The organism is Methylobacterium radiodurans (genome assembly GCF_003173735.1).
Lineage (GTDB): Bacteria > Pseudomonadota > Alphaproteobacteria > Rhizobiales > Beijerinckiaceae > Methylobacterium > Methylobacterium radiodurans.
This window is the reverse complement of record NZ_CP029551.1, coordinates 4,098,748-4,329,433: the sequence shown is the minus strand read 5'-3', so window position 1 is coordinate 4,329,433 and position 230,686 is coordinate 4,098,748. Positions and strand designations below refer to the sequence as shown.

Here is a 230,686-nt window from a genome sequence, read left to right as displayed (position 1 = left end):
TCTCGCTCAAGGTAGCCTGCGCCAAGCTGACGAGATTCCGGATGTCGGCCGCTTCGAGCTGGCGAGGCTTGGTGTCGATGATGCAGAATGACCCGAGCCGAATGCCCGGCTCCGTGATCAGGGGTGCCCCGGCATAGAAGCGGATGTGCGGCTCGCCCGTCACGAGCGCGTTGCCGGCGAAGGCAGGATCGCGGGTCGCGTCCGGCACGACGAACACGGTGTCGTGCAGGATGGTGAAGTTGCAGAAGGCCAGGTCGCGGGAGGTTTCGTTCGCAGCGAGGCCGCACCTGGCCTTGAACCACTGCCGGTCCGCGTCGATGAGCGAGATCAAGGCGATCGGCACCTCGAACAGGGTACGGGCCAGCTCGACGAGGCGATCGAAGGCCGGCTCCGGCGGCGTATCGAGGAGCTGCAGGCGATGGAGGGCGGTGAGCCGAACGGCTTCGTTGGAGGCGCTGACGGGCATGCCGCGTTCCAGCACAGGTCCTGCCGATCTGACCAGCGAATTGGCTTCCGCCGCACGCAGGGCTGCCCTCCGTGCGGTACATCGGTGGCACGGCCGACTGCGAAACGGGCGGCGAGCCCGCTTTCGACGAGGGGCATGCGACCGGGGACCGGCGCACCCGGCCCGCGGCCACGAACGACCGGATGCGACGGGGCGGCATGCCGCGTCGCTGTCTCCACAATGCCGCCGCGCACGGGTCGGGGAGGCCCGTCCCGCGAAGTCACCGGCACGGTTGAGGCACATCAAGGCGGTCGTGCCGAGGGCCCCCTATCGCGGCACCCGAGGCTCAGGCGCTCCCTTGCCCCGAGCATGACGGTGAGGAACTCGCATGCGCGAGGATTTGAGAACGCTCTACGGCGAGGAGCGGCTGCCCCGCTACACGAGCTACCCGTCCAGCCCTCACTTCAGCGCCGCCGCGGACGCGGGGACCTACGCGGATTGGCTGCGCACGCTCCCGGCCGCCGCCACCGCCTCGCTCTACCTGCACGTGCCCTTCTGCCGCTCGATGTGCTGGTACTGCGGCTGCCACACCAGCATCACCCGGCACGATGCCCCGATCCGCGACTACGTCGCGACCCTGCGCGCCGAGATCGGCCTCGTCGCCAGCCGCCTCGAGGGCCGGCCACGGGTGCGCCACGTCCATTTCGGGGGCGGCACCCCCACCATCATGGCACCTGACGCCTTCCGCGACCTCGTCGCGATGCTGCGAGACGTCTTCCCGATCGACATCGACGCCGAGGTCGCGGCCGAGATCGACCCGCGCACCCTCAGCGCCGAGATGGCCCGTGCCCTCGGCGAGGCCGGGGTCACGCGGGCGAGCCTGGGGGTACAGAGCTTCGACCCGGTGGTGCAGGAGGCGATCCGCCGCCGCCAAAGCTATGCGCTCACCGAAGCGGCGACCGCCGGGTTGCGGGCGGCAGGAATCGGCGGGATCAACCTCGACCTGATCTACGGCTTGCCGCACCAGACGGTGGCCTCCTGCGTCGAGACGGTGCGGCAATGCCTGGACCTGCGTCCCGACCGCCTCGCGGTGTTCGGCTACGCGCACGTGCCGAGCTTCAAGAAGCACCAGCGCCACATCGCGGAGGCGACGCTGCCGGACGGCGGCGCCCGTCGCGCCCAGGCCGAGGCCATCGCCGAAAAGCTCGCCCAGGCCGGCTACGTCCGGATCGGCCTCGACCACTACGCCCTTCCGACCGACCCGATGGCCACGGCGCGCGCGGGGCGCATGCTCCGCCGGAACTTCCAGGGCTACACCACCGATCCCGCCGACGCCCTGATCGGCTTCGGCGCCTCGTCCATCGGGCGACTGCCGCAGGGTTACGTCCAGAACGAGCCGGCCCTGCGCGCCTATGTCGAGCGCATCGGACGGGGCGAACTCGCCACCTCGAGAGGTTACGCGCTGACGCCGGACGACCGCCTGCGGGCCGACCTGATCGAGCGTATCATGTGCGATTTCTCGGTCGATGTCGGAGCGATCTGCCGGGCGCATGGCCGCGACCCGGACGAACTCCTCGCCGCGACCCCGCGGCTGCGGATGCTCGCGGAGCACGGCTTGGTCCGCCGCGAGGGCGGCGTCCTCAGCATCCCGGACGACGCCAAGGCCTTCGTGCGCAACGTCGCCGCCGCCTTCGACGCACATCTCGGGACGTCCGCAGCGATGCACAGCCGCGCGGCCTGATCCGGATCGTTCCGGCAGGTCGGCCGGTCGGAGGCCGGCGAACGACGGCAGGGACCCGCAGGAGCGATGCGCCGAAGGCGCCCGCGACTGCAAGGCGGCGAGCACGAACGTCCCGGTGCGGCAGCCTCGACCGGCCGAACGGGTCCCGAGCCGGCCGCGCCGCGGATTGCCGCAGCGGCCGCACGCCAGCGTGGTAGGACCCGGACGAGGCTCCGGCGGCGGGGCTGGCGGCGTCCTCCGCCGCGATTGCGCCCGGGTGTTCCGTAACCTGCCCGACGGTGTAAAACCCGCCTCGGGAGTTCAGCGAACGAAGGGATCGATCGACCCGTGCGGCCCGCATGACGAAGCCCGAAGGCCCGACCAACCCGCAGCCGAGCGGCGGGGACCCCTTCGGCGTCGAGGAGCTCAGGCTGACGCTCGACGAGGCAGGCATCTGCAGCTGGGCGCTGGACATCCCGACCGGCCGCGTCACGGTCTCGCCCACCTGCATCCGGCTCTTCGGTGTTCCGCCGGAAAGCCTGACCACCTTCGACGCCATCCAAGCGGTCGTGCACCCGGACGACCGCGCGGCCAGGGCGACGGCCATCGGGCACGCCTTGGCGAGTGGTGGAAGCTACGAGGTCGACTACCGCGCGGTGCACCCCGACGGAGGGGTCCATTGGCTGCGCTCGCGCGGGCGGGTCAAGGTCGGACCGGACGGCCGGCCGTGCCGTCACCGGGGCGTGGTCTTCAGCATCGACGAGCAGCGGCAGTTCAACGAGGAGCTGCGAGCCCGCGAGGCGCATCTGCGCTCGATCCTCGAAACCGTTCCCGACGCCATGGTGGTCATCGACGAGCAAGCGCGGATCAAGTCGTTCAGCGCCGCCGCGGTGCGCCAGTTCGGCTACGCGCCGGACGAGGTCGCGGGCCGCAACGTCAGCATGCTGATGCCGGAGCCCTACCGCACCCAGCACGACGCTTACATGGCCCGCTACCTCGCGACGGGGGAGCGGCGCATCATCGGCATCGGCCGGGTCGTCGTCGGCCAGCGCAAGGACGGATCGACCTTCCCGATGGAATTGTCGGTCGGCGAGATGCGCTCGGGCGGCGAGCGCTACTTCACGGGCTTCATCCGGGACCTGACCGAGCGGAAGCAGACCGAGACGCGCCTGCAGGAGCTGCAGTCCGAGCTGGTGCACATGTCGCGCTTCACGGCGCTCGGCGAGATGGCCTCGACGCTCGCCCACGAGATCAACCAGCCGCTGACCGCCATCGCGAGCTACCTGAAGGGGTGCCGGCGCATCCTCGGCCGGATGCAGGGAGCCGAGGTCCCGGTGCTCTCGGATGCGGTGAACCAAGCCGCCGAGCAGGCGCTGCGGGCGGGGCAGGTCATCCGTCACCTGCGCGAATTCGTGGCCCGCGGCGAGAGCGAGCGCCACATAGAGGGCTTGCCCAAGCTCATCGAGGAGGCGAGCGCGCTGGCCCTCGTCGGCGCCAAGGAGAAGGGCGTGCGCGTGCGCTTCGACCTCGACCCGGACGCGCCCCTCGTGCTGGCGGACCGCATCCAGGTGCAGCAGGTGCTGCTCAACCTGATCCGCAACGCGATCGAGGCCATGCAGGAGGCGCCGCGTCGCGAGCTCGTCGTCGCGACGAGGGCCGTCGCGGCGGAAGGGCTCGTGGAGGTGAGCGTGGCCGATACCGGCAGCGGCATCGCGCCGGAGGTGGCGGCCCAGCTGTTCCAGCCCTTCGTGACGACGAAGGCGAACGGGATGGGGGTCGGCCTCTCGATCTGCCGTACCATCGTGGAAGCCCATGGCGGCAAAATCCTGGCCGAGCAGGGTCCCGCGGGCGGCACGACCTTCCGGTTCACCTTGCGCACCTTCGACCGAAAGGAGCTCGCTCATGCCCACTGACGCGCTCGTGCATGTCGTTGACGACGACCTGGCGGTGCGGCAGTCGCTTGCCTTCCTGCTGGCCAGCGACGGGCTAGCGGTCCGCGTGCACGAGTCCGCGAGCGCCTTCCTCGCCGCCGTCTCCGACCCCGGCGGCTGCATCGTCACGGACGTGCGCATGCCCGAGGTCGACGGCATCGAGTTCCTGCGCCGTCTCCGCAAGAGGGGGCCGATGCCACCCGTCATCGTCATGACGGGCCATGCGGACGTGCCGCTCGCCGTCGAGGCCATGCGGGCGGGCGCCATCGACTTCATCGAGAAGCCGTTCGACGACGAGGTGCTTCTCGCCAGCGTCAGGTCGGCCCTGGCGCAGGTGGAGCGGAACGCGAGCCTCGCCGCCGAGAGCAACGCGGTGCGGGCACGCCTGGCCGCCCTCTCCGAGCGCGAGCGCCAAGTGCTGGACGGGCTGGTCGGCGGCAAGGCCAACAAGGTCATCGGCCACGATCTCGGCATCAGCCCGCGGACGGTCGAGATCTACAGGGCCAACGTCATGTCGAAGCTGCAGGCGGGCAGCCTGTCCGAACTCGTCCGGATGGCCCTCGTCGCGGGACACCTGCACGGCGGACGTTGACGTCCGTGGACCGAGGTCTTGTCCGGTCGGCAGGCTTCGATACGTCCCGCCGTCCGCTGCCGCCGCTCTCGGCCGCCTCGGATTCCCGGCCTGCTGTGATCACTCTTGGCCGGCTCAGCCGGGTGAAACCCGCGCACGAAAAGCCCCGGGCACCGGCTCAACCTTGCGCACCGTCGCCGGTTCAGTTGATTGGCGGGCCCTCCACCAACCTGATCCCGGAGGCATGCACCATCAGTCGGGAAGAGGGACATCGTGCAGGATGCACCTGCCGCCGGCAACTTATCCTTCAAGAAGGCTAGAGATCTGCAATATCTCGCACCGCAAAAAAGATTGTTACGACGTCAAAGTTTTTTTGCCGATAGCTGCACGCATAGCTCGCTAGTCCACCCACCATCCATTCCCCTCATGAGAGCGCAGAATATCGACGTTTCTGCTGTGGCTCGCATTATGGTGCATTGCGCCGAGTGCACATCGCAATGCACAAAACCTGTGGTTCAATCGCTCCATCGGTCGCCTTCCGGGACGACCACACAGGAGACGATCCCATGCGTAGCATCCAGCTTCTCGCCCTTGCCGCCTTCGCTTCCGCCACCGTGGCGGGCCCCGCGATGGCTGACGAGCGCATCAACCTCACCCCGCCGCTGTACCGTGAGCAGGCCCGCGCCACTGCAGCCGTGCGTCCGGCTTCCGAGCTGACCACCACGCCGAGCCTGACCGCTGCCGCCCCGGCAGCCCGGCAGGTCGTTGCCGACGCCGCGACGACGCGCTGAGGTCACCGAGCTCTACCGCCTCGGATCAGCTCCGGCTCTGCGCCGAGGCTTCTTCGTTCCTGCTGCGTGCGAGGTGGTCGTTAGCCGGGAGCACGCACAGGGCAGGGGCTGCGGAAAGCGCTACGCGATGTAGCTTACGCTATGGATTAGATCGGCTGGCCGCGCGCGTTCCCGTACGGCGTCGCTGGGGCCTCGCTGGACATGGAAGCAGAACGGCAGGAGAGCCGAGTTCATATCCTATAGCTCGGTACGCACCCATCGCTCGCAGTCAGCCGGCGCCTGGACAGGCCTGACTGTCCGTCCATCCCTCGCCGCTTCCTTGGTCTCGCCCGTCTGAGCCCGACCGGTTCGCGGGCTGAAGCACCGTCGGCTGTTTTGGAAAAGCCAGCCGGCAGTGCCTCACCACGAGTTGAGGGGACCCGAGGGTAATGGGCCATCAACCGTCCTCGCCCATCATACCGGGAAAGTGCCACCTGTCAGCCCAGGGGTAGACCCCGTACCTCCCAACGCCGGTAGGTAGTCATGCTTCCTCGCCCATCCGCCGGCAACCCAGGGCATGAGGAGGCTCAAGGCGTTCAGGTCCTTCACGACCTTCCACCCCGTCCCGAGCAAGATGGCGATGCCTTCGGCATCAACCGAGTCCCGCAGGACCGCTTGATCGCGTGGATTTTCAGCCTCCGAAGCGCGGAAGGGCTGGCCGCGCGTCTCGGACTTGGACCGGATCGCGTTTGAGGCAAATCAAGGCGCGGTCGCGACGCCCGGCATAGGTGAAGGGTCGGAACGATAGGGCGCCACCATGCCGAAGCACGCCGGACCGGTGCTCGTCGTCGACGACGACGCTGCCGTACGCCACTCCCTGAAGTTCGCCCTTGAGCTCGAAGGGCTCGACGTCCGCCTTTACGGGGACGGAGCCGAATTGCTGTGCGACGGGTCCCTGCCGGCGACGGGTTGCCTCGTGGTGGATTACTGGATGCCGGACATGGACGGGTTCGAACTCGTCGGGCGCCTGCGCGACCGCAACGTCGACCTCCCGGCCATCCTCGTCACCGCCCGGCCGTCGGGCGACCTGCAACGACGCGCCGCCCGGGCAGGATTCCGTCGCGTGATCGAGAAGCCGTTCGAGGACGGATCGCTCCTCGACGGAATCCACGACGCCCTCGCGGCCTCCGCTTGAGGGCGCGGTCCGGCCGCCTCCGTAGAATCCCTTAGGGGCGCCCCCTAAGAGAAGCACCGGAATTTCGCCCCCACCGCGCGGGGCGTAGCCATGGAGCCACGTTCCGACACCCGGAGGCTTCCATGCAAACCGTCCTCGCCACCGCCGGCCTCGCCCCCGTCTTCGCGACCGCCTTACTGAACGAGGGCGTTGCGCAGGCCCCCTCCATTCGGGCCGGAGCCGAGCTTCGGGGCGGGATGCGGCGGACCTACGAGGCCGACGCGGAGATCTTCGCCGAGGGTGACCGGGCGGCGACCTTCTACAAGGTCGTCACGGGCGTGGTGCGCACCTACAAGCTCCTCTCCGACGGACGCCGGCAGATCGACGCCTTCCACCTGCCGGGCGACATCTTCGGCGTGGAGGCCGGCGAAGAGCATCGGTTCAACGCGGAGGCCGTCACCGAGACCAAGCTGGCAGTCCATCGTCGCGAGCCGCACGCCCTGTCGGGCGACGACGGCACGTTGGCCCGCGAGGTCGTGGCCGCGATGATGCGGAGCCTGGAGCGGGCGCAGGACCACATGCTGCTGCTGGGCCGCAAGTCGGCCAAGGAGCGGATCGCCACGTTCCTGCTCGGCCTCTCGCGGCGCATGGCATCCCGCGGAGCGGCGATCGAGCTGCCGATGTCGCGCGCCGACATGGCCGACCACCTCGGGCTGACGGTCGAGAGCGTCTCGCGCGCCGTGACCCAGCTGGAGCGGGAAGGCCTGATCGAGCTGCCGCCGAACCGCCGCGCCGTGGTGCTGCGGGACGTGCGCGCCCTGAACCACCTGGCCGGCTGAACGACAAGGCAGCGCCCTCAACTCGGCGTCCCCGGCGGATCGTCGCTTCGGATGCAGGCGGCCCGCCCCCGCAGCAGCAGCGCCCTGATCCGATGGTCGCGCACCATTCGGCGCAAGGGCCGCAAGACCGGCGACGAGCCGGAAGGATCGAGCCGGAACGCCTTGTCTGCAAGGCACTCCGCCACCGCGTCGTGGGTACGGGCATGGGCGAGGAGATCGTCCAGCTCCCGCGGAGCGCGGGAACCGGCCCCGGGTCGGAGCGGCCAACTCGGCGAGGCGAAGCGCGGATCGGCCATGGTCTCCTCAAGGATAAAGCCGCATCGCGGCCCAGCCGCCTGCAGCCTCCTCGAAGCGCACCCGGTCGTGGAGGCGGTAGGCCCGCTCCTGCCAGAACTCCAGGGAGACCGGTGCGATCCGGAAACCCAGCCAGTGCTCGGGCCGGGGCACCGGCTTCCCCTCGAAGCGCCGCGCCAGGGAATCGACGTCACGCAGCAGGGTCTCACGATCGGCGAGCGTATGCGACTGACGGCTGGCGAGCGCGCCGATGCGGCTCTCGCGCGGACGGCACGCGAAGTAGGTGTCTGCCTCCTCCGGAGTGACCGGCACGACCGTGCCCCGGGCGCGGACCTGGCGGCGTAGGCTCTTCCAGTGGAAGACGACGGCGGCTCGGGGATTCTCTGCCAGTTCCACGCCCTTGGCGGAGCGGCCGTTGGTGAAGAACACCAAGCCGCGCGCGTCGTAGGACTTGAGAAGCATGATCCGTACGTCCGGCAAACCGTCCGCACCCGTCGTGGCGAGGGCCATCGCGTGCGGGTCGCTCGGCTCGGCGCGCCTCGCCTCCGCCATCCACGCCTCGAACAAGGCCCAGGGGCTTCCGGTGGCCGGGACATCGCCCGCAGCGGCCTGATCCCGCGTGCCGGAAAGGTCGTCTTCGACCTTGTCGCCGAAGGTCCCCGCCATGATCGCCTCCTGAACGCGTGCGCCCGCGGGGAGCCCCACCGACAACCTGCCAGGCGGATGGATGGTCCGGCGACCCACGGCCTTGATCCAGGTCAACGACGGATCGAGCTGCCGCCGGTTCGCTCGGAAAGGGATTCGGAAACCCGGGCAAGCGCGCTTCGTGCGCTCAGGAAGTCGCCGGCGGCACGGACTTCGAGGCGGCGCGGAGCGGCGCATGGGATGCCCCCGGAGCGCCGGACCGTCACGATCCGATCGGGACACGGGGTACCGCGGACGACAAGAACGATCTCGAAGCACGACGGGGAGGCGATGTATGACGACCCTGTACCTCACGCACACGGCGGCCCTCGCTCACCTCGCGCCGCCCTGGCATCCCGAGCGGCCCGACCGGGTCCGGGTGATCGAGCGCTGCCTGGAGCAGGAACGCTTCGCCGGCCTCGTGCGCGAGCACGCCCCCCTGGTCGCCGAGGCCGCGCTCCTCCGGGCCCATGACGCGGCTTATGTCGAGGCCGTGATCGCAGGGTTGCGCCGGGGCGTCCTCCCGGGGATGGACGACGACACGCACGTCTCCCCCGGCACCCTGGAGGCGGCCTTGCGCAGCGCCGGTGCCGCCGTCCAAGCCGTCGACGAGGTGATGACCGGGCAGGTCCGCAACGCCTTCTCGGCCATGCGCCCGCCCGGTCACCATGCCGGCCGGGCGCGGGCGGCCGGCTTCTGCTTCTTCAACAACGTCGCGGTCGCGGCCCGCCAGGCCAGTGCGGCCCATGGTGCCGGGCGCGTCGCGATCCTGGACTGGGACGCGCATCACGGCGACGGGACCCAGGAGATCTTCTCGGGCGATCCGGACGTCCTCTTCTGCTCGCTCCACCAGTGGCCCTGGTATCCGGAGACCGGCGCGGCGTCCGAGCGCGGCGCGCACAATACCGTCGTGAACGTGCCGCTCCCCGCGGGTGCCGACGGCGCGCCGTTCCGAGCGGGCCTGAGCACGTCCGTGCTGCCTCGGATCAGGGCCTTCCGTCCGGACCTGATCCTGATCTCGGCCGGGTTCGACGCGCATTGGCGCGACCCCTTGGCCGACCTCATACTCACGGAAGCGGATTTCCGTTGGGCGACCGAGCAGGTCATGGCGGTCGCCGACGACGTGTGCGGCGGCCGCCTCGTTTCGCTGTTGGAGGGAGGCTACGACCTCGTCGGTCTGGCTCGGTCGGTCGAGGCCCATGTCGCGGCTCTGCTCGAACCGGCGAGCGCCCGCATCCCGAATCCGGGCGAGGCCGCGTCGGGAGCGGTGGCGGTCGCCTGCACATGACGGCCGGCCTCCTCAAGGGAGCCGCCCCTGATCCTTCATCCGGCCGGACCCGACCCGACCCGGGACGCCGTCCGCGCGTGCGGAGGGCCGGCCCGGTGCACCGTTCCGGCCTCGCCATCGGCGGAATGCGCCGAACCGTGACGGGCCCTGGGGGCGCACGGGGAGGGGCGGGCTGGGCCTGCCCGGAGGCCGGGGTTCACGCCCCCGGGTCAGCCGACGGGACGACGCCTTCCTCGGCCGCGTCGTTGCGCTGGATCAAGGATGGCGCGGTCCGTCCGGTCCAATCTGCCCAACGCGGGGCAGGAAGCCGCCCCAGCGACCCTTCGCGGGGTTCCGAGCGGCCCGGCCTCCCGAGAGGAGACTTCGCATGTCCCATGTCCCCCATGACCTCGCCGAGGAGTTTCCGGGCCAGGCCGGCCGCATCCGGGCGCTGAGGTACGCCGACGGCCGGTTCGGCGCCCTGGTGGAGCGTTACCATGTCGTGAACCGTGCCCTGCATCGCATGGAGGAGCGCATCGAGCCCGTCTCCGAGGAAACCGAACGGGCCTCCCGGCTGGAGCGGTTGCACCTCAAGGACGAGATCGCGCGCGCGCTCGCCGCGGCCGCCTGAGGCAGGGGACATGGTGCGGCGGGCTCGTGCGGGAGGCATGTCCGCCTCGACCGGCCCGGGCCGGCCGAGGTCCCCTTGCCCCTGGGGACGCCTTGCCCGCAGGTCCGAGGAGCAACGCCCATGATGCACACGGAAGACGTTCGACCGATCACGATGCCGGGCCCGGAGGAGTGGCTCATGCTCTGGGGAACGGTCTGGTTCGCCCTGCCGACGGCCCTGGCAAGCGGGTTCGACCGCCGGCGCGGTGCCATGGGCGTCCGGCACGCCCGGATCCCGAATCGGCCCGGTCCCCCTAGCTCGACGAACGGCATTCCCGGGACGGGCATGGGTCACGCGCCGGCGGCCGCGCGGGTGGGAACCCGTACGTTCGGCGCCGGAACGTCGGACCCCGACCCTCTCGAAGCACTGCAGGCGGGCTGCTTCGCTTGAGCTCGCGCCGGGCCAGGGCGCCCGGTAGCGGTTCTTGAGCTGGATCAAGGCCGGGACGGCACCGGTCGAGGAAGGTCCGTCCGAAACATCCGCGACCGCGCACTGAAGGAGGCGTCCATGTCCATCGCCAGCATCATGGTTTCCCTAGACGCGGGCGCGGCTGCCGCCGGCCGTGCCCGCGTCGCCGCGGACCTCGCCACGCGGTTCGAGGCCGCGCTGACGGGGATCGCCGCACGCAAGCTCCCCGGTCCGGGTCCCGCCCCCGACCTCGTGGCGGCGCAGGCGTCCTACGACCAGGAACGCGCCAGGCTGGTCGGGGACCTGGCGCGGGCCAAGGACATCTTCGAGGAAAGCATCGTCGGAGACATCCGCACCGGTTGGCGCCAGGCCGAGGCCGGGGCCGAGGAGTTTCTTGTCCGGCAGGCGCGCGGTGCCGACCTCGTCGTGGTCGGACGCGAGACGCGTCGCGAGGGCGGGGACGAGATGGCGGCCGATCCGGGGCTGGTGCTGATGGAGGCCGGCCGTCCCGTCCTGGTCGTGCCGCCCGGCCTCGACAGCCTCCGGGCCGCCCGTATCGTCGTGGCGTGGAAGGACGGGCCGGAGGCGCGCCGCGCGGTGAGCGCGGCCCTTCCCTTCGTCCGGGGCGCCGACCAGGTCTATGTCGTCTCCGCCGGCAGCGAGGCGCGCTTCGAGGGTGCGGAGGAGGTCTCCGACCTGCTGGCCCGCCACGGCGCGCACGTCACCACCCACCTGGTGAACGCACCGCCCGGGAACATCGCCGACGAGATCCTGCGTTTCGCCAAGCGCCAGGACGCCGACTTGATCGTGATGGGCGGCTACGGTCACTCGCGCCTGCGCGAATGGCTGTTCGGCGGCGTGACCCGCGACATCCTGCGGGACTCGCCCCTCTGCTGCCTGATGTGCCACTGATGCGCGCGTTACGTGCCGTCGCGGCGGGAGCGCTGGCGCTCCTGCCCTGCCTCCAGGCCGAGCCTGCGGCCGCCTGGGACAGGCAGGTCGAACGGGGACGGGCACTTGCGCGCCGGGAGTGCGCCCGGTGCCACGCCATCGGCAGGACGGGTACGAGCCCGCTGCCGCAGGCGCCGCCCTTCCGGTCGCTCCACGAGCGCTACCCGGTCGACGACCTGGCGGAGGCTTTGACGGAGGGCATCCGCACCGGCCATCCGACGATGCCGGAGTTCCGGTTCGACCCGGACGAGGCCGAGGCGTTCATCGCCTACCTGAAGTCGCTGGAGCGCTAGCGGCGTCAACTCGCCGCCAAACGCCGGAGCCTGTCCTGGTCGAGCAGGCGCACGCCGCCCGGCACGACCAGGATCGTGTGGGCGCGGTCCAGGCGGGACAGAATGCGGCTGACCGTCTCGATGGTCAGGCCGAGATAGTCAGCCACGTCCTGACGGCCCATCGGCAGCTCGACAGTGACGGAGCAACGGCCGGTTCGCGCGAACCGGTCTCGCAGCGACAGCAGGAAGGCGGCGACCTTCTCCTCCGCCGTGCGGCGCCCGAGCAGCAGCATCTGATCCTGGGCAAGGTTCAGCTCGTAGCCGGCCCGCTCGTGCAGGCTTCTGAGGAGATGCGGCTTCGCCTCCACCACGGCGGCGAAATCGTGGCGCCCGAAGCGGCAGGTCTTCACCGGCCCCAACGCCTCGGCCGATACCGAGTGGCGCTCCTGCAGCGCGAGGCCGAGGAAATCGCCCGGCAACGCGAAACCCATCACCTGGCGCCGCCCGTCGGGCAACAGCCGCGTCAGGCGCAACGCGCCCTCGATGACGTTGTACACCGAGTTCGCCGCCTCGCCCTGACCGAACAGGGCTTGGCCCTTCTCGAAGGACAGGTGCTGGCTCAGGAGCTCAAGCTCCTCCAGCTCGGCCAGCGCCAGCACGGAGCAGACGCTGATCAGCCTGACCTTGCAGTCGGCGCATCCGTCCTCCGAGCGTTTGTGGCTACAGGCGTGCGCGGAACTTTCGCACGAGCGCGTATCGACCAGCATGCCGCCTCCTCGGAGAGCGGGCCGCGTTGCCCAAGCGACCCGGGATTCCAAATCCCGCGACCAAATTGAGGTCTCCGAGACCTCGTGCATTGATTCAACGCAATGGGGCGCCTGTCTGGCCAACCATCGGCGAGGTCGACCTGGGCTCCCGTCACCGAAGGCTCACCGGCGACGCGAAGACCGATACCATTTCGGACGAGAGGAAGCCTTTCTCGTCGTGGACCTGCTCGACGACGGGGCGCAATCAACACCGGGGCTCGCGGCTTCCAACGAGCCCGGCACCATCAAGGCGAAGCAGGTCGTGGAGCCGACCGAACGTCTACGAGGGCTATAGGATGCGCCGAGCCGCGATGGATGCCTTGCCCCGGTAGCCGGTTCTGCCTGAGCATCGTGCCCGTAACCCGGGTGGCCTGTTCGAGCTGACCGGACGCATCCAATTCACCGACACGGCAAGAATGCATGCTGGTTCCGGTAGGCCTGCAGACCTTGCTCCGAGGCCGGGATCTCGCTGCATGGCCGCTCCCGGGCAAGCCTGCCTCACGCCTCGATCATGTCCCGGATACGCGTTGCAAGCACCTCCATCACGAACGGCTTCGTGAGCACCTGCATGCCGGGCTCCAGGTAGCCGTTGCCGACCGCCGCGTTCTCGGCATAGCCGGTGATGAACAGCACCTTCAGGCCGGGCCGGGTCACGCGGGCGGCGTCCGCCACCTGCCGCCCGTTCATGCCGCCGGGCAGGCCGACGTCGGTGATCAGCAGGTCGACGCGCGCGTCCGACTGCAGCACCCGCAGCCCGGAGGGGCCGTCCGCCGCCTCGATGGCCGCGTAGCCCAGGTCCTCCAGCACCTCGGCCACCAGCATGCGCACGGAGGGCTCGTCGTCGACGACGAGCACCGTCTCTCCGGGCTCGGCCCGGGGTGCGTCGGTGAGGTCTGAAAGGTTTTCGGTGGCGGAGACGTCGCCGTGGTGGCGCGGTAGGTACAGGCACACGGTCGTGCCCTGCCCGACCTCCGAGTAGATGCGCACTTGTCCGCCCGACTGCTTTGCGAAGCCGTAGATCATGCTGAGGCCAAGGCCGGTACCCTGGCCGATGGGCTTGGTAGTGAAGAACGGATCGAATGCCTTGGCGATGACGTCGGGGGTCATGCCCGTGCCAGTGTCCGAGACGCAGAGCGACAGGTACTGTCCCGGCGACAGGTCGCGCTCGCGGGCGGCGCGATGGTCGAGCCAGCGGTTGGCGGTCTCGACCGTGATGCGGCCTCCGTCCGGCATGGCGTCGCGGGCATTGATGCACAGGTTCAGCAGCGCGTTCTCAAGCTGGCCTGGGTCCACCAGCGCCGGCCAAAGCCCGCCTGCACCGACCACCTCGATATGGACGGACGGCCCCACGGTCCGGCGGATCAGCTCCTCCATGCCGTGGACAAGGGCGTTCACGTCGGTCGGCTTCGGGTCGAGCGTCTGCCGGCGCGAGAAGGCGAGCAGCCGGTGGGTCAGCGCTGCCGCGCGCTTGGCCGCCCCTTGCGCCGCCGTCATGTAGCGGTCGATCTCGGTCAGGCGGCCCTGGCTCATGCGCGTCTGCAGCAACTCCAGCGAGCCCGAGATGCCGGTGAGCAGGTTGTTGAAGTCGTGGGCGAGCCCGCCGGTGAGCTGGCCCACCGCTTCCATCTTCTGCGACTGGCGTAGCGCCTCCCCGGTCTCAGCGAGCGCCTGCGCCGCCTCCTTCTCGGCCGTGACGTCACGGCCGACCGCGTGGATGAGATCCTCGGCCGGAACGGCGGTCCACGAGAGCCAGCGGTAGCCGCCGTCCCTGTGCCGGTAGCGGTTCTCGAAGCGCAGGGTGGTCAGGCCCTCCGAGAGCTTGCCGACCTCGGCGAGCGTCGGCGCGACGTCGTCCGGATGGACGAGGTCCATGAAGGCGCCGCCGACGAGGTCGCGCTCGCCCCAGCCGAGCAGCGTCGTCCAGGCCGGGTTCACCGCCTCGATGACGGCGTCGTAGCGCGCGACCAGCATGACGTCGGTGGAGAGCCGCCACATGCGGTCACGGTCGGCCGTGCGCTCAGCCACCAGCCCTTCGAGCTCCTCGCGCGAGCGCGTGAGCACGTCCCGCGCCTCGACGATGTCCTGGATGTCGGTGCAGGTCCCGAACCAGCGCGTGATGCGTCCGGCGGCGTCGCGCATCGGCAGGGCGCGGCCGAGCGTCCAGCGGTACTGCCCAGTATGATGGCGCAGCCGGTACTCGATCCGGTAGGGCTCGCCCGTCGCAAGGGATGCGCTCCACACCTCCCAGGTCCGCTCCCTGTCGTCGGGATGGACGATGCCCTCCCACTCCGCGCCGTCCGTCGAGCTCGCCCGTACGCCGGTGAAGTCGTACCAGCGCTGGTTGTAGTAGTCGTGGTAGCCGTCGGCCTTCGTCGACCAGACCATCTGGTCGATGGAGTTGGCGATGGTCTGAAATCGCGCCTCCGCCTCGCGCAGAGCGTCCTCGCGCTCCCGCCTCTCGGTCACATCACGGTAGAACAGCGCCAGGCCTTCCGGGTGCGGGTAGGCGCGGACCTCCAGCCAAGCCGCATGCCCGTCCGGCCATACGTAGCGGTGCTCCAGCGTGAGCGAGACACGCTCGCGCATGGCGCGCAGGTACATCTGCCCAATGGGCATGGCCTCGGAGCCCGGGTAGACCTCCCAGTGCGAGTGTCCGACCACTTGTTCCGGCGGCCTCTCCTCCAACCGGAAGCCCTCAGCGTTCATCTGCAGGATGCGAAAGTCGCGGTCGAGGAGCATGAAGCCCTCGCCCATGCCCTCCAGCACGCCCGAGGCCCGTGCCTCGCTGGCGCGCAGCGCCTCCTCGGCCCTCACCCTGGCGGTGGTTTCGGTGCAGGAGCAGAACATGCCGCCGACCGCGCCGTCATCGTCACGGATCGGCGAGTAGGAGAAGGTGAACCACGTCCGCTCGTCATAGCCGTGCCGGTTCATCGTGAACGGCAGGTTCTCGGCCCAGGTCGCCTCGCCGGCCAAGGCCTTGTCGATGAGCGGTGCGATGTCCGGCCAGATCTCGGGCCAGATCTCGCGGAAGCGGCGCCCGAGGGCGGCCGGGTGCTTGTCGCCCAGGATCTCCGCGTAGGCGTCGTTGTAGACGAAGGCGAGGTCCGGCCCCCAGGCGGCGAACATGGGGAACCGGGAACCGAGCATCAGGCTCGCGACCGAGCGCAGGGCCTGCGGCCAGGTTTCCGGCAGTCCGAGCGGCGAGGCCGACCAGTCGTGGGCGCGCATGCGCGCGCCCATCTGCCCGCTCCCTGAGAGGAAGGCGACGGTCGGGGACGTGACGGTCTCGGACATGCTCTGCGGCGGGGCTTGGCTCGGGAACGCGGCGGCCGAGACGATTTCCCCCCGGCCAAGGATTCGATGCGGGCCATGATACGTCGTGGTGGCGAGTTTGCGGCCGAAGCCCTGCCGGCGGGCTCTCCGTCCGCATGACGTCGGGGGTTGGTTCGCTCCTTGGCCAGGTCCCCGAGACCTGCCGAGCGACCGTCAGACGAGCGGACGGCGGGTGACACGCTGCAGGACGCGGGCGATCTCATCGGCCGAGTAGGGCTTGCGCACGAGTTCGAAACCATGCGCATCGTCCCGCGCCAGGACGTCGCTGTAGCCGGTGGTCAGGATGACCGGCAGGGTCGGATGGCTCGCCCGCAGGCGCCGTGCCAATTCGACCCCGCCCATGCCCGGCATCACAACGTCCGAGAACACCGCGTCGAAGCGGAACGGCACCCGCTCAATCGCATCGAGCGCGGCTTCCGCGTTCTGCACCCAGACCGTCGCGTGGCCGAGATCCCCCAGGAGCTGCGTGCAGAAGCCTCCGACGTCGGGATTGTCTTCCACCACCAGCACGCACAGCTTCCGCTCGACCGCGTCCGCAGCGGTCTCTTCCGCGGCGTCCTCCTCCTGAGACGGGGGGGCCACGTGGGGCAGGTACAGGGTGAAGGTGGTGCCGCGCCCGAGCGCGCTTGCAACGTCGACGTCGCCGCCGGACTGCTTGGCGAAGCCGATGACCTGGCTCAAGCCCAACCCGGTGCCCTTGCCGATTTCCTTGGTCGTGAAGAACGGCTCGAAGATGCGGCCGAGGAGGTCCGGCGCGATGCCGGCGCCCTCGTCGGAGACCGACACGACGGCGAAGGGTCCCGGCGCGCCGGCGTGCCCGCGGATGGAGGGCAGCGCCTCGCCGCAGGTCAGCCGGAGCGTCAGCGTGCCCTCGCCGTCCATCGCGTCGCGCGCGTTCACCGCGAGGTTGACCAGCGCGGTCTCGAACTGGCTCGTATCGGCGCGCACGTGGCAGGGCCCGTCGGTCACCTCCGTCACGATGCGGATGCGCGCGCCGGTCACCGCGTTGAGCATCTCCGCGGTGCCTCGCACGCGCTCCCGCAGGTCAAACACCTCCGGCTTGAGGGCCTGGCGCCGCGCGAAGGCAAGCAGCTGGCTCGTCAGCTTGGCGGCGCGGTCGACCGTATCCGCTACCGCCTCCAGGTAACGGGCACGACGCTCCTCCGGCAGGTTCGGGCGGCGCAGGAACTCGACCGAGGAGCGGATGATCGTCAGCAGGTTGTTGAAGTCGTGCGCCACGCCGCCGGTGAGCTGACCGACCGCCTCCATCTTCTGGGCGTGGCGCAGCGCCTCCTCGGCCCGGGCGAGCTGCTCCTGGGCGCGCCGCCGATCGGTGACGTCCTGGGCATACTGGAAAGCGCCGATCCGCCGCCCCTGCGAGTCCCGCAGCGTCGTGAACTTCAGCTCGTAGCAGCGCCGCTTGCGCGTCGGGTCGCCGAACTCTCCGACGAGCGTGAACTCCTCGCCCGAAAGCGCGCGCGCCCACACCGCCCGGGACGCGGCCTGGTGCTCGGGCTTGTCCGCGAGCAGGTCGACGAGATTGTCGCCGACGCGCGGCCGGACGCCGTAGATGGCCTCGAACTCGTCGGCGCAGGCGCGGTTGATGGCCAGCACCTTGAACTCCGCGTCGAGTACGTTCACCAACGCGTCGGTCGTCTCGAACACGTCCGCCCAGAGCTTGCGCCGGGCGAGTGCGTCCTCGACCCGACGTTCCAGCGTGTCGTTCACCTCGCGCAGCCGCTCCTCGGCGAGCTTGCGGTCGTGGATGTCCTCGACGACGCCGTACCAGCGAACGATGCCGCCTCCCTCGCCGCGCCGCGGCCGGGCGCGGGCGCGCATCCAGCGGTACTCGCCGGTGGCCGCCACGCGGATACGGTAATCGACGTCGACCGGCTCGCCCGAGCTGAGGGTTGCCGAGAAAGCCGTCATGGTCCACGGCAGGTCGTCGGGGTGCAGCGCCTTGGCCCAGCCGGTGCCCAGCGGCTCGCCGGGCGCCTGCCCGGTCAGGTCGAGCCAACGGTTCGAGTAGGAGGTGATGTTGCCCGCCGGGTCGCAGGTCCAGGGCACCTGCGGGTTCAGCTCGACCGTGTGGCGGAAATGGTCCTCGCTCTCGCGCAAGGCGGCCTCGCCGAGCACGCGCGCCGTGGTCTCGGCGGTGACGCAGAGCAGGCCCGCGATCGCGCCCGCATCGTCGCGCACCGGCGAGTAGGTGAAGGACCACCAGCTCCGCTCCGGCACACCCTGTCGCGAGAGGTCGAGCATCCGGTCCGTCAGCACCTGGCTCTCGCCCGCGAGCGTGGCATCCACCAAGGGGCCGATCTCGTCCCAGATGCTGGCCCAAACCTCGCGGAACGGGCTGCCGAGCGCCGTCGGCAGCCGGTATCCGAGGATCGGCCGGTAGGCGTCGTTGTAGAAGCAGCACAGGTCCGGTCCCCAGGCGAGGAACATCGCCGTGGGGCAGGCGAGCATCAGCGAGAGCGCGTTGCGCAGGGCCGGCGGCCAGCCCTCCGGCGGGCCGAGCGCAGTGTTCGTCCAGTCGCGCGCGCGGATCTCCGCACCCGTCGCGCCTCCGGGCGGAAGGAACGAGAAGGCGTCAGCCATGCCGAGCGCAATCCCTCCCCTGGAGGGCCCCGCGTGAACCGCTCGCTCGCCGCGACGGTCCTGCATCCATGATGCCGGGACGGCCGCGGGCCGCGGAAGGCGTTGCGCAACGGGAGGTCCAGCCTGGCATCGCGGTCGCTAAACCTTTCGGTACGGCGTCGGCGGGCGCCCTGGCCTGCCACGCTCGGTCGGTTCGGGCCGTAGATAGTGCGAGGGTGTGCGAACGACCGCACCACCATCGAACCACATCGATGCTGGGCGAGCGGGGGATGATTACGGCGTGCGGGCACCAAAGCGTGTCCGTTGTCGTTGTGACGATGCCCCAGGGCCGAGCGTGAGCCCTGCGCCCCGGTGAGCCATGACGGACCAGCCTAACCCGACCACTCCTCCCGCCCAGCCCGGGCAAGCCCCATCGACTTTGTGGACCGCGTTCCTAGGCGTGGCGCTCGTCGGGTTGGTCGCCTTGCCGAGACCGCGCGGAGGTCCCTTGTCGGTGGCGAGCCGCGCCGTGGGGGACGACCGGAAGATCGGGACGGAGGATGCCCCTGCCTCGCACGAGGGCGCCGCGGCCGAGCGCCTAGCCGCGGCCGAACCGGAGCGCGGACGCAAGGCGAATGCGCCGTCCGAGATCCCGGCAAAGGGCTGGAAGGACATCGCGCTGCGGCTCTACCAGGAGTTCGGCAACGACCGCATCCTGCTGGTCGCGGCCGGCGTCACCTTCTACGCCATCCTTGCGCTGTTCCCGGCCATCGCGGCCCTCGTCTCCATCTACGGCGCGGTCGCCGACCCGAGCACGATCAACACGCACCTGAACGAGTTGCGCGGCATCCTGCCGGACGGCGCCATCGACATCGTCGGCGGGCAAGTGCAGCGACTGACCGCCAAGGGCGACACGGCCCTTGGCCTCACCGCCATCATCAGCATCCTGCTCTCGCTCTGGAGCGCGAACGGCGGGATGAAGGCGATCTTCGACGCGCTCAACATCGCCTACGAGGAGGAGGAGAGGCGCTCCTTCGTCATGCTCAACCTTCAATCTCTCGCCTTCACGGCAGGCGCGCTGCTGTTCGTGGTTCTGGCTTTGACCGGCATCGTGGTGGTGCCGGCCGCGCTGCAGGTGCTCGGGCTCGACCAGAAGGCTTGGTACATCGCGCTGCTGCGCTTCCCGGCCCTGCTGCTCCTGGTCATCGGCACCCTGGCCGTTCTGTACCGCTACGGTCCGAGCCGCAGGAAACCGAAGTGGCGCTGGGTGACCTGGGGCAGCGCTGTGGCCGGCATGCTCTGGCTGATCGTGTCGGGGCTGTTCTCCTGGTACGTGGCCAATTTCGGCAGCTACAACGAGACCTACGGCTCATTGGGCGCAGCCATCGGCTTCATGACCTGGATCTGGCTCTCGACAACCGTCGTGCTGCTCGGGGCCGAGCTCAACGCCGAGATGGAGCATCAGACCGCCCAGGACACCACGGCCGGTGCGCCCAAACCCCTAGGCGCTCGGCAGGCCCGCATGGCTGACACCGTCGCCGCCTCGGCTTGAGACGACCGTCCCGACGCCTCCCGAAGGCGCGACCGGCACAGGTAGACCGCCCTGTGCCGGTCGGCGATCGCGCGGCGTCGCTGCGGTGGCTACGCAGCGGCGACCGTCGTCGGCAGCCGGACCAACTTTCGGCGCAGTCGTGTTTGAACTCCGGCTCGACTTTTCCCGCCAGCCTCAAACGACTTCCCGCACCGCATGTCAGGACCTCCCCAGGCCGTTTCCGCCGTCTGCCGGAAGCTCGCGCCCACGACGTTGACGGCCTTCGACGGCGGCAAGCCATGAGCGAAGTTGGGAGCATGCCCCGAGGGGGGCGTCCCGCCACCGTGGCCGATGTGGATTACCGTGCGATTTTCGACAGCGCCGTCGACTTCGCCATCATCACGACCGACCATGAGGGACGCGTCACCGCCTGGAACCCGGGCGCGGAGCGCATCCTGGGCTGGTCGGCCGAGGAGATGGTCGGGCGGCCGGCGGCGACCTTCTTCACCCCCGAGGATCGGGCCGCGGGACGGCCCGAGACGGAGATGCGGTGCGCCGCCGAGACGGGACGTGCGGCGGACGAGCGTTGGCACCTGCGCAGGGACGGCTCGCGCTTCTGGGCCAGCGGCGAGATAATGCGCCTGCGCTCACCCGAGGGCGTCGACCTGGGCTTCCTCAAGATCCTGCGCGACCGCACGGAGGCGACGGCGAGCGAGGGTGAGACCCGCCGCAGCCGGGACGAGCTCCAGGTCGTCACCGATGCGCTGCCGGTCCTCATCAGCTTCATCGACAAGGACCACGTCTACCGCTTCGCGAACCGGCACTATGAGATCTGGTTTGGCAGGCCCGCGAGCGAGATCCTGGACCGGCCTGTGCGCGAGGTCGTCGGCGAAGAGGTCTACCACGCGCGGCTGCCCTTCATGGCGCGGGCGCTCGCCGGCGAGGACATCACCTTCGACGCGCTGATGCCGTACCGGGGCGGCGCGACCCGCCAGTCGGAGATCCGCTTCATCCCGCGCCGGACCGCGGGCGGGGCCGTCGACGGCATCTTCGTCATGGTCACCGACATCGCCGAGCGCCTGGCCGCGCAGGCCGACCTGCGGGAGGCCGAGGACCGTCTCCGGCTGGCCCTGGAGGGGGCCGGCACCGGGATCTACGATTACGACCTCGTCACCGGCGCCCTGACCTGGGACGCTCGCACCCGTGCCCTGTTCGGGCTCTCCGACGACGACCCGGTCTCATACGAGGAAGCCTTCCTGCCCGGCGTGCACCCGGACGACCGCGAGCGGGCGGACCGCACCGTCCAGGCCGCCATCGGCTCGCGCGAGGGCTTTGGCATCGAGTACCGCGTCATAGGCCGACGCGACGGGGTCGAACGCACGCTCGCCGCCAAGGGCAACACCGTGTTCCGGGACGGAAGGCCCGTACGCTTCGTGGGCACGGTCCGCGACATCACGGAGGCCCGGGCAGCCGAGACGCAGGCGCGACGGCTGGCGGCGCTCGTCGAGCAATCGAGCGACTTCATCGGCGTCGCGGACCTCGACGGCAGGGCCGAGTTCGTGAACGAGGCCGGCCGCCGGCTGGTCGGGCTCGCGAGCCTGGAGGAAGCTCGCCGTTACGACGTGGTGGACTTCTTCGAGCCCGGCGATAGGGCGACGGTGTTGGACGTGGCGCTTCCGGCGGCGCGCGAGCGTGGCTTCTGGGAAGGCGACCTCGCGTTCCGCAACGTCTCGACCGGCGCCGCCGTCCCGGTCCACTACACCCTCTTCCCGGTCCGCGACGCGCACGGCGCCGTCACCGGCTACGGTACCGTCACCCGTGACCTCACCGAGCGCCGGCGGCAGGAATCCTTCAGGGACGCGCTGATCGCGTTCGGCGACAGGCTCCAGGCCTGCCGCGACACCGCCGAGATGGCGGCCGTCGGGGCCGAGATCATGGCGCGCACGCTGGTCCTGGACCGGGCAGGCTACGGCACGGTCGACGAGGCGCTGGAACTCATCGAGATCGAGCGGGACTGGACCGCGCCCGGCGTGCCGAGCATCGCCGGCCGCCACCGCTTCGACGAGTACGGCGATGTCCGGGCGGGCCTGGCGCAAGGACGCGAGGTCGTCATCCAGGACGTGACGACCGACCCGCGGACCACGGGCAACCCGGGCCCGCTCCTGGCCATCGGCGTCCGCGCCCTGATCAACGTGCCGGTTGTGGAGCAGGGCCGGCTCGTGGCCCTGTTCTTCCTGCACGACCGGCAGGTGCGCGACTGGCGGACCGACAAGCTCGCCTTCGTCCGGGACGTCGCCGAGCGCACCCGGGCGGCCATCGAGCGCTTCCGCGCCGAGGCGAGCCGGCGCGAGAGCGAGGAGCAGTTCCGGGTCTTCGCCCAGGCCATCCCGAACCAGGTCTGGGCCGCGCGTCCGAACGGCGCGCTGTACTGGTTCAACGACCAGTTCTACGCCTATTGCGGCGAGCCGCCAGGGAGCCTTATCGGCCCCGATGCCTGGGCCCGCATCGTCCACCCGGATGACGTCGGTCCGGTCGCGACGGCATGGGACCGAGCCCGCGAAACCGGGGGCGTCTACGAGGCCGAGTACCGGCTGCGGCGCGCGGACGGTGCGTACCGCTGGTTCCTGGTCAGGGGCGAAGCGGTTCGGGACGGCGCCGAGCGGGTCACGCGCTGGGTCGGCACCAACACCGACATCGACGACCAGAAGCGGGCGGCGGCCGAGCTGAGGCGCCTTGCCGGCAGCCTGGAGCGGCAGGTCGAGGAGCGAACGCGCGACCGCGACCGCATGTGGCTGCTCTCGACCGACGTGATGCTCGTCGCCGACTTCAAGGCCCGCATCGAGGCCGTGAACCCGGCTTGGACCACGCTGTTCGGCTGGAGCGAGGCCGAGCTGCTCGGGGGCGACTTCATGAGCCTCGTCCATCCGGACGACGTGGCGGCGACGCTCGCCGAGGTCGGCAAGCTGGCGCAGGGCGTCAGGACGCTACGCTTCGAGAACCGCTATCGGCACAAGGATGGCAGCTATCGCTGGCTGTCCTGGACGGCGGTACCGGACGAGGCGTTCATCCATGCGGTCGGACGCGACGTCACGGCCGAGAGGGAGGCGGCCGAGGCGCTTACGCGGACCGAGGAGGCGCTCCGGCAGTCGCAGAAGATGGAGGCGGTCGGGCAACTGACCGGGGGCATCGCCCACGACTTCAACAACCTGCTCACCGGCATCTCTGGCTCGCTCGAACTCCTGCAAACCCGGATGAGCCAGGGCCGGCTGACCGACCTCGACCGCTACATCAATGCCGCGCAGGGCGCCTCGAAGCGGGCGGCGGCCCTGACCCATCGTCTGCTCGCGTTCTCGCGCCGGCAGACGCTCGACCCGAAGCCGACGGACGTGAACGCGCTCATCCACGGCATGGAGGAGCTCATCCGCCGGACCGTGGGGCCGTCCGTCCATATCGAGGTGGTCGGCGCCGCCGGTCTCTGGCCGGCGCTCGTCGACCCGCCGCAGCTTGAGAACGCCCTGCTCAACCTCTGCATCAACGCCCGCGACGCCATGCCGGACGGCGGCCGCATCACGATCGAGACGGCCAACAAGTGGCTCGACGAGCGCGCCGCCAAGGACCGCGAGCTACCGCCCGGGCAATACCTCTCGCTGTGCGTCACCGACACCGGCACCGGGATGCCTCCGGACGTCATCGCGCGCGCTTTCGACCCCTTCTTCACCACCAAGCCCACCGGCCAGGGCACTGGCCTCGGCCTGTCGATGATCTACGGGTTCGCGCGCCAGTCCGGCGGTCAGGTGCGCATCTACTCGGAGGTGGGCCAGGGCACGACAATGTGCATCTACCTGCCTCGCCACTACGGCGACGCGGAAGGCACCGAGAGCCTGCCGGATCTGGCGTCCGCCCCGCGCGCCGAACAGGGCGAGACGGTGCTCATCGTGGATGACGAGCCGAGCATCCGCATGCTGGTCACGGAGGTGCTGGAGGACCTGGGCTACACCGCCATCGAGGCGGCGGACGCGGCCTCCGGGCTCAAGGTGCTGCAATCCGACGTGCGCATCGACCTGCTGGTGACCGACGTGGGCCTGCCGGGCGGCATGAACGGGCGCCAGATGGCCGACGCGGCACGAGTGGGCCGCCCAGACCTCAAGGTGCTGTTCATCACCGGCTACGCCGAGAACGCGGCGGTGGGCAACGGCCACCTTGAGCCCGGGATGGCGGTGCTGACCAAGCCCTTCGTGATGGAGGCGCTGGCCTCCCGCATCAAGGAGCTCATCGCGGCGCCCTGAAGTCGCTCCCCCACGCGGCGCTCGCCATCCCGTCCGTGGCGGCAAGCCCGCGCCGCTGACTAAGTCACGGCGCAGGGGAACGGCGGGTGACACGTTGCAGGACGCGGGAGATCTGCCCGGCCGAGTAAGGCTTGTGCAGAAGCTCGAAGCCGTGGCCGCCTTCTTGGGCGAGCACGTGGCTGTAGCCGGAGGCCAGCACCACCGGCAGGCCAGGGAAGCGGCGCCGGATCTCGCGCGCGAGCTCGACACCGTTCATGCCCGGCATCACCACGTCCGAGAACACCGCGTCGAAGCCGGAGCCGTCCTGACCAAGCAGCGCCAGCGCCTCATCGGCGTTCGCCGCCCACGTCGTCTCGTAGCCGAGATCCTCCAGGATCTGGGTGGCGAAGCGCCCGACCTCGACGTTGTCCTCGACGACCAGGACGCGCTGGCCCGTCCCGCCGGAGGCGGCTTCCGGCTCGGTGGGACGGGGCTCCCCGGAGGCGCAGGGCCAGGTTTCGGGCAGGTAGAGGGTGAAGGTCGAGCCGCGCCCGGGCGCGCTCACGACGTCGACGTCGCCACCCGACTGCTTGGCGAAGCCGAACACCTGGCTCAGCCCGAGGCCGGTTCCCTTGCCGACGTCCTTGGTGGTGAAGAACGGCTCGAAGATGCGCCCGACCACCTCCGGCGGGATACCGGACCCGGTGTCGGTCAGGGACACGGCGGCGAAGGGGCCGGATGCCGGGGCGTGTCCGCGGATGGCTGGCTTGCCGACTCCGCAGGCCAGGCGCAGGGTCAGCGTGCCCTCACCGTCCATTGCGTCGCGCGCGTTCACCGCCATGTTGACGAGCGCGGTCTCGAACTGGCTGCGGTCGGCCCGCACGAAGCAGGCGGCGTCGGAGAGCTCGGGCACGACGCTGATACGGGCGCCGGTGACGGTGTCGAGCATCTCGGCCACGCCGCGCAGGCACCCGGCAACGTCGAACGCCTCGGGCTTGAGCGCCTGCCGCCTTGCGAAGGAGAGGAGCTGCCCGGTGAGCTTGGCGGCGCGGTCCACCGTGTCGGAGACCGCGTCGAGGTAGCGGGCCTTGCGCGCCTCGGCCAGGTCGGGCCGGCGCAGGAAGTCGACGGACGAGCGGATGATGGTCAGCAGGTTGTTGAAGTCGTGGGCCACGCCCCCGGTCAATTGCCCGATGGCCTCCAGCTTCTGCGACTGGCGCAGCGCCTCCTCGGCCTGGGCCAGCGCCGAGGCCCTCTCCTTCTCGGCGGTGACGTCGCGCCCGTAGGCGTAGACCACGTCGCCCTCGGTTGCCGTATGCCAGGAGATCCAGCGCGGCGTGCCGTCCCGATGCCGGTATCGGTTCTCGAAGGCGGTCAGGTCGTCGTTTGAGGCCGCGTAGGCGAGGGCCGTGCGCGTGACGACACGGTCCTCGGGCCAGATGAACTCCAGGTAGCTCCGGCCCACCACCTCGGCCGGCTCGTAGCCCAGAATCGTCCGCCATGCCGGGTTCACCGCTCGGAAGACGCCGTCGACGCCGACCACCACGAGCAGGTCGCGCGAGTTGCGCCAGACCCGGTCGTGCTCGGCCGTGCGCTCGGCGATGCGCACCTCCAACGCCTCGTTGAAGCGGACGAGGTCGGCCATGACGCGCTTACGGTCGTCGATGTCGGTACAGGTCCCGACCCACCGCGCGACGGCGCCGTTCCCGCCGCGCACCGGCTTGCCGCGGACCAGGAACCAACGGTAGGCGCCGTCTGCGCGGCGGATGCGGAACTCGGTCTCGTAGTCTCCGCCCGTCGAGTGGGACCGCCGCCATGCTCGCTCGACCTCCTCCCGTTCGTCCGGGTGGACGATGCCGGTCCAGGCGGTGCCGTCGAGCGTCCCGGCGGCCGCGCCGCTGTAGGCGTAAACCTGCTCGTTGAACCAGTAGAGCTGGCCGTCGGGGCGGGCGGCCCAGACGTGGCTCGGCATGGCCTGGGCGAAGACGCGGAACTGCTCCTCGCTCGCGCGGAGCGCCTCCTCCCGGGCGTGCTCGGCGGTCACGTCCTGCGCGATGCCGCCGATGCGCCGGAGCCGGCCCCCGGCGTCACGTATGGGGAAGCCGGTGTCACGGATGTACCGGACGCACCCGTCCGGACGCACGATGCGGTACTCAACCGTGAGCGTCTCGCCTGCGAGGAGGCGCGGCATGGCCACGTAGGCGCGCTCCCGGTCCTCGGGGTGCACGAGCGAGGCCCAGCGCCCGAGGTCGTCCATGACGAGCTCGCGCCGGTCACCCCAGACCCGCTCGTAGGCGGGGCTCAGGTACTCCAGCCGGTTGCCCGCGGGGTCGGCGATCCAGAGCACGTCGGCGGAGTTCTCGGCGAAGCTGCGGAAACGCTCCTCGCTGGCGGTCAGCCCGGCCGCGGCGCGAACGCGCCTCGTCGTCTCCTGCGCCACGTTGAAGACGCCGGCGATCGTACCGTCGGGTCCGGCGACCGGGCTGAGGGCGTAGGTGAACCAGGCGTCCTCGGGCCCGTCGCGGCGGTCGAGGACGAGGCGCTGGTCCTGCACCTCGACGCCGCCCCCGCCGGAGAGCGCCCTTTCGAACTGGGGCCCGAGGGTGTCCCACGCCTCGGGGAACACCTCGCGCGCCGGCCGGCCCAGCGCCCCGGGATGCTTGTCGCCGACGACCGCGGCCCAGGCATCGTTGTGGAGGACGACGAGGTCGGGTCCCCAGAAGACCGCCATCGGGGTAACGCCGCCGAGCGCGATGCCGACGGCGGTGACCAGTGACGCGGGCCAAGCCTCGACGGGCCCGAGCGGGGTCGCGGCCCAGTCGTGTCCCCGGATGCGGTCGGCCATCTCGCCGCCTTGCGGGAACGGTGCCGGGGATGTCGCGCTCGCGCCTTCCATGCCGTGGGTGTCCAGTTCGGTCGTGATCCCGTTGTGAGTCGGCCCATTGCCCAGTTCAAGCTCGATCTCGGCGCGGCAGCGGCCCCGGGCCGCCCGAGGCAGTCGGATCCCCAGGAGCCTGGTCAGGCACGCTCGGCGGCGGCGAGGCGCTCGACCTCGCGCACGTAGCCGTCGGCGTCGAACTTCTTGAGGGTCGCGGCACCGAGCGAGCGTACGTTGCCGTATACCGGACGCGGGCCCCAGGGCCGGTCGTGAAGGCCGAAGAGCCACGTCACGTTGGTGAAGGAGTTCGCGTCGCGCCCGTCGATGAAGAACTTGTTGTTGAGCTGCAGCGCCGTCTCGAACGCCTCCTCGGGCGAGGCTGACCACTCCAGGATCTTCTTGCCCCAGTACATGCGCATGTGGTTGTGCATGTAGCCGGTCTCGCGCATCTCCATCATCGCCGCGTTCCAGTAGCGGTCGTGCGTCTCGCCGCGCTCGAACTGCTCGGGCGTGTAGAGATAGGGCCGCTTGTCGCCCCGGTGCGCGTCGAGCGTCTTGCGCGCCCACGCTGGGACCGCCTCGTAGCTGTCGTAGTTCGGCTCGTAGAAGACGTGGTTCATCGCGAGCTCGCGCCGGACGATGAGCTCCTCCAGGTAGGCCGTCTTGTCGTCCTCGCCGCCCGTGCTTGCAGACTGCACCCTCAGCGCGATGTCCACGGGCGAGATCTGACCGAAGTGCAGGTAGGGGCTCATGTGCGAGGCCGCGCCTGCCTCCGGCCGGCCACGCACCTGGGCGTAGTGGTTGAAGCGGGCATCGAGGTAGTGGCTCAGCGTCGCCTCGGCGTGGGACGTGCCGCCCTTGAAGCGGCGCACCGGCCGCACGCCCTGGTCGGCCCTCAGGCTGGCCACGAGCTTCGGCACGTTCGAGAGGTCGAGCGTGCTCTCGAAGCTGAGGTGGTCGGCACGGTGAGCGACCGGCCGTTCCTCCAGCGGCACGAGGTACTCGGCCAGGAGCCGGCGGATCTTGGGCCGCAGGGTGCGGGCCGCGACCTCGTGCTTGGGCGAGGCGGTCTCGACGGGCACCACAACCTCTCCTTCGACCTGCACCACCCGGCAGGGCGCTCGGGCGGCGAAATCGGCGTAGAAGCGCCGCACCGGCTTCAGGTAGTTGCGGTCGCAGACCACGAGCGCGGCGTCCGCCGCGTAGAGCAGCGCGGTCTCGACCGGCGGCTGCCGACGCGCGACGTAGGCGATGCCGCGCCTGGCGAGCGCTGGGCCGACCTCGGCCATCCCTTCCAGGAGGAAGGCCCAGTGTCGGGCGTTCACCTCCGGGAAGCCTTCGGCGATGCCATAGCAGACTAGTACCGGCAGCCCGAGCCGGTTGGCCTCCTCGACCGCGTACTCCAGGGCCGGGTTGAAGCGGGCGCGCTGCGACAAGCCCATCCAGTACAGGACGTGGGCGCCTTCCCGCGCGGGGAGGTCGTTGAGCGGCTTGATGCGGGTCGGCTGGATCATGCTCGGCGGGGTTCCGGAAGCGCGGTGGGACGCATCGGCCCGCACATAGGACGCCCGCCTCCCAGGCGCTCAAACGGACAACCTGCTGCGGTAATCCACAGCGGAGACGAAACGGCGCGCGTTGCCCACATGTTCTCGCGCGTTGGTGGGCGCGGCCAGGACGTGCGGCCGCGGAAAGTACGTGGACGACAGGATGCTAGAGAGCCGAAAGGGAGAGGCGGCGGTAGGGGAGGCTTTCCGAGGCATGGAAACAACTTCAATTGCGCATCGATCGCCACGAAGCGCAGACCGGCACGATCCCAGTCGACCACCACGGCGCACGGGTGCTGGCCGACCGCATCGACCATCCCTCCCTCAACGTCACGAACCTGACCTTCTACCGGGACACGCGCGGTAGGCTGCAGGGCATTCCGATCTGGGTGTTCAAGGGCTTAACGGATTCACTCCGCCGGCTGATGGCTGACGATGATCTCGACTTCCCTAAGCTCGTGCCGTGCCTCGCCGCGAGGCGCTTTCATGATCTGCACGGCCTTCATGCCGCGGCGCGGCCTGCCCTCTCGCCGGGCAATCTCCGAGTTGATAGCGGAAGTTATGAATTCAAGCGGCGTCTCCCCGTGTCTGAGAGAAGTCCTCAACGCATTCAGCTCGGCTGAAGTCAAAGAAATCCTGTCGGTCTTCAAAATCACTGGTTCCCGCTTATCCTTTGCGTCGGCCATGCGATAAATCGTATGCGGTCGGCTGAGATCTGTTCGATAACCTACGTCGGCGGCGTCGTCGATGGCGCGCATCACTGACTCGGGATGGTCGAGCACTTGGAGGGCTCGGGCCTTCGATCGGAGCCCGCAGGGCCATTCGCCGTCCACGACCTTCGCTCTCCGTAAGGTCGCCGAGTTCACGGACGAGCAGATCGTTGCCGCGGTCGACGCCGTTCCGACGTCATCCACAAGGCCTCGGCCGCCATCAGCAAGAACCACGCGGTGGTCTGCATCGAGGATTTGAAGATCGGGAACATGACGGCGAGCGCGGCCAGGACGGTGGAACAGCCAGGGCGGAACGTCCGGCAGAAGTCTGGGCTGAACAGGGACATCCCGGATCAGGGCTGGGGCGGGTTCGCGCGCCAGCTCGCCTACAAGCAGGATTGGCGCGGCGGATGGCTCATCCGGATGCCGGCGGCCAACACCAGCCGGACTTGCCCGGGGTGCGGGCACATCGACGCGGCGAACCGGCCGAGCCGGGCCGTGTCCCGCTGCGTGGCGTGCGGGCACGCGGGCAACGCCGACGACATGGCGGCGATCAACGTCGAAAGGGCGGGCCCCGCCCGCTTGGCCCGTGGAGACACTTCGCCTGCAGGGGCGTCGGCCGGGGAACCGCCGAGGCGATGTCGGTCCTCGCGGCCTGACACACGGTAGGAATTCCCGCCCTTCAGGGCGGGGAGGATGTCAACGATTGATGCAGATCAAAGCGTGGCCTTGATCTGCTTCCTAAGCGTCGCGGAACCCGTCCCCGGACAAGGCGATCGAGCGATCCATGGCCGCGATCCGACCATCCAGGTACATGATGGAGGGAGATGCCGGCTCGCGCCTGCTCGTCGCGGCTCTTCCCTGCTCCCTCGCCTCCGCCTCACCGTGGATGGGCGGTTCGGCATCCATATGGCCATTCTCGCGTTCGCCCCGCTCATGGGCATCGGCGCCATTTTCAAGCATTGCGGGATCCGGCCCGACGGGGCTTCGGCGCAAGTCGTCGAGGGCAGGCCGAAACACGACCTGGAACGCCGGCCCGGAAAGGTAGGCTCGACCAAGCCACCACCGAGGCGCTTGCCGCCTAGGTCCCCGGCTCGGACCGCGGCCGGTGACCGTCGCCCCGGCTGGAACGGCTTTCCCGTCCGGAAGGAAGCCAGGGCGGGCGTCGACCACCGGGATCGCGGTGCCGACCGGAGCCATCGTCGTAGGCGGTTCGGTCTCGCTCCGGGTTTGTCGGGATACCCCGGACTCGTTCGTGATGCAAGGCTGACCGATGGCGCACCCACGCGAAGGCGCCTTCGAGAGAGGGGGAGGATTGAGGATGACCCGACGCAAACCTGATATTCCGGACGACGCTCACGATGCGGATAGGCTGCCGTCTTCCGCGCAGCGCGTGCTCGACGAGATCGCACGCGCCCTGAACGTCACGACGGCGCTGATCTCGGAGCAGGTCGAGGCAGATTCGCCGGACGGGGGCGGAACATCAGTCCTGACGGAAGCCTCGGCGCTGCTGCAGGCATTCGTCAAAATCTCGGATCCGGAAGCGCGCAGGCGCTGCCTCGACTTCGTCGGGGACGTGGCCGCCAGGGAGCAGGTGCGCGGCTAGGGCTCTCCCCGCCATGGCTGCGCATCGCGTTGGGATTGCCTTGGGCGACCTTGCCGGAACCGGGTTGGAACCTCGAACAGGTCCTGAGCCGGATCCTTCTTGGTGATCCTCACAGTGAGATCGATCGTGACAGCAACGCCGCGCGCAACATCCGCGCGCGCAATCGCAGAACACGGCCGCCGGACCGGCGGTGATAGCCCGTGGATCGAGCCGCATCAGCGGCCGGAAGCAGGAGCTTCCAAGGCAGCCACGATCGCGCACCACGCGATGCAGGCCGAGAGAAGCCCCCGCGCTCACGCGGGGGATCAGGTCACCTGGTCGGCCTGCTCCACCACGGGCGCGCCTGAGCGCTCGCGGGCGCAAAGCAAGTGCCCTCGGCCCGCGCCCGGACGGCGTTCGGGTCGGCGCGGGACCAAACGCCGCGACGCGGGTTGCTTCCCTGGGGGCACGCGGACGCGCGCACTCATGCCGGTGTTCTACTTCGACGTGCGCGCCCGAGGGCGCTTGGAGGCCGACGAGACCGGCCTTGAACTCGCGAGCGCCGAGGCGGCCTACCTTGAGGCTTGCGCCGCTATCCCCGGCTTGACGGCCGATCTCCTGCGCACCGGGGAGCACCCATGCGGGTACGCTCTCGTGGTGGCCGACGAGGCGGGGCGCCTTTTGTTCGAGATCCCGTTCCACGAGATCCTAGGCCGGTCTCGAAGGGTCTAGGGCCCGTCGCTCCCGAGGGCTTGGCCAACCCGGACCTTGACCGATGCACCGCCCCGGATCGAGGCTTCCACGACCACCGGCGCCCCGCACGCGGCCATGACGGCGCGCAGGCAATCCACGGCGTCCTCGGCCTCGGCCAAGGTCGCGAGCCGCTTGCGGCGGAAGACCTTGCCGGAGGCGAGCACCGCCATGACGGCGAAGCGCCCGTCCGGCATGTCGACGATGCGGCTCCTGACCGGCTTGGCCGCGTCCATCCTCCGGGCGCCAGCCGCAGCATCAGGCCGTCAGGCGGCGCGTGTTGTCCGCGACCAGTTCCCGGTAGCGGGCGATGACCTGGTCGTGCGAGCCGCCCGTCATGAGCGTGTTGGCGGCCTCCATCGCGGCCACGACCTTCTCGCCGACCATCGACACCATCTCCGCCTGCGCCTGCGCGCCGCCCCAGGCGATCCGCATCAGCCGCAACTCGATGACCCGCTGCGCCTCGACGGCGAGGAGGAACGCGGCACAGAACGGGTTCAGCATCCAGGGCTCCGAGCAGGGTGGTGCCCGATAACGCCGGGACGCCCGCCCGGGCTCCCGGCGCCGGTCGCCAGGGCGCAGGGGCTTCCGCGGCACCGAACGGGGAAGATACAGCTAACGGGAAGAATCGGGCGACGGCGCATTACGCGCAGCCCGTTAACGCCTCGGGAAGGACCGGGGACGAACCCACGCGCCCGATACCGGCCGAGGTTTGATTGATCGGCACGGATCGTGAGCATCTCGCCTCGTGCAAGCCTTCCGGTACCACACGACGTCGGCCACGAGGTCCTCGCCGCCTGGCGCACGACCCAGTCCACCGCCCCGCGCTCGGCTTACGCCAACGCCTCCGATCGCACGAAGGAGGAGCTACGCGACCTCCTCAAGGCGCGCCTCGCGTATTCCCCGTCGCAGCCCTACGCCGTCGACGCCTGAATCCGGCACTGCGCCGCCCGGGAGGTCATCAAGCTCCGCAACCAGCGCCTGGACGGGAAGATGGTCTTCGGCGGCCGGAAGAACCTGGAGCGCCGCCGCAAGGGCCTGATCTCAGCCGGCGGTCGGCGCGCTGCGACAGCGCCCGCTCGTCTTCCTGGACGTCGGGGACAAGCTCGGGAACCGGCACTTCCGCCTGTCGCCGGAGGTCGCCGGCCTTGGCGCTACGGCTCAGCGCGGCGCACGGCGTCGGGTCCGTCGAGACGAAGGAGGGGCTCGGCAACCCCCGCTCCGGCGGCAAGGCGCGAGGGCTGAACCACAGGCTGAACGCCTGGAACCGCACCTCGCTCAGGCGATGCTGGAGCGCCGGCTCGGCCTGCGCGAGGTCGCGCTCGTGACGGTCCGGGCGGCCTACTCGACGACGAGCGGCAACCTGGCGTTCGCCCTGCCGGACGCCTGCGCCGCGGCCGCCGAGATCGGCCGACGCGGTTTGGTCGAGCCGAATTGGCGCGCCGCGATGGATCCCCGCGCTCGGAGGGGGTGGACTAGGACTTGCTCTCATTCCTCACCCCTGAGGCGTGGCCGAACCCGTGAAAGGATCCGGCCGTGTCCGAGGCGGACGTGCTCGCACGTCTGCGACAGGCGGGGACGTGGCTCGGGCCCATCGGGAAGGCAAAGCGGCGAAGCTTGGCGTTCGTCGCCCGCGCGCGGACGCCCCGTTCGAAGCCGAGGGCCCCGCAGCGATGCCAGGCCCCGCGGCGTCGCGCCTCGGCCACCGCCGGCAACCCGGCCTCGTGCTCCGGGTCATGCGGCGGGCTCCGGATCAACCCGGACGGTCGATCGCGACAGTGAGGCGGGCGGCGGGGCTTCCACCCCGTTCCTCTCGATAGCCGAAGATACTCGCTATCGCGCGAACGCGGCGTTAGCCAAGACTGTGTCAATGGACCCGGAACCGTGTCGGCGCAAAGTACCGGTAAAGGGTTGGGGCGTTAGAAACCAAGCAACGACAACGCTTGGGAGTGTCCGTCGATGGCCCTGCCACGCCTGCTCGCGCGACGCCTCCGCTCCGCCCAAACCTGGATCGTATTGGGCGTGCTGGCCCCCGTCGGCATGCTCGTCCTCTCCGGGCTGATGCTGCTCGACCTGCGGCGCGACGCCTGGGACAAGGCCGAGCAGACCTCGAAGAACCTGCTCCAGGTCATCGAGCGCGACATCGCCCGCAACGTCGAGATCATCGACCTCTCGCTGCAGGCCATCGTCGACAACCTTCGCACGCCGGGCCTCGACGCCGTCAGTTCCGAGATGCGCCAGCTCGTGCTGTTTGACCGCGCGGGCACGGCCCGCGACGTGGGCGTCACGCTGGTCCTCGACGAGCACGGCGACATCGCGGCCGATTCCGGCGCCCTGCCGCCGCGCAAGGGCAACTACGCCGACCGCGAGTACTTCCGCGTCCACCGGGAGCAGGCCGGCCTCGGCCTCCACGTCGGGCGGCCGCTCGTCTCCCGCTTGACCGGCGAGCGCATGCTCCCCTTCAGCCGCCGCATCGACAAGCCGGACGGGTCCTTCGGCGGAGTGGCGCTCGGGACCCTCAAGCTCAGCTACTTCTCGCGCCTGTTCGACCAGCTCGGCCTCGGGCGGGACGGCGCCATAAACCTCTACCTGCGTGACGGCACACGCATCATGCGCCACCCCTACGAGGAGGTGGACGTCGGAGTGAGCATCGTCGGTGCTCCGACCTTCCGGCGATTCGTGGCCGAGCGGTCCGGGACCTTCGTCGGCACCTCGGTGCGCGACGGGGTCGAACGGCACTACGCCTTCACCCAGGTCGGCGACTTGCCGCTGGTGCTCAACGTCGCCCTCGCGACCGCCGACATCGAGGCGGGCTGGCGAGCGAAGGCAGCGGTCATCGGCACGCTCGTGCTCGTCCTGTGCGGCCTGACGGCCTTCCTCTCGCTGCTGTTCGGCCGCGAACTCCGGCGCCGCGCCGCCATGCAAGCCGAGCTTACCCACCTGGCGCGCACGGACGGCCTGACCGGGTTGGCCAACCGGCGCCGCTTCGAGGAGGAGTTCGTGCGCGCCCGGAAGGGCGCCGGGCGCACGGCCAGGCCGCTGTCGCTGCTCATCGTCGACGCCGACCACTTCAAGCGCTGGAACGACCGCTACGGCCACGCAGTCGGCGACGAGGTGCTAAGGGGGCTGGGCCGCTGCCTATCGGCGAGCGTACGTCGCCCGGGCGACCTCGCGGCGCGCATCGGCGGCGAGGAGTTTGCCGTCCTCTTGCCGGACACGGACGAGGATGGCGCCCTGCGCGTCGCGCGGGCCATCCACCGGGCCGTCGCGGCGCTGACGGTCGCATCGGCCGGCCTCGGCGCAGGCTCGGTCACGGTCAGCATCGGCTTGGCGGTCGATGCCGGCGTCGGGCTCGACATGGGCGACCTCTATCGTAGGGCCGACGGGGCGCTCTACGAGGCGAAGGCGTGCGGCAGGAACCGAACCCGTTGCGCCGACGGCGTCCGGGACGGCGACCCGTCGATGGAGGCGGGCCGTCTCGTCGGCGCCCGCCACCCTCCGCGGTGCTGAAGGCAAGGTCGGCGCCGTCCCTGTAGTCGGATGGCTGCCGCCCCGTCAGGCTCGGGACGTGGCTTCGCCCAGGGGCACCGCGGCAGTCACCTTGAGGCCGTCGGGGTCGAAGGCGATGTCGACCCTTGCCCCGATCCGAAAGGTGAGAAGCCGCTGCAGCAACTCCATGCCGAAGCCCTCCCGCGTCGGCAGTGCGACCGGCGGTCCGTCGTGCTCGTCCCATGTCCAATGCAGGACGAGCCCGGTCGGGCCTTCCTCCACCGACCAACGGACCTCAAGGTGTCCGTTCGGGTCCCTCAACGAACCGTGCCGGATCGCGTTGACGGTCAGTTCGTGCAACACCATCCCGAGGGGTACCGCCTGTTCCGAGGCGAGGGGGACCGGAGGGCCGCGCAACGACACGCGTGACCATCCGGGCCCGGCATACGCTTCCAGCTCCGAGCGCAGCAGCCCCTCGAACGGCACGGCCTGTTCCTCGTCCGCGGTGATCAGGGTGTGGGTCTTGGCCAGCGATGCGATACGGTCACCGAAGGCTTGGCGGAACTCGTCCGGGTCGACGGTCGAATCCAGCGTGGCTTCGAGCACGGCCTGCACGGTCGCCAGCGTGTTCCTCACGCGGTGGTGCAGTTCGGCGACCATCAGGTTCCGGCGGTCCTCGGCCTTGCGCCGCTCGGTGACGTCGCGTTGGGCCGCGACCCAGCGCGTGATCCGCCCGTCCGCCTGCCGGACAGGCGCAATGAGCCATTCCACGACGTAGGCGGAGCCGTCCTTGCGGTAGTTCAGGGTCTCGGCCTGAAAGGTCTCGCCGGCCGCGAGCGCCGCGCGCATGCGATCGAGCACTGCGCGCTCGGTGCCGGGGCCTTGGAGCAGGCGCGGCGTCCGGCCCAGGATTTCGTGGGCCGCGTAGCCGGTCATGCGGGTGAAGGCGGGGTTGACGTACTCGATGCGCGGACCCGGATCGTCGAGGTCGGCGGAGGTGACGAGGATGGCCTCGCCGGACGCCTCGACCGCGGCAAGGAGCACCTTGAGATCCGGATCGGCAGATCCTGCTTCGCCGCAGACTTCCAAGGCACTCGCCTCCTGACCGACACGCTCCCGCCCGGTCGGAGGTCCTCGAACCTCGCCGGCGGGCTCCCGAGTCCAACGGCGTCCAAGGTATCAGGTTCGCCAGGAAGCGGGCTTTCCCGGCGGGCCCAGCGAAGTTCCCACCTCTTGAGCGGCCCGGTCTAAGGATACGGCTCAGCGTGTCGGCATATACGCGCGCCTCCCCGTACCGTCGGCCGCCGGGCACCATGGGGTTGCTCCAGGCTGCAGGCGGTCCGCGATGTCGAGTGGAAGCCGTCCGTCCGATCCCGTGGACGACCCGACGACATGGAGCCGGCTTGGGCGGCGCTCGGCCTCTATCGGTCCGAGGCTTGGCCGCGGGGATCACACTCGGCGGCGAGATCCAGCCGTATGGTGCAAAGCCGTGCGCCGCCCTCGTCGCGGACGTAGGCCACGAACGCCCGGCGCCCATCCGCGGGCGGCGCCTCCCGGCCGATGTCGGGCAGGGCCGCAATCGCCGCGTCGCGCGCGGCCTGCAGGTTCTCGTAGTCCTGGCCCTCCTCGTCCTTCAGCCACATCTCACCGTCCTGGAAGTCGAGGTAGTAGCGGGGCATCGCGACGCAGGTGCTGTTGGGGTGGGTTCGTACGAACCTAGAAACCCTTCGGGCGCCGATGGTTGCATGGGTTAACGCAGGCGGCGCCGGGCGCGCCGTAAGCCGATGAAGTTCGCCGGCCTTGCGCTCTTTTGTGCACATATGAACAGACATCGCGACAAGCGCCGCGGTAGAGCTTGCCGACGAGCCCTTCAGACCCGAACCTGCCGCTTCTGACCCATGTCTTCCGACGTCGACGCTCCCCTCAGCGGCAACCTGCTCCTCGGCGCCCTGCGCCTGCCCGACCAGGCCTTGCTCAAGCCGCACCTGGAGCTGCGGGAGTACCGGCGCGGCGACGTGCTGTTCGAGGCGGGCGAGGACGTCGGCCACATTACCTTTCCGCTCGGCCAGTGCGTGGCCGCCCTCGTCATCGGGCTGCGGGACGGACGCGCCGTGGAGACGGCGACCGTCGGGCGCGAGGGCGCGGTCGGCGGCGTGGTGAGCCAGGGCTCCCTGCCGGCCTTCAGCCGGGCCGTGGTGCAGATCCCCGGCTCGGTGCTGCGCGTCGAGGCGGCGGTGCTGCAGCAGGTCAAGCAGACCTCGCCGGGCCTGCGCAACATGATCACCCGATACTCCGACTGCCTGCTCGCCCAGGTTCTGCAGTCGGTGGCCTGCAACGCCAGCCACACCATCGAGGCGCGCTGCGCCCGCTGGCTGCTCGGCCTGCAGGACCGGCTCGGCAGCGACGTCCTGCCGGTCACCCACGAGGTGCTGGCCGAGTTGCTCGGCGTGCAGCGCTCCTACCTGACGCGCACGCTGCGGACCCTGCAGCAGCAGGGACTGATCCAGGTCCGGCGCGGGCGCATCATCATCCAGAGCCGCTCCGCGGTGGAGGCGGCGGCCTGCGAGTGCCACGGCGCGGTCAAGCGCCACTTCGAGACCGTGCTGGGCGCGGTGTATAACTCGTCCGGCACGCTGGTGTCCCTGAGACCCGCGCCGGCAGGCGACAAGCAGATGTCCCAGGCCGTCTGAGAGGGCGGAACCGAAATGGAACGGAAAGCGGGCCTCGGACGTGACCCTGCCATGGGGCGGCCCAGCCAAACGACCAACGAATTCGCGCGCCTGCGGGCGCTTGCCGGCTACGACATCCTCGGCACGCCGCGCGAGCGGGAGTTCGACGACATCGCCGAGTTGGCGGCCGAGATCTGCGGCACGCCCATCGCGGTAGTGAATTTCATCGGGCACGGGCGGCAGTTCTTCAAGGCCGAGGTGGGCCTCGGGGTGCGCGAGACCCCGCTAGAGACTTCGTTCTGCCGCCAAGCCATCCTGCAGAGCGACTTCCTCTACGTGCCCGACGCGGCGCGGGATCCGCGCTTCACCGACAACCCGCTCGTGACCGGCGAACCGGGCTTGCGCTTCTACGCGGGCGCCCTGCTCAGGACCGAGGACGGGTACCCGGTCGGCACGGTCTGCGTGCTCGACACCCGGCCGCGCGAGCTCACGGAGAGGCAGCAGGCCAGCCTCCGACGTTTGGCGCGCCAAAGCATGGCGCTGCTGGAGGCGCGCCGCAGCGCCCGCGCCGAGCAGGTTCAGAGAGAGCTGCACGAGCGCATCCTGGAGAGCGCGACGGACTACGCCATCATCGCGATGGACCGGGCCGGCCGCGTCACCCGCTGGAGCGCAGGAGCCGAGCGCATCCTCGGCTGGCGCGAGGAGGAGATGCTGGGCGACCCCGCCCACGTGTTCTTCACGCCCGAGGACCGTGAGGCAGGGTGCCCCGAGGCCGAGATGGCGCTGGCGCTGGAGCAGGGTTTCGCGCCCGACGAGCGTTGGCATCTGCGCAAGGGCGGCGAGCGGTTCTGGGCCAATGGCGAGCTCATGCCGCTGAAGGCCGCGGACGGCACGGTCCAGGGTTTCGTCAAGATCCTGCGCGACCGCACCCGGCAGCGCGCGGAAGCCGCGGAGCGCAACGCGAGCGAGCTGCGCTTCCGCTCGCTCGTCGAGGTCAGCCCGCAGGTGGTCTGGTTCGGCGACGCGGCCGGCGAGATCACCTACTGCAACCCGACCTGGTATGCGTACACAGGGCTCACCCCGGGCGACACGAGCGGCGACGGCTGGGCCGGCGCGATCCATCCCGACCACCGCGAGCGGGTGCTCGGCGTCTGGAGGCATGCGGTCGCGACCGAGGGGCCCTACGAGGTCGAGATCCCGTTCCGCCGGGCTTCGGACGGTGCGTACCGCTGGTTCCTGGCGCGCGGCAGGCCCGTGCGCGGCGAGGCCGGCACCGTCGAGAGCTGGATCGGCATCGCCATCGACATCCACGACCGGCGTCAGGCCGAGGACGACCTGCGCCAAGCCCGCGAGCAGCTGCGGCTCGCCGTCGAGGCGACTGGGACCGGCGTGTTCGACTACGACCTCGTCTCGGACGAGCTGAAGTGGGACGCCCGTATCCTCGCCCTCTACGGGTTGCCGCCGGACACCGCCGTCGACCTCTCCGTGCACCTAGCCCGCGTGCACCCGGACGACCGGGAGCGGGCTGACGAGGCGGTGCGCGCCGCGGTCGATCCGGCCGGCGACGGCATCTACGACGTCACGTACCGCACGGTGGCCCCGGAAGACGGGACCGAGCGCTGGGTGTCCGCCAAGGGCCAGACCCTGTTCGCGGACGGGCGGCCGGTGCGCCTCATCGGCTTCGCGCGCGACGTCACCGAGAGCCGACGCGCCGAGCAGGCGCTGCGCGAGACCGAGGAACGCTACCGGCTGGTCTCGCGCGCCACCAACGACGCGATCTGGGACTGGAACCTCGCCACCAACCACGTGCTCTGGAGCGAGGCACTTCAGACCGCCCACGGCCACCGGCCCGAGACCGTAGAACCGACCGGGGACTGGTGGATCGGCCACATCCACCCCGACGACCGCGCCCGCATCAACGCCTCCATCCACGCGGTCATCGACGGCACGGGCACGGTCTGGACCGACGAGTACCGCTTCCTGCGCGCCGACGGCTCCTACGCCGACATCCTCGACCGTGGCTACCTCATCCGGGACGAGGGCGGCCGGGCGGTCCGCATGATTGGCGCCATGCTCGACATCAGCGAGCGCAAGCGGGCCGAGGAACACCAGCGTCTGCTCACCGGCGAGCTGGAGCATCGGGTCAAGAACACGCTCGCCCTGGTGCAGGCCATCGCCAGCCAGACCCTGCGCGGGGCGAGCGACGTCGCCGAGATGCGGGAGGCGTTCGCCGCGCGCCTGATCTCGCTCGGTCGCGCCCACGACATCCTGACCCAGGCAAGCTGGACGGAGGCGCCCATCGGAGAGGTGGCCGAGGGCGCGCTCTGCGTGCACCGCCAGGTCGATCCCTCGCGCATCCGGATCAGCGGGCCCAACGTACTCCTGTCCGCCAAGGCCGCGCTCTCGCTGGCGCTGGCGCTGCACGAGCTCGCCACGAACGCCGCCAAGTACGGGTCGCTGTCGAACGAGGGCGGCGTGGTCGACCTGCGCTGGCACGTGGTGCACGCGGCCGACGCGCCCCGCTTCTGCCTGACCTGGTCCGAGCAAGGCGGACCGCCGATTCTGAGCCCACCCGTCCGACGCGGCTTCGGCTCGCGCCTGATCGAGCGCAGCTTCGCGGCCGATGTCGGTGGCGAGGTCCGGCTCACCTACGCGCCGACGGGGCTCGTCTGTCGCCTGGAAGCGCCGCTCGCCTCCATGCAGGAGCGGCGGGGCGAGGCAGCGGCCTAGACGCTGCATCCCGGGCGCGAGCGTGGCGTCTCGCGCGCATCGGCTCCTGCCCTTCGACGGCATCGGCAACACCTTCGCCAAGCACAGCTGCGGGAAGCGCACGTGACCTGTTCCGACCCCGATGACACGAACAAGACGATGGACGGCGCTTCCTCCTTGGATGGCGATGAAGCCAACGGGATCGAGTTTCCGGCCAAGGCCCAACGGACGCTGGACCAAATCGCCGACGCCCTCGGGGTCGCCACGACCCTGCTGAAGCAAGGCGGTGGCGCGGAGGTTCCGATGATGGGAAGCTCGGCCAGCCTGGCCGAAGCATCCGCGCTGCTGCAGGCGTTCATCCGCATCGAGGACCCGGAGGTGCGCAAAAGCCTGCTTGCCCGTGCACGCAACGCGACGAAGCGGACGTAGGGCTCGAGGCCGCGGCCCCAACAATCCCGCAATCGCGTGCGAAGCCTCCACGGTTCGGACGCAAGCGCGCGTGATCCACCTCCTGGCGCGCAAGCCGCCTCTTCCCGCCGTTCGCCCACCCGGAGCACGATGACCCGCTACCTCGTCACGCGCGCCAACCTGCTGGTCTTCGGCGTGCTCGTGGTCATCCTGGCGCTCGTCGGCGCGGTGACCTGGGAGCGGCTCAACGCGTCGCGCGCCGCACGCGAGTGGTCGCAGCACAGCTACCGGGTGCTCGGAACCACGAAGGACCTCGCCATCGCCCTGCGCGACGCCGAGCGCGGCCAGCGCGGCTACCTGCTCACCGGCCGGGACGAGTACCTCGGACCCTACAACACGGCGCGCGACCGCATCGGCCTGCTCCAGGGCGAACTCCAGAAGCTGACCGCCGACAACGGCGCCCAGCAGGAGCGCCTGCGGGCGCTGGCGCCGCTCCTGCAGCACAAGTTGGAGGAGCTCGCCCAGACCGTGCAGGCGCGTCGCGACAGCGGCCTGGAGACGGCCTTGCGCATCGTCAACGCCGACACCGGCCGCAACGACATGCGCATGGCGGAGAACGTGCTCGCCGCCATGCTCGTCGACGAGCAGCGGCTGCTCGACGCGCGCCTCGCCCAGAACGACGCCCGCGCCCGGTGGGTGCGCTGGCTCGTCATCGGTGGCTCGGCGCTGGCCGTCTTGACCTTGCTCTGGGCGGCGCGCCTTCTGAACCAGGCGTGGTCGCGCTCTCACAAGACGGAGGCCGAGCAGCGCGACCTGGCGCTGCGCCTGCGCACCACGCTGGACAGCCTCAGCCAGGGCGTCGCGGTGTTCGGGCCCGACCGCAAGCTCGCGAGCTGGAACGAGTGCTTCCAGGTCCTGCTCGACCTGCCGGAGGCGATGCTCCGGCCAAGCACCACCTATGCCGCCTTCGTCGAGCACACGGGCGAGCCGGGCCGTCCGGCGCTGGAGACCGAGGACCAGATCCGGCACGGCAGCCGCAACCCGCGCGAGGCGGTAACCTACGAGCGCGAGCGGGCCGACGGGCACCACCTGGAGATCCGCCGGACCCCGATGCCGGACGGCGGCTTCGTGCTGACCATCTCCGACATGACCAAGCGCGCCCAGGCCGAGGGCGTGCTGCGCGAGGCCCAGAAGATGCAGGCCATCGGGCAGCTCACCGGCGGCATCGCGCACGACTTCAACAACCTTCTGCAGGTCATCCTCGGGAACCTGGAGTTCGTCCGGGCCAAGCTCGACGGCGACGCTAAGCTGCAGCAGCGGGTCGAGCGCGCGTCCTGGGCGGCCCAGCGCGGAGCGACGCTGACCGGCCAGCTCCTCGCCTTCGCCCGCAAGCAGCCGCTGGCGCCCGCCGCCATCGACCTTGCGGCGACCATGCCGGACCTGATCCCGCTGCTCCGCCGGACGCTGGGCGAGCACATCGAGGTGCGCTACGTCGAGACCGCCGGTTTGTGGCCAGCCATGGCCGACCCGGCGCAGTTAGAGAGCGCGGTTCTGAACCTCGCTTTGAACGCGCGCGATGCGATGCCAGGCGGCGGTCGGCTCACCATCGAGCTCGGCAACAAGGTGCTCGACGAGGAGTACGCGCGGCACCACGCCGAGGTCGTGCCCGGCGACTACGCCATGGTGGCGGTCTCCGACACCGGACACGGCATGACGCCGGAGGTGGTCGCGCGCGTGTTCGAGCCGTTCTTCACGACCAAGCCCGACGGCAAGGGCACGGGGCTAGGCCTCGCGATGGTGTTCGGCTTCGTCAAGCAGTCGGGCGGGCACGTGAAGATCTACTCGGAGGCCGGCGAGGGCACAACGGTGAAGCTGTACCTGCCACGCGCGGTCAGGGCGGCTACCGCCCAACAGCGCACCGGTTCGCCGGTCGAGCTGCCGCGTGGCTCGGGCACGGTTCTGGTAGTCGAGGACGAGGCGGCTGTGCGCGAGATCGCCTGCGCGATTCTCTCCGACCTGGGCTACCGCGTGCTGGAGGCTGCCGATGGCGAGGAGGCGCTGCGCGTCTTCGGGCAGAACACGAGCGCCATCGACCTGCTGCTGACCGACGTGGTGCTTCCCGGGCGTGTGCGCGGCCGGGAGCTCTCCGAGCGCGTGCGAGCTGTCCGGCCGGAGGTGCGGGTGCTGTTCATGTCGGGCTACACCGAGAACTCCATCGTGCACCACGGGCGCCTCGACGACGGCGTGCAACTCATCGGCAAGCCGTTCAAGCGCGAGCAGCTCGCCCGCAAGGTCGCCGAGGTGCTCGGGGTGTCCGCGTCCGAGCCAAGGGAGCCCGGCAAGGTGGTGGAGCTCAGGCCGAGACGAGACGTCTGAAAGGGGTACCGGCGCCGGGCGTCGGCGCCCGGATCGCAGCCGCCTAGCCCGGCTGACCCGCCTTTCCCTCAGCCTTGGCGAGATGCGCCTCGTGCTGGCGCTGGAAATCCTCGAAGGTGCCGAGGAGCGCCTCGGCCTCCTCGACCGGCAGACCGGACGCGCGGAGCCGGATCACGAGCGCGCGCTGCTTGGCCACATGCTCGGCCCCCTGCCGGACATGCCGCCTGACCATTTCGAGCTCGGTTTCCCCTGCTTCCATCCGGTCAGACTACACGCTTCCGGGTCGGAGGGCGCTAGCGGGCGCCGCGGACAGAAGTCGAAGCGGACAGCCCGTCGGTATGGGCCCGACGCGGCAAACCGAGCAGGAACATCGCGCGCGAGGTCGTGTTGCCAGGAGGCGACCAATGGGAGCCATCGATGTCAGCACCGAGCAGCCTCAAGGAAGTCTATCTCGACGAGATGAAGGATCTTTGGTCGGCCAACGACCAGATGATCAAGACCGTGAAGGAACTTGGCGGTCACGCCGGCGACCCGAAGCTCAAGCAGATGCTGGAGCACTCCATCGGCGGCATCCAGAAGCACACCGACATCCTCAAGAACCTGATCCAGCAGAACGGCGGCGAGTCCGAGCCCGAGTATTGCAAGGGCATGGAAGGCTTGGTCACGGAGGCCAAAAAGCACGGCATCGAGGAGGCACCGAGCGACGCCAAGCTGCGCGACGTGGTGATCATCGCCCAGTACCAGCGCATGTCGCACTACGGCCTGGCCGGATTCGGTTCGGCGGCGGCCTACGCCAAGGCCCTCGGCCGCTCCGAGGACGAGCAGAAGTTGAAGCAGGCGGTTGCGGAGATCTACAAGGGCGACGAGATCGCGAGCCAGCTCGCCGAGAGCCTGGAGCACGTGGCGGCCTGACCGTGTGCCAAGTCTGACCCGGAGCGGCGGACGCGGCGTGCTGGTAGGCGTTCGCCGCGTCTGTCCGAAGATCGAACCGGCACTTAGGCGGTCTCCTCAGAACTCGATGCCGAAACGGACGCGCAGGTTGTGGCGTGAGAACTGGTTGAGGTTGAACGCCCGGTCCGCGAAATCCGGGTCGCGGTCGTGCCCAAACACCTGCGTCGAGTAGGCCAGGGTGAGGTAGCCCTTCTCCATGACTTGGTAGTGCAGCACGGGTCCGACGAACACCGCATGCCCTTCGAAGCGGTTCAGGAACGCGCCCTCGTAGGCGCGCATGTACCGGGCCTCCGGCCCGAGGTAGAGGTCGCCCGCCACCTTCGCCATCAGCGTGCCCGAGACAGACAGCGTCGAGGATCGGTCGACCTCGCCCGAGCCCTTCAGGCGCGCGACCTGCGGGTCGTAGATCAGGTTGATGCCACCCCAGAGCCGGTCCGGCACGAGCCGGGCGTCGGCGATGAGGCGGGTCTCGAAGCTGTACACGTCGGCGCCCTGGCCCTCGATGGGCGTGATGCGGGCGTATTGCGGCTCGGCCTGAAGGGCGAGGCTGAACGGTCGCTCGGCGGTGCGCTTGAAGAACTGGTACTTCAGCTCCAGCGAGCCGCCGTTGAAGGTGCCGAAGGACTTGTCCGGAACGCCCGCGATGTTGCGGCTGTCGCGCGCGTCGAACCAGAGGCCCGGCTCGATGCTGAAGTTGTCGGTTAGGTCGTACTGGTAGCTGACGATGGGCTGAGCGGCGCCGTAGCCCGAGCGGCCGGGGCCGTCGCGGCGCTTGCTGAAGCGGCCGATGGTGTCGACTAGGATCTCCTGCTCGCCCTTCTTGCCGACGTCGGTGCCCTCGGTGAAGCCGAACAGGTTCTCGGTGTCGATCTTGTCGGGCTCGTCGCCCTTCTTCTTCGCCCCGGCCTCCTCCTGGTCGCCGCGCGCCGCACTCGGCTCGGCAAGGATGGGTGTGGAGGTGGCCAAGGAGATCCCGAGGAGGGTCGCCGCGAGAGGCCACGGCGAAGCCGAATGAGAGAAGATCCGCATGCCTGTGTCCGGAAGAGGCACATAGCGTATCCGACAGGTGCCGCCTCGGATGCTGCCGCATCGCCACACCCCCGGCGCAAACGCACGCGAGCGACGCGCGCCCTGGATTAGGTCCAGGAACCAACCGTGCGAGGTTAGGTTTGAGCCTTGCCGCGGGATGGTCTCGCCGCCCGAGACGGGACTGCCCTGAGTTGGACAAGCTGGAAGCCGAGGTCGACGCTCTGACGCTGGAGGAGCGGCCGCTGCAGGTGCTCCTGATTGCCGGCTCCGCTCGCCGCCTCGACGGCTGTCCCGGCCTCGACGGCAAGGCACGCTTCCTGATGCACCGGATGCTCGGTCGGCTGCCGGCCCGCTGGCAGACCGACGCCGTGGACATCGGCAACGAGCACGGCAAGCCCAAGATCCAGGGCTGCAATGGCTGCGTCGGCACCTCGATGGCGCTCTGCGTTTGGCCGTGCAACTGCTACGGGCCGAACAGCGACCACCAACCCGACCTGATGTGGAACGAGAAGCTCTACCAGCGGCTCGCCCGGGCCGACGCCTGGGCGGTCATCGGCCCGGTCTGGTGGTACGGCCCCACCACCAATCTGAAGGCGATGTTTGACCGTCTCGTTTGCATGAGCGGCGGCAACCCGCGGCCGGACCTCATCGACAAGAAGAGCACGTTGAAGGCGCAGGCGCTGGAAAAGTCCCCGCTCTGGAAGGAGTTGACGAAGAACCACCTCGAAGGCCGAACCGCCGCCTTCTTCTGTTACGGCAACGAGGGTGGCAACGAGCTCGACGCGGACCGTCGACCGCGCATCCTCAAGCACAAGGCATGGTTCGATCCTGCCCAGGAGCCCTACCAGGGAGAAGAGCGCCAAGCCTACCAGGGGCTCGTCTGGCAGTGCCGCTACAGCGGCATCGAGGTGCCGGATGAACTCTGGCGTCACGCCTCCGTCGGCATCGGTCAGCCTTATGCCGACGACCAGTCCGACGATATGGCCCGCGAGGCGGCGGCGATGGCCTGCTTCGATGCTTGGACCGACGCCTTCGTCGAACACGTGATACGGAAGGGCATCGTGCCCGGTACGACGGAGGCCGAGCGCGGCGCCCGATCTACGACGTGAAGCGGCCTACGCCGACTGCCTTGGTCGCTCGTCCACGGTACCCTGCACGCGTCGCGGATCACCGGAATGGCATCGCTCCCGGCCTGAAGGATGCGGTAACACTCAGAGACAAGCCCCAGGCGCCGGCATCCGGATGGGGCCTGCCGTCCAGGCCGCGCATCCTCGTCCCAGCCGGATGCAATGGGCATCTGCTTCGGTCTCACTGCCCGAGACTGCCGACAGCGTAAGCGCCTGCGGTGCGGTATTCCGGCGCCTCGTGAGCGGCCCCCACCCCCATCAGGCAGCAAGCGCTCGCAGCATGCCTTCAGGTGAGATGAGATCCGCCCCGATGGTCACTGACCACCGGCCCTGCGATCAGCTCATGCCAGGCTTGCCGGTCTACCTCGCGAAGGAGCCGTGCCCGGAAGCTGGGCGTTTCTTGCCTGATATCGGTCCCGGGCGGCCCCCTGGGCAGGAGCCTCGTTCATGTCCGCTTCGCGCGCGTTCACCGCCTTCGCCGGCAAGGTCGCCAAGTGGGCCGGCCACCCGCTCGCCTTCGCGACGGGCGCGGCCGTCGTCGCGGGCTGGGCGGTGAGCGGCCCGTTCTTCGGCTACTCGGAGACTTGGCAGCTCATCATCAACACGGGCACCACCATCGTGACCTTCCTGATGGTGTTCCTGATCCAGAACTCGCAGAACCGGGACGGGGCGGCCATCCAGGCCAAGCTCGATGAACTCATCCGGGCGAGCGCGGCCCAGAACCGCTACATCGGCATCGAACACCTGACCGAGGCGGAGCTCGACGACCTCCGCCGACGTTGCGAGACCCGCGCCAGGGCGGAGCGCCTGGACGATGTCAGGGAAGCCGCCGACGAAGCCGAGTTGCGTGCCCGCGAGAAGGCGGCACGCGCCGCGTCCAGGGCGGCGGGAGGTTGAGCGGCGGGGAGCTCAGCGAGCCGACCGGCCGGATGATGAAACGGGAAAGCCGCGCCAGGGTTTGGCTCAAAGCGTGCAATGGAGCTCCGAAACTTATGCAGATCAGGCGCATCCCGCGACGGGGATTGGAAATAGTCTTCGGCAGCTAGCCCGCGATGAACTGCACGATGGCTCGCGCGTTTGCGAGCTACTTCCCGTGCGTACAAGGATGTTGCATGGCCCGCTCGTTTCCGCGATGCGCCCTCTCCGCCCTGACCGTTTTCGGCCTAAGCTGGACCACTGCCCTTGCCGAAGGCGGTCGAGACGCCTTGAAACAGCGCTGCGGCGGCGACTACACGACTTACTGCGGCGACCTTCCTCCGGACGGCGACGAGGTCCAAGCCTGCTTCCGCAAGAACATGGCGAACCTCTCACCTGCCTGCCGCGCGGAGATCGACAGGCACGAGAAGGGCCGTAGGAAGGGCTGAGCCTCCCGGTCGCGCCCGACGCTCCTTAAGGGTGTGACGGCGGGAGGGGCATGCGGACGGACACCCGCAGGCCGTCCGCGGCGAAGTCCACGTCCACCTCAGCGCCCGTCTGCGTGGCCAGGACCTTGTTCAGGAGGCGGTGGCCGAAGCCCTCGCGCGTGGGGTACGGGGCGGGCGGCCCGTCGTGCTCCGTCCAGTCCCACCGCAGAGCGCGGCCGGCCGAGCCCTCCTCGACCCACCAGGTCACCTGCAGCCGTCCGTTCGGGTCGGCGAGCGAGCCGTGCCGTAGCGCGTTCGTGGTCAGCTCGTGCAGGGCCATGCCCACCGGCACCGCGGCCTCCGACGGCAGCGCGACCCGAGGCCCGTCCAGCGACAAGCGCCCACGCTCGTCGTAGGGGCTCAACTCGGCCCGCAGCAGGCCGTCGAACGAGGCGGCCTGAGCGACATCCTCGGTGATCAGCGCGTGTGTGCGCGCCAGCGAGGCGATGCGGCCCGACAGGGCACGGGTGAACTCCGGGATGGTGAGCGAGGACCGCACGGTCGCGTTCAGCACGGCCTGGACGGTGGCGAGCGTGTTCTTCACCCGGTGGTGCAACTCGCGCACCATGAGCGCCTGCCGGTCCTCGTAGGCGCGCCGTTCGGTGACGTCGCGCTGGGTCGACACCCAGTGCGCGATGCGCCCGTCCCCATCGCACACCGGCGTGATCACCCACTCGACCCGGTAGGTAGAGCCGTCCTTGCGATAGTTGAGCACCTCGTCGCGCACGGCCTCGCCGGCCTCCAGGGCCGCACGCACCCGGACGAGGGTCGCGCGGTCCGTCTCCGGGCCTTGCAGGAGACGCGGCGAGCGCCCGACGACCTCGTCGAACTCGTAGCCGGTCATGCGGCTGAAGGCCGGGTTGGCGTACTCGATGCGCGGGCCCGGCTCGTCGAGCTCGGCGGAGGTAATCAGGATGGCCTCGCCGGACGCCTCGACCGCGGCACGCAGCAGCCTGAGGTCGACCCGCCCGACCCTCGTCTCGTCCAAGCCCGGCAACGCACTCTCCACCCACGGCCGTCATCCGCCCGGCCTGCATCCCCGATGGCGACCGGGCGTACGCTGCTTAACCGACGACGGCGTGCCGGGTTGCCGCGGACGGCGGCCAGGGCTGCGCCGCATCGTCCCAGGCGGACCGGTTCGAGAGGAATCCGCGTGCGGTCGCGCGGGTGGGTCGGAACGAGGGGGACCTCTCTGGCTTGCCGTTGGAACCGTAGGAGGCGAGCATGAGTGAGAAGAAGGGCCACGGCAGCGCGACGGCCAAGAAGGCGAACGCCAAGGCGAGCCACGAGGGCAAGTCCAATCCCCGCACCTCGTCGTCGGCCCAGGCCGAGCTCGGCAAGAAGGGCGGCAAGAGCCAGTGAGTGCAGGCCGCGCCCGTCGCGGCGACCCGCAGGTTGTGGGTAAGCCGCTCCGGCCGGCCGCGACGCGGAACGCGGCAAGGGCGGCGTCGTTGCCCGAGGCCGCGCCACTTGGCGCGGTTTCGTGGTCATCCGTGCGACGTGCGTGACAAGTTCCGATGCAATTGCCCCGAGACGACACCCGCCATCCGCAGGCCGAAGCCTTCCGCGCCTTCATCCGCGACGCCGGCTTCCCGTGCGTCGGCGCCAAGTCGGCCCTGACCAAGGGCCAGATGCGCGTCCTGGTCGCCCGCGACATCACCTCGGCCTGGGACGACATGCGCATCTACCCGGCGCTGATGGCTTTCGCGGCGCGCTATCGGAGGCGGCCGGACCTGTTCCAGAGCTTCGCCGTCATCTTCGAGGGACCGGGTGACCTCGATGAGGAAGGTTTCGAGCGTTACCTCTGGGACCGGGTGCAGTCGCTCTCCGACAAGGACGCCTGGCTCGGGCATCCCTGGGACGGACGGGTGGCCCAGGAGCCGGACAGCCCGCACTTCTCGCTGAGCTTCGCCGGCGAGGCGTTCTTCGTGGTCGGCCTGCACCCGAACGCAAGCCGGCCGGCGCGCCGGTTCTCCTCACCCGCCTTGGTGTTCAACCTGCACGCTCAGTTCGAGCAGCTGCGCGAGGCGGGCCGCTACGAGAAGTTGCGCTCGTCTATCCTGCAGCGGGACGAGGCGCTGGCCGGCTCGGTGAACCCGATGCTGGCGCGCCACGGCGAGGCGTCCGAGGCGCGCCAGTACAGCGGCCGGGTCGTCGGCGAGGAGTGGCGCTGCCCCTTCCGCCCGCGCGTGGCGAACCCGGATACCCAAATCGGCTCCTGAGAGGAGAGGGCGGTTCTCCCGGCTTGCACGAACCTCAGCTCGACCTCTCGGTGGCGCGTGCGGCCTTCTCAAGCGCCGTGGTCTCCGCCGCGTCTGCGGCCATCGCGTCTCTCGCCTTGCTCGTCGGGCTCTGGCACGTGCACCCGGCGCTGCTGCGGAGGCGACGCCCGTCGGGCGCGGCCAGTTCTCGGTGCAACGGGCGGCGAGCAACGACGGCGACCGGCTCCCGAGCGCTCGGCGGTCACTGAAACCAGCGGGCCATGTCACGGTGCCGTCGCTTCAGGTGCAGTCCGATCAGCTCGAACAGGCCGCCCCTATTGCGCGCGCGATGCGAGGGCAGGGCGAGTTCGTGAAGCAGTGCGTCCATCGCGGCCCGACGCGCCCGGTAGCCCTGGAACTCGTCGAGGTAGGCGTCCACGACCTGCTCGGCCTTGATGATGGTGCCCGGCCTGTAGGTTGCCGCGAGGGCGAGGATCGAGCGCATGGTGTCGTCGAGCGTATCCATGCCGTAGTAGCGGTGCGTGACCCTCGACGGTTCCGGGCTGTACTCTCCAGGCCGGGAATCCGGCGGTAAGCGAACGTCCCGCAGGCCTTGCTCGGCGCCAAGCGCCACCCCTTCCTTCGGGAAGCCACGACACTCGCCGAGCCGGGAGCCTAGGCCGCTTCTGGGATGGCGTAACGCCGGCAGTGCTGTAGGTATCCGATCTCGTGGCGTCCGGCGAGCTCGACCACGCTCGACCAGAGCTAGGTTGGCGCCTGCTCGCCGCCCTCAGTGCCCCGCATGACTGGAGCGCAGGGGCCGCCCGTTTTGAGAAACCGTCCAACCGCTTCAACGATGTCATCGTGCGGGGAGCCGAGGTTCGCGGGCTCTCGGGCGCGGAACATCAAGCCGCCGAGCAGGCGTTGCCGGCGGCACAGGTTATCCTCCGCTTGCGCGCGTGCCTCCTCCTGCGGCGAGAACCAGCGGCACGCCGAGACTTCCGCGCCTTGGTCTGCCTTCTACGGAAAGAATGCCTCGACCCCTGTTCGGCTACCACGACTACGGTTTAGCGGTGCGACGAAGCCCTCGGTGGGTGGCATCTGTAGCGGTTGGTCCGGACCTCCGAGTCCGCGCGGCTCTACCCTGCGGCTGCCAATGGATGCGGCCATGAGCACCGTTCCGACGAGCCCGAGAATCCCGCAAAGATAGGTGATAGACCTCGGGGCTCCCCAGCCGCTCAGAAGAAATACAAAGGTAAGCGAGATTGCAAAGAAGCCAATAACCTGATGCACCAAGTATCAAACCCCTCTAAGTGAAGGAAGTAGACAGTTAAATATAGGCCCAGTCAAACAAAAAAACGAATGTCTTCTAACCGGCTAGCATCCCATTCGTGCAGCCACGGAGCGGCACCTATGCTCCGACCCGCGGTTTCCGAAGCGAATAGTTTCGTCGGCAAACATATTCCGGACGACCCATGCTCTAGTGACATGCCTGCTACCGACATCAGTGGGCCCCGGTTCGCCAACCGCCTCTTGGAGCGCGCGAGAAGGCGCCGGAGGAGCGCTGGGTGCTCATCCGAGAGCCAGAACAGGTTCGCCATCGCCGCCTCCACGTTGCAAACGGCGGCCCTGAATCATAAAACCATAAACCTTGCTACGGCTTGGTTCGGTCCACACCCTAGGAGACATGGTCGACAGGCCGGAGGCTCTACCTGACCCACGCCTCTCCCGTCACGCCGCGTCTTGCCTCGGCGTCCGCGTCAGACGTTGCGGCACCTCGTCCGGTCTATATGGTCGGTCCCGGCAACCGCGGCCTTGAGCCAAGTCGCTGACGGATCGGCCATCCATAGCCATTGTTCGAGCCGGGATACCGGATTCCGAAGAAACCGAGCTTTCGATCGTAGCGGAACGTCGGTGGGAGGGGCGGGCGCCCCGATCCCTCCACGACGTCACCGCGCCCCATGCACAACACCGGCAGGTTGTCAGGAGGCGAGAAAGCCGGCCGCTACGCGCGACGGAAACCGACGCGTCGTTCCCCAACGTTGCCGAGATGAACCCCCGGGGTCCGACGAAGCTTCGCCGTTTGATCTCGATCAACGACGGTTTCGGCCAAAATCCGCGAGTGGGCGCGTCGGCCTGCCGCGGCCACCTGGATCGAAACCATGCGCAAGAGAACCATCGCCCTCGCCGCAACCGCGATTCCCCTATTCGGCTCCCCCGGCGTGCTCGCCGCCGATCTCCCTGCCTTCGCGAGCGCACCCGCGCCCGAACCGGTCCTCGCGCTTCGCTCGCCTTGGCTGGTACGCGTGCGCGCTCTCGGCATTCTTCCCGAACCCGGTGCCCGCCTGTCGGCCGCGGGTGCCCCCGTAGCCGGTGCAGCGGTGTCCGTCACGGATGCCGTCGTCCCGGAACTCGACATCTCCTATTTCTTCACTCGAAACTTCGCGGCCGAGCTCATCCTAGGCGTCACTAGGCACGGCATCGAGGGCTCCGGCACGCTGGCCGGGACGCGCATAGGCAGCACCTGGCTCCTGCCGCCGACGCTCACCTTCCAGTACCACTTCACCGATTTCGGCGCGTTCAAGCCCTACGTCGGCGCGGGCGTGAACTACACGATCTTCTTCGGCGAGCGGCAACGGGGTGGCTTCACCGGCTTCCGCCTCACGGACAGCGTCGCGCCGGCCCTACAGGCCGGCTTCGACTACATGCTCGACGAGCACTGGGGCGTGAACGTCGACGTCAAGAAGCTCTTCCTCGATACCAAGGTGAAGCTCAACGCGGGGGCGATCCGGGGCCGCGTCGATATCGACCCTTGGATCGTCGGCACTGGCGTCACCTACAAATTCTGATACCTCAACGTTGGCTCTCTGCACGGTGGGCGAGGGTGCCGGTGGGCGCGCCGCGTCCGGTTCCCGTGCGGGCGAAACCATCGGACGATGCGTCAACCAAGCGATCCCGATCGCTGCGGCAGGGGGTCCACGTGATAATCCTTGCCGCGCCCAAGGTACGCATCCCACGCGATGTCACGCCTTCAGGTGCCGACCATGCCTGGGTCCGGCACCCGTGGTCGAAGTCGCGTGTCGGAGTTCGCCCCGGGGACGATGCCGCTCATGCCGCAAATCGCGTCGCGGATGGGGGCCGTCCGGGCACGATCGGCAGGGATGGTCTCCGATTGCCGGCCCCTGGTGTCGCCCGGGACGGCAGCGCGTTGCGGCGATGCGCTCAGGCTGCCGCGCTCAGCGCGGTTTCGACGGATCGACGAAGGATCGCGCGCGCCGCAGTCAAAGCCGCCATCAAGTCATCGCGGTCCGTCCCGTAGCGGCGGCAGAGACCGTCAATCCACGACGGGCGTCCATCTTCGACGTCCTGGATCTCGGAGAACGGGACGTGGTACCTCCCGTCGAGGGCTTCGATGCCATACCCGGTGACGGCCCACTGCCGACCTTGCCAATGCACAGGCTGGGTGAGTGCGTAGCTCATCTCAATCTCCTCCTGCGACGGGCGCAACCCCCGCCGGCGTTTGCAGGACGGATCATGGGGCGGGTCGAGACCGGACACCTTGATCCAGCGCAAGCCACAAGTCGCGCGATCAGGAATCCTTTGTCGGGGGGAAGAGGCGTTCGCGGCCTGATTCCTCGTCAGGCCGGCGATCGGCCCGACGCGTCCGGTCCTTGCCATGCATCGACCAGTGACGTTCTATGGCCAAGTAGGTGAACGAGGCCGACCAGCCGATCAGAACGAGACCGTTGAGCGCCTCGACGCCGGTCAGGAGGCGGGCGTGGCCGAGGGGCACGTGGTCGCCGTAGCCCAGGGAGGTGTAAGCAACCACCGAGACGAAGAGGCAGTCCTCGAAGGTCTCGACCGGCACACCGGCGAACGCTCCGAGCCTGAGCCGGAGCACGAGCAGCCAGTAGGCGCCCGCGTAAGTCCAAACCGCGACCGTGTGACCGGCGAAGGCGGCGAGCACCACGGCGACGATGCGCCAACGCGGCGGCACCGGCAGCTCGGCGAGGTGCTCCGAGGTGAGCCGCAGGGTCTCGTAGAGCACCAGGATGGTGACGATCACGAGGACGACGCTGGCGGACAGGGTGAGGAGCATGGGACCGATGTGCGCGGGAGCGTACGACATCGTCGATTATATCGAAGCTCACTCGCCGACGAAGCGCGTCCTCCTCGAGGGCTTCGTGGCCGCATCCGTACAGGGTCGGTGGCATCTCAGGACCGTCACAACCCTGCCCGCTGAAGCAGGCGGCTTCTCGGGACAGCTATGCGGCAACCCGCCGGCTTGTGTCCCGAGGGCCATGTTCCGGCTCATGAGACCGCCGATGCCCGACCGTCACTGCGGCAACATACCGGTCCGGAACCACGCCACATTCGCAGGCCTGGGTTTGGGTCGCGAGTGTCTTGGCTTTTCCGTCCGACAGGGTGGTACGCATGGCTGATCTGCCGGGAAGGCGGCCCCCACCAGCAAGCCGAGCGCTCCTTCCGCACCGAACAACCGGCACTGCGCGATGGAATCGTCGCGATGAAGCGCCTGCCGGGGTGACCGCCGGCAGCATCGGGGCCGCGCCGACGATTGCGAGGTCAGGCACGGCGCCTGGGATCAGCGCGATGACATGGACGGCGGACACGCGCTTCTACGAGATGTTCGACCTTCCGGGTTCTGCGGCGCTGCCGACGTAGCACGAGGCGCGCCGCCCCGAGGTGGCCGACCTTGCGGTCCGGACCGACCAAGAGGCTCCTGCGGAGGATGCCCATGTGGAGCCCGGCACGTCCGAACCGGAACCGGCCCCCTGAACGAACCGGTCTGACCCCTCCGGCCGTTCGGCCGAGCGGGGTTCATGGGGCTGCAATTCCCTTTGTCCACGGTCTCGGCCTTGAATCCGCGATCCCAGGCAAGCCGTGCCCGACGGCGAAACCGTCCGACGAGGGAGACTTCATGGGGCCACAATTCCCGGTCCGGGCCGGCTTCCGGTCTCCATGATCCAGTGGCCCACGGCACTTGGTGGAGGGACCTTCGGACGAGCTCTCCGCTGCAGGCCGGGGGCACACGGTACGCCGTGCAATCCGACGCCCTTCGTGGGGCTGCTGTTCCGGTCGGAATGCAATGCTGCCTGCGACTTGCTACTCCGTGGCTGTCCTACCGCCCCTCGTGGGGCCGTCATCCCTGCACATGGGATCGAGGCCGATCCGAGTAGACGTTTCCGCTGCGGCCCCGAAGCTTGCTGCGTAGGCGTGCTTCGTTCTGCAGCGTTCGCGCAGTCGCATGACAAGGCGGGCCGTGACCGGACGGGGAACGCCCCCAATCGGCACAAGCCGGCGGTCGCGGGTCAGGCTTGCGACCGCGCCCGGTCGGAGGGCGTCCCGCCTCCGTCCTTGATGACGCCCGGCGTCGCCCGCGCGGAACACCAGCCGACGCAGCCGCTTTGCCCTCCGGTCGGGGCATCTCGGGCAAGGGGCGGCGAACATGCGGGGATACGGAGCCTCGTTCGGCATCGGGTTCGTGGCGGGGATGCGCAGCATGTCCGCCTGCGCCGCGCTGACGTGGGCGGCATCGCAGGGCCGGACGCGCGGCGACCTGATCCCCACCGGGCCGGGCGCGCGGGCGCTCGCCACGACAGCCGCCGCGGCCGAGATGGCCGGCGACAAGATGCCGTTCGCCCCCGACCGCCGCATCCCGCCCTCCTTCGCGCTCAGGCTCGCCACCGGGGCGGTCGGAGGCTGGGCCTTGTCCGGCCAACGTGCATCGCCCGAGTACGGCGCCCTGGCCGGCGTAGCCGGCGCGGTCGCCGGCACGCTCCTCGGGCGGGGCGCACGAGGCGGGGACTCGCGGACATCGACAGGACGAGCCCGGGGTCTTGCCGAGGACGTCGCCGCCGTCGGCCTCGCCGCTTTGGTGGTCGCATCCGCAGAGACGAAAAGGCACCGGTCATCGCTTTGAGGCGGCCTAGCGCCGGCTCAAGCGTATCGAGCGGTGTCGGCTTACCCGATGGATCACATCGGCTTCGCGCAGCATGCGTTGGAGCCGCATGCCGCGCGTCGAGGGAACCCAAGGGTTGGTCGGTCGCTCAGGCGTCCATGGATCGTGGCGGCGATCTGGTTGTGCCGTTCGTCGGCCGCCTTGGCCTCATCCAGGGAGGTCTGCATCGCCTGCGCGATCCCGCTCAGGCCGAGCTGCTCGGCGTAGGTGCGGATCGTCCCGAAAGCCGCGATCCAGTAGTGCAGCGCCAGTTGCCCGTTGGCGACGATGCCGAGGTCGCGGGAGGCGTCGTCGGGCGCCTGCTGCCGAATCTGGCGGCTGACTTCGTAGAGGCCCTCCAGCACCGGGTTCTTCTGCTCGCCGCTGCCGCCGGCCTCCTGCAGGGCCTGGTCGATGCGCTGCGCCCAGTCCTGCGACGTCTGGTTGCCCTGCTCCAGCGCCGCCTTGAGGTCGCGATGGCGCGCGTCGTTCCGGATCTCGCCTGTGGCCGCCGCCGCGACCTTGCCACCGTTCTTCATGGCGGCGAGCCCCTGCGCCACGAGCGTCCTGAGAGCGTCGTTGTTCATCGTCGTCCTCTCGCTTGCTTCGCGGCGGCACCGAGATGCGGTACCGCCGACATCAAGGAGAACCTCCAAATATCGGGATGTCCCGCAGGTGCGACGATTCAGATCGGACGCGCCTCTATAGCCGGCACGATGGTCGCGAGACGAAGTCGAGCGTGATCCGGCACGAGGTGTTACAGTCTTTGCTTCCATGTTGCCGGTCCGCCCACGGCAAGCCGCGCTGTCACGAGGCCGTGGCATGCCGTGTGCAAACTCGTCCGCGTCCCGCCCAGGTCTCAACCGAGGGTTTCGGGGTCGCGGGTCGGCCGGAGCGGCTTCGTCTCCTCTTCCGGCCGGCCCGTCGTGAGCCGGGCATCGCAGAGCACGGTGCCGGTTGCCGCGGATGCGGCTGTCGATCGCGCTCAGATATCGGTCTCGCGCTTCAGCACGGCATCCGGCCCGTCCCCGATCTGGGACAGGTTGATCCCATCCGTCTCGCCGCTGATCGGCAGGGGCTTGTTCGACATCCCAGGCTCCTTCGCCATGCCGTAGCCGTGCTCGGCTTCCGTTGCGGCCGCACGGGCGGCCTGATGGTCGGCGATCATGCGCTGCACGTCTCGCGTCGGCCGATCAGGCATGGGAGCCTCGATGGTGTCGGAGATCATGAGGCCAGAAAGGTCCGTAGTCCGGCCCGTCGCATCAACATGCGGCCGTGGTGATTTGTTTCTGTAATACAAATGTCATAAAAGTTCAATCTGTCCAAACCGCGCGCATTAATTGCGATTTCTGCAGAACCATCTACGCGCTCAAGGATTGTGGGACGGCAGTTCCCCCGGCGGCGGGCCTCGGGGCCTTGTCGCGCGACCGAACCGGGTACGACAGACCGAACGACCGCATCGCACGGCTCAGACCCGACGCCCGGCCGCCTCGGTCGTCCGATCCAGATCGCGATCCTGGCGGTTTGCGCCGTGGCCGCACTCGCCGCGTGGCGCTGGCAGTCCGGCCCGGCCACGGCCGCAGCGCCGGCGAGCGCGGCGGCGCCCGTGGCCGAGGCTCCCTTCCGGCTGACCGAGGCGCCGCTGGACAGCACGAGCAGCGAACGTTCACCCTCAGGCGTGCACTCGTTCCACAAGCGATAACAAGCAGCCCGGCCGTGCAGTGTGGATGTTCACGAACATAGTCCTCGAGTCATTGAACGCCCGCTGGAGGGGATCGTCGACGTCTTCACCCGAACAAACTTGCCCAAGATCATAGATGCATTGATGATCGGCATCATATGCTCTAACTGACACAAGTGGGTTTGCTCGCACAATGGGAACGACTTCGTTGGTGGTCTCACTACGTGAACAATCTGCCTCATGCAAAAAAAATCGGGCTTGGTGTCCAATAAATGCCGAGCGGCAGCGGCAAACTGTAGGACCCTAGTAGGATACCCTCACCTGGCCGAGCCAGTTGCAGACAGTGCCTGCATGGGAAACCACCACTCGCAGTTGCCATGACCCTTCGAACTTTATTGCCTTGATCGTCTACTCCGGTTAGCCGAAAGCGATCAGCCGTCTCTGTTGCAATCGCAACGCATCGAAAGTCCTTCATGCGCACACCTCCTGAGCGCGCCTTAAAGCACCATGCGACACGCCGCATCCCGTTTCTTGCTATCCAATCACCAGGTCCAATCTCGACTTCAGCACCCGCTTTAGGTCGATTTTGTTGAAAAACTCCAAGGCAGCGCCTCCGGTGTCATACAAGGCAAAGCTTCGTAGAAATTCCAACTCTCATTGGCTATTTAGTCCCGCAAATGTGGCCAGTTCTGAACGGCACGATAGGAGACCCTTCTCCGGTCAGCCCAGTCGGAGGTGCTGCCTCCACCCAAGCCCGAGTCTTCCAACAAAATCGGCGCACAGCCGAACAAGCGGCGGGCGAACCCCTGACCCCTTGCAGACCTTCGTAAGGTCCGCTTACGGGCATTCTGATGAGCGGCCAAAGCGACTGATGGTGGCCGTTTGCGGAATGCCCGCTACGAGGCTTGAGGGTTGGGAGAGCGGACGTCCGGCGCAAAGCCGAGGGGGCAAATGATCTCTCGCAAGCCTTGAACTCAATTCTTCGGGTTGCGGAGGCGCGGTTAGGAGAGGCAGCTCTGTCTTTGAGTCCGGCTGGCGATCAATCTCACGCATCTCTCATTCCTCGTTCTCGGGGCGGGTCCGCCTTGGCTGTTCGATGAGCGCCCGTGCGCTATACGTCCGGGGCAGCATCGTTCCGGGCCATCGATCGGTCGCCCGCATCAGCCCCGTTCGTGCGCATGTTTCCGATGGCCTGGTGCCTCCGCCGCACCGCCTCTCGCACGTGCGACACCAGAAGGGTGACGAGGCGCATCTCGGTGCTTTCCACCCGCCCGAGCGCCTCGGCGCGGATCGCTGCTGCCGCGAGCCCGTCTGCCTCGCCTTCGAGAATCCCGAGTTCTTCTGCATCCGAGGCGGGCACCGCGATCCAGATCTCCAGCAAGCGCATCACTCGGGTCGAAGGCTGCCGCGGGCGGATGCGCTGGTACAGGGCGGCTCCCGCCGCACACAGCGAGGCCAGGCCGCTCGCGACCAGCCCAAGCCAGTAGACCGCACCCTGCATCTGGTCGGACAGGCTCGGCAGGCTTCCCGACAGGTAGGCGGCGGTGCCTGTATGGATTGGAAGGGCCTGCGTCTTGTCGTCGGGATCGGGCGCTTCGATGCCAGCGAGGTCACCGTCGAGGGTCGCGAGCCTGGACTTGCTCGTCAGCACCTCGCGCGTGATCTCGCCGGCGAGCCAGTCCGGCATCGCAGCCGAGGCGGCCAGGCGGTAGCTCACGGACAGCGTGGTGACGTCATCGGCCGGCGACGGCAGAGAGCCCTGGAAAGTGCCTTTTGGGACGTCGAGCGTCTCCAAGGTCGGGTGCTCCTTGGCGATGCCCGCGGCCTCGTCGATCTCAAACGATTTCGGCCGCCCCTTGCCGCCCTTGCGCAGTGCTGCGAAGAGTGTGAGCCAAGATGCGCTCGCGGCAGGCGCCACCACGAAAAGCGCGTCGACTTCGCGCCGCCGCACAGCCTCCGGGACCTGATCGAGGGTAAGCACCCGACGGCGGACGGCGTCCGGGGGCATGGCATAGTGTTGCAGGATGAGGTCCAGAAGCTTGGTGTCGAGCGGACTGCCGTCGAGCAGGCCGACCGTATGCCCACGCAGGGAGCGTACGCCCACGATCCGCGCGTCCAGCGCGATAAAGATCACGGCATCCCGGCGCAGAATGGCCAGCGTCTGGCTGTTCTGGCCGGCGGCGTCGCTGCGCACGATGGCGAGGCCGTTGCCGCCCGCGTCGAGTGTGGCCGCTGCGGCTGCGAGATCGGGAACCTGCTGAGTTCGTATCCGGACGCGCGGGTGCTCGGCCGCGAAGACCTGGGCGAGCGCCGACGCGGCGCGCCGGCCGTCCTGGTTGGCGGGCACCGCGATGTCGAGGGTGAGCAATCCCAGGAGGAGGTGGATGATTGCGGCGGCCGCCGCTGACCCCACGATGACCAAGCCCACGATCAGGAGCGTGACCGCACGACCTCTCATCGGTCCCGCGCCGGCGTCGGGGATGCCAGGGACCCAAATGGTGAAGTGGCGAACTCTGCTTTCATGGCGTCACTGGTCGGAGTGAGCCTCCTTGCAGGTGAGTGGAGGCTTGTCTCTCTCCGTCCAGGTCACCCGGCTCCCCCTGCCGCGAAGGTCGTGGTCGGCGTCGCCGTACCGGAAACCGTCACCGCTCGGCAGCGCCGGCAGAGCAATAGCGGGTCCCTCGGGTGGATGGACGGTGGCCGGCGCGCTGAAATCGGACGTGACGAACTCGACTGTCAGGGTCTGCCCGGCCGGGCAGGTGAAGATGATGCGCCGGACGGGATACAGGGCAGCCTGCACTTCCGGAGCGAGAAAAGGCGCACCGCAGAGGAGCAATGCCGCACCGAAGCCCGGCGCGATGATGCCGTGGACGGCGAGGCGAGATGGCGCTGGGGAATGGGTCATGTCACCTCCTTGCGACTGGGAGAAATCGGTTTGCGGGGTGCAGGGACCTCACAACTGGCCCAGGATGGACAATGCACTCTCCTGGCGCGGCTGGCAGCATGGTGTGCCCTGTGCGAAAGCCGACGTCACATCAGACCGCCTCGTAGGCGAACAGGAGCGAGATCAGGCACAGGCACAGCAGGCCGAGAACGAAGCAGCTGTCGGCCACATCCTCAAGCCGTACCGACACGACCGTCTCGGACGACCAGCGCATCGAGAGGTAGGATGCGGCCGAGCTCGCAAGGAAGAGGAGCGCCGTCAGGGCGGCGTACTCGTCGACATGGCTCGGGCCGATGCGCGCCTCGAGTATCTTCACCAGGCCGATCAGAGTCGTGCACACGCCGATCATGGTCGCGGCGCTCGGCAGGATGTGTCGCGAGAGCCCGCCCGCATCCGCTCTGCGACGGAGGAGACCTCCCCGCCGGAAAGCCTGCGTCCAGAAGTGTCGGGCTGGCCCGAGCATGACCCACTCGGCGCGGCGACGGATCAGAAGCGTTGCTCCTGACGGCCAGGGTTGGGCCCGCCCGCATGATAGGACGCCATGCAGGTGTGCCAGATCTGAGACCCGAGGTCCCAGAGGCTCAGGCGGTTCGGATTGGGGGCCGTGAAGACCTGCGCCCGGGCCTGCTCACGGCAGGCCGCATCCGCCGGCCCCTGAATCGGAGGCTCGTTTGCAGGAGCCGCGCTCGTCGAGACGGCGATGAACGCGACCGCAACCAGAGTGATGCGCATAGGGACGACCTTGCTTCCGGGTTGGTGACAGGTGACGAGGCGCTTCGAGTTTCCAGTTCGTGGACAGCCCTTGGACACAACTCTCAAGCTTCGGCGGGTGTGAGGCCTTCCAGCCGACGGATCGCCTCCCGATCCGGCTTCCCCTGCTCGGTGCAGGGTACACGCGCGATGGGATGCACCCTGAGCCTGGAAGCCACGTCGGGACCGTACATGGCCGCGACGGCCTCGATGCACCGGGCGACGTCTACGGCAGAGCCAGGCCACCCTTCCGAAGCCGCAAGCCACGTCTTCGCGGTGTGGTCGGTGACAACGACGGCGTATCGAACGGAGGGCTCCTGACAGAGAACGTCCTCGATCATCATCGGGGTGAGTCTCAGGTCGCCGACCGCAAGAACGTCCACGGCACGTCCCAGGATCTGGAGGCGGCCCTCCGCGTCGAGCCGTCCGAGGTCCCCAGAGCGATACCAACCCTCGCGGAAGGCCGCTGCTTCGAGGTCGGGCCGGTTCAGATAGCCGCCTGCCATGGCCGGTGATCGAACTTCGATGGAGCCGCCTTCGTGAGGATCCACCAAGCTGCCGTCGCCAGTCCGAAACCTGATCTCGACAGTCGGTAGGACACGGCCCGCGCAGGTCAACGCGTCCAAATCCGCCGGATCGTAGGCACCCGGCGGCAGGAGGCTGACGAGGCCCATCTCGCTGGCGCCGTAGGTGTGGGCGAGGACGGGTCCGAGGCGCTCTCGCGCGCGCCGGCGCAGCGTCGGCGGAGCCGAGGCTCCGATATGCGTGAGGCTGCGAAGCGACGAGAGATCCCGACGCATCAGGTCCGGATGGTCCATCAGTTCGAAGAGCTGCGGCTCGACGAGGAAGAGGTCGGTGATGTGCTCCTGCTCGATCGTGGCAAGGGTGGTGGCAGGATCGAAGGTATCCTGCAAAACAATGCAGCCACCGCCGAGCAGCGTGATGTCGACCAGAACCTGGGACAGATAGGCAAGTCGCCCGTTGACGAGTTGCCGCCGATCTGTGGGGCTCGGCACACCGACCATGGCCGTGTAGGCCGCGAAGCTCCGCCAACTACCCTTCGGGCCCCCCGTGCTGCCGCCCGAGGACACGACGACCGCAAGGTCATCAGGACAAGCCTGACAGGGAACCGGCGTGTCCGCCTGAACGGCGGCGAGTTCGTCGAGCCTGCTCAACGCGGGGTCACCGGTCCGCCCCACGGCGACGACCGTCGCCTCGCAGCTGCCTGAAACCGATGCGGCCGTCGTGGGGAAGACGACGAGCACGTCAGGGGCGATCTGACGGAGTAGTTCAGTCCGTGCCGCGTCCGACGTCGGAATCGAGAGGAAGGTGGCCGCCGCTCCGAGCAGGTTGGCGGCGTACCGGATCGCGAGCGCGTCAGGATGGTTCGGAGCGAGCAAGGCCACCAGGGTCTCGGGACCGATAGCGATGTTGCGCAGTGCCCGGGCATAGCGGAAGATCGTGGTGAGAAACGCCTCGCCTGTGAGATCCGCATCGCGATGCTGCAGGACCACTCTCGGACCGGCATCGCGGAGCTTCGAGATCAGGCGCTCGATGTAAAGCACCTGCTCCCCAGAACATGCCTCTCGTCGTACGGTTGGTTCGGCCAATGTTTTCGATGCGATCGTTGGCAGCATGGCACCAGTCCTACGATCAAGTCTGACATAGCACCGATTGCGATGTTCCCCCGGTAGGGCAACAGGAGGCGCAACATCGATGGCGCCTTCGGGAGGCGAGCGCTGCATCTATCCCCTACTGTAAACGCCCAGCTTCCGGCAATAGCGCTCTCGCAGTTCGTGCATAGACGTGCCCGCAAAGACGATTGTGCGCAATTTTAGAATGATAACAAACTGAACTGATTGTCAATTGTGCGGCCTTTGTCGATATTGCATTTACTAAACGCTCGATGACGACACTTGCCAAGCTGGGCGGTTTTCTGCTTGACTGCCGTGCGCCTCAGGAGGTCCGGCATCATGCGTCGCGCAACTCTCCTCTTTGCTGCCTTTTTTCTCGTCGCCACGCCTATGCTGAGACCAGCCCAGGCTCTGCCGGCGATAATCAATCCTGGGGCTACAGCACCGATTGAGTTCGTTGCAGGAGGGTGCGGGCCCGGTCGGTGGCGCGGACCTTGGGGCAACTGTCGCAGCACGCCCTATGTCGGGCCGCTGCCCGGCGGCTGGTACCAGGCGCGCGCAGGCAACGGCTGCCCTCCGGGCTACTGGCGCGGGCCCTGGGGCCACTGCCGCAACACGCCCTATCACGGCCGCCTGCCGGGTGGTGGCTGGAAGCCGTAGCTGATCGCGCGAAGCAACGTCCTGTCGAACCGAGCATGACCGGAGAGCGACGTGCTGAAGACTTCGAAGCAAGCGTCGGCCTCGCGGTGTGCCCGGCTGGTCGGGACCCTCCTGATCGTGTGGGGCCTCGCCTCGGCAGAATGCCCCGCCGAGGCACGTCCAGCATCCGGTCGCGCAGCCCCTGGAACTTTGCTCGACTATCAACCTCTCCCGAACGCACCCGACGGCGCCGCGGCCTACCGGGTGCTCTACCGCTCCACCGGCCTGCGCGGCGAGCCGATCGCGGTCTCGGGCGCCATCATCGTGCCGGCGGGACCGGTGCCGCCCGGCGGCCGTCCCATCGTCGCCTGGGCACACCCGACCACCGGCGTCGTCGACAAGTGCGCGCCCTCATTGGCCCGCGTGCTTTACCGCTCGATCCAAGGCCTTAACGAGATGTTGGCGCGCGGCTACATCGTAGCCGCCACGGACTACCCCGGCCTTGGCACGCCCGGCGTTCACCCCTACCTCGTTGGCATCAGCGAGGGCCGCGCCGTGCTCGACTCGGTACGCGCCGCCCGTCAACTCGCCGGACCCGGGGGCGCCACGAGCGCCTTCGCCGTCTGGGGGCACTCGCAGGGCGGTCATGCAGCTCTGTTCACCGGTATCTTAGCTCAGGGCTACGCACCGGACCTGACCCTGGTGGGTGTGGCGGCCGCGGCACCCGCCACCGAGCTCGCTACCCTGATGATGGCCGACCTCGACACCTCGGGCGGCAAGAACCTCACTGCCATGACCCTGTGGTCGTGGTCCCAGGTCTACGGCGCGCCCATGACGAAGGTCGTCGTGCCGGCCGCGCTCCCGGTGATCGACGAGTTGGCCAACGACTGCATCGAGACGATCTTAGACGTGCTGGAACGGCGCGGGCCGTCGAAGGCGCTCGACCGCAGCTTCCTCTCGGTCAACGACCTCGCCGACCGGGAACCCTGGCGCTCTCTGCTCGCCCGCAACACGCCCGGCACGCTGCCGCCGCGCATCCCGATCTTCCTGGCGCAAGGTGCCGCCGACACCCTGGTGCTGCCACGGGTGACGCAGGACTACCGGGCGCGCCTGTGTCGGGCCGGCAGTCGCGTCGAGTTCGATCTTGTGCCGGGCGTCGGGCATCTCTCCATCGCCAAGGATGCGGCACCCGCTGCCCTCGACTGGATCGGCGACCGCTTCGCGGGCGAGCCCGCGCCGAGCAATTGCGGAGCCCAGTAACACCGGGGTTCGCGCCAAGAGCATAAGCGTGAGGAGGAGCCGATGGCGGAGGTCCTCGTGGTCGGAGCCGGCCCGGTCGGGCTGACGCTCGCCTGCGAGCTGGCCCGGCATGGGGTGCGCCCCCGGATCATCGACAGCGCGCCGCAGCCCTCCGCCTACTGCCGCGCCCTCGGTGTCACGCCGCGGACGCTGGAGGTCTGGGACGACATGGGCGTCGCCCGCGAGATGGTCGATGCGGGCCTCTGGCTGACGGGCCTGCGCTCCATCATCAACGGTCAGCGCATGGACGATGCCACCCAGCCCGACATGGGGCTGCCCTACGCCTCGCTCGGCCTGCCACAATACGAGACCGAGCGCATCCTCACCCGGCACCTCACCCGCTTCGGCATCAGGATCGAGCAGGGTGCGGCCCTGACCGCGCTGAGCCAAGACACCGAGGGCGTCAGCGCGCGTCGAGCGCACGGGTGAGCCGGCCGAGGAGGTTCGCACGCGCTACGTGGTCGGCTGTGACGGCGCGCACAGCGCAGTCCGGCGTCTGCTCGGGATCGGTTTCGAGGGTGCGGCCTATCCCTGGCCGTTCATGCTCGGCGACGTCCGGATCGATTGGGACGTGCCCTACGGTATGTCCGTGCGCGCCCTTCGGCTGGTGGAGGGTGGCCCACCCGACATGTTCATCGCCATCCCGCTGCCGGAGCCCGGCCGCTACCGCGTCTCGATGCTCGCAGCCCCTCACCTCGTTCCGGCCGGCGGCACGGATCACGGCATCCAAGCCGAGCTCACGGGGCCATCACTCGCCGACCTGCAGGCGGTGGCCGACGACCTACTACCCGATCACGCACCGCTGTCCGACCTGCGCTGGTCCTCCGTCTACCGCATCGGCATGCGCCTGGCCGCCGCCTATCGCCAGGGCCGGTGCTTCATCGCGGGGGATGCTGCCCACATCCATCCGCCCACCGGTGGTCAGGGCATGAACACCGGAATCCAAGACGCCTACAACCTGGCCTGGAAGCTGGCGCTGGTCCTGAAGGGCGCGAGCCCAGGCGACCTCCTCGACAGCTACGAGAGCGAACGCCGCCCAGTCGGGGCGGACGTGATCGCGCGGACTCGCAAGGCGAGCGAGGGATACGGCCGCGAACAGGGCGGTGCGCCCGACCGGGCCGCCGACGCCCAGGTCTCGATCTCCTACCGGGGAACGGATTGGGTCAAGGGCGAGTCGGACGGCGTCGGACCCGCGGCCGGCGACCGCGCGCCGGACGCAAACGGCCTCATGCGGCAGGGTCTCGGCTTCCCAGTGCGCCTCTTCGACGTCTTGCGCGGTACGGAGCACGTCCTGGTGGTTCACCTGAACGGAGCCTGCGAGCGCGCGATGGTGCAGGAACTATCCGACTGGATGCAGCACCAGGCCTATTCGCTGCAGGATCACCTGCGCGTGGTCGTCGTCGCGCACGACGCGGCGGGCCACACGCTTCCGGGAGCCGAGCTTCTCGAAGACCGCGCGAGAGCGTTCACCGAGGTGTACGGAGATCAGGCGATGAGCTGCCTCGTGCGGCCCGACGGTCATCTCGGCTGGCGCGGCCGCTCGTGGCGAGACGCCAGCTTCCAGGAGCACCTCCGGAGGCTGTTCCCGGCCGCCTGAGCCAACTTTGTGAGGACATCTGACGCGCGGCGACCTTGCAGCATGAGAGGAGGCCAGATGACGGATGTACTCATCGTCGGCGCCGGGCCCGTGGGCCTGACCATGGCAGCCGAACTCGCCCGCTACGGCGTCGGCGTGCGTTTGATCGACCGCGCGCCGCACGCCACAGAGACCTCGAAGGCTCTCGTGGTCTGGTCGCGCACGCTCGAACTCACGGACCGCATGGGCTGTACCCAGGCCTTCCTGAAGGCGGGGCTGCGTGCCCCCGGCGCCTCGATCCGCAGCGCCGGGAAGGTCCTCGGCAACCCGCGTTTCGACGACATCGCCAGCACCTACAACTTCGCGCTGATGATCCCCCAGCGCGACACCGAGCGCCTCCTGGCCGAGCATCTCCTGTCCTTCGGCGTCGAGGTCGAGCGGCAGGTGGAGCTGGTCGATTTCACCGAGGCGGTGGACGGCGTCGAGGTGCGTCTGCGGCACGCCGACGGTAGCGAGGAGCGGGTGCGAACGCCCTGGCTGATCGGCTGCGACGGCGCCCACAGCACGGTGCGGCACAGGCTCGGCCTTGCCTTCGAGGGCTCGGCCCAGGGCGACGACTGGCTGCTCGCCGACGTGCGCCTCGACGGTTCGGGCGCACCGCCGCCGGACGAGATCGCGACCTACCTGCACCGCGACGGCCCCTTCGTGATCTTTCCCATTCCGGGTGGGCGCGCCCGCGTCGTCGCGACGGTCGGTAAGACGGATGCGGCGCACCCACGGCCCGATCCTACCCTCACCGACGTCCAGGCACTCATTGACCAGCGCACCGGCGGTAACTTCCGCGCCTCCGATCCGGTCTGGCTGACGCACTTCCGCATCAACGAGCGCAAGGTGGCCGAGTACCGGCGCGGGTGCGTCTTCCTGGCTGGCGACGCGGCCCACATCCATAGCCCTGCCGGCGGTCAGGGCATGAACACCGGCATGCAGGACGCGGTGAACCTCGCCTGGAAGCTGGCGATGGTTCTCCATGGGCAAGCCGGCGAGATCCTACTCGACAGTTACAGCCCCGAGCGGAGCGCGGTCGGCGACCTAGTGCTTCGCAACGCCGGCCGCCTCACCGACATGGCGACGCTGACGAACCCCGCGGCGCAGGCGGCACGCAACCTCGCGCTGCGCGTCCTGCTCGGCTTCCACGCGGTTCGCGACAGGATGGCGACGCAGATGAGCGAGATTGAGATCGCCTATGCCGGCAGTCCACTGTCGAAAGGGCGCGAAGCTGGCTCACGCTGGGATCCTGAGAGCTATGAGGGGATGCCCCCGGGGGCAGGAGGCGAGCCGCGCTTCGTGCTCTATGCCGCAGACGCGGCGCGCGGGAGCGCGCTGACGGGGCGCTTCCCCGACCTCCTGGAGCCGAGACTCCGGTCGCCACCGGACGCGTCCGGTCTCTTCATCATCCGGCCCGACGGCTACGTCGGCCTCTCGGCGGACGAAGCCGATTGGGACGATGCGGAGCGGTATCTCCGGTTGCTCACGCAGAGCGACGGACACACCGGAGGGCATGCATCGTGACGAGACCGAAACCCAGTCCCCTGGTCCTGGCGCTGCTCAGCGCAGGCCTCGTCACGGCGGACGCGGCGAGGGCGCAAGTCTCGCGAGAGGTTCCGATACAGCGAGACCTTGACGTCGAGCGCCGTCTCGACCGGAACGCGCCGCCGACGGCTGATCCGAACGTGTCTCCTGACAACCCGGATGGTGTTGTCGGCTTCGATGGGCCGCCAGGCATACCGGAAAACAACATCGACGCCGGGCCGCTGCCGCCCGGCTCACCGGCCGATGCGGACATCAAATGATGCTGTGCGTCCGTCGGCTTTTCACAGGCCCGCTGCCGACGCTGTCTGCCGATCAGCGGACATAGCTAAAGTGGTCCTCTCATCAGTAACGGGAGAAGACGAAGATGGGTACAGATAAGATGAACCGCCGCCAACTCGTCGCCGTCGCGGCAGGCGCCGTTGCGGCGGGCGCAACGATGGGGGCGACAAGCGCCGAAGCCTACCAGGGCAACATGGAACGGGCCTTATCGTCCCTGTTCGATGCTTTGGCATCGCTGCGTGAGGCCTCCTCGAACAAGGGCGGACACCGCGTCAAGGCGATGGCCCTGGTGCAGCAGGCCATCGAGCAGACGCAAGCCGGGGTCGAGTTCGCCGACGAGCATGGCGGCGGAGGCGCGCGGTAGCGGCAGAGCTGTGACACGCGAGCGAGGGTGGCGATGGAGTTCGATCTGGCCTTTGCGACCAAGGTCTTCGCCGCCCTTTTCGCGATCATGAACCCGTTCGCCAACGTGCCGGTCTTCCTCTCCCTCACCGAGGGAACTTCCGACGGCATCCAGAGGAGAGTGGCATTCACGGCCAGTCTCGGGACAGTGATTGGCTGTCTCGTCAGCGCGCTCGCCGGAAAGCTAATCCTCACGCTCTTCGACACCGACGTGAACGATTTTCGACTGGCTGGTGGGCTTCTCATCCTGCTGATCGCCATCACGATGCTGCAAGGATCGGACAGTCACGTCCACGCAAGGACGCCGAAAGAGAAAGTCGAAGATCTCGACCCAGCGAGCGTTGCGATCTACCCTCTGACAGTTCCGTTGCTGGTGGGGCCTGGAACGATTGCCACGCTTATCGTCTTTGGGGAGACTGCGAGGACGCAAGACAGGATCACCGAGCTGGCGTTCGGTATGGGCGCATTCCTCGTGCTGCTCGCAGCCACGCTCCTTTCGGCTCCCTTCCTGGGCCGTCACCTTCCACCCGAAGCGGTAGCGATCACGCGCCGGCTCATGGGCATGATCCTCGCAGCTCTTGGCGTGGAGATGATCGTCACGAGCCTCCGGATAGCCTTTCCCGGGCTTTCGAGTTGATGCGCAGTCCGCAGGTGGTGCAGCTAAGAACCACAAGTTGAGCTGCTGTAGCGTCCGCGCCGGAGAAGCCGCGAAAGCCTGCTGAACGGCCGAGATGGAGCACAAATCCGAAGGTCCGGTTTTAGGCAGCGCGCTGATGTCGGGTCCTGGCGCAATTGAGGCCGACAAGTTGATCTGCTGCATGGCCCGCTTCGGGGAAGCCACGGGAGCCTGCTGAGCGGCCGAGATGGGCGCAGATGCGAAGGTCCGCGTCCTGGCTCGGTGTCGAAGCCCGCTGGTGGCGCGACCTGTTCCGGATACGGGAACTCGCTCTTTTGAAGCCGGACTTGCATCGGGGGTGTCGGCTTGTTGCGACAAGCTCCGAGCGAGGAGGCTCGCGGTGCGGCTGTTTGAGTGCAAAATGCAGCAACGTCCTCTACTTCGAGAACCGGACCTGCAAGCGATGCGCGCGGCGGCCAAACTCGGCTTCGTCCACGACCTCGTGCACGGGCACGTCATGAGATGACAGCACCCGCACCAGCGTCTGCAATTTCAAGCGCCCATCTCGGCTGCGGCTCACAATCGCTCGAAATCCGCCAACGAACAGCCACGAAGAGCCAGCAGATGGCCAATCAGCGCTTACAGCCGAACATTTGCTTTCGGCCGAAGCCTGCCGTTCATCATAGGCAGTACAATCAGGATTTCCCGTGAGCTTGACCGTTAGTGCCCGCGTCGACGGGCGGCCGGTGTTCTTCCAGCATGTGTCGATGATCGGTGCCCTCGATCAGGCCATGACGCTGCTGGCTGCCGGCATGTCGGACGTGCTCATCGCGGACCGAGACGGCCAAGTGTCGACGCCTGCCATGGCCTATCGGAGCCTGTTCGAGCCTCCAGCCAAGCGCGCACGGATTGGCAGCGGTGACCTGGCTTGCTGCAATCGTGCAGCATGATGACATGAAGCCCTGATCTGAATGGCAGGTCCATGTGGTGGCCGTGCCTACGTCTAGGGCGGCGCTGATCGCTGCGGAAGCGGTGGCTTCCGGGCGTCGGACCTTCACAGCGCCCTGCCAAATGACGGGGTCGATGAAGAAGGCGGGCATCGATCTTACCGATACGGAGAGGCTGCTATTCACGTTGCGGCAGCCGAAACCGACGAAGGAGCTTGGCGTTCACGAGCCCGACCAAGGAACTATTAGTACCATCGAACGAATAACGGCCGCCCACAGGCAGGCCGCTGCCGGTCAGGGGAAGGACTGACTCGGCAGCGGGAAGGGTTAGGTGCGGGAGCAGATCGGGAACGATGCGCGGGACATGGTCAGGCGACACCAAGGGCCGAGGAGGCGAAGCCGCATCAGGCCATCCCGGCCGCGGAGCGCGGACCACGATGGGGCCGTCCCGGGCGTCGTCGACGCCGAGGCCGAAGGGATGAAGGACGCGGCGCGGCGGCAGATGGGGTCAGTCACCACCCGAAGCCGCGTCGCTCCGTCCCACAGCGAACACTTCAGGGTTCTGGCCGGATCTGCGGCTTGCCCCGCCCCATGGATCCCGATCGTTGTCGGCCGCACGATATCGGCTCCCACGAGCGGGTAGCCGGGACGATCAGGTCAGGGAGAGCAGGATCCCGCGGCGAAGCGGCCCTTCGTGGCACCGCGGCCACGCGAACGGCATTTTCCGGCTCCGCCCTGCCGCTTCATGGTTCCTTGAGCATCGCCGCGATAAGGCAGGGAAAACCCTCCTCGCCTGGATTTCGAGACTTGCCATTGATGTCGAAAGCTGCCCTCGACGATCCGGATCGCCTCCACGCATTGCGCGCCCTGGCCATCGTGGGAACCGATCCCGAGCCGCATTTCGACGCCGTCTGCCACACCGCCACGGCGCTCTTCCGAGTTCCCATCGCCCTCGTGTCGCTCGTCGAGGAAGACCAACAGTGGTTCAAGGCCCGCTGCGGGTTGAGCTCCGAAGGCACGCCGCGTGAGATCGCGTTCTGCGCGCACACCATCCTCGCGGATGAGGTGCTCGTCGTCGAGGACGCCGCGCTCGACCCGCGCTTCGCCGCCAACCCGCTCGTCACGGGCGAGCCCCGCATCCGGTTCTATGCCGGGGCACCCCTCGTCCTCCAGCCCGGGATCCGGGTCGGCACGGTGTGCGTCGTCGACACCAGCCCGCGTGTATTCTCGGACGAGCAGAAGCGGCAGCTACGAAGCTTGGCGGACATCGTCGTCGCGCATCTTCGTCTCCAGGCGGCCCGGCAGGCGAGCGAGGAGGAGGCGGCCCGCCGCCGCCGCGCGGAGCGGGCGCTGGCCGAGCGCGTCGGCGCGGCGGAGACCATGCTGCGCGCGCAGCGACTGGCCGAAAAGGCAGCCGGCATGGGGCACTGGCGCATCCTGCCGGAGGGTCCCGGCGTCATCTGGTCGGATGGCCTCGCCCGCATCTTCGGGCGGCCCCTGCCGGAGGGTGGTGCGATCCTGTTGGACGAGCACCTCGCCTTCTACCACCCCGACGACCGGGCCGGAGTGCGCGCGCGGATCGAGGCGGCGTTGTCGGGCGAGATGCCCCATGCGGGCGGCTACCAGGGACGCGCCCGCGTCGTACGGCCGGACGGCACCTTGCGCCACGTCATCATCCAGGGCGCGCCGGAAACCGCGGGACCGACGCCCTCCGCGCTTTACGGCGTGGTGCTGGACGTCACGGACATGGTCCTCCGCGAGGAGCAGGCCCACGAGGCCGGCAAGGTTCTGAGTGCCACCCTGGAACGCATGGACCAGGGGCTGGTCATGCTCGGACCGGACCGGCGCGTCCGCCTGTTGAACGCGCGCGCGCAGCACCTGCTGCGGTTGCCCGACACCGTGCTGCACCCGGGCGCCTCGTTCGACGACATCCGCGCCTTCCAGCAAGCGCGCGGCGAGTTCGCCCGGCCGGCGGACCCGGACACGGAATCGCCGGCGAGCGGCGACGCGCACGCCGTTCCGCCGGCGTACGAATGGCTGCTCACGGACGGCACGACGCTGGAGGCGCGCGGCGTGCACCTCCAGGACGGCAGCCTCATCTATACCCTCGCCGACATCACAATGCGTCGCGCGTCCGAGCGCGCCGTCCGGGACAGCGAGCGCCGCTACAGGTTGCTGGCCGAGAACACCACCGACATCATCATCTGGTGCGGCCTCGACACCACGCGCCGCTACGTCTCGCCGGCCGTGCGCACGATCCTGGGCTACGCGCCCGAGAGCCTGGTCGGAACCCGCCCCCTCGATTTCGTTCACCCGGACGAGGCACGGGATTACGATCGCCTCCTCGCGGACCTGACGCTTGGCAGGACCGAACAGGTGCGGACCTGCCAGCGCTACCGGCACGAGGACGGTTCCTGGGTCTGGCTGGAGATCTCCTTCAACCTGACGCACGATCCCGTTACCGGGCAGCCGGACGGCTACGTCGCGGCCCTACGGGACATCTCCGACCGGAAGGCCATCGAGGACTCCCTCCGTCATTCGGAGGAGCGGCTGGCGCTTGCCCTCGACAGCGGCTCGGACGGCCTCTGGGACTGGGACGTCGCCTCGGGCACCGTGTGGTTCTCCGACCGCTGGCACGCGATGCTCGGGTACGAGCGCGGCGAGATCGAGGCCGACGTGACGTTCTGGCACCGTCTCGTCCATCCCGAGGATGTCACGGAAGCCCGGGACCTGATGCGCGCCCACATCGCCGGCGAGCTCCCGGTCTACCAGTGCGAGTTCCGTCTCCGGAGGAAGGACGGCGGCTACCTCTGGGTGCTCGTGCGCGGCAAGGCCGAGCGCAGGGATGCCTCGGGCCGTGCCCTCCGGGTCGTCGGGACGCAGATCGACATCAGCCTCCGGAAGCAGGCCGAACTCGCCTTGAGCGGCAGCGAGGCCCGCTACCGCGCGCTGACCGACGCGTTGCCGCAGCTGGTCTGGATCTTCTCGGTCGAGACCGGCGAGGCGACATACGTCAACCAGCAGTTCGAACGGTATTACGGGCCGATCGGCGCCACGCGCGCGGCACGGATGGCGTGCAACCATCCGGACGACGCCGCGCGCATGGAGCGGGCGTGGCAGGAAGCCCGGCGGGCGGGTGGCCCCTACCGGGTCGAGGGCCGCCTCAGGCGGCGGGACGGGGCCTACCGCTGGCACAAGCTCGTGGCCCTCCCGATCCAGCAGGACGGCAAGGTCGTCGGCATGCTGGCGACCGCGCTCGACATCGACGAGATTGTCGCCGCCCGCCAGGAGCTGGAGGAAACCACGAACCTGCTGCGCGTCGCACAGGAGGCGGCCGGGGCCGGGACCTGGGAACACGACCTGGCCGCGCGCGTCGTGACGGTTTCGCCCGAAGCCGCCCGGCTTTATGACGTCGAGACGGCCAAGCCCCTGCGATGGGGCGAAGCGGAATGGATGGGACTGTTGGCGCCCGGCGACGCGTCGGCGGGCATGGCGGTCGCACGGCAGGCGATCGAGGACCGCACCAGCTTCTCGGTCGAGCTCAGATGTCCCCGGGCGGACGGCACCGTTCGCTGGCTCAGCGCGACCGGACGTGCCCTGTACGATGAGCAGGGCCGGGCGACGCGCCTGATCGGGCTCAACAAGGACATCACGGCCAGGAAGGTCGCGGAGCACCTGTTGCTGGAGGCAAAGTCAGCCGCGGAGGCGGCCCGGGCGCAAGCCGAGCAAGCCAGCGCCGCGAAGAGCGACTTCCTGGCGACGATGAGCCACGAGATCCGCACGCCGCTCAACGGCGTCCTCGGCTACACCGACCTGCTGCTTGAGGAGCTTGCCGCGGGCTCCCGTGCGTGGCGCTATGCCGAGCGCATCCAAGGCGCCGGTTCGTCGCTGCTGACGGTGGTCAACGACATCCTCGACTTCTCCAAGATCGAGGCCGGGCAGGTTGCCCTGGCGGCCGAGCCGTTCGCACCGGGCCATGTGGCGCAGCAGGCGCTGTCCATCGTGCGCGCGAGCGCGGACAGGAAGCACCTGGAGCTCGGCGTGGAGATCGCCCCGGACGTGCCGCCGCATGTCGTGGGCGACCAGGACCGGCTTCGGCAGGTCCTCCTGAACCTCCTCAACAACGCCGTGAAGTTCACCGCGCACGGCAGCGTGACGCTCCGCGTCTCTTGCGGGGACCGGGCGGGCGGGCGGGCGCGGCTTCGCTTCTCCGTCGAGGATACCGGCATCGGCATCCCCGCCTCCAAGCAGCACCTTCTGTTCGAGCGTTTCTCGCAGGTCGACGGAAGCGTGCAACGCGAGTTCGGCGGGACGGGGCTCGGCCTCGCGATCTGCAAGCGGCTCGTGGAGCTCATGGGCGGGCGGATCGGAGTGGCGAGCGAACCGGACAAGGGCTCGACCTTCTGGTTCGAGGTCGCGCTGGAAATGGGCGCCTCGGCTGCCGAGCCGGTCGCCCAGACAACCGGCCCCGCCCGGAAAGGACGGCGCTTGCTGCTCGTCGAGGACGTACCGCTCAACCAGGAGCTCGCGACGACCGTGCTGCAAGCCGCCGGACACGTCGTCGACGTGGTGGGCAGCGGCCCGGACGCGATCCGGAAGGTCCGCGAGGAAAGCTACGACCTCGTGCTCATGGACGTTCAGATGCCGGGCATGGACGGCATGACCGCGACCCGCCACATCCGCGCTCTCGACCATGCGGCGGCCTCGGTCCCGATCCTGGCTATGACCGCGAACGTCCTGCCCCAGCAAGTCGCCGCCTGCCGCGAGGCAGGCATGAACGACCATGTCGGCAAGCCGTTCAAGCGTGAGGCGCTGCTCGCAGCCATCGAGCATTGGACGTCGCATGCGGAGCCGGCACGACCGCGACGCGGCATCCTCGACCCCGACGCCTACGCCGATGCGGCAGCCTCGCTCGGCCGCGAGCGCCTGCACCACCTGCTCGGCACGCTTGCCGCCGAACTCGGCAGCCGCTTCGGCGACGCGGGGGACATGCCCGACCGCGAGACGCTGGGTCACGATGCGCATGCGATGGTCGCCGCCAGCGGGACGCTCGGCTTCGCGGAGCTGGCGCGACTGTGCCGGGAGGTTGAAGTCGCGTGCCAGGAGGGCCGCAGCTACGAGGCCGACCTGATTCGGCTGCGGTCCTTGTCGGCGGACGTCGTTGCGGAGATCGCGGCGCTCTGCGCCGCATAGACGGGTTCGCTCGCTTCTCCGACCTGCGGCCGGATCCGGTTCCGACCGAGTGCAGATCCGGGCGCAATCCGTCCTCGAAAGCGGCGGGACGCAGCGCTGGGCCGTGCACGTCTTGGGTACGCCCCTGGACGTCACGGATGCCAAACAAGGCGAGCCTTACCATGAGAGCGAGCAGCGCTTCCGCGCCTTCGTCGCGGCGAGTTCGGACCGGATGTACCGGAGGAATCCCGATTGGAGGGTGATGCGGCAGCTCGACGGTCGCGGGATCCTGCCCGACACGCCCCAACCGATCGAAGCATGGGTGGATCGCTGTCTTCACGCCGACGATCAGGCCCGGGTAAAGGCGGCCGGCGAGCGGGCGATCCGCGGCAGGACCATGTTCGAGCCGGAGCACCGTGTCCGGCAGGCCAGCGGCAACCTGGGATGGATCCACTCGCGCGCGGTCCCGATCCTCAGAGAGAAGGGCCGGATCATGGAATGGCTGGGCACCGCCAGCGACGTCACCGCCCGCAAGCAAGCCGAGGCGGCGCTGCGCAGGAGCGAGGAGCGGCTCAGGGCCGTGGCGAACCTGGGGCCGGACTTCCTCTGGAGCAGCGATCCCGATGGCCGGGCGACGTGGTTCAGCGAGCGCCGGTACGCGTATATGGGCCAATCCGAGATCGAGGTCCTCTGCCACGGCTGGCAGGAAGTGATCCATCCGGATGATCGCGAGCCTGCCATGGCCCGCCTTCGCTCGGTCGTGGAGCAAGGCCGGGTGTACGGTCACGATTACCGCAGCCGGTCTATCGACGGCTCCTACCGCTGGTTCCTGGTCCGGGCCGGATCCGTCCACGACGACGACGGACGGGTCAGCCAGTGCCACGGGGCCGTCACCGACATCGACGACCTGCGCCGGCTTTAGGAACGGCAGGCCATGATGGTTGACGAACTGCAGTACCGCACCCGAAACCTGGTTGCCGTGGTGCGCTCAATTGCTTGTCAGATCATGGGGGCGAGTGCGATGCCGGTCGCCTTCCAGCCCCGCTCCAACGACCGGTTTGCCGCTCTCTCGCGCGTTCAGGGCCTGCCCTCGCGTTCCGCCCGTGAGCCGATCACCATCCGCGCGCTGATCCAGGCGGAACTCGACGCGATCGGGGTCATGCCGGGGAAGGTACGGGTAGAGCTCGACGGGCCGCCCGCGGCGCTGCGCAAGACAAGCGTGCAGATGCTTGCCCTCGCCCTTCATCAGTTGGCCACCAACGCCCGCAAGTACGGCGCACTGGTGGGTGGGCAAGGAGGGTTGCGGATGCGCTGGGAGACCTACCGCACGGGCGGCGAGCGGTGGCTCTCGCTGACGTGGTTGGAGGATGGTGCCAGCAGCCGACGAGCGGATGGCCCGGCCCGACGCGGCTATGGACGTGAGCTGATCGAGAAGGCGTTGCCATACGCGCTGGAGGTACGGACCAGCTATGAACTTGGCGAGGCGCAGCTGGGCTGCCCCATCGAGATGCCGATGAGCTGACCCCTTCCGGATACCCGGTGTCGCATCGGGTACGCTCGCGTCGTCGGATTCCCGGGCGGTCGTGGCGCGACACGAAGGCTTCTCGTCCTTTCATCTCCCCGGGAGAGCACGGGCCGCCCTGTTCACGCCAACGGCAACCCGGATCAATCCTGCTTCGGTACCCGGATGGCCGGCCTCCCGGACGCCAGCTCCTCGCGAAGTTCGTAGTTTCGGGCCCGCAGCTCCGCGAGATTGTCCATCTCGGACCAGAACCGCAGCTCGGCCTCGCGGGTGTCGTGACCCGCCTTGACCATTTCCGCCAGGGACGTGGCGCAAATCGTCGTCAGCATCTCGGCCCTCGCGATGGCGAGTCCCAACTCGTGGGCATGCTTGTCACGCTTGCTCGTCATGACATCCGCATCATGCGCCCGACGCGTCCGGCCGGGCTCGATCGGGAACGGCTCCCATGCCGGCCGTCCGATCCTGGCACGCGGAACACCCCACGGGCCGCGGCCGGACGAGTGCGTCGAGATCGGCCGCGGTGATGATCCCGGGGGAGTTGCAGGTCTCGACGTTCTTGCGCTTCTGAAGACCAGAGAGAACCTCTTCCCGAAATCCAGTCGCGCGCCGCGCGGCTTCCGGGCTTTCGTACAGGCCCGGCCACCAGAGGCCGTTCTCCGTCACGGCATAGGCGCCGCCTGCGGTCCTGAGCACGTTCGGCACCGTGTCATCCTTCGCGAACAACCGACCGACTGGACTATCGGAAGGTCCCACGGCCACGGTCATCGCCGCTCCGACACGGCAGTGCATTGCGCTGGATCAAGGCTTCGCTCGACCCATCCAACCGAGCGAATGTCCCGTGGCCGTCATGGGTCGTTGGCTCACCCTTCGTGGCGACGTCGGACGGACATCTCTCTGACCTGACCGGTCGATTTCGGACCAAGCTGTTTGAAAGGATCAGCCAGGACCGAAGGAGACGGAGCTGCGTCGAGGTCGGAAGACGAGCATGGTGCAGGCGGTGCTGACACTGAGGCAGATCGATATGCTGACGGCAAAGGGCAAGAGCTTGGCGCTGGCTCAACGGAGGCTGGGGTCTCGGAGCAGAATGACTCACGCTGGCGCAAGGAGTGCGGCGGCCTTCAGGTCGATCGGACGCGTCGGATGAAGGGTCTCCAGGGCGCAACGCACGGTTGCGGCGGCTCGCGGCCGATCTGCCCCTGGAAAAGCAAACGCTCGAGGACGTCGCGATGGAAAGCTGTAGCTCCCGAACGACGTCGCGCCTGCCGGATCGTCGACCAGGAGCAAGGTACGCAACCTGGCAGGGCAGGAGCGAGCGGTCCGGCCGCCATAGAGGATCCGTCCGACCCCTTCCTGACGGGAGTGGAACGCCGATGCGGGGTCCAAACCCGTGCCGGCGTCGCTCGCGCCTGCACTGCGCTACAGTTCGCCGTGCTACAACGCCAAGCCGCACCGTGCGCCATGCGGAGGCGCTCATCCAAGCCGCTTGATATCCTGGGGGAAAGTCGTTCCCGGATTTCCCGGTTACCCGACCGGCAACCAGTGACGGCACCCTTACTGCGTGAGGCCGCTTCCGATGCGGCTGCGCTTCCGGCCGCCGAGCCAGTAGGACACAGGGTATACGACGTGGGAGGTGACCGTCTCCAGCCAAGCTGCCGCGGTCGAAGGTACAGGCCGATCCCGCATCCACCTGGCTTCATCCTCGGCGATCCGCGTCGCCATAAGGGCCGCGACGTAGACGTCCTCATGCTCTCTGCACTCATCCAGAGCGCTGAGCTGAGCCGCCAGCTTGCTCCCCGCCAGGGAATGCTGGACGAAGGCACCGCGCACGCAGGCGTGCCAGGTCCGCTCCAACGCCGGCAGGTCCGTGGTTCCCGTGTCGGCCTTCGCCTCGCCGGGGGTCGAGCTGAGGGTCAGCAAAACCGGAAGGAGTAGGAGCGAGCGCATGACGCTCGTTATGCTACGGCCAAGCTTCGTCGGCAAGAACAAATTGGCAACAAAGGCGTGGGACGCACGTTCGCGCACGTGGTTCGCGCGGCCGTGGCTTGGACATGGCTAGCGGAGGGGCACGACGCGCGAGCGGCCTGGGAGGAACTGAGGCAAGGCAGTGAACGACTTCCTCAGCCCAGGCCAGGCTCCACGGTGACGTCAGCCAGATAGACCGCCAGGCGCTCCCCGGCAGCTAGGTCCTCGCACTCGATCAAGACGTGCAGAGGTCGAACCGGCTTCTCCTGCTGGAGATGCCGCAGGATACGCTCGGCCGTGTCAGCTGCCTCGCCTTCGGTGCCGCCTGTGACGCGACACGCATAGCTTGGGCCGGTGATCACGATGCTGAAGGCCGCAGGCACCATGCATCTCAACGCGGTACCAGAAGGCAGGTTCGCTCCAGGCGAGACGCCGAACCTGTCATGGCTGAGGAGAGGGGTGTGGACCGGCCTCCAAGACGCACAAGACTGCTCCCGCGTCCCGGGGACCTTACGCCTTCGACGCATGATCCCTCAGGATGAGCCGCAACTTTTTCGGTCGGAACCTAGAAGCACGCAGGAGATTGATCATATGTCGGTATCAAACCACCGACACATGATGGTATGCACGTCTCTCGGACGGGAAACCCCGCTCTCTGCAAAGTCAGGGAGAGCGGGGTTTCTTGTGCTGAGCTTCGCAGATTGGATTGCCCTGTCATTCTGTGCGCTCTGCTGTACGCTCAGGTCCTACCGTTGCGAGCCCCTCGTCCGGTCGAACGTTCAGGTCGTGCCGAGCTCGTTCTGATTCGTTCCCTCCTGATCAGCATCGCGGGGACGGAACGGCATCAAACCAAGCACAGACGGAGGGACGGCGCGAGGGCGAAACGAGCTTTCTCTCTGGGGGTATGCCTCCGGTCCACCTTCTATCCCGATAAAGCGCTCGCTCATGCCTGCAACCCAGCCAAAATCTATGCTGTAGAAGAAATACGGGCCAGTGCGAGGCCGCCCTGGCGGACGGGACGCGCTGCCTGTGCGCGCTCCGCCCCCCCCTCCTACCGCTTCGACCAAGTCATTCCGAACGCCAACGGCGGCGAGCCCAGTCTCGCCAACCACCAAGGGATCCGATGCGGCTGACCACCTCTTGGCGGCGCACGCAGCAACCAAAGGCGGTCACGCCAGCGGACGTAAGTCGTTGTTCAGCACGCCTGCGCGATAAGCGTTGCGCACTACACCACAAGCACGGCCCATCATGTCTTCCATCAGCATCCGCTCGAAGCGCCGCGCGAGCGACAGCCTTGGCCGTATCACTCATGAAGGAGGCGAGATCCTCTGTGATGTCAGGGACATCTCAATTGCCGGTGCCCGCCTGACGGTGCATGGCGAGCAGCAGGCACCAGAAAGTTTTTCGCTTAAGATCGAAGGCACCGGCCTGACCTTCTCTTGCGATGTCGTCTGGCGCAAACAGAGAGATCTTGGTGTCCGCTTCCTGGCGAAGGGCGCTCGTGGGCACGCAGGCGCTGGATCATCGTGAAGCACCCTACGTTCGGATCGGATTCTTGACTCGAGGCCGAACGCCTACCGCGGAGGCGCTTTCCGACGCATCAAAACCTCCTCCACATGGCGCAAAGCCATACCACATGGAAGACCATCTTCCAGGAAGCAGGCCAAGTAGACATAGCGATCTCTCCGTGAATGCGGAAAGAGAGAGATAGAACAACAAAAACCCGGCGCAGCGGATGGCTACCCGAATATCGAAATACAGGTGCACTAATTCCTATGATCCGCCTACGACAAGACACGTCCGAGGACAATACGACCCCGCTTGCATCGGAAAATATTAGATCAACACTCGACATATAATGATATACTGATGATTTTAGCAGGAACAATTTATTGGATTTGATTCATTCTAGGTCATAGGTTTCGATTTCCATCTTTGTGGGATCGACGAGTGGCGTGAGACCAGACTTGCGCTTCTTGAGCCCCCCGCTGACTCCGAATTACTGTACGCTGGGCGTCGGATACTCCCCGTACCATTCCCGGTACATCTGTCGTCGTAATGTGGCATATGCCGTGCGATAGGTGGCATGCCCCGCCTAGGTCTCAACCCGTGGGTTCGGGGTCGCGGGTCGGCTAGGGCGGCTTCGTCTCCTCTCCCGGTCGACCCGTTTCAACCCCTGGATACGTGCGGCCGGATATGGCGGCACAGCTCGGAGGGGAGGGGAGCCGTCATGGTGATGGCGGCATCGGACCGTCCGCCGACTGCCAGAGCGCACGATTTCTCGGCCGATCAGCGACAGACGACTTGCACGGTGAAGTCACGAGCCTTCTCCGCGATCGTGGACCCATCCATCGCATCGCTCGTCCGAACGTTGATCGGTGCTTCGATTGCGTTCGCGTCGAGGAAGCTCAGGGCTACCGATGTCTTGATCGCGAAGTTGACGTTCTGCGGGATATCGCCAGACGCGAAAGCAACCTGCTTCGATTGAATGACGCCGACGACGTTTGCGTATTGGTCCAGCACTGGGCCACCGCTGTTGCCGCCGTGGATGGGAGCGGAAATTTGGATGTTCCGGGTATCATTGTTCGATCCGGCGGTCGCTGTTACGTTGCCGATCGTGAAGTTCCCGGTAGATGACAGTACGTCTGTTTGGGGAAAGCCATAAACGTAGACCGGCTCACCCAAGCGCGCTCTGACCGACAGGGGCGGGACAACCTTTTGGGGTAGGTCGGTGCTGAGCACCGCAAGATCGTTGTTAGCGTCTCGCGCCACGAGGCGAGCTTTAATTGAAGGATTCCCGGGTTGCTGAACGATGTAATCAGAGCATCCTTCGACAACATGGTTGTTCGTTAGGATGTGCCCCCGTTCAGATACGAAGAACCCGGTACCGGTGCTAAAGCTCCCTTCGGCTCTCTTGTGAGGCTTTGCCGGACCTGCTCCATCAGCCTTTGCAGAAGCGGTTCTTACGTCCTTCTGGCAGCCTATGACCGCTTCGAACGCTTCCGTTGATCCGACGAGCGAAAGCTGAGCTATTTGGCGCCCTTTGAAAAGCACCGACACAGATCCGGCGCTTGCAAGATCGTCAATGAATTTGTCTTTCAATCCTGCTTGGAACAAACCGCGCTCATCGTCGCGGGCGAAGCCGGTAAACAGACCGCGCCACGCCGCGCGCCCGCGAGTCGTCATTCGTATTTCGTACTCTTCGCCGATCTCGATGGAACGCCATTTCTCGTTCGTGAATGCGATGTAGGTCGTCCCCCGCTTGCCGTTGATGCCGAACCACATCGTAGTTCCATCGCCATAGGTCGCGGCGGCCAGACACCCGTCGAGGCTTTCGCTGTAGCCGATCGACCAGCCAGCGACTTTTCCGACCGTCTTATCGACCGTAAGGGTCGGCGGCAGGGGCGCCGCTAGCGCGGATTGAGCGCCCAAGTGCATGATGACGATCGCGCTTGTGGTGGCGATGAGACGTGCCAGCATCGTGTGCAGCTTCCTACGACGTCGTTCCAGAAGCCTCAGGGACGGTTGCTCACTGCCGTTGTCGCTGACGGACCCTTCGTCTTGGAGAACGGATCGGCGGAGGCGCTGATGACTGCGACGCCTTGAGGGGCGCCTTGCTGGCGCGCGGGGGCACGAACGCGAGCCACGCGCGCCCGAGGAGCCGGACGCACATAATGGCGCCGTCCATAGACAACTACCGGGCGAGGTTGAGCATTGGCAATGATCGCGCCGGCAATCACGCCGCCAAGCACACCACCGAGCACCGATCCTGCATTCTGCGCTTGCGCTTTCGCTGGAATGAAAGTGAGAGCAAACGACGCGAGCATAGCTGCCGTGAGTGAACTACGCATCAGCATCGATTATTCCCCGATCTCATACATGGACGCACTAAAGTCCGTCCGGTCGCCGCGCACCCCAATCCTCAGCCATGATGCACTGAGTTCGGATCGGGGCCGAACGTAGCTTAGCCATTGCCTGGCGATTGGGAAGAGGGCTGCGCCACATTCCTTCCACAAATTGCATCGGTAAGGTTGCTGAGCATGCGGACGCCCTGCCATGTCGCGCTCGCGGACGGCTAAGGTGCCGACGAACTGGTGATCGAGGGTGACGGTGCCGTTGCTGATCATCAGCGGCGTTGGCTCAGCAGCCACGGCGCAGGCCCTGGCACGACGATCCTGCCATCCTCCTCCCGACCGGTCGTGTCCCCTTATCGAGGTCGCGAACGGCAGCGAGGACCGGAAGGGCGACGAGCACCAGCAAGCGCTTCCCGTGTATCGCGTCGGTACTGCGCTCGCTCGATCACGTCGTTCGTGGGCCGGCTCGTTGACCGGGGCTTCCCCGCGCGGGACGGCCAGGGTTCGGACGTAAGTCTTATCAAAGAAGTCAGGCCGGAAGCCGCACCTGTCGATAGCTGTGGAGGTACGCCCTAAACGCGGACCGCCGGCCCGGACCGCGCTACCAGCCCGAAGAACGAGAGAGGACGTGCCGTCCCCGAGAATGTCGGTCGAAGGAGTCCAAAGTTGCCCGTGGATCCGTCGGTCAAGCCGCCGTGGCCCGCATCTCGTCCACTGCGCACTCGTCGGCCCGGAAACGCCAGTCGGGGATGCCCAGGTCCTGGCAGAACCGCGCCTTCGCTTCCCAAGTCGCAGCCGTCTCGGATACCGCCGCCACGGGAAGTCGGCGCTGTACGACCCGATGGTCGTGCCCCCTGCCATCGGTGACGGTCCTACGGAACGTTACCAGGAACATCCTCATCGCTCGGCTCCCGCATCGTTGGACCAGGCAATTCTGGACGGGGTTCGCAGGTCGTGCCTTGATCCAGCGCAAGGACGCGAGGAGCGGGGCAGGGTCCCTCGCACGCGCGATTCCGTTCCGCCCCCTTCGCGGCGCGGAGGCCTTGGTCGGCGCGCTCGACCAGGCTCGCGATGCCCTCCTCCGGTCGATACTCCACGTCGGCGATCGATACCGTGATCCGGCCAGTCGGGTCGCCCGAACCTTCGTCGACGAGGCGCTGCCTGCCGAGGCGTGCCCGGATCCGCCCCGCCGCCGACGCGGCCGCACGGTCCTGCCGTGGCAAGGCGGCCACTGCCTCGGAGTGGCCCCGATCCACGTAGGCGACACCGGCGCTGGGAGGAGATGGGCCCCGGTGGCTCCGGAACCGGGGTAGGGGACGTGAACCGTCGGCTCACACTTCCACGACCAGCGACGGGTCGAAGCCGTTGCCCACGCCTCTGGGATTGGCGACCACGCGGGTCTTGCCGACGCGGATGTCGACCGCCTCGGGGACGGCGCCATGGATCCAGAGGGCCGGGGCACCCCAGGACAGCATGATCGCTTCCAGGTCGGAAGCATACGTCGCCGGCAACCATCGCTCGTAACTCCACCCCTTCCAAAGCTCGGGCAGGCATCGGCGGGACGGCGCGTGGTGCGTGACCACGACGGCACGGTCCTCGGGACGGACGCCGGGAACCAAGGTTTGAGGTCCCGGCCTGAAGCCGAGGCCTTGTTGGACGATCGCTGCGAGGGCGTCCTCGATGTATGCCCGCGATCGCGCGTGGGCGGCCAATGCGTCGTGCGGCGACCAGCCTGGCGGGCGGACCGGGTGGGAGCCGTCGGCCGACCACATACGCCGGGCCTGGACCCGGGCGCCTTGCCCCTGGAACGGGCCCATGAGGCACCAATCGGTCCACAGCGTGGCCCCCACGACGTGGACGGCGGTGCCGTCCGGTGCCTCCAGTCGCGCGGTCTCGTCCGACAGGAGCCTGACGCCCATGCCGACGGCGAGCTCGCGCGCCCGCGCGATCCCGTCCGGGTCCGGGGCGGCCGTTCCGAACTCCGCGCTGCCGGCCACGAGGATGACCGGCTTGCCCGCGATGAGCCCATCCCGCTCCGCGGCGATCCAGCGCAAGCAGGCTTCCAGGCTCGGGGCGATGCCGCCCGCCAGGACGAGCACGTCGAAGTCGGGCGCCACGACGGGAAGGGCGGGCAGCACCTCGCGATCGGTTTGCAGGTCCGAGAGGATCCAGATCCGCATCGGCCGCCTCACCGGCGCAGGCGCGTCGCCGGACGCATCGCGCGACCGGTCGGCCGGGGCCGGAAGGTTCCCGCGCCGCGGCAGCGGCGCGGGTGCGTCATCGAAGGGATCCAGGGCAACCTTCGGCATGGCGTCCTCCTGCGGGACCGGGTCGGTAGGAAAGGGGTCGGTACCGGAATGGCCTGCCGTCGCCGGCGGGACGTCAGCTCTCCGCCGAGGGGACATCGACCAACATGGCAGGATCGAAATCCGGGTTCTCGGCCCCGTATCCCTTCGGATTGCACAGCACGCGGGTATCGCCGCAGCGGTAATCGAAGGACGCATGGGCGTGGCCGTGCACCCAGATCCCGGGAGCCGCGGCTGCGACCAAGCTATCGAGGCGCGAGGCGAAGCTCGGGTTCATCGGCCGTCCGAGATACCGCTTGGCGACGGAGCGTCCGCTCGGGGCATGATGCGAGACGACGACGCGGGCGCGGGCCTCGCCCGACCTGGCCGCGAGGGCGGCCTGCAGGAAGGCACGGGAGTCCCGATGAAGCTCCGCCGCATGTTCCGGTCGGAAAGGCTGCCGCCGCGGCTCGCGCCGCGCGGCGATCAACCTGTGGTCGTTCAAGCCATCGGCGGCCTCGCGCATGGCGTCCGCGCGCCAGCGCTCGCCTTCGAGGTCGTAATCCGTCCACAAGGTGCAGCCCGAGAAGGCTACGTCGCCGATCACCACGCTCCGGTTTTCCAGGAGGTCGATGCCCCGATCGCGGGCGGCCGCCCGCGCCCGTCTCAGCTCCTCCGGATGGCACCTCCCGTGGAAATCGCAGTTCCCGGCGACGAGCACGACCGGCATGTGGGGGCGAACCACCCGCGCGAGCCATGCCACGCCGTCGGCGAGGCATCCGCCGAGATCGCCCGCGACGACTGCCACGTCGGCCGGAGGGATGGCCGGCGGGGTCCAGGGACGGCCGACGTCGCGGTGCAGGTCCGAGAAGATCCAGAGCTTCATCCTTGGCCTCCGGGCAGGGCGAAACGTCCCGGCGTCGGGAGACGGGGGCGCGGTCATGCTTGAGCGGATCCGTCAACGGACATTGCCGGCCGGAGGACGATCGCGGCCCTGCCCGGGCCGTGGCGACCTGGGGGTACGCCCAAGGCCGCGCGATGGCCGCGGCGGGGCTCGGGGGAGCGGGTGCCTACCCCCCGCGGGGACGCAGGCCGTCCTGCGATCGCCGTCCCACGTAAGGCGGCACGCGTTCCGCGTTACTGCGCCATTCCCGGGCGAAGGCCGCAAGGTGCGGCCTTTCCGCGCCGTCCTCGTCCAGGCGGCGCAAGAGGCCGTCGATCGCCTCGTCGTGGGAGCCCGCGTCCACCCGACCGGTGAGGTGGGCCCATCTGAGGAAGACGACGAAGAGGTTCGCGACGTCGGTCTCGCAGTAGGCGCGCACGCGCGCGATCTCGCCGCGGGACACGAGATCCGCGACGCAGGACCCGTGCTCGCCCATCTTGCCCGGCGCGCCGACCGCGGCGGCGGCCTCCTCCAGCGTGAGGCGCGGCGCGGCGCCGAACGAGGACATCGCGTCCATGAGGTCGAGGTGCCACTCCTGGGCGTGGCGCTGCCCGTAGTTGGCCCATCTGGTGCCTCTCTGGAACCAGGCGGGCGCCGAGAGGCCATGCACGAGGGAGCGGGCGAGGATGACCGGCATGTCGAACGCGCGACCGTTCCAGGTGACGACCCTGTGCCGGGCACCCTCGAAGAGCTTCCAGAACGCCCGTAGGAGCCGGACCTCGTCCCAATCCGGTTCACCGCCGCTGCGACAGGAGCGGACCTCGTAGGTCTCCGAACGCGTCCCGGGATCCCTGCCGACCGCGGCCTCGACGACGGAGATGGCGACCACCTTGTGCCAGAGCGGCTTCGGGAACCGGTCCGCGGGCCAATCCCCCGGCATCAGCGCGGGGTCCGGCACGGTCTCGACGTCGAGCATCAGCAAGGTGTCGTTCGGGTGCTCCTCCCCATTGTGAGAGCGCATCGAGGTCCGGGACGCGCCCGAGTGCGGGTGCTGCCGACCTCGGGCGGGGTCGGACGACAGGACGCCCGGGCCGTGCCGCCCGGCAGGGCGGGCGACGCCCGGAAGACGCGGCTGGGTGCCACCGCGGTGCTGGTCGAGCATGAATCCTCCCGCTCTTCAGGATCGGCCGGAACCGCCGGTACGGCCATGCGCCCGGCGCGCCGGGCGACCGGCGAACAGGGCACGGGTCCGGGCGTCATCGAGGTAACCGTCTCGGAACAGGCCTTCCGCCAGCCGTTCGAGGGCGAGGCGCTCGACCCGCATCAGGTCGCAGGCCAGCTCGTAGGCCTGGCGGAGGCGCTCGTGCACCGGCCGCAGCAGCCAGGGCATCCGCGCGAGATCGACGTCCCGCCCTTGGGCCAGGGAGACCAGGGGGAACTCGGACGAGAAGCCCCAGCTCCCCTCCATGGCGGCGGCGCACCGGGTCGCGACGGCCAGGTCGTCGGCCGACCCGGACGACACGTTTCCGAGCAGCACCTCCTCGGCCGCCCGGCCGGCCAACGCCACGATGAGGAAGCGCTCGATGTCGGGCTCGGTCATGCCTCCGTACGGCTCGTCGCGCACCCATTCGGTCAGCCCCCCGGCCGCGGTGATGGAGAGGGTCACCGTGTCCTGCGCGCCGCCGGACAGGAGCGCCACGGCGTGGCCGGCCTCGTGCACCGCGCAGCGCATGCGCAACCCCGCGCCGAGCTGCGGGACGCCGTCCGCCGCGGCGTGGAGCAGGTCGTCGCGGACGAGCGGCCTGCCGGCCCGGCGCGCGATCCCGCGGGCGCGCCGGACCAATGCCTCCACGTCGGCGCCCGTCCTGCCGCGGACGAGTGCCGCGATCGGTGCGAGATCGAAGCCCTCGCCGTCGGTCCCGAGGTGGAGGCGGAGCATTCCGACCAGGGCGTCCAGGTTTGGCAACCCGATCTCGAAGTGGCGATCCAGCCGCCCGGAACGCAGGATGGCCGGATCGATCCTGGACGGATGGTTGGTGGTCCCGATGACCACCACGCCCTCGCGGGCGACCGCTCCGTCGAGATGCTCCAACAGGGCGTTCACGACTTGGACGGAGTAGTCGCGGTGCTCGGAGGCGAACGCCGCGCGATCCCCGAAGGAATCCAGCTCGTCGATCAGGGCCACGCAAGGCGCGCGGCGGGCGAGTTCGAAGAACTGCCGCATCGCCCCCAAGGTATGCCCAAGATGACCGTCCCTCGCGGACTGCCACTGGCCGAGCGACCCCGCGAGCAGGGGCAGCCCGGCGCTGCGGGCGAGCGCCATCGCGAAGCGCGTCTTCCCGCATCCGGGCGGCCCGCTGACCAGGGCCGCCGACTCGCAGGCCGAGAAAGGGATGGTGCCGGAAAGCCAGAGTCGCAGGTCGGCGACGAGCGCGAGTCCCCAATCCCTTGCCTTGCCGTAGCCGTGCATGTCCTCGAGCTTCGGGCATGCGTCGGCCGCGCGGGTGCCCGGACCGTCCCGCCCTTCCAGCCTCGCGACGGCGGCATCGGCGTCCCTGCCATGTCGGACGCAGGCCCTGAGATCGCCCGGACCGCACGACCGCGCGAGCGCGTCGGGCACCGGATCGGACGGGACGGTCCCGGTCACGGCCTCGATGACGAGGGCCAGACCCTCGCCGTCGAGCGGCCCGGCGCGCACCCTGAGGTCGGCCGCCGCGACGATGTCCGCGGGCAGCAGGGTGGCGGGACTCGGGCTGATGCCCACGACAGCGTGACCCGCCAGCAGGGCCGCGCCGACGATGTCGTTGCCACGGTCGGGACGGTGCTCCCGCGAGTTGCCGTCGCACGCGAAGACGACGAGGCCGCCCTTCGTGTCGTCGTCGAACGAGCGCCTCATGGCGGACCCGTCGAGCACCTTGCCCCCGGGCCCGAGCAGGCAGGGCCCGAGGGCGCGCCGCATCGGCTCGACCCACTCGGCGGAAGCGACCTGCACGACGATCGCCGGGGGAGCGTCGCAGGCAAGGCCCGGAAGATCGCGTCCGAGGCCCTTCGCCAAGACGACCGCGGCGCCGGCGACGTCGGCGGCCACGCGCGCGGGCGGCTCGGCCCCGACCTTCGGACTCGCCTCGATCCAGGCATCGAATTCCGGACCGGCCAGGTCGAAGGGCGCGTTCCTGGACCGGGCCTCGGCCCGAAGGGACGCGATGAAGGCCCTCGCCCTGTTCCCGCCCCCGTTCCCGCTCCCAGCCGCGCCCATGTGACCTCCGTGCTTGCGAATGTTCGGTCATCGTGTCCGGCGCGCGCCTAGCCCCGGGGCCGCCGGGGACGCCGGGCGTGGCCGCCCCGTCCGGCAGGAGGGCGACGGACCCATCCCGCGGCGAGAGCGGGCAGCGCGGCGTCCCCGGGGCGTCGTCGCGCGAGGGCCGCGAGGGCATGGGCGATCACGACGGGAGCGGTCGCGTCACCGGCCGCGGCGAGCAGGACGAGATTGCACATGACGAGGTCGGACGCGGTCGAATCGGCACCGCAACGACGGACATGATCCAGCGCCACGGCGGCGGCGGCCGCGGGATCCCCGCGCCTGGCGGCTGCCCAACGGGGCTCGCCCCACATCGCCGTGGATCCGACCAGCGTCACGAGGCCCGACAGGTCGTTGCCCGTGAGGCTTGCCGGATCCCTCCTGCGCCAGACGGACAGGGGCCCCCGATGCCGTCCAGGTCTCAATCCGTGCATCCCCGGCGCTTGCCCCGGTCCGACCATGCGACGTTGCCCATCGCGATCCTCCGTCCTGGTACGCGTTCGAGACATGAGTTACCGTCCTTCCGGCGAGGGGCGTGCGCGACCCGCTGGCTTCCCCCGCGGGCGTTCGCAGGTCGCGGACCGTCCCCGGCCCGGAGCCCGCGAGCGGCCGGCGCTCTCATTCGCCACACGATGTCGGAACGCCGGTTATTATACCAGAGGTAAAATAACGCCGCAACCGCGTGCCCCTGCGACCGCTCCGTCCGGCGCGACATGGTCAGCGTCGTAAGCACCTTGAGGAGTCGGTCCGTGCCCGCGTCCGGCGGCCGAATGGGGACGCGGGTCATGCCATGCCGGAGCAGGGTTGATCGACCGGACCGGTAGCGCGACAGTCGCGTCGCGGATCAGGGCAGGGCGTTCGGATGGGGCGAGACCGTCCCGCGGAAGGTTCGCGGCGAGCGGGGACACCCGTCATGCGCCTTGCGATGCACGGTAGCGGGCGTCTGTCCGCCATAGCCGCCGTGGACGTTGACGGCCCCATGGCAAGCTAGGCACCGTTTCGCCGCGGACCGATGGACGCTCAACGCCTCCATGAGGGTTATCCCGCACCACTCCCCATGGATCCTGGCTTCGCACATGAAGGGTGAACCGGTCTGCATGCGCGCAGCTTGGCACGTCCGGGAGGACGTTGCTGTGCGCCGCTTGCCACGGGGATCGCCGTCCCGCCGCCGGGGCCGGCCGAAAGGGGCGGAGCCGAGGCCGCGCCGGAGGGTTCGCGAGCCGGTCGGACGTAGGCTTCCCCGGGCCGATGGGGCGCCAAGACGACGGCATTCCGAAGCGTCCCGGCGCGGCCGCGTCGCCCGCGCACCCGGGGAGCGCGGCGCCGATCCGGGCCGGTTCGAGGTCTCCGGTCCGCCCCGCACCGCTCGTTCAAGTGTTCGACCTCGGCCCTGATCATCTTCGGACGGCTCGATCAGCTGACGGCGAGGCCAGGCACCCTCTGCGTCACGGAAGTTCAAGCCTCGCGACGCGGACGATTCCCTTCATGGCCCGCGCCGGGCATGCCCCCCGAGGCGCAGCGATCCCGTGGCTGGGCTAAGCGGATGTCCCTGACGTCGCCTTTTCCCGTTCCGCGGTCAGGCGCTAGCGATGGCGGGCTCGATCATGGGACAAGAGGGCCGGAGCGCCCGCCGAGATCGGCGGCCTGGCCGGCATCCGCGATTCCCGCGTCCGTGCAACGCCGCCCCCGGCGCTCGGTCGCGGCAGATTCGGATCGACGGTCCCGTCTGCGCCCCGCGCGTTGATCCGGATCAATGCCGGCCGTGTGCAACGAGGTACGGACACGTGCCCGACCGGTCACGGCTCGCGCCGCGGCGTACCGCGTTCGGGATGACGGCCGGAGTAGGTCTCGGCAGGGGTACCCGTCCCGCTCGGTCGGCCGGGCCCGTCGGTCGTTCACGAACCTTCAGCGGAGGCAAGGCATGACAGCGCGGACCGTATCGGACCTCCTCGCGGGTCGAACGCTGCGCAGCATCGGCGCCAGCTTCACGGTGGCGGCAGCCTGCCATCGCATGCGCGAGCATGGCGTCGGCGCGCTGGCCGTCCTCGACGACGGCAAGCTCGTCGGCATCCTCAGCGAGCGGGACATCGCCGTCCGGGTGATCGCCGGTCATCGCGACCCCATGCTAACCCTCGTGCGCGAGGTGATGACCCCCCGACCCCGGACGGTCCCGGCGCACGAACCGATCCCGGCGGCGCTTCGGGCCATGATGCACGGTCGCTTTCGGCACCTGCCGGTCCTTTCGGACGGGGAGCCCGTCGGGATGCTCTCGTTGCGGGACATCCCGGCCGAATATCGGACGGAAGGCGAGCCACCCCGTCACCGGTCCGTCGTCCCGGCGCTGGGCTGAACGGCCCGGTCCCAAACGGCGACCGGAGGAGCGGACGGCGTTCCGACGCCGATGCAGACCCGTGCACACGGACGGCATCGAGCACCGTTCGCCCGGCCTCGGAGATCGTGCCGGACCCCGGGACCGCAGCTGCCGCCGACGCGGTCGCGAGCCGGACGGCGCGCGACGGAGCAACCCGGGACGGGATTGCCGGGCGGCAATGATGCTCGACAACGCGCGGCGCATCCGGCAACTTCGCGAGCCGTTAGGGGATTCGGAAGGGTCCGGGGGCGTCTGGCGGAGCCGGACCGGTAGGGACGCCGAAGAAGACAAAGGTCATGGCAGTGTCCAAACGTCGGCTGGCATCCGCCACGGGCGAGGAGGGTGCGTCGGCGGGAGCCGGGTTGCCCGCTTCGCCCGAGGCAGGATGGAACTACACGACCGTCATGAAGCTGTTCCATGCCACTCGGACCCCGGTCACGGCACTGGACCCTTCCACGTTCGGCGAGTGGCCTTCGGAAAAGGCGGTGCCGGGATACCTGTGCCAAGCCGCTCGAAACCTGATCGGCCTGTCGCAGCAGGAGCTTCACCTCCTCTCGCGCGTCTCGAAGAAGAGCATCAACGACTACGAGAACGGGTTCGCGGTCCTGCGCCCCCCGCTGATCGAACGGATAGCCGCCACCCTGCGTGAACAGGGCGCGCGCCTCGTCACCGGACCCGGCTTCGTCGGCGTCGTGGCTTCGGCGAGCCGCGATGACGAGCAGGGGCGATCGCGCTCTCCGAGGAAGGCGCCGGCGCATGCCCCACGCGCCAAGCCGGTCGGAAACCTCGGGGACGGGCACGCGGGATAAGCCCGCGCTCGCTTGAGGTTCGGGCCACGTTCGGCGCGGGGGAAGAGGTTGGTACCTGGATGCTCCCTCACGGCCCGCGGTTGCCCTCCAAGGGTGGGCCGTCGGCGTGACGCGTGCTCTCTCGGACGCCTGGACGACCACGTTGCCGCGGACGATCCCCTTTGCCTTATCGCACCGGTTTCCGATGCACTCGATCTGAGCGCACCCAGCCTCGCGGGTGCCGTGCCACCGGCTGAATTCGCCCAGCAAAACCGTCGGCACGGTCGACGACGGCACATCCGAGGCGGTCGACTGGTCGCGCTTGATGATCTCGGACCCGGTCGCGCCTTGCCGAGCACTGGATCGCACTTCCTGACGACGTTGAAGATGACCGCCACCGAGCGGTCGACATGCCCCAAGACAGGCGCGACGGGGCGACCGCTCCGCTGTCTTCCGACCGGAAATTCGACGTCGTCCAAATGCGCAACGTCGAACGGCGACGGGCGTTCGTTACGGTAGGAGCGAGAGGCTTCAAGACTCGACCGCTAATTCCCGGGCAACGACTCGACCAGGGCCGATCGCGAAATGGATGGGAGCCGCGGAACGGAGGTCGCCCGGCGAGCACACGCCTGCCATGTCGGCTGGAAGCATCGCTAGGGGTGGGTGGTGCCCTCGATGATGTCGAAAGACGCTCAGGCAGACATGGGTCCATGTCGTTTTGCCGAAAGACGCGTGGGTCATCACCGCATCATAGGCGCGGCTACGTCCTCGCTGCATGGCAGGCCTGCAGCTCGGCGCGTCTTAATGCCGCGGTAAGGCTAAGTATCGAGATAGGGAGCGCCCAGCGGTTCCGGGACGGCCCTCGGGCTTGCAGACTTGGTCCCGTGCGACGAGCCCGATGAATCTCTTCAACAACCTTCGGCTACCGGTCAAGCTGGCGCTCCCGGTAGCCCTCCTGATCGCGGTCTCCGTCGCGATGATCCTGCTGGCCCGGGCCAATCTCGATTCGCTGGATCAGAATACGCGCGACATCGTGGACTTCAACGTGGCGCGCGTCGTGAAGATACAGCAGCTCGCCTTCGCCGTGAACGAGATCACGATCCGGGACAAGAACATCGTCATCGAAGCGGATCCCGCCGTCCTGGCCAAGCAGAGCGGGCAGCTGAAGGAGGACCAGGGGAGGGCGCTCGCCACCGCCGACGAGCTGATCGCCCTCTCCGGCACTCCGGAGCGCCGGGTCGTGAACGAAGGGATCAAACGCCTTCTGGCCGAATACATCGCGTCGGTCGAGAAGGGCATCGCCTACGGCATGAAGGGCGACAAGGACACGGCCGCCAGGATCTCGGGCGGCACGAGCCGCGAGGCTCGTGTGAGGCTGAACGCCGAGATCAACACGCGTGTGGCGGCGAACCTGCGCGAGTTGAAGGCCGCGCAGGAGCGCGCGTCCGAGGTGGCGGCATCGGCCACGGCGACGCTCACGGCGATCGCGGCGGCCGGCTTGATCGCGGCTACGGGCCTTCTCGCGGCCATCTCGGTCCTGGGCGTCACCCGGCCCCTGAACGGCATGACGGCCGCCATGGGCCGTCTCGCGGCGGGCGATCTCGACGTCCCCGTGACCGGGACCGAGCGGCTCGACGAGATCGGTTCGCTGGCCCGCTCGCTCCAGGTGTTCAAGGACAATGCCATCCGCTCTCGCGACATGGACGCGGCCCGGGAGGCCGAGAACCAGGCCAAGATGCGTCGTGCCAACCTGCTCGACGAGCTGACCAAGGCCTTCGAGGGCAGCGTCTCGGTGCTGACGCAGGGGCTCGCTGGCGCCGCCACGGAAATGGAGGCGACCGCCCGCTCCATGACCGCCACGGCCGACGAGACGACGCAGCAGAGCGTGTCGGTGGCGGGCGCCGCGCAGCAGACTTCGGCCAACGTGCAGACGGTTGCTGCGGCCAGCGAGGAGATGTCGGCTTCCGTCGCCGAGATCGTGCAGCAGGTCAGCCAGTCGGCCCGGATCGCGGATCGTGCGGTGGAGACGGCGCATCGGACGGACGCGACGGTGCAGAGGCTCGCAGGCTCCGCCGAGCGCATCAGCACGGCCGTGTCGCTGATCTCGGACATAGCGAGCCAGACCAACCTGCTGGCGCTGAACGCCACCATCGAGGCGGCGCGCGCGGGCGAGGCCGGCCGCGGCTTCGCGGTGGTGGCCGCCGAGGTGAAGGAGCTGGCAGGCCAGACCGGCCGCGCCACCGGCGAGATCGGCGAGCGCATCGCGGAGATCCAGGCCGCCACCCGGGAGGCCGTGGCGGACATCCAGCAGATCGGCCGGGTGATCGGCGAGATGTCGGCCTACGCCGCGAGCATCGCGGCGGCCATGGAGGAGCAGGGTGCGGCGACCCAGGAGATCACTCGCAACGTGCAGCAGGCCGCACAAGGTACCGAACAGGTGACCCGGAACATCGGCGCGGTGCAGACGGGCGCCGGCCAGACGAGCGCGGCCGCCTCGCAGGTGCTGAGCGCGGCCCAGGAGCTGGCTGGGCACTCCGAGGGCCTGACGCGGGAGGTCTCCCACTTCCTGGCCGGCGTGAAGGCGGCTTGACCGGATCGCGGTCCGCCCCGTTCGTTCGGGGCGGACCGACCTCTCCCGAAGCGCGATTATTTCAGGCCCCCGCGGGACCGGTGCCAAACGGTGCCGACCCCGCGCTGACGCCGCCGACGGCCAGCGCTTGGATTCAGCCGAGTTCACCGAGCGTCAGGGCGGGCGGTGGTCGAGCCACGCGAACGCCGATGATCGAGCGGGCTCGCCCTGCCCGAAGTACGAAGCATCGCCAGGATCGAACTTCCCTCGACGTCGAAGATGAGAGGTTGCCCCCGCATCGCAGGCTTCGGTGACGGGCGTCCCTGCCTTTCGCCGGGTGCCCCGGACGGCGCGTCACCCCAAGGCACGGCACACCCGCGACGAAGTGCTTGCGCGCAGTGATCGGGGCTTCACTCTGCTCTGCATCTCCCCTCCGCCGGTCCACGCTTCCGTCCCGAGGGACCCAAGCCGCCGGCGCGAAGCGCGCTGAGGGCGCAGGATCAGCCAAGCGCTGCACGCTATGCCCGGAAAATCCCGCGCGATCTCGATGGACCCGTGTCGGCCATCGCAACTCTCGCGCACGACGCGCGCAGGAACGGTCAGGACTTCGTCGGACCACGGGCGACCGGCGGCGATGTCGTTGGCGTCTCCCATGATCCACCCCGGCCACTGTAGACGCACAGGACTGCCTCTGCCGCAGAGCTTCGATCGGCGGCACCGCGAGACTTTCGCGCCGGGCACGAGATGAACCTAAGTCTAGAGATGAATACTATGCACGAGCCGCGAAGATAACCTAACGCCATACAGTCCTCGGCTTGGTCCGGATATGGAACGATCACGTTTCGCAAACCAATCCGAGGAAAAGGGACCGGCAAGATGGTTCCGGGGATTGGAGGTCCGCACCGATCGCGATATTATATCAATGATACAAATCGAACGGCGGAGGCCCAGATACGATGGTCATCGTGTTCCACTCCAAGGACTGCTCATCGTTCTGGTCGGCGCTCATGGTGGCGAACGGCCTGACGCTCGCGGGGCGCCGCCCCGCCATCGTCGTCGAGGCGGGCGTCGTGCCCGTCGACGTCGCCGCGCGGCCGACCGCACGAGGCATGCGGGTCGTCCGGGTACCGGCGCGCTTCCTGCGCCGACGCGTCCTCGCGATATTCGGGCGCGACCGCCATGACGATGTCCTCGTGGCGCTCCGCAGCCCGGACGCGGCCCGTGACCTCGACGCAATCGCGATGCCGACCGCCTACGTCGATCCGGTCCGCGGCGCACCGGAGGCTGACGCCGATCCGCGTTCCCGGATCCATGCCCTCGCGTCACGGATCGAAGGGCCGGGTCCCGAGATCGGCTCCGGCATGATCGCCTCGATCGGGGTGCCGAGGCCTGGCCGCCTTTGCCAAGCGGACCTGCTGAAGGGAAGGCCGGGCGAGCCCCTGCTGCACCGTTCGCTCCTGCTGACCACCGACGTCCTAGCCGCGGCGTGCTCCGGTATCGGCCCCGGGGACGCGAGCGGCCGATGGGTACAGGTCGAGGAGTGCCTGCGCGTCGTCGGACGACGCCTTCAGGCGCGCGCCCGGGCGGGCGGCGGCCGTTTCCGGGATGACGCGGCCCGCCGGCGCCCCCGTTGCAGGTCGCTGACCCGGCCCCCCGCGCCTGAAACCTGCAGGAAGCGCGTGGGCGAGTTCGCAGTCGACCGGTCGTTGCGGATCGGGCGCCAACTCGGGGCCTGACGCATGGCCGGACCATCCAGACGAGAGGAGACGCGCGACATGAGGCAAGCGAGATCCAATACGTCCGACGCCGCGCCCCGGCGCCGCCCGAGGCCGCCGGCCACGGCGCGTCGCAGGTTGCCGGCGGCCAGGAACCGCCCCGGCCGACTTGCGGCCGCGGAGGGCAACCTGTCCGACGCCGCGTTCCACGATCACGAGGAGACCTGGCCGGACGAGGAGGCGGCGACCGGGCCCGAGCTGCTCGACATGTCCTTCGACGAGCGGGAAGGGGGCGAGGACTTCTATCGCGACCAATCCGACGGCGTGCGCCTACACCTGAGCGTCCGGCAGGGTTACCTTGACGAAGAGGGCTGGTGAGCCGCGGAAGCCACCTCGTGACGATCAGGGTGCCCGGCTCACCCGGACGGGCGGCGTCGCCGCCGCCCGTCCTCGGCGAACCCCGCGAGGGGCCGGGCGCGCGGGACGCGACGCGCGTCAGTGCACGTTGACGGACGGAAGCTCCTGCCGGGGGGTACGAAGCACGTAGAAGCGCGAAAGGGTTCGCGCCCAGGAACGTCCGTCGGTGGCATAGACCTCCGACGTCCGAACCTGCTTCCCGGACGGGAGGTTGGGATGACCGCCCACGACGCCGACGAGGCACCGGGTTATCCGCGCGGCGCTCTCCCACTGCTCAAGCACGGGCGCGTGCGCGAGGTCCTCGGCCGTCGGGCCGCCGCCGTCCGCGATGCGCTCCAGGTCGTCGGCCAGCGCCCGGAGCGTCTCGGCCTCGTCCCGCCGATCGCATGGGCGCGTACCCCCCACGGCCTCGGCGAGACTCGACCATGGGCCCTCGAGGGTTCCGCCCCGCTCGGCGTCGACCGCCGAGGCGATCGAGGCGAGGAGGGCGACCCCGGCCCCGAGCACCCGGGCGGACGGCCGGCCGGCGAGGAGCCTGTCCGTGTCGGCGCGACGCAGGATCGGCGCGAGTGCGGGCAGGATGCGCGGGGTCCGAAGCGTGCCCGTCTCGGAGAGCGCCGAACGCACGCCGTGCTCGAAGCGCCTCAGCTCGGGCTCGCCTCCGTCGCGGTCCAGCCCGAGCAACCACGTGACCCGCGAGAGGTGTCCGGGCAGCGATCCGGCAAACGACGCCGCGCGACGCTCCTCGATATCGCAGGGTCCGGCACCGACGAGCACCGCATCGAAGGGGAGGGCGCCCAATCGCGGGAGGTTGCCGGTACCGGCATCGACGATCGTCAGGTCGAATCCGCCGCGGATCGATCGTGCGACGGCAACGGCAGGCCGTTCGACGAAACTTCCTCCCCGCGGCGGGATCAAGCGCGGCAGCAGCGACGGCTCCGCGCCGCCAACGACCCGCACGTGCTGCACCGAGAAGCCGAGGGCCGCTGCCGCGTGCGTGGCCAGGAGGGCGACGTGGGCATTGGCCGAGAGGCAACCGGGGCCGGTGAATCCAAGCAGCATGGGACATCCCGTTTCGCGCAGGGCGGCGGGCGCTCGGACGGGATGTCCGGAACGCGGCAGGCCAGCGATGTTGAGGAGGACGTAATTATACCATCGGTATTGCTTGGTCGGAAGGGCACGACGTGACGGCCGTGCGGCCTTCCCGGTCTGAAGCCTGTCCTCGCGCAGGACCTCTCGATCCGAGATGTCGCGTGCGCCACCTCGGCGTCCCTGTCCCCCTGCCGGTCGGATCGCTCGGTCCTGCGTGCGCGGGGATGGTGACCGCACCTCGATGATGCGCTCGCGCCGAGCTGGCCCGCCCTTCCATCGGGCCATCGCGGAAGTCCGCCTCCACGCGAACGTGTGGGTGCACTTCCGTGGGACCGACGGGGCGACCGCCCCCGCCTCGCAGGCGGAAGGGGATTTGCACAGGCATTGCTCTGGACGGCATTTTTATATCTCTGGTATAATAGCGGCGCTTCCACTTCCGGGAGCTTCTCGACGGGTGAGTGACGATGCGCATCGGTGTCTTCTCCGACGACGCGGCCGGACCCGCGGCGGCCCTCCTGATCGCCCACGGCCTCGCCAGCGCAGGCGCGGCCGTCGAGGTCGCCGCGGAGCCGACGGCGCTGCCCCTGTCCCGACGGGGCGCGGGTCCACGCGTCTCGCATGTCGATACGATCCGTACCGGAGCCTTGCTCGACGCCATGCGGGCAGCGGAAGAGCAGGGACGGGACCTCGTCCTGGCGCTCCCGATCGACGGCTTGCGCGACGGACAGGTGCGCGTCGCGCTCGATGCCGTCGTGACGGTCGGACGCGATCATCCCGCCTCCGCGCGTGCGATGAGCGCTGCCCGCTTCGATGCATGGGCGTCGGACGGACCGGATGCCGGCGGCGAGGCTCCCCGTCCCGCTCCGCCCTGGTTCCTGCCCTGCTCGCACCAGGTCAACCTGTGGACCCAGGCGTCGCTCGCGGCATCGGGCCCGGTCCCCTTGCCGTTCGCGACGCGTCTCCTGCCGTTCATGGCGCCCCGGCTGGGGCAGGCCGACATCCCCGTCCTGGTCGGCGAGGCATTGCCGCCCGCGATCCTCAGGACGGCCGTGCTCGTCGCTTCCCTTGCGATCGCCGTGGCCGCCGATCCTCACGCACGCCGCATCGAGGCAGCGACCCTCGCCGCGCTGATGGCCGCGCGCGAGCTGGAGCGCGAACGTCGGACCAGCGACAGGCTCCTTGCGCTTTCCGCCGAGTTCGAGCGGCTCGAAGGCGCGGGTATGCCCGGGCGGAGCACGCGAACCCCGTCCCTGCCGCCGGCTCGGAGGCGCCCCGAGGCCCACGCCAACCCCAGGATGGCTCGCACGCCGCGCGCGGCGGTCCTCCGATCGCGGAGACAAGGGAACGACGCGGGCTGACCGGTTCGTCGGTGCGCCCTCGTCCGGACCGCAACGGCGCACATTCCCCGCAGGGTCGGTTCGAACACCGGGATCAGTCGAGCCGGGCACGGGCCCCGCCCGCGGATCCGGTGCGTGGTCGGACGGGAACCCTGCGTCGGCGCTTCGAGGGGGCGAAGTCCGAAGGCCGACGGGCGTCCGTCCGACCGACGAGCGGGGAGGGGGCGCTCGTCCCGGATGTCGCTGCGGCCTATGCGCGAATATCGCCTTCCGGCCCCGTCCGCACGTCCCGCCATCCTCCGAGCACGGCGGCACGTCCCGGATTCGGTGGAATCATTCCGCCCAGCCGCGGCTCGTGCCGACCGCCGCGCAAGATCAAGGAGAGGGGAGAGCGATGAGATTGTGGATCTTCTCCGACCTTCACCGAGACGCCGGCGCGCCTTGGCGGCCCCCGCGCATCCCGGAAGCGGACGTGGCCATCGTCGCCGGCGACGTGGGCGGCGGCCTAACGGAAGCCGTGGAGTGGCTTGCGGCGGCCATCCGTCCGCACATGCAGGTCGTGCTCGTGGCGGGCAATCACGAGTTCTATCGCCGGACCTTTGCCGAGGAACTGGCCCGCGGACGCGCGGCGGCGAGCGAGGGTGGCATCCATCTCCTGGAGAACGACACCGTGACCTTCGGGGACGTGGCCGTTTCCGGATGCACGCTGTGGACGGACTACGATCTGGACGGTCCGGAGCTGCGGGCTGCCTCGATGCGTGACGCGCGGTCGGGACTCAACGACCACAGGCTGATCAGGTGGGCGACGCGGCCGAGATGGCTGCGTTTCCGCCCGGAAGAGGCCCTCGCCCTGCACGTCCGCTCGCGCGCGTTCCTCGCCGGAGCGCTCGCACGGTTGCCGGCGACGCCCGACAATCCGCACGTGGTGGTGACCCATCACGCCCCAAGCGCGCGCAGCGTCGCCGAACGGTTCCGCGACGGTCCGCTCAATCCCGCCTATGCCTCCAGGCTGGACGCCCTCGTGGAAGAGGCGTGCCCGACGCTTTGGGTTCATGGACACGTCCACGACCGGTTCGACTACCGGATCGGCGCGACGCGCGTGCTTTGCAACCCGCACGGGTATCCGACGGAAGCGACCGGCTTCGACCCGGGCCTGGTCATCGAGCTGTAGCGATCGGCGAGGCTCCTCACGGCCCACGCGCCTCGCGCGCGCCCGGCCGTGCCGAGCGAGACGGCCGCGGGGCCAGCCCGGATCGCGCGCGATCATCATGGGACCGTCCGCCGAGCACATCGCCAAGATCGAGCCCTCGGTAGGGACGCCGATCGCCCGGGGGCAGGGTCGGGAGAGGAGGTAGAGGCGGCGCTCGTACCGGCTCCGGGGTCAACCGTGCCGGCCGGGAGGTCGCCCATCCGGACCGGCACCCGGGCACGCTCGCCCGGGTGCCGGACCCGAGCCGTGCCTTCGAGCACCGGGACGAGTACTGGCGCAAGGCGCACGGACCGAAGTTCGCTTGCCGTGAGCCGGGCACGGCGAACGACAAGGTGCCGCGCTACGTCCGGATCCGCCGGATCGCCTCGGCCCCCTCCCCGGCCTTCCGGCCGCCTTGCCGAGCGATGGTCGACGCGGACCACGCCTGACCTACCATCGGGACAAGCCCGGCATACCGCAGGGCATCCGGATCTGGGCGACCAAGGGCTGAGCGCTACGTGAGGCTCATGGCCGACGACCCTGCGAACGACGAGCGCCACCTAGCGGAGTCGCCCACGCGAGCGGAAGGGCCGGGTCTCTCCGTGGACGCTCAGCGTCGCATCGGGCACCACCTTCAGCACCTGTATGCCCCTACGCTTCGCGCGCCGCTCGACGAGCGCCTTGCGGAGCTGCTGAACAGCATCGATGCTGCGGCGCCGAAGAAGCCGTTCGCGGACAACGATGACAGCCTCCTCGCTGGTCCTTGGTCCTAGTGCGGCTTCGACTTCCATCGCGGCCCTTACGGCGGCTGCCGGCCGAACCACTACGGCGATCACGGCTGATGCGGTTGCGCGGTTCACGGCGGGCGCGCCGCATACGGCGGCCGGGCGGTCTATGACGGACGTTTCTGCCGTGAGTCGCGATCGGCAAGCCGCGTTCCCGGCAGAACCGCCGCTTGCCGGCGAAAGGGGGTTCAAGCGAGAGTGTACGCAACGCCCAGCCCCGAGAACCGAATGATCGAGAGTTGCCCTGCCGCCGTGTCCTGCGGGATTCCGGACCTTCCGGACGCGGTTCGCCGGTACCTGGGCCGGATGCTCGCGGTCGCCTACGCGGATCCCGCCATCGTCGCCGAGCCGCCGGCCCATTTCGCGAACCTGCTGGCTCGCCTCGACCAAGCGCTGATGGAGGCGGACGATAGGGATGCCGAGGCGTTCCGAACCGGCTTGCTGGCGGCCGTGCCGAGTCTTCGTCGCTACGTCAGATCGCTGGGATGCGACCACGTGACGGCGGACGACGTCGTGCAGGACGTGCTGCTGCGGGCGTGGCGAAGCCGTGCCAGCTTCCGGGCCGGCACGAACCTCGACGCGTGGCTATTCACGATAACGCGCAACCAATTCTTCACCGTCAAGCGCAAGCGGGGACGCGAGGTGGAAGACGTGGAGGGCGAGTTCACGGACCGACTGTCCGTCATACCCGAGCAGCCTGGGCGGGTGGACCTGCAGGACGTGCGGACGGCGCTCGACCGGCTTCCGGACGTGATGAGGGAGGCTCTCGTCCTCGTCGCCTTGGAAGGGCTGAGTTACGAAGAAGCCGCCGAGGTCATGCGCTGCCAGGTCGGGACGGTGAAAAGCCGTGTTTCCCGCGCCCGCGAGCGCCTGGCCGGACTTCTCGGCTACGGTGGCGGCGACCTCGGCCAGGACGAGGTGACCTTGGCGGTCATGGGGGCACGGACGGGCTGAGCAGGGCGTCTCGGCACCGCCTGCCCGTGCGGTGCCGGCCTCGGCCCGGGACCGGCGCCGCAGATCCGGGGAAGTCGAGCGCGTGACGGTACGCGGCCATGCGTTGCGTGCGGCCGTCGCGGCGGGCGCGCCTACACGCTCCTCCTAGGGAGGCCAATCCGGCACCGGCCGTCCGGCGGGCCGGCCATCCGAGATCCGGTCACGCCGTGCCGCCCGCGAAGCATGTGGCCAAGCAATGCATCGCACCGGGGTCGTCGGACCCAGTGTGGGTACGGTCGGCCATAGCCGCTTCCTTGTCCGGGGCCGAGGTAGAATCGGCTTGGCGCCATCGGCGGCTCGCCCTCCGCGTCCCCGAGGACGTGGCACGTGTCGCGCCTGCCGGCGATGACGACGTCGAAGGTCGCGAACCGCATGCACCTCGACAGGCTTGAAGCGATGTCGGTTAACCCTCCGAGGGAGATCCTGAACCGGGCGTTCGACGACGGGCCAACCGGCTGGCCCTCCTCGGGCCCTTCCGCCGAGGCAGGAGACATCCGGATCGATCCATAGTAAGCCGGCGGCATGGTTGATGATCGCCTCCGCCCCGGCACAGCATCCGATGAAGTAACTAGTGCATCGACGGCGATCGAAGCAGCAGTGCTCGACAACGATCGTTACCGCTTGCTGGTCGAGAACATCGTCGATTACGCGATCTACATGCTCGATCCGACCGGGCGTGTCGTAAGCTGGAACCGGGGCGCCCAGCGCTTCAAGGGCTACGCGGACGCCGAGATCATCGGCGAGCACTTCTCCCGCTTCTACACTCCCGAGGATCAGGCCACTGACCTGCCACGCCGTGCCCTCCAGATCGCGGCCACGGAGGGCCGCTTCGAGCAGGAGGGGTGGCGGGTGCGCAAGGACGGCTCGCTGATGTGGGCGCACGTGCTGATCGATCCGATACGCGGCGAGGACGGCACGCTCGTCGGCTACGCCAAGGTCACGCGTGACCTCAGCGAGCGGCAGGCCACCAAGGCGGCCTTGCAGCAGAGCGAGCAGCATTTCCGCCTGCTCGTCCAGGGCGTTCGGGACTATGCCATCTACATGCTCGATCCTCGGGGCCGGATCACCAGCTGGAACAAGGGGGCGCAGCGCTTCAAGGGCTACGCCGACGAGGAGATCATCGGCGAGCATTTCTCGCGCTTCTATACCGAGGAGGACCGGGCCACCGCGCTCCCCGCCCGGGCCCTGCGGACCGCGGCCACCGAGGGCCGCTTCGAGGCCGAGGGCTGGCGCGTGCGCAAGGACGGCACGCGGTTCTGGGCGCACGTGATCATCGACCCCATCCGCGGCGAGCACGATGAGCTGGTCGGCTTCGCCAAGATCACGCGCGACGTGACCGAACGGAAGAAGGCGCAGGAGGAGCTCGACGCCACGCGGGCGCGCTTCATCCAGTCCCAGAAGATGGAGGCCATCGGCCAGCTGACCGGCGGCGTGGCGCACGACTTCAACAACCTGCTGGCCGTGGTGCTCGGCAACCTGCACCTGGCCCGCAAGCGCCTGCCGCACGACCGCAAGCTGCTGCAGTTCATCGACAACTCGATCCAGGCCGCAGAGCGCGGCGCCACGCTGACCAAGCGCATGCTCGCGTTCGCGCGCCGCCAGGAACTGGCTACCGGCAACATCGACGTGCCGGAACTCGTCCGCGGCATGGCCGAGCTGCTGCAGCGCTCGATCGGCTCGACCATTCCTGTCGGCACCCAGTTCCCGCTGCAGCTCCCGCTCGCCTTCGCCGATGCCAGCCAGCTGGAACTCGCCCTTCTCAACCTGACCGTGAACGCCCGGGATGCCATGCCGCTGGGTGGCACCATCACCATCGGCGCGCGCGATGAGCGGGTGATCGCAGAGGAGGTCGCTGGGCTGAAGCCGGGCCGCTACGTCTGCCTGTCGGTCACCGACACGGGCGAGGGCATGGACGAGCAGACCCTCGCCCGCGCGGCCGACCCGTTCTTCACCACCAAGGGCATCGGCAAGGGCACCGGCCTCGGCCTTTCGATGGTGCATGGCTTTGCGGAACAGTCAGGCGGACGCCTGATCCTGAAGAGCACCCCAGGCCAGGGGACAACCGCGGAGCTGTGGCTGCCCGAGGCTGAGACCGGCAACCTGCGGGAGGATGCGACTCAGCCGGATCCCGCGCTACCCGCCCTGCAGGCGCTCACGGTGCTGGTCGTCGACGACGATCCGCTCGTCCTGATGAACACCGCGGCCATGCTGGAGGACCTCGGGCATGCCGTGCTGGAGGCGAGCTCGGGCGAGCAGGCGCTGCGTGTCCTGCGGCGGACGGACGACGTCGACCTCGTGATCACGGATCAGATGATGCCGGGCGTGACCGGCGCCCAGTTGATCGAGGCGATCGGGTCGGAGTACCCCGCGTTGCCGGTGATCCTGGCAAGCGGCTATGCCGAACTCCCCGAGGATCAGCTCGCCGGGATCGCCCGCCTGAGCAAGCCGTTCGGGCAGGCCGAGCTGGCCAGGGCCTTGGTCGGTACCCTGCGGTCCGAGGGTCAAGTTCTGGCGTTCCGGCCCAAGCACGGCTGAGTTCATGCGCGAGTGAATCGGCATGGGAAGGGCAACGATGAGGCGCCGGCTGCACTGTGGCCGTATTTCGGTCGTGCCACTAGGAACGTACCCGCAGCGGGCACGGCGTGATCTCCGATGGCTGGACCTCGGAGCTGTCGCCGCGAGCCGACCTGCCTGAGCATATCGCGGACCGGATCGAGCGCGAGGCTTGCGCGGCCTGCCCGGGCGTCAACGCGGATCAGCGGCGCAAAGCCGACAACGGGAGAGGGCGCCGTACATGGCGCCCTTTCCGTGTCCGCATGCCATGTAGACCCTGCTCAGGTAGCCTTGCGCCCACCCTTCCCCCTAGGGGCCCCCTCTCCGGCATCGTCCCCGGCGCCCTCGACGTTGATGCGCTCGGCAATCTCGGAAAGGAGCTGGTCGGTCTTCTTCTCCTCCTGCAGGGTCTCGTCCAGCAGCTTCGCCGCGTCGTCGTAGCCGAGCTGGGTCGCCCAGGTCTTCAGGGTGCCGTAGCGGGCGATCTCGTAGTGCTCGACCGCCTGGGCGCAGGCCGCCAGCACGGCGTCCGCGGCCGGGCTGTCCCCGAAGTCCTCCAGGTCCTCCTCCATCTCGGCGGCGAGGCCCTGCATGGCCTCGCAGGTCTTGGCCCGGGCCGGCTTGCCGATGATCTCGAACACCTGCTGGAGGCGTTCGACCTGATTGGCGCTCTCCTCGGCGTGCGTCTCGAACGCTTGGCGCAGTTCCTCGTGCTCGGCTGCCTTGGCCGACTTCTTCAGCGCGCGCACGGACTGCTTTTCGGCGTAGTACACGTCCTTGAGGGTCTCATAGAAAGCATCAGGCAAGGTCTTCTGCTTGGCGGCCATGTGCTCCTGTCTCCTTACTTCTTGCGCGATCTGGCCGCCGGCAGCTCAACGGCGGCGAGCACGTCCGCAAGAACGTCCGGGAGGGGGGCGGGATCCATAAATTGATCTGTTGAAAACCCTTGCGCATGGCCGGGAATGGCGTCACGAACACGGAACCCTACGCCGCTCGCAACTCGCGCAGTACCTTCTTCACCAGGCCGGGCGAGTAGGGCTTGTCGATGAACCGAGCCCTTGGCGGCAGCTCACCGGGCTGCGGCCGCGTCGCGCCCGAGCAGACGATGATGGTGATCGCCGGCCACCGGTCGGCGACCGCTCGTGCCAGATCGAGGCCGTTGAGCTCACCCGGCATGTTCACGTCGGTGAACAGCAGGTCGATGCCGCCCGTCCCCTCCAGGTGGCGCATCGCGGCATCCGCGCTCGTCACCTCCAGAACCTTGAACCCGGCCTCCTCCAGCGTGTCGGCGGCTTCCATCCGGAGGAGCGCTTCATCTTCGGCGACGAGGGCGACAACGGGCGGGGACGCAGCGGAAGAATTCATGCGAACCAAAGGCCGGTGGCGCGGAAAAGGTTTCAGCTCGGCCGGGTACATTTCCCGCCGACGGGCGGCGGTAGCGCGGCGCTACCGCCAAGCTACTCCTGCATGGAAGCGAGCGGCACCTCCAGGCGGCAGGTGAAGCCGGTAGGCGCGTAGGTCATCTCCACCTCGCCGCCGACCTCGGCGGCGAAGCTGCGTTCGATCAACCGCGAACCGAAGCCCCGGCGGACCGGCGGCCCCGAGACCGTCGGTCCGCCCAGCTCGGACCAGTTCAGGCAGAAACGTGGCGCATCGTCCGCGTGCACGACGTACCAGCGCACGGAGACGACGCCGGTCGCGTTCGAGAGCGCCCCGTACTTGGCCGCGTTGGTCGCGAGCTCGTGCAGGGCGAGCGCCAGCGAAAGCGCCGGCTTGGCGGCCAGCAACACGTTCGGTCCGCCGGTCCGAATCCGGGAGGTACCCGCCGGCCGGTGCGGGCAGAGCGCACCCTCGACCACGTCCGGGATAGGGGCTTCCGTCCAACTCGCCTGGGTCAGGATGTCATGCGCGCGCCCGAGCGAGATCAGGCGTGCGGCAAGGGCGTCGCGGGCCCCTTCGGGATTCGTGGCTCCGCGCAGGGTTTGGCTGGCGATCGCCTGAACGAGGGCGAGCGTGTTCTTGACCCTGTGCTGCAGTTCGCCCGTGAGTAGGCGCTGGTGCTCCTCGGCCCGTTTGCGCGCGCTGATGTCGAGCATGGCCCCGATCATACGGACCGCCCTGCCGGAGCCGTCGCGTAGCACGTAGCCGCGATCGAGGATGTACGCGTAGGCGCCATCGGCCCGCAGGAAGCGGTACTCGTCGGTCCAATGCTCGGTGCCGCCGTCGATCACGGCATGGATGCTGGCCTTCACCCGTTCGCGATCCTCGGGATGGATATGCGATTTCCACCACGAGCCGCTGGGTCCGACCTCGTCGGCCGCGTAGCCGAACAAGGTCTGCACCGCCTCGTTCCAGCGGATATGGTCGCTCGCCAGGTTCCAGTCCCAGATCGCGTCGTTGGTCGCGCGCGCCGCCAGGCGGTAGCGCTCCTCGGTCTCGCGGATGGCCTGCTCGGCGAGCCGACCCTCGGTGATGTCGCGCACCGTGCCGATGAAGCGCGTCTTGCGGCCATCCTGCAGGATCGCCTGGCCGGTTGCCGCCAGCCAGCGTTCGACGCCGTCCTCGATGCCGATGGTGCGGTAGGCGATCTCGACGTGGCCGGAACCTCCCGGGGCGAGCGCGGACCGTACCGTCGCGTCCACCCAGCCCCGATCGTCGGGGTGCAGGCCGGCCAGGAAGGTGTCGTAGCTCACGGGCATGTCCGGTGGCAGGCCGAACAAGGCACGGACCCGAGCGTCCCAGGCGAGCTCGCCCGTGACCAGGTCCAGGTCGAAGATCCCGATGTGCGTCGCCTCGACCGCAAGCCGCAGCTGTTCCTGCGCCTGCCGGAGCGCGGATTCGTTCGCCCGCTGCTGGGTTCGGTCGCGCAGGATCTTGAGAAAGCCCTGCACCGTGCCATTCTCGTCCTTGAGCGGCATCAGCTCGCCGCTGGCCCAGAACCGATCGCCGTCCTTGCGCATGTGCCAGCGCTCGTCCGGGGCGCTGCCCCGGGCAAGGGCCAGCTGCATCTCGGTTTCGGGACGGCCGGCGGCGCGGTCCTCAGGGGTGAAGATCAGATGTGTGGGTTCACCCAGCACCTCCGCCTCCCGCCAGCCCAGGATGCGCTCGGCCCCGCCGTTCCAGCGCGTGATCCGGCCGCCGTGGTCCATGGCGATGATCGCGTAGTCCATCGCGCTGTCGAGGATGCGCTCGTGCAGGATGCGTTGCGCCCGGTGCACCCGGGCTTCACTCCGCAGCTCAAGAAGCGTGACGGTCTGCCGGGCGAGGCTACGCAGACAGTCCTGCTGCTCGGAGGTCAGACCATCCCGCCGCGGCGCAGGATCAAGCACGCAGAGTACGCCCAGCACCGTTCCATCGGCCGATCGTAGCGATACGGCCGCGTAGAAGCGGGTCCCGGCGCTCCTCGCGAGCAGCGAACGATGAAGCTGCTCCGGATCGTCGAGCAGGTCAGGGACGATGAGCAGCTCATCCGTCACGACCGCATCGGCGCACACGTCCGGAGCCAGCGCGCCGGCCGTACCGGCGGCACTGTAGCTGGCATGCGCCTGCAGGCGCTCCCCCGCCTGCAGGCAGATCACGGCATGCGCCGCACCGCACAGCCCGGCCGCCAGACGCACGACGTCGTCGAAGCTCTGCGTCGGGACGCTGTCGAGGGAGTCGTCAGGCCAGGGCATCGTTTCGTCGTGGGCGGCGTGGACGCGAATTCCCAGCAGGAGTGATGCCGCCTTGGACGACTTGACACATCCGCGGCTCCTCCGCCGACGCGGGGCGGAGCGACACCAGCGTGCCGGAGGCGTTATACACCGCGCCCAGCACGGTCTCGAAGTGGCGCTTGACCGCGCCGTGGCACTCGCAGGCCGCCGCCTCCACCGCGGAGCGGCTCTGGATGATGATGCGCCCGCGCCGGACCTGGATCAGTCCCTGCTGCTGCAGGGTCCGCAGCGTGCGCGTCAGGTAGGAGCGCTGCACGCCGAGCAACTCGGCCAGCACCTCGTGGGTGACCGGCAGGACGTCGCTGCCGAGCCGGTCCTGCAGGCCGAGCAGCCAGCGGGCGCAGCGCGCCTCGATGGTGTGGCTGGCGTTGCAGGCCACCGACTGCAGAACCTGGGCGAGCAGGCAGTCGGAGTATCGGGTGATCATGTTGCGCAGGCCCGGCGAGGTCTGCTTGACCTGCTGCAGCACCGCCGCCTCGACGCGCAGCACCGAGCCGGGGATCTGCACCACGGCCCGGCTGAAGGCCGGCAGGGAGCCCTGGCTCACCACGCCGCCGACCGCGCCCTCGCGCCCGACGGTCGCCGTCTCCACGGCGCGTCCGTCCCGCAGCCCGATGACGAGGGCGGCCACGCACTGGCCGAGCGGAAAGGTAATGTGGCCGACGTCCTCGCCCGCCTCGAACAGCACGTCGCCGCGCCGGTACTCCCGCAGCTCCAGGTGCGGCTTCAGCAGGGCCTGGTCGGGCAGGCGCAGGGCGCCGAGGAGCAGGTTACCGCCGGGCAGGGATGCGAGGTCGGATGACATTGCGCAGCGAAAGGTTGTTTTCTGATTGTGTCTGAAGCGTCCGGTCCTAACGCGACGCCGGGCACCCTGTCTGTTCACAAGTGCACAAATGGCTGAATTTTCGGCGACTTTCATTGGCTTGCCCGCCGCACGCGCACGCTCGAATTGATCCATGCAACCAATCCTCGCGAAAGAGCTTTGAGGTTCGTAAATCTCCGCTTTCTCCAGCTCCCGCGTTGCCATGCCCCGCTACTTTATCGACTTCCAGGATGGTGCGCTGTGGCTGAAGGACGAAGAGGGTCAGGAGTACCAGAGCTTGCAGGCCGCGCGTGACGCGGCGATCGCGGCGTTGCCTGACATCGGCCGAGAAACCCCGCCCCGGGACGGCAAGCGCAACTTCGTGGCCTATATCCGCGACGAGCAGGGTACGAGACTCTGCACGATCGAGTTGAACCTCAACGCCACTTGCTGATCCGGACAGGGGTGGTCTGGGAAAGCCTGCCCCTGTCTGCCATCGCTGGGTTAAGCCGAGACCCGTCGGCACGAAGGATCGGGCCGGCAGAGTTGGCGGTAAACTCTACCGGACGGGCTTGGTCGTGCGGTAGGGACGGCTCCGCTAAACTCTGCCGCCCCTGCATACGATGCTTGCTGCTTCGCCTCGTGCCTCGCGCCGCCTCATGGAGGGGCTGGTTGCGTAGGCGGGCAGGAAAGCTTCCCGGCAGGACTGGCGTGCCGTCGAACGGCTGAAGACTCGATTAGATCAGCCGGGTTCTACGAAACGCTCCTAGGATGCATCGCAGGACACCCTGGCCGCGATTGGTATGCACGGGCGCCCTTAGCCTACCGGGATGTTCCCTGACGCTGCGGCCGCGAGCGACCCGGCCGTCCGTGCGGGCTTTCAGAGCGGACGCGTATCACCCGGTTCGAGGCGCAGGCGGCGGGCCGTGTTGCGCGAGAGCGCACCCGCGAGCTCAACCCGGGTTATCTCCGTCGACGAGCCCGCCACGACCGCCAGCGCGTCATCCGCCGTCAGGGCCATCGCGACGTAAACCTGTACCATATGACCCTCCCGAGTTACGGCGACCAGATAGGCCGTATGGCGATTCCTACTCTCCATATTTTCGGCGTCGCACATTGACAACCCTGTTGAAAGAGCAGTGATCGATGCAGGTCAAGCGGCCAAGTCAGGACAAGTACCGGCAATCCAGGGGAATCCCGGCCCTGGACCGATCCGCAATTGACAAAAGCCGGTGCATCAGGGTCACCACCCAGGTTTGGCGCCACCTTCTTCCGAGCGTACGCTGCGCGGCTCTTGGCGTGACCATCATTGGGGCGTCAAGCTACGGTCGTCACACTGAAGATCGGCCGGCGTGATCGTGCGGGATGCGGTCTTGCGTGAATGCGGATGTGTGCAATCCAGCACCTTGCGGCAAGGATGGCTTCGAAGCAGGCAGTCGCGCCCGTCACGCACCGCGTAGGCATTCACCGCGGGATCATGACCCGGACACCCCAGTTCCGGCGAAAGGGGAGGGATCGCCCTGCAAGGTTCGGTACGGGTAGCATCGGCTCTCTCCGGCTCCAGCCGAGCCCGTCACCTTCCGTTCCCTGTTCAGGGCGCCGGGCGGAAACGCCGGGGCGTTCATCAGACCATGCGGCGCGGAGCTCGCGGCGGTTCGACGGTAGGAGTCTGCCACCTCGCCACGACCGGGATCCCCCGCAGCCCCGGCCTCGCCCGGTTGCACCTCGGCGAGGATTCGCGCCTTCGGCTGGCGGGGACGATCGCGGCCTTCCCGGATCGATCGGGGCGGCCTCCGAGCCGGGCGGGCGTCGCTCCCGGACCCGGCGTCCCGCCCACGCGTCAGGGCTTGTGCAGGGCCTCGTGGGGAGACATCGGCATCATGTTCTGGTCGAGGTGGTACATGACCCAGATCGACCCGGCGAGGGCGATGACGACCAGGGTCAGCGTGAACATCAAGGACAGGAAGGTCCAACCACCCTCCGATCTCGTGTTCATGTGGAGGAAGTAGATCATGTGAACCACGATCTGTGCCGCCGCGAACGCCATGACGACGAGATCCGTCTTGAGCTTGTCGCCGAGGATGTCACCCATGACGAGCCAGAACGGGATGGCGGTGAGGACGACGGAGAGGGCGAAGCCGGTGACGTAGCTCCGGAAGGTGCCGTGGGCACCGGGCGGATGGGATCCTCCCCGCGCGGATCCGCCAGTGCGAGGCTCGTATGCGATCCCGCGTCCGGGCAGGGTGCTCATCGCGAAATTCCCATCAGGTAGACGAAGGTGAAAACGCCGATCCAGACCACGTCGAGGAAGTGCCAGAACATCGACAGGCACATCAGGCGCCGCCTGTTCTCGGCGATGAGCCCGAAGCGGCGCACCTGGGTCACGAGCGTGACCAGCCAGATGACGCCGAACGTGACGTGCAGGCCGTGGGTGCCCACGAGCGCGAAGAAGGAGGACAGGAAGGCGCTGCGTTGCGGGGTCGCGCCCTCCCGGATGAGGTGCGCGAACTCGTAGAGCTCGATGCCGAGGAAGCCTGCCCCGAACAGACCCGTCACGGCCAGCCAGCCGATGGTGGCGTCGACGCGGTCCCTCTCCATCTCCAGCATGGCGAAGCCATAGGTGATGGACGAGAGCAGCAGGAGACCCGTGTTCAGCGCGACGAGCCTGAGGTCGAACAGTTCGGCTCCCGAGGGGCCTGCCGCATAGTTGCTGCCGAGCACGCCGTACGTCGCGAACAGGGCCGCGAAGACGAGGCAATCGCTCATCAGGTAGATCCAGAACCCGAGCAGCGTGCCCCCGTCGCCGTGGGCGTGCTCCTCCCGTTCGTAGAAGACCGGCCGTGCTGCGCCGGGCGGGGCGGTCGTCTCGTGCATCGGCTCAGGCCCTCGCTGCGAGCTGCGCGGTTCTTTGGCTCTCGAGCCGGACCACGTCTTCGGCAGGGATGTAGAAGTCGCGGTTGTAGTTGTACGTGTGGAGGACCGCGACGGCGAGGAGGCCGGCGAACGACAGGGCGGCCAGCCACCAGATGTACCAGACCAGGGCGAAGCCGAGCACGGTGCTGATCCCCGCCAGGACGATGCCCGCGCTCGTGTTCCGGGGCATGTGGATCGGCCGGTAGCCCTCGAGGGGCCGCTCGTGTCCGCGCTTCTTCATGTCCCACCACGCGTCGAGATCGTGGACGACCGGCGTGAACGCGAAGTTGTAGGGCGGCGGCGGCGAGGCGGTCGACCATTCCAGGGTCCGCCCTCCCCAAGGGTCCCCCGTGAGGTCGCGCAGCCGTTCCCGCCGCAGGATGCTGACGAGGATCTGGACCACGAAGGCGGCGATGCCCGCCATGATGATGAAGGCACCGAGGGCCGCCACCGTGAGGTAGGGCTGCACCGTCGGGTCGTCGAAGTGCTGCGTGCGGCGTGTCACCCCCATCAGGCCGACGATGTAGATCGGCATGAACGTGACCCAGAATCCCACGAGCCAGCACCAGAACGACACCTTCCCCCAGAACGGGTCGAGCTTGAAGCCGAAGGCCTTGGGGAACCAATAGTTCACGCCCGCCAATAGGCCGAAGACCACGCCGCCGATGATGACGTTGTGGAAGTGGGCGACCAGGAACAGGCTGTTATGCAGGACGAAGTCGGCGGGCGGCACGGCGAGCAGCACGCCGGTCAGTCCGCCGATCACGAAGGTCGGGATGAAACCCATGACCCAGAGCATCGGGGTCTCGAAGCGGATCTTCCCGCGGTACATGGTGAAGAGCCAGTTGAACACCTTCGCCCCGGTCGGGATCGAGATGATCATCGTCGTGATGCCGAAGAAGGCATTGACGTTGGCACCGGCACCCATCGTGAAGAAGTGGTGGAGCCAGGTCAGCCATGACACGAGGGCGATGACGGCGGTCGCGTAGACCATCGAGGCGTAGCCGAACAGCCGCTTGCTGCAGAACGTCGACACGACTTCCGAGTAGATGCCGAATGCGGGCAGGATGAGGACGTAAACCTCCGGATGGCCCCAGATCCAGATGAGGTTCATGTACAGCATCGAGTTGCCGCCGTAATCGTTCGTGAAGAAGTGCGTTCCCACGTAACGGTCGAGCGCCAACAGCGCGAGCGCGACGGTCAAGATCGGGAAGATCGTGACGATGATCGCGTTGCTGGCGAGCGTCGTCCAGCAGAAGACCGGCAGCTTCATCATCGTCATGCCGGGGGCACGCATCTTGACGATGGTCGCGATCAGGTTGACGCCGGACAGCGTGCTGCCGACGCCGGCGATCTGGAGGCCCCAGATGTAGTAGTCGACGCCGACGCCCGGGCTGTAGGCCGCCCCCGACAGGGGAGGGTAGGCGAGCCAGGTCGCCCGCGAGAACTCGCCGACGAACAAGGACAGCATCGTGAGGACCGCGCCGCCGGCCGTCATCCAGAAGCTGAAGTTGTTCAGGAAGGGGAATGCGACGTCGCGCGCGCCGATCTGCAGCGGCATGATGTAGTTCATCACGCCGGTCACGAAGGGCATGGCCATGAAGAAGATCATGATCGTGCCGTGGGCGGTGAAGACCTGGTCGTAATGGTGGGGTGGCAGGTAACCCTCCGACGCCCCGACCGAGAGCGCCTTCTGGGTCACCATCATGATCGCGTCGGCGAAGCCGCGCAGGAGCATCACGATAGCGAGTACGACGTACATGATGCCGATCTTCTTGTGATCGACGCTCGTGAACCACTCCCGCCAGAGATACCCCCACTTACCGTACCAGGTGACGAGGCCAAGGAGCGCGATTCCGGCGACCGCGACCGCGACGAAGGTCCAGACCAGGATGGGTTCGTGATAGGGTACGGCTTCGAGCGTCAGCCGCCCGAAGACGAGCTGCCTGAGATCGAGGTTCGAGAACATGCTGATGCTCGCTCGGATCAGTGCTTGTGGCGTTCGGAAGGGCGATTGTTCAACTGTGCCGGCGCGGGGCTCCTATCGGCGCCCGGTAGGGCGTTGCCCTGTCCCTGGTCGGGCTCGCCCTTGCGCTCGTTGACGCCCTCGCGGCTCAGGTGTTGGTCGCGGGGCATCATGCCCTCCGGCTGGACGGCGCCCATGGGCGGCCGGCCCGATGCCGGGAAGGTGGCGCCCGACGGCTCGTCACCGCTCCTCAGGCGGCGGTTGTCGTAATCGAGCCGCTCGCGGTTGGCCGCGCTCTCCAGGCCGGCGCCTCCCCGCTTGTCGATGTGGTGCATCTCGCTCGCGCACATCAGGTTCGGCTCGACGCACATGCCGAGGATGGCCTCGTACAGGCCGTTCTCGACGGAGGCGAAGTATCGGACCGGCTCCGCCTCGCTCGGCCGTTCGAGCTTGAGGAAGACTTCCCGGTTCAGGGGTGCTCCGGACGCCTTCGCCTTCGCCACCCACTCTTCGAAGCCCCACTCGCCGAGGCTCCGGAAGCCGAAGTTCATGCGGGAGAATCCGGACCCGCTGTAGTGGGCCGATTGCCCCCTGAACTCCCCCTCCTTGTTCATGACCGCATGGAGCTTCGTCTCCATGCCCGGCATGGCGTAGATCATGCCGGCGAGCGCGGGAACGTAGAACGTGTTCCACACGGAGGAGGAGGTGAGCTTGAAGACGATCGGCCGGTTCGCCGGGGCGGCCATCTCGTTCAGGCTGGCGATCCCGTATTCCGGGTAGAAGAACAGCCACTTCCAATCGAGCGCCACGACCTGCACCGTCAGGGGCTTCACGTCGGCCGGCACCGGCTTGTTGGGCGCCAGCCGGGAAAGGGGCCTGTAGGGATCGAGCGTATGCGTGCTGATCCAGGTCATGGCGCCCAGCGCGATGATGATGAGCAGCGGCACGGTCCAAATGACCACCTCGAGCTGCGTCGAGTGGTGCCAGTCCGGGTCGTAGGTCGCGTCCGGGTTCGAGGCGCGGTAGCGCCACCCGAACAGGAAGGCGAGCGCGATCACGGGAACGATGACCAGCAGCATCAGCGCGGTGGACGCCAGGATGAGGTTGCGCTGCTGGACGGCGACGTCCCCCGCGGGATTCATGACGATCAGGTTGCAGCCGCCAAGCAGTGCCGATGCCGCGATCAGCGCCAGGCCTCGCAGGGACCAGCGCGTGCGGGAGCCGCGTCGACCGCGAGCGCCGGGGGAGGGGGGAGCTGAAGGACTGGTCAGGGCGTTCACTCCATGGTCCCTCGCCGCGCGTACGGCGGCGAGCCTCGTTCGGACGGGGCGGGTTGGCTGCATCCGCGGAACTCAGACCTGCCTGACCTCGGACCGGGTCACGCCGAGCGCCAACAAGGTGGTCAGCGCTCCGGACAACAAGTACAGGCCGACGCAGGCGAGGCCGTATTGCGCCGACAGGAACAGGACGATCAGCGGCGCGAAGCCTGCACCGAGCAACCAGGCCAGGTCGTTGGTGAGCGCGGCGCCGGTGTAGCGGTATCGTTGGTCGAGGCGTGCCGTCACGGCGCCCGACGATTGGCCGTAGGAGAGGCCGAGCAGCGCGAAGCCGGCATTGACGTAGATCGTCTGGCCGATCGCGTTCTCCTCGAAGAGCAGCGGGGCGACGATGCTGCAGAGGGCGAAGACGGCGATCAGGCCGGCCGAGACCAGGAGGAGCATGCGACGGCCGATGAGGTCGGCGAGCAACCCCGAGGCGACGACCGCCCCGGCGCAGATGAACGCGCCGGAACTTTGCACCATCAGGAACTCGCCGGCCGACCGGTCCGTGAACAGGGTTATCCAGCTGATGGGAAAGACCGTCACGAGGTGGAACAGCGCGAAGCTCGCCAGGGGGATCAGGGCGCCGAAGACAAGCTCGGTCGAATGGTTGCGGACCAGCGGTACGATGGGCGAGGGCTCCAGCCGACGCCGTTCGAGGAGGCGCGAGAACTCGTCGGTGGCGACGAGCCGAAGGCGCGCGAACAGGGCCACGACGTTGATGGCGAAGGCGCAGAAGAAGGGGTAACGCCACCCCCATTCCAGGAAGTCGGCCTCCGATAGGTTGAGCAGGAAGAACGAGAACAGGACGCTGGCGAGGATGAAGCCCAGCGGCGCGCCGAGCTGCGGGATGGCGGCGTAGAAGCCCCGGCGCTCGACCGGGGCGTTGAGCGCGAGGAGCGATGCGAGGCCGTCCCAAGCGCCGCCCAGGGCGAGGCCTTGTCCGACCCGCAGGACGCCGAGGAGGTAAAGGGACGCGGCGCCGATCTGCGCGTAGCCCGGCAGGAACGAGATCGCCATCGTGGAGAAGCCGAGCAGGAACAATGCGACGGTCAGCTTGACGCCGCGGCCGTGCCGCCGGTCCAGAGCCGTGAAGATGACCGAGCCGACCGGCCTCGCGACGAAGGCCAGCGAGAACATCGCGAAGGAGTAGAGCGTCGCCTCGAGCGGAGGGGCGAAGGGGAAGAACACCTTGGGGAATACGACCACCGCGGCGATGGCGAAGACGAAGAAGTCGAAGTATTCCGCGGCCCGGCCGATGATGACACCGATGGCGATCTCGCTCGGCGCCACCTTGTGGTCGGTGGACGCCAGGCGCGCGTCGCGCTCGATCGGTGCGGAGGAGGGCGTTCCTTGAACCTGGTCTAGGGCCATCTGCGTGATCGCCTCCGTGGTCGGACGGTCCCGACATGCGACGGTGGATCCGAGCGGCACGTCGGACCCGGCCCCGATACGTTCCAAGCCCTGCTTACGGGCATACGTGGCGGACCTCGGAACGTGGCCCTCGCGGCGCTGCGCATCGCGTGCCGATGACGTCGCGCGGACTGACTTCGATGCGACCGTCGGGAATGGTCGGGGGGTGATGCGGCGAGGCCGCCGTTCGTTCGCTCGCTGGATCCGCCGGCACCGCTCACATCGCGCCGGCAACGTGGGACGGACCGGACGGACGCCAGGCGTTCAACCGCGCCTCCCTCGCTCGAAGGCTTTCCGCCTCTCCCGGCATCCATCGCTGGCAGCGCCGGACTGTCGGGTAAGCGGCCTGAACGAGTTCCCGCGGTTAGGGCTCTTGCGCCTGGGGCTGACGCATCATCGACGTCCGCGACCGTGTCCCGGACGCCGATGCACGAGGGGTGCCGCCGTGGTTGGGGACCGGCGGCGTACTTCCCGGTCCCGAAGCGGCCCGCTCCCGGAGCTCCCGGGCGTCCCAGGAGCGGATGGCCGAACGAAGGCTGGAGCCCTGGGTGCAAATCCATTCTCGGCGGTTGCGGTCGCGCCGACGTGAGCACAGGCCGCGTCGGCTCGTCTTTGACCGAGGTCAAAGAGCGACGGTGCGGAACTCCTCAGAAGGCGCCCTGCATCCCGGGAGCGACCCATGTTCAAGGAGGAGGCTGGCGCCGCGGGCGGACTGCTGCGCCGCCATGAGTTGTTTCACGCGCTCGACGAGCCGAGCATGGAGGCGGTGCTGGGCCGGGCGAAGGCGTCACGTCTTGGCCCCGACACGCTTCTTGCGAGGCAAGGGGACCCGCCTGGGGAGTTGATCCTACTCGTGGCGGGACGGGCGAAGCTCACCGCCGTGACCGACGACGGGCGGCAATCCACCATCCGGCTGCTGGGATCCGGGGACCTGGTCGGCTGCGCCGCGGTGTTCCGCGGGTGTCCCTATCCTGCGAGCGCCCTCACGTTGGGGACTTGCGAGACGTACGCCTGGCCGCGTGAGCAGATCCTCGCCCTCATGATGCATCACCCCCGGCTGACGATGAACGCCCTTGCCATCATCAGCGGTCAGCTCATGGACGTGGCCCATCGCGAGGCCCTGCTGAACGCCGAGCCGGTCCGGCGGCGGCTTGCGGCATTGCTCCTGACGCTGACGAGCTCGCAGGGCGGCGGCGCGAAGCACGAAGGCTTGGTCAGGATGACGCGCCAGGAGCTGGGTGAGCTTTGCGGCGCGACCTTCTTCACCGTCAGCCGCATCCTCTCGGGTTGGGCACGGGCCGGTATCGTCGCCCCGGGGCGGGGATGGGTCCACGTCGTCGATCGTTCGAGCCTCGCCCGCATCGCGGCTGGCGGAGCGCCTCCGAACGATGGCACGGGGCGCCACGCCTGATGAATGGTCGAGCGGCCGATGGCGAAGGCGCGAAAGCCTTCGGGGCTCGCAGGAACCCCGGGACGAGCCGCGCATCGTGCGACGGGGCATCCGCCCATGCCCGCTTCGGCCTTCCACGACGGCCTGGATGCCCCGTCGATCGACGAGGCTCGATCGACGCGATCCGGCGCCCGGCCCGGGTCCTCCGCATCGGAGCCCGTGCCTGCGCCGAGCATCTGCGCGAACAGGCCTCCAAGGGGCATCGGCCCAGTCGTTCGGTAAGCGCATGTACCGGCCCTGCCTGCGGATCATGCCGCACCGGAAACCGCCGCCCTCGATTTCCGGCGCCGGAGACGGCGCCTCGACTTCCAGCCACCGTTTACATCGCTGGTCCGGCGTGGCTGATTAGGGCTTTCGGGCAGGGGACGAGGGCATGGCGCGCCGGGTGCAGGCGACCGGTGACGAGGAGTTCCGCGCCCTGGTCTTCGCCACGTTCGGACATCAGCGCTTCACCCAGGACAGCGCCATCCTGCCCAACGTGTGGTTCGCGTTCCTCCGCGAGCCCGGTCGGCCGATCGACCTGATCCTGACGCCCTACTCGGGCTCCAGCCCCGGCGCGCTCGCGAGGAACCTGCGCGACAGGCTGGCCGCCGCCGACGCGCGTGCCGCGACGCGGGCGGAGGTCGCCTACCTCAACGGCGCGGTCTGCGCGCGCCTCGGCTTCAGGCAGCTCTTCGAGATCGTGGTGCCGATGACATCGTGGTGGATCCGCGTCTCCGCGCAGATCGGTCCGCTTGACGCATTTCACGACCGCTTGTTCCGCGGGACCGAGTACGACGACGAGATCGCCGCCGCCGTCTCGCGGACGGGGCAATGGGAGTTCTTCCGGTTCGCGGCGCTGGCGGCGACGGTCAGCCTGCGGGAAGACCCGGCGACCGTACGGACGGACCTCGCCCCGATCGAGGAGATCCTAGCGGGAGGGCGTCCCGGACGGCGGCGCCCGACGCTGCTGGCCGCGCAACCCATCATCGCGCGGTTCGTCGAGATGGCCCGCGCCATGCACCCCTATGGCGCCGGCGTCGATGCAGGGGGAGAGGGGACGGGCCAGGAACCGCGGATCTGGACGATCAACCGCAACAGGGAGGCGTCGGTCTCGGTCGGCGTCTCCCGCCGCACCGTGAAGGCCGACGCGGCCCACTGCGTCTTCAACCTGGACACGACCGGTATCCGCTGGGGAATCGTCGACGACGGCGTCGACGCGCGGCATCCCGCATTCCGGGATCGCAAGAGGCTGGAGACGGAACGCGTCCGCGACCCGGCCTTCGATCCCGAGGCGGGATGGGCAGCGGTCACGCGGGTTTCCGAGACCTACGACTTCACCTTCCTGCGGAGGTTGATCGCGACCGGGAGGATCCCGCGCAGCGAGAGCGGCGGCTGGCCCGACCGGCTGCAGGCGTCGGCCGAGACGCGACGCTTCCGCCGGCAGATCGAGGCGATGCGTCGTCGCTACGACGATGGCGGCGACCTCGACTGGACCACGATCCAGACGATCATCCGCGTGCCGCATGGGCCCGGCTATCGGCCACCCGCCTCGGCCCATGGCACGCACGTGGCGGGCATCCTCGCGGCGGATTGGCCACAGGAGGAGAACCCCGAACGGGACATCGACGTGCGCGGGATTTGCCCTGCCCTGGAACTGTACGACCTGAGGGTGTTCGGCGACGACGGGGCCGGAGGTGACGAGTTCACCATTCAGGCCGCCCTTGAGTTCGTCGGCTTCCTGAATAAGAACCGTCGCCTGCCCGTCATCCACGGCGTCAACCTGAGCTTGTCCATCCCTCACGAGGTCGAGAGCTTCGCCTGCGGGAGGACGCCGGTCTGCGAGGAATGCAACCGCTTGTCCGGACAGGGCGTGGTGGTGGTGGCCGCGGCGGGCAACCGCGGCTGGGTCACGGGCCGGGCGGATGACCACTTCGGGGACTTCCGGTCGATCACCGTGACGGATCCCGGCAACGCGCGCGAGGTGATCACGGTCGGATCGACCCACCGCATCGAGCCCCACACCTACGGCGTCAGCTTCTTCTCCAGCCGCGGGCCGACGGGTGACGGGCGGATCAAGCCCGACCTCGTGGCGCCCGGCGAGAAGATCCTCGGCCCGACCCCTGGCGGGGGCCTGCGCCGGCTCGACGGCACCAGCATGGCGGCCCCGCACGTGAGCGGCGCCGCGGCGCTGCTCATGGCCCGGCACCGCGAGTTGATCGGCGACCCACGCAGGATCAAGGAAGTCCTCTGCCGAACCTGCACCGACCTCGGGCGCGAACGCTACTTCCAAGGTGCCGGCCTGGTCGACGTGCTCCGCGCGCTCCAATCGATCTGAGGGGGCGGACATGGTCATCTTCGAGGCCCTGGACGCCGCGCACGGCGACTGCTTCCTCATTCACTTCGACGACGCCGACGGACGCAGGCGCCTCTGGCTCGTCGACGCCGGACCTCCATCGACCTACCCGGAACGGCTGTCTCCCCGTATCGAGCAACTCCGCGGCGGCCGCACGCTGCGCGTCGACCTCTGCATGGTGACCCATATCGACGACGACCACATCGGCGGCGTCCTCGCGCTGGTTCGGAGGGAAAGCCGTCTCGTCCTGGAGGAGCGGGTGGATGGTACGGTCGACCTCAAGGAGGTTTGGTTCAACAGCTTCGACGACATCGTCGGCGCCGCGAAACGGGTCGGCCGTGCCGCCCCGGCCGACATCCTCGACGCGCATCGGGCCGCGACCGCGGAGGTCGCGAGCTTCCAACAGGGCAGCGAGCTGCGCCGGACGCTCTCCGCATTGAGGGTTCCGATGAACGCCTCCGTGCCCGGAGGCCTGATTTCGGCACCGACGACCCTGCGGGAGCTGGCCGGCGCGAAGGTCACCGTCCTCGCCCCTCTCAAGGCGAGGTTGGACGCCTTGCGAGACAAGTGGGCAAAGGCGGCCGCCAAGCCGCGGGGCGCCCGGCCGGCGGAGCTGGCCGGGCTCTTTCGCGAGGACCTCGACACCTCCGTCCCGAACCTGTCGAGCATCGTCGCCATGGTGGAGGCGGGCGGGAAGCGCATCCTCCTGACCGGCGATGCCCGCGGGGACGACATCGTCGCCGGTTGGCAGGCCGCGCGGCAGGGGAGCGACCACCCGTTCTTGGTCGACGTCATGAAGGTGCCCCATCACGGCAGCGACCGCGGGATCACCGAAGGCTTCCTCCGGCAGTTCCCGGCCAGACACTACGTGATCTCGGCGAACGGCCGCGACGGCAACCCGAAGCCGGCGGTCCTGGAGCAGATCGCGTACACACAGGAGGGGAGGCCGTGCACGATCCACGTCACAAACGACCTGCCGCACGTGCGCGCGGCGATGGCGACGATACAGGGAAGGCCGGGGAACCGGATCGCCTACCGCGCGAGGGATGCGGCCGTCGATCCCTTGTCCCTGCGCATCGAGCTCTGAACGCCGGGGCGCGTCGCGGCCGCTCTTCGCGAGGGATGGCTTGCCGGGGCCGCACCTCGAGCGAGCCTTCCGGGCCGCGAGGAGTCGCGGCCGGCATCCGCTGGGGCCCGTCGTCATGAGCCACGCGTCATCCTCCCCGTCGGGCGGGAGCGGCACCCGGACGGTGCCCGCCCGGCTTCGTCCCTGAGATGGCGGCGGACGGGTCGGCCCGGCCCGACACGAACGGGTTCGGCGGCGCCGTCCGGGGCCATGCGGCGGCGCGAGACGGTCAGGGAGCGAAGCCGAACGGCTCCTCGGCCGCCCCATCGATCCGTGCCTCGTATCCGTCGGGCCGCGCCGGAAGGCGCCCGGTCCCCTCGGCGACGAAGGCCGGCGAGTCCGGCGCCCAAAGCCGCCGGCGCGTGACGGGCTTGAGGTCGGGCGCGCCGTACACGTAGCGTTCGTCGTACCGGAGGTAGAGCGTCGAGAAGAAGTTCCGGAGAAGGATGCGGCTGTCCGGGCCGGGGAAGCCGTCGAGCGTCTCGCCCGCGCGTTCGCCGTCGGGTTCGACGAGGGTGAGGGCGACGCTCTCGTAGCGGCTGACGTCGTCGCGTATGCCGCGACGGCCGGTGAGCTCGCTCAGGGCGTAGTGGAACCGCAGGATCGACTCGACCGGGCTGCCGCCGCGCCGAATGGCGATGTCGTTCGCGGCCAGCTGCCGACGCGGCGACGTCCCGGCCGCGGCCTCCTCCTCGGCGACGATCCCGGCCTCCCGGTTTGCCCGGAAGGCGAAGAAGTACCCGGCGACCAGGGCCGGGTAGGTGATGTGGATGTTGGTGCAGTCGCCCACCGCCTCCTCCAGCCTGTTCGTCAGGTTGCGGAAGGCCTTGACGGCGCCCTTGCAGGAGACGGCGAGCACCGGGCCAAGGCCCGGTTTCAGCACGGTCACGTCCACGTCCTTGGTCTTCAGGCCGCCGAGGATCGTGCGCTCCCCGCCCGTCGCGACGGCCGGGTCGTAGGAAAGTCGCCAGCCGTCGCGTTCCCGGGCGACCAGGGGAGGGCGGGGCGTGACCTCCTCGGGCAGGAAGCCGCCCTCGACGACGAGGCGGCAGGCCACGTACCAGTGGATCGGCTTGATATGGCGCTGGCTCTGCGTGGCGTCCTCGGAGGTCGCGAAGGCCCGGAAGGCGTCGCGCTCGTCCATCCACCGGCAGACGGACGGTGCGCGCGCCCCGCGCTCAGCCGGCACGGTGGCGCCACCGCCGCATGACGGCCAGGCCCTCGCGCAGCGCGTCACCGTCGGCGGGCCTCGGAAGGCCCGCCGGGGGCAGGGCGACCTGCGCGGCCTCGCGCGGTTCCAGCTTGAGGAGGCCTCCGCCGAGGGGATGGCCCTCGATCTCGCAGCTCAGGTCGACGAAGGGAGTGCCCCAGGTCGCCAGGCGTCGCCGGGATGCCGGATGGAGAAGGCGGACGCAGTGTACCGAGTTGGTGGCGGTGCAGCCCGCGTCGTTCCGCACGAGGGCCGGCCTCTCGCCGGACATGTAGGACAGGAAGTAGTCGGGGACCCGCACGTCCGGCACGGAGTGCCACGGCGAGCGGACACGGCACTTGTAGGCCGTGCGCGCGCGCCGCCCGGCCTCGCCGTCCAGGTAGGCCGTGACCGACGCGGGCAGCGCGGCTTTCTTGGGGAGCCGCAACAGCAGGACGGGCTCGTCGGCCGCCAGCCATCGCGCGACGTCGTCCGGCCCCAGCACGTTGCCGGAGAGGGCGCGGCCGTTGCGCACGGTCGGGTGCAAGAAGGTGTCGGGGATGCCGAGACGCCGCGCCTCCGACGGCCGGAGATGGAAGAAGTCGTTCGCGCCGCTCACGTAGCCGATGCCCACGGAGGCGAGTTCGCCCAGGCGCCGGGTACCGTCCGCATCGCGGACGCGGCGGTAGGCGTCCCGCGCAGATTCCGGCATCAGGAATGGGCGCAGGCGCCTACGCCATTCCGATCGCCACTCCGCGACGGCGACGCGCGCGAATGCGGACGGCGGCCCGCCATCCGCGTCGAGCCGGTCCACGGCGCTGAGGCGGATCTCGGGCGTGGAGCCCCCGTAGCCGTCGGCGAACAGGAGCCAGCAGTCCTCCGACAGTTCCGGGAAGAGCTTTTCCCGGATCGCGACGAGGTGGACCATGGCGAAGCGCCCGACGACGAAATCCAGGAGCGGCGCGGCATAGGGCGCGTGGCCGATCTCGGCAGGGACGACGAAGGCCATGCGGCCGCCCGGCCTGAGCAGGCCGGCCGTCGCGACGAGGAAGGGCGCCCAGGACGAGGTCAGGCCCGAGAACGTCGCGCCGAGCTTCCGGCACAGGCGCAGGGCGCGCTCGCGCGTCTCGCCGGAGAAGGCTTGGTAGCGGATGAAGGGCGGGTTGCCCGCGGCGCAGTCGAACAGATCCGCGGTCCGCTCCGCCCAAGCGAAGAAGTCGCCGACATGGATCTCGCCGCAGGGCGCGCGCTCCCGGGCGAGGCGGGCCGAGGTCCCGTCCCGCTCGATGCCGAAGCTGCGCGGGTGCAGCGCCAGGAAGCCGCCGTCGCCGCAGGACGGGTCGAGCAGGCGATCGTCGCGCTCGCGCACGGCCCACCGCACGAGGCACGCGGCGACAGGGTCCGGCGTGTAGTACGCGCCGGCAGCCTTGCGCGACATGGGCACGGGCGGATCGGTGACGTGGAGGGACACGGGCGGACCGAGATCCTCCGGGCCATGCTGAAGCGAATCCATGCCGCCAAGTTACCACGCGTCGCCCGGCTCGTGAGCCCCGGCGAGCCGCTTTCCACCGTCCGCGCCTACACGGATAGGCCGCGACGGGGTGCCAGACCGCCGGGAGGGGCCGCGGCGACCGGCGGGATCTCCGACGACCGTCGCCCGCTCCAGCGGACCCCGACCAAAACCCGATGGGGGTTTAAGGGAAGCGGCGAAAGGTTTCCCTTTGCCGGGCCCGTCGTTGCGCCCCTCCGGGGCAGCCTTGAGGCAGGTCCTCGTCCCTTCTCCTTGGGGACGAGGTTAGCTTCAGCCCGGGTCCGCCGAATGCCCGCGCCCGCCCCCGCATCCCGGCTTCCTCCGGGGGCTTACCCCGCCTCCGCAGGTGCGCGGAGGCGTGGTGCACGCCGGCAACCCGACCGCGGTCGTTGACCATGCCGTGCCGAAGGTCCTCGGCCGCAGGCTCCGATGGCTGCGCTTGAGCGTGAGACGGTCCGGGAGCTGGTCCTGCCGGCCTCCGGCCCGTACGCTGCGCCCTTCCGCTTCCACGGGGGCTGACGCGGCCCCACGCTTTCATCGCGGCAGGGTACTGGGGTCGGGGGTTGGGCACACGTCCCGTGCGACGCTCGTGTCGAGCGCAATCGGACGCAACGCCCGCCGTCGTATCGCACGCCTGGCGCCTGCACCGGACCCGGCGGTCTCTGCGCGCGCCGAACGGGCGGATGCGCGCCTGAACGGCGGCGGACGGATACTCGCCGTTCGCCGCGGTCGGGTCGCCCCGTGGCGGGAGCTCCGGCCGCCCTCGCCGGGCAAGCCTCCCATGCATGCCCCATTGCCGCCAGCGATCCGAAGACCTTTACAGGCATCCGGCGCGATCAGTAGCGGATGGGATCACCGTCGTGGAATGCGCAAACCTCGCCGCCTCCGACGATCGTTACCCGTTCGATATGGAAATTTGGTATGTTTCTCTTCGCATCCGAAACGAGCACACCGAACGAAGAAACCGCAGCTCGCATCGTGTCGGCAGTCAGGGAGACCGTCGAATTTGGCAGGAACTTCATCGAAGAGTCTCGACTATCAATTACCATTCCATGCCAGTCATGATCGCTCGCGATCCTCTTGAACTCCGTGTGAGGGGAGGGCGCGGTTTCTTCCAGGTCGTATGTTGCGACAAACTCAGGCATAATACCCCTTGTGGATTTGCCCGGCAGCTCCATCGCTTGCATCGGTTCCCCCGAATCGATCGGCTGGATACAGGGATACCGACACGCAGGCTCGGTTGCGAATCCTATGTACAACCTGTAGCGGGCTGCACGGTTTCGCTCGCATATCCGTTACTCGAAGCCCGTACATGCCGCTGACGACGGTCCCCGCCGACCTTGCCCGCCGTTCGAGAGCCCGTCGCCGGACCGTTTGCTCCTCGTGCATCTCGGAACGGCGGGGGCGGGCTGCACGCGGAGACTGCGAACATCCGGCCTACCCGGTCCGCCACCATCACCAAGCTTGCCTGCGATGCGGCAGGCCGTCATCGGACGGCTCCTCGCAGCCCCGCTTCCGCCGATGCGATGCCCAAACCGTCAGGAGGGCTTTCGATTGCCTTCCGACCTCGAAGTGTCCCGGCAGTGCCGGAAGGAAGGTCCGTGCCGGAGGTTATTACGAATGCAGCCGTCGCGGATCGGCGTCGATCGCGCGGGAAGCGCCTGGCCCGAACGCGGCCGGCATCCTCCGAGCAGCGGGATGTCGGACTTGCGCCGCGCGTACGTCCGCTTATCGTTGCGGCCGCGGCTGCACGACGCCTTGAAGATTCGGCGGGGTGGTCGAGCGCGGGAGGTCGTCCATGCCTGTGGATCCGCGGTTGTCCGATGAGCCCGCAGGGGGCCCCGAGCCCGGCATCGCGCTTTGCCTCTCCGGCGGCGGCTACCGCGCGATGGTCTTCCATCTCGGAACCCTGATCAGGCTGAACGAGGCCGGGATCCTCGGGAAGCTGTCGCGCGTGTCCAGCGTCTCGGGCGGCTCGATCACGGCGGCGGTCCTTGGCCTGCACTGGCGCGAGCTGCGTTTCGAAGATTGCCGTGCGACGCGGCTCGACTTGGTCACCGACAAGGTCCTTCGCATGGCTTCGACCGACGTCGATGCCGGCGCCATCGTCGGCGGCATCCTGCTGCCGGGCACCATCAGCGACCGCGTTGCCGCCGCGTACGACCGCATCCTGTTCGACGGCGCCTCGCTCTCCGACCTGCCCGACGACGGCGCGGGCGAAGGACCGCGCTTCGTGATCAACGCGACGAACGTCCAGACGGCGGCGCTCTGGCGTTTCTCGCGGCCCTACATGGGCGACTACCGCGTAGGTCTCGTCAAGGATCCGGACGTGCGGCTGGCAACCGCCGTCGCCGCCTCCTCCGCGTTTCCACCCGTCCTGTCGCCGCTCGAACTGGAGGTCCGGCAGCCGTATGCGGACGACATCCCTGCGGAGTTGGACTCCCCGGCTTACCGGGAACGGGTGACGCTCAGCGACGGGGGCGTGTACGACAACCTCGGGCTGGAAACGGCCATCAAGCGTTACGAGACCCTGTTCGTGAGCGACGGCGGCCAGAAGGTCGCCGCCGAGGAGCATCCCGCGACCGACTGGGCACGCCATGCGGTCCGCATCCTTGACGTCGTCGACAACCAGGTCCGCAGCCTGCGCAAGCGCGGTTTGATCGACGCGTTCCGACGCGGTGCGCGGACGGGAGCTTACTGGGGCATCCGGACCCGGTTCGAGGATTACGGGACGCGTACGGACCCGCTGGGTTGCACGTCACGCGACCCATCCGACCTGGCGGCCACTCCGACGCGGCTACAGGCCATGCCACGCGGGCTTCAAGAGCGCCTGACCAACTGGGGCTACGCCATCTGCGACGCCGCCCTGCGCACGCATGTGGACGACGATTTGCAAGCCCGCCTGGGCGTGCAGATCGGCGAGCCGCGAGGCTTCCCCTACCCGCGGGCCTATTGACCGATCCGCGTCGGCGCGCCCGTTCGTCGGCCGAGGGCACCGGCAGGGCCTCGCGGCGTGGGCGCGGGGACCTTCAGCCATGTGGCGAGGTCAGCGCGAACTCCGACCAATCGGCAGGCCCGAGTGCGCCGAGGGTCATACGGCTAAGATCCAAGCAGCCAACCGGCCGGTTGCTCGAACTCCCGGCCGATACGAGGGCGTCCAACGCAGCTACTATGTGCCCAGCACGTTTTCGAAAACACAGGCAGAATAGTAACTGCACTGGTCACCCACGCCAGCGCATGAATGCCCAGCAAGCACTTGGTAGATATGTGATTTTTCCCGAACTGCGAGCGACGGAGCCGAGACCCTCCGTGCGGGTGGCGGGTCGAGGCCGAAGCAGAGAGCGGCATTCCAGCCCTGCCAAACCGTCGGCCAAGTCAGGATAGGCGGTGCAGGCGCCGCTAGGCTACCTCGACGTGACGGGTGTCGTTAGCGACCTGCACATGCCGCCGAACGTGCCCGCGGACAGGTTACCGAGCGCCTGCTGAACATCCAGCCATCTCAGTGCTTCTCAACCATGCCTGTGGCGGGACCGCGGTATGGAGCGCCACAACGTTGCCGACCAAATCGCCCACGATCGGGAGTTCGCCACCCGGCACGGCATCAACGTTCACGTGGATGAGACAGCGATGACCGTCGGCACGTGCTTCGTAGTTAATATGCTCCGGAGAGCCGCCATCTCGGTTCGACGAGCCTGACACACGGTATGCTCATGCCTGCAGGTGAGCTGCAGCCACAACGAAGGCCAGCATCCTACGTCGATCGGCCTAGTCCGAGCCTCCGGCGTAGAGCCGCAGAAGTTTGAAGGCTCCCGGCGTTTCCAGAAGATCGCGGTGCAATCGGCCTGCGCCGCGCTCGCCCTCATCATCGAGGACGGCCGGGACAGGAACGCCAAACAGCTTGGCTTTAGCTTTGAGGCGGCCGGCACCTATGCGGCGTGGGGATCGTCGCCGTCGGTCGGAGTTCGTTCGGCGCCGGCCGAAGATCCGCTGCGGATCACGTCCCGGACGTCAGGGTGTCCCATCGTCCAGCCCGATGCGAGGCGTCCGTAGCCCTTGTTCGGCCCGAGGCCGACGAGGCCGCGAAGCTCGTCGCCTCACGCCGCCGGCCTCCATGGCACCTTCCGGCGCGCGAGCTACGCTCGTGACCTTGCCGGGCTGCCGATCACGGACCCCTAGGTCGCGCCCGGCTGCAGCCGCAGCCTGGCGATGAGTTCACGGTCGCCGGTGCGATCAAGCCCGAGCGGGCGCGGCTCGCCGAGACGGTGCCAAGCAAAAGTCTGCGTGTTGTCGCGGCCGTCGAGCGTCTTCTCGACCTGTCTCTTTCCCCGCAACTTCAGGATGACGCCCTCCTGCCCCGGTTCGCACTTGATCTGGACGGCACGATTAGCCTCGTCCTTCCACAGGCCGATCGACCAATCCTGCTCACCCGGTTCCTTGCCGTGGTTCCATCGCTCAACCAGGGCCCGCGAAGTCAGCGTCAGCACCGAGGTGCCGGGATCCTCGGCGAGCCCGGTGGAATAGCGGGCGGCCCAGCGCCACTCCAACTGCGGCCCGTCCATTAGTAGGACGAAGACGAGGTTTGGCCCGATCGCCCTCAAGGGTTCATGGGCCGGATCGCTGCGCGCTAAGTCCTCGCAGATCATCACGCTGAACACCGACGCGCTGCGCATCGCGTTCACGTGCACCTCCCGAGCGCGCAACGGTATGTCCTCCCACCATCGCATTTCCGGAAGCTCGTCCGGAAACGCCGTCTCCAGGCCGTAAGCCCGGATCTGGGACACCTCGAGGGACCAGCGGTGATGCTTGGCCCGGCTGACAGTGGCCATCATGCGGCCGTTCGAACCCGCGGCGGCGCCGGTCGCGTCAGCGAAGAAGTGGCTGGCGAGGGCGAAATTGCCCGTGTCGCCCCCGCAGTTCGAGCTGGCGCCCGAGACCAGGAACTGCACGGAGGGGAACTGGTCGCGCAGGCATGACGCCAGCCTCTCGTAGACCTCGTAACTCAAGGAGAGCTCCGGGAACACGATCCCGTGGATCTGCTCGTGGTCCTCGGCCTGCCGGAGGAGGGCTCTGACGAGGTCGACGACAAGGTCCGCGTCGGCGCCGAGCCAGTCCTGGTGCACCTCGAACCATCCCCACGCCACGGGCGAACCCGGCGGCGTGGCGCGGCGGGAGCGGAAGCTCGACGTGCGGATCGCATACGGGAACGGCACCAGCAGGAGGTTCAGCGAGGTGTCGTCCTCCAACGACTGGACCGTCGGCGGCGTCAGCCAGTGGACGCGCATGATCCCCCGTGGAGGCAGCAAGGCCACGTTGTGGGACAGGTTGCGCAGGCTGCAGCCGACGTCGGGCGTCCGCGCCTTCGGTTGGACGCAGACGACGTCCGGGTCCACGAGGGAGGATGTGATGGTGGGGCGATGGTTCGAATGGCGCAGGTGGCGGCTGCGCGGCGCGGCCGGGGCCGAGCCGGCCAGGAAGTTGTTCGCCAGCTTGACGACCCACTTCCTTTCCCAGTCTGCCCCCGGCGGGGGCTGGTAGCCGATGTCGGCGCAGGCCTCGTCGGCGATCGCCATGAGCGCGAAGGCGGGCTTCCACCAAGCCGCGGGCTTGGATGCGGTCTCGGCCAGGTCGCACAACGGGGAGGCGCCCTGGTTGAGCAGCCGATCCCAGAGCTTCTGCACCTCCCTGGGCACCTCCGGCGTGCAGGACCACGTGAGCGCGATCCTCTGATATTGCTTCAGCTCGGAGGGGCGTACGACGAGGTTCTTCCTGTCTCCCCTCTCATCCTCGGCGAGCCCCGTGATGCGGGGATAGGCAGCCGAGCACTGGAGGAGGTGCGCGCATACCGCGAACAGGTCGGGGGGCCAGAGCGGCGCGACGGCGAGGCCCGGATCCGGCGCCCCAGCCACCGCCTCCTCCGCACCGACCTCGGCCGGGGACGTGCCGCGCGGGAAGATCCGCGCGATCATATCGTGAACTGAAAGGAACACGCTCGCGGCCCGGATGCTTGTCGTTCGTAGGCGAAGTCGCCTCGTTGGATCAGGGTCGATACCCGAGCGTGCCTCTGTGGGCTAGGGCTTGGCCCTCCACTTCGCTCCATTCGGGAGGGGTTTACGAACCGCTCATCATCTGGTGTGTAGTGTCGTCGCGTACCGGTGCCGGTTCCCGATTCGCCACCTATCTCTCGACGGGGCCGGCCGGCTCGGAAAAGCGAAGCCAATGACCGTCATCGTGGACAAGCGTTACGCGGAGACCAAGGAGCAGCGGGCCCAGTCGGACCTGCGCGACGTCCGTAACCAATTCGCCACGGCCCACGGCAAGCAACGAGGCGAGAGGCTCCTCGCGATGTTGACCGGGCCCGCGGAGCGCGCCCCCGATGACGCGCGTCCCGGCGGTCGGCAACGCGGACGATAGTCCTGCGGCTTTCGACGCCCGTGCGGCCTCCCTGGGTGACGCCGCCCGCCAAGGCCTGTCCCGTGTGGAAGCGGCCGGGGCAGGCCCGCCATCGGCGCGCTACCCGGGGCAACTCGGCTCCACCGAAGGCGCCATCATCGATAACGGGGCGCGAGAGGTCTCAGAAGCCGATCTTCCCCCATGGGCTATCGCAACGCCGCAATCCCATTCGCGTCGAGGCGCTGGCATGCCCCAAGGTCCTTCCCCGGGGCGCGACAGGGGAACAGCGGCTGGCGGTCGGATGCTTGACGAGCTTTCTCCCTGCGTAGGCGGGGGCGAGTCTAGCCTCGACAAAAAGCGACGAGGCCCTCGAACCCCGCGCTCGCGTCGGGCGTGCCCGGTCATGGAGGCCAGCCGGCAATCTCCGCTCGATCGGATGCGGCAGGGCGGAAGGGCCGCTGGCGGCGGTGGTGCGAAGGAACCGGCCTGCCGGGTGGACCCCGCCTCTCGCGAAGGAGCGTTATGACGGCGAGAGGATCCCCTCGCGCAGCATCTGCCGAACACGGGACTCGACGAGGCAGTGCTCCTCGTCGGAGGCCTCGGCAAAGTAGAGGTCGGCCAGGAGCATGACGGCCGGGGCCCGTCCGTCGTTCGCGCTCGCGGCCCATGCCGCCGCGATGCGGGCGTCGAGCCCGGCCAAGCGCGTCCCCAAGCCGCTCACCCCGTCAGCGGCCGCCTCCACCCGCTGGACCGCGGAACGGTTGCACCTTGCGACGAGCGCCATGAGGGCGGCGCCCCCCTTCATCAACTCGCCGCGGCGGTCCCTCGCGTGCCCCGCCCCGACCTCAAGTGCTGCTGCGCTACGAGCACGCCTTCGGGGTTCAGGTCGCCTAGACACCGAACGTGGGACGGGACACGAGCCATGAGGGTCGTCCCCGTCCATCGACCCGGGAGAACGGAATGCCCAGCGATCGGGCCGTCTTGGTCAAACATCCCGCCCCCATGCTGCTGCGGCGTAAGCGTAAGCGCAAGCGGGAGCACTGGTTCGCGGCGATGACCACGCCCGTCGTGCTGCGTGTCGGATCGACCGAGGACCTCGGCGAGACCCATGTCGACCATGCCACGGGGAGGCCGCTCGTCTGGCGCGTCTTCGAGGGGGCCCTCTGGTACCAGGTCTCCGGGATGCCAGTCGGCAGCGTCATCCCGGGTCCCTGGAAGACGTTCGGTCCCGCGGAGTTCGAGGCGTTCCTCGCCGGCGAACGGTTCGCACGTGATCCCGCCCACACCGACCTCGGCCACGTGACCCGGCGGACACCCCTTGCGGCCGCTACCCACGACGAATGGAAATGGACCCGCGGCACGGATATCGAAGGTGGCGACCGCCCGCCGTCCGAGATCGAGGTGTCGGAAATCCACGAGGACGGTCGTGCCTCGGCCGCGGAGGACCTCAGGCGGTTCATGGATGAGCGCGTACGCATCGTGGGCGACGTCGTGTTGATCCGGGCCTACGACCCCCTCGCGACGCCGGGGGCGGCAGGATGGCGCCTACAACCATTCCCGCAGGGACGGGACACGTCCCCTCGCCTCGTCCATATACGGGAGCCCCTCGGTTATCGCCCCGACGCCTACCGGCAGGGCATAGCCTGGGAGTTCGGCACACCCCAGGTCGGGCACGTGATCGGGGTTGGTCCATGGGCGGGATCCTTCGCGGGGGCTACCTACGGTACCGATACCGCGAGGCTGTTGGCCGGCCTCGCGGCATCCGCCGCAATGGAGACGTTCCGGCAGCTCCGGACCGTCCATGGACGCCTCCTGGCCGAACGGATCGATGCCGATACCCTGGAAGTCCTGGAAAGCTTGGCCCGCGAGACTCAGTCCTGGGCGGAGAAGGCAAGCCTCGGTCGGATCATCCCCGAGGAGGCGCCAGGAGCCGTCGATGCCGCTCGACGCCTGACTCGAGTGGTCGCGGACTGCCATGGCGCTCATGCGGTGGGCACCGCGGCAGTCCACGAAGCCGAGTTCCTGATCCGCCGATTCGAGGAATTCGAGTGGCCGTTGACCGGGCTCGACGTGCCGGGCCCGGACGACCTGACCTCGCTCGCGGCACTGGCGCGCTAGGCGAGAACAGGCCGGATCGGAGCAACCGCCACCCCGGCCGAGGGTACCGCGTTCCCGGAAGCAACCGTCCGGATCCGGCATGCTTCCGGGGCAAGCCGCCCACCTCGGGGGTGGGCCGCGGCAAGTATCGGGACAGGGCTCGGGCCGGACGCGCATAGGCGCCGGTGGACGTTCGGTCGTGGGTGGCAACCGCGTGCCTGGACACGCCAGCAGCGCGTCCGAGGATGGCAGGCAAGCCGGCCGAGGACGGGAATGCCAGATGGCGGCACATGGCCCGGGCCGCCACGGAAAACGTGTCGGCCCGGGCGCCGTACATCTCGCGGTCGACCCGACGCCAAGCATCGTGGAACGGTCGTTGGCGACGGCATGGGGCCGGGTACATCACCGATCGCGAGCCGCGGGGATGACACGTCATCCGACAGGCGAGGGGAGGGCGACTTGGCGGCCATCCACCACCGGTGCCGGGGCGAAAATCACGACGCGCCCGATTCCGCCCCTGGCGTCCGGGACCGCGAGGCACGGCTCGGCGAGGTGGCGCACCGATACCGACGATTCGCGCGGAGCCTTCCCGCCTTCACGGCTTTGCCATCAATTGTACCCATGGTATAATTAGGGTTCTCAGCATCAGTCCGTGAGGCGTCGGTTCCGTGGGCGGGATCGTTCGCGTGCCCCCGTTCGCGTGGGCGCCGACCTTCGTTGCGCGCCGCCGACCTCTTCAACCCCTGCGCCTCGCGCCGGGGCAACGAGGCCGGCACGCCCGCGTGCGGCGCCTGACGGACCCGCCTTCGGGAGCCAAGCCGACATGACACCGCAACATCGGGACCTCCGGTCCGCCGAATCGAGCGTAGGACGCTTTCTCGAAGCGCTTGCCGCCTGGCGGGTCGAGAGGCTGCAAGCCGCCCCCGGTTCCGGCGACAGGGTCGTCGCGCAGTCCGCCCCGCGGCGCCGGTCGAGCGGGCAAGCGAGCCTTTCAGCCCCGCCGATCCATGGCGGCGACAGCCCGCTCGCGTCCAGCCCCCACCCGCGGCCAGGCCGGAGGGCGGTACCCCGACGCTCGAACCCCCGACCGCGAGAAGGATGAGGGTGCGCGAAAAAAGCCATTCATCACGAGCGAGTCAATACTTCAGTTCTCGCAAGTTTCGCGCATCATGCGCCGAGCGCTTGCGCAAGATGTTCGCGCGTTGCCCTTCCGGCATCATTCCACGGCGTGGAGTACATGAGCTTTCTCGACTTCGAATCGGAACCGGTCTTCGATCGGATACCGGCCGCGCGGTACCGCGGGCGCCCGGAAGGCGCCGCCGCGGATCCCTGCCAGGTGGACGTGCTCAGCTCGATCCCGGACGTTTGGGACGCCCGTGGCGTAATCGCCGTGCCGGCCCCGGCCGCGACCGGCCGCAAGCGGGGCGCCTACTACACGCGCTACTCGACGTCCGGGCAAAACGAGGTCAGTACGGTCCGGCAAATCGAAGGGTGTTCGCAGTACGCGCGACCGGCGGGCATCGACCTGGTCGAGGACGGCATCTACTCGGACGAGGAGAGATCCGGCGGCTACCTCGTCAACCGGGATCAACTCCACGCCCTGCTTGAGCGCGCCCGCGCCCGCGAACTCGACGCCGTGGTCATCGCCGATCCCAGCCGCCTGTCGCGCGACATGGTCGACCTCGGCTGGCTTTGGCGGCAATTGAGGCGCTGGGACGTCGAGCTCCATTCCGCGACGCGCGGGAAGATGGAGGCTCTCGACGTCGCCATCTTCGGGTTCCTTTCGCAGGAACAGCGTCAGACCATCATGGAGAACACCTCCTGGGCGCGACGCCAGATGGTCCTGGACGGGCTGGTGCCGTGGGGTCGGCGCTTCGGCTACCGGCGGGTCGGCAACAAGGCCGGGCACCTGGAGGTGGACGAGGACGAGAGAAAGATCATCGAGCTGATCTTCGACCTCGTGCTCGAAGGGATAAGCCGGGCCAGGATCGCGCGCCTGCTCAACCTTCGAGGCCTGATGGGGCGCCGGAGCACGCCGTGGACCGGCGATGCGATCACGGACGTGGTGGACTGCATCCTCTACCGCGGCATCCTGGTCTACGGACGGTACAGGCACGTTCGCAACCCGGAAACGGGCAAGTACAAGAGCTACCCGCGTCCGCGGAGCGAGTGGAAGGTTCGCGCGGTTCCGCGCCTCGCGATCATCGACGCGGACACCTGGAACCGCGCGCAGCAGCTCGGCCGGCGTACCCGTCAAGACGCCGCGCCGAGGGGCTCGAGCGGCAAGTTCCTGCTGTCGAACCTGGCGCGATGCCCGCGATGCGGGGCTGCCATGGTGTGCCTCGGGAAGCCGAAGGCGTCGGAGGAACGGCGTTTCGCCTGCTCCGGCCACCTCATGAACAAGGGCTGCCCGAACAACCGAAGCTGGAGCATGGGCTGGATCGAGGCCGGGGTACTCAAGCTCCTCGGCGAGGCGCTCGACAGGCCGCGGCTCTATGCGCCCTACCTCCGGAGCCTCCAGGCGCAAAGCGAGAAGCGGGCACGCGATATTGCCCGCGAACGGGCGGAACTGGAGAGGCGGATAGAACGGCACACGGACGAGCTCGCCGGCACCTTCGAGGAGGCCCTCACCGAGGGCTTGACCCGGTCGACCCTTGCCGAGCTTCGGAGGAAGCTGGAGGTGAAACTCCAGGACGCGAAGGGTTCGCTCGCCCTCCTCAAGTCGTCCCGACCGCCGGTCGACATCGAGAAGCGCGTCGAGGAACTCGGCAACCTCGGTTCCGCCCTCCGGGCGCTCGCCTCCGCCGGCACGATCGACACCGGCTCGGTGGCGGGTGCCCGCCTGGCGGCCGCGATCCGTTCCCTTATCAAGGAGGTCATCGTCCTGCCGGATCCGCAATCGCACGGCATCGCGATCACGATGCGCATCCGTGCCTGGGCCCTTCTCGACTCGACGGGCGACGACGACGGTTCGACGCGTACACTCACGGGAACCTGGGTTCCCCCCTCCAAGGAGGAGATCCGCTTGGCGAGGGGGTGCGAGGAGGTGAGCCGACACTTGGCCGGGGGGCGGTGCAGGCTCGACGACGGAGCATGGAATGCCATCAGGCATCTCGTGCCGCCGAACGCGTGCGACCGCCTGGACGGGGAGCGCCGCGACAGACGCGACCTCGTCGACGCCATGCTGTTGGCGCTACGCTTGAGGCGCCCGATCGCCGACCTGCCGCCGGACCTCGGGACGCGCGACAGGTTGAGGATGGCGATCCGAAGCCTGGTTCGAAGCGGGTCGTGGGGCCGGATCGTCACGATCCTGGCGGAACGCGCACCCGAACTCCTCGACGGCGTGGATCCGTCCCGCTTCGACTATGCGATCAAGAAGGCCGCCGCCCGGCACGAGGGCGGCGCGCCATCCAGGAAGAGGTTGCCCCTCCTTATCGACCTGCTCGGCCGTGCCGAGGGGGCCACGATCGCCGAGATCCAGGCCGTGACCGGCCAGACCTCCCGAACCATCCGATCCGCGATATCGCGCCTGCGGCTCCGTCGGTGCCGCAGGATCGAGAGGTGCGCGAGGGCCGACGGAGGCAAGGCGTATCGCCTCGTGTCCGATCATGCCGGTGCGGCCGGTCGCTAACCGGGCCGGCATCGGTCGCCGGTCCGACCGGATCTGCGGTGTCGAACAGGTGCGGCGGATGTCCGGGTCGCGGCGATCGACCGTGGCCGCAATCCTTCCTGGCATCGCCCCGCCGGGACCGGCGACGAACGAGAAGTGAGCAAGACTCGGGTAAGCTCACGGAGGCGAAAGCATGGGTTTCGATAGCCTGAACAGTTACCTCGGAGCACAGCCGGCTCGCGCATTCGCGCTGGACCTGCTGAAGCGCGTCGCCGCGGAAGGCGCGGTCTCCCTCCGCCCGGGCGAGAAGCCCTTCTCGCGGATCCGGCTCCACCAGGCGCTCCAATCGATGATCATGGATGGCGTGGCGCTCGCCACGCGTTCGAACGCGGAGTGGGTGGGCTTTCAGCTCACGGACAAGGGCGTCTCGGTTTGCAAGGCCATCGCGGGCGGCGGTATCGCGCTCCTTCCGGCCACCGGCGGCATCAAGGTGAAGAAGCGTCCCGAACGACGTGAGCGGCCTGCCGGCACGAACGTAGGCTCCGGCCGCCGATTGCCACGGAAGGCCCTGACTTGGCTCTTGGCGAGCGCGCCGGATCATTACGATGCGGATGTCGTGCAAGGCTCAGAAACCTGGGTGCTCCTCGATCCGCTCGATCATTGGGAAGATCACCCAGCCTTCATCGAGCGTACGCGTGATTGCGGCCAAGTCTCGCGGGCGTGGGAGGTCTTCGACCCGGACGGCGAGTCCTTCGGCCTGATCCTGCGGACGGCTGACCGTTTCCACGGGATCGACGCCTTCGGGGAGGTCGGATGCGAGGACACCATGGCCGGGATAGCCTGGCAGATCAGGATCAACCGTTGAGTTTTCCCGCGCCCGATCGATGGTTCGGGAAGCGTGCGGCCGCCCTCGACGTTCAGCGTCGCACCCCTTGCCTCGATCTCCCGACCGGAGAGGCTGACGGAGGCTTCCATGCCCAAGACCCACTTCGTCGCGGACACGCACTGGCACCACCAGGCCACCCTCGGCCCGCGCCTCGGTTTGAACCGCCCCTTCGCCACGATCGAGGAGCACGACGAGGCCCTCATCGCAAACTGGAACGCCGCCGTCGGACCCGAGGACACCGTCTGGCACCTGGGGGACTTCTGCTACCGCTGCCCCGAGCACCGCGCCCGCGCGATCTTCGCGCGCCTGAACGGTTGCCGGCGCTACCTCGTCCGGGGCAACCACGACAAGATCGGGTCGCGCCTGCCCTGGGACGGCGTCGTCGACGTCGCCCGGGTCGTGGTCCCGCTTCCCGGCAATACGGTCCAAGACATCTGGTGCAGCCACTACGCCCACCGCGTCTGGCCCGGCCAGCACCGCGGCGACCTTCACTTCTACGGCCACTCGCACGGCAGCCTGCCAGGTACCGCCAGGAGCACCGACGTCGGCGTCGACTGCTTCGGCTTCCGTCCGGTCACCCTGGACGAGATCCGCGTCCGGCTGGCGGAGAACGCCACGGCGGCATCCGCGCCCGCTTGAGCATCGCCAACCCAAGGCCCATCATCGAGGGCCGTCGTCTTGCGAGCCGGGAGCGGCGGAAGTGGGCCGAGGCTCGCCGGACCGCAGAGCTGCCTGCCCCCACGCTCCACATCCGTTGAGGCCTATAGTAGCCTGTAGAGAAGCTGGACGAAGGATGGACGTCATGGAAAGGGATGCCGGCAGGCGTTGGAACGCCGAGGAACTAGGGCAGGGTTTCGGCGCGGTCGCCCGCGAGGCGGTGGCGACCGGGCCGACCACCGTGACCCAGTCCGGAGGCGAGGATCTGGTCGTCATCAGCAAGAGGCAGTTCGAACGGGATTACCGCCTGACCCCGCAGGCTTACGTTCGAGACAACCGGGTCAGTCAGGAAGCGGCCGACCTCTTGGATGAAATGATGGCCGAGGCGCGAGCCAACCATCCGGCCCCGTTCGGCATCTGACCCGCTCCGTGATCCTGATCGACAACGATGTCTTGAGCCAGTTGAACCGGCCGAGGCCAGATCCAAGCGTCAAGGCGTGGTTCGCGGGGCTGCGACCGTACGAGTTCGGCATCGCAGGGGTTACGGTCTTCGAGCAGTTCCGGGGCATCGCGCTGGTCCGTGGCCGGAACGCGACGCTCGCCCATACCTTGAGCCTGTGGTGGGAGGGCTTTCTCGCCACGCTGGCGCCCGAGCAGTTGATCGCCGCTCACGTCGACGTCCTTCGCGAACAGGCGGAGCTCTATGCCCACCCCAGGGCCGAGCCCTGATCCCGCGATCGGGTTCCAAGACGCGAATCAAGGCCTTCCGGCAGGAGTGAACGAGGTGATCGAGGCACTCGATACTGACTACGAGAAGAACCCGGTGTCCCAGCGCTCCGTCGAGAGTCGGCGGCAGGCGCTGAACCTGATCGACATCGCGCGGCTCGACCGGGGCGCCGAGAACCGGCGCACCGTCGAGGCCCTGTTCGACGAGAAGGTCGACGACCTCATCGCAACCGTCTCGACCTTCCTTAGGGAACGTACCGCCGAGGCGCGCCGGAACCTCGAAGCCGCCGTCAACGCACAGCCTGAAACCGCATGCACACGATCCCGCTCCACGCCTGGAACATCATTGAGGAGCTGCGGGCTGCCGTCGCGGAGGTGAACGGGCAGCCTTGCCCTATCGGGCGCAGCGCATGGAGGGGCTGGCGGCCGGAAGACATGGCCCGGATCGAGGAACCGTCATGGAAGCGGGCATGTCCCGCTTCGATAGGGATACGATCCCAACCCGGCATGGCTAGTTTTATTTATCATTGGTATAATTGGGTTCGGTCGGATCGTCGGCGGTCCGTGCTTGTCGGAACCCGAGGGTTCGTCCTCCCAACCTCGAAAAGGCAATGGCCTTCTCGGTCGTTAGCCTCGGGTGAACGGACACGCGTCATCCTGCGGTCGCGCATTTCCGCGGGGCAGGGACGCGCCGGCCGATGCCGCCGCTGCCTGGCGAACGCCGAACCTATGCGCCGGCACGATTTCCAACGGAGACATGGGGGCCGAATTGCCGCGGAGACCGGATCCGAAGAAGGCGTACCTCGAACTGCACGGCGGCAGCTGGCGGGTAACCGTGTCCGTGCCGGTCCCGGCACGCCGCGCGATCGGAGCGACCCGCCTCGTCCACAACTTGGAGACGGACAGCCTCAAGCAGGCCAACGTCCTCAAGAGATCCCATGTCGAACGCTTCAAGCGCCGTATCGCCGCCGCCCTCGAAATCGTCGGCCGGCCCGGTAAGGACGACATGAGCGCCGCGATCGAATTTTCGAAGATCGCGCATGACCTCAAGCGGAACGGGACGCAGGAGGAATGGACCGACTTCCGCGAAGCGGTCTACGAGCGCCACGCCGAGATCCGATGGAAGGACTCCCGTTGGATCAAGGTCGACGACCCCGAGGCGGGGCCGACGGAGGTCGAGCAGGCGCTGCCGGAGCAGACCCAGAAGGCCATGCTCTTCTCGGCCGTATCCTACGGGCGCGCCACCCCCGTCGACATGATGCACGAGGACTACCGCAAGCAGCTCTTCGTCAAGGAACGCACGCGGGCCGACGATGCCCGTGCCATGCGCCTGCTCAAGGATTGGTGCAAGCGCGAGCAGGTTCCGGCACTTCTGGAAGAGATCGACGTGAAGCGGGCGCACGCCTTCGCCGACGCCCTCGTCGACATGACGGGGCTGAACCACGTCACCCTCAACAAGTACATCGGCCGCCTGTCGGGCTATTGGCAATGGATGCTTCCCAGGGCGCCGGCCGTGACGCAGAACGTCTTCGCGGGCGTCGCCGTCAAGGGACCCAAGACGAGGCACGACGAGAAGGAGCGCGCGTTCACGGACGGAGAGGTCGCCGACCTGTTGCGTGGACCGGCCAAGCCGAACCTGCGTGACCTGATGTTGATCGGCGCGCTGACCGGCGCACGCCTGGACGCCATCGTCGACCTGAAGGTCCGCGACACGGAGAACGGATGCCTGCTGTTCAAGCCGCAGAAGCGGGAAACGGCTGCGCGATACGTCCCGGTCCATCCGGACCTCGTCGAGGTGATCACACGGCGTACGGCGGGCAAGGGCCCCGACGACGACCTCTTCCCGGAATGGCCGCCGGTGCGGAAAGCCGGTTCGATGCGCGAGCGGAGTTTCAAGGCATCGAATCGATTCACCGAATATCGCCGAAGCGTGGGTGTCGACGAGGTCGTCGCGGGCAAGCGGCGCTCGCTCGTCAACTTCCACTCCTTTCGACGCTGGTTCTCCACGCGGATGGAGAGGGCCGGGGTCCCCGGCGAGATGATCTCGGCCATCGTCGGACACAAGCGCAGCAGCATCACGCTGGACGTCTACAGCGAGGGGCCGCACATGCGGGCCGCACGCCGGGCGATCGCCAAGCTCAAGTTGCCGCCGCTCGATGGCAGCCCGATCAAGGAGGAGATGGGATTGGTGGCCAGGGGATTGGATCGCTAGGCGGCAAGGCATGCGTGCGCCGCACCACGAAACTTACATACAGGCGTCCTATGAAGGCTCGGCGGTCCATCCTTGTTGCCGGTGTGGCCGGCTTCCTGGCGGCGGCAGCGGTCGCCATCGTTCTTGAACTGCTGCGCTGGATCAGCTTGCCCTGAGCTTCTCAAATGCGGACCTGCTCCTTCGGGTCAGCCGGACTGAGCCCTAGCCTGCGAACGGGGCAGGCTCGAACAGGCGGGGCCAGGGCAGCGCCCATGGGTCAAGGGGCTGTCGAGCCTGTCCAAATGCCGGCCAGCTTCAGGGCCGGGCGCGGGTCGAGCCGTGGGACATGAGCCCGGCCCGCATGCCGTTCAGCCCCGCTTGTACGCCGCGGCCCTGGCGGCACCGGAAAAAACGCCCGCTGATGCCCGGCTCGATGCTTGCCGATCACCAGGCGCCCGTTAACCGTTCCTCGACGGATGGCCGGCCGGCTCAGGTCACCAGCCACGTCACGAAGAAAAGGCCCGCGAGGAACATGGCCGACGTGGCTGCCACGGCGGCGACTTCGCGGTGGTTCAACAGCAGGTTGTTGACTGTGTGCGACATGGCGCGGATCCCGAGGAAAGGCCCCGCATTCCATAGCCGGCTGCCCTGACCAGCGGGTGCGGAAAGAGCCTCGACCGAAGATGAAGCTTGACCGTGTCGCAGGCCTGCAACGTTCGAGGACCTGGAAGCGAGGGGCGCCGCCATCGGTGCCCCCTCAACCCAGACCATGCGACGGGATCCAGTGCGAGCGTGCCTGCTCAACGGGCGGTGTCACGAGGACGCCGCCTTCCGCCAGCGTTCCGATCAGTCGCACAAGCTCCCGGTGTTCAGGGCCTTCCTTGCCTGTCACCAGGAAGGAGCCGATCTCGATCTGGCTCGGCAGGCCGCCCGAGGCCGCATCGGGCTCGTGCAGGATGTATGGGCGATCCGGCGCGGTGTCCCGCGCGAGGAACCACCGGTCACCGCTTGAACTCGTGTGGAGTTCTCGGCGCCAGAGCATCGCCGGCCTCCTGGCTCAGACGCGCCCCTTGAACCAACGCGGCAGGAGGCTGGATGCTCCCTCGGCAAAGGTACAAATGTGAGCGCATCTCTCGGACGCCGCCGTGCGGCCCGCACGCCCGAGAGTTGCGGACGCTCGGCTTCCGCCATCGCCTTAGGCTTGCGCCATTGCCTTAGGCTTGCGCCTCGAACGGTTGGGATCACGCGCTTCTTCAAGCGCCCGACGCCGGCAGCGTCACCCCGTTCTCACCAGGTAGCCGCGGATGTCCGTGACCGGCTCAGCCAGCGCCAGCATCGCCGACAAGCTCTTCTCGTCCGCATGAAGCGCCAACGTCTCGGCATCCACGTCCGGGTCGGCCCCGGCCGCCGCGACCCTCGCGATCACCGTGGCCGCGAGCGAGACCTTCTCGTCCTCCTCGCGGGGTAACCTGAACTCGATCCGATCCGGAGCCGGCGGCTCGGACGCGAGGCGGCGCCGGTTCATGTCCCGCGCATGCCATTCCAGGTCGCAGACCGCGGTTCAGATGACGCCCCGGCCCTCCGACCTCCTTCCGGGCGATGCGGACTACGACCGCGACCGGCTGCGCACGATGGTCGACGGCAAGGGCGCAAAGGCTGGTATCCCCGACGACCGTCTCCCCGAAACGCGTGCGTGCCATGACCTTCCATTAACCAGCGGTTGCATAGCGTGCCCCGAGGTAGGGGCGCTCGCCAGGCAGCCCGCCCCGGTGAGATCGTGCATGTCCCCGCTGCATCCGAACGAGAAAGATCGCCTTGACGCGTTGCACGCCCTGGACGTGATCGGGTCCGCGCCGGAGCCGCAGTACGACGCGGTTTGCCGCATCGCGCAAACCCTCTTCGACGCTCCGGTCGCGTACGTGTCGCTCGTCGACGAAAGGCGCCAGTGGCTCAAGGCCAAATGCGGCTTGACCCTGGACGGTACACCCCGCGAGGAATCCTTCTGCACCTACGCCATCCTCTCGGAGGACGTCCTGGTGGTCGAGGATGCCAGGACGGACGAGCGCTTCTCCGCCCTTCCCTTGGTTGCGGGCGAGGCGGGCGTCCGCTTCTATGCCGGTGCGCCGCTCGTCCTCGGCCCGGGGCTCAACGTCGGCTCGCTCTGTGTCCTCGACAGGCGGCCCAGGACCTTCTCGGCCGAGCAGAGGGAACAGCTCCAGGATCTCGCGAAGGTCGTCGTGGCGTACCTGCGGGCTTGGCGCGACGCGCGAACCGCACGCGAGAACGCCCAGCGTTACCACCAAGTGCTCGCGACCGCGCAGGACGCGTTCGTGAGCATGGACGCGGCCGGGCGGATCACGCATTGGAATCCGGCCGCGGAGGCGACCTTCGGCTGGTCGGCGGCCGAGGTGCTGGGACGCTGCCTGGCCGAGACGATCGTGCCCCCGGGCCACCGCGCCGCCCATGCCCGCGGGGTCGAACGTTACCTGCAGACCCGCCGGGGCGACGTTCTGGGCAAACAGCGCTTCGAGCTCGCGGCCCTGCGTCGAGACGGAACCGAGTTCCCGGTCGAGGTCGCGCTGTCCCTCGACACCGCAGGTGGCGTGACCACCTTCAACGCGTTCCTGCGGGACATCTCGCAACGCAAGGAGACCGAGGCGCGGTTGGCGCACATCGCTCGCCACGATCCGCTCACCGGCCTGCCCAATCGGCTTCTGTTTCGCGAGCGGCTCGAACAGGAGATCGCCCGGTCCGGGCGCAGCGGCGGCTTCGCCCTGCTCTGCCTCGATCTCGACCGATTCAAGCGCGTCAACGACACCCTGGGTCATCAGGCAGGCGACAGCCTGCTGTGCGCGGTGGCGGACCGGATCAGGTCGGAGTTGCGGATCGATGACGTGGCCGCCCGCCTCGGCGGGGACGAATTCGTCGTTCTCCGAGGCGCCAACGGGAGGCCCGAGGAGGCCATCTGCCTGGCTCGTCGGCTTATCACGGCGATGGCGTCGCCCGTTCACCTCGACGGCTACCCGACGGGGATCGGCATCAGCATCGGCATAGCGCTTGCTCCGTCGGACGCCGCCGATCCCGACCTGCTCTACGCTCGTGCCGATCAGGCCCTTTACCGTGCCAAGGCAGCGGGGCGGAACACCTACTGCCTGCATGGGCATGAGCCGGCGCACCGCGAATCCCCCGCGGTCGGAGCCGGCGCGGGGGAGCGCCGCCACCGGCACGCGGACAACTCTTCCTCGACCGTCGAGGAGCGTTACCGACTGGCCTTGCTGGCGACCGAGGACGCGATCTGGGACTACGACCTCGTGTCGGATCATATCGTGTGGAGCGAGGCGACGCGGCGCCTGTTCGGCTACGACGGCATCGAGCACGAAACAAGCGGCGCGTGGTGGAAGAGCAAGATCCACCCGGAGGACCGCGCGCGCGTTCTCGCCTCCTTCGAGGAAGCCCTCGACGGCGATCAATGCCGCTGGATCGCGGAGTACCGCTTCGCGCGTGGCGACGGCGGCTACGCGGAAGTGATCGACCGCGGCTTCGCGATCCGCGACCGATGGGGTCGCGCGGTGCGCATGATCGGTGCCATGCACGACGTGACGGAGAAACGTCGCTCCGACGCGGCCCTGCGCGCCAGCGAGGAGCGTCTGCGGCTTGCCCTACGTGCCGGGCGGATGGTGGCCTGGGAGCAGAACCTCGTCACCGGCCAGAGCCTTCGGTCCGAGAGCGCGATCGAGCTGCTCGGGATCGGCTCCGGCCCGACGACGGCTTTTCTCGACCACGTGCATCCGGACGAGCGGGCCGAGATCCGGGCGGCCTTCGGCGGTGCAGAGGCTTATGTCCATCGGGAGTTCAGGTACGTCACGCCGTCGGGCCGGACGCTCTGGCTGAGCGCCTGGGCCGAGCGGGTCGACGACGAACGCGTCGTCGGCGTCAGCTGCGACATCACCGAACGCAAGCTGGCCGAGGAACAGGCGTGGCGCTCGGCGAACCACGACGCGCTCACCGGCCTGCCCAATCGTCGCCTGTTCCAGGAGCGCCTGGAACAGGCACTCGAACAAGCCGGGCGGGAAGGGTCCAGCGTGAGCCTGCTGCTGGTCGACCTCGACGATTTCAAGGACGTGAACGACAGCCTCGGCCATGACAGCGGGGACGCGGTGCTGGTGGAGGCCGCCCACCGTCTGGGCGAGGGCCTGCGGGCGGAGGACACCCTGGCCCGCCTCGGCAGCGACGAGTTCGCGCTGATCGTCGTCGAGCCGCTTCGCCTGGAGCATGCCGTCGGCCATGCGAAGGCTCTGATCGAGAGGCTCGCACAGCCCTTCCGGCACCGGGAGCATCGGCTCGCATGCAAGGCGAGCATCGGCATCGCGGCCCATCCGGATCACGACCACGCGGCACGAGACCTCTTGAAGGACGCGGACATAGCGCTCTACCGAGCCAAGGCCGAAGGCCGGAGCCGAGCGGTGGTGTTCACGCCCGCGTTGCGCGCCGAAGCCGAGAGGCGCCTCGCCGTCGCCGGCGAGATCCGGGCAGCCCTCGAGGCAGGGCAGATCGTGCCCTTCTACCAGCCCAAGGTCTGCCTCGCACGCTGCACGGTCGTCGGCTTCGAGGCGTTGGCGCGCTGGAGGCATCCGGAGAAGGGCTTGCTGACGCCGGGCTACTTCGGATCGGCCTTCGACGAGCCGGAGCTGGCGACGGCGATCGGCGAATCCGTGCTCCGTCAAGTCGCGACCGACCTGCGCGCGTGGCAGGATCGTGGCCTCGCGTCCGGCCGGGTGGCGGTGAACCTCGCCTCGGCCGAGTTCCGCAAGCCGGACCTTGCGGGCGGCATCCTGGCCGTCCTGGAAGAGCACGGCGTCCCCGCGGGTTCCCTCGAGGTGGAGGTGACCGAAACGGTTTTCCTCGGACACGGCTCCGAGGCCGTCCCCCTGATGCTGCAGCAGCTGGACGAGGCCGGCGTGCTCATCACGCTGGACGACTTCGGAACCGGGTTCGCCTCTCTCACGCACCTGAAGCAGTTCCCGGTCGGGCACATCAAGGTCGACCAGAGCTTCGTGCGCGACATGGAGCGCGATCATGACGATGCGGCGATCGTCGCCGCCGTGATCGGGCTCGGGCGCAACCTCGGCATGCAGGTCACGGCCGAGGGCGTGGAGACGGCCGGCCAAGCCGAGCGTCTTCTCGCGATGGGCTGCAACTACGCCCAGGGCTACCACTACGCCAAGCCGATGGCGGGTTCGCGCGTGCCCCGGTTCCTGATGGACAGGCAAGCCGTTCGCAAAGGGAGAGGCCTTACCCGGCGGTCGGGTTGACCGGAACCCCTCGCTTTCGGTGCGAGGCCCGAACACGCGGCGCTTGCCTGGCTCAAGTCATGCGGGGCGTGACCATGATCCGAAGGGATGTAGACGAGGTCGAACAGGCGCTGCCATTGCGCGGGAAGCGAACGTAGGATCCCGCCCGGTCGCCTCTGAAGGCCGCTGCAAGGATCATGGTTGTGCCCGCGCCGTTCACGTCGCCGACTCGCGCGGCGCGCGAAGTTGTCGATGCCAGGAGCCGCCGGAGCCAAGCGCTCTTCACTTGCATCAACTGCGGCCATACCGGTCACGCCGACGTCGACGCGGCGGTCAACAGCAAACGGCGGTGAAGCACACCGTTGCTGGACGCAGAGGGCGTGCATCAGCAGCCCGTCGACGCGTCAACGGGACGAAGTGTCACGATTTCCGAAACTCCCCATCGTTCAAGGCGGCGAAGATGGTTGATCCGGACGTAGCTCAACCTCCATTCGCCCTTCGAATATGAGCGAGTGGCAACCGCCCGGTTCACGATCGCCGGTGCGGCGACTTCCAACCCTCAGGCTGGCGAGTTGTCACCACTGAGGCAATCGGAGCGGGCGGCTGGCACATGGTCGAACAGATCAATCGCGGACAGCTGCAGCAGATCATCGCTGGGTTGAGCGATGGCGTCATTCAGATCGCCTCCGACCAAAGGCTCACCTACGCGAATGCTGCGGCATCGAGCATGTACGGTGTCACGCGGCTCGAGGATCTTGGTTCCGACCTCGACGCCTTCCGCGAACGCTTCATCGTGCGGTACCGTGACCAGCACGAAGGCAAGCGCAAGCACCCTCCGGTCGAACGCGTGATGGCAGGCGAGGTCTTCCGTGACGTGCTCGTCGAGGTCGCTCGCGCCGACAACGAACAGCGCAAGCGCGTTCACCGGATCCGCAGCTTGGTCATCAACGATTCCGAGGGCGTACCAGACTGCCTCGTGCTGCTCCTTCAGGACGTCACGGACCGGTTCGAGGCCGAGAACCGCTTCGAGCGAACGTTCGCGGCCAATCCGGCTCCCGCCCTTGTCTGCCGCTTGTCGGACCTGCGCTTCGTCAAGGTCAACAAGGGCTTCCTGCAGCTCACGGGCTTCGCCCGCGACGAGGTCTTGGGCAGGACCGTTTGCGAGGTCGACGTGCTGCGCGAGGCGGAACGGCGCGACCTTGCCCTGACGCGCCTGCACGAAGGCCGGACCATCCCGCAGATGGAGGCCTGCCTGCGCGTGCCGATCGACGCGGAGAAGCACGTCATCGTGGCGGGCCACCCCATCGAGATGCCGGGCGGCATACCCTGCATGTTGTTCACCTTCGCGGACCTGGAGGATCGCTCGAAGGCGGAGGCAGCGCTCAGGCAGAGCGAGGAGCGGTTCGCGAAGGCCTTCCAACTCGCGCCGGTGCCGACCGCCCTCGTGCAGCTCGAAGGCTTCCGCCTCATCGCCGTGAACGATGCCTTCGCGGCGACCTTCGGATGCCGGGTCGAGGACGTGGGGCGCTTCCGCCCAACTGCCGCGGGGCTGTCAGTCCTGCAGCAACGTCCTCTACTTCGAGAATCGCAGCTGCGAGCAGTGCGGCCACACGCTGGCCTACCTCCCGGAGACGGGAACGCTCTCGGCTCTTGAGCCTGCAGGCGGCGACACCTGGACGCCGCTCGCCGTGCCCGATCGTCCAAGCCGCTTCTGCGCCAATGCCGGCTACGAGGCCTGCAACTGGCTCGTGCCACCGGGTTCCGACCAGGAGTTCTGCCTCGCCTGCCGCCACAACGGCACGATCCCGAACGCCTCCGACCCGCCTCAGCTCCTCGCGTGGCAGCAGATCGAGGTGGCCAAACACCGCCTGTTCTACCAGCTCCTGCGTTGGGACCTGCCGCTCAAGACGCGCGCCGAGGATCCTGAGCACGGCCTGCTGTTCGACTTCCTCTCTGACCCGCCGGAAACCCAGGGGCCGAAGGTCCTGACCGGCCACGACGATGGCCTCGTCACCATCGCCCTGGTCGAGGCGGACGACGTCGAGCGCGAGAAGCGGCGCAAGTCCATGGGTGAGCCCTACCGCACCCTGATCGGCCACTTCCGTCACGAGGTCGGCCACCATTACTGGGACGTCATCGTACGGGATCGAGGCAAGCTGGACGCTTGCCGGGCCGTTTTCGGCGACGACAGGGAGGACTACGCGGAGGCGCTGAAGCGCCACCACGCCAACGGTGCGCCGGCGGACTGGCAGGAGCGCTACGTCTCCGCTTACGCGACCACCCACGCGTGGGAGGATTTCGCCGAGACCTGGGCCCACTACCTGCACATCGTCGACACGCTGGAGATGGCGAGCGCCTTCGGGCTGCAGGTCAGGCCGTGCGTGAAGGCGAGCGCGGCGATGTCCGCGACGATCGATTTCGACCCGTACACGGCCGAGACGATCGAACCGATCATGGCCGCGTGGTTCCCGTTCGTGTTCGCGATGAACGGGGTGAACCGGGCGATGGGCAACCGTGACCTCTACCCCTTCGTGCTGGCTCCGCCCGTGATCGCGAAGTTGAGCTTCATCCACGATCTCATTCGTCGAAGGTTGTGAGCCCAAGATCCCTCGACTTTGCCTGCAACGCCATGACGAGGGTGCGGCGCTCGACAGTCACCGGCTTGGCGGTGCGGCTGGGCGAGGCGCGCGGCGTTGGTCTCGTTGGCATGGAGGAAGGGCTCCGCAAGCTGCGCTCCGGCGGCAGGGCGAGGCGGTTGAACCACAGGCTGAACGCCTTGGACCGCACCACGCCGAAGGCGATGCTGGAGCGCGGGCTCGGCCTGCGCCAAATCGCGCTCGTGACGGTCCGGGCGGCGTACTCGACGACGATCGGCAACCTGGCGTTCGCCCTGCCGGACGCCTGCGCCTCGACCGCCGAGATCGGCCGGCGCGGCCTCGCCGAGATGGATTGGCGCGCACGCACGCGCGGCGCGCCGCGACGGATCCCTGCCGAAGGGCGGGGTTAAGAAGGACCTGCTCCCATTCCTCGACCCTGAGGCGTGGCCGAGCCTGTAAAAGGATTCGGCCGTGCCCTAGGCGGACATTCTCGCACGTCTGCGACAGGCCGGGACGCGAGCTCGGGTCCATCGGGCAGTCAAGGCGGCGAAGCTTGGCGTTCGTCGCCCGTGCGCGGACGCCCCGTTCGAAGCCGAGGGCCCCGCAGCGATGCTAGGCCCCGCGGCGTCGCGCCTCGGCCACCGCCGGCAACCCGGCCTCGTGCTCCGGGTCATGCGGCGGGCTCCGGATCAACCCGGGCGGGTCGCCGCAACGGACAGTCGGGCGTCGGGGCTTAACCCCGTTGTTCCCGATAGCCGAATGTCCGTCAACACGCAGTCGATGACATGAAGCGGCCCATCCCCATCCGGGATGACCAAGAGCCGAGGGAAAGCCGGGAAGGGAACGTTCACCAAATCGCATCAGTATGCCCAAAAATCTTCAACACCAAGCCGCGACGGCGCCAAGGCACACATCATGTCCGACCAATATCAACTGGATGAGCGCCTCGACTTCATCGGAATCGATCCCGAAACAAGGCTTGAACTGAATCACCTTTGGCCGCTCATCGCGCCCGCACTTCCGTCGATCCTCGCCCGTTTCTACGATAAGGTGCAAACCTCGCCACACCTGAAGGCGCTGCTCGGACTGCACTAGGATCGTTTGGTCAAGGCTCAGTCCAACCATTGGGAGCGCCTTTTCGCGGCGAGGTTCGACGAGGATTACGTGGCCGGCATCCGGCGCATCGGGCTCGTCCATCACAAGGTCGGCCTCGAACCGCGCTGGTACATCGGCGGGTACGCCTTCGTCCTGAACGCGCTCGTCGAGCACCTGGCCACCAAGTTCCGGTTCAGGGGGGTGTCCCTGGCCGGCAAGGTCAAGGCCCTGAACAAGGCGGTCATGCTCGACATGGACTTCGCCATCTCGGTCTATCAGGACGTCTTGGTCGAGGAGCGGCAAAGGCGCGGAACCGCGCTGGCGGAGGCGGTCTCGACCTTCTCCGGAGCGGTACAGGAAAGCCTGCGGATCTCGGAGGAGGCGAACACCGCGCTCGCGGCGGCGTCGGCGACCCTTGCCGGGATGACCGGCGAGGTGAACGAACTCGCCGGAGGCGTCATGCACACGGCGGATGAAACCTCGGCCGCCATGCAGTCGACCGCCGCGGCGACCGAGGAGCTTGCGACGTCGGTCCGGGAGATCGGGCAGCAGGCATCCCGCTCCGCGCATGTCGCGCAGGAGGCCGTGCTGGACGCGCAACGGGCCCGAGAGTCGGTGCAGGGCCTGATCGAGCAGACCGCAGGGATCAACAATGTCGTCGAGCTCATTGCCAGCATCGCGCGCCAGACCAACCTCCTCGCGCTGAACGCGACGATCGAGGCCGCGCGTGCAGGGGAGGCGGGTCGGGGGTTCGCGGTCGTCGCCGCCGAGGTGAAGGAGCTGGCCAACCAGACCTCGCGCGCGACGACGGAGATCGGTCAACGCATCGAGGCGGTCCAGCAGGCGACGCAACGGAGCGCGTCCGACATCCACGGGGTGACCGCCGGCATCGGGGAGGTCGATGCCATCGCGACGGCCATCGCCGCCGCCGTCGAGGAGCAGGCCGCGGTCACGGCGGAGATCGCGCAGGCCGTGCAATCGACGGCGGTGCGGACACGGGTCACGGGCGAGGCGATCATGTCCCTGGCGCGATCCGCGGAGTCGGCTTCGGTGGCGACCGGGAGCGTCGCGTCGGCGCAGGATGCCCTCGACCGCGAGGTGGCAAGCCTGCGTCGGAACATCGACGCCTTCCTCGAACGTGCCTGCGCCGCCTAGGCAAGTCCGCTTCTTCGTCGCGCCCCATTCGGGCGTCCCACCGCCCCGAGGCCGTCCCCCGGCATGCGCCTCCGGTAGCGTTGCCATGGCATGAAGGTGCCTGCGGTCGGCCTCCGATTCCGATTCCCAAGGCGACCGGGTCCCGGCCGGACGTTTCCGGAGCCTTCAGGTCCAGGAGGTTGGTCGCGAGGGCGGCTTCGGAGCTGTGGATGTTGGTACGGTCGCCGACCGCCTCCTCCAGCCTGTTCGTCAGGTTGCGGAAAGCCTTGACGGTGCCCTTGCAGGGGACGGCGAGCACCGGGCGGGGCCCCTGCTTCAGCACGGTCACGTCCGTGGTCTTCGGGCCGCCAAGGATCGTGCGCTCCCCACCGGTCGCGACGGCCGGGTCGTAGGGAAGTCGTCGACCGCCGCGTTCCCGGGCGGCCAGGGGAGGGCGGGGCGGGACGTCCCCGGGCAGGAAGCCCCCTCGACGACGGGGCGGCAGGCCACGAACCAGTGGATCGGCTTGATAGGCGCTGTCTCCGCGTGGCGTCCTCGGAGGTCGGGCCTGCCCGGAAGGCGTCCCGCTCGTCCATCCACCGGCGGACGGATGGTGCGCCCCGGGCCTAGCCGGCATGACCCGGCGCGGAGTAGTGGGTCGGATTGAGTTCCACCCCGCTTGACCCGCCCTTGGTCCCCGCGGGTGGCCGTGGCATGGTAGGGGTATGGCCGAGATCATACGCCTTCAGCCCGGCGAGGAGCCGCCCGCTGGCGAGAAGTACATCCTCTTCGAGTGGATGCCTTCGGGCAAGATGCAGTCGCTTGGCGCCCTTCACGGATCGGTGCAGCGCGTGCCTGACGGTCGGTTCGACGCCGAAGTAGCGAAAGCGCCGGAGATGGCCGACTTCCTGGGCTATCAGAAGGTCTATGTGCGAGGGCGGCCCGGATGACCGATCCCAAGCCCGCACAGCGCGACGTGATGCGCCTGCTCTACAAGGAGCACGGCGGTGACAAGGCCGCCTTGGTAGCCGCCTACGCGAAGGCTGAGGCCGAGGGCCGGGTCGCCCGGATCAGCAACGAACACGAGCTCCACGCTACCACCTATGCCGAGGCGCTGTATGCCGATGGCGTCAGGAAGGGGTGGATCGCGTGACCACCCCCGGCGTCCCCGCGATTCCGACCAGCTCGCCAAGGCCATCATGGATATGGCGACGGGAAGGCTGAGGACCGCGAGCTGACGCCGAAGGACCACGGAAAATCGGCTGCGGCTATCGAGCATGGAAGCAAGGGCGGAAGGATTGGAGGCTCCGCCCGCGCTGCGTCCATGAGTGTGGATCGAAGAACTTCGAACTGACCCACCGCCTGAGCGGAGCAGCGCTTCCTCTAGGTCAAAGGACTAGGTCAAAAATCTTATAACGGTCCCTTTGACGACTTCGGCGAGCTATCGGCACTCGTGAGCGCGCTCCCTTCCGATCGACACACGAGCCGGGCTCGATCGTCGGCCGCTTCGTAGGCCTCTTGGTAAGCGTCGAGAAGCTCGCGGGGTCCGGTGTCGACGGCGGCCTTGGACCGAAACGCCCAGGGCGGCCGGGATCCCGGAGCAGGTATCTTGCAAGGTTGCGTCCTTCCGAACGTGCCATCGATGCATCCGGCTGGTCGGCTGCTGGCGGCCTACCCGACCGACCATGCGCCCTTCGGAAGCCTGGACCCTTTTGGGGCTACCCTTCGGTTGCGGGCGCAAGGGGGTACGAAGCCTGATGTCGGATCAGGACCGGCACTTGAAGGATCCGGAGACAAAGATTGTACCTTGGGTTCCGGCTGACATATTCAGCGGAGCTGTCCCTCCCCCGCGCCGGACGCTCAAGAAGCGTATCGAGACATTGTCTCGCCGGCGGCAGAAGCCGGGATGAAAGGCGAGCGGGACGGCCGTCCGACGAAGTAGCCCTGCGCCTGCGACCAGCCGTGCGCCCTCAGCCACGCGAGTTGCTCCGCCGTCTCGACGCCTTCGGCCGTCGTGATCATCGAGAGCGCGGTGCCCATCTCGCCCGCCGCGCGGATGATCGCTTCCGACTGGGCCGAATGTCCGATGTCGCTGACGAAGCTGCGGTCGAGCTTGAGCTTGTCGAACGGGAAGAGGCGCAGGTACGAAAGCGACGAGAATCCGGTCCCGAAATCGTCGAGCGCGATGCGCACCCCAAGCTTTCTCAACGCATGGAGCACACGCATGTTGTGGTCGTTGTCGTGGAGCAGCACCGACTCCGTGATCTCGAGCTCAAGGCGGACCGGATCGAGACCGGACCGGGCGAGGATTGCCGCCACCCGCAGCGGGAGGCTGTCGCACCGGAACTGGACCGCCGAGACGTTGACCGCGACGGAGACGTCCGCCGGCCAGTCGACAGCCTGTCGACATGCCGTCTCCAGTACCCAGTCGCCGATCGGTACGATGAGGCCCGTCTCCTCGGCCAGCGGGATGAACTCCGCCGGAGACACGCTGCCTCTCTCGGGATGGTCCCAGCGCAGCAGGGCCTCGACGCAACAGGCGCGGCCGGAGCCGAGGTCCATCAGCGGCTGGTAGACGAGATGCAGCTCACGCCGCTCCAGGGCGGCGCCAAGGTCCCGCTTCATGGACTGCCGGGCGCGGATCCGTCCAAGCATGGCATCCTCGAACAGCCGCACGCCACCGCCGCCGTCCGCCTTCGCCTTGTACAGCGCGATGTCGGCGGCCTTGAAGAGCTCGTTCGCGGACCGGCAATCGTCGCCCGCCACGGCCACACCCACGCTCGCGCCGAGGCGGATCGCGTTGCCGTCGATGTCGAATGGTGCCTGAAGGCAGGCGACCATCCTCCCGGCGAGCGCCAACGCCGCCTCCGTTCCCGCCGTCTCCACGACGGCGAACTCGTCGCCTCCGAGCCGGGCCAACAGGCACGCGTCAGCCACGGTCCCGCGAAGTCGGCTCGCGACGGCGCGCAGCAGTTCGTCCCCGACTGGATGGCCCATGGTGTCGTTGACCTCCTTGAAGAGGTCGAGATCGAGCAGGAGAACGGCGACATCCTCGCTGCGCCGTGCCAGCGCATCCTCCAACATGTCGTTGAAGCGCGTGCGGTTGGGCAGGCCCGTCAGCGGATCGTGATGGGCGAGATGAGCGATCTCGTCCCGGGCACGACGGGCCACGGTCACGTCCCGGAAGAAGAGGGAAACGCCGTCGCTTCCGTTCGGGTAGGCGTGAACGTCGAGCCAGATGGCCGCTCTTTCGGCGAACATCTCGAACCTGACCGTCTCGCCCCGTTCGAGAACGGCCTCGAACCGTCCGACGAGGTCGGGCGTCATGTACTCGGGGTAGGCGTCCCAGAGGCAGCCGCCGACCTCGAGCGCGCTCGTCCGGCCGACGAACGCCCTGGCATGCGGGTTCATGTAGGTGACGCGGAACTTGCGGTCGACGACGATCACGCTGTCGGTGGTGCTCTCCAGCACCGCGGCGAGCTGGTCGCGCATCGCGTCGAACTCCCGCTGCATCCGCGCCTGTTCCGAGACGTCGCGGGAGATGGCGAGGATGTGCGTTATCGTGCCGTCCACGTCCCGGACGGGATCTACCGAGACGTCCCACCACGCATCCGACCCGTCCCTGTCCGGGCACCGGCACGAGAAGCGGTGTCCGACGCCGGTCCGAGCGAGGGCTACGGCCTGTTCGACGAAACCCCGGTGCGATCTCGGCCAGCCATCCACCCATGGATGCCCGATGACCCGATCGGACACGTCCGGCCCCAACCGCTCCGCCGCCCTTCGGCCGAGCGAGCGGACACGGCCGTCCAGGTCGAGCACCGTGACGAAGTCCGGGCTGCCGTCGAGGACGCTGCGCGCGAAGACCTCGCTCCGCCGAAGCGCCTCTTCCGCGCTCCTGCGATCGTGGATGTCCTCGAGCGTGCCGTACCAGCGCACGATCGAGCCGTCCGCGGCCAACCTCGGCGCCGCATAGGCTCGGAACCAGCGGTACGCGCCCGACTGCAGTCTGACGCGATACTCTATGTCGAACGGATGCCGCTCTTCCAGGGCGCGGGTCCATCGGGCGACCGTCGGCTGGAGATCGTCGGGATGGAGAGCCGCGCTCCAGCCGTGGCCCAAGGTCTGTGCCGGGGTCATGCCGGTCAGCCGGATCCAGCGAGGGCCCGCCTCGGTGATGCGTCCGTCCGCGTCCGCCGTCCAGGGAATCTGGGGGCTCAACTCGACGGCGTGGCGATGGTGGTCCTCGCTTTCGCGGAGCGCCGCTTCGACGGCCTTCGCTTTCGTGACGTCGCAAAGGATCCCGACCATGCGCGGCGGCCGTCCGGCGACGTCGCCGATCGGGCCGCCGCGGCTCGACAGGTGCCGCGTTCGCCCGCCGGCATCGACGATGCGGATTTCCATGGCGAAGGGCCGGGCCTGCCCGACAGATTCGATCGCCTCGTCGAGAAGATGGAGATCCTCGGGGACGGTGCCCCGCCTGAACAGATCCGCCACGTCGTGGCCCGCGTCGGGCTCGACACCGAGAAGCCGGTAGAGTCCGTCGGACCAAGTCAGCTCCCCGGTCGCGAGGTCGACCTCCCAGCTTCCCGAGGCGGCGACGCTCTCCGCCTGCGAGAGAAGCGTGCGCTGCTTCAGCAGCTCCCCTTCCCAGTCGGCCGCCCGCATTGCGATCCGGCTCAGCTCCTCCCGATCCGCCGCGGCCGCGAGGTCCGCACGATGGCGAAGCAACTCCGCCGTTGCCGCCTCGGCAAGGCCTGCCAGGATCGCGACCTGATCCGGTCGGAACTCGCGCGGTGCGGTGTCGGCGATGCAAAGCGCGCCGAGCCGCACGCCCGGTCCGAGCAACAAGGGTGCGCCAACGTAGAACCGGATGCGAGGCCCGTGCGTCACGAGCGGGTTCGCCGCGAAGCGCTCATCCGCCGACGTGTCGGGTACGACCAGTACCTCGTCGCTGCGCAGCGTATGGTTGCAGAGCGACTGCCCACGCGGCATCTCGCCCAGGACCACCCCGCACTGGGCCTTGGGCCACTGCTTGTCGCCGTCGAGGATGGAGACATACGCGATGGGTACGCCGAAGGTCTGACGGGCCAGGTCGCAGATGCGATCAAGCGACGGGGACGGACCCATCGTTTCGACGCCGAGCTCCCGAAGCCGGGCTATGCGCTCTTCTTCGCTGACATTGGCGGCGGGGCTGGGCATGACGTCCGGTCTCATCGCTCGCGAGGTTCATCGGAACCTCGCTAAGGTTCAGTTACGCTGCACATCACCGCCGACCGTCTGATCACGCCGTCGACTTCCCAGGCGACCTCGCGACAGGAACTCGCCTAGCGGGATGCTGGCGCGGGAACGCGTGGCCGCTCGCACCGCCTTCCGGGACGACACGCCCCGTTTCAGACCGTACGATCGCCCTGCCTAGGAGGCAGATGCCGGCGGATGGTTGGTCGTTGACGTGTACTCCGTCCGGGGTCCGCGGGCCGGCTCTCCTTCGCCCGTGGATCGGTTCAGCGCGGGGCGTTCCGGCGGTGTTCCCGCTTCCCTCCAAGGTCGGCCTGCGCCGCCGCACGACGGGATCCGAGAGATCGGCGGAAGCCACTCCAAAGCCGTGCGCTCGGCGGAACCGACGCCCAGGCTTCCTCCGCCCAACCCTTGCTCCCGTCCTTCCCGATAGATCCTCTTCGCGACGACTGGGGTCGAAGCGAGGTAACGGCCGTGTGCAAGCCGCCGGGCACCGTGGCGGTCACGGATGGCCGGTGGAAGTCCATCTCGCCGCGCCACATGGAATGCGGCGAGATAGGTCCCTCGCACGCCGACGAGCGCGGCCTCGGAGCGTCGAATTAGCCTTCGCGGCGCCAGCACGCCTGCGCTACGCGGGCGCCTGCATGAACATCACGCCGACCTCGCCTTCGTTTCGGCGCACGACGCGGCAGGGGCGAGGTGGCTCGTGCCCCACATGAAGTCGGATGGTGTCCGGCAGCCTCTCGCCATCGACTGCCAGCTTGGCTCCGGTCTGCGATATGTTGACGACGACGCACGACAAGAACTCGGGATGTCCGTCACCGCCCTCCGGCGTCGGCGGGGACGGGATCTCGACCTTCGCCGCGATCGCCGTGCGCACGCGGTCGTCGTCCCGCCGTTCCTCGACCCCCACGAGCCACGCGTCGAGGTTTTGCGCGATGCTGGCGGCGTCCCTGACCGTCGACTGCACGTTGACGCTGACCGTGCCGGTGGTCGCGCGCTGTTGCTCGCTCGCCTCCGCCGTCGTCGAGATGAAGCCCTGGACCGCATCGACCGCGGTCCGGATCGAGGTCAGTGCGGCCTCCACGTCTCGGGAGACCACCTGCATCGCACCGATCTCGCCCGAGATCCTGCCGGTCGCCGCCTGAGCCTGGCCCGCGAGGTTCTTCACCTCGCTGGCGACCACCGCGAAGCCTCGGCCCGCCGCGCCGGCGCGAGCGGATTCGATTGTCGCGTTCAGCGCCAGCAGGTTGATCTGCTCCGCGATGCCGGTGATCGCCTCCACCACGCCGTTCATGGCACCGGCCGCCTGGTTCAGTTTGGCGGCGGCCTCTCCGGCCGCCTGCATGCGTTCCTGAATCTCGCCTACGGCCTGATGCGACCGCAGCATCTGGTCGGCGATCTGCACCGACGTCCGGTGCATCTCCTCCGAGGCCACGGCAACGGCCTGCACCCGGCCCAACGTCTGCTCCGCGGCCGCGATGGCCTTCGTCCGGACCGCCATGCTGTTGGTCACGTCGGTGGCGAACTTGATCACCTTGCACGGCCGGCCGTTCAGATCGAGCACGGGATTGTAGGTCGCCTGGATCCAGACCTGCCGTCCGCCCTTGCCGATGCGCGGGTATACGGCCGAGGAGAACTTGCCTGCGCGCAGATTGGCCCAGAAGGCTGCGTAGGCCCGGCTTCCGGCATAATCCGGCGTGACGAACATGCGATGATGTCGGCCCCTGACCTCGTCCAGGGCGTAGCCCATCGCCTCCAGGAAGTTGGCGTTGGCATCGAGCACGATGCCATCCATGTCGAACTCGATCACCGCCTGCGATCGCGCCGCGGCTTCCACCTTCCCGGCCATGTCGGCTGCCTTCTGCTTGGCGGCCGTGACGTCGGTGGCGTACTTGACGACCTTCAGGACGCGTCCAGCCGCGTCGAGAATGGGGTTGTAGGAGGCCTGGATCCAGATTTCCCGGCCGCCCTTGGCGAGACGCTTGAACTCGCCCGAGCGATACTCGCCGCGGGCGAGCGCGTCCCAGAAGCCGCGGTACTCGGCAGAGGCCGCATGAGGCTCCTCGACGAACATCCGATGGTGCCGACCTCGGATCTCATGCAGGTCGTAACCCGTTGCCTGGAGGAAGTTGGCGTTGGCGTCCTGGATCGATCCGTCCGGAGCGAAATGGATGACGGCCTGCGAACGGCCGATCGCGGCGATCTGCCCGGCGGATTCGGCGGTGGCCTCCTTCTCGGCGGTCACGTCGAGCGCGAACTTGACGATGCGCGTCGGCCGGCCCCGTGCGTCGAGCACCGGATTGTAGGTGGCTCGGATCCAGACTTCGCGGCCGTCCCTGGCGATGCGCCTGTACTCGCCGCTCCGGAACGTCCCACGTCGGAGCGCCTCCCAGAACTCCGCATAGGAAGGGGCCGCCGCCTCGTCGGCCGCGACGAACATCCGGTGGTGCCGCCCGCGAACGTCGTCGAGGCCGTAGCCCATAAGGTCCAGGAAGTTGCGGTTGGCCTCCAGCACGGTCCCATCGAGTGCAAACGCGACGGTGGCTTGCGAACGCTCCACCGCATCGAGCTTGGCGGCTGCGCCGGAGCGCCGGACGAGTGCGAACATCGGTCGTTCCAGAACAGTCACGAGTGCCGGAAAAAACACAGCAGCCTTAAGGTCACGTAACCGACCTCTGCCATCGAACGGGAAGGCCGCACCGCCTTCGCAGATTTCGCAGATCTGTATGCCATCGGAGGCACGGACTCTCCTGCTCGCCGGCGTCGAGCCACGTGTATTCCGACTCGAAACCTCAAAATCTGGCAACGTCGAGCCGGGGCGTCCCCGAAGCGCGCCCGAACTCCGTCGAGGAGCGCACCGCCTTAGGGTCGAGGCCGAGCTGTCGGGCGGGGGCGGCGGGCAAGCCCGGACCGTGCTTCTCCGGGAGCGTGACGAGCCGCCCGAGATGGATCAACGCCGACGCTCCTCGTGCAACCACGCGGCGTGATCATCGGCGGGTTAGCGACGTCCGGCCGCCGGACGGTTCATGCCCCATTTCCCGCGTCGACACGAATTGGGCACCCTTCGGTCGGCGCCTTCGGAAATCATCCCTCCGTCATCGACATCCGGTCGCGGGATCCTTTCCGTCCTCGTCATGCCGACCCGAACTGGCGTCGCGACCCACGACATGTCCTGGAGGATGCTCGGTCGGTAGGGTCACCGCGTCAGATCGGACGCATGATCATCCGCAAGGTCGAGCAGGCCGTCGGCGTCGTGACGACAGGCCGAGAGAAGCCAGTGTCCGGTGCAGCCGTGCGCCCCCGCGAATCGGTAGAGCCTGCCCGTACACTCGATGCTGCGGTATCCGATCCCCTGCAGGGCATCCTCGGCCTGCGTCCGATCCTCGACCGTGCAGATGGGGTCGCCGAAACCGTCGATCACGCTGAACACGTCCGCGTCGTGGACGATGCGGGCGCGCCCGACGGCCCGTCCGCGGGCCGTGTCCAGGTCGACCTCCTCGGCCTTGGCGAGCACGAACCCGCCCTCTGCGGTCTCGGCCAGGTAAGCATTGGCGGTCTCGTCGACGACTCCCAGGAAGTACCGGATGCTCATCGCTCGGTGGTCACCTCTCAAATAAACGCGGAACCATTGTCAGGCATGCTCAAGTGCGGCTTGCCGGCTGCAGCAATAGGATACATCGGCCTCGATCACAATCATCGCCCCGGGCTCGTGGCCCGTCATCGGACAACATGATGGTCGGGCAAGCCGTCGGGGTCCGTGACGCTCGGAGATGTCACGCCCCGGTCCCTATACGCACCGTTCAAGATCCCGGACGGCCCCGGATCGTCAGCGTCGCATCCCCGGCCCACCGCCAGCATCCGGGCGAACAAGGGTCCGAGAAGTTCGTCCGCCCAGTCATTCGGCAGCGCCATGTATCGGCCGGGCCGCCGTACCATCCCGCAGTGGAAGCGGCCACCCTCGAACTCCAGCGCGGGGCAGGGCGTGGCGATCTCGGGAGAGATGTATTCCAGGGCGATCTTGCAGGGCTCAACGGCGCAGCAGTAGCCGCATCCGTTGCAGGTCTGTCCGAAGGGCGGCTTCGGCGGGCCACGATCCATGATTTCGCGGTCGGTCATTGCATTCCTGACGAGGCAAGGCAGGTCGAGGATAGCGATTCGTTTTCAGTCGCAAAGGGGAGGGCGGTGTGTCGCTGCGAACCGGGATCGCCGCGCTGAAGCCGGCCCATGCGCGCGGGGGCTCGTTCCGGGACATGGGGCCGCCCCTCAGGGACCGATACGGGAAAAGGCTTGGCGTCGGCGCCTAGGGCGTCTCTGCAAAGGGGTTCACAGGTGGGGTAGTCAGGCCCATTTGGGCTGGATGCGACGCTTTGAACTGACCGACGCGCAGTGAGAGCGGATCGCCCCGTTGCTGCCTCCGCAGAAGCCGCGCACGGGCCGGCCTGCGGAGGATCATCGTCAAGTCTTCAACGGCATGCTCTGGATCCTGCGCACCGGCGCACCCTGGGAGGATCTGCCGGCGCGCTATGGTGCGGTCGGCACGGTGTCGAGCCGGTTCTACCGCTGGCGCAAGGCCGGTGTGTTCGACCGGGTACTGCAGCGGCTGCAGGCGCAGGCCGATGCGCGCGGGGACCTCGACTGGGACCTGCATTTCGTGGACGCGACGGTGGTACGTGCCCACCAGCACGCCGCCGGGGCACGCCGGTCCGGCGCCATCGGGGGGTGAGGCGACGGTCGAGGGCGTAGGCGAGGCGCTCGGGCGCAGCCAGGGCGGGTTCTCGACCAAGCTGCATCTACGCGCCGAGGGCGGTGGCAAGCCGATCACGGCCGTCCTGACGGCCGGTGAGCGCCACGAGCAGTTCGCGCTGGATGCGCTGATGGACAGCGCTGACTAGAAGCTAGCACATCAACGGCCTCCGGAAATCCCGCTACGCCCGGGCTGGTAGTCTCCGCTGTAATTCGGGGGATTGGGTCGCCGTATGACTGTTCCACCACCTCCGCCGCCGCGACTGATGATGCCGCCAAGGGCCGAGCCGATGGCGATACCAGCGCCGATTGCCTCCGAGACGCCCGAACCTACACCTGAGCCGCCACCCGGGGAGTTGCTCCCTGGCTGAAGCGTATGCGAATGGGTGCCGGTACCGCACGTCATGCAACAATTCGTGCATCCGTCGTGGTCGTTCATGCCGACCCCCCAATATGAATTGGAATTGCCCTCACGCCACGCACCGTAACAGATTTTCTCGCCTTTCTGGCAATTGATGTTGTATTCGTGAAACTCGGAGTCAGCCAAGGTGTAGGCCTTGCTACCTCCAGGCCAAGCTCTCCTGTACGATTGCGAGTAGAACTCCACTTGTACTCTGCGAGGATCCAAGCTCCTCATCCGTACAGTAAGGCTGTTAGGAGGAGGTCCGTCCGGTCCTGCTTGGAGGCTGACAATTTTAGTGCCGCTGCCGCATGTCGTACAGCAGTTAGTGCACGATTTTTCATTGTTGTACCCAACGCCCCAATAGATGGATCGATCGTCCTCACGCCAGGCTCCGTAGCATATTTGCTCGCCTCGAATACAGGAGAGTGGATAATTGTAATCTTTTGTATCATATGCATCTACGATGTAGGATCTGTCAAAGGAAGGCCACGCGTTTCGGCGAGCTGTGGAATAAAAAGCAATCCGTATCTTCTTCTTATCGTTGCTGGTGATTTGGAATTTCACGGCATTTGCTGCTTGGCTACGCTCCTTCGCCTCTTTGGCGTCGGCAATGTCATTGGCCTTCCCCTCGGCCTCCTCATCCTCTCGCTCCTCAGCTGTAGGTCCCGGATTTGATAAAACACCGGGTATGCATGAGTACTCGACCTTTAACTGTCGAAATTCCAAGAACGGCCTGAACTTGCTTCTGCCGAGTTCATTATTCCAGCGGGTGACACGCTTCCTTGCCCATTGCTCGGCCTCCATTTTCGCGCCCGCATCTGCGATTTTGGCTTGCCCTCCGTCGCATTGTGTAGCGCTAAAGTAAAAATGCTTTCCGGTCCGCCAGTACTGACGAAGAAAAGCCCAATCTAAATCACCTTTATCTTCCCATGGTCCCGGAGTAAAAGCGTTGACGTTTTCGACGTTGCCGATAATGGCGGCCTTGCACTTAAAGATGAACGGTGCATTGCGAGGATTGGTAAAATTTGACGGACAAACAGAAGAGTCTGGCTTTTCCAGTGTGCCCTTCCATTCCGGTGGTTCACGGATTTCGCGTCGGGTCACGATGCTCATCGCATCGACCGTAATGGTGCCGCTACCAACGATTACGCCGAGTACGAGAGACGCGCAGGTCATGACCCGCGCCAGATACGCACCCATCGCCCTTCTCCGGCCCCACACTTAGGGGCTCTCGCCGAGACACAACATCTGCCAGCTCGGGAACTTCACAGAGACAAGCATAAAGCTCGGCCCCTGTCGACCTAATTAGCCTCAATCAGATAGGAATTATGCGGCGATCACGGCAGCCGTATCTCTCTCATTCTCTGGGGCGTCTTAGGAAACACTTGTCGTCTATCTATCTGCGGCAGCTACCGTTTGACGAGGTTAGAATAGGAGGCTCAGCTGATTCCTGAGATTGGCACACGTAAGGGCATAATTATCCTGCAGGCAATTGCTGCCCCTTGGTTCTGGACTGTAACCGGCCCCTTTCCAGGGCTCGCAAGGAACCGGACGATGCGGGTGTCAGTCAATTTGCAATGCCGAACTGGGATAGGGCATTAGCAACGGCTCGCCGCCGGCCGTTATCCTGTGTCTCCTTCAGCAATTTTAGAAGCGGCGCTACTGCCGGCTCACCCATGTCAGCGAGAACGATCCCGAGCCGCCACCAAATCGGTAAGAAGGTCGAGCAGCGCATCACGTCGAGTAGATCATTGAGATGCTCTGGGCCTGGTCGCCCGATGCGTCGTATGTCGTCGACCAACTGCAGCCGGACACTGTCCTCTTGTGCCGCCGCCAGCTCTCGGACCGCGGTATCGAGAGCCGCCTCAGCCGGCGGACCGATCCGTCCCAGCGCGTTGATGATGGCATAGCGTGCGCGCGGTTCCCCGGCTTGGCCGAGTGCTGCAAGAAGCGGCTCAACTGCAGCCGCTCCCATCGCACCGAGAAGGGTCGTGAGGTGTCGTCCCGAGGGATCCATCCCGTGCGTGACGAGCATGTCCACGAGGTCACAGATCGCTTCCGGCGAGGGTACGATGCCTGGGCGCATGGTCGTGAGGATGCCGTCCGTTCCGTATCCACTCCGCCCATGCTTCAAAGCAGCGGTTTGAATCGTTGCGAGGAGGTCGGCGGGAGCCCCGATTTTCCGCAAGGCGTCGGCCACCTCCCCGACCAAGGTCCCGTCGGATGAGTTTTCTGCAGCTTCCGCAAGGCAGGCCACGGCCCGTATTGCGGCTGGGCCAAGCTCACCCATGGCCCTGGCGAGTTCGGTCCGCGCCACCGCACCGTCGGCGGCCTCGAATTCCTCGACGAGGGCATCCACGGCATCGGGTCCGAGGCTCGCGATGGCGCCCGCGATTTGGCGCAGGGCGTGTTGCCCCCGTGCGGACTGGAAGGCGGTGCGGAGCCGCGGGAGCGAGGTGTTCGAACGCAAGCCGATCGTCTTAAGCGCCTCGGCGAAGATCGCTCGGTCTTCGTCGACCTGGAGGCGCTCGAGACCGCCGAGAAGCAAGGGCACGGCCGGGCTCGCATCTCGGCCGACGAGGCCTAGGGCACGAGCGAGGGCGGCGCGTTGCGTGTCGGTCCCGGCTGCGACGAAGGCATTGGCCAGCGGCAACACAGCCACCGATCCCAACTGACCGAGCGCATGAGCGATGCGGTACTGGGTGCTGCCACCCTGGGCCACGAGCAGCCCGTCAATCAACGCGCGGATCGAGCCCTCCCCCGCCGCGTGCAACTGATCGACAAGAAGCAGGATCTGCCTGTTCGCGTTGAGCCCGCACCGCGCCTCGATCGCCGCGATCATGGTCGGGAGCGTGGAAGCCGCAGGCAACCCGATGCTCGCCAATGCGTAGGCGACGGCCTCCAGGCCACCGGTGTTCTGAGTGGTCTCCAGGGCCTCCGTCAGCATGGGAACCGCAGGGGCGGCATCCGTACCGATGCGGCCGAGCGCGTAGGCGATCCATCTGCGCACGTCTGCATCGCTACTGGTGACGAACCCGGCCATCAGCTCCGCCAAGTCCGGCCGGCCCACCCGCCACAGCAGGCGGGCCAAGGGGCGCAGGTCGGCCGCATCGCCCACGTCGGCCAGGGCTTCCGCCAGACCTGGAACGCACTTGTTCCCTGTCTCCTGGGCGCCGCCCTCCGCTGCCTCGGCGTCCAGCACCGCTTTTGCGCCCCGGAACTCCGTCTCGGCTCGATGGATACGATTGTCCACCGCAGCCTGGGCGACGACGTGACCGCGCTCGATCCTGAACAGGCGGAATGCCCTCGGAAGATCGTGGCCCGACGATCTGTCCAGGCGTTCCCAGGAGGCGCAGTTGAGGTCGGCCGTCACCCAGGTGGCGAAGATGGGCTCGTCGGTCTCGTGTACGTCAGGCATGCCGACCTGGATCTTGCCCTCCGGCGCGCCGTCCAGGAATTTCCGATACTGGTGGTGTGGATCGTCAGCAGGGACAGCTCCACCGAAACGCTTCAGGTAGAGCCGGCCGTCCTTGACCTCCCAGCTCGCGCCGTGGCCCCGACCGTCGGCCGTCGACCTGCCTGCGACGAAGCTGCATCGCTCCCAGCGGGGATCCCCGGGTGGCAGGATCGGCAGGAACGTCCACAGGAAGTAGGATCCGGTTTTGGTCTCGAGGTTGTCCGGGATCGGGCGAGTCATCGTGGGGCCTGCCAGTCACGCCTGCGGATCCGGGTCGGATCCTATTCGACGCCGTAGCCAGCATAGACCTGTGCGATGTCGGCCTGAATGGCTCTGGCGCGCGCCATGTCGGCGTCGCTGCCCAACTTGTCGCCGCTACGCTGCCGGGCGATCCCACGTCCGTGGAGCACATTTGCGCTATTCGCCTTTGTTGCGAGGGCGGCGGAATAGTCGGCGATCGCCCTGTCATGCGTGCCAGGTTTTAGATGCACCAGGGCGCAGCTATCTAGGATATGTACATCCCCCGGCTTGATCCGGAGTGCATTGTTGAGGATCGGATCGTTTCCTGTAGCGCTGGGACGAACGGCCGAAGCCGGTGGCTTGGCAGGCCCGACGCTCGCTGACGACATTGGCCACCTGCAGATGACCGGCGACCTCGCGGCGAGCAGCGGGCCTCACCACTTTCGCTTGAGCGCATTTCGGCACGCATCGAGCGGTCCAGCGTTAGGTCGGCCACCAGTCGTTTGAGCTTGCTGTTCTCGTCCTCCAGCTGCTTGAGCCGGCGAATCCCCGGCACGCCCATGCCAACGAACTGCTGGGATCAGCATAGCGGCGGACGCGAGCGTTCGCCGCCAAGATTGATAGCCTAAGGTAATTTTCCCCGGCCCCAAATCCTCGAATTTGGTTTCTTCTTTTTGTGTTTTTATGGCCTTCGCTTGATTGCGACGCGCGCTCCGAGCCAGCCTGCAGCGCCGGCTCCGTCTTGACCGCCTCCTCCTTCGATTACGGCCATCGAGCCGTCCCATAAGTTCCCGGAGGGTGCGGTCAAGGCGCGCTGCTCGAATCCGCGTGGCGTCGACGTCGGGGCGAACGCGCGAGCCCGGACCAACCGCTCTCGGGGCGGCGCTGGTGGTACGCTTAGGCAGGATGCATCCTCGGTCAGCACGACGAAGACAGAGGGATTCGCTTCATGGCCGACCTTTCAGAGCTTGGGCACCTCGTGCCCCCCGCCGGTGCGCCACGGGACGAGGTCGATCCCACGGAGGCAAGCCCGGCCTCCGCGCCGCGGTTCACCGTGTACGCCCCGCGCCGCCGCGGATGTGGGTCCCCCTCGATCGGACGCGTCAGCGACACCGGCGTCCTGCGCAACCTGTCCGAGAGCGGCGGGTGGCTCCACGAGGACGGCCGCGTGCTCGCCAACGGTCCGTGCACGGGCTTCCATGCCTTCCTCATCGTCCCCGAGATGGCCCCCGTCGTGGTGGCCCAGGCCGAGGCGATCGCAGTCATCGCACCCGGGGTAGGGGGAGCCGACGCGGCCCTGCCCGACGGCTGCGCGTACGAGGTCGACGCGCGGCACGACCCGTGGGGCGACCCGGATGACCCTCGATGGGGCGGGCACAACCAAATCGCCGGAAGGGCGGTCCGGGACGCGGGATGGGTCAGGCTCACGACGAGGAGGAACCGCGGCGTCAAGGAGATCCTCGTCGAGCCCGGCGAACACGCATCGCCATTCGAGGAACACCTCGTCGCCCTGGCGAGGAAGCTGGTTTGCAGGATCGTATCGTCCGCCCCGGACGTCGGTCCCATCACCGTCTTCGATCCGGCCGGCGAGGCGATCGGGACCGGCCCGGGCCGTTCGGACATTCCCGCCCATCGGTCCCTCGGCTCGGTACCGGTCCTCCGTCCGCGGGATCTGGCGACGTGGTTGGACCTGCGTGTCGATAACGACGAGGACGGCGCCCGGGCGGAAGGACCCGATGACGCGACCATACCCACCCGCGGCTACTGATGTCGTTGCGAGACGGATGCGCGAGACACGGGTCGGCGGCCATGGCCGCAGGTACGGCGTGTTCGCGCCGGACGCCCGGCCGGTTCTCGCGTGGGAAGGCAAGAAGGATTAACCCTCGCTGCGACGAGGCGGGGTGAGGGATCCCCTGAGCCCTCCGGAAGCAAGGTTTCGTAACCGGGATTGTCTCTGTTGGCCGTCGAGGACGTCTGGGCGGGGAACCGGGTATGAGTCAGGCGGCGATCGAACCGAGACGCGTTCCCCAGCCGGTTCGCCCTTCCGGCACCCGGAATCCCCGGGATACGACCGCCGAGCGCTGGTACGTGGTCTCGGATCTCGATGTTGCCTGGCCCACGGTCGATCCGGGTTCGCCGACGGCCAGGGAATGCTTGGCGCGTGCGGCGGCCTTGAGCGTCGAGGCGCGGGCGTTGTCCAAGCGGAGGGACATGGAAGCGGCCGCGAGCCTTCATCTTCTCGCCGCCGAACTGCGACGCGAGGCCGGGGCCTGGGCCTCCTGCGCGGAGAACTACCGCGCGCTGGTCCACCATCACCTCCGATGCCAGGACCTGACGCGTGCGGCCACCTATGCGCGCAAGCTGCTGTTCGTCACCGAGCGGTCATCCGACCAGAAGGAGCGCCTGGAGGCCTGCCTTCTTGCGGCAGCGGTCTTCGTCGAGGCCCGCCTGGTCGCCTCGGCCGCAGGCGCCGCGGCGAAGGCCGCCAAGGTCGTGGCCTCGTTCCCGGATCCGAAAAGCCGCGCGCGCCTGGCGGCCTTGTTCGAACGGATCGGTCAGCTCGCCGTCGTGCCTCCGGCGCCGGTGACGGGCCCCGGGTGCGATTGCGGTGAGGCTCGGGGCTGCATCGTGTGCCATGAGGGGGACGACGGGATCCCGGACGAGTTCCAGGTGCAGATCCCTCGCATGCCCCTCGACCGTCACGGTTCGCCCCGGAATTCGTGGGGGTCCGCCGAACTCTCGGGTATTGAGGCCATGATGGAGCTTCCCGGGCCGGCCGGTGAATGCCGGAACTGGGTCGGCGTCAGCGTCGAGGGCGGTCGCTACCGCATCGTCATGGTCCCCAACCGAAGCGCCAGGGCCATGCGCGCCGCCAGGGAGATACTGGAGGCGGCCCGCGCGGCACCGAAAGGCACCGGGTTTCCCCCGGCCACCGTCATTCAGGTCGTCTGTGCCCTGGATGCGTTCATCAACGCGGTCGGCTTCTTCCTCGCCCGGTCCGGAGGCGAAAGCTGGGGAAGCGCGATACCGCCCTACGTTCGGAAGCCCGACCGCAGCAGGTTCGAGCACAAGCCCCTTCAGACGCGCTGGAGCGTCGTCGGGCAGGGAATGTTCGGTCCTCAGTGGGAAGCGGAACGCCTGGAGAGCCTGGGCAAGCTCACGGAACTCCGCAACTCCCTCGTCCACTCCCGGGGGGAGGCCGAAAGGATCGCGCTGCCCTTGGAGCCGCCGATCGGGATGCTGGTTGGCCTAGACGCCGTCGCGAAGCCATGGGCCGCGCCACAGCCCTGGGCCGACCGGATCGTGACGCCGGCCCTTGCGGAATGGTCGATCGGTCTCGGTGAAGGGCTGATCGCCGCGTTCCGGAACTCCTGGCACGCGGAGTGCCGGGAGGAAGTGCGCGCGAGCCTCATGTCGGACGCCGAGGCGAGACGGATCCTCGCAGGCAGGTAGTGCCAAGTGCCCGACGTCGCGGACCTTCTTCACGCATCGGCCCGCCCGGCTCACAGGACGGGTCGAGCCGGCCGGAACGTGATCTCGATCACGGCGGGATTCACCGGGACGCTGGCGTCCCGGTTGCCCTGGAACTCCATCCGGTGACACGCGCCACGAGCGCCTCCGAGTCGAGGAGGAGATCGGCACGACCTCGGCCGGCGCCGGACCGTGTCGATCGGGCGACGATCGAGGGTTGTGTCCTCCGCCTCCTTGGCTTGCCGGAAGGGACGATGACGGCCCGTCACGACGACATCGCGCGGGCCCTTCGCGAACAGGCCGGGCAGTCGCTCCCTGGCCCGAACACGGGTAGGATCGAGAGGCCGAAGGCCCGATGATCCTGCCGGGAGGGGCCGGGATACGGGATATCCGGGAGCGACCGTGCCTCGCCTTCTTGAACCTGCCGGTGCGGCAACGCCCGGATCGCCCCGGTCAGGCCGCCGCGACGGGTAAGCGGGCGGGATCTTCTCCCGTTCTTCCCAATAGCCGAACGCCTCAGAATCCGGCCCAGCACGCCGCTCCGCGAGGCACTTTCACCTTATGGTTCGAGCTCGACCCGGCGGCCCATGACTTCGGTCATCGCGTGCCTCGTCCGCACAGGCGACGGCGGCCTTTCCGATCGGCACCGCGACGGGATGCTCCTCCCGTGCACGCGGGCCTCTCGCGCCACGCATTGGCATACGGCGATCCAACTCTGGCAGCGCCGCCTTCCCACACGTAGACGCTCACCCCGAGTTCGCATGCCCCGTAGAGGGCGATGGCACCTACCGGCTCGTCCTCGTCCGTCAGGATCACCGAAGCCTTCTTCCCCCGCAGCCCTTCATTTTCACACAGCCTCGGTGAGAAGCCGGGACTCAGCCCAGCGATCGCAATGAGCCGCTTCACCGTTGAAAGCGGACCTTCTCCGGTTGAGCGTCACGAGACAAGGCCGTGGAATCCATAAGATTCTCGACAGGGCGCAATAGTTTTGTTGGCCCCAGATCCTCAAGCCGCCAAGGTTTGGTGGACCCAGCTTCCCGATGCCTAGTTGTCGGAACAGCGAGCCAGCTCTCCGGTTCACCACCTGTGGCAGCGGAGAGGTTCTGCGCGTGACGGATGCAACGAACAGCAGCCCGCTGGATCGCACCCGGACACCGGGACATCACGTCGATCCAGCACTCTTCGGGGTTGCCGTCGAGGCCGCCGGCGAGGCCATCCTAATCACCACGCCAGACTTGCAGGATCCTGGACCGGTCATCGTCTACGTCAATCCGGGCTTCACGCGCATGACCGGCTACACACGCGAGGAAGCGGTCGGCCGATCGCCCCGCTTCCTGCAAGGCCCGGAGACGGATCGAGCGGTCCTCGATCGCCTTCGCGCTGAACTCGCCGCAGGTCGGCCCTTCCACGGTGAAACGGTGAACTACCGCAAGGACGGCAGCACCTACCTCATCGACTGGCTGATCACCCCCATGCGCGATCGTGCGGGGGAGATCACCCATTGGATCGCGATCCAGCGCGACATCACGCAGCTGCGGCAGAATGAGGCGCAGCTCCGTAACGCCGCCGAGCAGCGGGGTCTGATGCTCGGCGAACTGCAGCATCGGGTCAGAAGTACGCTTGCAGCCGTGCGCGGGCTGGCGCGTCGCACCGGCGACACCAGCCTGACTGCGGAGGACTATGCGGCGCATCTCGACGGGCGGCTGAACGCCCTCACGCGCGTGCTAGGCGTGATCGGTCAGGATCCGGGAGCGGGCATCAGCCTGGAGAGCCTCGTCGCCGAGGAGCTTCTGACCAACATCGCCCATGAGGGTGAGCAGGCCTTCATCTCCGGCCCGGAGGTTCTCCTGCAGCCGCGCGCCGCAGAGACGTTCGGGCTGGCGCTGCACGAGCTCGCCACCAACGCGGTCAAGTACGGGGCCCTCACCTCAGCGCAGGGGCGGGTTACGGTGCGTTGGTGGATCGAGGGTGAGGAACGTCAGGGCGCCGACCGCCTCATATTCGACTGGGTCGAGACCGGCGCTCAGCATCCTGTGCTGGCACCGCAGCCGGGTGGCTTTGGTATGAGCCTGTTGCAGGATACGCTACCCTACGAACTGGAGGCGGAAACCACGATCGCGTTCACGCCGCAGGGCCTGGCTTGCCGCATCGCACTTCCCGTGACGCCGCGTGTGCTCCGCTCGGTCGAAGATGCCCGGTCAGAGCCTCTGCGCCGATGCTGAGACCTGTCACCTCAGCGGAACGCAGTCGGGCTTCGGGAGCAGGCTGCCGGCAGCGGCTCACTCCGCGGCCCGCTGCTCGAGGTGCAGGTAGGTTGGATCGAACTCGGCGGCTTGGACAAGCTCGTCCCAGCGGTCCACGACCAGGGTACTGCCTCGTAGGGTGAGCAGCCCCGAGCCGCGCAACTCCTTCAGCGTGCGGTTGACGTGCACGCTTGTAAGGCCGAGCGCGTCGGCTAGGTCGGTCTGGGTAAGGGGTAGCGGGCAGCGGTGCTCGCCGGCCAAGCTCACCGCCTCCAGCTTGAGATACATCTCGCAGAACAGGTGCGCCATCCGCGCGTAGGCCGAGCGTCGGCCCATGCCTGTCATCCACTGGCGAAAGACTGCTGCATCGATCAGCGTGTCGCGCCAGAGGACGGTAGCGACGTTGGGGAAGCGGTTGATCAGATCGCGGAGCGCGTCATGTGGGATGAAGGCCACCACGGCTTTGGTCGCCGCGCAGAGGCTGTGATCCATGGAGTGGATGTGCAGGCTCTGCAGGTCAGGCACGTCGCCGGGGATGTGGAAGGAGAGGATCTGGCGCCGCCCCTCGCTGAGCAGCTTGTAGCGGCAGGCCCAGCCCTCGAGGACAAGGCAGCACCGCGAGGGCCGGTCGCCGTCGCGCACGATGTCCTGCTTGGGCTGCAGCACCTTGGTTGTTGCCGGCAAGCGCAGGATGGCCTGCCGCTCCTTGTCCGAGAGGCCGGCGATACTGTCCAGCTTGCGCACGAGCAGCGCCAGGGCGTGATCATTGGCAGGATTAGGCATGGTGCTTCCCCTCGCGATGCAGGCGAAAGCCCACGCCAATTCCAGCCGCCAGCGCACGATCCATGAGCCGATGGCGAGATGAATTTAGAACACAGGCGGCCCATGACGAGCCACCGGGGCTGAGCAGTTATCCAGCTTCGTTCCTATGCCAGAGCCAAGCATGAACAAAAGCGGGTCCGTTGGCGGCCCTTTGCCGTTGTCGCTGACGACGTAACCCACAAAGATCCTTTCTACGTCCGTCAACGTTCTTGCATTTGCGATGCGCAGGGTATCTTCTTATGGACGGGAACTGGCACTCAGCCGAGCAGCCGCAACAGATCACATCGCCTTCGGAAGGGGACATTTTCCGGCTGAATGCTTGAGATCAGGCTGAGGAGATCCAGCGAAATCTAATAAATCCCGCACTAGCTCTGCCTCCACGAACGGCTTCTCTCGCCGCGGGCGGTCATCGTGTCTGGAGGCTTAAGTGCACGCTAATACTGCATGACCTCTGTTACGGAACGGTCTTGGCCCAAACCGCCGAGGCGGCGCCCGCCGAGATCGAGGTTGTGCCTTCCCGCTTCGACGCCGTGTACTCGGACATAGGGATGCCAAGCATCGACGGGATCGGAATCGCCGAGCGGATGCGGGAGCTGCACCCGGGACTGCCGGGGGTCCTGACCACCGGCTATAGCGACGTGCTGGCGCGGGACGACGCACTTGGGTTCGCGCTCGTGCGCAAGCCGTACTCCGCCGAGCAGGTGGCGAAGGCCTTGAAGGCGGCTGCCGACCGCAAGGCCCGGAACGCCGTGACCTCCGGCACTCGATAGGGCCGCAAGCGGCCCTCAACCCGCCGCCGGCTTGGCGGGGAGGGGCAGGCCGAGTTGCGCGCTCTCCGTGTCGCGTCCGCTGCGGCGGTCGAGGAAGCGCAGTACCGGCGTCACCGTCACGCCGTGCAGCAGGATGGAGACCAGGATGGTCAGGCCGGCAACGCTCCAAATGAGGTCCGCCTGTTCGAAAGCGGCGTGGCGCATGCCGTAGGCTAGGTAGTAGATCGTGCCGAGCCCGCGAATGCCGAAGAAGCTGATTACCGCCCGCTCGCTGGGCGGCCCCTTCGAGCCGAACTGGCTAAGCCAGCCGCAGGCCGGCCGTACGACGAACAGCGCGAGGAGGGCGAAGGCCGCCGCCTGCCAAGTCAGGGCGTCCAGCAGCCCGGTCATGAGGGCGGCGCCGAACCCGACCAGCAGCACCATCATCAGGAGTCGCTCCAGCTCCTCGGCGTAGTCGTGCATCTTGTAATGGTAGTCGTGGCTGCGGTGGGCCGAGCGCAGGGCGAGCGCCGCCACGAACACGCCGACGAAGCCGTAGCCGTGCGCGGCCTCGACCGCGGCGTAGGTCAGGCAGGTGATGCCGAGTGCGACGAGGCCGTCACCCGACCGCGACAGCTTGGCGTGGTTCGGCAGGTGGAACGTGAGCCAGCCCATGCCGCGGCCGATCAAGGCCCCGAGCGCAACGCCGGCCCCGATCTTCCAAGTCACGTCGATTGCCAGCCATGCGCCGAGCTCCCGGGCGCCGAGGCCGCCGGCCGCCGCGAGCGCGACGGCAAGGTGGACGAAGGGGAAGGCGAGGCCGTCGTTGAGGCCGGCCTCGGAGGTGAGGGCGAACCGCATCTCGTCCTCCCGTCCCTGCTGCGGCGGCCCGACCTGGACGTCCGAGGCGAGTACCGGGTCGGTCGGGGCCAGGGCCGCTGCGAGGAACAGGGCGGCGGCCGCGCCGAGGCCGAGCAGGGCCGCCGCCAACGCGGCGAGTGCCATGATGGTCAGCGGCATCGCGATGGCGAGCAGGCGCCAAGTCACCATCCAGCGGTGCCATCCGACAAGACGGTCGAGCTTCAGCCCCGCGCCCATCAGCGAAACGATGACGACGAACTCGCTCGCGTGTTCGACGAGCGCGAGCCGTTCCCGTGGATGGAAGGCGTGCCCGGCAAGACCTGGTAGCAGGGTCAGGCCGGCGCCGATGCCGACGCAGCAGATCGGGAGGGAGAGGGGCAACCGCCGGACGACCATCGGCAGCCACGCCGTGAGAAGGACGAGGGCGCCGAAGCCGCCGAGGGCGAGGACGTAGGGTTCCATGGAGGACGAACCGTGGCCCTGCCGTACCGTTCCCCCACCGACCCATGGGACGTCTGTGGTTCATTGGCGTGCCGAGCCCGATTCTGTGGGGCGTGTTCTCGGCACTGATGCACTACGTGCCCTACAGCGGCGCCTTCATCTCCGGCGTCTTACCGATGGCGCTTGCTGCGGCTGTCGACCCGGGCCGTCGATGGTCCTCGCCACCGCCGTCCTGTTCCTCGTCGCGGAACCCCTGTTCGGCCAGGCGATCGAACTCCTGCTCACGGTCACTCGCCCGGGCTCTCGCTTTCATCGACACGATGGTGGCTCTGGCCGACGCGGGCATGAACCTCCACCACAGCCATCGGCATCGATTCCATGGATGGGTCGGTGAGACGTCCGGATGCCATGTCGAGGTCTCGGGCCGGGATGCGGAAGCAGAGCGCGGCATCGGCCCGGCTCGGAGTCGAGGACAGGTCATGACCCTGACAGCATGACAGCTTGCTGTTTTTAGCCGCCTGAGGATGCTTCTGCCTCCTTCGCAAGAGCGATGACCCCTCATTAACAGCATGCTGGCATGACAGCATGCTGTTAGCATGGCGGGTTCGACAGCATGCCTCGGTTGAATCGTTACCCGAGCGCGGATCCCGAGCCGTCCGGCAAGCGGAAGGTCATGATCTACGTCCCGCCCGGCTTGCATCGGGCGATGAAGCAGGCAGCCCTCGACGATGGGGATCGCTTCATCAGCGAAGTCTACGTGGAAGCCGCCCAGGCCTTCCTCGCGAGCCGAGGACTCAAGGTCGGGGTGGAGGGGGCTTCCGAGAACGCTCTCGGGAGAGAATCCACGCCGTCGATTGCGGACCTCGTCGGGGCGATCGAGGGCCTGGGTAAGCGACTTGAAGAGGCATTGGAGCACGGAAGCCCGCCTCGGCCTGTCGAGGCGCAACCGGCCGGTAGCCGGGCGGCGGAGGCTATGCGGGTGGTCCTGGAGGTGCTGAGGAAGGCCGGGAGTGATGGACTTTCCGCCACCGAGCTGTCGAGAGCGGTGCATGGTCGTGGCGTGAGATCGGGGGCCGAGGAGGCCGCGAAGGCGGTCCTGCGGGCCGCCGGTCTGGTCCGGTGCGAGGGGCGGCGCTGGCTCCTCGATGGTTTCGAGCGGACCGGATGAGAGGTTTCTCGAAGCCGCCGATCGGTACCGGAAGACCCTTCCGCCGGCATACCGGAGCTTGGCCTTCTGCCGAAGGAACGAGGCCGCATCGACGCGGGCCGGATCGGGCCGCGCCCAACAAAAATCATCGGCTCTGTCAGCCGGCTCCCTGTGAAAAAATTGCCCGTACCTGGGCTAGCTCGCCGATCTTGCCCGGCGGTCCCCCATCGCTGCATCGCCGTCCAGCCCACGACCACCGTGCTGAGCCCCCTTCGGTTCATGCGGCCGGCGAAGGAGTTGCAGGCCCGATTGAATCCCTCGGCGCGACGGTTCGCACACTGGCGCAAGGTGGCGGGTAGGCTGTCGCCGGCCCAGCCACGTCCACTTGCGCGCCGCATCGGCACGACCCCAGCACCGGACTTTTGGGGAGCATTGGCTCGGCATCCATCGTTTTCTGGAGCGGCTCCGCGACCAAGCGACCGACAAGGGCGAAGGCGATTGCCGAACGCCATTCCCGATCGTGCCAGCCATGCGATCGAGACGCGTCTGCCCTGCAGAGCCGGTAACCGAGCGGCCATGCCGGGAGCGGCCGTTGGCGTAGCAGGTAGACGGATCCCCCGCTATGTGCCCGGCATGCCGGTGGCCACGACCCGGCCCCTACTAAGCTCCCCTGTGGCATGTCCTTCCACCGTGACGCTCGAAGTCGTCTTCGCCGGGTTGCTCAGCCGAAGAGGCCCCGATTAGCCCCGGATAAATCCCTGGACGCATCCCAGACAGAGACGTCTTTTCAGTTACTTAGCTCGGATCAAACACTTAGGACGTTCGGAGGTAAGTCTCCCCTCAGCTCCACCACTCATTTTTCGATCCGAAAAATAGAGCGGTGGCAGGAGCTTGGAATACCAAGCACCCAGGACATCACCCAATCAGATCGACGACATCGGGCGCTCTCGGCCAGGTTCTGCGACTTGAGAAAGTCGGCGGATCCTCGCGGCGTGAGGGCATTCCGGCCCAATGTGCATGACTCCGATGGCGGCCCCGCAGGTAGGCGGTACGGCTTCATGGCCGAGGCATGGGGCGGCATGGGCTGGCGACCCCGGCAGGGCTCGAACCTGCGACATCTCGCTTAGAAGGCGAGTGCTCTATCCAGCTGAGCTACGGGGCCGGCCGCGGGGGCCGAAACACCACGCCGTGCGCCACCGGTCAAGGGTTCGCGCCGGCACGCGGGTTGCGCCCGCGGAAGGCCGGGAACCGTGGCCGGCCTCCGCGGCAACCGTCGCCCGCGCGTCCGTCGCTACCGGCGGGCGCCGCCCCGGTCTATGGAGCCCCCGCGCAGGGAGATCCAGAGGACCGGCATGGCACACCCGGACTTGACCAATCACGATTTGGCCGATCCGGACATCGTCGTCGTCGGGGGCGGCATGGTCGGCCTCGCGTCCGGCCTCGCGCTGCTCGAACGCGGTCTCTCGGTCGCCCTCGTCGATCCGGGCGAGGCGCGGGCGCGCACCTCCTACGGCAATGCGGGCGTGCTGAGCCGCGGCTCGATCTTCCCGATGGCGGGCCCGGCGCTGTGGCCGAAGCTGCCGGCCTATCTGCGCAACGCCGACAGCGCCCTGCGGGTGAACCACGCCCACCTGTTCCGGGTGGTGCCCTGGGGGCTGCACTTCCTGGCCGCGGCGCGCGAAGCCCGCTGGCGGCGGGCGGCCGCCGCGCTCCTGCCGCTGACCACCGCGGCCTACCCGGCCCACGAGCGCCTCGCGGAGCGGGCCGGGACGCGGGCGCGGCTGCGCCGCTCGGGCTGGCTGAAGCTCTACCGCACGGAAGCGGCCTTCGCGGGCGCCGCGCTGGAGCGGATGATCCTCGCCGAGCACGGTGTCGCCCTGGAGCTCGTCGACGGCGCGGCCCTGCGCGACCTCGAACCCGCCCTGGTGCGCCCCTATGCGCGGGCCATGCTGCTGCCGGAGACCGCCGCGCTTGCCGAGCCCGGTGCCCTGGTGGAGGCCTGCGAGCGGCTCTTCACCGAGACCGGCGGGCGCTACCTGCGGGGCGCCGTCACGGCCCTCGCCCCCGAGGCGGGCGGCTGGCGGGTGATCCATGCCGGCGGGAGCCTCCGGGCGCGGCAGGTCGTGGTGGCGGCAGGCGCCGCCTCGGCCGAGATCCTGCGTCCGCTCGGCTACCGCTTCGCCTTCGCGGCCGAGCGCGGCTACCACCGGCACTACGCCCTGCACCCGGACAGCCCGCCGCTGACGCGGCCCGTGCTCGACACGGGCGCCGGCTCGATCCTCGCGCCGATGGGGGAGAGGCGGGTGCGGGTGCTCTCGGGCGTCGAGCTGAACGCCCGCCACGCCGCGCCGGATCACCGGCAGATCGAGGCGGCGGCGCGGGAGGCGGCCGGCACGCTGCGGCTGGGCGGTCCCCTCGACAACCAGCCCTGGATGGGCTCGCGCCCCTCGACCCCGGACGGGATGCCGGTGATCGGCCGCGCGCCGCGCCACGACGGCCTGATCCTCGCCTTCGGCCACGGCCATATCGGCCTCTCCACGGGGCCTATCACCGGCCAGCTCGTGGCCGACCTCGCCACCGGCACCGAGCCCTCTGTACCGCTCGCCCCCTTCGCCCCCGACCGCCTGCTGCGCTGGCCGCACCTGTAGAGTCCCGGGTTTCCAAAGGGCCCGAGGCCCTTTCGGCGCCGAAAGGCGCTGCTGGCGGGGTCCGGGGTGCATGGCCGCGGGATTGGCTCCACCGTCCCGGCAGCGCCGGGCCGGGGGAGCCAGATGCAGGGCTCTGCCCTGCACCCGCCAAAGGTCTCGACCTTTGGAAACCGGGACATCCGCGCCTTTTCCGGCCGTGCAGCGTTGACTCCGGACGAAGCGTGGCCGTAGCTGGCCGGGACGGTTCCCTTCGGGGATCAAAAGGGAACGCGGTGAGGGCTTCATGCCTGATGCCGCGGCTGCCCCCGCAACTGTGAGCGGCGAGCCTTCCGCCACCATGTCACTGGGCCCCGGCCCGGGAAGACGGTGAGAGGGCAGCGACCCGCGAGCCAGGAGACCTGCCGTCAGCCGTGGTCACACGCGAAACGCGCCGGGCGGGGTGTCCTGGCGGGTGTCGAGGCATCGCCATGCCCGTGGGCAAGGCGGCCGCCGAGGCCTCGTTCGCGGTGACGTGCCACAAGGCCGCCCGCGCCCGCCCATGCTCGCCGCCGCAAGATCCCCGTCCCTCGCGCGACCGCGCGTGTCCCGCTGCGGGGACGCGCCGAGCCGCGCGGATCGACCGATCCGCGGACCCCAGGATTGTAACATTGTTACATTCACGGTAGGGCCCTCGGCGAGGCGCCGCCGCGCCCGGATCCCCGGACCCGCATCATGTCCAGACGTCCTCATCGCGCCCGCCCCCGGTGGGCCGCGCCCGCGCGCGCGCTCCCGCTCCTCCTGGTGCCGCTGACGGGCGCCCACGCGCAGGAGCGCGCCGCCCGGGATCCCTCACTCCGGGGCTCCGCCGTGATCGACGGCATCGTACTCGACCAGCTCTCGGTCGAGGGCAGCGGCGTCTCGCTGACCCGGGCCGACCCGGTCGGCCTCAACCTGCGCACCCCCGACCGGGGCGCGAGCCGGCTCGGCCTGACGCCGCTGGAGACGCCCGCCAGCATCGACATCGTGTCGGGCGAGACGGCGCGCCTGCGCGGCCAGAACACGGTAGCCGAGGCGGTGACGCAGGACGCCACGGGCATCACCACCATCGCGGCCCCCGGCAACGGCAACGGCGCCTTCACGGCCCGGGGCTTCGCCGGCCCGAACTCGGTCCAGCAGCTCTACGACGGCACCCGCCTCTATGTCGGCGCCAACACCGTCACCTTCCCGTTCGACACCTGGAACGTCGAGCGCATCGAGGTGCTGCGGGGTCCGGCCTCCGTTATGTACGGCGACGGCGCGATCGGCGGCGTGATCAACGTGGTGCCCAAGAAGCCGAGCTTCGTGCCGATCAACGCGGGACGCGCGGTGATCGGCAGCGACGGCGTCGCGCGCCTCGCCCTCGATTCCGGCGGCGCGATCGGCCAGGACGCGTTCGGCGACACCTTCGCCTACCGGCTGAACGTCAGCGGCAACCGCGGCGACGGCTGGGTCTCGCCCACCGGGGATTTCCGCAGCCTCGCGGTCTCGGGCGCGCTGCTGTTCCGGCCGAGCGCGGATCTCTCCTTCACGCTCAGCCACGACCTCGGCTACCAGGAGCCGGAGCGCTACTGGGGCACGCCGCTGGTAGCGGGGAAGATCCCGGACCGGATCCGGTTCAACAACTACAACGTCCGGGACGCGAAGATCACCTTCGCGGACAACTGGACTCAGCTGAAGACCGAGTGGACGCCCTCGGCCGACGTCACGATCCGCAACACCGCCTATCGGTTGACCTCGCGCCGGCACTGGCTCGACGTGGAGCAATACGCGTTCAACCGCGCGACCGGCCTCGTCGACCGCGGCGACTACCTGGAAATCTACCACAGCCAGGAACAGGTCGGGAACCGCTTCGACGCCGCCTTCCGTGGCTCGCTGTTCGGGTTCCGCAACGAATTCCTGGCGGGCTTCGACGTCAACCACATCGGCTTCCGCCACAGCAACAACTTCTATTTCGACAAGACCGACAGCGTGCCGCTCCTGGGCTATGGCCCAGGCTTCTTCCCGCAGGACGGGCGGGCGCGGTCCGCCTACGCGACGAATACCAGCCAGGCCTCGGTCTTCGCCGAGAACCGCCTGATCCTCTCGGACCGGCTCTCCTTCCTCAGCGGCGTGCGCTTCGACGCGCCGACGCTGCACCGGCAGGATCTCGTCACCGGTGCAACCTTCGAGAACACCTACCGATCGCTCGGCTACCGCTTCGGCCTCGTCTTCAACCCGACGCCGGACACGGCACTCTACGCGCAGTACGCCACCGCGACCGATCCGGTGGGCAGCCTCATCACCCTGTCGCAGTCGCTGGCGGGCTTCCGGCTCGCCACCGGGCGGCAGGTCGAGGTCGGCGCCAAGGGCATCGCCCTCGGCGGTGCGCTCGACTGGACGCTCGCAGGCTACCGCATCGTGAAGGATGACCTGATCTCCCGCCTGCCCGGCAGCTCCGCGGTCGGCGTGCAGGTGGGGAGCCAGTCCTCGACGGGAGTGGAGTTCGCCGCGGCTTTGCGTCTGCCCCACGGCTGGCGGCTGGAGGGCAACCTCGCGCTCCTGCGGGCGCAGTACGAGGACTTCACCCAGGTGGTGAACGGGCAGGCCGTCTCCTACGCCGGTAACCAGCCGCTCGACGTGCCCGAGCGCGTGGCCAACCTCTGGGCGACTTGGGCCTTCGCCCGCGATTGGGAGGCGCGGCTCGGCGTGCAGAACGTCGGCACCGTGTTCAGCGATTTCTCCAACACCGCCCGGCGCCCGGCCTACAACCTCGTCAATCTCGGGCTCGACCATCAGGTCACGCCGGATTCCCGGCTGTCCTTACGCGTCTACAACCTGCTCGACCGGGTCTACGCGATCTCGGGCAACGCGGTCGGCGGGGTCGGCACCAACTGGCTGCTCGGGCGCCCGCGCTCGGTCGAGGTGGCCTACAGCGTGGCTTGGTGAGCGTGGCGTGAGAGATCGGGCCGCACCGGAAAAGCGGGCCCGCCGCGGCCGTGCCGGGCGGGCCCGAAGTCTGCTCCGAACCCGCAGCTTAGCGCGCGGATCCGGACAGGAAACGGCGCGGAAGGCTTAAGCCCGGCCGCTCAGGCAGCAGCCCGGCCGCTCAGGCAGCCGGCAGCACGCGGCGCAGGCGGGCGAGGACGAGGGTGAGAACCCGGGCGGCGGCCCAGCCGAAACCGCCCCCTGCCGCCTTGACCAGGAAGTCCGCCTCGCGCCCATGCCGAGTGGGCTGGATCAGCTGAGACAGTTCGAGCAATCCCGCCGCCGCGACCGTGAGCGCCAGCACCGCAAGGCGACGCCGCGGGTAGCCGCAGGCGAAGAGGAAGCCGAGGAGCGCGAAGGCGCCGAAGCGCTCGGCGGAGACGGGCAGGGCCGTTTCCGGCCGCAGGCCGATCGGTGCCGCGGTCATGACGGCGAGCGCGGCGAGCAGGCCCCAGGCCAGGACCCGGGCGAGCGTCTGAGGACGGGAGGGCATGCTGGGCATCCGGCCGCCTACGCAACGGTTGCGCCGGGGTCAAACGCCCGACCGCGGCGCAGTGCGCAACGGCACGCCGTCCATACGCTCTCGCGGCTAACCTTGACGGCGTCGACGAAGCGTCGGCCATCGGTCCCGACCCACCGACGCGGGAGGCCCCCATGACAGCCATGACGGCGCGACGGATCCTCACCCTGATCGCCCTTGTCGTCCCGGCTCTGGGCTGGACCTGCCGTGAGGCGGACCGGGCCGTCGGGCAGGAGACTGCGAGCGGGCAGGGCCGCGGCGCCGACCCGGACGCGGTGGTGTTCCGGCACTTCCTATAGCCTGCGCCGCGTCCAAAGGCTGCGCCGCCCGACCCCAGGTCAGGCCGGTCGCTCGCCCTGCCGACGCAGCGCCTCGGGCAGACGGCGCGTCCGCCGCACGCGCGCCGAGGCGCGGATGAATGTCAGGTAGTTCTCGGCCTCGTCCAGGGTCAGCCCGCTCACCACGGGGTCGTTGCCCTGGATCACCGCGTGCGTGCCGTCGCCCGCGAGCCTCACGCTGATCCGCGACATGGCATCCCTCCTCGATCACAGCCCTCCGGCGGCACCTCGCGCGCGGGTGCCTTAGCCGCCTAACACCCGAGAACGCGATCGGTTCGGTGCGGGAGCGCGGCCGGCCCCCGGGGCCTGTGGCCCTCAGGCCACACGCGTTGCCCGAGCGTCACGCAAGCGGGCCCCCGCGCTCCGGCGGAGCGGCGAATTAACCGCTCGTTAACCATTACGAACAAAATCTTTGTCCTAACGAACGGTTTACGTTCGACCCTCCGGCACGCCGATGGAAAGTCTCTCGCAAGATTTTCCGCGTCGCCCAGCCGGGGAACAACAGAATACGAAAAGCTGCAGGACAGTTTTCGGTCGCCTCGCGCCCTGCGCGGAGCGTCGATGATGACCTGCGCCTCTGGGGCTGCCGAAATGTTCATCGTCGTCGACGAGCGGGAAAGCGTGACCGCCCAGTACGTGGCCGGCTTCAGCCAGGAGGGCGTCAGCGCCCGCGGCCTGCCCGCTCCCGATTTCCAGCTCTGGCTCACCGGGCTGCCGGCCGACGACCTGGCCACCGTCGAGGGCTTCGTGCTCGGCGATTGCGGCGACCGGACGGGCTGCACCGCGGCGATCCGCAGCCTCTCGCCCGCGCCGATCATCGCGCTCAACGAGACCCGCTCCCTGGAGCAGACGCTGGCCCTGTTCACGGCGGGCTTCGACGACGTGGTGCGCAAGCCCGTGCACGTGCGCGAGATCATCGCCCGGGCGAACGCGATCCGCCGCCGCGTCAGCCGCGGCGCGGCGCCCGCCGCCCCCGAGGGCACCGCCCGGCTCGTCGTCCACACGGACGGGCGCGATCCCGAGATCGACGGCCAGAGCCTGCTCCTGCCCCGCCGCGAGCGCCACATCCTGGAATACCTGGCGAAGAACCGCGGCCGGCAGGTCAGCAAGAGCCAGATCTTCAACGCGGTCTACGGCGACCACGAGAGCGCCTGCGAGGAGAGCGTGGTGGAGGGCCACATCTCGAAGCTGCGCAAGAAGCTGCGGGCGCGGCTGGGCCACGACCCGATCGAGGCCAAGCGCATGGCCGGCTACACCTTCGTGGGCTGAGGCGCCCGCCGACGCCGCTTGCTTAACGCACGATTAGCACTCCTCCGGCATCCTGCAGATCCCGATAACCCTAACGCATCGCTCCGCCCGGCCCCCGCGCCCGGCAGGGCGGAGGGAAGCGGGATGTACGGCGGATTCCCCGCTTTCCGGCGGGCGAAGGCATGAGGCCGCATCCGCCGGCCGGTGCGAACCCGGATGTCCCCGAAGGACGCAGGTCCTTCGCGGTCGTTTGCGTTTCCGGGTCCCACCATGACGAGCATTCTGACCAACGCACGGGCGATCACCGCGCTCCGGACTCTCGGAGCGGTCGGCGACGGCCTCGACACGGCCAACCGGCGCGTCTCCACGGGCGCGCGGATCGGCAGCGCGGCGGACGGGGCTGCCTACTGGGCCATCGCCACCAGCCTGAAGGCGGAGAACAGCTCGCTCGCGGCGCTGACCGACGCGATCGCCCTGGACCAGACCGCCGTCGACACGGCGTCCCTCGGCCTGACCCGGACGGTGGACCAGCTCCGGATCATCAGCCGCGCCCTGGTCGCGGCCCAGAGCGACCAGGCCGACCGGTCCAAGATCCAGCTCGACATCGGCAACGCCCAGCGCGCCATGCGCAGCATCGCGGAGAGCAGCGCGGTGGGGGGCTCGAACTGGCTCTCGGTGCAATCCGACGGGCCGGACTTCTCCGCCAACCGGCAGCTCGTCATGGCCTTCTCGCGCCGGGACGGGAGCGCGAACCTCACCCGCGCCACGATCGACGGGTCGCAGTTCATCCTGTTCGACGCCAAGGTCCGCAGCGCCTTCCAGGACTGGGCCCAGGCGAGCGACAAGCCCGCGACCGGAACGCTGGCCGCCACGGCGGCCGCCATCGCGGCGCGGTCGAGCCCCACTCCCATCGGCGGCTACCTGATCGACATCGTCGACTCGCCGACCCACAGCCACGTCAACGGGCTGCTCGACACGGGATACAGGATCAACGGCGTGCCGTCGCTCTCGACGGCGCAGGCCTCCTTCTCGATCGCCACGCTCGACGTCTCGCAGAGCTACGTGAGCCGCGCGATGATCGAATCCTACGCCCGGGTGGTCGACGCCACGCTCCAGAAGGTCCTGGACGGCGCGGCCCTGCTCGGCTCCACCTCGGCGCTGCTGACGGCCCAGCGCGACTTCGCCCGGCAGATGACGGCGATCAACGGGACGGCGATCGGCACGCTGGTCGATGCCGACATCGAGGTGGAATCGACGCGGCTCAAGGCGCTGCAGGCCCAGCAGATGCTCGGGATTCGCTCGCTCTCGATCGCCAATGCCGCGCCGGACACGGTGCTGACCCTCTTCAACTAAGGCCGCCCTCCCGGATCCGATCCACCGGATCCACAGCGGTCCGCACGGGACTCCCCCTTTAACGGTTCCGTAGCGAGGCCAGGGCAATTCTCAGTGCCGCCGGAACGGAGAGCGGACCGCGAGGTCCGAACCGCCCCGATGCAAACCCGTCAGACCCGCCAGGGTCTGGAAGCGCCGTGGATTGCCCTCTTGGGGGCAAAGGCATGATGCCGTTCCGCGAGCCCCGGTGCGAGCCCGGATGTCCGATAGGTTCCCAGACCGCTCGCCACGAGGTTCGTGCGTACCATGACCAGCATCCTGACCAACAACTCGGCCACGATCGCGCTCCAGACCCTGCGCTCGATCAACACCCAGCTCGACACGACCAGCAACCGCGTCTCGACCGGCCAGCGCATCAGCTCGGCCGCGGACGGCGCCGCCTACTGGGCCATCGCCTCGACCCTGAAGACCGACAACGGCTCGCTCAGCGCCCTCAAGGACGCGATGAGCCTCGACAAGAACTCGGTCGATGCCGCCTCGGCCGGTCTCAACAAGGTGATCGACCAGCTCAAGACGATCAACAACGCGCTCGTCTCGGCCTCGACGACCAACACCGACCGCGCCAAGCTGCAGAACGACATCAAGGTCGCCCTCGACGCGATCAAGAACTACGCCGACAACACCGTGATGAACGGCTCGAACTGGCTCTCGGTCAAGTCCGACGCCACCGGCTTCGCCTACGACAAGGACCTGGTCTCGGCCTTCTCGCGCAAGGACAAGTCGGTCTCGATCTCGACCACGACGCTGGAGACCGGCAGCTTCGTGCTCTACGATTCGAATACGGCCAGCGCCACCAACACGACCCTGACGGCCGCCTTCGCGGCGGTCGCCTCGAACGCCTCCGTGGCGCCGAGCACCGGCCCGGGCGTGACGGTCGCGGTGGGCAGCGCGACCGGCGCCGTGGGCGGCTTCATGGACACGAAGTACGTCATCACGATGTACGGCGGCTCCGCGGCCACCGAGTCGATCGCGGACTTCGACATCAAGTCGCTCGGCGCGTCGGATGCGGACCAGTCGAAGATCACCGGCTACCTGAAGATCGTCGACGCGACGGTTCAGCAGCTCCTCACCGGCGCCTCCAAGCTCGGCTCGATGTCGACCCTGCTCAAGTCGCAGCAGGAGTTCACGCAGCAGCTGATGGACATCAACACCTCGTCGATCGGCTCGCTGGTCGATGCCAACATCGAGGAGGAGTCGACCAAGCTGAAGGCCCTGCAGACGCAGCAGCAGCTCGGCATCCAGTCGCTGTCGATCGCCAATTCCAGCTCGCAGAACGTGCTCTCGCTGTTCCGGTAAGCCCGGACCCGAGACCCGAGCCACGGACCGGGGGCCGCGCTTCCAGGCGAAGCGCGGCCCCCGCGCGTTCTCGAGGGAGCGCAGAGGCGCGCCGGGCGCCGCAAGCCCCGCGCAAGGGCCTCCGGCGAAGGTTCCGGCGGCCGTCCCGCGAGCGCGGCGGCCGCGCGAGGTCCCACATCGCGGACCGCGGGAGCCGGACGGGATGGGACGCAGGAATCGGGCACGGGTCGTGCTCCAGCAGGCTGGCCCGCGCACGGGCGGCGGGTCCGCCCGCCGGCTGCCCGTCCTGGAGGCGATGGGACGGGCGCTCCGGCTGCACGGGGAGGGCCGCCTCGCGCCCGCCGAGGCGGCATACCGCGAAGTCCTGCGCCAAGACCCCGGGAACGCGGCAGCCCGTCACGCCCTCGGATTGTGCCTGCGCCTCGCAGGCCGTCTTCCGGAGGCGCTCGCCGCCTTCCAGCAGGCCGCCACCTTGGCGCCGAACGATCCGAACATCCAGGCCGATCTCGGCAGCGCCCTGGTGGCCAGCCGGGACGAGGCCTCCGCGCGCGACGCCTTCCGCGCGGCGCTGGCCCGCGATGCCGGCCACCGCGCGGCCTGGGACGGGCTGATCGGCCTCGGCGAGGGCGAGGCGGCTGTCGCGCCGCTGCGCCGGCTCCTCGCGGCGCAGCCGGCCGCCCCGGAATCCTACCTGCTCCTCGGCCGCGTCCTCTCCGCCCTGGGTCGGACCGAGGAGGCGCGGGGCGTCTTCCGGTCCGGGATCGAGGCCGGCATCCTGAGCGAACCGGCGCTGAGCACCTACGCGATGGCGACGCTCGAGGCGGGCCGCACCGAGGAAGGCCTCGCGGTGCTGCGGCTGCTCACCGAGCTGCACCCGGACGATGCGGGGCTGCACAACCTGCTGGCCTGCGCGCTCCTCAGCCACTTCCGCCTGCCCGAGGCCTACACCGCCCTGCGCCACGCGCTGGCAGCCGACCCGCGCCACGTGCGCGCGCACATCAATCTCGGCATGGTCTACACCCAGACGCGGCGGACCAACGAGGCGGTCGCCTGCTTCCGCACCGCGCTGAGCCTCGACCCGGACTCGGTGCTCGCCTGCTTCGAGCTCCTCGACCAGCGCCGCCACGCCTGCGACTGGGACGGGCTGATCGCGGAGGATCGCGCGCTCGTCGAGCGGATCCTCGAGACCGGCACGCGCCTGTCGCCCTTCAAGCTGCTCGTCATGCAGGCGGGCCCGGACGAGATCCTGCGGGCGACCCGGATCTGGGCCGCGGAGATCCGGCCCGCCTCGACCGACCTCCTGCCGCCGCCGCCCCCTCCCGTGCCGGGGCGCCGGATCCGGATCGGCTACCTGTCCTACGACTTCTTCGACCACGCCACGACGCAGCTCGCCGTGGCGCTGTTCGAGCGGCACGACCGCGCGCGGTTCGAGGTCTTCGCCTACTCGTTCAGCCCCGACGACGGCAGCGCGATGCGGCGCCGGGTGGTGGCGGCCTTCGACCATTTCGTCGAGGTCGGCGCGCTCTCGGACGCGGACGCCGCGCGGCGCATCCGCGCGGACGGGATCGACGTCCTCGTCGACCTCAAGGGCTATACCTACGGGGCCCGCACCCGCATCCTCGCCCTGCGGCCCGCGCCCGTCCAGGTGAACTATCTGGGCTATCCGGGCAGCATGGGGGCGCCCTTCATCGACTACATCCTGGGCGACCCGCTCATCACGCCCCTCGACCACCAGCCCTTCTACGACGAGCGCATCGTCCAGTTGCCCGACTGCTACCAGCCCAACGACGGGGACCGGGTCATCGCGGACGCGGCGCCGAGCCGGGCGGATTGCGGCCTGCCGGACGGGGCGTTCGTGTTCTGCTGCTTCAACAACACCTACAAGATCACGCCGTCCATCTTCGCGGCCTGGATGCGGATCCTGGCGCGCGTCCCCGGGGCGGTGCTCTGGCTCTACGAGGCAAACCCGGCCGCGCAGGACAACCTGCAATACGCGGCCGGCGCGCACGGGATCGACCCGGAGCGCATCGTCTTCGCCGGGCATGTCGGCTCGCCGGAGCATCGCGCGCGCCTGCGCCACGCCGACCTCGTGCTCGACACGCTGCCCTACAACGCCCACACCACCGCGAGCGACGCGCTCTGGGCGGGGGTGCCGGTGCTGACCTGCCTCGGCGAGACCATGGCGGGGCGCGTCGCGGGCAGCCTGCTGCGCGCCGCGGGCCTGCCCGAGCTGGTGACCACCACCCAGGAGGCCTACGAGGCGCTGGCCTGCGCGCTCGCCGCCGACCGGCCGCGCCTCGACGGGCTGCGGGCGCGCCTCGCCGCCAACCGGGCGCGGGCCCCCCTGTTCGACCCCGCGCGCTACGCCCGCGGCATCGAGGCGGCCTTCGCACGCATGCACGACCTGCGCTGCGCGGGCCGGCCGCCGGAACCCTTCGCGGTCCCACCCGAGCCCGTCCCGGACGGCTTCGATCCCGGCTCCGATGGCTGGCGAGATCCGCGGGCAGACGCCCGGCCCGCCCCCGGCCGCCCCTGAGACCCCGAGCGCCCCAGACAGTCCCGAGACCGATCCATGTCCGACATCACGCTCAGCCTCTGCATCGCCGCGGGCGCGCGCCCCGACTTCCTCGACCGCCTGCTCGGGCGCCTCGCCGAGGGCGGCCTGCCCGCGCCCTGCGAGGTCGTCGTCTCGGACGCCTCCGCGGACGGGGCGATCAAGGAGATCGTGGAGCGCCGCGCCGCGGAGGGCCTGCCGGTCGTCCGCTTCCGGCACGCCGGGGCGGCGCACCGGCCGGGCGAGCCCGCGAGCCTGTTCGCCGCCCTGCGGCGGGGCCGCGGCCGCTACCGCGTGGCGCTCGCCGAGGACGAGTTGCCCGTGCCCGCCGCGCTCCGCGAGGCGGTGGACTTCCTCGACGCGCACCCGGAGGTGCTGGCCTGCTACGCGCCCTGGGAGCTGCACGACGACGTGCCGGGCGCGGTCGCGAGCCCGCAATACGCGCTGGAGGCCGACGCCGTCTTCGCGCGGGAGGAGGCGATGGAGCTGTTCGGCTTCCTGGTGCAGCACGGCGTGGCCCCCGAGGCGGCCGTCTACCGGGCCGAGGCGCTGGGCGCCCTGCCGGCCGCGGGACGCCACTGCCACGCGGGCTTCGTCGGCCTCGCCCGCCTCATCGCGGAGGGAGCCGTGGCCTTCCAGGGGCGGCCCTTCCGCCGCATCGCCACGCAGGACCCCTTCACGGGCCGGCGCCACGACAGCGCCGCCGCGGGAGCCTCGGACTGGGACCTGCACCGCGGCGGCCTCGAATTCTTCGCGCGCGCCCTGCTGGCGCGGACCGGCACCGCCCCCGACCCGGCCCACCGCCCAGCCTTCCGGGACGCGATCGACGCTTACGTCGAGACCCGGATGCGGCTCGCCTTCCGGGTCGCGATGGGCCGGGGCGACTTCCTGGCCGCCCACGAGATCCACAACCGCCTGAGCCTGCTCAGCCTGGGCGAGCCCCGGCCGCCGGTCGAGGGCTTGGAGCGGCTGCCACTCCTCGTGGCGGTGCAGACGCTGGCGCGGCTCGCCAACGACACCGCCGAGGTGGAGCGCGTGGTGCTGGTGGGCGTCGAGGACGGTCCCTCGATCAGCAGCCTGCTGCGCGAGCTCGGCCTGGAGCGGCGCATCCTGGTGGCACCGCCGCTGGAGACGCCGAGCGAGAAGGCGGTCCGCGGCAGCCTCGTCTTCCTCGGCGAGAAGGCCGCGGGCGAGCGCGAGCGCCTCGTCGCGCAGGGCTACGCCCCGAGCCTCGTGATCGACGAGCGCGACCTCATCGCCGCCATCTGCCTGCCCTGAGCCGTCCCAGCGGTACGCGCCCGGGGGAACTCTCCGCACGAGAGCCGGGCGCTACACGCCCTCGAAGACGAGCCCCGCGAACTCACCCCGGCGCCAGCGCAGGCAGGCGCGCACGGTGCGCAGCTCGTCGGAGGCGATCACGAGGTCGAACCGGTCGGGCAGGGCGATCCGGGGAGCGAGGCGGATCTTTGCGCCGGTACGGGAGAGGTCCCGGATCACGCAGGGCTGGAGCCGCGCGCCGGCCACGATCCGTCCCTGCAGCACCACGCGGTGGCGCTTCGCCCGGGGCGGGGGGCCGCTCGTCGCGGGCCCCGCGCCCGCCATCGGGCCGTCCGGGCGGATCGTCATCGCGGGCTCACGCTCGGGCTCAACGGGTCTGGCGCCTTAATCGGACCGGCCCGGACGGGGCCGTTAACGGTGCGTCAAGCATAAGCGGCGAAACCTTAACGGACTGCCATCCGCCGTGACACGCCGCCCGCCATGTCGCCCACCCGCCCCGCTCAGCCGGCCAGACCGGTCCCGGACCAGCCCACCAGGGCGGTGCCCGGAGCCTCGTCCCTGCGCCTGCCCCCGCGCCCGCTCGCCGGGGCGGTGGCGCGCCGCCGCCGCCGCGAGGCGCGGATCGAGCGCGCGGTGCTCGGCGGCGCGCTCCTGCTGGCGCTCACCGCGAGCGGGTTCGCGGGCTACGTCATCACCGGCGGCAGCCGGCCCTACGCGGTTCAGGCCGTGCTGCCGGCCGGTGTCCAGACTTTCGCCTGGAAGCGCGGCCCGGACCCCGCGCCCATCGACCTCGATCCGACCACGACCGGCGCGATTCCCGAGCGCCCCTCCGCCCCCCCGGCGCCGGAGCCCGCCGCAGCCGGCAGCTACACCCTGCGCCGGGTCTCGACGGGCCCGGAGGGAAGCGTGGCGGTGCTGGAGGAGGCCGGCGGCCCGGTGCGCGAGGTCGCGACCGGCGGCGAGCTGCCGGGTGCGGGCCGCGTGCTCGCCATCCGCAGCACCGGCGCGGGCTGGGTGGTGATCACCACCCAGACCATCATCGGCCCGGCGCGGCTGTGAGGCGGACGATGGCAGCCTTCCCGACGGCCTCCCCGACAGCCTGGAGCAAGCGTCCCCGCCTAGAGCGGCAGGCGACCGCCGCGGATGCGTCGGAGCGAGGGAACGCGCGGCCGTGAACAGCACGCTCACCAGCTACACGCTCATCGCGCGCGACCTGCCGGCCGCGATGAAGCGCCAGGCCGCCGACCCGGTCACCGCCCGGGAGACCGCCTATTACGCGGCCAATATCGGCAAGGTGAAGTCGGTCGACGACCTCATCGCCGACCGCCGCCTCTACGCCTACGCCATGAAGGCCTTCGGCCTGGAGGACATGACCTACGCCAAGGCCTTCATGCGCAAGGTCCTGACCGAGGGCGCGTCGAGCCCGTCGAGCTTCGCCAACCGGCTGGCGGACGACCGCTACGTCGCCATCGCCAAGGCCTTCGACTTCACCGCCCTGCGGGTGGCCAAGGGCAGCGACGCGGTCGAGGCCGGCTCGGACCAGGCAGCGGCCGCGGCGGCGCAGCTGACCGGCTCGGTCCTGCCCGACACCATCGATTTCAGCGGCACCAACGAGGCCCGCTTCACGCTGACCACCCAGCTCGCCTCAGGCAAGACGGCGAGCGCCACGATCGTGCTCAACAAGGACACGCTGGCCAACGTCGCCAGCGACCTCACGGCGGTGAAGCCGGCCGCGCTCCTCTCGGCGATCCAGAGCCAGATCACCGCCTCGGGCGAGGCGGGCCTGAAGGGCAAGGTCCAGGTCAACCTGGACATCTTCGACAGCCTGCTCTTCACCACGGCCGCCTACACCGATCTCGGGGCCGACCAGAAGACGGGCGGCACGGGCGCGGACGCCGACACCGCCTACGCGGGCACGGGCGCGGCCCGGACCGTAACCCTGCGGGTCGCGCCCCCCGCCGCGGGCAAGACGGCGGTCAGCGTCGGCTTCGGCACGAACGTCGCCCCGGACCTGGCGGCCCAGACCGTCACGGACGCCTACCTGCGCCAGTCGATCGAGACGGATGCGGGGGCCGAGGATACGGGGGTGCGCCTCGCCCTCTACTTCGCCCGCAAGGCCCCGACCGTGAAGAGCGCCTACGACATCCTGGGCGACACGGCGCTCACCCAGGTCGCCAACACCCTGCTGGGCCTGCCGGCCTCGAGCTCGGCCACGTCGAACGACGCCCTGGCGCAGCGCGCCAAGCGGATCGGCGAGAAGATCGACCTGGCGAGCCTCAAGGACCCGGCCGCGGTCGAGAAGCTGGTGCGGCGCTTCGCGGCGATCTGGGACGCGCAGAACAACACCGCCTCCGCGCCGATCCTCGCCCTGTTCACCGGCGACGACGGCAGTTCCGGCATCACCGCCGACATGATGAGCGCCCTGCGCGCCGTCCGGACGGGGGCCTGAGGCGATGCAGAACGGCCTCTACGTCGCGCTCTCCAGCCAGCTCGCCCTGGAGAAGCGCCTGACGACCACGGCGCAGAACGTCGCCAACATGGCGACCGCCGGCTACCGCGCGGAGGAGACGAAGTTCTCCGCCCTGATGGCCCAGGCCACCAAGGGCGCGGTCGCCTTCGCGAGCACGGGCGACACCTACATCTCGCGGGCTTCGGGCCCGGTCACCAAGACCGACGCGGCCCTCGACGTCGCCCTGCAGGGCGATGCGTGGCTCAGCGTCGGCGGCCCGAACGGCCCCGTCTACACCCGGGACGGACGCCTCAGCATGGACGCGACCGGCCGCCTCACAGACGTCTCCGGCCGCCCGGTGCTCGATCCCGGCGGCGGGCCGCTTCTGCTCGACCCGCAGGCCGGGCCACCGACGATCGGCCGCGACGGCACGATCCACCAGGGCGTCAACCAAGTCGGCGCGATCGGCCTGTTCACGTTCGATCCGAAGGCGGCGATCCGCCGGGCCGGGCCGAACGCCGTCGCCCCGAGCCTGCCCGCCCGGCCCGTGCAGGACTTCACCCGCATCGGCCTCGCGCAGGGGCATCTGGAGGGCTCGAACGTCAACCCGATCCTGGAGATGACGAAGCTCATAACCATCCAGCGCGCCTTCGAGAGCGCGGCGAACCTGACGCAGCAATCGGAGAGCGCGCTGCAGGACGCCATCAAGTCGCTCGGACCGCAGGGCTAGGCCGATGGCGGACGCGATCGAGCGCCTGGAACGGGCGATGGCGCAGGCGGAGGGCCACCTCGTCCAGGTCGGCGGCCGCGTGCGCGAGGTCTCGGCCAGCGCCTGCCGGATCGGCGGCGTCGGGCCGTTCGTGCGGCTCGGCGACCGCATGGGCTTCGAGCAGGACGGAAAAGCCCAGGTGGGCGAGATCGTGCGCATCGACGCGGAGGGCGCCACGCTCAAGACCTTCGGCCCCCGGATCGAGGCCGGCATCGGCACCCGGGTGTTCCGGCTGGGCGCGGCCGAGCTCAGGCCCGACCCCGGCTGGAAGGGCCGGGTGATCGACGCGCTCGGGCGCCCGATCGACGGGGCGGGACCGCTCGCCGAGGGCGCGACCGCCGCAGCCCTCGATGCCGACCCGCCCGCCGCCTTCGGCCGCGCGCGGGTGCGCCGGCCCCTGGTGACGGGCGTGCGGGCGCTCGACCTGTTCACGCCGCTCTGCGCCGGCCAGCGCATTGGCATCTTCGCGGGGAGCGGCGTCGGCAAGTCGACGCTGCTCGCCATGCTCGCCGAGGCAGAGGGCTTCGACAGCGTGGTGGTGGCGCTCGTGGGCGAGCGCGGGCGCGAGGTACGCGAGTTCCTCGAAGGCCCGATCGCCGCCGCGCGCGACCGCGCCGTGATCGTGGTCTCGACCGGGGACGAGAGCCCGATGATGCGCCGGCAGGCGCCGAAGGTAGCGCTCGCGATCGCCGAATCCTTCCGCGACCGCGGCGAGTCGGTCCTGCTCATCGTCGATTCGGTCACCCGCTACGCCCACGCCGCCCGCGACGTGGCGCTGGCCGCGGGCGAGCCGGCGGTCGCGCGCGGCTACCCGCCGAGCGTGTTCTCGGACCTGCCGCGGCTCCTCGAACGGGCCGGGCCCGGGACGGAGGGCCAGGGCAGCATCACGGGCGTGTTCTCGGTGCTGGTGGACGGCGACGACCACAACGACCCGGTCGCCGACGCGATCCGCGGCACGCTCGACGGCCACGTCGTGCTCGACCGCGCCATCGCCGAGCAGGGGCGCTACCCGGCCATGGACCTGCTCGGCTCGATCTCGCGGCTCGCCTCCGAGGTCTGGACACCCGAACAGCGCGACCTCGTGCGCAAGCTCAAGGCCATGATGGCCCGCTACGAGGAGACCCGGGACCTGCGCCTGATGGGCGGCTACCGAGCCGGCACCGACGCCGAGCTCGACCAGGCGATCGCGCTCGTGCCGAAGATCTACGAGGCGATGCGCCAGGAGCCCGGACAGGCCCCCAGCCGCGACGCCTTCCTCGAACTCGCCCAGTCCCTGCGGAGCTGACCATGGCTAAGCTCCGCACAAGCCACCGCGCGCCTGATGCGCCCCGCAACGACCAGACCCTGAAGGTGTCCCCATGAGCCTCACCGGCGTGCTCCGCACCGGCGTCTCGGGCATGAACGCCCAGACCAACCGCATCTCGACGGTGGCGGAGAACATCCAGAACGCCTCGACCACGGGCTACAAGCGCACCGCGACGGAGTTCTCGTCGCTGTTGCTCGAATCCTCCGGCACCGGCAACTACAATTCGGGCGCGGTGGAGACCACGGTCCGGCGCAGCGTCGGCGAGCAGGGGCCGACGAGCTTCACCACCTCGGACACGGACCTCGCGATCAACGGCAACGGCTTCTTCCTGGTGCAGGACGGCAGCGGCAGCCAGTTCCTGACCCGCGCCGGCAACTTCGTGAAGGACGGCACCACCGGCAATCTCGTGAACGCGGGCGGCTTCACCCTGCTCGGCTACGCGCTCAATGCCGACGGCTCGCTGCCCGCCACCCCGAAGCTGACGGAGATCAAGTCGGGCGCGACGCAGCTGCAGGCGCGCCCGTCCAGCACCATGACCCTGCAGGGCAACCTGAAGGCCGGCTCCGCGACGGTCACCACGCCCAGCGCCACGAGCTTCACCACCAAGACGCCAGTCACGACCTACGACAGCCTCGGCAACAAGGTGACCCTCGACGTCGTCTTCTCGAAGGTGGCCGACACCGCCGCCGAGCCGAACAAGTGGTCGGTCAGCGTCTACACCCAGGACGCGACGCCCGCGCTCGTCGGGACCGCGAACACGATCAGCTTCGGGCCGACCGGCCAGATCACCGGCACCTCGACCTTCGCCCTTCCGGCGGACGGGAGCCGCCCGGCCCTGACGCTCGACCTCGGGGCGATGACCCAGCTCGCCCCCGACAACAGCCCGAAGGGCGTCGCGGACGGCTCGGCCCCGACCAGCAGCACGGGGGTGGCCTTCGGCGACGACGGCACGGTCTACACGATCTACGCCGACGGTACCCGCGCGGCGACCTACCGGGTCCCGGTCGCCGACGTCGGCAGCCCGGACCAGCTCCAGCCCCGGGCCGGCAATATCTTCGAGGCGACCTCGACCTCGGGCAACATCGAGCTCGGCTTCGCGATGCAGAACGGGCTGGGCACCATCAAGTCCAAGGCGTTGGAGCAGTCGAACGTCGATGTGGCCACGGAACTCACCACGATGATCGAGTCGCAATCGGTCTACACCGCCAACTCCAAGGTGTTCATGACCGGCAACGAGATGCTCGAAACCCTGATGAACCTCAAGCGCTGAGCGCAACGACCGGTAGCGGAGCCGCAGAATGGGCCTCCAGATCGCGCTGAGTACCGCGCGCAACGCGCTGCTCGCCACGTCGAGCCAGATCGCCGTCGCCTCCCGCAACGTGACGGGGGCGGGCGATTCCGGCTACACGCGCAAGATCGCCACCCTGGTGACGGGCGAGGGCACCGCGCAGGTGGTCATCACCCGCGCGGGCGATCAGGCCCTGTTCACCCGCAAGCTCGCCGCGACCTCGGACGAGGCCGCGAGCGCGGCCCGGCTCGACGGGCTGAAGACCCTCGCCCAGACGGTGGGCGACACCGGCGACGCGACCTCGCCCGCGGCCCGGCTCGGAGCGCTCAACGCGGCGCTCCTAGCCGCCGCCAACCAGCCCGACAGCAGTGACCTCGCCCGCACGGCGATCGACGCCGCGCGCGATCTCGCGGGCAGCCTCAACGACGCCGCCGCCTCGGTAGCGACCGTGCGCGCGGACGCGGACGCGGCGACCAAGCAATCGGTCCAGACGGTCAACGACCTGCTCAAGCAGTTCGATGCCGTCAACTTCGCGGTCGTCACCGGCACGGCGAACGGGAAGGACATCACCGACAGCCTCGACGACCGCGACCGGATCCTGACGAAGCTCTCCGCCGAGATGGGCATCACCACCCTGACCCGGCCCGACGGCGGGATGGCGATCTACACCGACGGCGGGGTGGCCCTCTACGAGCGCGGCGCCCGCACGGTGCGCTTCGACCCCAACGCGCTGCCGCCCGGCAACGCCGTGACGATCGACGGCGTGGCGGTGACCGGCGCCACGGCGGCGATGCCCCTGCATTCCGGCCGCATCGCCGGGCTGACCGCCCTGCGGGACGGGCCCGCCGTGGAGTACGGCCGGCAGCTCGACGCGATCGCCTCCGCCCTGGTCGACGCCTTCGCGGAGACCGATCCCACCACCACGCCCGCTTCGGTCGTCGCCGGCCTCTTCACCGGGGCAAGCGCCGCCGCGATCCGGGTCGCGGCCCGGGTCGATCCCCAGCAGGGCGGCGCCGTGAGCCGCCTGCGCGACGGCGGCATCTTCAGCAACGCGACGGCGGTGAACGCGCTGGGCGAGGCGGGCTACGCCGCGCGCCTGACCGCGCTCACCGGCAACCTCGCCGCCGCCCGCACGATCGGCGCGGGCACCGACCTCTCGGGGACGGCGACGCTCGCGGGCTTCGCCTCCGCCTCGGCCGGCTGGCTCTCGCAGCAGCGCAAGGGGGCCGACGCGGACGCCGCCTACCAGGCGACCCTGCTGTCGCGCGCCTCCGACGCCCTGTCGAACGCGGCCGGCGTCAACGGCGACGACGAGACCGCTCTGACGCTCCAGCTGGAGCGCTCCTACACGGCCTCGGCGAAGATCCTCACCGTGGTCGACGACCTTCTCAAGACCCTCATGGACGCGGTGCGTTAGGCCATGATGACCACGAGCTACATCTCCAGCATCAATCTCTGGAACGCGCCCCGCACCGGGCTCGCCCACCTGCAGACCGGCCTCGCGCAGGCCAACGCCGAGATCGCGACCGGGCGACACGCCGATATCGGGCTGGCGCTCGGCACCAAGGTCGGCACCGCGCTGGGGCTGCGCCAGCAGGGCGCCGAGATCGACGCGCTGAAGGACGGCAACGGCGTCGCGTCGCTGCGGCTCAAGACCAGCCAGTCGGCGCTGGCCCAGATGCAGTCGGCCGCCGACACGCTGCTACAGAACCTCGTCGGCCAGCCGGTGGCGCAGCGCGCCGCCGTCGCGGCGAACGCGGGCGGCCAGCTCGCCACCCTGACCACGGCGCTCAACACCGCGATCGCCGGGCAGTACGTCTTCGGGGGCACCAATTCGGGCACGGCCCCGATCGCCGACACGGCCATCGCGACCCTCCGGGCCGGGATCGCCTCCGACTTCGCCCTCTTCTTCGGCTACGCGCCGGGCAGCGCCGCGGCGGCCAGCGAGGCGCCCGCGCGGGTGCAGACCTTCCTCGACACCTACGTCGCCCCGCGCTTCGCGGACGCGGCCTGGGCCGGTGTGTCGTCGGCGAACGGCGCGGTGCAGAGCCGGATCTCGCTCAGCGAGACCGTCCCCACGGGCGCCAGCGCCGACGCCCAGCCCTTCGCCAAGCTCGCCATGGCCTACATCGTCTCGACCGATCTCGGGCTGTCGAGCTTCTCCACGGCGGCGCAGACGGTCGTCACCTCCCGGATGATCGGCCTCCTGAGCGAGGGCAGCGGCGGGCTGGTGTCGATGCAGGCCGATCTCGGCCGCTCGCAGGGCCTGATCACGGCGGCCAACACGCGGCTCGACGCGCAGAAGACCCTGCTATCGGCCTCGGTCGGCGACCTGGAGGCGGTCGATCCGGCCGAGGCCAAGACCCGCGTCGACGCGCTCACCACCCAGATCCAGATGTCCTACGCGCTGACCGCCCAGCTGCGCCAGCTCAGCCTCGTGAACTTCCTCTGACGCCCGTCCGGGGCGACGAGCCAAGATCTGCAAGACGATTTGCCAGACGATTTGCCATCGAGAAGGCACGCGATGTATCGATTTTCCTATTCCGAGATCCTGGAGGACGCGCCGCAGCTCGCCCGCGAGCGCGAGCGCATGGCCTTCGACCGGGCGCTCCACCTCCTGCGCACCGTCGAGGCGCGCGGGGAGCGGGGCCCGGAGCGCACCGCCGCGATCGGCTTCGTGCAGGATCTCTGGAACGTGCTGCTCACCGACCTGCTCAACCCGGAGAACGCCCTGCCGGACGAGCTCAAGGCCGACCTCGTCTCCATCGGGACCTGGGCCATGCGCGAGGCCGGCGAGGCGCTGCGCGCGCCCGAGCGCAGCCTGAAGGCCTTGATCGAGGTGAACACCTCGATCCGCGACGGCCTGCAATGAGCCGCGGGATGGGCCGGACCATGCATCTCTCGCTGCGCGCCGGGGAGCGCGTCTTCATCAACGGCGCTGTTCTGCGCGTCGACCGCAAGGTCGGCATCGAGCTCCTGAACGACGCGGCCTTCCTGCTGGAGGGCCACGTGCTCCAGGCGGAGGAGGCGACGACGCCGCTCCGCCAGCTCTACTTCGCGGCCCAGACCCTGCTCATCGACCCGGCCAATGCCGGCCCGGCCCGCGACCTCTGCGCCGGGCTCAGGGCCGGGATCCTGGCCGCCACCCGGGACGCGGCGATCCACGAGGGCCTCGCTGCCGTGCAGGCGCTGATCGAGGCCGACCGCCTGTTCGAGGCGCTCAAGGCGATCCGCGGCCTCTACCCGGCGGAAGCCGCCCTGCTGGCGACCTCGGGGGCCGCGCCCGCCCCGGCGCCGCCCGCGCTCCGGGCCGGGCCGGAGGCGGCGCCGCGCCGGCCGCGGGGCTCGTCCGCGCCCGCGCAGAGCCCGGCTGTCCGCCTCGAGACCCGCCCGCGCCGGGCAGCCGGCATCCCCGGGCACGCGCCGCAACGCGCCCCGCGCCTCCTCGCCGCCGGCCTCCGGCCGGACCTCGCCCCCGAACCGGAGATCTGACCGCCATGGACGTGACCAGCACCACGAGCGCGACCGCGGCGACCACAGCCGCCGCCGCCCAGGCCACCAGCTCGGTCGCGGCCAAGCTCAATGCCGAGACCTTCCTGACGCTGTTCATGACGCAGCTGAAGAACCAGGACCCGACCAAGCCCATGGACGGGACCGAGTATGTCAGCCAGCTCGCCACCCTGTCGCAGGTCGAGCAGGCGACGCAGACCAACAAGAAGCTCGACTCGCTCCTGACCTCGAGCTTCCTTGATCAGGCCGACTCGATCGTCGGCCGCACGATCAGCTCGGCGGACGGCACCACCTCGGGCACGGTCCAGTCCGTGCGGGTGACGAGCGACGGCGCCCTGGCGACGCTGACCGACGGCCGCACGGTGCTGCTGCAATCGGGCGTCTCGGTGTCCTGAGAACCGATTCGCGGTAGGAAAGGGCGGGCTGGGTCCGGCCCGTGAAGCAGGCTGTGAGACCATGAACGAGGTCGACGCCCTCGAACTCGTGCGCGCCGCGATCTGGACGGTGCTGGTGGCGGCGGGCCCCGCGGTCGGCGCCGCGATGGCGGTCGGCATCGTGATCGCGCTGCTGCAGGCGCTCACCCAGATCCAGGAGACGACCCTCACCTTCGTGCCGAAGATCGTGGTGGTGCTCCTGGTGCTGCTCGTCACCGGCACCTTCGTGGGCGCCCAGCTCACGAGCTTCGCCGAACTCGCCTACGGGCGGATCGCCACCGGGTTCTGAGCGGGACCCGCCGCGCCCATCCTCGCGCAAGCTTGCCGGGCGAGAAGGCTCGCGTGAGACGCGGGCGCCCCCGCGTCGAGACGTGGGGAGTCCTCGATGGCGGCGGGTGCGGCGCTCGGCCTCGAACAGCGGAAGTCGCGGCGGGATTTCGGCTTCGCGGCCGGCATCGTGGCGATCCTCGCCGTTCTGTTCCTGCCCGTCCCCGCGCTCCTCATCGATGTCGGGCTCGCCTTCTCGATCGCGCTCTCGGTGCTGATCCTGATGGTGGCGCTCTGGATCCAGAAGCCGCTCGAATTCTCCGCCTTCCCGACCGTGCTGCTCATCGCGACGCTGCTCAGGCTCGCGCTCGGCATCGCCACGACGCGCCTGATCCTGGCCAACGGCCAGAAGGGGGTCGACGCCGCCGGCCACGTGATCCAGGGCTTCTCGCAGTTCGTGATGAGCGGCGACTTCGTGATCGGGATCGTGGTCTTCGTGATCCTGATCACGGTCAACTTCCTGGTCATCACCAAGGGCGCGACCCGCATCGCGGAGGTGGGCGCCCGCTTCACCCTCGACGCGATCCCCGGCAAGCAGATGGCGATCGACGCCGATCTCAACGCCGGGCTGATCGACGACAAGGAGGCCCAGCGCCGCCGCCGGGAGCTGGAGGAGGAATCGGCCTTCTTCGGCTCGATGGACGGCGCCTCGAAGTTCGTGCGCGGCGAGGCGGTGGCCTCGCTCATCGTCATCGCGGTCAACGTCTTCGGCGGCATCATCATCGGCACCACGCGCCACGGCATGGCGCTGGGCCAGGCCGCCGACGTGTTCGTGAAGCTGTCCGTCGGCGACGGCCTCGTCTCGCAGATCCCGGCGCTCATCGTGTCGCTGGCCGCGGGCCTGCTCGTCTCGAAGGGCGGCACGCGCGGCGCCACCGAGCAGGCGGTGCTCGGCCAGCTCGGCGCCTATCCGCGCGCCCTGATGGTGGCCTCGGCGCTGATGTTCGTCTTCGCCCTGGTGCCGGGCCTGCCCTTCCTGCCCTTCGTGGCGCTGTCGGGCCTGATGGGCTTCATCGCCTACGCGATCCCGCAGCGGGCGGCCGCCCGCAAGGCGCTGGCCGACGCCAAGGTCGCCGAGGAGGTCGAGGCGAAGGCCCAGGCGGCGGCCGCCGAGTCGGTCAAGGAGTCGCTCAAGACCCCGGAGATCGAGCTGATCCTCGGCCGTCAGGTCGCGGCGCAGATCCAGGCGAGCCACGCCGAGCTCTCCCACCGCGTCGCCAAGATGCGCAAGAAGTTTGCCCGGCAGTACGGCTTCGTGGTGCCCGACATCAAGCTCACCGACAGCGTCGCCCTGCCGCCCAAGAGCTACCAGATCCTGATCCACGGCACCGTGGTCGCCACGCAGGAGATGCGTCCCGGCGAGATGCTGGTGGTGGTGGGCGACGGGCCGACGCCCGACGTGCCGGCGGAAGAAGTGCGCGAGCCGGCCTTCGGCATGCGGGCGCTCTGGGTGATGGATTCCTACGCCGGCGAGGTGCGCCGCACCGGCTTTGAGCCGATCGACGGCGCCTCGGTGCTGCTCACCCACCTCTCGGAAGTCATCCGCAACAACCTGCCCCAGTTCCTCTCCTACAAGGACATGCGCGGCCTGCTCGACCGGCTGGAGCCCGAGTACAAGCGCCTGCTCGACGAGATCGCGCCCTCGCAGATCTCCTATTCGGGCCTGCAGGCGGTGCTCAAGCTCCTGCTCGCCGAGCGGGTCTCGATCCGCAACCTGCACCTGATCCTGGAGGCGGTGGCCGAGATCACGCCCCACGCCCGCCGCGCCGAGCAGATCGCCGAGCACGTGCGGATGCGCATCGCCCAGCAGATCTGCGGGGATCTGGCCGAGAACGGTGTGCTCAACGTGCTCCGGCTCGGGGCGAACTGGGACCTCTCCTTCCACCAGAGCCTGAAGCGCGACGCCAAGGGCGAGGTCGTCGAGTTCGACATCGACCCGCGCCTCGTGGAGCAGTTCGGCGGCGAGGCGGCGACCGCGATCCGCGAGCGCCAGAAACAGGTCCACGGCTTCGCGCTGGTCACGGCGCCCGACGCGCGTCCTTACGTGCGCATGATCATCGAGCGGATCTTCCCGACGCTGCCCGTGCTCTCGCACCTGGAGATCGCCCGTGGGGTGGAGATCAAGGCGCTGGGGACGATCTCGTGAGGCGCCGAAGCGCTCCCTCCCTCCTCCGCGGGGGAAGAGAGGAGCGGCGCCCTTCATGAACGCGGGCCCGGAACTCTTCCTCGGGGTGTTCCTGATCTTCTGCCGGATCGGCGGCTGCCTGCTCGTCGTGCCGGGCCTGTCCAGCCCGCGGGTGCCGCAACAGGTCCGGCTGCTCGTGGCCGGCGCCGTCTCGCTGGCGCTGGCGCCGCTGCTGCTGCCGCTGTTCCAGCAGAAGCTCAGCGGCCAAGCGCCGGGGCAGACGCTCTACTGGATCCTCACAGAGACGGTCACGGGCCTGCTCATCGGCTTCCTCGGCCGGATCTTCCTCGTGGTGCTGGAGACCGTGATGAACGCGACCTCCACCATGGTGGGCTTCGGCGCCATGCCGGGGGCCCCGGTCGAGGGCCAGGATCCGGTGCCGGCGATCGATTCGCTGATCCTGGTCACCGCCACGGCGCTGCTCTTCGCCAGCGACCTGCACTGGGAACTGTTCCGCGGCCTCGTCGAATCCTACGGGCGGATCCCGCCCGGCGAGGGCATCGGCAGCCAGACCGCCCTGGTGCGGGTGGTCGATCAGGTGGCCGACGCCTTCACGCTGGGATTGCGCATCACCGCGCCCTTCGTGATCTACGCGATCGTGGTCAACCTCGCGGCGGGCTTCGTGAACAAGCTCACGCCGAGCATTCCCGTCTACTTCGTCGCCACGCCGTTCGTGATGTTCGGCGGCCTGCTGATGCTCTACTATCTCGGGGGCGAGATCATGATGCAGTACCTGCAGACCTACGCCGCCTGGCTGCGGCAGGGCTAGCCTCATGGCCCACGATCCCCGCCGCCTGGACCGGGCGGAGCGGCTGATGCGGGTGCAGGCGCAGATGCGCCGCGTGGCCGAGACGGAACTCGCCCGCACCCGCGACCGCGCCGCGGCGATCGAGGCCGACCGGGCCGCGCTCGTCGGCGCGCTCGGCACCGGGCAGTTCGGGCACCTGTTGCTCGGCGCCGCCGACCGCCGCCTCCAGGGGCTGGCGACGGAGGCCGGCGCAGTGGCCGACGAGATCGCCCGGCAGGCGGAGCAACTGCGCGAGCGGGGGCTGGCCGAGAAGCGCGCCGAGGCGCTCGTCGAGCGCGCCGCCGCGGCGCAGGCCCACGAGCACGAGCGCCGCGAGGCCCTCGACCGGCTGGACGGACTGGCCCGGCGCCCCGGCGACGCAAGCCTCCCGTAAGCCAGGGCGGGTAGGGCAGGAAGCAGGATCCGGCACCCCCGTGCCGCCAAGCCCCTGTGCCGGGAGGACGAACCGATGAGCATCTCCCCGCCCACCGACATCGTGATGGACGTGGCGAAGGCCGCCGACCCGCAGCGCTACCAGGAGGCCGCGGCCAAGCTCTCGGCGCCGGGAGACCCCGCCGCCTTCACGGACGCCGTGCGGGCGGCGGGCCTCGCGCTGCATATGCCGCTGGACGCCCGCGGCTCGCTGACGAGCCTGCAGAACCAGACCACGCTCGCGGGCGCCGGGCCGGTCAGCGATCCCTACAAGAAGTTCGAGGGCCTCGTCCTGCAGCAATTCGTCGAGGCGATGATGCCCGACAAGTCCGAGACCGTGTTCGGCAAGGGCAATGCCGGCCACATCTGGAAATCGATGCTGGCCGAGCAGATCGGCCAGCAGATCGCCAAGGCCGGCGGCGTCGGCATCGCCAAGATGATGAGCAAGGCGCATCCGGCGGCGGATCCGGTCCAGCCCACGCAGCCCGCCACCGACGCCAACGTCGCCCCGAAGGTCTGACCCGCGATGCTGATCGCCGCCCTGAAGCGCCTGGAAGAGACCGTCGAGGCCGAGACCGAGGCGCTCCTAGCCCGCCAGTCCCTCGACCACGCCGAGCTCAACCGGGCCAAGAGCCGGAGTCTCCTAGAGCTCACCCGGCTGACCCGGGACCTCGACGCGGCCTCGCTCGACGCCGCGACCGCGATCCACCTCGCGCGCCTGCGCGACAAGCTAGTGCGCAACCAGGAGGTGGTGGGGCTGCACCTGCGCGCCGTCGAGGAGATCGGCGAGACGCTGGCCGCGGCAGCCCTCAGCCAGGAATCCGACGGCACCTACACGGCCCGGCTCGGATCGGGGCTCGGCGCATGAAGGTCCTCGTCACCGGCCTGTGGATCTGCGCCGTCACCATCGCTTCCTGCTACGGGGCGGTGACCTGGGGCGGCGGCTTCTTCGCCAAGAAGACGGAGGCCTATCTGGAGGGCCTCCAGTACCAGAAGCTCGCGCCGATCAACATTCCGATGATCGCCGAGGGCAAGGTGCAGGGCTACGTCATCGCAGTTCTGGTCTTCACCGCGGATGCGCGGTTGATGCACACCCTGCCGGTGCCGCCCAACGCCTTCGTGGTCGACGAGGCCTTCCGGCAGATCTACGCCGACCCGAATCTCGATTTCCGCAAGCTCGCCAAGTACGACATCACCAAGCGCCTCGCCGAGGTGCGCAGCGCGGTGAACGGCCGCCTCGGCGCTGAGGTGGTGAAGGACGTGCTGGTGGACGAGATGAACTTCGTGCCCAAGCGCGAGGTGCGCTCGTAGCGCGCTGGAGCATCGTGCTGGATATAGGATCCAGCACGATGCTCCAGGCCCTTGGTCCTGCATCATCCCGAAAGCCGGCAGCCACCTTTCGGGATGATGCTCTATTCCGCCAGGAAGCCCCGCATCGCCTCCCCGGCGAGGAGCCGCGTCAGCCGCTCCTCGACCGTGAGATCCGTCGCGATCAGCATACCGCCGCAGACCGTGCCGCGACCCGCGAGCGCGTAGGACAAGGTACTTGCCGGCACCAGCCCGCGCTGGCCGGCGACGAAGCCCTGGAGCGCGCCCGGCGGCTCGCTGCGGCCGTTGACGAGCGTCAGCCCGGCGGCGCGGCCCTCCGCGATCCAGGGCACGAGGTTGAGCCGGCGCGCGCCCTGCTGGGCGAGCGCCCGGCGCGGGCCGGACAGCGCGACGATCGCCTCCGGCGCGAGGTGCAGCAGCCCCTCGAAGGCGAGGGCGTTCGAGGCCGCCCCCCGGAAGCGGTCGATCACCGCGACGCCGTCGAGTTCGTCGAGGAGCAGGAAGATCCGCGCATGGGCGACGTCCGGCCCGTACAGGCGCGTCTCGATGCGGTGAGCGGCGGCGCCGTCCAGCCGGAGCGCGCCGGCGTGCCAGGCCGGCCCCGACACAGGCTCGTGCCCGTCGAGCACGGCGACGTTGTGGGCCCGGGCCGAGACGAGGTAGTGGCGCGCCGCTCCCGCCTCCAGGCTCTCCGAGCCGCCCGCCTCCACGATCCAGCGCACGCCCTCCGTGGCCAGCACGAAGGAGGTGCAGTCGGCGTGGCCCTGCGGGGGCGCGAAGGTGCAGGCGAAATGCGCCGCCCCCCGCCCGACCGCTTCGGCCCGGGCGCTCAGCGTGTCGTGCGCGAAGCCGCCTACCGCGTCCGGCGCGCGCTCCGGCGCGACCTCGCGGGCGGCCACGAGGTCGGGCCCGCGCGTGAGCAGCCGCGCGACCCAGGCCGCCTCGTCGCCGGCGGGCGGGGCGTCGCCGAAGGGCGGCAGCCGCCCACCGGGATCGAGGAGCCCGGGAAGCCCCGCGAGGCCGGCCTCGAACCGGGCCGCGATGTCGGGGCCCGGCGCCTCTCCGGCGAGGTAGGCCGCCAATGCCCGGCCGAGGCCGAGGAGGTCGAGGCGCCGCTGCAGCGCGGGCTCGGCGAATCGCCCGTCCGGTCCGACCAGCGCCGCGACGGCCTCGCCGAGGCTGCGCAGCGCCAGCGAATCCCAGAAGGGAGCCAGCGGCAGGCGGGGCAGGGCGCGGGCGACGACCAGGAGGGCGGCGGCGGCCTGCACCCCGTGCAGCGAGCGCCCGAAGGCGTTCTGCCCGACGATCTCGGCGAGCGCCACGCCGTGCTGGGCCGCCGCGCCGACGAGGACCGGGCGGAGACCGGCCTCCTCCGCGGGCAGCGGGCCGGCGGCGAGCCCGGCCAGCACCTCCGCCCGGAGGCTGAGCGCCGCCGGGTGCAGGCTGAGCGGGTCGGCGGGCTGGCCCCAGGGGTTCCGGGCGGCCCAGGCGGCGGCGAGGGCGGGGGCCTCGCGCTCCAGCGGCGCCAGCCAGGCGAGCGACTGGTAGTCGAGCCGCCAGGGCACCGAGCGATAGGGGTCGGCCCGCCAGTCCGGCGGGTCGGGAAGCGGCCAGTCGGGCAGGCCGGCGAGCCTCAGGACCGGGCGTCCGTCCGCCCCGCGCCCCGTGCCCTCCGGCCCCCGGCGCAGGGTGCGGGCCAGGGCGAGCGGGGGAGCGGCGGGCATCTCGGCCGCCGTGGTGGCCTCTGATGCCGCGCCACCATCGGTCTCGCCCGGCTCCGTGCCGGGCATCCAGCCGGCTTCCGCGCCGGGCTCCAGCCCGAGGCGCTCGGCCAGGCGCGCCAGGAAGGACGGCCCGTCGAGGAGGTCGTCGCCGCACAGGCTCTCCAGGCGCAGAGGCTCCTCCAGCGCCACCTCGGGGGCGGCCACCAGTTCCACCGCGGGCGGGTTCTCGTCGGCGTCCTCCCAGGTGCGGAAACCGAGCTCGACCGAGGCTGCGCCTGCGGGCGGGCGCAGCGTCAGGGTGAAGCGGCGCGCCTGGGGCCGGGCCGGCAGGTTCACCGAGGCGCCGTGGCCCGGAACCGAGACCGCGTCCGGATAGGGCAGGGGCAGCTCCGCCCCCGCCGCATCCCGGTAGCGCAGGCCCGCATAGGCCGCGTGCTCGTCGGGCCGCTCGGAGAAGATCTGGCCGCGCAGGACGAGGCCGGCGCCCGGCACCAGGGTTTGGGCGAGGACCAGCGGCTCGGGCCCGAGCCGGCGGCGGGGCAGGCGGAAGGCGGAGGCGGCCGGGTGCCCGGAGGCGACCGGGCGCAGACGAACGCCCGAGACCCGGAACGGCGCGGTGTTACGCCAGGAGCGGAAGCCCAGCGCCAGGTCGCTCGCGGGGGCCGGCATCCGGAAGGCGAGGCGGAGCGCCGCCGCGCGGGCGCCCTCCGGCCGGTAGGCGGGGCCCGGCAGCCAGATCCCGTGGGGGTCGGGCAGGGTGCGCACCAGCCCCGGCACCGCCTCGAAATCGAGGCTCGACCCGTCGGGGGCGAGGAAGTCGAAGCCGGCCAGCGCGAAGTCGAGGGCGGCGCCCGCCGGTTCCTCCGGGTCCCATGCCAGGGTAAGGTCGAGGGCGTACCAGGTATCCGGCGCGAGGTCGCGAAAACCCAGCACCGCGCGGGCCCAGCGGTTCTTGGCCGCCACCACGTGCTCGCCCGGGCGCCCACCGGCCCCAGCACCGCCCGCGTAGCGGGCCGTGACGGGAATGCGGGTGTCGGGATCGGGCGCGCCCGCATCGGGAGCAGGGTCCGGCGGCGGCCCGTTCAGCAGGTCCTGCGGTCCGTCAGCCGGCGGCTGGTCCGGCAAGGGTCCGGGCAAGCGTTCCGGCAAGTCTTCCGGCAAATGTTCCGGCAGGTCGTCCGGCATCGGCGGCGGCGGATCCTCGTGGTCGGAGCGGAATCCCGGCTGAGTTCGGGCAGTGCGGCGCCGGGACTCGGCTGTCAAGACGGGACGGGGCCAGCCCCGTGCAAGATTGCGGACCTACACCCCTGACCCATGGGCGACCCGGATCCGGGCCGCGAATCCGTGGCGGAGGAGGCGAGGGGCGGCATGAGCGGAATCTACCTGTTCGATCTCGCCTCGATGCAGGCGCGCCACCTCGCGGTGCGGCAGTCGACGATCGCCGGCAACGTCGCGAACGCGAACACGCCGGACTACAAGGCCCGGGACGTCACACCCTTCGCGCAGGTGCTGGCCAGTGCCGGCTTCGGGATGGCCCAGACGGCCTCCGCCCACGTGGAGGGCGGAGGCCCCGGCACCCGTGTCCAGGACAGCAAGGACGGCTGGGACGTCCTGGAGACCGCGAGCGGCGTCAGCATCGAGCAGGAGCTGCTCAAGGCCGGCACCGTGGCCCGCGAGCACAGCCTCAACACCGGCATCGTCAAGGCCTTCGACCGGATGCTCAAACTGGCGGTGAAGGGATGATCGACCCGCTCCTCTCCGCGACGCGGCTCGCGAGCGCCGGCCTCGAGGCGCAGTCCCTGCGCATGCGGGTGGTCTCCGAGAACCTCGCCAACGCCCAATCGACCGGCGAGACGCCGGGCTCCGACCCCTACGCGCGCAAGACCGTGACCTTCCGGGCCGAGATGGAGCGGGCGTTGGGCGCGGCATCGGTCCGCGTCTCCGGCATCGGCAACGACACGGCGCCGTTCCGCACCGAGCACGATCCGTCGAACCCGGCGGCCGACGACAAGGGCATGGTCAAGCTGCCCAACGTCAACATGCTGGTCGAGATGGCCGACATGCGCGAGGCCAACCGCTCCTACGAAGCCAACCTCCAGGTGATCAAGCAGGCCCGCGCCATGGTGGCGGGCATGATCGACCTCCTGAAATCCTGAAGGACATCCGACCGATGATCGAGGCTCTCGGATCGCTCTCGGCCTTCGACAAGGCCGTTCAGTCCGCCGCGCTCTCGCGCGCCGACACCGCGCCGGTGCAGAAGAGCGCCTTCGCGGGCGCCGCGGCGCTCGCGGGGGGCGTGCCGGCCGCTCCCTCCGCGGCGCCGACCGACTTCGCCGACATCATGGCCCAGCTCGCCACAGGCGTGCGCAACGACGTGCGTGCGGGCGAGGCGGCCTCGATCGCCGGCATGCAGGGCAAGGCCACGACCCAGCAGGTGGTCGAGGCGGTGATGTCGGCCGAGCAGAGCCTCCAGACCGCGGTCGCCATCCGCGACAAGGTGGTGGCCGCCTATCTCGAACTCAGCCGCATGGCGATCTGAACGGCGATCTGAGGAGCCAGGACCATGCGCGCACTCGCCATCGCCGCCACGGGCATGTCCGCCCAGCAGCTCAACCTCGAAGTGATCGCGAACAACGTCGCGAACCTCAACACCACCGGCTTCAAGGGGGCGCGGGCGGAGTTCACCGACCTCCTCTACCAGGCCGAGCGCCAGCAGGGCGTGCCGAACCAGGCCGGCCAGGAGGCCGTGCCGGAGGGCGCGATGCTGGGGCTGGGCGTGCGCGCCGCCGCGATCCGCAACCTGCACCGGCAGGGCTCGCTGGCGCAGACCGGCAACCAGCTGGATCTGGCGGTCAACGGGCGCGGCTACTTCCAAGTCAACAGCCCAGCGGGAGATCTAGTCTATACTAGAGCTGGGTCTTTCAATATCAATGCAACCGGGCAGATCGTCACAATCGACGGGAACATCATTCCAGGGATCCAGACAGTTCCTCCTGACACTACAGAGATAGTAGTAAATCAGACTGGAGAAGTCATAGCAAAGCGCCCGCTAAGCGTTGTTACAACGCTAGGCACATTTCAGCTTGCCAATTTTGCCAACGAATCTGGGCTGGAACCCCTTGGCAACGGCCTTTTCCGCGAAACTGCTGCATCGGGCGCCGCAGTTCTCGACACACCTGGCACCGCAAATTACGGCAAGATCCAGCAGGGCTATCTCGAGGGCTCGAACGTCGATCCGGTGAAAGAGATCACCAGTATGATCACCGCCCAGCGCGCCTTCGAGATGAACTCGAAAGTGATCCAGGCCGCCGACGAGATGTCCTCCACCGTCTCGAAGGGCATCCGCTGACGCGCGGGGCCGGACGGCCCCCGCCCGAACGACCCGAACGACCCGGCGGCGCGCCCCGCGCCGTCCGCTTCCGGCGCACCCTTCGGCGATCCCCATGGCCCGCACCCAGCACGCCCGCACATCTCCCCGCCCATCCCCCAGCCTCGGCCGCCGGCTCCGCCGGGCGGCGCTGCCGCTCCTGCTTCTGCTCGCGAGCCCGGCCGACGCGGGCCCGGACGAGATCCTCCTGCCGGTGCCCACCGTCACGATCTACGCGGGCGACACGATCAAGGAGACGATGCTGCGGATGCAGGCATACCCGTCGAGCTACCGGGCGCGGCAGGCCGTGATCGACGCGCCGCTCGCCATCGCGGGGCGCACCGCGCGGCGCATGCTGCTGCCCGGCGAGCCGGTGCCGGTGAACGCCGTCGACGATCCCCGCCTCGTCAGCCGGGGCGCGCTCACGCAGATGATCTTCGAGGAGAACGGCCTCGTGATCACGGCGGTCGGCGCGCCGCTCCAGAACGGGGGCCTCGGCGAGACCATCCGGGTGCGCAACGCCGACACCAACCGCATCGTGCTGGGCACCGTGCTGGCGGACGGGCGCATCCGGATCGGGGTGCAGTGATGCGCGGATCGATGCGACGCTTCCTGCTGGTCCTGCTGGCGCTCGTCCTGGCGGGGCCCGCGCTCGCCGGCACGCGGATCAAGGACATCGCCACGCTCAAGGGCGTGCGCGACAACCAGCTCTTCGGCTACGGCCTCGTCACCGGCCTGCAGGGCACGGGCGACACGCTGCGCAACGCGCAGTTCACCGAGCAGTCGCTGCAATCGCTGCTGGACCGCCTCGGCATCAACGTGCGCGACGCGCGCCTGCGCACCCGCAACATCGCGGCCGTGATGGTGACCGCCGACCTGCCGCCCTATACCGGCACGGGCTCGCGCATCGACGTCACCGTGACGTCCATGGGCGACGCGACCTCGCTCAGAGGCGGCACCCTGCTGATGACTCCGCTCACCGGCGGCGACGGCCTCGTCTACGCGGCCGCCCAGGGGCCGCTCGCGGTCTCCGGCTTCAACGTGCAGGGGCAGGCCGAGCAGCTGACGCAGGGCGTGCCGACCGCTGGGCGCATCCCGAACGGCGCGCTGATCGAGCGCGAGGTGCCGGGCACGTTCCGCGACCTGCCCGAACTGGTCTTCGAATTGAAGAACCCGGACTTCAAGACCGCGACGCTGGTGGCGGACGCGATCAACACCTGGTCGATGGCCCGCTTCCACCGCCGCATCGCGAGCCCGCGCGACCAGCGCTCGGTGGTGGTGCTGCGCGGGCGCGACGCGACGCAGACCCGACTGGTGGCCGAGATCGGCGACCTGACGATCCAGCCCGACATCCCCGCCAAGGTGGTGGTCGACCAGCGCACCGGCACGGTGGTGATCGGGCGCAACGTGCAGATTTCCACGGTGGCGGTGACCCACGGCAACCTCACGGTCCGGGTCACCGAGACGCCCGAGGTGTCCCAGCCCGCGCCCTTCTCGCGCGGCGAGACCACCGTGGTGCCGCGCACCGAGGTGGCCGCCCGCGAGGAGCAGGGCAAGCTCGCCATCGTGGGCGGCTCGGACCTGCAGACGCTGGTGCGCGGCCTCAACTCGGTCGGCCTGAAGCCCACCGACATCATCGCGATCCTGCAGGCGGTGAAGACCGCCGGCGCCCTCCAGGCGGAGCTGGTGGTGCAATGAGAGCCGCTCTCGCCCTCATCCTCGGCCTGATCGCCGCCCCCGCGGTGGCGGCCGGCGGCGGCGACAAGCCGGACCCGGCGAAAGAGGCCGCCATGAAGGCGCTCGCCATCCGCGACGCGCCCAAGGAGGCGACCGCCCAGGATTACGTGAAGGAGGCGCCCAAGGCCGGCTACTGCGCAGGCATCGCGGACGCCGCCGCCGACGCCCGCTTCGCCTGGCAGAAGGAGCAGCTCTCGGCGCTGGAGCGCGACGTCGAGGCGCGCATCGCCAAGCTCGAGGCCAAGCGCGCCGAGTACGAGGAGTGGCTGGCGCGCCGCAACGCGTTCCTGGCCAAGGCCGACGAGGGGGTGGTGGCGCTCTACGCCAAGATGCGGCCCGACGCCGCCGCGCCCCAGCTCGCCACCATGCCGGAGGACGCGGCCGCCGCGATCCTCTCCAAGCTCAACGCCCGCGCGGCGAGCGCGATCCTCGCCGAGATGGAGGCGGCCCGCGCCGCCGGGCTCGCCCGCAAGATGTCGGATCTCGGCCGCAAGGCGGCCGAGGGCAAGAAGGACGAGAGATCGTGACGCCTCACCTGCGCCTGCCCGCCCGCGCGGCGGGCCTCGCCCTCGTCCTCGCGCTCGGGGCCTGCCAGAACACGCTCGACCCGATCGGCCGGCCGCCCGTGCTCACCCCTGTGGGCGCCGGGCTCACGCCCCCGCGCGAGCCGCTGCCCGTGACCTTCGGGGCCCTGGGGCGGCGCTCGGGCTACCATTCCACCTGGTCGCCGGGCAGCGCCGAGCTGTTCCAGGACCCGCGCGCCCGCAACGTCGGCGACGTGATCACGGTCAACATCGCGATCAACGACAAGGCGCAGTTCGACAACGCCACCGAGCGCTCCCGCCAGCAGAAATCGACGCTGGGCTTCGATTTCGGCTACGGCGTCGGCGCGCTCAAGGACGCGGCCACGGCCGATACCGGCATCCGATCGGGCACCAGCACCAAGGGCGAGGGCACGATCGACCGCAAGGAGACGCTCAGCCTCTCGGTCGCCGCGGTCGTCACCGAGGTCCTGCCCAACGGCAACGTGCTGATCTCGGGCTCGCAGGAGGTCCGCGTCAACAACGAGGTCCGGGTGCTGGCGGTGGCCGGCATCGTGCGCCCGCGCGACATCTCGCGCCGCAACACCATCGACTACGACAAGATCGCGGAGGCCCGCATCTCCTACGGTGGGCGCGGCCGGATCACCGACGTGCAGAACCCCACGCTCGGTCAGCAGATCTTCGAGACCGTGGCGCCGTTCTGAGGATCCCGTCACATGGCCGATGCGAACAAGAAGACGGGCGGCAAGGGCTGGATCGGGGCGCTCGCCCTCGCCACCCTGATCGCGGTCGGCACGGGGGGCGCGCTCGGCGTCTACCTGCTGTCCTCGGTCGAGAAGGCCGTGGACCAGAAGGTGCGCGACGAGCAGGCCAAGCCCGTCGCCGTGCTGAACTACGGGGGCGACCTGACGCTCCGCAGCGTCGGCTCGGTGGTGACGAACCTCGCGGAGCCGGCGGAATCCTGGGTGCGCATCGAGTCCTCGGTCGTGTTCAAGGCCGGCACCGTGCAGAACACGGACGCGACGCTCGCCGAGATCCGGGCCGACCTGCTTGCCTACCTGCGCACCGTCTCGATGGCCCAGATCGAGGGCGCGAGCGGCCTCCAGCACCTGCGCGAGGATCTCAACGAGCGCGTGGCGCTGCGCACCAAGGGCAGCATCCGCGAGCTGATCGTCGAATCCCTGGTGGTGCAATGAGCCGATCGCGACGCTTCTGGGGCGGCCTCGCCGTCCTGGGCCTGACGCTCGCCGCCGCCACGGCCGCGCACGCGCAGGCGGCGGGCGGCGGCGTCACCGGCGTGCCCGCCCTCGACCAGCTCCTGCCCGCCGGCAACGGCGCCGCCTCGGGCCGGATCCTCCAGCTCGTCGCGCTGCTGACCGTGCTGTCGCTGGCGCCGGGGCTGCTCGTGATGATGACGAGCTTCACGCGGTTCGCCGTGGCGCTCTCCTTCCTGCGTTCGGGGCTCGGGCTGCAGAGCACGCCCGCCAACCTGTTCATGGTGTCGCTGGCGCTCTTCATGACCTTCTACGTCATGGCGCCGACCTTCGACCGGGCCTGGAACGAGGGCTTGAAGCCCTTGCAGGAGAACCGGATCACCGAGGAGGAGGCCTATTCCAAGATCGTCGATCCGTTCCGCGAGTTCATGACCGCCCAGGTCCGGCCGAAGGACCTGCAGACCTTCTCGGATCTGGCCAGCCGCAACTTCCCGAAGGCGGAGGCCGGCGAGAAGATCGACCTGCGTATCCTGATCCCGGCCTTCATGATCTCGGAGCTGCGCCGGGGCTTCGAGATCGGCTTCCTGATCGTGCTGCCCTTCCTGGTGATCGACGTGATCGTCTCCACCATCGTGATGTCGATGGGCATGATGATGCTGCCGCCGACCGTGATCTCGCTGCCGTTCAAGGTGCTGTTCTTCATCCTGATCGACGGCTGGAACCTGCTGGTCAGCGGGCTGGTCAGGTCGTTCTTCTGAGGCGCGACGCTCGCCCTCCCCGCAGAGGGGGAGGGTCGATGGCGTCGCGCAATCCCCGCGCAAGGCTGACCCCTCAGACAGGCTCCCGACGCATGTCAGGCCGCCAGCGGGATTGGTGCAGGGATGTCGGGTCGCGAGCAGGCCGAGAGGCTGTGGAGCAACATCATCGAGCTGGGGGCCCGGCGGCTCATCGCCCTGGGGCTCGTCGGCCTTCTCGTCTTCGTCGGCGTGGGGCTCGGCGCCTACTACCTGAGCCGCCCCGCACAGGAGCCGCTCTACACGGGCCTCTCGCGCGAGGATGTCGGCCGCATCGGCGGCGTGCTGAAGGACAACGGTATCCCGTTCGACGTCAGCGCCGACGGCACCGCCGTGATGGTCGCCTACGGCAACACCGCCCAGGCCCGCATGCTCTTGGCCGAGAAGGGCCTGCCGCAGAGCTCCAAGTCCGGCTACGAGCTGTTCAACGACCTCGGCTCGCTCGGCATGACCTCGTTCATGCAGGAGGTGACGCGGGTGCGCGCCCTCGAGGGCGAGCTCGCCCGCACCATCCAGGGCATGAAGGGCGTGCGGGCCGCCCGGGTCCACATCGTGCTGCCAGACCGCGCCTCCTTCCGCCGCGACCAGCAGCCGCCCTCGGCGTCCGTGGTGGTGCGCACCGAGCCCGCCGACGACGTCTCGGGCGCGCAGGCGATCCGCCAGCTCGTGGCCGCGGCGATCCCGGGTCTGAAGGCCGACCGCGTCACCGTGATCGGCTCGGACGGCACCATCCTGATGTCGGGCGACGACAGCAGCCTCGCGCCGACCGGCAAGATGGCGAGCCTGGAGAAGATCGTCAGCCGCGAGGTGCAGGACAACATCCGGCGCACGCTGACTCCCTATCTGGGCACCGGCAATTTCGAGGTCAGCGTCGCGACGCAGCTCAACACCGACAAGACCTCGACCAACGAGACGATCTACAACCCCGACCAGCGGGTCGAGCGCTCGACCCGCTCGGTGCGCGAGAGCGAGAACGCGCAGAACCGCAAATCCGAGCGCCCGGCCACCGCCCAGCAGAACCTGCCCGACCAGCGCGCGCGCTCGGACGGCAACGACACCTCGTCGAACGAGACCTCCAAGAAGGAGGATCTGACGAACTACGAGATCTCCCAGAAGACGATCCAGACGGTGAGCGACGGCTACGCCATCCGCCATCTCTCGGTCGCGGTGCTGGTCAACCGCTCGCGGCTGGCCGCCCAGGCCGGCCAGGACGGCAAGGGCCCGAGCGTCGAGGCGCAGATCGCCGAGATCGAGCAGCTCGTGGCCTCCGCCGCCGGCTTCAGCAAGGAGCGCGGCGACAAGGTGAAGGTCGCCGCCGTCGGCTTCATCAACGACGGCCAGGCCCTGGAGCCGGTGCCGCCGCTCTCGGCCACCGACGTGCTGCTGCGCCAGTCCGGCACCCTGATCAACGCGGCCACCATCCTGGTCGTGGCCGCCCTCCTGATCTGGTTCGGCCTGCGGCCGGCGCTGCGCGCCATCCTGGCGACCCCGGAGGCCGCCCAGACCGAGGTGGCGCAGATCGATGGCACGGCGAACCCGGCGCTCGCCGCCGCCGCGGCCACGCCCGGCGAGGCGGCGCTCAGCCCCCCCGGCGCCGACCCGGCCTCGCTCGCGCCCCCCGCCATGGCGAACCTGATCGAGGACATGGCCCAGACCATGGCCGACAAGATGGAGCGCTCGCCCCAGAAGCGGCTGGAGCAGATGATCGACCTCGACGAGGAGCAGGTCGCCCAGATCCTCAAGCGCTGGCTGATGCGTGAGGAGGCGACCGCGTGAGCGCGATCCTGGCGAGCTTCCTGCCCGACTTCTCCGACGCGCTGGCGGCCGCCCCGGCGGCCCCGCTGCCCGACCCGACCCCGGCGCCCTGGATCCCCGCGCGGGTCGTCCGGGCGAACCGGCCCGAGCCGGAGCCCCGCGCCGCGGCGCAGGCGGCCGGCGCGACGCCGGAAGCCGCGGACGAGCCGGCGGCCGATGCCGCGGAGGAGCGCCAGCGCGAGCGGGCGGACGAACGGGCGGCAGAGCCCGCCCTCCACCACGCGCCGATCCAGCCGGCGCCGCTCCAGCCCATGACCGTGCCGGAGGCCCTGAACGCGCTGCAGGCGCTGGTGGGTCAGCCCGCGGCCCGGGAGATGCTGGAGGCTCGTTTCCCTGCCCGGCCGGCGCCGCAAGTCCCCTCCTGGCAAGCACCGTCCCGGGACGTCCCGCCCCGGTCCCCGGCCGAGGTGATCCCGCTTGTGCCCCAGGCCGCCGCGGACCCCTTCGCCAATCCCTGGTCCGGCCTGAAGCGCTCGGCCCCGGCCGCCGCCCCTGAGCCCGTCGAGACGCCCGAGGAGCGCGCGGCCCGCCTGGAGGAGGCCGAGGCGCGCGGCAGGGCGGAGGGCCACGCGCAGGGCCTCGCCGAGGCGCGGGCCGAGGCCGAGGCGGCAATGGCCGCCGAGCGGGAGTCCTTCGCGGCGCAGCTCGCGGCGGAGCGGGCCCGCTGGAGCGAGAGCGAGGCCGAGCAACTGGCCGCGGGCTTCGCGGCGGCTTTGCGCGCCCTCGACGCGGATCTGACCCGACGCATCGGCCGGCTGCTGGTGCCGGTGCTCACCGATGCCCTGCGGCGGCGCGCCGTGGACGACCTCGCGCAGGCGCTGGCCAAGCTCACCGCCGACCCGAACCACGCGGCGATCCGGGTGAGCGGGCCCGAGGACCTGCTGGCGGCGCTGAGCCACAGGCTCGGGCCTCAGGCCGCCGGGATCGCCTTCGCGCCGGGCGCGGCGCCCGAGGTCTCGGTCGTGGCCGACCAGACCGTGATCGAGACGCAGCTCGCGGCCTGGACCCGCCTGCTGGCCGCGGCCGCGGCAGATCCGGCGGCGGATGGGGCGGCGGAGAGCTGAGATGTCCGAGGGCCACCAGGAAATCATCATCATCAAGCGCCACGGCGACCACGAGGACGGTCACCACGGCGGCGCTTGGAAGATCGCGCTCGCCGACTTCATGACGGCGATGATGGCGCTGTTCCTGGTGATGTGGCTGATCAACTCGACCAGCAAGGCACAGAAGCAGTCGATCGCCGAGTACTTCAACCCGGTGAAGCTCGCCGAGGTCACGCACGACCGCAAGGGCCTCTCCGACCCGCAGGACGCGCCCTCCGACCCGGCGAGCGCGGGCGGCGGCAAGGCCGATGCCGAGGGCAAGGGGGACGGCGAGGGCAAGGGCGAGGGCAAGGGTCCGGACAAGGGCCAGCCGGCGCCCCCCGGCAGCCGCGCCCGCGAATCCGCCCTGTTCCAGGACCCCTACGCGGTGCTGGCCAAGCTCGCGGCCGAGGGCGAGCGCTCCGAGGTGGCGAGCGCCGACGCCTCCGCGCAGGACGGCGGCCTGCCGGGCATCAGCGGCGGCGAGGCCGCGCGCGACCCGTTCGACCCGCTCTACTGGCAGACCGAGGCCCTGCCGAAGGCCCGGAGCGCGCAACCCGGCAAGGTCGATACCGTGGCGCGGGCGCCGAGCGAGACCCGGCTCGACGCGCGGGCGCAGTCGATGAAGGACGGCAAGGATCCGGCCAAGGATCCGAAGGCCCCGGCCAAGCCGCTGCAGGTGGCCTCCGCCGACGCGGCCCTGCCGGCCGCCGTGAGGGACGCCCTCGGCCCGGTCCGCCCGAAGGCCGCCGAGAAGGCGCCGGACGCGAAGGACGCGCAGCAGGAAGCGGCCCTGCCCCCTGCCAAGGAGATCGCCAAGGAGCCCGTGAAGGAACCCGTGAAGGACGCGCCGAAGGACGAGGCCGCCGACCCGAGGGCGGGCGAGACTGCCGCGATGGCCGAGATCAAGGCGGAGATCGCCCGCGCCGTGCAGCCGGCCGGCACCCGCGCCCCGGCGCCCCGGGTCGAGGTGCGCCGGACGGGGGAGGGGGTGCTGATCAGCGTCACCGACGAGATCAACTTCAGCATGTTCGAGATCGGCTCGGCCGAGCCCGCCCCGAAGGTGGTGCGGGCGCTCGAGCGCATCGCCAAGATCCTGAACGCCCGGCCCGGCCGGATCGTGGTGCGCGGCCACACGGACGGGCGCCCGTTCCGCTCGGAGACCTACGACAACTGGCGCCTGTCCTCGGCCCGCGCCCAGATGGCCTCCTACGCGCTGGTGCGCGCCGGCCTCGACGAGGGGCGCCTGGAGCGCATCGAGGGCTACGCCGACCGCCAGCCCCGCAACCCCGACCCGAAGGCCGCCGAGAACCGCCGCATCGAGATCCTGCTCCGGGGCCAGCCGGAATGAGGAGACACGCGCAACATCTCCCTCCCCCCGCAGCGGGGCGCCTCGCCGCACTCCTCCTCGCCCTCCTCCTCGCCGCGCCGGCGCTGGCGGCCGGGGGCGGGCACGGGGCCGAGCCCCCGAAGCCCATCGAGCCGCTGCCGGTGGCCCCCCGCGGCCTGCCGGTGGAGCTGGTGCGCACCCTGCAACTGCTGCAGGACCGCATCGCCCGCGGATCGACCCAGGCCCACGCCGCCCAGCGCCAGCTCCTGGTGCATATCGAGAGCCGCTTCCTCGCCCTGGAGCCCGAGACCTGGGCCGAGCCGGCGAACGCGCGGGCCTGCGTCGCCTTCGCGCTTGCGGGCGGTGGGCCCGCGGTGCTCCGGCGGATGCTCGACGGGGGCAAGCTCGGCGAAACGGAGGTGCCGCTGGTGTTCGGCGCCCTGGCCTATGTGGAGGGCCGGGAGAAGGAGGCGCGCACGCTTCTCGCCAAGTTCGACGCCCGGGAGATGCCCCCGAGCCTGGCCGGCCAGCTCGCCCTGACGCAGGCCGCCCTCACCGTGCGGGACGCCCCGCGCCGGGCGCTGGAGCTCTTGGCCCAGGCGCGGCTGCTCGCGCCCGGCACCCTGGTGGAGGAGGGGGCGCTGCGCCGCGAGATCTTCGTGGTGGCGCAAGGGGGCGACGCTCAGCGCTTCGAGGCCCTGTCGATCCAGTACCTGCGCCGCTTCCGCCGCTCGGTCTACGCGGGCAATTTCCGCCAGCGCTTCGCCGCGGCGCTGACCCGGCTCGACTTCGGCAGCGACGGCGCGCGGGACGCGCGGCTCGCCCGCATGCTCGACGAGATCGAGCCGGAGGGACGGCGCGACCTCTACCTGCTGGTCGCCCGGGCCGGGCTCGACCAGGGCCGCCGCGGCACCGCCCTGTTCGCGGCCGAGCGCGCGGCCGGCCTCGCCGAGCCGGATTCGGCCGCCTCCGCCCAGGCCCGGCTCTACCGCGCGGCGGCGCTCGTCGTCATCGACGGGCGCCTCGACGAGAGCCTCGAGGCGCTCAGGGGCATCGACCGGGGCCAGCTCGGCGAGGCGGACGCGCGCCTCCTCGACGAGGCGCTCTCGGCCGCCAGCCAGATCCGCATCCCCGCGCAAGCCGGCGCCGCCAAGCCCGCGCCCGCGCCGGCCGGGCCGCGCGCGCTGCCCGAGGCCGCCGCGATCGGCCGGGCCCAGGAGGCGCTGGCGCGCATCGACCGCCTGATGGACGACAGGAGCGACCCGTGACCGCCCTCGACGCCCTGCTGCCCGGCCCCCGGCAGCGTCCCGATCCGGCCCCGAAGAGCGAGGCGCCCGCGCGCGACGAGGCCGGGCCAAAGGATTCCGGCCGGGATCCCAAGGACCGCGCCACGGACCGCACCGCGGATTTCGGCCGGGAGCTCGGCCGCCTGGAACGGCCGCAGGGCCGCGGCGCCCGCGACGGTCGCGCCGCAGCGGCGGACGACGCCCCGGCCGAAGTCCCGCCGGAGGAGGCGACCGAGCGCCCGCTCGGCGCACCCGTCGCGGAGCCGGCCGCCGATCCGCAGGCGGCGTTGCGGGCGCTGATCGGCGCGGTCCAGGAGTCGGCCCTGGGGATCGCGCAGCAGCAGGCCTCAGACCAGGGGACCGCGCAGGGCATCCCAGCAACGAGCGCCGGGGCCGCCGCTCAGATCGCCCCAGGACAGCTCCTCGTGTCGGCGCTCCCGGTGCAGGCGCCGGGAACGGGCGTCCCGGCAGATCTCACCGCCCTGGCCGAGCGCGCCGCGCGCCGCGCCGCGCCGGCCGTCCCGCTGGCCGAGCGGCCGACGCTCGCGGTCCTGGTGCAGGAGACGCATTTCGCGCCGGTCGGCGCCGGGACCTCGCCGGCGGGACCGCTCGCCGGCCCGGTCGCAGCGGCCGTGCCGAACACTCCCGCCGCGCGGCAAGCCGCGCAGCAAGCCGCGGCCGACACCCTCGCGAACGTCCCGGCCCTGCCCGGGGCGGGCACCATCCGCGCCACGGCCACCGAGGCGGGCGGTGCTCCAGCCCCGAAATCCCCGGGAGCCGGGCCGGGCGAGGCGCAGGCCAGGCAGGCTGCCACCGCAGCGGCCGCCGGGGCCGCGCTCCCGGCCGCGCCGGCCTCCGGATCGACAGTCCCGCCCCCCGCCGCGGCGGCCCCCGCGGCTGCGGCGTCCGCGGCTGCGGCGTCGACCGCGCCCGCGCCCATCGCGGCAGCCGCCGCTCCGGCCGGCGGCAGCGATCGCGCGGCGCCGGCCCGCGGGGCGGAGCGGCCAGCCGCCGGTACCGGACCCGCGGCCCGCACGGTGCCGGCCGGCGGCGAGCCCGTGGCGGCGGACGCCCGGGCCGGCACGGCGCCGGCCTCGGCGCGGACGCCCGGCCAGGATGCAGGCGCAGCGGGCAGCGAGGGCGGGGCCCGCGACCCGGCCCCGGGCGAGGTCGACGAGGCCGCCCCGGTCCCGGGCGCGGCGGGCGGTCAGGCCGGGCTGCCGGCCGCGACCTTGCGCCAGCTCGCCCAGGCGATCGCCGCGGAGGCACCGGCCGCTGCTGCGTCCGCACAGGCGGCGCGGCCCGGCCCGCTGACCGAGGGTCCGCTGCGGCTCCTCACGATCCAGCTCCAGCCCGGTGATCTCGGCACGGTGACGGTGCGGATGCGCCTGCAGGAGGGCCGGCTGGAGATCGGCCTGGAAACGGGCCGGCGCGACACCGCCGAGTTGCTGCGCCGCGACGGCGGTGCCCTGACCGATCTCCTGCGCGGGGCCGGCTACCAGACCGATCTCGTCGCCATCCAGGCGGGCGGGGCGGAGCTGTCGGGCGGCCAGCCAGGTCCGGGCCAGGGCGCCGGGCAAGGCGCCGGACAAGGCGCTGGACAAGGAGCCGGGCAGGGGAACCAGGCTGCCCCGGGCCGCGGCCAGCCGGGCTTCCCGGCGGAAGGCGGCCAGAACGGCGGCCAGGGGGGGGAGGGGCGCAACCCCGACCAGAGCGCCCGGCGCGGCACCGGGGTACCCCGGAACGGGGAGGGGGGACATGAGCCGTATCCTGACGCGCGCGATCGTCGCGGCCTGTACCTTTAGCCTCTGCGGCGCGCCGGCCGGCGCCACCGCGCCGACGCCCTCCGTCCCGAGCGCCACGGCTTCGGCCGCCGACGTTCCGGTCCCGGCCGCGCCCAGCCGCGTCTGCGAGCAGCAGATGGCGCAGGCCGCCGCCAAGCACGGGGTGCCGCTCGGGATGCTCTATGCCGTGGGGCTGACCGAGAGCGGCAAGCGCGGCTCGCTGCAGCCCTACGCGATGAACATCGGCGGCCGGGCCTATTTCGGCACCGGTCCGGCCGACGTGCTGCGCAAGCTCGGCGAGGCGCAGGCGGCCGGCACCCGGCTGGTCGATCTTGGCTGCATGCAGATCAACCACCACTATCACCGGGCGAAGTTCCCCTCGCTCGAGGCGATGATCGACCCGCGCCAGAACGTCGAGTACGCCACCCGCTTCCTGAAGGAGCTGAAGGAGCGCGAGGGCAGCTGGACGCTGGCGGTGGCGCGCTACCATGCGGGCCCCAACAACAATCCGGCCCAGAAGCTCTATGTCTGCCGGGTGATCACCAACATGGTCGCCACCGGCTTCGGCAGCTGGACGCCCGGCGCGAAGACGTTCTGCCAGTAAGGGTGGGCGGGGAAGCGCGTTAGCCTTTCCGCACGGCGAGCACGTGGGCGACGATCGCGTTGGCGTGGCCGTGGCCCATCCCGTGGCCGCTCTTCAGCATCGCCACCAGATCCATGTGCTTGGCGGGGAGATGATCGCGGACGATCCGCTCCCATTCCGCGATCGGGCGGCCGTACCGCTTCTCGATGGAGGGGAAGTACGACGCGGGACCCTTGACGGGTTCGGTGGACACGACGGGACTGTCTCCTCTGGATCCGACCGGCGTCAGCTTCAGCCCAAACCGCGCCGCCGGCAACCTGCATCCATGAGCCCGCACGCCACGTCCGCCGACGCCTCCACCGGCTGGAAAGCGGCCCGGCCAGGCGGTACGACGGTGCGGTGCCGGCAGCGAATCGGGTCCATCCCGGATCCCGCGCTGGCGACAAGCTCCTGCGCGGCTCACGCGTCCCCATTCTGCGGCCTTCGGGTTTGGACCGATGACGGCAACGAGCACCACCGCGGCGGAACTCACCGTCATGATCTCCGGAGGTTTCGCGCTCGCCTACCAAGAGGTCGTGCCGGCGTTCGAGCGCGCGACGGGCATCGCGGTCACGACGCTGTCGGGGGCCTCGCAGGGGACCGGGCCGAAGACCATCCGCGCCCAGCTCGACCGCGGTACGCATGTCGACGTCGTGATCCTCTCGAACGAAGGCCTGCACGCGCTGGTCGAGGCCGGTCTGATCGTGGAAGGCTCACCGGTCGAGCTGGCCACCGCGCCCCTCGCGGCGGCCGTACGCGCGGGCACGCGCAGGCCGGATATCGGCTCCGTCGAGGCGCTGACGCGCACCCTGCTGGAGGCCCGTCTCGTCGTGATGCCGGGCAGCACCAGCGGCCTCTTCATCTTGAACGAGGTCCTTCCAAGGCTCGGCATCGCCGGCACCGTCCGGTCGAAGGTCTTTCCGAGAGGCACGGAATCCGCGGCCGCGCTCGCTGCGGGGGAGGCCGACATCGCGCTCGGGCCCATCAGCGAGCTGGTGAACATCGCCGGGATCGAGCCGGTGGGCCCGCTCCCCGATGCGGTCCAGCTCGTCCAGACGTTCACCGCCGCCATCACACGGTCGTCGCGCGATCCGGAGGCGGCAGCGCTGCTGACGGGCTTCCTCGGCTCGGATCAAACCACGGCCGCGATCCAGGCGATGGGAATGGAGCCGGTCCGGGATCGCGCGGCGCCGTAGGATCGTTCAGGGTCGGAAGCGAGGTTGAGCGCCGACACCGAAGGTCAGACCCTAACCCGGCCGCAGGCCGCCGGTTCAGGCACCGTGCAGTCATGCGGAAGCTGCATGCCGGGTCTGAGGCATGTGGTATACCAGAAGCGCGCGTGCAGTGCGATATAAGCCTCATCGCAGCGCACCACAGGACGCCTTCCGATGACCCTCCTCGCCGCTCTCGCTCTTCTCCCCTTCGCCGCCGCCGTCCACGTCTCGCTCGTGATCGCCCTGGCCAAGACCTTCGACGGCGACGCGCAGAATGCCGGCACGGCCGGTGCCGTCCCGACGCTCGCCTGATCCGCCACACGGCCGCCCCGCGCGGCCGGACAACGATCCACCTTAAGACGATGCAGCCCGCCCGGTTCCCCGCGGCGGGCTTTGTCGTGTCCGGACCCGGCCGATCGATCGGGAGGCGCCCGCCTTCTACCCGACGTAGACGTAGCCCATGTAGCGCTTGGCCTCGATCGGGTCGTAGCCGAGGCGCTGGCTGAGCTTCTTGCGCAGCTTGCTCACGTGGCCCTCGACCACGCTCTCCTCGACGCCGTTGCTGTAGACGCCGTAGATCACGTTGAAGACCTGCGCCTTGGTCAGCCGCCGGCCGCGGTTGCGCACGAGGTATTCGAGGATGTGCCGCTCGCGCCTGGGCAGGGGCAGGGGCTCGCCGTCCACCTCCGGGTCGCGCCCGTCGAAGAACACCCGCAGGCGCTCCGGCCGGGCCGGGGCCTCGGCGCCCGGCGCCGCCGGAAGCACGCCGCCGTTCACCCGGCGCCAGATCGCCTCCGAGCGGGCCAGGATCTCGCGCACGTGCACGGGCTTGGGGAGCACGTCGTCGATGCCGGCGTCGAACAGGACGAGGGTCTGTTCCAGGGAGCGCTGGTCGGCGAGCGCGATGATCGGCGCGCGGGAGTGCTTGCGGATGATCCCGGCGCATTTCGCCCGGTCCTCGAAATCGCCGAGCAGGAAGCCCTGGACCGCGTCGAGGTCGCCGCGCGAGGCGGTCTGCAGCCAGCCGGTGAACTCCTCCGGCGAGAGCCCGAAGGCCGACACCCCCTCGCGGTCGAAGCTCGCCGCGTAACCGGCGTTCACCGATTCCCTGGCATCCACCAAGCAGTACATCCGCCCCAATCCCCGGTGTTCAGCGGATCTTCCCCGACCGTCGCGACACCGCATCTTCTAGATATGCGGCGATATACAACCGAAAATTGTATGGCGCAATTATGTCGGCCGTCCCCGCTCCCCCCGGATTCTTGAGACGCGCTGCGCGATTCCTGAGATGTTTCGTCCTGGGCCGCAGGTCAACGCCGCCACGGGACAGCGCGCGCACTTTTCGGCCGGTGTTGCGGATATGCCGGAAGACTACGCAGATCTTCTGCCCAGCGCGCCATCCCGCGGCGCGGGAACACCGTTGCCGGAGGGACGTCCGGGCGACATCCCGGAGCGGCCACGGCAAGGCCTCAGGCGCGGGCGCGCTCCAGGCGCGCGTCGGAGAGGGCGCGGGCCAGCACGTCGGGCGAGAAGGGCGGCTCGGCCTCGGCGAGGATCCGCTGGATCGCCACGCCCGCGAAGTAGCCGTCGAGGACGAGCTTGAAGAACACCGTCACGGGCTTCGTCACGAACTCCATGTCGAGAACGACCTGGAGCGAGCGGCCCCAGGCGAGCGTCACGTCGGCGGCGTCCGCGTAGGCCAGCGTCGCGTCCTTGAAGAAGGGTTCGGCCGAGGAGGCGACGAGGTCGGCGATGTTGCCGTGGTGCTCTCCCCGAACCCAGCCGATCAGCACGCCGCCGTCGAGCAGGCACAGCTCGGCGATGAAGTCGCGCAGCTCCTCGGCGAAGACCTGCTCGGAGGCCGCGATCACGTCGGCCGGGGCGGTCCGGCCGAGGGCCGGGTCGTAGGCCTGGGGGATCATCGGGGCCTCGCGAACAGGAAGAAGAGGATCTGGGCGACCGCCCGGTAGAACTCGGCCGGGATCGTCTGATCCACCTGCACAGCATCGTACAGGGACCTTGCGAGAGGCTTGTCCTCGATCACCGCGATGCCGTTCTCCTCGGCGATGGCGCGGATGCGCAGGGCGATCAGGTCCTGGCCCTTGGCCACAACCAGGGGGGCGGGGTTCTCGCTGGGCTCGTAGCGGAGCGCCACGGCGAAGTGGGTCGGGTTGGCGATGATCACGGTGGCGCGGGGGACGGCGGCCAGCATGCGGTTGCGCGAGCGGTCCTGGGCGAGCGAGCGCAGGCGCGCCTTCACGGTCGGGTCACCCTCGGACTGCTTGTGCTCGTCCTTGACGTCCTGCACCGACATCCGCAGCGAGCGCTGCCAGCGCAGCCGCGCCCAGACGAGGTCGCCCGCCACGATCACGATGGTGGCGATCGACACCGCCGAGACGAGGCGGATCGAGATGGTGAGGATCAGCTCCGGCAGCTGGCTCGGATCGACGAACATGGCATTCACGGCTTTCTGCCGCTCCGAGCGCAGGAGCAGGACGACCACCAGACTGACACCGAGGACTTTAAGGACAGATTTCAGGAACTCGACTTGACCCGAGCGCCCGAAGATCCGCCCGAAGCCCGAGGCCGGCGAGACGTTGCTCCACTTCGGCAGGATCCGCTCCGCGACGAGGCGCGGGACGTTCTGCAGGATCGAGGCGGAGAGGCCGCAGGCGGCGAGCAGGAGGAGGAAGGGCAGGAGGAAGCGGGCGGTGGCGCCCGCGACCGCCTGGAGCAGCAGCGCCACGTCCCCCGCGCTGTCCAGCGCGAAGCCGCGCGGATGATCGAAGAAGGGCGCGAGATCCCGCGCGAGCTGGGCGGCCTGTCCCCGCGCGAACAGGCTGAGCCCGATCAGGAGCCCGAGGACGGAGGCGAAGACCGGCGCCTCCCGCGAGAACGGGATGTTGCCCTTGTCGAGCGCCTCGCGCACGCGGCGCTCGGTCGGGGCCTCGGTCTTGCTCTCGTGGTCGACGTCCTCAGCCATGCGGGCGGTCGGCGGTTACAGGTCCCACGCGGGATCGGCGCCCGGGTCCCGCGCCGGAACAGGAGGCAAGCTCCCGCCCGAATGGCGCCAGCGCGGCTGCGCGCCGGCGCAGGCCAGGTTGCGCAGCCTGCGTGACCTTGGCTGCGTGCGCCGGATCCCGTTCGGTCCGGGCACCGGACCGAGCGCACCAGGGGAAGCTGGAGCCGATCGGGCGCCGATCGGATCTAGCGGATGAGCGCATCGCCACCGCCCTCCTCCGGGTTGATCTCGATCTCGCCGCGGCTCGCCATGTCCATGGCCAGATCCGTGATGGAGCGGCGCGCCTCCATGACGTCGCGCTGGGCCGCCGGCTCGCCGCCGTTCAGCTCGTGCTCGACCATGCGCTTCACGCGCGCCGAGAGCGCCGACAGGATGACGCCCCGGAACTCCGCGTCCGTGCCCTTGAGGGCCAGGACGAGGCGGTCGTTGGGCACCGCGTCGAACAGGGTGGTGCGGGCGCGCGGCGCCAGCTTGACGATGTCGTCGAAGGTGAAGAGCAGGCCCTTGAGGATCTCGACCGATTTCGGGCGCGCGTCGGCGAGCGCCGCGAGCGCCTCGTCCATCTGGGCCCGGTCCATCTTGTTGATGATGTCGGCCATCTTGGCGTGGGTGTCGGCGCCGGAATTGCGCGCGCCGTTGGCCATGAAGTCCTCGAGCAGGGCGCGCTCCAGCATGGACAGGATCTCGTCGTCCACGGGCTTGAAGCTCAGCATGCGGCGCATCAGCGTGTTGCGCAGCGGCGCCGGCAGCTGGCTCATCACCTTGGCGGCCACCGCCGGCTTGATGCGCGAGAGGATCAGTGCCCCGGTCTGGGGATGCTCCTTCACGAGGTAGCTCGCCAGCACGCTCTCGGAGGCCGCCGACATGCGCTCCCAGACCGAGCGGGCGCCGTTGCCGCGCACCTCGGATAGCAGCTCGGAGAGCTGCTCGGCGGGGATCAGGCCGGTGAGGAGCTTCTCGACCTCCTGCACGGTGCCGACGAGGCTCGCCCCGCTGGCGAACTCGACAGCGAAGGATTCGATCACGCCGTCGAGCTGGTCCGGGCTGACCGCACCGAGTTGCACCGCCGAGCGCGTGATGCGCCGGATCTCGTCGGGCTCGAAATACTTGAGCAGACGGCCGGCGGCCGGCTTGCCCATGGCGAGCAGCAGGGTGGCGACGCGGTCGACCGGCGCGAGCTGGCGCCCCGCCCCGCGCGAGGGCAGCGCGGAGGCCGGCACCGCCAGGGGCGGCACGGGTGGGGCCAGGGCAGGTGCTGCCAGGGGAGCTGCCGCCACGGTTGCGGCCTCAGGCGGCCGGGGCGGAATCGGCCGGGCCGACCACCTCGGTCAGCGAGACGCCGAAGCGGGAGGAATCCTCCTCGACGATGACGATCTCGCCGCGGGCGACGACGCGGCCGTTGACCATCACGTCGACGGGCTCGCCGACCCGGTGGTCGAGGGGCACCACGGCGCCGCGGCCGAGCTTCATCAGGTTGGCGACCGGCATGGTGGCCGAGCCCAGTACCACCTGCACCAGGACGGGGATGCGCAGGATCGAATCGAGGTTGCGCCCGTCGCCGACGCGGGGCTCGGCGGCCGCGAAAGGAGTCTCGGTGTCGGGGAAGGGGCTGGTGCTCATCGGGGACTCGGGGGCGTGGACCGTGCGGCGATGGCGGTTCTAGCGGGCCTGGCTGATGCGAGGCTGTCGCTGGCTCGTGGGGACCGGGGCTGCGGACTCAGGCAGCGGGAGGCGCGTCGCGGCGCGCCTCAAGCCGCGCGCGCGCCGCCTCCAGCTCGGCCAGCGTGGCGCGCGCCTCCTCGATCTTGCGGCCGAGCGCGTCGAGCACCTCGCGGCCCTCGCCCGCGAAGCTGCGCACGGCCTCGCCCGCGCTCGCAAGCGCATGGCCGGAGGCGGCCACCGCCCGGCCGTACTCGGCCTGGGCTCGGTCGAGGCGCTTGAGCTTCAGGTACATCGGCACCACGCAGGCGCTGGTGGCGACCAGCGCGGTGAGCAGCACGCCGTCAACCAGCGAGGCCATGGGCTCCGTCCTTGTCCTGGATGTTCTTGGTATCCTTGCCGTCCTGGGCGATGACCTCGTCGATCCGCAGCACGTACGAGCCCTGCGCCTGTCCGGCCCGGGCCCAGAACAGCGGCCGGTCGTTGCCCTCGAGCTTGATCCGGGTCGCGGGCGTGGCATCGAGCCCGATGACCTGGCCGACCTGGAGGCCGGCGATCTCGCCGAGCGTCAGGTGGCGCTCCTCCAGCACGGCGCGCAGCGTCACCTCGGCCTTCTGCACCTCGGCGGCGATCTGGCTCGACCAGCGCGGGTCGCGCGCGGTCGACTCGCCGGTGAGCACCTTGGCGAGGCTCGGGCGCAGCGGGTTCAGCAGCGCCTGCGGGATGACGAGGAACATCTCGCCGCTGCGGCTGAGCGCCTGGAACAGGAACTTGGCCTGCACGGCGTTGTTCGTGCGCCGGCCGATCACCGCGAACTCCATGCGGGTCTCGGTGCGCTCCAGCCGGAAGGCGGTCTGCGAGACGAGGCCGAAGGCGGCCTCGAGCGCCTTGCCCACCTGCTCGAACACCATCTGGGCGACGCGTAATTCGATCGCCGAGAAGGCGCGCTCGTCCTCGACCGCGGGCTCCGAGCCGTCGGCGCCGAACAGCACCTCGACCATCGTGTAGAGCAGGTCCCGGTCGAGCCCGACCAGAATGTGCCCGTCCCAGCCCGGCGCGTGGAAGATGCCCGCCACCGCGTTGTGCTCGTGCACGTCGAGGAAGTCGCCGAAGCGCCCGCTCTCGACGCCCGAGAGGGCGTAGAACACCGTCGAGGCGACCCGGTGCTTGAGCGCGTCGCCGCAGGCGGTGGCCAGCCGGTCCAGGATGAGCTGGAGCATCGGCAGCCTGTCGAGGGACAGGCCGGCGGCCTCCTGGATGCGCGCCCGGATGCCCGCCGGGTCGCGCAGGATCGCGGGCTGAGCCGCGGAACGGGGGGCGTGGGTCTCCATCGGGGATGCCTCAGGCCGCTTCCGCGCGGGCGCCCGGCACGGTGGCGGCCTCGACCTCGTCGATGGTCGGACGGTCGGCGGAGGCGATGCCCTTGCGGCCGTGCTCGACCGCGATCTGGGGCAGCGCCCCGTTCATGTAGGCGATCAGGCTCTGCTTGGTGATGGTGAACACGGCGCACTGCTTCTCGCGCACGCTCTTGATCTTGACGGCGAGCGGGGCGAGCACGCCGTAGGAGGCGAACACGCCGATGAAGGTGCCCACCAGCGCCGCGCCGATCAGGCCGCCGAGGATCTGGGGCGACTGGTCGAGCGCGCCCATCGCCTTCACGATGCCGAGCACCGCCGCCACGATGCCGAGCGCTGGCAGAGCCTCGGCCACCGTGTTGATGGCGTTGTAGGGCTTCAGCACCGACTTCTTGTGGGTGCTGATCTCCTCCTCCATCAGCGCCTCGATCTCGTGGCTCCGGGCACCGCCGATCAGGATCAGCCGGCAATAGTCGCAGATGAACATCACCAGGTCCTGGTTCTTGGTCACCTCCGGGTAGCCCTTGAAGATCTCGGAATTGGCCGGATCGTCGAAATGCGTCTCGACCTCGTTGCGCGGCTTGGTCTTCAATTCGCGCAGGAGAGCGTGCAGGAGGCCCAGGAGCGACAGAAAGTCCTTGCGCTTCGGGACCTTGTCGGTGATCGCCTCCATGGTGGCCTTGCCGGAATCGACCACCGTCTTCATCGGGTTGGCCATCACCATGCCGCCGGCCGCCATGCCGCCGATGATCACGAACTCCCAGGGCTGCCAGATCACGATGAGGTGGCCGCCCATGGCGACGAAGCCGCCGAGCATGCAGCCGATGGCGATGAGCAGGCCGATTCCGATGCCCATAGGCGGAAGTCCCCGATACGGCGGCGCGGCGCCGCGAGGCGCCCTGCCGGCGCCCTCATGGCGCCTCTAGCGTGAGACCGGGGGTTACGGCGCCTCCCTTGCGCGGGGCTTGGGCGAGGCTTGAGCGGGCCTCGGGCAGAGCTTGGGCGGAACCGGTTCCGGTCATCCGTAAACCATGGCGGGAGGCGTCCGACCCCGTCCGTGCGACGGGCGCGACGGCCCGTGCGACGGTAGGGCCGTCCATGCGCCTCCCGGGTGACCCTCATGCCTCCCACCGCGGCCAAGCTCCTGCCCTACCTCGGACAGGCGGCGCGCTTCGTCAGGCCCGCCGGGCTGGCGGGGATCAACCTCTATGCCGCGCCCCGTATCGAGACCTCGAGAGTTCCGATGCAATGGTCGCTCCCCGGGGAGCCGGCATCGTTCGCCGGCAAGGGCCCGGGACTCTGGCTTCCCCTCGCGGTCGCCCTCTTGGTCACGGCGAGCCTCTTCCTGAAGGCGCGGCAATCCGAGGCGCCCTCCGGCAT

General features: G+C 69.3%; 199 protein-coding genes, 1 tRNA gene, 8 pseudogenes and 1 riboswitch (2 of these 209 running past the window's edge). Of the genes and pseudogenes, 130 read left to right on the top strand and 78 right to left on the bottom strand.

From position 1 onward, the window contains the following. Positions 1-466, bottom strand: partial view of a GAF domain-containing protein gene (locus DK427_RS20280; RefSeq protein ID WP_109952844.1) — the 5' portion only. Its footprint begins 344 nt before the window's first position; the window shows 466 of its 810 coding nt (coding positions 1-466); its start codon is at positions 464-466; its stop codon lies off the left edge, out of view. A 367-nt stretch (positions 467-833) separates the two neighbouring features. On the opposite strand from DK427_RS20280, the gene hemN reads away from it, so the two are divergent. From hemN to DK427_RS20250, 6 genes are all read left to right on the top strand, one after another. Further along, positions 834-2,186, top strand: coding sequence for an oxygen-independent coproporphyrinogen III oxidase (gene hemN, locus DK427_RS20275; protein ID WP_109952843.1), 1,353 nt, complete (start codon positions 834-836; stop codon positions 2,184-2,186). 338 nt (positions 2,187-2,524) lie between these two features. After that, a complete protein-coding gene (locus DK427_RS20270; protein ID WP_109952842.1) occupies positions 2,525-4,078 on the top strand; it encodes a PAS domain S-box protein in 1,554 nt (517 codons plus the stop codon). Then, entirely contained in the window at positions 4,068-4,688 is a 621-nt protein-coding gene (fixJ, locus tag DK427_RS20265; protein WP_109952841.1) for a response regulator FixJ, read from the top strand. Before DK427_RS20270 ends, fixJ begins: the two co-directional genes overlap by 11 nt. 545 nt (positions 4,689-5,233) lie before the next feature. Next, positions 5,234-5,458: a hypothetical protein gene (locus DK427_RS20260; protein ID WP_109952840.1), complete on the top strand. Its 225-nt coding sequence runs from the start codon at positions 5,234-5,236 to the stop codon at positions 5,456-5,458. Between the two features lie 796 nt (positions 5,459-6,254). After that, the gene (locus DK427_RS20255; protein ID WP_109952839.1) at positions 6,255-6,632 is read left to right on the top strand and encodes a response regulator transcription factor; all 378 of its coding nucleotides are present in this window, start codon (positions 6,255-6,257) and stop codon (positions 6,630-6,632) included. A gap of 122 nt (positions 6,633-6,754) precedes the next feature. Beyond that, on the top strand, positions 6,755-7,450 hold the full coding sequence (locus DK427_RS20250; RefSeq protein ID WP_109952838.1) for a helix-turn-helix domain-containing protein: 696 nt from the start codon (positions 6,755-6,757) through the stop codon (positions 7,448-7,450). Positions 7,451-7,467: 17 nt separating this feature from the next. On the opposite strand, the gene DK427_RS20245 is transcribed toward DK427_RS20250, so the two are convergent. Continuing rightward, a complete protein-coding gene (locus DK427_RS20245) occupies positions 7,468-7,746 on the bottom strand; it encodes a hypothetical protein (RefSeq protein ID WP_109952837.1) in 279 nt (92 codons plus the stop codon). A 7-nt stretch (positions 7,747-7,753) separates the two neighbouring features. Next, positions 7,754-8,410, bottom strand: a complete 657-nt coding sequence (gene pdxH / locus DK427_RS20240; RefSeq protein WP_109952836.1) for a pyridoxamine 5'-phosphate oxidase — start codon at positions 8,408-8,410, stop codon at positions 7,754-7,756. Positions 8,411-8,723: 313 nt separating this feature from the next. Here pdxH and DK427_RS20235 point away from each other — a divergent pair, with 313 nt between their 5' ends. From DK427_RS20235 to DK427_RS20215, 4 genes are all read left to right on the top strand, one after another. After that, complete coding sequence (locus DK427_RS20235) at positions 8,724-9,716, top strand: histone deacetylase family protein (protein WP_109952835.1); 993 nt, start codon at positions 8,724-8,726, stop codon at positions 9,714-9,716. 367 nt (positions 9,717-10,083) lie between these two features. After that, positions 10,084-10,326 carry an HP1242/YdcH family protein gene (locus DK427_RS20230; RefSeq protein WP_109952834.1) on the top strand — a complete coding sequence of 81 codons (243 nt, stop codon included), beginning with the start codon at positions 10,084-10,086 and terminating at the stop codon, positions 10,324-10,326. A 546-nt stretch (positions 10,327-10,872) separates the two neighbouring features. Further along, a complete protein-coding gene (locus DK427_RS20220; protein ID WP_109952832.1) occupies positions 10,873-11,685 on the top strand; it encodes a universal stress protein in 813 nt (270 codons plus the stop codon). After that, positions 11,685-12,017: a c-type cytochrome gene (locus DK427_RS20215; RefSeq protein ID WP_109952831.1), complete on the top strand. Its 333-nt coding sequence runs from the start codon at positions 11,685-11,687 to the stop codon at positions 12,015-12,017. The genes DK427_RS20220 and DK427_RS20215 overlap by 1 nt, the downstream gene beginning before the upstream one ends. A 5-nt stretch (positions 12,018-12,022) precedes the next feature. On the opposite strand, the gene DK427_RS20210 is transcribed toward DK427_RS20215, so the two are convergent. From DK427_RS20210 to DK427_RS20200, 3 genes are all read right to left on the bottom strand, one after another. Further along, a complete protein-coding gene (locus tag DK427_RS20210) occupies positions 12,023-12,763 on the bottom strand; it encodes a cyclic nucleotide-binding domain-containing protein (RefSeq protein ID WP_109952830.1) in 741 nt (246 codons plus the stop codon). A gap of 537 nt (positions 12,764-13,300) precedes the next feature. Then, positions 13,301-16,096 (bottom strand): PAS domain-containing hybrid sensor histidine kinase/response regulator, encoded by a 2,796-nt coding sequence (locus tag DK427_RS20205; protein ID WP_109952829.1) that lies wholly within the window; start codon positions 16,094-16,096, stop codon positions 13,301-13,303. Positions 16,097-16,288: 192 nt separating this feature from the next. After that, positions 16,289-18,736 carry a PAS domain-containing protein gene (locus DK427_RS20200; protein WP_109952828.1) on the bottom strand — a complete coding sequence of 816 codons (2,448 nt, stop codon included), beginning with the start codon at positions 18,734-18,736 and terminating at the stop codon, positions 16,289-16,291. A gap of 358 nt (positions 18,737-19,094) precedes the next feature. Here DK427_RS20200 and DK427_RS20195 point away from each other — a divergent pair, with 358 nt between their 5' ends. Both DK427_RS20195 and DK427_RS27595 read left to right on the top strand, forming a co-directional pair. Next, positions 19,095-20,267 carry a YihY/virulence factor BrkB family protein gene (locus tag DK427_RS20195; RefSeq protein ID WP_109952827.1) on the top strand — a complete coding sequence of 391 codons (1,173 nt, stop codon included), beginning with the start codon at positions 19,095-19,097 and terminating at the stop codon, positions 20,265-20,267. A gap of 296 nt (positions 20,268-20,563) precedes the next feature. Continuing rightward, the gene (locus DK427_RS27595) at positions 20,564-24,532 is read left to right on the top strand and encodes a PAS domain S-box protein (RefSeq protein WP_109952826.1); all 3,969 of its coding nucleotides are present in this window, start codon (positions 20,564-20,566) and stop codon (positions 24,530-24,532) included. 64 nt (positions 24,533-24,596) lie between these two features. Here DK427_RS27595 and DK427_RS20185 read toward each other — a convergent pair whose 3' ends face one another. After that, entirely contained in the window at positions 24,597-27,356 is a 2,760-nt protein-coding gene (locus DK427_RS20185) for a hybrid sensor histidine kinase/response regulator (protein WP_109954283.1), read from the bottom strand. A gap of 173 nt (positions 27,357-27,529) precedes the next feature. Then, a complete protein-coding gene (locus DK427_RS20180; protein WP_109952825.1) occupies positions 27,530-28,903 on the bottom strand; it encodes a deoxyribodipyrimidine photo-lyase in 1,374 nt (457 codons plus the stop codon). A gap of 260 nt (positions 28,904-29,163) precedes the next feature. Between DK427_RS20180 and DK427_RS26505 the strand changes: the two genes are divergently transcribed. Continuing rightward, positions 29,164-29,556 (top strand): hypothetical protein, encoded by a 393-nt coding sequence (locus DK427_RS26505; protein ID WP_162559862.1) that lies wholly within the window; start codon positions 29,164-29,166, stop codon positions 29,554-29,556. A gap of 239 nt (positions 29,557-29,795) precedes the next feature. Here the strand turns inward: DK427_RS26505 and DK427_RS27205 are convergent, their stop codons facing one another. Next, complete coding sequence (locus DK427_RS27205; protein WP_245930656.1) at positions 29,796-29,990, bottom strand: hypothetical protein; 195 nt, start codon at positions 29,988-29,990, stop codon at positions 29,796-29,798. On the opposite strand from DK427_RS27205, the gene DK427_RS27590 reads away from it, so the two are divergent. The 3 genes from DK427_RS27590 (at position 29,914) to DK427_RS20160 (ending at position 31,960) form a co-directional block, all read left to right on the top strand. Then, positions 29,914-30,312 (top strand): zinc ribbon domain-containing protein, encoded by a 399-nt coding sequence (locus DK427_RS27590; RefSeq protein ID WP_425452604.1) that lies wholly within the window; start codon positions 29,914-29,916, stop codon positions 30,310-30,312. The two genes, DK427_RS27205 and DK427_RS27590, sit on opposite strands and share 77 nt — an antisense overlap. 652 nt (positions 30,313-30,964) lie before the next feature. Next, positions 30,965-31,249 (top strand): hypothetical protein, encoded by a 285-nt coding sequence (locus tag DK427_RS20165; RefSeq protein ID WP_162559861.1) that lies wholly within the window; start codon positions 30,965-30,967, stop codon positions 31,247-31,249. 465 nt (positions 31,250-31,714) lie between these two features. Continuing rightward, complete coding sequence (locus DK427_RS20160; RefSeq protein ID WP_109952821.1) at positions 31,715-31,960, top strand: DUF6894 family protein; 246 nt, start codon at positions 31,715-31,717, stop codon at positions 31,958-31,960. Here DK427_RS20160 and DK427_RS20155 read toward each other — a convergent pair. Then, the gene (locus tag DK427_RS20155; RefSeq protein WP_109952820.1) at positions 31,957-32,214 is read right to left on the bottom strand and encodes a hypothetical protein; all 258 of its coding nucleotides are present in this window, start codon (positions 32,212-32,214) and stop codon (positions 31,957-31,959) included. The two genes, DK427_RS20160 and DK427_RS20155, sit on opposite strands and share 4 nt — an antisense overlap. A 22-nt stretch (positions 32,215-32,236) precedes the next feature. Continuing rightward, entirely contained in the window at positions 32,237-32,482 is a 246-nt protein-coding gene (locus DK427_RS20150) for a hypothetical protein (RefSeq protein ID WP_109952819.1), read from the bottom strand. Positions 32,483-32,710: 228 nt separating this feature from the next. On the opposite strand from DK427_RS20150, the gene DK427_RS20145 reads away from it, so the two are divergent. Both DK427_RS20145 and DK427_RS20140 read left to right on the top strand, forming a co-directional pair. Further along, positions 32,711-32,911, top strand: a complete 201-nt coding sequence (locus DK427_RS20145) for a hypothetical protein (protein ID WP_109952818.1) — start codon at positions 32,711-32,713, stop codon at positions 32,909-32,911. A gap of 1,026 nt (positions 32,912-33,937) precedes the next feature. Beyond that, positions 33,938-35,488, top strand: a complete 1,551-nt coding sequence (locus DK427_RS20140) for a sensor domain-containing diguanylate cyclase (RefSeq protein WP_109952817.1) — start codon at positions 33,938-33,940, stop codon at positions 35,486-35,488. Between the two features lie 45 nt (positions 35,489-35,533). Here DK427_RS20140 and DK427_RS20135 read toward each other — a convergent pair whose 3' ends face one another. Beyond that, complete coding sequence (locus DK427_RS20135) at positions 35,534-36,556, bottom strand: HWE histidine kinase domain-containing protein (protein ID WP_109952816.1); 1,023 nt, start codon at positions 36,554-36,556, stop codon at positions 35,534-35,536. 332 nt (positions 36,557-36,888) lie between these two features. Continuing rightward, the gene (locus DK427_RS20130) at positions 36,889-37,146 is read right to left on the bottom strand and encodes a DUF6894 family protein (RefSeq protein ID WP_109952815.1); all 258 of its coding nucleotides are present in this window, start codon (positions 37,144-37,146) and stop codon (positions 36,889-36,891) included. Positions 37,147-37,365: 219 nt separating this feature from the next. Here DK427_RS20130 and DK427_RS20125 point away from each other — a divergent pair, with 219 nt between their 5' ends. The 4 genes from DK427_RS20125 (at position 37,366) to DK427_RS20110 (ending at position 43,629) form a co-directional block, all read left to right on the top strand. Beyond that, positions 37,366-38,157 carry a Crp/Fnr family transcriptional regulator gene (locus tag DK427_RS20125; RefSeq protein ID WP_109952814.1) on the top strand — a complete coding sequence of 264 codons (792 nt, stop codon included), beginning with the start codon at positions 37,366-37,368 and terminating at the stop codon, positions 38,155-38,157. A 51-nt stretch (positions 38,158-38,208) separates the two neighbouring features. Then, on the top strand, positions 38,209-40,866 hold the full coding sequence (locus DK427_RS20120; protein ID WP_109952813.1) for a PAS domain S-box protein: 2,658 nt from the start codon (positions 38,209-38,211) through the stop codon (positions 40,864-40,866). A gap of 102 nt (positions 40,867-40,968) precedes the next feature. Next, entirely contained in the window at positions 40,969-41,274 is a 306-nt protein-coding gene (locus DK427_RS20115) for a hypothetical protein (RefSeq protein WP_162559860.1), read from the top strand. A gap of 129 nt (positions 41,275-41,403) precedes the next feature. Then, positions 41,404-43,629, top strand: coding sequence for a CHASE3 domain-containing protein (locus tag DK427_RS20110; RefSeq protein ID WP_109952811.1), 2,226 nt, complete (start codon positions 41,404-41,406; stop codon positions 43,627-43,629). Between the two features lie 43 nt (positions 43,630-43,672). Here DK427_RS20110 and DK427_RS20105 read toward each other — a convergent pair whose 3' ends face one another. Then, positions 43,673-43,861: a hypothetical protein gene (locus DK427_RS20105; protein WP_245930655.1), complete on the bottom strand. Its 189-nt coding sequence runs from the start codon at positions 43,859-43,861 to the stop codon at positions 43,673-43,675. A 185-nt stretch (positions 43,862-44,046) separates the two neighbouring features. Between DK427_RS20105 and DK427_RS20100 the strand changes: the two genes are divergently transcribed. After that, positions 44,047-44,541, top strand: a complete 495-nt coding sequence (locus DK427_RS20100; protein ID WP_109952809.1) for a ferritin-like domain-containing protein — start codon at positions 44,047-44,049, stop codon at positions 44,539-44,541. 96 nt (positions 44,542-44,637) lie between these two features. On the opposite strand, the gene DK427_RS20095 is transcribed toward DK427_RS20100, so the two are convergent. Continuing rightward, entirely contained in the window at positions 44,638-45,546 is a 909-nt protein-coding gene (locus tag DK427_RS20095) for a hypothetical protein (RefSeq protein WP_162559859.1), read from the bottom strand. Positions 45,547-45,800: 254 nt separating this feature from the next. Here DK427_RS20095 and DK427_RS20090 point away from each other — a divergent pair, with 254 nt between their 5' ends. From DK427_RS20090 to DK427_RS20080, 3 genes are all read left to right on the top strand, one after another. Further along, complete coding sequence (locus DK427_RS20090) at positions 45,801-46,718, top strand: NAD(P)H-dependent oxidoreductase (RefSeq protein WP_109952807.1); 918 nt, start codon at positions 45,801-45,803, stop codon at positions 46,716-46,718. A 465-nt stretch (positions 46,719-47,183) separates the two neighbouring features. After that, positions 47,184-47,633, top strand: a complete 450-nt coding sequence (locus DK427_RS20085) for a low affinity iron permease family protein (protein ID WP_109952806.1) — start codon at positions 47,184-47,186, stop codon at positions 47,631-47,633. 215 nt (positions 47,634-47,848) lie between these two features. Continuing rightward, positions 47,849-48,100, top strand: coding sequence for a hypothetical protein (locus DK427_RS20080; protein WP_245930654.1), 252 nt, complete (start codon positions 47,849-47,851; stop codon positions 48,098-48,100). A 25-nt stretch (positions 48,101-48,125) separates the two neighbouring features. On the opposite strand, the gene DK427_RS20075 is transcribed toward DK427_RS20080, so the two are convergent. Next, positions 48,126-49,127, bottom strand: a complete 1,002-nt coding sequence (locus DK427_RS20075; protein ID WP_245930653.1) for an HWE histidine kinase domain-containing protein — start codon at positions 49,125-49,127, stop codon at positions 48,126-48,128. A 236-nt stretch (positions 49,128-49,363) separates the two neighbouring features. Here DK427_RS20075 and DK427_RS26790 point away from each other — a divergent pair, with 236 nt between their 5' ends. Continuing rightward, on the top strand, positions 49,364-49,501 hold the full coding sequence (locus tag DK427_RS26790) for a hypothetical protein (RefSeq protein WP_204165202.1): 138 nt from the start codon (positions 49,364-49,366) through the stop codon (positions 49,499-49,501). A 155-nt stretch (positions 49,502-49,656) separates the two neighbouring features. Further along, a complete protein-coding gene (gene gntA, locus DK427_RS20070) occupies positions 49,657-50,361 on the top strand; it encodes a guanitoxin biosynthesis heme-dependent pre-guanitoxin N-hydroxylase GntA (protein WP_109952804.1) in 705 nt (234 codons plus the stop codon). A gap of 241 nt (positions 50,362-50,602) precedes the next feature. On the opposite strand, the gene DK427_RS20065 is transcribed toward gntA, so the two are convergent. Beyond that, on the bottom strand, positions 50,603-50,866 hold the full coding sequence (locus tag DK427_RS20065; RefSeq protein WP_109952803.1) for a hypothetical protein: 264 nt from the start codon (positions 50,864-50,866) through the stop codon (positions 50,603-50,605). A gap of 1,636 nt (positions 50,867-52,502) precedes the next feature. Here DK427_RS20065 and DK427_RS20060 point away from each other — a divergent pair. Further along, positions 52,503-53,189, top strand: coding sequence for an OmpW/AlkL family protein (locus tag DK427_RS20060; protein ID WP_109952802.1), 687 nt, complete (start codon positions 52,503-52,505; stop codon positions 53,187-53,189). 373 nt (positions 53,190-53,562) lie between these two features. On the opposite strand, the gene DK427_RS20055 is transcribed toward DK427_RS20060, so the two are convergent. Together DK427_RS20055 and DK427_RS20050 are read right to left on the bottom strand one after the other, a co-directional pair. Then, on the bottom strand, positions 53,563-53,820 hold the full coding sequence (locus DK427_RS20055) for a hypothetical protein (RefSeq protein WP_109952801.1): 258 nt from the start codon (positions 53,818-53,820) through the stop codon (positions 53,563-53,565). 109 nt (positions 53,821-53,929) lie between these two features. Further along, positions 53,930-54,469, bottom strand: a complete 540-nt coding sequence (locus DK427_RS20050; protein WP_245930652.1) for an ion channel — start codon at positions 54,467-54,469, stop codon at positions 53,930-53,932. Between the two features lie 1,338 nt (positions 54,470-55,807). Here DK427_RS20050 and DK427_RS20040 point away from each other — a divergent pair. Continuing rightward, the gene (locus tag DK427_RS20040) at positions 55,808-56,281 is read left to right on the top strand and encodes a hypothetical protein (protein ID WP_109952799.1); all 474 of its coding nucleotides are present in this window, start codon (positions 55,808-55,810) and stop codon (positions 56,279-56,281) included. Positions 56,282-56,334: 53 nt separating this feature from the next. Here DK427_RS20040 and DK427_RS20035 read toward each other — a convergent pair whose 3' ends face one another. From DK427_RS20035 to DK427_RS20000, 8 genes are all read right to left on the bottom strand, one after another. Next, the gene (locus DK427_RS20035) at positions 56,335-56,886 is read right to left on the bottom strand and encodes a DUF892 family protein (RefSeq protein ID WP_109952798.1); all 552 of its coding nucleotides are present in this window, start codon (positions 56,884-56,886) and stop codon (positions 56,335-56,337) included. A 398-nt stretch (positions 56,887-57,284) separates the two neighbouring features. Then, entirely contained in the window at positions 57,285-57,500 is a 216-nt protein-coding gene (locus DK427_RS20030; RefSeq protein WP_162559858.1) for a hypothetical protein, read from the bottom strand. Between the two features lie 471 nt (positions 57,501-57,971). After that, a complete protein-coding gene (locus DK427_RS27405; protein WP_281276995.1) occupies positions 57,972-58,172 on the bottom strand; it encodes a DUF1203 domain-containing protein in 201 nt (66 codons plus the stop codon). A gap of 919 nt (positions 58,173-59,091) precedes the next feature. After that, positions 59,092-60,408, bottom strand: a complete 1,317-nt coding sequence (locus DK427_RS20020) for a TAXI family TRAP transporter solute-binding subunit (protein WP_245930651.1) — start codon at positions 60,406-60,408, stop codon at positions 59,092-59,094. 99 nt (positions 60,409-60,507) lie between these two features. Further along, positions 60,508-60,885 (bottom strand): hypothetical protein, encoded by a 378-nt coding sequence (locus tag DK427_RS20015; RefSeq protein ID WP_109952795.1) that lies wholly within the window; start codon positions 60,883-60,885, stop codon positions 60,508-60,510. Between the two features lie 130 nt (positions 60,886-61,015). Then, positions 61,016-61,273 (bottom strand): hypothetical protein, encoded by a 258-nt coding sequence (locus DK427_RS20010; RefSeq protein WP_245930650.1) that lies wholly within the window; start codon positions 61,271-61,273, stop codon positions 61,016-61,018. Between the two features lie 137 nt (positions 61,274-61,410). Continuing rightward, on the bottom strand, positions 61,411-61,656 hold the full coding sequence (locus tag DK427_RS20005; protein WP_109952794.1) for a hypothetical protein: 246 nt from the start codon (positions 61,654-61,656) through the stop codon (positions 61,411-61,413). 83 nt (positions 61,657-61,739) lie between these two features. Beyond that, positions 61,740-63,239 carry an AMP-binding protein gene (locus tag DK427_RS20000; RefSeq protein ID WP_204165201.1) on the bottom strand — a complete coding sequence of 500 codons (1,500 nt, stop codon included), beginning with the start codon at positions 63,237-63,239 and terminating at the stop codon, positions 61,740-61,742. Positions 63,240-63,647: 408 nt separating this feature from the next. Here DK427_RS20000 and DK427_RS27585 point away from each other — a divergent pair, with 408 nt between their 5' ends. The 12 genes and pseudogenes from DK427_RS27585 to DK427_RS27185 all read left to right on the top strand — a co-directional run bounded on the left by DK427_RS27585 (position 63,648) and on the right by DK427_RS27185 (position 77,350). After that, on the top strand, positions 63,648-63,968 hold the full coding sequence (locus tag DK427_RS27585; RefSeq protein ID WP_425452482.1) for a GCG_CRPN prefix-to-repeats domain-containing protein: 321 nt from the start codon (positions 63,648-63,650) through the stop codon (positions 63,966-63,968). A gap of 189 nt (positions 63,969-64,157) precedes the next feature. Next, positions 64,158-65,207 carry an alpha/beta fold hydrolase gene (locus DK427_RS19990; protein WP_245930649.1) on the top strand — a complete coding sequence of 350 codons (1,050 nt, stop codon included), beginning with the start codon at positions 64,158-64,160 and terminating at the stop codon, positions 65,205-65,207. A gap of 42 nt (positions 65,208-65,249) precedes the next feature. Continuing rightward, positions 65,250-66,249: pseudogene (locus DK427_RS27580) on the top strand (FAD-dependent monooxygenase); the annotation flags it as partial. Positions 66,250-66,474: 225 nt separating this feature from the next. Further along, entirely contained in the window at positions 66,475-66,843 is a 369-nt protein-coding gene (locus DK427_RS27575) for an aromatic-ring hydroxylase C-terminal domain-containing protein (RefSeq protein WP_425452603.1), read from the top strand. 57 nt (positions 66,844-66,900) lie between these two features. Next, positions 66,901-68,391 carry an FAD-dependent monooxygenase gene (locus DK427_RS19980; RefSeq protein ID WP_109952791.1) on the top strand — a complete coding sequence of 497 codons (1,491 nt, stop codon included), beginning with the start codon at positions 66,901-66,903 and terminating at the stop codon, positions 68,389-68,391. Continuing rightward, positions 68,388-68,672 (top strand): hypothetical protein, encoded by a 285-nt coding sequence (locus DK427_RS19975; RefSeq protein ID WP_245930646.1) that lies wholly within the window; start codon positions 68,388-68,390, stop codon positions 68,670-68,672. The genes DK427_RS19980 and DK427_RS19975 overlap by 4 nt, the downstream gene beginning before the upstream one ends. 119 nt (positions 68,673-68,791) lie before the next feature. Beyond that, positions 68,792-69,055 (top strand): hypothetical protein, encoded by a 264-nt coding sequence (locus DK427_RS19970; RefSeq protein WP_245930645.1) that lies wholly within the window; start codon positions 68,792-68,794, stop codon positions 69,053-69,055. A 33-nt stretch (positions 69,056-69,088) separates the two neighbouring features. Next, entirely contained in the window at positions 69,089-69,730 is a 642-nt protein-coding gene (locus DK427_RS19965; protein ID WP_109952789.1) for a MarC family protein, read from the top strand. A gap of 686 nt (positions 69,731-70,416) precedes the next feature. Further along, complete coding sequence (locus tag DK427_RS19960; RefSeq protein ID WP_204165200.1) at positions 70,417-70,659, top strand: hypothetical protein; 243 nt, start codon at positions 70,417-70,419, stop codon at positions 70,657-70,659. Between the two features lie 813 nt (positions 70,660-71,472). Further along, positions 71,473-75,849, top strand: a complete 4,377-nt coding sequence (locus tag DK427_RS19950; RefSeq protein ID WP_162559857.1) for a PAS domain-containing protein — start codon at positions 71,473-71,475, stop codon at positions 75,847-75,849. A 49-nt stretch (positions 75,850-75,898) separates the two neighbouring features. Beyond that, complete coding sequence (locus tag DK427_RS27190; RefSeq protein WP_109952786.1) at positions 75,899-76,750, top strand: PAS domain-containing protein; 852 nt, start codon at positions 75,899-75,901, stop codon at positions 76,748-76,750. A 12-nt stretch (positions 76,751-76,762) separates the two neighbouring features. Beyond that, positions 76,763-77,350 carry an HWE histidine kinase domain-containing protein gene (locus DK427_RS27185; RefSeq protein WP_109952785.1) on the top strand — a complete coding sequence of 196 codons (588 nt, stop codon included), beginning with the start codon at positions 76,763-76,765 and terminating at the stop codon, positions 77,348-77,350. Positions 77,351-77,493: 143 nt separating this feature from the next. Here the strand turns inward: DK427_RS27185 and DK427_RS19935 are convergent, their stop codons facing one another. Together DK427_RS19935 and DK427_RS26500 are read right to left on the bottom strand one after the other, a co-directional pair. Next, positions 77,494-77,739 (bottom strand): hypothetical protein, encoded by a 246-nt coding sequence (locus DK427_RS19935; protein WP_109952784.1) that lies wholly within the window; start codon positions 77,737-77,739, stop codon positions 77,494-77,496. A 10-nt stretch (positions 77,740-77,749) separates the two neighbouring features. Further along, positions 77,750-78,115, bottom strand: coding sequence for a hypothetical protein (locus tag DK427_RS26500; RefSeq protein ID WP_162559856.1), 366 nt, complete (start codon positions 78,113-78,115; stop codon positions 77,750-77,752). Between the two features lie 196 nt (positions 78,116-78,311). Here DK427_RS26500 and DK427_RS27180 point away from each other — a divergent pair. Continuing rightward, positions 78,312-78,643 (top strand): annotated as a pseudogene (locus DK427_RS27180) (IS3 family transposase); the annotation flags it as partial. 258 nt (positions 78,644-78,901) lie between these two features. On the opposite strand, the gene DK427_RS19930 reads toward DK427_RS27180, so the two are convergent. Both DK427_RS19930 and DK427_RS19925 read right to left on the bottom strand, forming a co-directional pair. After that, the gene (locus DK427_RS19930; protein ID WP_109952783.1) at positions 78,902-79,294 is read right to left on the bottom strand and encodes a hypothetical protein; all 393 of its coding nucleotides are present in this window, start codon (positions 79,292-79,294) and stop codon (positions 78,902-78,904) included. A 173-nt stretch (positions 79,295-79,467) separates the two neighbouring features. After that, complete coding sequence (locus DK427_RS19925; RefSeq protein WP_109952782.1) at positions 79,468-79,698, bottom strand: hypothetical protein; 231 nt, start codon at positions 79,696-79,698, stop codon at positions 79,468-79,470. 862 nt (positions 79,699-80,560) lie between these two features. Between DK427_RS19925 and DK427_RS19920 the strand changes: the two genes are divergently transcribed. Further along, entirely contained in the window at positions 80,561-80,842 is a 282-nt protein-coding gene (locus DK427_RS19920; protein ID WP_109952781.1) for a PilZ domain-containing protein, read from the top strand. A gap of 759 nt (positions 80,843-81,601) precedes the next feature. Here the strand turns inward: DK427_RS19920 and DK427_RS19915 are convergent. From DK427_RS19915 to DK427_RS19890, 5 genes are all read right to left on the bottom strand, one after another. Next, positions 81,602-82,792 carry a S1 family peptidase gene (locus tag DK427_RS19915; protein ID WP_109952780.1) on the bottom strand — a complete coding sequence of 397 codons (1,191 nt, stop codon included), beginning with the start codon at positions 82,790-82,792 and terminating at the stop codon, positions 81,602-81,604. 1,705 nt (positions 82,793-84,497) lie between these two features. Further along, a complete protein-coding gene (locus DK427_RS19905) occupies positions 84,498-85,475 on the bottom strand; it encodes a metallophosphoesterase family protein (RefSeq protein ID WP_109952778.1) in 978 nt (325 codons plus the stop codon). A 73-nt stretch (positions 85,476-85,548) separates the two neighbouring features. Beyond that, the gene (locus tag DK427_RS19900; protein ID WP_109952777.1) at positions 85,549-86,337 is read right to left on the bottom strand and encodes a metallophosphoesterase; all 789 of its coding nucleotides are present in this window, start codon (positions 86,335-86,337) and stop codon (positions 85,549-85,551) included. A gap of 184 nt (positions 86,338-86,521) precedes the next feature. Then, positions 86,522-87,496, bottom strand: coding sequence for a 3'-5' exonuclease (locus tag DK427_RS19895; RefSeq protein WP_109952776.1), 975 nt, complete (start codon positions 87,494-87,496; stop codon positions 86,522-86,524). Positions 87,497-87,511: 15 nt separating this feature from the next. Further along, positions 87,512-89,590, bottom strand: a complete 2,079-nt coding sequence (locus DK427_RS19890) for an AAA family ATPase (RefSeq protein WP_109952775.1) — start codon at positions 89,588-89,590, stop codon at positions 87,512-87,514. A gap of 1,963 nt (positions 89,591-91,553) precedes the next feature. Between DK427_RS19890 and DK427_RS19880 the strand changes: the two genes are divergently transcribed. The 5 genes from DK427_RS19880 (at position 91,554) to DK427_RS19860 (ending at position 97,453) form a co-directional block, all read left to right on the top strand. Beyond that, on the top strand, positions 91,554-91,982 hold the full coding sequence (locus tag DK427_RS19880; RefSeq protein ID WP_109952773.1) for a CBS domain-containing protein: 429 nt from the start codon (positions 91,554-91,556) through the stop codon (positions 91,980-91,982). 317 nt (positions 91,983-92,299) lie between these two features. Next, positions 92,300-92,812, top strand: a complete 513-nt coding sequence (locus tag DK427_RS27170; protein ID WP_245930644.1) for a helix-turn-helix domain-containing protein — start codon at positions 92,300-92,302, stop codon at positions 92,810-92,812. Between the two features lie 877 nt (positions 92,813-93,689). Next, on the top strand, positions 93,690-95,381 hold the full coding sequence (locus DK427_RS19870) for a methyl-accepting chemotaxis protein (protein ID WP_109952772.1): 1,692 nt from the start codon (positions 93,690-93,692) through the stop codon (positions 95,379-95,381). A 935-nt stretch (positions 95,382-96,316) separates the two neighbouring features. Beyond that, positions 96,317-97,096, top strand: coding sequence for a hypothetical protein (locus tag DK427_RS19865; RefSeq protein ID WP_109952771.1), 780 nt, complete (start codon positions 96,317-96,319; stop codon positions 97,094-97,096). Between the two features lie 39 nt (positions 97,097-97,135). After that, positions 97,136-97,453, top strand: coding sequence for a hypothetical protein (locus tag DK427_RS19860; RefSeq protein ID WP_109952770.1), 318 nt, complete (start codon positions 97,136-97,138; stop codon positions 97,451-97,453). Between the two features lie 117 nt (positions 97,454-97,570). Here the strand turns inward: DK427_RS19860 and DK427_RS19855 are convergent, their stop codons facing one another. Further along, positions 97,571-98,554, bottom strand: coding sequence for a DUF6634 family protein (locus DK427_RS19855; RefSeq protein ID WP_109952769.1), 984 nt, complete (start codon positions 98,552-98,554; stop codon positions 97,571-97,573). A gap of 674 nt (positions 98,555-99,228) precedes the next feature. Here DK427_RS19855 and DK427_RS19850 point away from each other — a divergent pair. From DK427_RS19850 to DK427_RS19825, 7 genes and pseudogenes are all read left to right on the top strand, one after another. Continuing rightward, on the top strand, positions 99,229-99,942 hold the full coding sequence (locus tag DK427_RS19850) for a hypothetical protein (RefSeq protein ID WP_162559855.1): 714 nt from the start codon (positions 99,229-99,231) through the stop codon (positions 99,940-99,942). 373 nt (positions 99,943-100,315) lie between these two features. Next, entirely contained in the window at positions 100,316-101,092 is a 777-nt protein-coding gene (locus DK427_RS19845; protein WP_109952767.1) for a metallophosphoesterase, read from the top strand. Between the two features lie 269 nt (positions 101,093-101,361). After that, on the top strand, positions 101,362-101,559 hold the full coding sequence (locus tag DK427_RS19840; RefSeq protein WP_109952766.1) for a hypothetical protein: 198 nt from the start codon (positions 101,362-101,364) through the stop codon (positions 101,557-101,559). Positions 101,560-101,883: 324 nt separating this feature from the next. Beyond that, positions 101,884-102,015, top strand: a pseudogene (locus tag DK427_RS27570) (GCG_CRPN prefix-to-repeats domain-containing protein); the annotation flags it as partial. A gap of 186 nt (positions 102,016-102,201) precedes the next feature. Beyond that, positions 102,202-102,849, top strand: coding sequence for a sigma-70 family RNA polymerase sigma factor (locus DK427_RS19830; protein ID WP_342772518.1), 648 nt, complete (start codon positions 102,202-102,204; stop codon positions 102,847-102,849). 366 nt (positions 102,850-103,215) lie between these two features. Next, on the top strand, positions 103,216-103,398 hold the full coding sequence (locus tag DK427_RS26495) for a hypothetical protein (protein ID WP_162559854.1): 183 nt from the start codon (positions 103,216-103,218) through the stop codon (positions 103,396-103,398). Between the two features lie 12 nt (positions 103,399-103,410). Next, a complete protein-coding gene (locus DK427_RS19825) occupies positions 103,411-105,423 on the top strand; it encodes a hybrid sensor histidine kinase/response regulator (RefSeq protein WP_109952763.1) in 2,013 nt (670 codons plus the stop codon). A 299-nt stretch (positions 105,424-105,722) separates the two neighbouring features. On the opposite strand, the gene DK427_RS19820 is transcribed toward DK427_RS19825, so the two are convergent. From DK427_RS19820 to DK427_RS19805, 4 genes are all read right to left on the bottom strand, one after another. Then, complete coding sequence (locus DK427_RS19820; RefSeq protein WP_109952762.1) at positions 105,723-106,268, bottom strand: YciE/YciF ferroxidase family protein; 546 nt, start codon at positions 106,266-106,268, stop codon at positions 105,723-105,725. A 157-nt stretch (positions 106,269-106,425) separates the two neighbouring features. Further along, positions 106,426-106,806, bottom strand: a complete 381-nt coding sequence (locus tag DK427_RS19815) for a response regulator (RefSeq protein WP_109952761.1) — start codon at positions 106,804-106,806, stop codon at positions 106,426-106,428. Between the two features lie 92 nt (positions 106,807-106,898). Beyond that, positions 106,899-109,115 carry a PAS domain S-box protein gene (locus DK427_RS19810; protein WP_109952760.1) on the bottom strand — a complete coding sequence of 739 codons (2,217 nt, stop codon included), beginning with the start codon at positions 109,113-109,115 and terminating at the stop codon, positions 106,899-106,901. Then, positions 109,102-109,959, bottom strand: a complete 858-nt coding sequence (locus DK427_RS19805; protein WP_109952759.1) for a Crp/Fnr family transcriptional regulator — start codon at positions 109,957-109,959, stop codon at positions 109,102-109,104. The genes DK427_RS19810 and DK427_RS19805 overlap by 14 nt, the downstream gene beginning before the upstream one ends. Positions 109,960-110,179: 220 nt before the next feature. Here DK427_RS19805 and DK427_RS19800 point away from each other — a divergent pair, with 220 nt between their 5' ends. Then, on the top strand, positions 110,180-110,410 hold the full coding sequence (locus DK427_RS19800; protein WP_109952758.1) for a DUF6894 family protein: 231 nt from the start codon (positions 110,180-110,182) through the stop codon (positions 110,408-110,410). Positions 110,411-110,836: 426 nt separating this feature from the next. On the opposite strand, the gene DK427_RS26490 is transcribed toward DK427_RS19800, so the two are convergent. From DK427_RS26490 to DK427_RS19775, 6 genes are all read right to left on the bottom strand, one after another. Then, complete coding sequence (locus tag DK427_RS26490) at positions 110,837-110,998, bottom strand: hypothetical protein (RefSeq protein WP_162559853.1); 162 nt, start codon at positions 110,996-110,998, stop codon at positions 110,837-110,839. A 798-nt stretch (positions 110,999-111,796) separates the two neighbouring features. Continuing rightward, positions 111,797-112,207, bottom strand: a complete 411-nt coding sequence (cyoD, locus tag DK427_RS19795; RefSeq protein WP_109952757.1) for a cytochrome o ubiquinol oxidase subunit IV — start codon at positions 112,205-112,207, stop codon at positions 111,797-111,799. Further along, positions 112,204-112,830, bottom strand: a complete 627-nt coding sequence (gene cyoC, locus DK427_RS19790) for a cytochrome o ubiquinol oxidase subunit III (protein WP_109952756.1) — start codon at positions 112,828-112,830, stop codon at positions 112,204-112,206. The genes cyoD and cyoC overlap by 4 nt, the downstream gene beginning before the upstream one ends. Positions 112,831-112,834: 4 nt before the next feature. Beyond that, complete coding sequence (gene cyoB, locus DK427_RS19785; protein ID WP_109952755.1) at positions 112,835-114,838, bottom strand: cytochrome o ubiquinol oxidase subunit I; 2,004 nt, start codon at positions 114,836-114,838, stop codon at positions 112,835-112,837. A 17-nt stretch (positions 114,839-114,855) separates the two neighbouring features. Then, on the bottom strand, positions 114,856-115,977 hold the full coding sequence (gene cyoA, locus DK427_RS19780) for a ubiquinol oxidase subunit II (RefSeq protein ID WP_245930642.1): 1,122 nt from the start codon (positions 115,975-115,977) through the stop codon (positions 114,856-114,858). 210 nt (positions 115,978-116,187) lie between these two features. After that, positions 116,188-117,528: an MFS transporter gene (locus tag DK427_RS19775; RefSeq protein WP_109952753.1), complete on the bottom strand. Its 1,341-nt coding sequence runs from the start codon at positions 117,526-117,528 to the stop codon at positions 116,188-116,190. A 718-nt stretch (positions 117,529-118,246) separates the two neighbouring features. Here DK427_RS19775 and DK427_RS19770 point away from each other — a divergent pair. The 3 genes from DK427_RS19770 (at position 118,247) to DK427_RS19760 (ending at position 122,439) form a co-directional block, all read left to right on the top strand. Next, positions 118,247-118,978: a Crp/Fnr family transcriptional regulator gene (locus tag DK427_RS19770; protein WP_109952752.1), complete on the top strand. Its 732-nt coding sequence runs from the start codon at positions 118,247-118,249 to the stop codon at positions 118,976-118,978. A gap of 412 nt (positions 118,979-119,390) precedes the next feature. After that, entirely contained in the window at positions 119,391-121,334 is a 1,944-nt protein-coding gene (locus DK427_RS19765; protein WP_204165199.1) for a S8 family peptidase, read from the top strand. Positions 121,335-121,344: 10 nt separating this feature from the next. Continuing rightward, on the top strand, positions 121,345-122,439 hold the full coding sequence (locus DK427_RS19760; RefSeq protein ID WP_109952751.1) for a ComEC/Rec2 family competence protein: 1,095 nt from the start codon (positions 121,345-121,347) through the stop codon (positions 122,437-122,439). Positions 122,440-122,707: 268 nt separating this feature from the next. On the opposite strand, the gene DK427_RS19755 is transcribed toward DK427_RS19760, so the two are convergent. The 3 genes from DK427_RS19755 to DK427_RS26485 form a co-directional block, all read right to left on the bottom strand. Beyond that, positions 122,708-123,622, bottom strand: a complete 915-nt coding sequence (locus DK427_RS19755) for a hypothetical protein (protein WP_204165198.1) — start codon at positions 123,620-123,622, stop codon at positions 122,708-122,710. Positions 123,623-123,656: 34 nt separating this feature from the next. Next, positions 123,657-125,138 carry an N-6 DNA methylase gene (locus DK427_RS19750; protein ID WP_245930641.1) on the bottom strand — a complete coding sequence of 494 codons (1,482 nt, stop codon included), beginning with the start codon at positions 125,136-125,138 and terminating at the stop codon, positions 123,657-123,659. An 896-nt stretch (positions 125,139-126,034) separates the two neighbouring features. Next, positions 126,035-126,385: a hypothetical protein gene (locus tag DK427_RS26485; protein WP_162559852.1), complete on the bottom strand. Its 351-nt coding sequence runs from the start codon at positions 126,383-126,385 to the stop codon at positions 126,035-126,037. Positions 126,386-126,996: 611 nt separating this feature from the next. Between DK427_RS26485 and DK427_RS19745 the strand changes: the two genes are divergently transcribed. Beyond that, complete coding sequence (locus DK427_RS19745; RefSeq protein ID WP_109952749.1) at positions 126,997-128,154, top strand: patatin-like phospholipase family protein; 1,158 nt, start codon at positions 126,997-126,999, stop codon at positions 128,152-128,154. 1,216 nt (positions 128,155-129,370) lie between these two features. On the opposite strand, the gene DK427_RS19740 is transcribed toward DK427_RS19745, so the two are convergent. Further along, the gene (locus tag DK427_RS19740; RefSeq protein ID WP_204165197.1) at positions 129,371-130,876 is read right to left on the bottom strand and encodes a hypothetical protein; all 1,506 of its coding nucleotides are present in this window, start codon (positions 130,874-130,876) and stop codon (positions 129,371-129,373) included. 538 nt (positions 130,877-131,414) lie between these two features. On the opposite strand from DK427_RS19740, the gene DK427_RS26780 reads away from it, so the two are divergent. Next, entirely contained in the window at positions 131,415-131,609 is a 195-nt protein-coding gene (locus tag DK427_RS26780) for a hypothetical protein (protein ID WP_109952748.1), read from the top strand. Between the two features lie 499 nt (positions 131,610-132,108). On the opposite strand, the gene DK427_RS19730 is transcribed toward DK427_RS26780, so the two are convergent. Next, positions 132,109-132,300: a hypothetical protein gene (locus DK427_RS19730; RefSeq protein ID WP_162559851.1), complete on the bottom strand. Its 192-nt coding sequence runs from the start codon at positions 132,298-132,300 to the stop codon at positions 132,109-132,111. A 248-nt stretch (positions 132,301-132,548) separates the two neighbouring features. On the opposite strand from DK427_RS19730, the gene DK427_RS19725 reads away from it, so the two are divergent. The 8 genes from DK427_RS19725 (at position 132,549) to DK427_RS19690 (ending at position 141,776) form a co-directional block, all read left to right on the top strand. Next, positions 132,549-133,706, top strand: a complete 1,158-nt coding sequence (locus DK427_RS19725) for a hypothetical protein (RefSeq protein WP_109952746.1) — start codon at positions 132,549-132,551, stop codon at positions 133,704-133,706. Between the two features lie 1,216 nt (positions 133,707-134,922). Next, on the top strand, positions 134,923-137,316 hold the full coding sequence (locus tag DK427_RS19720) for a recombinase family protein (RefSeq protein WP_162559850.1): 2,394 nt from the start codon (positions 134,923-134,925) through the stop codon (positions 137,314-137,316). Between the two features lie 328 nt (positions 137,317-137,644). Beyond that, on the top strand, positions 137,645-138,160 hold the full coding sequence (locus DK427_RS19715; protein ID WP_162559849.1) for a hypothetical protein: 516 nt from the start codon (positions 137,645-137,647) through the stop codon (positions 138,158-138,160). 108 nt (positions 138,161-138,268) lie between these two features. Continuing rightward, positions 138,269-138,820 (top strand): metallophosphoesterase, encoded by a 552-nt coding sequence (locus DK427_RS19710; protein WP_109952743.1) that lies wholly within the window; start codon positions 138,269-138,271, stop codon positions 138,818-138,820. Positions 138,821-138,974: 154 nt separating this feature from the next. Next, positions 138,975-139,259 (top strand): type II toxin-antitoxin system prevent-host-death family antitoxin, encoded by a 285-nt coding sequence (locus DK427_RS19705; RefSeq protein ID WP_109952742.1) that lies wholly within the window; start codon positions 138,975-138,977, stop codon positions 139,257-139,259. An 8-nt stretch (positions 139,260-139,267) separates the two neighbouring features. Beyond that, the gene (locus DK427_RS19700) at positions 139,268-139,567 is read left to right on the top strand and encodes a PIN domain-containing protein (protein ID WP_109952741.1); all 300 of its coding nucleotides are present in this window, start codon (positions 139,268-139,270) and stop codon (positions 139,565-139,567) included. Between the two features lie 55 nt (positions 139,568-139,622). Further along, on the top strand, positions 139,623-139,943 hold the full coding sequence (locus DK427_RS19695) for a hypothetical protein (protein ID WP_162559848.1): 321 nt from the start codon (positions 139,623-139,625) through the stop codon (positions 139,941-139,943). 378 nt (positions 139,944-140,321) lie between these two features. Beyond that, the gene (locus tag DK427_RS19690; protein ID WP_109952739.1) at positions 140,322-141,776 is read left to right on the top strand and encodes a tyrosine-type recombinase/integrase; all 1,455 of its coding nucleotides are present in this window, start codon (positions 140,322-140,324) and stop codon (positions 141,774-141,776) included. A gap of 736 nt (positions 141,777-142,512) precedes the next feature. On the opposite strand, the gene DK427_RS19685 is transcribed toward DK427_RS19690, so the two are convergent. After that, positions 142,513-142,797: a hypothetical protein gene (locus DK427_RS19685; protein ID WP_204165196.1), complete on the bottom strand. Its 285-nt coding sequence runs from the start codon at positions 142,795-142,797 to the stop codon at positions 142,513-142,515. Between the two features lie 234 nt (positions 142,798-143,031). Beyond that, on the bottom strand, positions 143,032-143,280 hold the full coding sequence (locus DK427_RS19680) for a hypothetical protein (RefSeq protein ID WP_109952738.1): 249 nt from the start codon (positions 143,278-143,280) through the stop codon (positions 143,032-143,034). 40 nt (positions 143,281-143,320) lie between these two features. On the opposite strand from DK427_RS19680, the gene DK427_RS19675 reads away from it, so the two are divergent. From DK427_RS19675 to DK427_RS19635, 9 genes and pseudogenes are all read left to right on the top strand, one after another. Then, the gene (locus DK427_RS19675) at positions 143,321-147,067 is read left to right on the top strand and encodes a diguanylate cyclase domain-containing protein (RefSeq protein WP_245930640.1); all 3,747 of its coding nucleotides are present in this window, start codon (positions 143,321-143,323) and stop codon (positions 147,065-147,067) included. Between the two features lie 176 nt (positions 147,068-147,243). Further along, positions 147,244-147,399: a zinc ribbon domain-containing protein gene (locus tag DK427_RS27565; RefSeq protein ID WP_109952736.1), complete on the top strand. Its 156-nt coding sequence runs from the start codon at positions 147,244-147,246 to the stop codon at positions 147,397-147,399. Between the two features lie 257 nt (positions 147,400-147,656). Then, a complete protein-coding gene (locus tag DK427_RS19665; RefSeq protein ID WP_109952735.1) occupies positions 147,657-148,700 on the top strand; it encodes a PAS domain-containing protein in 1,044 nt (347 codons plus the stop codon). Continuing rightward, the gene (locus DK427_RS19660) at positions 148,585-149,643 is read left to right on the top strand and encodes a zinc-binding metallopeptidase family protein (protein ID WP_245931055.1); all 1,059 of its coding nucleotides are present in this window, start codon (positions 148,585-148,587) and stop codon (positions 149,641-149,643) included. The genes DK427_RS19665 and DK427_RS19660 overlap by 116 nt, the downstream gene beginning before the upstream one ends. 65 nt (positions 149,644-149,708) lie before the next feature. Beyond that, positions 149,709-150,053 carry a hypothetical protein gene (locus tag DK427_RS19655; RefSeq protein WP_162559847.1) on the top strand — a complete coding sequence of 115 codons (345 nt, stop codon included), beginning with the start codon at positions 149,709-149,711 and terminating at the stop codon, positions 150,051-150,053. Between the two features lie 400 nt (positions 150,054-150,453). After that, positions 150,454-151,011: pseudogene (locus DK427_RS27165) on the top strand (protoglobin domain-containing protein); the annotation flags it as partial. Then, positions 150,991-151,893, top strand: a complete 903-nt coding sequence (locus DK427_RS27160; RefSeq protein ID WP_342772548.1) for a methyl-accepting chemotaxis protein — start codon at positions 150,991-150,993, stop codon at positions 151,891-151,893. The pseudogene DK427_RS27165 and the gene DK427_RS27160, both read left to right, overlap by 21 nt. Before the next feature lie 704 nt (positions 151,894-152,597). Next, on the top strand, positions 152,598-152,822 hold the full coding sequence (locus DK427_RS19640) for a hypothetical protein (protein WP_109952731.1): 225 nt from the start codon (positions 152,598-152,600) through the stop codon (positions 152,820-152,822). Next, positions 152,819-153,025 carry a hypothetical protein gene (locus tag DK427_RS19635; protein WP_109952730.1) on the top strand — a complete coding sequence of 69 codons (207 nt, stop codon included), beginning with the start codon at positions 152,819-152,821 and terminating at the stop codon, positions 153,023-153,025. Before DK427_RS19640 ends, DK427_RS19635 begins: the two co-directional genes overlap by 4 nt. 707 nt (positions 153,026-153,732) lie before the next feature. Here the strand turns inward: DK427_RS19635 and DK427_RS19630 are convergent. The 4 genes from DK427_RS19630 to DK427_RS19615 all read right to left on the bottom strand — a co-directional run bounded on the left by DK427_RS19630 (position 153,733) and on the right by DK427_RS19615 (position 161,226). After that, positions 153,733-157,071 carry an EAL domain-containing protein gene (locus DK427_RS19630; protein ID WP_162559846.1) on the bottom strand — a complete coding sequence of 1,113 codons (3,339 nt, stop codon included), beginning with the start codon at positions 157,069-157,071 and terminating at the stop codon, positions 153,733-153,735. A 664-nt stretch (positions 157,072-157,735) separates the two neighbouring features. Beyond that, positions 157,736-159,718 carry a PAS domain-containing protein gene (locus DK427_RS19625; protein WP_109952728.1) on the bottom strand — a complete coding sequence of 661 codons (1,983 nt, stop codon included), beginning with the start codon at positions 159,716-159,718 and terminating at the stop codon, positions 157,736-157,738. Between the two features lie 588 nt (positions 159,719-160,306). Further along, positions 160,307-160,702 carry a hypothetical protein gene (locus tag DK427_RS19620; protein WP_109952727.1) on the bottom strand — a complete coding sequence of 132 codons (396 nt, stop codon included), beginning with the start codon at positions 160,700-160,702 and terminating at the stop codon, positions 160,307-160,309. Between the two features lie 125 nt (positions 160,703-160,827). Beyond that, a complete protein-coding gene (locus DK427_RS19615; RefSeq protein ID WP_109952726.1) occupies positions 160,828-161,226 on the bottom strand; it encodes a hypothetical protein in 399 nt (132 codons plus the stop codon). Between the two features lie 280 nt (positions 161,227-161,506). On the opposite strand from DK427_RS19615, the pseudogene DK427_RS19610 reads away from it, so the two are divergent. Next, a pseudogene (locus DK427_RS19610) lies at positions 161,507-161,990 on the top strand (IS5 family transposase); the annotation flags it as partial. Between the two features lie 23 nt (positions 161,991-162,013). On the opposite strand, the gene DK427_RS26480 reads toward DK427_RS19610, so the two are convergent. The 4 genes and pseudogenes from DK427_RS26480 to DK427_RS19600 all read right to left on the bottom strand — a co-directional run. Continuing rightward, positions 162,014-163,456: a hypothetical protein gene (locus tag DK427_RS26480; RefSeq protein ID WP_162559845.1), complete on the bottom strand. Its 1,443-nt coding sequence runs from the start codon at positions 163,454-163,456 to the stop codon at positions 162,014-162,016. A 367-nt stretch (positions 163,457-163,823) separates the two neighbouring features. Next, a complete protein-coding gene (locus tag DK427_RS19605; RefSeq protein ID WP_109952725.1) occupies positions 163,824-165,953 on the bottom strand; it encodes a HEAT repeat domain-containing protein in 2,130 nt (709 codons plus the stop codon). A 41-nt stretch (positions 165,954-165,994) separates the two neighbouring features. Further along, positions 165,995-166,342, bottom strand: a complete 348-nt coding sequence (locus tag DK427_RS26475; RefSeq protein WP_162559844.1) for a tetratricopeptide repeat protein — start codon at positions 166,340-166,342, stop codon at positions 165,995-165,997. Continuing rightward, a pseudogene (locus DK427_RS19600) lies at positions 166,260-166,530 on the bottom strand (IS3 family transposase); the annotation flags it as partial. The pseudogene DK427_RS19600 and the gene DK427_RS26475, both read right to left, overlap by 83 nt. Before the next feature lie 372 nt (positions 166,531-166,902). Here DK427_RS19600 and DK427_RS19595 point away from each other — a divergent pair. From DK427_RS19595 to DK427_RS19585, 3 genes are all read left to right on the top strand, one after another. Beyond that, positions 166,903-167,721: a hypothetical protein gene (locus DK427_RS19595; RefSeq protein WP_109952724.1), complete on the top strand. Its 819-nt coding sequence runs from the start codon at positions 166,903-166,905 to the stop codon at positions 167,719-167,721. 224 nt (positions 167,722-167,945) lie between these two features. Beyond that, positions 167,946-169,406 (top strand): hypothetical protein, encoded by a 1,461-nt coding sequence (locus DK427_RS19590; protein WP_162559843.1) that lies wholly within the window; start codon positions 167,946-167,948, stop codon positions 169,404-169,406. A 1,127-nt stretch (positions 169,407-170,533) separates the two neighbouring features. After that, the gene (locus DK427_RS19585; RefSeq protein ID WP_162559842.1) at positions 170,534-171,646 is read left to right on the top strand and encodes a PAS domain-containing protein; all 1,113 of its coding nucleotides are present in this window, start codon (positions 170,534-170,536) and stop codon (positions 171,644-171,646) included. 57 nt (positions 171,647-171,703) lie between these two features. Here DK427_RS19585 and DK427_RS19580 read toward each other — a convergent pair whose 3' ends face one another. Continuing rightward, the gene (locus tag DK427_RS19580) at positions 171,704-172,450 is read right to left on the bottom strand and encodes a Crp/Fnr family transcriptional regulator (protein ID WP_109952721.1); all 747 of its coding nucleotides are present in this window, start codon (positions 172,448-172,450) and stop codon (positions 171,704-171,706) included. A 506-nt stretch (positions 172,451-172,956) separates the two neighbouring features. Here DK427_RS19580 and DK427_RS19575 point away from each other — a divergent pair. Further along, the gene (locus DK427_RS19575) at positions 172,957-173,259 is read left to right on the top strand and encodes a response regulator (protein ID WP_342772516.1); all 303 of its coding nucleotides are present in this window, start codon (positions 172,957-172,959) and stop codon (positions 173,257-173,259) included. Positions 173,260-173,274: 15 nt separating this feature from the next. Here the strand turns inward: DK427_RS19575 and DK427_RS19570 are convergent, their stop codons facing one another. Next, positions 173,275-174,561, bottom strand: coding sequence for a cation:proton antiporter (locus tag DK427_RS19570; protein WP_109952719.1), 1,287 nt, complete (start codon positions 174,559-174,561; stop codon positions 173,275-173,277). 53 nt (positions 174,562-174,614) lie between these two features. Here DK427_RS19570 and DK427_RS27155 point away from each other — a divergent pair. Both DK427_RS27155 and DK427_RS19560 read left to right on the top strand, forming a co-directional pair. Continuing rightward, positions 174,615-174,873: pseudogene (locus DK427_RS27155) on the top strand (AI-2E family transporter); the annotation flags it as partial. A 340-nt stretch (positions 174,874-175,213) separates the two neighbouring features. Next, a complete protein-coding gene (locus DK427_RS19560; protein WP_109952718.1) occupies positions 175,214-175,708 on the top strand; it encodes a hypothetical protein in 495 nt (164 codons plus the stop codon). A 1,064-nt stretch (positions 175,709-176,772) separates the two neighbouring features. Here the strand turns inward: DK427_RS19560 and DK427_RS19555 are convergent. After that, positions 176,773-176,849: transfer RNA gene (locus DK427_RS19555), tRNA-Arg, on the bottom strand. A gap of 190 nt (positions 176,850-177,039) precedes the next feature. Here DK427_RS19555 and DK427_RS19550 point away from each other — a divergent pair. After that, positions 177,040-178,335, top strand: coding sequence for an NAD(P)/FAD-dependent oxidoreductase (locus DK427_RS19550; protein ID WP_109952717.1), 1,296 nt, complete (start codon positions 177,040-177,042; stop codon positions 178,333-178,335). A gap of 226 nt (positions 178,336-178,561) precedes the next feature. Then, positions 178,562-178,755, top strand: a riboswitch (cobalamin riboswitch). A gap of 291 nt (positions 178,756-179,046) precedes the next feature. Then, complete coding sequence (locus DK427_RS19545; RefSeq protein ID WP_109952716.1) at positions 179,047-181,278, top strand: TonB-dependent receptor; 2,232 nt, start codon at positions 179,047-179,049, stop codon at positions 181,276-181,278. Between the two features lie 160 nt (positions 181,279-181,438). Here DK427_RS19545 and DK427_RS19540 read toward each other — a convergent pair whose 3' ends face one another. Next, positions 181,439-181,810, bottom strand: coding sequence for a VanZ family protein (locus DK427_RS19540; RefSeq protein WP_245930639.1), 372 nt, complete (start codon positions 181,808-181,810; stop codon positions 181,439-181,441). 161 nt (positions 181,811-181,971) lie between these two features. Here DK427_RS19540 and DK427_RS26470 point away from each other — a divergent pair, with 161 nt between their 5' ends. Continuing rightward, entirely contained in the window at positions 181,972-182,136 is a 165-nt protein-coding gene (locus tag DK427_RS26470; RefSeq protein WP_162559841.1) for a hypothetical protein, read from the top strand. Between the two features lie 39 nt (positions 182,137-182,175). On the opposite strand, the gene DK427_RS19535 is transcribed toward DK427_RS26470, so the two are convergent. Then, complete coding sequence (locus DK427_RS19535) at positions 182,176-182,367, bottom strand: hypothetical protein (RefSeq protein WP_109952714.1); 192 nt, start codon at positions 182,365-182,367, stop codon at positions 182,176-182,178. A gap of 399 nt (positions 182,368-182,766) precedes the next feature. Here DK427_RS19535 and DK427_RS19530 point away from each other — a divergent pair, with 399 nt between their 5' ends. The 5 genes from DK427_RS19530 to DK427_RS19510 all read left to right on the top strand — a co-directional run bounded on the left by DK427_RS19530 (position 182,767) and on the right by DK427_RS19510 (position 189,943). After that, positions 182,767-183,444 carry a response regulator transcription factor gene (locus DK427_RS19530; protein WP_109952713.1) on the top strand — a complete coding sequence of 226 codons (678 nt, stop codon included), beginning with the start codon at positions 182,767-182,769 and terminating at the stop codon, positions 183,442-183,444. A gap of 249 nt (positions 183,445-183,693) precedes the next feature. Continuing rightward, positions 183,694-184,776 carry a flagellin N-terminal helical domain-containing protein gene (locus tag DK427_RS19525; protein WP_162559840.1) on the top strand — a complete coding sequence of 361 codons (1,083 nt, stop codon included), beginning with the start codon at positions 183,694-183,696 and terminating at the stop codon, positions 184,774-184,776. A gap of 285 nt (positions 184,777-185,061) precedes the next feature. Further along, positions 185,062-186,111 (top strand): flagellin N-terminal helical domain-containing protein, encoded by a 1,050-nt coding sequence (locus tag DK427_RS19520; RefSeq protein ID WP_109952711.1) that lies wholly within the window; start codon positions 185,062-185,064, stop codon positions 186,109-186,111. 202 nt (positions 186,112-186,313) lie between these two features. Continuing rightward, on the top strand, positions 186,314-188,647 hold the full coding sequence (locus DK427_RS19515; protein WP_109952710.1) for an O-linked N-acetylglucosamine transferase, SPINDLY family protein: 2,334 nt from the start codon (positions 186,314-186,316) through the stop codon (positions 188,645-188,647). A 36-nt stretch (positions 188,648-188,683) separates the two neighbouring features. Then, the gene (locus tag DK427_RS19510) at positions 188,684-189,943 is read left to right on the top strand and encodes a glycosyltransferase family protein (RefSeq protein WP_109952709.1); all 1,260 of its coding nucleotides are present in this window, start codon (positions 188,684-188,686) and stop codon (positions 189,941-189,943) included. Positions 189,944-189,994: 51 nt separating this feature from the next. Here the strand turns inward: DK427_RS19510 and DK427_RS19505 are convergent, their stop codons facing one another. Next, complete coding sequence (locus DK427_RS19505) at positions 189,995-190,291, bottom strand: PilZ domain-containing protein (RefSeq protein WP_245930638.1); 297 nt, start codon at positions 190,289-190,291, stop codon at positions 189,995-189,997. Positions 190,292-190,483: 192 nt separating this feature from the next. Between DK427_RS19505 and DK427_RS19500 the strand changes: the two genes are divergently transcribed. From DK427_RS19500 to DK427_RS19420, 17 genes and pseudogenes are all read left to right on the top strand, one after another. Further along, complete coding sequence (locus tag DK427_RS19500) at positions 190,484-191,002, top strand: hypothetical protein (RefSeq protein ID WP_109952708.1); 519 nt, start codon at positions 190,484-190,486, stop codon at positions 191,000-191,002. A gap of 112 nt (positions 191,003-191,114) precedes the next feature. Beyond that, a complete protein-coding gene (locus DK427_RS19495) occupies positions 191,115-192,392 on the top strand; it encodes a DUF1217 domain-containing protein (protein ID WP_109952707.1) in 1,278 nt (425 codons plus the stop codon). A 4-nt stretch (positions 192,393-192,396) separates the two neighbouring features. Further along, positions 192,397-193,122 carry a flagellar basal-body rod protein FlgF gene (flgF, locus tag DK427_RS19490; RefSeq protein ID WP_109952706.1) on the top strand — a complete coding sequence of 242 codons (726 nt, stop codon included), beginning with the start codon at positions 192,397-192,399 and terminating at the stop codon, positions 193,120-193,122. A gap of 4 nt (positions 193,123-193,126) precedes the next feature. Then, the gene (gene fliI, locus DK427_RS19485; protein ID WP_109952705.1) at positions 193,127-194,446 is read left to right on the top strand and encodes a flagellar protein export ATPase FliI; all 1,320 of its coding nucleotides are present in this window, start codon (positions 193,127-193,129) and stop codon (positions 194,444-194,446) included. 73 nt (positions 194,447-194,519) lie between these two features. Beyond that, entirely contained in the window at positions 194,520-195,737 is a 1,218-nt protein-coding gene (locus tag DK427_RS19480) for a flagellar hook protein FlgE (RefSeq protein WP_109952704.1), read from the top strand. A 28-nt stretch (positions 195,738-195,765) separates the two neighbouring features. Further along, positions 195,766-197,172: a flagellar hook-associated protein FlgK gene (gene flgK / locus DK427_RS19475; protein ID WP_109952703.1), complete on the top strand. Its 1,407-nt coding sequence runs from the start codon at positions 195,766-195,768 to the stop codon at positions 197,170-197,172. Positions 197,173-197,175: 3 nt separating this feature from the next. After that, positions 197,176-198,207 (top strand): flagellar hook-associated family protein, encoded by a 1,032-nt coding sequence (locus DK427_RS19470; protein WP_109952702.1) that lies wholly within the window; start codon positions 197,176-197,178, stop codon positions 198,205-198,207. A gap of 72 nt (positions 198,208-198,279) precedes the next feature. Further along, entirely contained in the window at positions 198,280-198,627 is a 348-nt protein-coding gene (gene flaF / locus DK427_RS19465) for a flagellar biosynthesis regulator FlaF (protein WP_109952701.1), read from the top strand. Beyond that, positions 198,624-199,013 (top strand): annotated as a pseudogene (gene flbT / locus DK427_RS27560) (flagellar biosynthesis repressor FlbT); the annotation flags it as partial. The gene flaF and the pseudogene flbT, both read left to right, overlap by 4 nt. 239 nt (positions 199,014-199,252) lie before the next feature. Then, on the top strand, positions 199,253-199,660 hold the full coding sequence (flgD, locus tag DK427_RS19455) for a flagellar hook assembly protein FlgD (RefSeq protein ID WP_109952699.1): 408 nt from the start codon (positions 199,253-199,255) through the stop codon (positions 199,658-199,660). Positions 199,661-199,721: 61 nt separating this feature from the next. Continuing rightward, a complete protein-coding gene (gene fliQ / locus DK427_RS19450; RefSeq protein ID WP_109952698.1) occupies positions 199,722-199,988 on the top strand; it encodes a flagellar biosynthesis protein FliQ in 267 nt (88 codons plus the stop codon). A gap of 96 nt (positions 199,989-200,084) precedes the next feature. After that, the gene (flhA, locus tag DK427_RS19445) at positions 200,085-202,172 is read left to right on the top strand and encodes a flagellar biosynthesis protein FlhA (RefSeq protein ID WP_109952697.1); all 2,088 of its coding nucleotides are present in this window, start codon (positions 200,085-200,087) and stop codon (positions 202,170-202,172) included. A 55-nt stretch (positions 202,173-202,227) separates the two neighbouring features. Then, on the top strand, positions 202,228-202,980 hold the full coding sequence (gene fliR, locus DK427_RS19440; RefSeq protein ID WP_109952696.1) for a flagellar biosynthesis protein FliR: 753 nt from the start codon (positions 202,228-202,230) through the stop codon (positions 202,978-202,980). Between the two features lie 4 nt (positions 202,981-202,984). Continuing rightward, complete coding sequence (locus DK427_RS19435; protein WP_109952695.1) at positions 202,985-203,392, top strand: hypothetical protein; 408 nt, start codon at positions 202,985-202,987, stop codon at positions 203,390-203,392. A 75-nt stretch (positions 203,393-203,467) separates the two neighbouring features. After that, positions 203,468-203,950 carry a rod-binding protein gene (locus tag DK427_RS19430; RefSeq protein WP_109952694.1) on the top strand — a complete coding sequence of 161 codons (483 nt, stop codon included), beginning with the start codon at positions 203,468-203,470 and terminating at the stop codon, positions 203,948-203,950. 6 nt (positions 203,951-203,956) lie between these two features. Further along, positions 203,957-204,298, top strand: coding sequence for a flagellar protein FlgN (locus DK427_RS19425; protein ID WP_109952693.1), 342 nt, complete (start codon positions 203,957-203,959; stop codon positions 204,296-204,298). Continuing rightward, on the top strand, positions 204,295-204,741 hold the full coding sequence (locus tag DK427_RS19420; protein ID WP_109952692.1) for a hypothetical protein: 447 nt from the start codon (positions 204,295-204,297) through the stop codon (positions 204,739-204,741). Before DK427_RS19425 ends, DK427_RS19420 begins: the two co-directional genes overlap by 4 nt. A gap of 101 nt (positions 204,742-204,842) precedes the next feature. Here DK427_RS19420 and DK427_RS19415 read toward each other — a convergent pair whose 3' ends face one another. Next, entirely contained in the window at positions 204,843-207,620 is a 2,778-nt protein-coding gene (locus tag DK427_RS19415) for a heparinase II/III domain-containing protein (RefSeq protein WP_162559839.1), read from the bottom strand. Between the two features lie 231 nt (positions 207,621-207,851). Between DK427_RS19415 and flgB the strand changes: the two genes are divergently transcribed. From flgB to DK427_RS19335, 16 genes are all read left to right on the top strand, one after another. Then, positions 207,852-208,226, top strand: a complete 375-nt coding sequence (flgB, locus tag DK427_RS19410) for a flagellar basal body rod protein FlgB (RefSeq protein ID WP_109954275.1) — start codon at positions 207,852-207,854, stop codon at positions 208,224-208,226. After that, positions 208,223-208,639 (top strand): flagellar basal body rod protein FlgC, encoded by a 417-nt coding sequence (gene flgC, locus DK427_RS19405; protein WP_109952690.1) that lies wholly within the window; start codon positions 208,223-208,225, stop codon positions 208,637-208,639. Before flgB ends, flgC begins: the two co-directional genes overlap by 4 nt. Positions 208,640-208,653: 14 nt before the next feature. Further along, positions 208,654-209,022 (top strand): flagellar hook-basal body complex protein FliE, encoded by a 369-nt coding sequence (gene fliE, locus DK427_RS19400; RefSeq protein WP_109952689.1) that lies wholly within the window; start codon positions 208,654-208,656, stop codon positions 209,020-209,022. Positions 209,023-209,046: 24 nt separating this feature from the next. Next, positions 209,047-209,832 (top strand): flagellar basal-body rod protein FlgG, encoded by a 786-nt coding sequence (gene flgG / locus DK427_RS19395; RefSeq protein WP_109952688.1) that lies wholly within the window; start codon positions 209,047-209,049, stop codon positions 209,830-209,832. A 94-nt stretch (positions 209,833-209,926) separates the two neighbouring features. Then, positions 209,927-210,439 (top strand): flagellar basal body P-ring formation chaperone FlgA, encoded by a 513-nt coding sequence (gene flgA / locus DK427_RS19390; protein WP_109952687.1) that lies wholly within the window; start codon positions 209,927-209,929, stop codon positions 210,437-210,439. An 11-nt stretch (positions 210,440-210,450) separates the two neighbouring features. Then, positions 210,451-211,548 (top strand): flagellar basal body P-ring protein FlgI, encoded by a 1,098-nt coding sequence (gene flgI / locus DK427_RS19385; protein WP_109954274.1) that lies wholly within the window; start codon positions 210,451-210,453, stop codon positions 211,546-211,548. Continuing rightward, positions 211,545-212,114, top strand: a complete 570-nt coding sequence (locus tag DK427_RS19380) for a MotE family protein (protein ID WP_109952686.1) — start codon at positions 211,545-211,547, stop codon at positions 212,112-212,114. The genes flgI and DK427_RS19380 overlap by 4 nt, the downstream gene beginning before the upstream one ends. Then, positions 212,111-212,833 carry a flagellar basal body L-ring protein FlgH gene (gene flgH / locus DK427_RS19375; RefSeq protein WP_245930637.1) on the top strand — a complete coding sequence of 241 codons (723 nt, stop codon included), beginning with the start codon at positions 212,111-212,113 and terminating at the stop codon, positions 212,831-212,833. Before DK427_RS19380 ends, flgH begins: the two co-directional genes overlap by 4 nt. A gap of 12 nt (positions 212,834-212,845) precedes the next feature. Further along, positions 212,846-213,325 carry a flagellar basal body-associated FliL family protein gene (locus tag DK427_RS19370; RefSeq protein WP_109952685.1) on the top strand — a complete coding sequence of 160 codons (480 nt, stop codon included), beginning with the start codon at positions 212,846-212,848 and terminating at the stop codon, positions 213,323-213,325. Further along, complete coding sequence (gene fliP / locus DK427_RS19365) at positions 213,322-214,101, top strand: flagellar type III secretion system pore protein FliP (protein WP_109952684.1); 780 nt, start codon at positions 213,322-213,324, stop codon at positions 214,099-214,101. Before DK427_RS19370 ends, fliP begins: the two co-directional genes overlap by 4 nt. 123 nt (positions 214,102-214,224) lie before the next feature. Then, complete coding sequence (fliF, locus tag DK427_RS19360) at positions 214,225-215,913, top strand: flagellar basal-body MS-ring/collar protein FliF (protein ID WP_109952683.1); 1,689 nt, start codon at positions 214,225-214,227, stop codon at positions 215,911-215,913. After that, on the top strand, positions 215,910-217,016 hold the full coding sequence (locus tag DK427_RS19355; protein WP_109952682.1) for a hypothetical protein: 1,107 nt from the start codon (positions 215,910-215,912) through the stop codon (positions 217,014-217,016). The genes fliF and DK427_RS19355 overlap by 4 nt, the downstream gene beginning before the upstream one ends. 1 nt (position 217,017) lies before the next feature. Further along, positions 217,018-218,385 (top strand): MotB family protein, encoded by a 1,368-nt coding sequence (locus DK427_RS19350; RefSeq protein ID WP_109952681.1) that lies wholly within the window; start codon positions 217,018-217,020, stop codon positions 218,383-218,385. After that, positions 218,382-219,632 (top strand): chemotaxis protein MotC, encoded by a 1,251-nt coding sequence (locus DK427_RS19345; protein WP_109952680.1) that lies wholly within the window; start codon positions 218,382-218,384, stop codon positions 219,630-219,632. Before DK427_RS19350 ends, DK427_RS19345 begins: the two co-directional genes overlap by 4 nt. Beyond that, entirely contained in the window at positions 219,629-221,455 is a 1,827-nt protein-coding gene (gene fliK / locus DK427_RS19340; protein ID WP_109952679.1) for a flagellar hook-length control protein FliK, read from the top strand. The genes DK427_RS19345 and fliK overlap by 4 nt, the downstream gene beginning before the upstream one ends. Continuing rightward, positions 221,409-222,038: a lytic transglycosylase domain-containing protein gene (locus DK427_RS19335; protein WP_204165194.1), complete on the top strand. Its 630-nt coding sequence runs from the start codon at positions 221,409-221,411 to the stop codon at positions 222,036-222,038. The genes fliK and DK427_RS19335 overlap by 47 nt, the downstream gene beginning before the upstream one ends. Positions 222,039-222,057: 19 nt before the next feature. Here DK427_RS19335 and DK427_RS19330 read toward each other — a convergent pair whose 3' ends face one another. Beyond that, positions 222,058-222,270, bottom strand: a complete 213-nt coding sequence (locus DK427_RS19330; protein WP_109952678.1) for a DUF4287 domain-containing protein — start codon at positions 222,268-222,270, stop codon at positions 222,058-222,060. Between the two features lie 244 nt (positions 222,271-222,514). Here DK427_RS19330 and DK427_RS19325 point away from each other — a divergent pair, with 244 nt between their 5' ends. Both DK427_RS19325 and DK427_RS26770 read left to right on the top strand, forming a co-directional pair. After that, positions 222,515-223,252 carry a substrate-binding domain-containing protein gene (locus tag DK427_RS19325; protein WP_109952677.1) on the top strand — a complete coding sequence of 246 codons (738 nt, stop codon included), beginning with the start codon at positions 222,515-222,517 and terminating at the stop codon, positions 223,250-223,252. A gap of 192 nt (positions 223,253-223,444) precedes the next feature. Continuing rightward, positions 223,445-223,582, top strand: coding sequence for a hypothetical protein (locus DK427_RS26770; protein ID WP_197430751.1), 138 nt, complete (start codon positions 223,445-223,447; stop codon positions 223,580-223,582). A gap of 126 nt (positions 223,583-223,708) precedes the next feature. On the opposite strand, the gene DK427_RS19320 is transcribed toward DK427_RS26770, so the two are convergent. The 8 genes from DK427_RS19320 to motA all read right to left on the bottom strand — a co-directional run bounded on the left by DK427_RS19320 (position 223,709) and on the right by motA (position 230,162). Then, the gene (locus tag DK427_RS19320) at positions 223,709-224,401 is read right to left on the bottom strand and encodes a response regulator transcription factor (RefSeq protein WP_109952676.1); all 693 of its coding nucleotides are present in this window, start codon (positions 224,399-224,401) and stop codon (positions 223,709-223,711) included. 338 nt (positions 224,402-224,739) lie between these two features. Next, positions 224,740-225,192: a hypothetical protein gene (locus tag DK427_RS19315; protein WP_245930636.1), complete on the bottom strand. Its 453-nt coding sequence runs from the start codon at positions 225,190-225,192 to the stop codon at positions 224,740-224,742. Beyond that, the gene (flhB, locus tag DK427_RS19310) at positions 225,189-226,253 is read right to left on the bottom strand and encodes a flagellar biosynthesis protein FlhB (protein WP_109952675.1); all 1,065 of its coding nucleotides are present in this window, start codon (positions 226,251-226,253) and stop codon (positions 225,189-225,191) included. Before flhB ends, DK427_RS19315 begins: the two co-directional genes overlap by 4 nt. A 224-nt stretch (positions 226,254-226,477) precedes the next feature. After that, positions 226,478-227,512, bottom strand: coding sequence for a flagellar motor switch protein FliG (locus tag DK427_RS19305; RefSeq protein WP_109954272.1), 1,035 nt, complete (start codon positions 227,510-227,512; stop codon positions 226,478-226,480). Positions 227,513-227,579: 67 nt separating this feature from the next. Then, entirely contained in the window at positions 227,580-227,912 is a 333-nt protein-coding gene (fliN, locus tag DK427_RS19300; RefSeq protein ID WP_109952674.1) for a flagellar motor switch protein FliN, read from the bottom strand. A 97-nt stretch (positions 227,913-228,009) separates the two neighbouring features. Further along, complete coding sequence (locus DK427_RS19295; protein ID WP_109952673.1) at positions 228,010-228,312, bottom strand: hypothetical protein; 303 nt, start codon at positions 228,310-228,312, stop codon at positions 228,010-228,012. Next, positions 228,296-229,282, bottom strand: a complete 987-nt coding sequence (locus DK427_RS19290) for a flagellar motor switch protein FliM (protein ID WP_109952672.1) — start codon at positions 229,280-229,282, stop codon at positions 228,296-228,298. The genes DK427_RS19295 and DK427_RS19290 overlap by 17 nt, the downstream gene beginning before the upstream one ends. Before the next feature lie 10 nt (positions 229,283-229,292). Beyond that, a complete protein-coding gene (gene motA / locus DK427_RS19285) occupies positions 229,293-230,162 on the bottom strand; it encodes a flagellar motor stator protein MotA (protein WP_109952671.1) in 870 nt (289 codons plus the stop codon). Between the two features lie 264 nt (positions 230,163-230,426). Here motA and DK427_RS19280 point away from each other — a divergent pair, with 264 nt between their 5' ends. Then, on the top strand, positions 230,427-230,686 hold the 5' portion of the coding sequence (locus DK427_RS19280; RefSeq protein ID WP_109952670.1) for a hypothetical protein. The gene runs 100 nt beyond the window's last position; only the first 260 of its 360 coding nucleotides appear in the window; its start codon is at positions 230,427-230,429; the stop codon falls past the right edge of the window.

Bases quoted from the DNA above. Each gene is read 5' to 3' on its own strand.
- motA (WP_109952671.1), bottom strand. From the start codon at position 230,162: ATGGGCATCGGAATCGGCCTGCTCATCGCCATCGGCTGCATGCTCGGC.
- cyoA (WP_245930642.1), bottom strand. From the start codon at position 115,977: ATGAATCCCGCGGGGGACGTCGCCGTCCAGCAGCGCAACCTCATCCTG.
- DK427_RS19435 (WP_109952695.1), top strand. From the start codon at position 202,985: ATGGCCCACGATCCCCGCCGCCTGGACCGGGCGGAGCGGCTGATGCGG.
- flaF (WP_109952701.1), top strand. From the start codon at position 198,280: ATGTATCGATTTTCCTATTCCGAGATCCTGGAGGACGCGCCGCAGCTC.
- DK427_RS20055 (WP_109952801.1), bottom strand. From the start codon at position 53,820: ATGAGCTACGCACTCACCCAGCCTGTGCATTGGCAAGGTCGGCAGTGG.
- pdxH (WP_109952836.1), bottom strand. From the start codon at position 8,410: ATGGCGGGGACCTTCGGCGACAAGGTCGAAGACGACCTTTCCGGCACG.
- DK427_RS19825 (WP_109952763.1), top strand. From the start codon at position 103,411: ATGGTTGATGATCGCCTCCGCCCCGGCACAGCATCCGATGAAGTAACT.
- DK427_RS20185 (WP_109954283.1), bottom strand. From the start codon at position 27,356: ATGGCCGACCGCATCCGGGGACACGACTGGGCCGCGACCCCGCTCGGG.
- DK427_RS19665 (WP_109952735.1), top strand. From the start codon at position 147,657: ATGGTCGAACAGATCAATCGCGGACAGCTGCAGCAGATCATCGCTGGG.
- DK427_RS26490 (WP_162559853.1), bottom strand. From the start codon at position 110,998: ATGGTACAGGTTTACGTCGCGATGGCCCTGACGGCGGATGACGCGCTG.
- DK427_RS19680 (WP_109952738.1), bottom strand. From the start codon at position 143,280: ATGAACCGGCGCCGCCTCGCGTCCGAGCCGCCGGCTCCGGATCGGATC.
- DK427_RS20270 (WP_109952842.1), top strand. From the start codon at position 2,525: ATGACGAAGCCCGAAGGCCCGACCAACCCGCAGCCGAGCGGCGGGGAC.
- flhA (WP_109952697.1), top strand. From the start codon at position 200,085: ATGGCGGCGGGTGCGGCGCTCGGCCTCGAACAGCGGAAGTCGCGGCGG.
- DK427_RS20140 (WP_109952817.1), top strand. From the start codon at position 33,938: ATGGCCCTGCCACGCCTGCTCGCGCGACGCCTCCGCTCCGCCCAAACC.
- DK427_RS20160 (WP_109952821.1), top strand. From the start codon at position 31,715: ATGCCGGTGTTCTACTTCGACGTGCGCGCCCGAGGGCGCTTGGAGGCC.
- DK427_RS19930 (WP_109952783.1), bottom strand. From the start codon at position 79,294: ATGCGCTCGCTCCTACTCCTTCCGGTTTTGCTGACCCTCAGCTCGACC.
- DK427_RS27565 (WP_109952736.1), top strand. From the start codon at position 147,244: ATGGTTGTGCCCGCGCCGTTCACGTCGCCGACTCGCGCGGCGCGCGAA.
- flgG (WP_109952688.1), top strand. From the start codon at position 209,047: ATGCGCGCACTCGCCATCGCCGCCACGGGCATGTCCGCCCAGCAGCTC.
- DK427_RS19820 (WP_109952762.1), bottom strand. From the start codon at position 106,268: ATGGCCGCCAAGCAGAAGACCTTGCCTGATGCTTTCTATGAGACCCTC.
- fliQ (WP_109952698.1), top strand. From the start codon at position 199,722: ATGAACGAGGTCGACGCCCTCGAACTCGTGCGCGCCGCGATCTGGACG.
- DK427_RS19800 (WP_109952758.1), top strand. From the start codon at position 110,180: ATGCCCCGCTACTTTATCGACTTCCAGGATGGTGCGCTGTGGCTGAAG.
- DK427_RS19595 (WP_109952724.1), top strand. From the start codon at position 166,903: ATGGCCGACCTTTCAGAGCTTGGGCACCTCGTGCCCCCCGCCGGTGCG.
- DK427_RS19325 (WP_109952677.1), top strand. From the start codon at position 222,515: ATGACGGCAACGAGCACCACCGCGGCGGAACTCACCGTCATGATCTCC.
- DK427_RS19625 (WP_109952728.1), bottom strand. From the start codon at position 159,718: ATGTTCGCACTCGTCCGGCGCTCCGGCGCAGCCGCCAAGCTCGATGCG.
- DK427_RS19690 (WP_109952739.1), top strand. From the start codon at position 140,322: ATGGGGGCCGAATTGCCGCGGAGACCGGATCCGAAGAAGGCGTACCTC.
- fliN (WP_109952674.1), bottom strand. From the start codon at position 227,912: ATGAGCACCAGCCCCTTCCCCGACACCGAGACTCCTTTCGCGGCCGCC.
- DK427_RS26475 (WP_162559844.1), bottom strand. From the start codon at position 166,342: ATGTCGTCAGCGAGCGTCGGGCCTGCCAAGCCACCGGCTTCGGCCGTT.
- flgB (WP_109954275.1), top strand. From the start codon at position 207,852: ATGAGCGGAATCTACCTGTTCGATCTCGCCTCGATGCAGGCGCGCCAC.
- fliF (WP_109952683.1), top strand. From the start codon at position 214,225: ATGTCGGGTCGCGAGCAGGCCGAGAGGCTGTGGAGCAACATCATCGAG.
- DK427_RS19895 (WP_109952776.1), bottom strand. From the start codon at position 87,496: ATGCTCGACCAGCACCGCGGTGGCACCCAGCCGCGTCTTCCGGGCGTC.
- DK427_RS19605 (WP_109952725.1), bottom strand. From the start codon at position 165,953: ATGACTCGCCCGATCCCGGACAACCTCGAGACCAAAACCGGATCCTAC.
- DK427_RS20205 (WP_109952829.1), bottom strand. From the start codon at position 16,096: ATGTCCGAGACCGTCACGTCCCCGACCGTCGCCTTCCTCTCAGGGAGC.
- DK427_RS19860 (WP_109952770.1), top strand. From the start codon at position 97,136: ATGAGGCAAGCGAGATCCAATACGTCCGACGCCGCGCCCCGGCGCCGC.
- DK427_RS19770 (WP_109952752.1), top strand. From the start codon at position 118,247: ATGTTCAAGGAGGAGGCTGGCGCCGCGGGCGGACTGCTGCGCCGCCAT.
- DK427_RS19925 (WP_109952782.1), bottom strand. From the start codon at position 79,698: ATGGTGCCTGCGGCCTTCAGCATCGTGATCACCGGCCCAAGCTATGCG.
- DK427_RS20255 (WP_109952839.1), top strand. From the start codon at position 6,255: ATGCCGAAGCACGCCGGACCGGTGCTCGTCGTCGACGACGACGCTGCC.
- DK427_RS19845 (WP_109952767.1), top strand. From the start codon at position 100,316: ATGAGATTGTGGATCTTCTCCGACCTTCACCGAGACGCCGGCGCGCCT.
- DK427_RS19540 (WP_245930639.1), bottom strand. From the start codon at position 181,810: ATGCCCTCCCGTCCTCAGACGCTCGCCCGGGTCCTGGCCTGGGGCCTG.
- DK427_RS19640 (WP_109952731.1), top strand. From the start codon at position 152,598: ATGGCCGAGATCATACGCCTTCAGCCCGGCGAGGAGCCGCCCGCTGGC.
- DK427_RS19675 (WP_245930640.1), top strand. From the start codon at position 143,321: ATGACGCCCCGGCCCTCCGACCTCCTTCCGGGCGATGCGGACTACGAC.
- DK427_RS26780 (WP_109952748.1), top strand. From the start codon at position 131,415: ATGACCGTCATCGTGGACAAGCGTTACGCGGAGACCAAGGAGCAGCGG.
- DK427_RS20245 (WP_109952837.1), bottom strand. From the start codon at position 7,746: ATGGCCGATCCGCGCTTCGCCTCGCCGAGTTGGCCGCTCCGACCCGGG.
- DK427_RS19920 (WP_109952781.1), top strand. From the start codon at position 80,561: ATGTCTTCCATCAGCATCCGCTCGAAGCGCCGCGCGAGCGACAGCCTT.
- DK427_RS20050 (WP_245930652.1), bottom strand. From the start codon at position 54,469: ATGTCGTACGCTCCCGCGCACATCGGTCCCATGCTCCTCACCCTGTCC.
- DK427_RS26770 (WP_197430751.1), top strand. From the start codon at position 223,445: ATGACCCTCCTCGCCGCTCTCGCTCTTCTCCCCTTCGCCGCCGCCGTC.
- DK427_RS19570 (WP_109952719.1), bottom strand. From the start codon at position 174,561: ATGGAACCCTACGTCCTCGCCCTCGGCGGCTTCGGCGCCCTCGTCCTT.
- DK427_RS20260 (WP_109952840.1), top strand. From the start codon at position 5,234: ATGCGTAGCATCCAGCTTCTCGCCCTTGCCGCCTTCGCTTCCGCCACC.
- DK427_RS19635 (WP_109952730.1), top strand. From the start codon at position 152,819: ATGACCGATCCCAAGCCCGCACAGCGCGACGTGATGCGCCTGCTCTAC.
- DK427_RS19855 (WP_109952769.1), bottom strand. From the start codon at position 98,554: ATGCTGCTTGGATTCACCGGCCCCGGTTGCCTCTCGGCCAATGCCCAC.
- DK427_RS20040 (WP_109952799.1), top strand. From the start codon at position 55,808: ATGCGGGGATACGGAGCCTCGTTCGGCATCGGGTTCGTGGCGGGGATG.
- DK427_RS19420 (WP_109952692.1), top strand. From the start codon at position 204,295: ATGAAGGTCCTCGTCACCGGCCTGTGGATCTGCGCCGTCACCATCGCT.
- flgF (WP_109952706.1), top strand. From the start codon at position 192,397: ATGCAGAACGGCCTCTACGTCGCGCTCTCCAGCCAGCTCGCCCTGGAG.
- DK427_RS20215 (WP_109952831.1), top strand. From the start codon at position 11,685: ATGCGCGCGTTACGTGCCGTCGCGGCGGGAGCGCTGGCGCTCCTGCCC.
- DK427_RS19550 (WP_109952717.1), top strand. From the start codon at position 177,040: ATGGCACACCCGGACTTGACCAATCACGATTTGGCCGATCCGGACATC.
- DK427_RS19580 (WP_109952721.1), bottom strand. From the start codon at position 172,450: ATGCCTAATCCTGCCAATGATCACGCCCTGGCGCTGCTCGTGCGCAAG.
- DK427_RS19525 (WP_162559840.1), top strand. From the start codon at position 183,694: ATGACGAGCATTCTGACCAACGCACGGGCGATCACCGCGCTCCGGACT.
- DK427_RS20110 (WP_109952811.1), top strand. From the start codon at position 41,404: ATGACCCGCTACCTCGTCACGCGCGCCAACCTGCTGGTCTTCGGCGTG.
- DK427_RS19615 (WP_109952726.1), bottom strand. From the start codon at position 161,226: ATGACCGACCGCGAAATCATGGATCGTGGCCCGCCGAAGCCGCCCTTC.
- flgA (WP_109952687.1), top strand. From the start codon at position 209,927: ATGGCCCGCACCCAGCACGCCCGCACATCTCCCCGCCCATCCCCCAGC.
- gntA (WP_109952804.1), top strand. From the start codon at position 49,657: ATGCAATTGCCCCGAGACGACACCCGCCATCCGCAGGCCGAAGCCTTC.
- DK427_RS19515 (WP_109952710.1), top strand. From the start codon at position 186,314: ATGGGACGCAGGAATCGGGCACGGGTCGTGCTCCAGCAGGCTGGCCCG.
- DK427_RS26480 (WP_162559845.1), bottom strand. From the start codon at position 163,456: ATGGGTGCGTATCTGGCGCGGGTCATGACCTGCGCGTCTCTCGTACTC.
- DK427_RS19755 (WP_204165198.1), bottom strand. From the start codon at position 123,622: ATGGACGAGCGCGACGCCTTCCGGGCCTTCGCGACCTCCGAGGACGCC.
- fliR (WP_109952696.1), top strand. From the start codon at position 202,228: ATGAACGCGGGCCCGGAACTCTTCCTCGGGGTGTTCCTGATCTTCTGC.
- DK427_RS20195 (WP_109952827.1), top strand. From the start codon at position 19,095: ATGACGGACCAGCCTAACCCGACCACTCCTCCCGCCCAGCCCGGGCAA.
- flgK (WP_109952703.1), top strand. From the start codon at position 195,766: ATGGGCCTCCAGATCGCGCTGAGTACCGCGCGCAACGCGCTGCTCGCC.
- DK427_RS20065 (WP_109952803.1), bottom strand. From the start codon at position 50,866: ATGGATACGCTCGACGACACCATGCGCTCGATCCTCGCCCTCGCGGCA.
- DK427_RS19725 (WP_109952746.1), top strand. From the start codon at position 132,549: ATGCCCAGCGATCGGGCCGTCTTGGTCAAACATCCCGCCCCCATGCTG.
- DK427_RS20010 (WP_245930650.1), bottom strand. From the start codon at position 61,273: ATGATCGGCGTGTGCACGACTCTGATCGGCCTGGTGAAGATACTCGAG.
- DK427_RS20200 (WP_109952828.1), bottom strand. From the start codon at position 18,736: ATGGCTGACGCCTTCTCGTTCCTTCCGCCCGGAGGCGCGACGGGTGCG.
- DK427_RS27170 (WP_245930644.1), top strand. From the start codon at position 92,300: ATGGCAGTGTCCAAACGTCGGCTGGCATCCGCCACGGGCGAGGAGGGT.
- DK427_RS20150 (WP_109952819.1), bottom strand. From the start codon at position 32,482: ATGCTGAACCCGTTCTGTGCCGCGTTCCTCCTCGCCGTCGAGGCGCAG.
- DK427_RS20235 (WP_109952835.1), top strand. From the start codon at position 8,724: ATGACGACCCTGTACCTCACGCACACGGCGGCCCTCGCTCACCTCGCG.
- DK427_RS19775 (WP_109952753.1), bottom strand. From the start codon at position 117,528: ATGGCCCTAGACCAGGTTCAAGGAACGCCCTCCTCCGCACCGATCGAG.
- DK427_RS20180 (WP_109952825.1), bottom strand. From the start codon at position 28,903: ATGATCCAGCCGACCCGCATCAAGCCGCTCAACGACCTCCCCGCGCGG.
- DK427_RS20005 (WP_109952794.1), bottom strand. From the start codon at position 61,656: ATGCGCATCACTCTGGTTGCGGTCGCGTTCATCGCCGTCTCGACGAGC.
- DK427_RS19710 (WP_109952743.1), top strand. From the start codon at position 138,269: ATGCCCAAGACCCACTTCGTCGCGGACACGCACTGGCACCACCAGGCC.
- DK427_RS19315 (WP_245930636.1), bottom strand. From the start codon at position 225,192: ATGATCCCCCAGGCCTACGACCCGGCCCTCGGCCGGACCGCCCCGGCC.
- fixJ (WP_109952841.1), top strand. From the start codon at position 4,068: ATGCCCACTGACGCGCTCGTGCATGTCGTTGACGACGACCTGGCGGTG.
- fliI (WP_109952705.1), top strand. From the start codon at position 193,127: ATGGCGGACGCGATCGAGCGCCTGGAACGGGCGATGGCGCAGGCGGAG.
- DK427_RS19590 (WP_162559843.1), top strand. From the start codon at position 167,946: ATGAGTCAGGCGGCGATCGAACCGAGACGCGTTCCCCAGCCGGTTCGC.
- DK427_RS19965 (WP_109952789.1), top strand. From the start codon at position 69,089: ATGGAGTTCGATCTGGCCTTTGCGACCAAGGTCTTCGCCGCCCTTTTC.
- DK427_RS27595 (WP_109952826.1), top strand. From the start codon at position 20,564: ATGCCCCGAGGGGGGCGTCCCGCCACCGTGGCCGATGTGGATTACCGT.
- DK427_RS19535 (WP_109952714.1), bottom strand. From the start codon at position 182,367: ATGTCGCGGATCAGCGTGAGGCTCGCGGGCGACGGCACGCACGCGGTG.
- DK427_RS19370 (WP_109952685.1), top strand. From the start codon at position 212,846: ATGGCCGATGCGAACAAGAAGACGGGCGGCAAGGGCTGGATCGGGGCG.
- DK427_RS19320 (WP_109952676.1), bottom strand. From the start codon at position 224,401: ATGTACTGCTTGGTGGATGCCAGGGAATCGGTGAACGCCGGTTACGCG.
- DK427_RS19380 (WP_109952686.1), top strand. From the start codon at position 211,545: ATGAGAGCCGCTCTCGCCCTCATCCTCGGCCTGATCGCCGCCCCCGCG.
- DK427_RS19530 (WP_109952713.1), top strand. From the start codon at position 182,767: ATGTTCATCGTCGTCGACGAGCGGGAAAGCGTGACCGCCCAGTACGTG.
- DK427_RS19865 (WP_109952771.1), top strand. From the start codon at position 96,317: ATGGTCATCGTGTTCCACTCCAAGGACTGCTCATCGTTCTGGTCGGCG.
- DK427_RS19805 (WP_109952759.1), bottom strand. From the start codon at position 109,959: ATGTCATCCGACCTCGCATCCCTGCCCGGCGGTAACCTGCTCCTCGGC.
- DK427_RS20125 (WP_109952814.1), top strand. From the start codon at position 37,366: ATGTCTTCCGACGTCGACGCTCCCCTCAGCGGCAACCTGCTCCTCGGC.
- DK427_RS19425 (WP_109952693.1), top strand. From the start codon at position 203,957: ATGCTGATCGCCGCCCTGAAGCGCCTGGAAGAGACCGTCGAGGCCGAG.
- DK427_RS19935 (WP_109952784.1), bottom strand. From the start codon at position 77,739: ATGACGAGCAAGCGTGACAAGCATGCCCACGAGTTGGGACTCGCCATC.
- DK427_RS19720 (WP_162559850.1), top strand. From the start codon at position 134,923: ATGAGCTTTCTCGACTTCGAATCGGAACCGGTCTTCGATCGGATACCG.
- DK427_RS19815 (WP_109952761.1), bottom strand. From the start codon at position 106,806: ATGAATTCTTCCGCTGCGTCCCCGCCCGTTGTCGCCCTCGTCGCCGAA.
- fliP (WP_109952684.1), top strand. From the start codon at position 213,322: ATGAGCCGATCGCGACGCTTCTGGGGCGGCCTCGCCGTCCTGGGCCTG.
- DK427_RS27205 (WP_245930656.1), bottom strand. From the start codon at position 29,990: ATGTCCCTGTTCAGCCCAGACTTCTGCCGGACGTTCCGCCCTGGCTGT.
- DK427_RS19830 (WP_342772518.1), top strand. From the start codon at position 102,202: ATGCTCGCGGTCGCCTACGCGGATCCCGCCATCGTCGCCGAGCCGCCG.
- DK427_RS19705 (WP_109952742.1), top strand. From the start codon at position 138,975: ATGGACGTCATGGAAAGGGATGCCGGCAGGCGTTGGAACGCCGAGGAA.
- DK427_RS19290 (WP_109952672.1), bottom strand. From the start codon at position 229,282: ATGGAGACCCACGCCCCCCGTTCCGCGGCTCAGCCCGCGATCCTGCGC.
- DK427_RS26485 (WP_162559852.1), bottom strand. From the start codon at position 126,385: ATGCAAGCGATGGAGCTGCCGGGCAAATCCACAAGGGGTATTATGCCT.
- DK427_RS19760 (WP_109952751.1), top strand. From the start codon at position 121,345: ATGGTCATCTTCGAGGCCCTGGACGCCGCGCACGGCGACTGCTTCCTC.
- DK427_RS19510 (WP_109952709.1), top strand. From the start codon at position 188,684: ATGTCCGACATCACGCTCAGCCTCTGCATCGCCGCGGGCGCGCGCCCC.
- DK427_RS20060 (WP_109952802.1), top strand. From the start codon at position 52,503: ATGCGCAAGAGAACCATCGCCCTCGCCGCAACCGCGATTCCCCTATTC.
- DK427_RS19560 (WP_109952718.1), top strand. From the start codon at position 175,214: ATGATCTACGTCCCGCCCGGCTTGCATCGGGCGATGAAGCAGGCAGCC.
- DK427_RS19505 (WP_245930638.1), bottom strand. From the start codon at position 190,291: ATGACGATCCGCCCGGACGGCCCGATGGCGGGCGCGGGGCCCGCGACG.
- DK427_RS19715 (WP_162559849.1), top strand. From the start codon at position 137,645: ATGATCATGGATGGCGTGGCGCTCGCCACGCGTTCGAACGCGGAGTGG.
- DK427_RS20085 (WP_109952806.1), top strand. From the start codon at position 47,184: ATGTCCGCTTCGCGCGCGTTCACCGCCTTCGCCGGCAAGGTCGCCAAG.
- DK427_RS20105 (WP_245930655.1), bottom strand. From the start codon at position 43,861: ATGGTCAGGCGGCATGTCCGGCAGGGGGCCGAGCATGTGGCCAAGCAG.
- DK427_RS20015 (WP_109952795.1), bottom strand. From the start codon at position 60,885: ATGACCCATTCCCCAGCGCCATCTCGCCTCGCCGTCCACGGCATCATC.
- DK427_RS20210 (WP_109952830.1), bottom strand. From the start codon at position 12,763: ATGCTGGTCGATACGCGCTCGTGCGAAAGTTCCGCGCACGCCTGTAGC.
- DK427_RS19335 (WP_204165194.1), top strand. From the start codon at position 221,409: ATGAGCCGTATCCTGACGCGCGCGATCGTCGCGGCCTGTACCTTTAGC.
- DK427_RS19295 (WP_109952673.1), bottom strand. From the start codon at position 228,312: ATGGCCTCGCTGGTTGACGGCGTGCTGCTCACCGCGCTGGTCGCCACC.
- DK427_RS19630 (WP_162559846.1), bottom strand. From the start codon at position 157,071: ATGCCCAGCCCCGCCGCCAATGTCAGCGAAGAAGAGCGCATAGCCCGG.
- DK427_RS26500 (WP_162559856.1), bottom strand. From the start codon at position 78,115: ATGACCGTGGCCGTGGGACCTTCCGATAGTCCAGTCGGTCGGTTGTTC.
- DK427_RS27575 (WP_425452603.1), top strand. From the start codon at position 66,475: ATGCGGCAGGGTCTCGGCTTCCCAGTGCGCCTCTTCGACGTCTTGCGC.
- DK427_RS19620 (WP_109952727.1), bottom strand. From the start codon at position 160,702: ATGAGCATCCGGTACTTCCTGGGAGTCGTCGACGAGACCGCCAATGCT.
- cyoC (WP_109952756.1), bottom strand. From the start codon at position 112,830: ATGCACGAGACGACCGCCCCGCCCGGCGCAGCACGGCCGGTCTTCTAC.
- DK427_RS27185 (WP_109952785.1), top strand. From the start codon at position 76,763: ATGATGGTTGACGAACTGCAGTACCGCACCCGAAACCTGGTTGCCGTG.
- DK427_RS19905 (WP_109952778.1), bottom strand. From the start codon at position 85,475: ATGCCGAAGGTTGCCCTGGATCCCTTCGATGACGCACCCGCGCCGCTG.
- cyoD (WP_109952757.1), bottom strand. From the start codon at position 112,207: ATGAGCACCCTGCCCGGACGCGGGATCGCATACGAGCCTCGCACTGGC.
- DK427_RS27160 (WP_342772548.1), top strand. From the start codon at position 150,991: ATGGACTTCGCCATCTCGGTCTATCAGGACGTCTTGGTCGAGGAGCGG.
- DK427_RS20220 (WP_109952832.1), top strand. From the start codon at position 10,873: ATGTCCATCGCCAGCATCATGGTTTCCCTAGACGCGGGCGCGGCTGCC.
- DK427_RS19685 (WP_204165196.1), bottom strand. From the start codon at position 142,797: ATGCTCTGGCGCCGAGAACTCCACACGAGTTCAAGCGGTGACCGGTGG.
- DK427_RS19480 (WP_109952704.1), top strand. From the start codon at position 194,520: ATGAGCCTCACCGGCGTGCTCCGCACCGGCGTCTCGGGCATGAACGCC.
- DK427_RS19345 (WP_109952680.1), top strand. From the start codon at position 218,382: ATGAGGAGACACGCGCAACATCTCCCTCCCCCCGCAGCGGGGCGCCTC.
- DK427_RS26790 (WP_204165202.1), top strand. From the start codon at position 49,364: ATGAGTGAGAAGAAGGGCCACGGCAGCGCGACGGCCAAGAAGGCGAAC.
- DK427_RS20165 (WP_162559861.1), top strand. From the start codon at position 30,965: ATGACCCGACGCAAACCTGATATTCCGGACGACGCTCACGATGCGGAT.
- cyoB (WP_109952755.1), bottom strand. From the start codon at position 114,838: ATGTTCTCGAACCTCGATCTCAGGCAGCTCGTCTTCGGGCGGCTGACG.
- DK427_RS20120 (WP_109952813.1), top strand. From the start codon at position 38,209: ATGGGGCGGCCCAGCCAAACGACCAACGAATTCGCGCGCCTGCGGGCG.
- DK427_RS26470 (WP_162559841.1), top strand. From the start codon at position 181,972: ATGACAGCCATGACGGCGCGACGGATCCTCACCCTGATCGCCCTTGTC.
- DK427_RS20250 (WP_109952838.1), top strand. From the start codon at position 6,755: ATGCAAACCGTCCTCGCCACCGCCGGCCTCGCCCCCGTCTTCGCGACC.
- DK427_RS19870 (WP_109952772.1), top strand. From the start codon at position 93,690: ATGAATCTCTTCAACAACCTTCGGCTACCGGTCAAGCTGGCGCTCCCG.
- DK427_RS19430 (WP_109952694.1), top strand. From the start codon at position 203,468: ATGAGCATCTCCCCGCCCACCGACATCGTGATGGACGTGGCGAAGGCC.
- DK427_RS19890 (WP_109952775.1), bottom strand. From the start codon at position 89,590: ATGGGCGCGGCTGGGAGCGGGAACGGGGGCGGGAACAGGGCGAGGGCC.
- DK427_RS19980 (WP_109952791.1), top strand. From the start codon at position 66,901: ATGACGGATGTACTCATCGTCGGCGCCGGGCCCGTGGGCCTGACCATG.
- flgI (WP_109954274.1), top strand. From the start codon at position 210,451: ATGCGACGCTTCCTGCTGGTCCTGCTGGCGCTCGTCCTGGCGGGGCCC.
- DK427_RS20230 (WP_109952834.1), top strand. From the start codon at position 10,084: ATGTCCCATGTCCCCCATGACCTCGCCGAGGAGTTTCCGGGCCAGGCC.
- flgC (WP_109952690.1), top strand. From the start codon at position 208,223: ATGATCGACCCGCTCCTCTCCGCGACGCGGCTCGCGAGCGCCGGCCTC.
- DK427_RS27590 (WP_425452604.1), top strand. From the start codon at position 29,914: ATGACGGCGAGCGCGGCCAGGACGGTGGAACAGCCAGGGCGGAACGTC.
- DK427_RS20100 (WP_109952809.1), top strand. From the start codon at position 44,047: ATGTCAGCACCGAGCAGCCTCAAGGAAGTCTATCTCGACGAGATGAAG.
- DK427_RS19950 (WP_162559857.1), top strand. From the start codon at position 71,473: ATGTCGAAAGCTGCCCTCGACGATCCGGATCGCCTCCACGCATTGCGC.
- DK427_RS20035 (WP_109952798.1), bottom strand. From the start codon at position 56,886: ATGAACAACGACGCTCTCAGGACGCTCGTGGCGCAGGGGCTCGCCGCC.
- DK427_RS19970 (WP_245930645.1), top strand. From the start codon at position 68,792: ATGAACCGCCGCCAACTCGTCGCCGTCGCGGCAGGCGCCGTTGCGGCG.
- DK427_RS19470 (WP_109952702.1), top strand. From the start codon at position 197,176: ATGATGACCACGAGCTACATCTCCAGCATCAATCTCTGGAACGCGCCC.
- DK427_RS19745 (WP_109952749.1), top strand. From the start codon at position 126,997: ATGCCTGTGGATCCGCGGTTGTCCGATGAGCCCGCAGGGGGCCCCGAG.
- DK427_RS20080 (WP_245930654.1), top strand. From the start codon at position 47,849: ATGGCCCGCTCGTTTCCGCGATGCGCCCTCTCCGCCCTGACCGTTTTC.
- DK427_RS19545 (WP_109952716.1), top strand. From the start codon at position 179,047: ATGTCCAGACGTCCTCATCGCGCCCGCCCCCGGTGGGCCGCGCCCGCG.
- DK427_RS19810 (WP_109952760.1), bottom strand. From the start codon at position 109,115: ATGCCCTGGCCTGACGACTCCCTCGACAGCGTCCCGACGCAGAGCTTC.
- DK427_RS19765 (WP_204165199.1), top strand. From the start codon at position 119,391: ATGGCGCGCCGGGTGCAGGCGACCGGTGACGAGGAGTTCCGCGCCCTG.
- DK427_RS19915 (WP_109952780.1), bottom strand. From the start codon at position 82,792: ATGCTGGCACGTCTCATCGCCACCACAAGCGCGATCGTCATCATGCAC.
- DK427_RS20155 (WP_109952820.1), bottom strand. From the start codon at position 32,214: ATGGACGCGGCCAAGCCGGTCAGGAGCCGCATCGTCGACATGCCGGAC.
- DK427_RS20030 (WP_162559858.1), bottom strand. From the start codon at position 57,500: ATGCCTGATCGGCCGACGCGAGACGTGCAGCGCATGATCGCCGACCAT.
- fliE (WP_109952689.1), top strand. From the start codon at position 208,654: ATGATCGAGGCTCTCGGATCGCTCTCGGCCTTCGACAAGGCCGTTCAG.
- flhB (WP_109952675.1), bottom strand. From the start codon at position 226,253: ATGGCTGAGGACGTCGACCACGAGAGCAAGACCGAGGCCCCGACCGAG.
- DK427_RS27585 (WP_425452482.1), top strand. From the start codon at position 63,648: ATGCGTCGCGCAACTCTCCTCTTTGCTGCCTTTTTTCTCGTCGCCACG.
- DK427_RS20130 (WP_109952815.1), bottom strand. From the start codon at position 37,146: ATGCCCCGCTACTACCTCGACTTCCAGGACGGTGAGATGTGGCTGAAG.
- hemN (WP_109952843.1), top strand. From the start codon at position 834: ATGCGCGAGGATTTGAGAACGCTCTACGGCGAGGAGCGGCTGCCCCGC.
- flgD (WP_109952699.1), top strand. From the start codon at position 199,253: ATGGACGTGACCAGCACCACGAGCGCGACCGCGGCGACCACAGCCGCC.
- DK427_RS19880 (WP_109952773.1), top strand. From the start codon at position 91,554: ATGACAGCGCGGACCGTATCGGACCTCCTCGCGGGTCGAACGCTGCGC.
- DK427_RS19350 (WP_109952681.1), top strand. From the start codon at position 217,018: ATGTCCGAGGGCCACCAGGAAATCATCATCATCAAGCGCCACGGCGAC.
- DK427_RS19520 (WP_109952711.1), top strand. From the start codon at position 185,062: ATGACCAGCATCCTGACCAACAACTCGGCCACGATCGCGCTCCAGACC.
- DK427_RS19900 (WP_109952777.1), bottom strand. From the start codon at position 86,337: ATGAAGCTCTGGATCTTCTCGGACCTGCACCGCGACGTCGGCCGTCCC.